This is a genomic window from Rhizobium sp. ZK1, from assembly GCF_047782645.1.
GTDB lineage: Bacteria > Pseudomonadota > Alphaproteobacteria > Rhizobiales > Rhizobiaceae > Rhizobium.
Map to the genome: position 1 here is coordinate 611,219 of NZ_CP180586.1, position 218,169 is coordinate 829,387.

The 218,169-nt window shown below is 61.3% G+C and carries 234 protein-coding genes, 2 tRNA genes and 3 pseudogenes (2 of these 239 only partly in view); 126 read left to right on the forward strand and 113 right to left on the reverse strand.

The window, feature by feature from the left end; translation table 11 throughout:
- Positions 1-777, forward strand: the 3' portion of a protein-coding gene (locus ACK9YZ_RS03090; RefSeq protein WP_216757273.1) for a site-specific DNA-methyltransferase. The gene continues 354 nt to the left of window position 1, outside the view; the window shows 777 of its 1,131 coding nt (coding positions 355-1,131); the start codon falls outside the window, past its left edge; it ends in the stop codon at positions 775-777.
- A gap of 122 nt (positions 778-899) precedes the next feature.
- Here ACK9YZ_RS03090 and ACK9YZ_RS03095 read toward each other — a convergent pair whose 3' ends face one another.
- The 3 genes from ACK9YZ_RS03095 to mutY are packed head-to-tail and all read right to left on the reverse strand — an operon-like array spanning position 900 to position 2,977.
- Complete coding sequence (locus ACK9YZ_RS03095; protein WP_216757274.1) at positions 900-1,265, reverse strand: nuclear transport factor 2 family protein; 366 nt, start codon at positions 1,263-1,265, stop codon at positions 900-902.
- Positions 1,266-1,268: 3 nt separating this feature from the next.
- Complete coding sequence (locus ACK9YZ_RS03100) at positions 1,269-1,883, reverse strand: HAD family hydrolase (RefSeq protein WP_216757275.1); 615 nt, start codon at positions 1,881-1,883, stop codon at positions 1,269-1,271.
- Positions 1,884-1,885: 2 nt separating this feature from the next.
- On the reverse strand, positions 1,886-2,977 hold the full coding sequence (mutY, locus tag ACK9YZ_RS03105) for an A/G-specific adenine glycosylase (RefSeq protein WP_416065631.1): 1,092 nt from the start codon (positions 2,975-2,977) through the stop codon (positions 1,886-1,888).
- 97 nt (positions 2,978-3,074) lie between these two features.
- On the opposite strand from mutY, the gene ACK9YZ_RS03110 reads away from it, so the two are divergent.
- The 6 genes from ACK9YZ_RS03110 to ppdK all read left to right on the forward strand — a co-directional run bounded on the left by ACK9YZ_RS03110 (position 3,075) and on the right by ppdK (position 11,563).
- Positions 3,075-3,563, forward strand: a complete 489-nt coding sequence (locus ACK9YZ_RS03110) for a DUF721 domain-containing protein (RefSeq protein ID WP_416065632.1) — start codon at positions 3,075-3,077, stop codon at positions 3,561-3,563.
- A 58-nt stretch (positions 3,564-3,621) separates the two neighbouring features.
- A complete protein-coding gene (locus tag ACK9YZ_RS03115) occupies positions 3,622-3,846 on the forward strand; it encodes a DUF6290 family protein (protein WP_183735562.1) in 225 nt (74 codons plus the stop codon).
- Positions 3,830-4,099, forward strand: coding sequence for a type II toxin-antitoxin system RelE family toxin (locus tag ACK9YZ_RS03120; protein ID WP_416065633.1), 270 nt, complete (start codon positions 3,830-3,832; stop codon positions 4,097-4,099). Before ACK9YZ_RS03115 ends, ACK9YZ_RS03120 begins: the two co-directional genes overlap by 17 nt.
- Positions 4,100-4,238: 139 nt before the next feature.
- Entirely contained in the window at positions 4,239-4,937 is a 699-nt protein-coding gene (locus ACK9YZ_RS03125; protein ID WP_007818069.1) for a DsbA family protein, read from the forward strand.
- Between the two features lie 72 nt (positions 4,938-5,009).
- Positions 5,010-8,468: a chromosome segregation SMC family protein gene (locus ACK9YZ_RS03130; RefSeq protein WP_416065634.1), complete on the forward strand. Its 3,459-nt coding sequence runs from the start codon at positions 5,010-5,012 to the stop codon at positions 8,466-8,468.
- A 428-nt stretch (positions 8,469-8,896) separates the two neighbouring features.
- Positions 8,897-11,563 (forward strand): pyruvate, phosphate dikinase, encoded by a 2,667-nt coding sequence (gene ppdK / locus ACK9YZ_RS03135; RefSeq protein ID WP_416065635.1) that lies wholly within the window; start codon positions 8,897-8,899, stop codon positions 11,561-11,563.
- Here the strand turns inward: ppdK and ACK9YZ_RS03140 are convergent.
- Both ACK9YZ_RS03140 and ACK9YZ_RS03145 read right to left on the reverse strand, forming a co-directional pair.
- Positions 11,557-11,832 carry a hypothetical protein gene (locus tag ACK9YZ_RS03140; protein ID WP_216757282.1) on the reverse strand — a complete coding sequence of 92 codons (276 nt, stop codon included), beginning with the start codon at positions 11,830-11,832 and terminating at the stop codon, positions 11,557-11,559. The two genes, ppdK and ACK9YZ_RS03140, sit on opposite strands and share 7 nt — an antisense overlap.
- Before the next feature lie 90 nt (positions 11,833-11,922).
- Positions 11,923-12,120 (reverse strand): hypothetical protein, encoded by a 198-nt coding sequence (locus ACK9YZ_RS03145; RefSeq protein ID WP_216757283.1) that lies wholly within the window; start codon positions 12,118-12,120, stop codon positions 11,923-11,925.
- A 109-nt stretch (positions 12,121-12,229) separates the two neighbouring features.
- On the opposite strand from ACK9YZ_RS03145, the gene ACK9YZ_RS03150 reads away from it, so the two are divergent.
- On the forward strand, positions 12,230-12,475 hold the full coding sequence (locus tag ACK9YZ_RS03150) for a hypothetical protein (RefSeq protein ID WP_113427151.1): 246 nt from the start codon (positions 12,230-12,232) through the stop codon (positions 12,473-12,475).
- A 3-nt stretch (positions 12,476-12,478) separates the two neighbouring features.
- On the opposite strand, the gene ACK9YZ_RS03155 is transcribed toward ACK9YZ_RS03150, so the two are convergent.
- The gene (locus ACK9YZ_RS03155) at positions 12,479-12,868 is read right to left on the reverse strand and encodes a hypothetical protein (protein WP_416065636.1); all 390 of its coding nucleotides are present in this window, start codon (positions 12,866-12,868) and stop codon (positions 12,479-12,481) included.
- Between the two features lie 226 nt (positions 12,869-13,094).
- Here ACK9YZ_RS03155 and ACK9YZ_RS03160 point away from each other — a divergent pair, with 226 nt between their 5' ends.
- On the forward strand, positions 13,095-14,000 hold the full coding sequence (locus ACK9YZ_RS03160) for a DUF1499 domain-containing protein (protein ID WP_216757285.1): 906 nt from the start codon (positions 13,095-13,097) through the stop codon (positions 13,998-14,000).
- A 166-nt stretch (positions 14,001-14,166) separates the two neighbouring features.
- Here the strand turns inward: ACK9YZ_RS03160 and ACK9YZ_RS03165 are convergent, their stop codons facing one another.
- The 3 genes from ACK9YZ_RS03165 to ACK9YZ_RS03175 are packed head-to-tail and all read right to left on the reverse strand — an operon-like array spanning position 14,167 to position 15,838.
- On the reverse strand, positions 14,167-14,622 hold the full coding sequence (locus ACK9YZ_RS03165; protein ID WP_216757286.1) for a thiol-disulfide oxidoreductase DCC family protein: 456 nt from the start codon (positions 14,620-14,622) through the stop codon (positions 14,167-14,169).
- A gap of 2 nt (positions 14,623-14,624) precedes the next feature.
- Entirely contained in the window at positions 14,625-15,539 is a 915-nt protein-coding gene (locus ACK9YZ_RS03170) for an MBL fold metallo-hydrolase (RefSeq protein WP_416065637.1), read from the reverse strand.
- Between the two features lie 2 nt (positions 15,540-15,541).
- Positions 15,542-15,838, reverse strand: coding sequence for a cupin domain-containing protein (locus tag ACK9YZ_RS03175; protein ID WP_416065638.1), 297 nt, complete (start codon positions 15,836-15,838; stop codon positions 15,542-15,544).
- A gap of 158 nt (positions 15,839-15,996) precedes the next feature.
- Between ACK9YZ_RS03175 and ACK9YZ_RS03180 the strand changes: the two genes are divergently transcribed.
- Positions 15,997-16,071: transfer RNA gene (locus ACK9YZ_RS03180), tRNA-Gln, on the forward strand.
- A gap of 130 nt (positions 16,072-16,201) precedes the next feature.
- On the opposite strand, the gene ACK9YZ_RS03185 is transcribed toward ACK9YZ_RS03180, so the two are convergent.
- Positions 16,202-16,612 (reverse strand): hypothetical protein, encoded by a 411-nt coding sequence (locus ACK9YZ_RS03185; protein ID WP_416065639.1) that lies wholly within the window; start codon positions 16,610-16,612, stop codon positions 16,202-16,204.
- A 261-nt stretch (positions 16,613-16,873) separates the two neighbouring features.
- Between ACK9YZ_RS03185 and ACK9YZ_RS03190 the strand changes: the two genes are divergently transcribed.
- Both ACK9YZ_RS03190 and ACK9YZ_RS03195 read left to right on the forward strand, forming a co-directional pair.
- Positions 16,874-16,950: transfer RNA gene (locus tag ACK9YZ_RS03190), tRNA-Pro, on the forward strand.
- Between the two features lie 676 nt (positions 16,951-17,626).
- On the forward strand, positions 17,627-18,097 hold the full coding sequence (locus ACK9YZ_RS03195; RefSeq protein WP_416065640.1) for a hypothetical protein: 471 nt from the start codon (positions 17,627-17,629) through the stop codon (positions 18,095-18,097).
- Positions 18,098-18,491: 394 nt separating this feature from the next.
- Here the strand turns inward: ACK9YZ_RS03195 and tnpC are convergent.
- From tnpC to tnpA, 3 genes and pseudogenes are all read right to left on the reverse strand, one after another.
- A pseudogene (gene tnpC, locus ACK9YZ_RS03200) lies at positions 18,492-20,090 on the reverse strand (IS66 family transposase).
- Between the two features lie 41 nt (positions 20,091-20,131).
- Positions 20,132-20,485 carry an IS66 family insertion sequence element accessory protein TnpB gene (tnpB, locus tag ACK9YZ_RS03205; protein ID WP_416065641.1) on the reverse strand — a complete coding sequence of 118 codons (354 nt, stop codon included), beginning with the start codon at positions 20,483-20,485 and terminating at the stop codon, positions 20,132-20,134.
- Positions 20,469-20,948 (reverse strand): IS66-like element accessory protein TnpA, encoded by a 480-nt coding sequence (gene tnpA, locus ACK9YZ_RS03210; protein WP_416065642.1) that lies wholly within the window; start codon positions 20,946-20,948, stop codon positions 20,469-20,471. Before tnpA ends, tnpB begins: the two co-directional genes overlap by 17 nt.
- Positions 20,949-21,050: 102 nt before the next feature.
- Between tnpA and ACK9YZ_RS03215 the strand changes: the two genes are divergently transcribed.
- Both ACK9YZ_RS03215 and ACK9YZ_RS03220 read left to right on the forward strand, forming a co-directional pair.
- Entirely contained in the window at positions 21,051-21,317 is a 267-nt protein-coding gene (locus ACK9YZ_RS03215; protein ID WP_416066835.1) for a hypothetical protein, read from the forward strand.
- Complete coding sequence (locus ACK9YZ_RS03220; RefSeq protein ID WP_216757291.1) at positions 21,256-21,441, forward strand: hypothetical protein; 186 nt, start codon at positions 21,256-21,258, stop codon at positions 21,439-21,441. Before ACK9YZ_RS03215 ends, ACK9YZ_RS03220 begins: the two co-directional genes overlap by 62 nt.
- A gap of 341 nt (positions 21,442-21,782) precedes the next feature.
- On the opposite strand, the gene yghU is transcribed toward ACK9YZ_RS03220, so the two are convergent.
- A complete protein-coding gene (gene yghU, locus ACK9YZ_RS03225; protein ID WP_216757292.1) occupies positions 21,783-22,661 on the reverse strand; it encodes a glutathione-dependent disulfide-bond oxidoreductase in 879 nt (292 codons plus the stop codon).
- Between the two features lie 140 nt (positions 22,662-22,801).
- Positions 22,802-23,461 (reverse strand): GNAT family N-acetyltransferase, encoded by a 660-nt coding sequence (locus ACK9YZ_RS03230; protein ID WP_416066806.1) that lies wholly within the window; start codon positions 23,459-23,461, stop codon positions 22,802-22,804.
- A gap of 98 nt (positions 23,462-23,559) precedes the next feature.
- Here ACK9YZ_RS03230 and ACK9YZ_RS03235 point away from each other — a divergent pair, with 98 nt between their 5' ends.
- Positions 23,560-24,978, forward strand: coding sequence for a PLP-dependent aminotransferase family protein (locus ACK9YZ_RS03235; RefSeq protein ID WP_216757293.1), 1,419 nt, complete (start codon positions 23,560-23,562; stop codon positions 24,976-24,978).
- Between the two features lie 51 nt (positions 24,979-25,029).
- Here ACK9YZ_RS03235 and ACK9YZ_RS03240 read toward each other — a convergent pair whose 3' ends face one another.
- Positions 25,030-26,532 carry a DegQ family serine endoprotease gene (locus ACK9YZ_RS03240; RefSeq protein WP_216757294.1) on the reverse strand — a complete coding sequence of 501 codons (1,503 nt, stop codon included), beginning with the start codon at positions 26,530-26,532 and terminating at the stop codon, positions 25,030-25,032.
- A 522-nt stretch (positions 26,533-27,054) separates the two neighbouring features.
- Here ACK9YZ_RS03240 and ACK9YZ_RS03245 point away from each other — a divergent pair.
- Entirely contained in the window at positions 27,055-28,107 is a 1,053-nt protein-coding gene (locus tag ACK9YZ_RS03245) for a LacI family DNA-binding transcriptional regulator (protein WP_416065643.1), read from the forward strand.
- Between the two features lie 39 nt (positions 28,108-28,146).
- Here the strand turns inward: ACK9YZ_RS03245 and cysN are convergent, their stop codons facing one another.
- From cysN to ACK9YZ_RS03260, 3 genes are read right to left on the reverse strand one after another with little or no spacing between them, the layout of a single operon-like run.
- Positions 28,147-29,631 carry a sulfate adenylyltransferase subunit CysN gene (cysN, locus tag ACK9YZ_RS03250; RefSeq protein WP_416065644.1) on the reverse strand — a complete coding sequence of 495 codons (1,485 nt, stop codon included), beginning with the start codon at positions 29,629-29,631 and terminating at the stop codon, positions 28,147-28,149.
- 1 nt (position 29,632) lies between these two features.
- Positions 29,633-30,586: a sulfate adenylyltransferase subunit CysD gene (gene cysD, locus ACK9YZ_RS03255; protein WP_416065645.1), complete on the reverse strand. Its 954-nt coding sequence runs from the start codon at positions 30,584-30,586 to the stop codon at positions 29,633-29,635.
- A gap of 17 nt (positions 30,587-30,603) precedes the next feature.
- Positions 30,604-31,347, reverse strand: a complete 744-nt coding sequence (locus tag ACK9YZ_RS03260; protein WP_416065646.1) for a phosphoadenylyl-sulfate reductase — start codon at positions 31,345-31,347, stop codon at positions 30,604-30,606.
- Between the two features lie 419 nt (positions 31,348-31,766).
- On the opposite strand from ACK9YZ_RS03260, the gene ACK9YZ_RS03265 reads away from it, so the two are divergent.
- The 3 genes from ACK9YZ_RS03265 (at position 31,767) to ACK9YZ_RS03275 (ending at position 33,181) form a co-directional block, all read left to right on the forward strand.
- The gene (locus ACK9YZ_RS03265; protein WP_216757299.1) at positions 31,767-32,213 is read left to right on the forward strand and encodes an RrF2 family transcriptional regulator; all 447 of its coding nucleotides are present in this window, start codon (positions 31,767-31,769) and stop codon (positions 32,211-32,213) included.
- A 101-nt stretch (positions 32,214-32,314) separates the two neighbouring features.
- Positions 32,315-32,701: a DUF6152 family protein gene (locus tag ACK9YZ_RS03270; protein WP_416065647.1), complete on the forward strand. Its 387-nt coding sequence runs from the start codon at positions 32,315-32,317 to the stop codon at positions 32,699-32,701.
- Positions 32,702-32,710: 9 nt separating this feature from the next.
- Positions 32,711-33,181, forward strand: coding sequence for a DUF6644 family protein (locus tag ACK9YZ_RS03275; RefSeq protein WP_216757301.1), 471 nt, complete (start codon positions 32,711-32,713; stop codon positions 33,179-33,181).
- Positions 33,182-33,279: 98 nt separating this feature from the next.
- Here ACK9YZ_RS03275 and betA read toward each other — a convergent pair whose 3' ends face one another.
- The 3 genes from betA to betI are packed head-to-tail and all read right to left on the reverse strand — an operon-like array spanning position 33,280 to position 37,070.
- Positions 33,280-34,932, reverse strand: a complete 1,653-nt coding sequence (gene betA, locus ACK9YZ_RS03280) for a choline dehydrogenase (RefSeq protein ID WP_416065648.1) — start codon at positions 34,930-34,932, stop codon at positions 33,280-33,282.
- A gap of 52 nt (positions 34,933-34,984) precedes the next feature.
- Positions 34,985-36,448, reverse strand: coding sequence for a betaine-aldehyde dehydrogenase (gene betB, locus ACK9YZ_RS03285; RefSeq protein ID WP_416065649.1), 1,464 nt, complete (start codon positions 36,446-36,448; stop codon positions 34,985-34,987).
- A 34-nt stretch (positions 36,449-36,482) separates the two neighbouring features.
- Positions 36,483-37,070, reverse strand: coding sequence for a transcriptional regulator BetI (betI, locus tag ACK9YZ_RS03290; RefSeq protein WP_416065650.1), 588 nt, complete (start codon positions 37,068-37,070; stop codon positions 36,483-36,485).
- 138 nt (positions 37,071-37,208) lie between these two features.
- Here betI and ACK9YZ_RS03295 point away from each other — a divergent pair, with 138 nt between their 5' ends.
- The 4 genes from ACK9YZ_RS03295 to ACK9YZ_RS03310 all read left to right on the forward strand — a co-directional run bounded on the left by ACK9YZ_RS03295 (position 37,209) and on the right by ACK9YZ_RS03310 (position 41,250).
- The gene (locus ACK9YZ_RS03295) at positions 37,209-37,757 is read left to right on the forward strand and encodes an HdeD family acid-resistance protein (RefSeq protein WP_416065651.1); all 549 of its coding nucleotides are present in this window, start codon (positions 37,209-37,211) and stop codon (positions 37,755-37,757) included.
- 214 nt (positions 37,758-37,971) lie between these two features.
- The gene (locus ACK9YZ_RS03300) at positions 37,972-38,214 is read left to right on the forward strand and encodes a ribbon-helix-helix domain-containing protein (RefSeq protein WP_416065652.1); all 243 of its coding nucleotides are present in this window, start codon (positions 37,972-37,974) and stop codon (positions 38,212-38,214) included.
- A gap of 153 nt (positions 38,215-38,367) precedes the next feature.
- Positions 38,368-40,173 carry a bifunctional diguanylate cyclase/phosphodiesterase gene (locus ACK9YZ_RS03305; protein WP_416065653.1) on the forward strand — a complete coding sequence of 602 codons (1,806 nt, stop codon included), beginning with the start codon at positions 38,368-38,370 and terminating at the stop codon, positions 40,171-40,173.
- A gap of 78 nt (positions 40,174-40,251) precedes the next feature.
- Entirely contained in the window at positions 40,252-41,250 is a 999-nt protein-coding gene (locus tag ACK9YZ_RS03310) for an NAD(P)H-quinone oxidoreductase (protein WP_416065654.1), read from the forward strand.
- 47 nt (positions 41,251-41,297) lie between these two features.
- Here ACK9YZ_RS03310 and ACK9YZ_RS03315 read toward each other — a convergent pair whose 3' ends face one another.
- Positions 41,298-42,728: an MFS transporter gene (locus ACK9YZ_RS03315; RefSeq protein ID WP_416065655.1), complete on the reverse strand. Its 1,431-nt coding sequence runs from the start codon at positions 42,726-42,728 to the stop codon at positions 41,298-41,300.
- A 100-nt stretch (positions 42,729-42,828) separates the two neighbouring features.
- Here ACK9YZ_RS03315 and ACK9YZ_RS03320 point away from each other — a divergent pair, with 100 nt between their 5' ends.
- Complete coding sequence (locus ACK9YZ_RS03320) at positions 42,829-43,452, forward strand: helix-turn-helix transcriptional regulator (protein ID WP_416066807.1); 624 nt, start codon at positions 42,829-42,831, stop codon at positions 43,450-43,452.
- A 1-nt stretch (position 43,453) separates the two neighbouring features.
- On the opposite strand, the gene ACK9YZ_RS03325 is transcribed toward ACK9YZ_RS03320, so the two are convergent.
- Positions 43,454-44,665, reverse strand: coding sequence for an MFS transporter (locus tag ACK9YZ_RS03325; RefSeq protein ID WP_416065656.1), 1,212 nt, complete (start codon positions 44,663-44,665; stop codon positions 43,454-43,456).
- Between the two features lie 194 nt (positions 44,666-44,859).
- Here ACK9YZ_RS03325 and ACK9YZ_RS03330 point away from each other — a divergent pair, with 194 nt between their 5' ends.
- Positions 44,860-45,864 (forward strand): asparaginase, encoded by a 1,005-nt coding sequence (locus ACK9YZ_RS03330; protein WP_416065657.1) that lies wholly within the window; start codon positions 44,860-44,862, stop codon positions 45,862-45,864.
- An 18-nt stretch (positions 45,865-45,882) separates the two neighbouring features.
- Here ACK9YZ_RS03330 and ACK9YZ_RS03335 read toward each other — a convergent pair whose 3' ends face one another.
- The gene (locus tag ACK9YZ_RS03335) at positions 45,883-46,638 is read right to left on the reverse strand and encodes a DeoR/GlpR family DNA-binding transcription regulator (protein WP_416065658.1); all 756 of its coding nucleotides are present in this window, start codon (positions 46,636-46,638) and stop codon (positions 45,883-45,885) included.
- A 124-nt stretch (positions 46,639-46,762) separates the two neighbouring features.
- Between ACK9YZ_RS03335 and ACK9YZ_RS03340 the strand changes: the two genes are divergently transcribed.
- Together ACK9YZ_RS03340 and ACK9YZ_RS03345 are read left to right on the forward strand one after the other, a co-directional pair.
- A complete protein-coding gene (locus tag ACK9YZ_RS03340) occupies positions 46,763-47,119 on the forward strand; it encodes a DUF4406 domain-containing protein (protein ID WP_416065659.1) in 357 nt (118 codons plus the stop codon).
- 85 nt (positions 47,120-47,204) lie between these two features.
- Positions 47,205-47,825, forward strand: coding sequence for a glutathione S-transferase family protein (locus tag ACK9YZ_RS03345; protein WP_416065660.1), 621 nt, complete (start codon positions 47,205-47,207; stop codon positions 47,823-47,825).
- Here ACK9YZ_RS03345 and ACK9YZ_RS03350 read toward each other — a convergent pair.
- A complete protein-coding gene (locus tag ACK9YZ_RS03350) occupies positions 47,822-48,175 on the reverse strand; it encodes an MmcQ/YjbR family DNA-binding protein (protein ID WP_216757315.1) in 354 nt (117 codons plus the stop codon). The two genes, ACK9YZ_RS03345 and ACK9YZ_RS03350, sit on opposite strands and share 4 nt — an antisense overlap.
- Before the next feature lie 43 nt (positions 48,176-48,218).
- Complete coding sequence (locus tag ACK9YZ_RS03355; protein WP_416065661.1) at positions 48,219-48,413, reverse strand: hypothetical protein; 195 nt, start codon at positions 48,411-48,413, stop codon at positions 48,219-48,221.
- A gap of 173 nt (positions 48,414-48,586) precedes the next feature.
- Between ACK9YZ_RS03355 and ACK9YZ_RS03360 the strand changes: the two genes are divergently transcribed.
- Complete coding sequence (locus tag ACK9YZ_RS03360) at positions 48,587-49,483, forward strand: LysR substrate-binding domain-containing protein (RefSeq protein ID WP_416065662.1); 897 nt, start codon at positions 48,587-48,589, stop codon at positions 49,481-49,483.
- A 3-nt stretch (positions 49,484-49,486) separates the two neighbouring features.
- Here ACK9YZ_RS03360 and ACK9YZ_RS03365 read toward each other — a convergent pair whose 3' ends face one another.
- Positions 49,487-50,152 (reverse strand): glutathione S-transferase family protein, encoded by a 666-nt coding sequence (locus ACK9YZ_RS03365; RefSeq protein WP_416065663.1) that lies wholly within the window; start codon positions 50,150-50,152, stop codon positions 49,487-49,489.
- Between the two features lie 97 nt (positions 50,153-50,249).
- Positions 50,250-51,632, reverse strand: coding sequence for a TIGR03808 family TAT-translocated repetitive protein (locus tag ACK9YZ_RS03370; protein ID WP_416065664.1), 1,383 nt, complete (start codon positions 51,630-51,632; stop codon positions 50,250-50,252).
- A gap of 224 nt (positions 51,633-51,856) precedes the next feature.
- On the opposite strand from ACK9YZ_RS03370, the gene ACK9YZ_RS03375 reads away from it, so the two are divergent.
- Complete coding sequence (locus ACK9YZ_RS03375) at positions 51,857-54,154, forward strand: putative bifunctional diguanylate cyclase/phosphodiesterase (protein ID WP_416065665.1); 2,298 nt, start codon at positions 51,857-51,859, stop codon at positions 54,152-54,154.
- Here ACK9YZ_RS03375 and ACK9YZ_RS03380 read toward each other — a convergent pair whose 3' ends face one another.
- The gene (locus ACK9YZ_RS03380; RefSeq protein WP_416065666.1) at positions 54,155-55,126 is read right to left on the reverse strand and encodes a glycerophosphodiester phosphodiesterase family protein; all 972 of its coding nucleotides are present in this window, start codon (positions 55,124-55,126) and stop codon (positions 54,155-54,157) included.
- Between the two features lie 134 nt (positions 55,127-55,260).
- Between ACK9YZ_RS03380 and ACK9YZ_RS03385 the strand changes: the two genes are divergently transcribed.
- Positions 55,261-55,827, forward strand: coding sequence for a dienelactone hydrolase family protein (locus ACK9YZ_RS03385; protein WP_416065667.1), 567 nt, complete (start codon positions 55,261-55,263; stop codon positions 55,825-55,827).
- A gap of 5 nt (positions 55,828-55,832) precedes the next feature.
- On the opposite strand, the gene ACK9YZ_RS03390 is transcribed toward ACK9YZ_RS03385, so the two are convergent.
- Complete coding sequence (locus ACK9YZ_RS03390; protein WP_416065668.1) at positions 55,833-56,429, reverse strand: DUF922 domain-containing Zn-dependent protease; 597 nt, start codon at positions 56,427-56,429, stop codon at positions 55,833-55,835.
- 155 nt (positions 56,430-56,584) lie between these two features.
- On the opposite strand from ACK9YZ_RS03390, the gene ACK9YZ_RS03395 reads away from it, so the two are divergent.
- From ACK9YZ_RS03395 to ACK9YZ_RS03420, 6 genes and pseudogenes are all read left to right on the forward strand, one after another.
- Complete coding sequence (locus ACK9YZ_RS03395) at positions 56,585-57,595, forward strand: ligase-associated DNA damage response exonuclease (RefSeq protein WP_416065669.1); 1,011 nt, start codon at positions 56,585-56,587, stop codon at positions 57,593-57,595.
- Positions 57,596-57,598: 3 nt separating this feature from the next.
- On the forward strand, positions 57,599-59,224 hold the full coding sequence (locus ACK9YZ_RS03400) for a cisplatin damage response ATP-dependent DNA ligase (protein ID WP_416065670.1): 1,626 nt from the start codon (positions 57,599-57,601) through the stop codon (positions 59,222-59,224).
- A 115-nt stretch (positions 59,225-59,339) separates the two neighbouring features.
- Positions 59,340-60,263 carry an alpha/beta hydrolase family protein gene (locus tag ACK9YZ_RS03405; RefSeq protein WP_416065671.1) on the forward strand — a complete coding sequence of 308 codons (924 nt, stop codon included), beginning with the start codon at positions 59,340-59,342 and terminating at the stop codon, positions 60,261-60,263.
- A gap of 147 nt (positions 60,264-60,410) precedes the next feature.
- Complete coding sequence (locus ACK9YZ_RS03410) at positions 60,411-61,223, forward strand: L,D-transpeptidase (protein ID WP_216757327.1); 813 nt, start codon at positions 60,411-60,413, stop codon at positions 61,221-61,223.
- A gap of 175 nt (positions 61,224-61,398) precedes the next feature.
- Entirely contained in the window at positions 61,399-62,124 is a 726-nt protein-coding gene (locus tag ACK9YZ_RS03415; RefSeq protein WP_416065672.1) for a L,D-transpeptidase, read from the forward strand.
- Positions 62,125-62,144: 20 nt separating this feature from the next.
- A pseudogene (locus ACK9YZ_RS03420) lies at positions 62,145-62,300 on the forward strand (MFS transporter); the annotation flags it as partial.
- A gap of 62 nt (positions 62,301-62,362) precedes the next feature.
- Here the strand turns inward: ACK9YZ_RS03420 and ACK9YZ_RS03425 are convergent.
- Positions 62,363-62,839, reverse strand: coding sequence for a MarR family winged helix-turn-helix transcriptional regulator (locus ACK9YZ_RS03425; protein ID WP_416065673.1), 477 nt, complete (start codon positions 62,837-62,839; stop codon positions 62,363-62,365).
- 127 nt (positions 62,840-62,966) lie between these two features.
- On the opposite strand from ACK9YZ_RS03425, the gene ACK9YZ_RS03430 reads away from it, so the two are divergent.
- A complete protein-coding gene (locus ACK9YZ_RS03430; protein ID WP_416065674.1) occupies positions 62,967-63,389 on the forward strand; it encodes an organic hydroperoxide resistance protein in 423 nt (140 codons plus the stop codon).
- 50 nt (positions 63,390-63,439) lie between these two features.
- Here the strand turns inward: ACK9YZ_RS03430 and ACK9YZ_RS03435 are convergent, their stop codons facing one another.
- Positions 63,440-64,738 (reverse strand): cytochrome-c peroxidase, encoded by a 1,299-nt coding sequence (locus tag ACK9YZ_RS03435; RefSeq protein ID WP_416065675.1) that lies wholly within the window; start codon positions 64,736-64,738, stop codon positions 63,440-63,442.
- A gap of 211 nt (positions 64,739-64,949) precedes the next feature.
- Here ACK9YZ_RS03435 and ACK9YZ_RS03440 point away from each other — a divergent pair, with 211 nt between their 5' ends.
- Positions 64,950-66,494 carry an acid phosphatase gene (locus ACK9YZ_RS03440; protein ID WP_416065676.1) on the forward strand — a complete coding sequence of 515 codons (1,545 nt, stop codon included), beginning with the start codon at positions 64,950-64,952 and terminating at the stop codon, positions 66,492-66,494.
- A gap of 64 nt (positions 66,495-66,558) precedes the next feature.
- Here ACK9YZ_RS03440 and ACK9YZ_RS03445 read toward each other — a convergent pair whose 3' ends face one another.
- The 3 genes from ACK9YZ_RS03445 to ACK9YZ_RS03455 form a co-directional block, all read right to left on the reverse strand.
- Positions 66,559-67,548, reverse strand: a complete 990-nt coding sequence (locus ACK9YZ_RS03445) for an aldo/keto reductase (protein ID WP_416066808.1) — start codon at positions 67,546-67,548, stop codon at positions 66,559-66,561.
- The gene (locus ACK9YZ_RS03450; protein WP_416065677.1) at positions 67,517-67,924 is read right to left on the reverse strand and encodes a MerR family transcriptional regulator; all 408 of its coding nucleotides are present in this window, start codon (positions 67,922-67,924) and stop codon (positions 67,517-67,519) included. Before ACK9YZ_RS03450 ends, ACK9YZ_RS03445 begins: the two co-directional genes overlap by 32 nt.
- 112 nt (positions 67,925-68,036) lie before the next feature.
- Positions 68,037-68,483, reverse strand: coding sequence for a MarR family winged helix-turn-helix transcriptional regulator (locus tag ACK9YZ_RS03455; protein WP_416065678.1), 447 nt, complete (start codon positions 68,481-68,483; stop codon positions 68,037-68,039).
- 89 nt (positions 68,484-68,572) lie between these two features.
- On the opposite strand from ACK9YZ_RS03455, the gene ACK9YZ_RS03460 reads away from it, so the two are divergent.
- The 3 genes from ACK9YZ_RS03460 (at position 68,573) to ACK9YZ_RS03470 (ending at position 70,758) form a co-directional block, all read left to right on the forward strand.
- Positions 68,573-69,316, forward strand: a complete 744-nt coding sequence (locus ACK9YZ_RS03460) for a DUF899 domain-containing protein (protein ID WP_416065679.1) — start codon at positions 68,573-68,575, stop codon at positions 69,314-69,316.
- An 89-nt stretch (positions 69,317-69,405) separates the two neighbouring features.
- Positions 69,406-69,870 (forward strand): DUF1579 domain-containing protein, encoded by a 465-nt coding sequence (locus tag ACK9YZ_RS03465; RefSeq protein WP_416065680.1) that lies wholly within the window; start codon positions 69,406-69,408, stop codon positions 69,868-69,870.
- A gap of 111 nt (positions 69,871-69,981) precedes the next feature.
- Positions 69,982-70,758 (forward strand): VOC family protein, encoded by a 777-nt coding sequence (locus ACK9YZ_RS03470; protein ID WP_216757336.1) that lies wholly within the window; start codon positions 69,982-69,984, stop codon positions 70,756-70,758.
- A gap of 148 nt (positions 70,759-70,906) precedes the next feature.
- Here the strand turns inward: ACK9YZ_RS03470 and ACK9YZ_RS03475 are convergent, their stop codons facing one another.
- Entirely contained in the window at positions 70,907-72,442 is a 1,536-nt protein-coding gene (locus ACK9YZ_RS03475) for an ABC-F family ATP-binding cassette domain-containing protein (RefSeq protein ID WP_416065681.1), read from the reverse strand.
- A 380-nt stretch (positions 72,443-72,822) separates the two neighbouring features.
- Between ACK9YZ_RS03475 and ACK9YZ_RS03480 the strand changes: the two genes are divergently transcribed.
- From ACK9YZ_RS03480 to ACK9YZ_RS03490, 3 genes are read left to right on the forward strand one after another with little or no spacing between them, the layout of a single operon-like run.
- Complete coding sequence (locus tag ACK9YZ_RS03480) at positions 72,823-73,326, forward strand: GNAT family N-acetyltransferase (RefSeq protein WP_416065682.1); 504 nt, start codon at positions 72,823-72,825, stop codon at positions 73,324-73,326.
- Between the two features lie 52 nt (positions 73,327-73,378).
- Positions 73,379-73,504 (forward strand): hypothetical protein, encoded by a 126-nt coding sequence (locus tag ACK9YZ_RS03485; RefSeq protein WP_301925022.1) that lies wholly within the window; start codon positions 73,379-73,381, stop codon positions 73,502-73,504.
- Positions 73,505-73,558: 54 nt separating this feature from the next.
- Entirely contained in the window at positions 73,559-73,861 is a 303-nt protein-coding gene (locus tag ACK9YZ_RS03490) for an alkylphosphonate utilization protein (protein ID WP_183822658.1), read from the forward strand.
- A 106-nt stretch (positions 73,862-73,967) separates the two neighbouring features.
- Here the strand turns inward: ACK9YZ_RS03490 and ACK9YZ_RS03495 are convergent, their stop codons facing one another.
- Complete coding sequence (locus tag ACK9YZ_RS03495; RefSeq protein WP_416065683.1) at positions 73,968-75,524, reverse strand: helicase HerA-like C-terminal domain-containing protein; 1,557 nt, start codon at positions 75,522-75,524, stop codon at positions 73,968-73,970.
- Between the two features lie 230 nt (positions 75,525-75,754).
- On the opposite strand from ACK9YZ_RS03495, the gene ACK9YZ_RS03500 reads away from it, so the two are divergent.
- Positions 75,755-76,150 (forward strand): hypothetical protein, encoded by a 396-nt coding sequence (locus ACK9YZ_RS03500; protein WP_216757342.1) that lies wholly within the window; start codon positions 75,755-75,757, stop codon positions 76,148-76,150.
- Positions 76,151-76,464: 314 nt separating this feature from the next.
- Positions 76,465-76,755: a hypothetical protein gene (locus ACK9YZ_RS03505; protein ID WP_416065684.1), complete on the forward strand. Its 291-nt coding sequence runs from the start codon at positions 76,465-76,467 to the stop codon at positions 76,753-76,755.
- A 33-nt stretch (positions 76,756-76,788) separates the two neighbouring features.
- Here ACK9YZ_RS03505 and zwf read toward each other — a convergent pair whose 3' ends face one another.
- The 6 genes from zwf to ACK9YZ_RS03535 all read right to left on the reverse strand — a co-directional run bounded on the left by zwf (position 76,789) and on the right by ACK9YZ_RS03535 (position 85,937).
- The gene (gene zwf, locus ACK9YZ_RS03510) at positions 76,789-78,297 is read right to left on the reverse strand and encodes a glucose-6-phosphate dehydrogenase (RefSeq protein ID WP_416065685.1); all 1,509 of its coding nucleotides are present in this window, start codon (positions 78,295-78,297) and stop codon (positions 76,789-76,791) included.
- A gap of 188 nt (positions 78,298-78,485) precedes the next feature.
- A complete protein-coding gene (locus ACK9YZ_RS03515; protein ID WP_416065686.1) occupies positions 78,486-79,166 on the reverse strand; it encodes a hypothetical protein in 681 nt (226 codons plus the stop codon).
- Positions 79,167-79,385: 219 nt separating this feature from the next.
- Positions 79,386-80,156: a trans-aconitate 2-methyltransferase gene (gene tam / locus ACK9YZ_RS03520; RefSeq protein WP_416065687.1), complete on the reverse strand. Its 771-nt coding sequence runs from the start codon at positions 80,154-80,156 to the stop codon at positions 79,386-79,388.
- Positions 80,157-80,332: 176 nt separating this feature from the next.
- Positions 80,333-82,681 (reverse strand): PBP1A family penicillin-binding protein, encoded by a 2,349-nt coding sequence (locus tag ACK9YZ_RS03525; protein ID WP_416065688.1) that lies wholly within the window; start codon positions 82,679-82,681, stop codon positions 80,333-80,335.
- A 906-nt stretch (positions 82,682-83,587) separates the two neighbouring features.
- Complete coding sequence (locus ACK9YZ_RS03530) at positions 83,588-85,324, reverse strand: hypothetical protein (RefSeq protein WP_416065689.1); 1,737 nt, start codon at positions 85,322-85,324, stop codon at positions 83,588-83,590.
- Between the two features lie 148 nt (positions 85,325-85,472).
- The gene (locus ACK9YZ_RS03535) at positions 85,473-85,937 is read right to left on the reverse strand and encodes a cupin domain-containing protein (RefSeq protein WP_216757347.1); all 465 of its coding nucleotides are present in this window, start codon (positions 85,935-85,937) and stop codon (positions 85,473-85,475) included.
- A gap of 285 nt (positions 85,938-86,222) precedes the next feature.
- Here ACK9YZ_RS03535 and ACK9YZ_RS03540 point away from each other — a divergent pair, with 285 nt between their 5' ends.
- Positions 86,223-87,041 carry a sugar phosphate isomerase/epimerase family protein gene (locus ACK9YZ_RS03540; RefSeq protein ID WP_416065690.1) on the forward strand — a complete coding sequence of 273 codons (819 nt, stop codon included), beginning with the start codon at positions 86,223-86,225 and terminating at the stop codon, positions 87,039-87,041.
- A gap of 44 nt (positions 87,042-87,085) precedes the next feature.
- Here ACK9YZ_RS03540 and ACK9YZ_RS03545 read toward each other — a convergent pair whose 3' ends face one another.
- Positions 87,086-88,000: an adenylate/guanylate cyclase domain-containing protein gene (locus ACK9YZ_RS03545; protein WP_416065691.1), complete on the reverse strand. Its 915-nt coding sequence runs from the start codon at positions 87,998-88,000 to the stop codon at positions 87,086-87,088.
- A 107-nt stretch (positions 88,001-88,107) separates the two neighbouring features.
- Positions 88,108-89,148 carry a zinc-dependent alcohol dehydrogenase family protein gene (locus ACK9YZ_RS03550; RefSeq protein WP_416065692.1) on the reverse strand — a complete coding sequence of 347 codons (1,041 nt, stop codon included), beginning with the start codon at positions 89,146-89,148 and terminating at the stop codon, positions 88,108-88,110.
- A gap of 248 nt (positions 89,149-89,396) precedes the next feature.
- On the opposite strand from ACK9YZ_RS03550, the gene ACK9YZ_RS03555 reads away from it, so the two are divergent.
- Complete coding sequence (locus ACK9YZ_RS03555) at positions 89,397-90,284, forward strand: branched-chain amino acid aminotransferase (protein WP_416065693.1); 888 nt, start codon at positions 89,397-89,399, stop codon at positions 90,282-90,284.
- Between the two features lie 39 nt (positions 90,285-90,323).
- Here ACK9YZ_RS03555 and ACK9YZ_RS03560 read toward each other — a convergent pair whose 3' ends face one another.
- The 3 genes from ACK9YZ_RS03560 to ACK9YZ_RS03570 form a co-directional block, all read right to left on the reverse strand.
- Positions 90,324-91,520, reverse strand: coding sequence for an adenylate/guanylate cyclase domain-containing protein (locus ACK9YZ_RS03560; protein WP_416065694.1), 1,197 nt, complete (start codon positions 91,518-91,520; stop codon positions 90,324-90,326).
- 29 nt (positions 91,521-91,549) lie between these two features.
- Positions 91,550-93,172 (reverse strand): MDR family MFS transporter, encoded by a 1,623-nt coding sequence (locus ACK9YZ_RS03565; protein WP_416065695.1) that lies wholly within the window; start codon positions 93,170-93,172, stop codon positions 91,550-91,552.
- Between the two features lie 76 nt (positions 93,173-93,248).
- Entirely contained in the window at positions 93,249-94,463 is a 1,215-nt protein-coding gene (locus tag ACK9YZ_RS03570) for an HlyD family secretion protein (RefSeq protein WP_416065696.1), read from the reverse strand.
- Between the two features lie 138 nt (positions 94,464-94,601).
- Here ACK9YZ_RS03570 and ACK9YZ_RS03575 point away from each other — a divergent pair, with 138 nt between their 5' ends.
- A complete protein-coding gene (locus ACK9YZ_RS03575; RefSeq protein WP_416065697.1) occupies positions 94,602-95,504 on the forward strand; it encodes a LysR family transcriptional regulator in 903 nt (300 codons plus the stop codon).
- A 44-nt stretch (positions 95,505-95,548) separates the two neighbouring features.
- Here ACK9YZ_RS03575 and gstA read toward each other — a convergent pair whose 3' ends face one another.
- The gene (gene gstA / locus ACK9YZ_RS03580) at positions 95,549-96,232 is read right to left on the reverse strand and encodes a glutathione transferase GstA (RefSeq protein WP_416065698.1); all 684 of its coding nucleotides are present in this window, start codon (positions 96,230-96,232) and stop codon (positions 95,549-95,551) included.
- 108 nt (positions 96,233-96,340) lie between these two features.
- Between gstA and ACK9YZ_RS03585 the strand changes: the two genes are divergently transcribed.
- A complete protein-coding gene (locus tag ACK9YZ_RS03585) occupies positions 96,341-96,949 on the forward strand; it encodes a TetR/AcrR family transcriptional regulator (RefSeq protein ID WP_416065699.1) in 609 nt (202 codons plus the stop codon).
- A gap of 3 nt (positions 96,950-96,952) precedes the next feature.
- On the opposite strand, the gene ACK9YZ_RS03590 is transcribed toward ACK9YZ_RS03585, so the two are convergent.
- On the reverse strand, positions 96,953-98,182 hold the full coding sequence (locus ACK9YZ_RS03590) for an MFS transporter (RefSeq protein WP_416065700.1): 1,230 nt from the start codon (positions 98,180-98,182) through the stop codon (positions 96,953-96,955).
- 190 nt (positions 98,183-98,372) lie between these two features.
- Here ACK9YZ_RS03590 and ACK9YZ_RS03595 point away from each other — a divergent pair, with 190 nt between their 5' ends.
- On the forward strand, positions 98,373-98,720 hold the full coding sequence (locus tag ACK9YZ_RS03595) for a nuclear transport factor 2 family protein (RefSeq protein ID WP_416065701.1): 348 nt from the start codon (positions 98,373-98,375) through the stop codon (positions 98,718-98,720).
- Here the strand turns inward: ACK9YZ_RS03595 and ACK9YZ_RS03600 are convergent.
- The 4 genes from ACK9YZ_RS03600 to ACK9YZ_RS03615 form a co-directional block, all read right to left on the reverse strand.
- Positions 98,717-99,448, reverse strand: coding sequence for a sulfite exporter TauE/SafE family protein (locus ACK9YZ_RS03600; RefSeq protein ID WP_416065702.1), 732 nt, complete (start codon positions 99,446-99,448; stop codon positions 98,717-98,719). The two genes, ACK9YZ_RS03595 and ACK9YZ_RS03600, sit on opposite strands and share 4 nt — an antisense overlap.
- A gap of 60 nt (positions 99,449-99,508) precedes the next feature.
- Positions 99,509-100,174 carry a class I SAM-dependent methyltransferase gene (locus ACK9YZ_RS03605; protein WP_416065703.1) on the reverse strand — a complete coding sequence of 222 codons (666 nt, stop codon included), beginning with the start codon at positions 100,172-100,174 and terminating at the stop codon, positions 99,509-99,511.
- 132 nt (positions 100,175-100,306) lie between these two features.
- A complete protein-coding gene (locus ACK9YZ_RS03610) occupies positions 100,307-101,848 on the reverse strand; it encodes a hypothetical protein (protein ID WP_416065704.1) in 1,542 nt (513 codons plus the stop codon).
- 377 nt (positions 101,849-102,225) lie between these two features.
- Complete coding sequence (locus ACK9YZ_RS03615; RefSeq protein ID WP_216757363.1) at positions 102,226-102,375, reverse strand: hypothetical protein; 150 nt, start codon at positions 102,373-102,375, stop codon at positions 102,226-102,228.
- 70 nt (positions 102,376-102,445) lie between these two features.
- Here ACK9YZ_RS03615 and ACK9YZ_RS03620 point away from each other — a divergent pair, with 70 nt between their 5' ends.
- The 5 genes from ACK9YZ_RS03620 (at position 102,446) to ACK9YZ_RS03640 (ending at position 105,123) form a co-directional block, all read left to right on the forward strand.
- A complete protein-coding gene (locus ACK9YZ_RS03620) occupies positions 102,446-103,048 on the forward strand; it encodes a superoxide dismutase (RefSeq protein WP_183735651.1) in 603 nt (200 codons plus the stop codon).
- Positions 103,049-103,206: 158 nt separating this feature from the next.
- Positions 103,207-103,530 (forward strand): ArsR/SmtB family transcription factor, encoded by a 324-nt coding sequence (locus ACK9YZ_RS03625; protein ID WP_416065705.1) that lies wholly within the window; start codon positions 103,207-103,209, stop codon positions 103,528-103,530.
- Complete coding sequence (locus tag ACK9YZ_RS03630) at positions 103,527-103,937, forward strand: SRPBCC family protein (protein WP_416065706.1); 411 nt, start codon at positions 103,527-103,529, stop codon at positions 103,935-103,937. Before ACK9YZ_RS03625 ends, ACK9YZ_RS03630 begins: the two co-directional genes overlap by 4 nt.
- A 36-nt stretch (positions 103,938-103,973) precedes the next feature.
- Entirely contained in the window at positions 103,974-104,195 is a 222-nt protein-coding gene (locus tag ACK9YZ_RS03635; protein ID WP_416065707.1) for a hypothetical protein, read from the forward strand.
- Between the two features lie 82 nt (positions 104,196-104,277).
- Entirely contained in the window at positions 104,278-105,123 is an 846-nt protein-coding gene (locus ACK9YZ_RS03640) for a metallophosphoesterase (RefSeq protein WP_416065708.1), read from the forward strand.
- Here ACK9YZ_RS03640 and ACK9YZ_RS03645 read toward each other — a convergent pair.
- Positions 105,120-106,034, reverse strand: coding sequence for an AraC family transcriptional regulator (locus tag ACK9YZ_RS03645; RefSeq protein ID WP_216757368.1), 915 nt, complete (start codon positions 106,032-106,034; stop codon positions 105,120-105,122). The genes ACK9YZ_RS03640 and ACK9YZ_RS03645 overlap by 4 nt on opposite strands.
- Positions 106,035-106,193: 159 nt before the next feature.
- Between ACK9YZ_RS03645 and ACK9YZ_RS03650 the strand changes: the two genes are divergently transcribed.
- Complete coding sequence (locus tag ACK9YZ_RS03650) at positions 106,194-106,964, forward strand: SDR family NAD(P)-dependent oxidoreductase (protein WP_416065709.1); 771 nt, start codon at positions 106,194-106,196, stop codon at positions 106,962-106,964.
- A 39-nt stretch (positions 106,965-107,003) separates the two neighbouring features.
- Here the strand turns inward: ACK9YZ_RS03650 and ACK9YZ_RS03655 are convergent, their stop codons facing one another.
- Positions 107,004-107,705: a helix-turn-helix transcriptional regulator gene (locus tag ACK9YZ_RS03655; RefSeq protein ID WP_416065710.1), complete on the reverse strand. Its 702-nt coding sequence runs from the start codon at positions 107,703-107,705 to the stop codon at positions 107,004-107,006.
- A 126-nt stretch (positions 107,706-107,831) separates the two neighbouring features.
- Between ACK9YZ_RS03655 and ACK9YZ_RS03660 the strand changes: the two genes are divergently transcribed.
- The 6 genes from ACK9YZ_RS03660 (at position 107,832) to ACK9YZ_RS03685 (ending at position 111,034) form a co-directional block, all read left to right on the forward strand.
- A complete protein-coding gene (locus ACK9YZ_RS03660) occupies positions 107,832-108,467 on the forward strand; it encodes a LysE family translocator (protein WP_416065711.1) in 636 nt (211 codons plus the stop codon).
- A 131-nt stretch (positions 108,468-108,598) separates the two neighbouring features.
- Positions 108,599-109,042, forward strand: a complete 444-nt coding sequence (locus ACK9YZ_RS03665; RefSeq protein WP_416065712.1) for a c-type cytochrome — start codon at positions 108,599-108,601, stop codon at positions 109,040-109,042.
- 130 nt (positions 109,043-109,172) lie between these two features.
- Positions 109,173-110,087, forward strand: coding sequence for a c-type cytochrome (locus ACK9YZ_RS03670; RefSeq protein ID WP_416065713.1), 915 nt, complete (start codon positions 109,173-109,175; stop codon positions 110,085-110,087).
- Between the two features lie 38 nt (positions 110,088-110,125).
- Entirely contained in the window at positions 110,126-110,380 is a 255-nt protein-coding gene (locus tag ACK9YZ_RS03675; protein ID WP_416065714.1) for a type II toxin-antitoxin system HicA family toxin, read from the forward strand.
- On the forward strand, positions 110,377-110,709 hold the full coding sequence (locus ACK9YZ_RS03680; RefSeq protein WP_216757375.1) for a type II toxin-antitoxin system HicB family antitoxin: 333 nt from the start codon (positions 110,377-110,379) through the stop codon (positions 110,707-110,709). The genes ACK9YZ_RS03675 and ACK9YZ_RS03680 overlap by 4 nt, the downstream gene beginning before the upstream one ends.
- Positions 110,710-110,755: 46 nt before the next feature.
- Positions 110,756-111,034, forward strand: a complete 279-nt coding sequence (locus ACK9YZ_RS03685; RefSeq protein WP_216757376.1) for a hypothetical protein — start codon at positions 110,756-110,758, stop codon at positions 111,032-111,034.
- A gap of 19 nt (positions 111,035-111,053) precedes the next feature.
- Here ACK9YZ_RS03685 and ACK9YZ_RS03690 read toward each other — a convergent pair whose 3' ends face one another.
- Positions 111,054-111,632 (reverse strand): type 1 glutamine amidotransferase family protein, encoded by a 579-nt coding sequence (locus tag ACK9YZ_RS03690; RefSeq protein WP_416065715.1) that lies wholly within the window; start codon positions 111,630-111,632, stop codon positions 111,054-111,056.
- Between the two features lie 40 nt (positions 111,633-111,672).
- Positions 111,673-112,167, reverse strand: coding sequence for a GNAT family N-acetyltransferase (locus tag ACK9YZ_RS03695; RefSeq protein ID WP_216757378.1), 495 nt, complete (start codon positions 112,165-112,167; stop codon positions 111,673-111,675).
- Positions 112,168-112,446: 279 nt separating this feature from the next.
- Here ACK9YZ_RS03695 and dmeR point away from each other — a divergent pair, with 279 nt between their 5' ends.
- The 3 genes from dmeR (at position 112,447) to bla (ending at position 114,655) form a co-directional block, all read left to right on the forward strand.
- On the forward strand, positions 112,447-112,719 hold the full coding sequence (dmeR, locus tag ACK9YZ_RS03700; RefSeq protein ID WP_216757379.1) for a Ni(II)/Co(II)-sensing transcriptional repressor DmeR: 273 nt from the start codon (positions 112,447-112,449) through the stop codon (positions 112,717-112,719).
- 23 nt (positions 112,720-112,742) lie between these two features.
- Positions 112,743-113,696, forward strand: a complete 954-nt coding sequence (gene dmeF, locus ACK9YZ_RS03705; protein ID WP_416065716.1) for a CDF family Co(II)/Ni(II) efflux transporter DmeF — start codon at positions 112,743-112,745, stop codon at positions 113,694-113,696.
- A 71-nt stretch (positions 113,697-113,767) separates the two neighbouring features.
- Positions 113,768-114,655: a class A beta-lactamase gene (bla, locus tag ACK9YZ_RS03710; protein ID WP_416065717.1), complete on the forward strand. Its 888-nt coding sequence runs from the start codon at positions 113,768-113,770 to the stop codon at positions 114,653-114,655.
- A 76-nt stretch (positions 114,656-114,731) separates the two neighbouring features.
- Here bla and ACK9YZ_RS03715 read toward each other — a convergent pair whose 3' ends face one another.
- Positions 114,732-114,974: a DUF1127 domain-containing protein gene (locus ACK9YZ_RS03715; protein WP_416065718.1), complete on the reverse strand. Its 243-nt coding sequence runs from the start codon at positions 114,972-114,974 to the stop codon at positions 114,732-114,734.
- Positions 114,975-115,149: 175 nt separating this feature from the next.
- On the opposite strand from ACK9YZ_RS03715, the gene ACK9YZ_RS03720 reads away from it, so the two are divergent.
- The gene (locus tag ACK9YZ_RS03720) at positions 115,150-117,162 is read left to right on the forward strand and encodes a BTAD domain-containing putative transcriptional regulator (RefSeq protein WP_416065719.1); all 2,013 of its coding nucleotides are present in this window, start codon (positions 115,150-115,152) and stop codon (positions 117,160-117,162) included.
- Positions 117,163-117,211: 49 nt separating this feature from the next.
- On the opposite strand, the gene ACK9YZ_RS03725 is transcribed toward ACK9YZ_RS03720, so the two are convergent.
- The 4 genes from ACK9YZ_RS03725 to ACK9YZ_RS03740 form a co-directional block, all read right to left on the reverse strand.
- Positions 117,212-117,676 (reverse strand): hypothetical protein, encoded by a 465-nt coding sequence (locus ACK9YZ_RS03725; protein ID WP_416065720.1) that lies wholly within the window; start codon positions 117,674-117,676, stop codon positions 117,212-117,214.
- 75 nt (positions 117,677-117,751) lie between these two features.
- Positions 117,752-120,091, reverse strand: coding sequence for a glucose/quinate/shikimate family membrane-bound PQQ-dependent dehydrogenase (locus ACK9YZ_RS03730; RefSeq protein ID WP_416065721.1), 2,340 nt, complete (start codon positions 120,089-120,091; stop codon positions 117,752-117,754).
- A 121-nt stretch (positions 120,092-120,212) separates the two neighbouring features.
- A complete protein-coding gene (locus ACK9YZ_RS03735) occupies positions 120,213-120,758 on the reverse strand; it encodes a glutathione peroxidase (protein ID WP_216757386.1) in 546 nt (181 codons plus the stop codon).
- Positions 120,759-120,791: 33 nt separating this feature from the next.
- Positions 120,792-122,294 (reverse strand): protein adenylyltransferase SelO, encoded by a 1,503-nt coding sequence (locus ACK9YZ_RS03740; RefSeq protein ID WP_416065722.1) that lies wholly within the window; start codon positions 122,292-122,294, stop codon positions 120,792-120,794.
- Between the two features lie 257 nt (positions 122,295-122,551).
- Between ACK9YZ_RS03740 and ACK9YZ_RS03745 the strand changes: the two genes are divergently transcribed.
- Positions 122,552-124,006 (forward strand): MDR family MFS transporter, encoded by a 1,455-nt coding sequence (locus ACK9YZ_RS03745; RefSeq protein ID WP_416065723.1) that lies wholly within the window; start codon positions 122,552-122,554, stop codon positions 124,004-124,006.
- A gap of 15 nt (positions 124,007-124,021) precedes the next feature.
- On the opposite strand, the gene ACK9YZ_RS03750 is transcribed toward ACK9YZ_RS03745, so the two are convergent.
- Positions 124,022-124,249: a hypothetical protein gene (locus ACK9YZ_RS03750; RefSeq protein ID WP_416065724.1), complete on the reverse strand. Its 228-nt coding sequence runs from the start codon at positions 124,247-124,249 to the stop codon at positions 124,022-124,024.
- Between the two features lie 28 nt (positions 124,250-124,277).
- Positions 124,278-125,225: a homocysteine S-methyltransferase family protein gene (locus ACK9YZ_RS03755; protein WP_416065725.1), complete on the reverse strand. Its 948-nt coding sequence runs from the start codon at positions 125,223-125,225 to the stop codon at positions 124,278-124,280.
- A 220-nt stretch (positions 125,226-125,445) separates the two neighbouring features.
- Here ACK9YZ_RS03755 and ACK9YZ_RS03760 point away from each other — a divergent pair, with 220 nt between their 5' ends.
- A complete protein-coding gene (locus ACK9YZ_RS03760) occupies positions 125,446-126,126 on the forward strand; it encodes a TetR/AcrR family transcriptional regulator (protein ID WP_416065726.1) in 681 nt (226 codons plus the stop codon).
- A gap of 88 nt (positions 126,127-126,214) precedes the next feature.
- On the forward strand, positions 126,215-127,120 hold the full coding sequence (locus ACK9YZ_RS03765) for an SDR family oxidoreductase (RefSeq protein WP_216757391.1): 906 nt from the start codon (positions 126,215-126,217) through the stop codon (positions 127,118-127,120).
- On the opposite strand, the gene ACK9YZ_RS03770 is transcribed toward ACK9YZ_RS03765, so the two are convergent.
- Both ACK9YZ_RS03770 and ACK9YZ_RS03775 read right to left on the reverse strand, forming a co-directional pair.
- Complete coding sequence (locus ACK9YZ_RS03770) at positions 127,117-127,638, reverse strand: DUF1697 domain-containing protein (protein WP_416065727.1); 522 nt, start codon at positions 127,636-127,638, stop codon at positions 127,117-127,119. The two genes, ACK9YZ_RS03765 and ACK9YZ_RS03770, sit on opposite strands and share 4 nt — an antisense overlap.
- 51 nt (positions 127,639-127,689) lie before the next feature.
- Positions 127,690-129,798 (reverse strand): S9 family peptidase, encoded by a 2,109-nt coding sequence (locus ACK9YZ_RS03775; RefSeq protein WP_416065728.1) that lies wholly within the window; start codon positions 129,796-129,798, stop codon positions 127,690-127,692.
- Positions 129,799-130,030: 232 nt separating this feature from the next.
- Between ACK9YZ_RS03775 and ACK9YZ_RS03780 the strand changes: the two genes are divergently transcribed.
- On the forward strand, positions 130,031-130,423 hold the full coding sequence (locus ACK9YZ_RS03780; RefSeq protein ID WP_416066809.1) for a DUF930 domain-containing protein: 393 nt from the start codon (positions 130,031-130,033) through the stop codon (positions 130,421-130,423).
- A gap of 150 nt (positions 130,424-130,573) precedes the next feature.
- Positions 130,574-131,353, forward strand: coding sequence for a polysaccharide deacetylase family protein (locus tag ACK9YZ_RS03785; protein ID WP_216757394.1), 780 nt, complete (start codon positions 130,574-130,576; stop codon positions 131,351-131,353).
- Between the two features lie 63 nt (positions 131,354-131,416).
- Here the strand turns inward: ACK9YZ_RS03785 and ACK9YZ_RS03790 are convergent, their stop codons facing one another.
- The 4 genes from ACK9YZ_RS03790 to ACK9YZ_RS03805 form a co-directional block, all read right to left on the reverse strand.
- Positions 131,417-132,583, reverse strand: coding sequence for an AI-2E family transporter (locus ACK9YZ_RS03790; RefSeq protein ID WP_416065729.1), 1,167 nt, complete (start codon positions 132,581-132,583; stop codon positions 131,417-131,419).
- Positions 132,584-132,662: 79 nt separating this feature from the next.
- Positions 132,663-133,067, reverse strand: coding sequence for a DUF1398 domain-containing protein (locus tag ACK9YZ_RS03795; RefSeq protein ID WP_416065730.1), 405 nt, complete (start codon positions 133,065-133,067; stop codon positions 132,663-132,665).
- Positions 133,068-133,108: 41 nt separating this feature from the next.
- Positions 133,109-133,567: a MarR family winged helix-turn-helix transcriptional regulator gene (locus ACK9YZ_RS03800; RefSeq protein WP_416065731.1), complete on the reverse strand. Its 459-nt coding sequence runs from the start codon at positions 133,565-133,567 to the stop codon at positions 133,109-133,111.
- A gap of 71 nt (positions 133,568-133,638) precedes the next feature.
- Positions 133,639-133,818, reverse strand: a complete 180-nt coding sequence (locus tag ACK9YZ_RS03805; protein WP_416065732.1) for a hypothetical protein — start codon at positions 133,816-133,818, stop codon at positions 133,639-133,641.
- Between ACK9YZ_RS03805 and ACK9YZ_RS03810 the strand changes: the two genes are divergently transcribed.
- The gene (locus tag ACK9YZ_RS03810; protein ID WP_416065733.1) at positions 133,819-134,223 is read left to right on the forward strand and encodes an aldo/keto reductase; all 405 of its coding nucleotides are present in this window, start codon (positions 133,819-133,821) and stop codon (positions 134,221-134,223) included.
- A 63-nt stretch (positions 134,224-134,286) separates the two neighbouring features.
- On the opposite strand, the gene ACK9YZ_RS03815 is transcribed toward ACK9YZ_RS03810, so the two are convergent.
- Positions 134,287-135,267, reverse strand: coding sequence for a VOC family protein (locus ACK9YZ_RS03815; protein ID WP_416065734.1), 981 nt, complete (start codon positions 135,265-135,267; stop codon positions 134,287-134,289).
- Between the two features lie 197 nt (positions 135,268-135,464).
- On the opposite strand from ACK9YZ_RS03815, the gene ACK9YZ_RS03820 reads away from it, so the two are divergent.
- The 5 genes from ACK9YZ_RS03820 to ACK9YZ_RS03840 all read left to right on the forward strand — a co-directional run bounded on the left by ACK9YZ_RS03820 (position 135,465) and on the right by ACK9YZ_RS03840 (position 138,384).
- Positions 135,465-135,875 carry a universal stress protein gene (locus ACK9YZ_RS03820; RefSeq protein WP_416065735.1) on the forward strand — a complete coding sequence of 137 codons (411 nt, stop codon included), beginning with the start codon at positions 135,465-135,467 and terminating at the stop codon, positions 135,873-135,875.
- A gap of 11 nt (positions 135,876-135,886) precedes the next feature.
- A complete protein-coding gene (locus tag ACK9YZ_RS03825) occupies positions 135,887-136,207 on the forward strand; it encodes a TraR/DksA family transcriptional regulator (protein ID WP_216757400.1) in 321 nt (106 codons plus the stop codon).
- Between the two features lie 121 nt (positions 136,208-136,328).
- Entirely contained in the window at positions 136,329-136,997 is a 669-nt protein-coding gene (gene trhA / locus ACK9YZ_RS03830) for a PAQR family membrane homeostasis protein TrhA (protein ID WP_216757401.1), read from the forward strand.
- A gap of 74 nt (positions 136,998-137,071) precedes the next feature.
- Entirely contained in the window at positions 137,072-137,581 is a 510-nt protein-coding gene (locus tag ACK9YZ_RS03835; RefSeq protein WP_216757402.1) for a GNAT family N-acetyltransferase, read from the forward strand.
- Positions 137,582-137,685: 104 nt separating this feature from the next.
- Positions 137,686-138,384: a pentapeptide repeat-containing protein gene (locus ACK9YZ_RS03840; protein ID WP_216757403.1), complete on the forward strand. Its 699-nt coding sequence runs from the start codon at positions 137,686-137,688 to the stop codon at positions 138,382-138,384.
- Between the two features lie 34 nt (positions 138,385-138,418).
- Here ACK9YZ_RS03840 and ACK9YZ_RS03845 read toward each other — a convergent pair whose 3' ends face one another.
- Complete coding sequence (locus ACK9YZ_RS03845) at positions 138,419-139,165, reverse strand: class I SAM-dependent methyltransferase (protein WP_416065736.1); 747 nt, start codon at positions 139,163-139,165, stop codon at positions 138,419-138,421.
- Positions 139,162-139,701, reverse strand: a complete 540-nt coding sequence (locus ACK9YZ_RS03850; RefSeq protein ID WP_416065737.1) for a GNAT family N-acetyltransferase — start codon at positions 139,699-139,701, stop codon at positions 139,162-139,164. The genes ACK9YZ_RS03845 and ACK9YZ_RS03850 overlap by 4 nt, the downstream gene beginning before the upstream one ends.
- A gap of 77 nt (positions 139,702-139,778) precedes the next feature.
- Between ACK9YZ_RS03850 and ACK9YZ_RS03855 the strand changes: the two genes are divergently transcribed.
- Entirely contained in the window at positions 139,779-140,849 is a 1,071-nt protein-coding gene (locus ACK9YZ_RS03855) for an NAD(P)/FAD-dependent oxidoreductase (protein WP_416065738.1), read from the forward strand.
- 31 nt (positions 140,850-140,880) lie between these two features.
- On the opposite strand, the gene msrB is transcribed toward ACK9YZ_RS03855, so the two are convergent.
- On the reverse strand, positions 140,881-141,294 hold the full coding sequence (msrB, locus tag ACK9YZ_RS03860) for a peptide-methionine (R)-S-oxide reductase MsrB (RefSeq protein WP_216757407.1): 414 nt from the start codon (positions 141,292-141,294) through the stop codon (positions 140,881-140,883).
- Between the two features lie 316 nt (positions 141,295-141,610).
- On the opposite strand from msrB, the gene ACK9YZ_RS03865 reads away from it, so the two are divergent.
- The 10 genes from ACK9YZ_RS03865 (at position 141,611) to ACK9YZ_RS03910 (ending at position 149,660) form a co-directional block, all read left to right on the forward strand.
- Positions 141,611-141,814: a hypothetical protein gene (locus tag ACK9YZ_RS03865; protein ID WP_416065739.1), complete on the forward strand. Its 204-nt coding sequence runs from the start codon at positions 141,611-141,613 to the stop codon at positions 141,812-141,814.
- Between the two features lie 131 nt (positions 141,815-141,945).
- On the forward strand, positions 141,946-144,306 hold the full coding sequence (locus ACK9YZ_RS03870; RefSeq protein WP_416065740.1) for a putative monovalent cation/H+ antiporter subunit A: 2,361 nt from the start codon (positions 141,946-141,948) through the stop codon (positions 144,304-144,306).
- Between the two features lie 265 nt (positions 144,307-144,571).
- Positions 144,572-144,991, forward strand: coding sequence for a Na+/H+ antiporter subunit B (locus ACK9YZ_RS03875; protein WP_216757410.1), 420 nt, complete (start codon positions 144,572-144,574; stop codon positions 144,989-144,991).
- Complete coding sequence (locus ACK9YZ_RS03880) at positions 144,991-145,368, forward strand: Na+/H+ antiporter subunit C (RefSeq protein WP_216757411.1); 378 nt, start codon at positions 144,991-144,993, stop codon at positions 145,366-145,368. The genes ACK9YZ_RS03875 and ACK9YZ_RS03880 overlap by 1 nt, the downstream gene beginning before the upstream one ends.
- Positions 145,369-145,420: 52 nt before the next feature.
- Positions 145,421-146,968: a Na+/H+ antiporter subunit D gene (locus ACK9YZ_RS03885; protein ID WP_416065741.1), complete on the forward strand. Its 1,548-nt coding sequence runs from the start codon at positions 145,421-145,423 to the stop codon at positions 146,966-146,968.
- A complete protein-coding gene (locus ACK9YZ_RS03890; protein WP_183735769.1) occupies positions 146,965-147,444 on the forward strand; it encodes a Na+/H+ antiporter subunit E in 480 nt (159 codons plus the stop codon). The genes ACK9YZ_RS03885 and ACK9YZ_RS03890 overlap by 4 nt, the downstream gene beginning before the upstream one ends.
- On the forward strand, positions 147,441-147,761 hold the full coding sequence (locus ACK9YZ_RS03895; RefSeq protein WP_216757414.1) for a cation:proton antiporter: 321 nt from the start codon (positions 147,441-147,443) through the stop codon (positions 147,759-147,761). Before ACK9YZ_RS03890 ends, ACK9YZ_RS03895 begins: the two co-directional genes overlap by 4 nt.
- The gene (gene mnhG / locus ACK9YZ_RS03900) at positions 147,761-148,093 is read left to right on the forward strand and encodes a monovalent cation/H(+) antiporter subunit G (protein ID WP_416066810.1); all 333 of its coding nucleotides are present in this window, start codon (positions 147,761-147,763) and stop codon (positions 148,091-148,093) included. The genes ACK9YZ_RS03895 and mnhG overlap by 1 nt, the downstream gene beginning before the upstream one ends.
- A 438-nt stretch (positions 148,094-148,531) precedes the next feature.
- Positions 148,532-148,963 (forward strand): MucR family transcriptional regulator, encoded by a 432-nt coding sequence (locus ACK9YZ_RS03905; RefSeq protein WP_007821525.1) that lies wholly within the window; start codon positions 148,532-148,534, stop codon positions 148,961-148,963.
- A 271-nt stretch (positions 148,964-149,234) separates the two neighbouring features.
- Positions 149,235-149,660: a YciI family protein gene (locus tag ACK9YZ_RS03910; protein ID WP_183802513.1), complete on the forward strand. Its 426-nt coding sequence runs from the start codon at positions 149,235-149,237 to the stop codon at positions 149,658-149,660.
- A 59-nt stretch (positions 149,661-149,719) separates the two neighbouring features.
- Here the strand turns inward: ACK9YZ_RS03910 and ACK9YZ_RS03915 are convergent, their stop codons facing one another.
- A complete protein-coding gene (locus tag ACK9YZ_RS03915; protein WP_416065742.1) occupies positions 149,720-150,142 on the reverse strand; it encodes a SufE family protein in 423 nt (140 codons plus the stop codon).
- A 210-nt stretch (positions 150,143-150,352) separates the two neighbouring features.
- Complete coding sequence (locus tag ACK9YZ_RS03920) at positions 150,353-150,877, reverse strand: DUF5330 domain-containing protein (protein WP_216758820.1); 525 nt, start codon at positions 150,875-150,877, stop codon at positions 150,353-150,355.
- A 422-nt stretch (positions 150,878-151,299) separates the two neighbouring features.
- Between ACK9YZ_RS03920 and ACK9YZ_RS03925 the strand changes: the two genes are divergently transcribed.
- Together ACK9YZ_RS03925 and ACK9YZ_RS03930 are read left to right on the forward strand one after the other, a co-directional pair.
- Positions 151,300-152,865 (forward strand): sensor histidine kinase, encoded by a 1,566-nt coding sequence (locus ACK9YZ_RS03925; RefSeq protein WP_416065743.1) that lies wholly within the window; start codon positions 151,300-151,302, stop codon positions 152,863-152,865.
- Positions 152,837-153,790 (forward strand): peptidoglycan-binding protein, encoded by a 954-nt coding sequence (locus tag ACK9YZ_RS03930; RefSeq protein WP_416065744.1) that lies wholly within the window; start codon positions 152,837-152,839, stop codon positions 153,788-153,790. The genes ACK9YZ_RS03925 and ACK9YZ_RS03930 overlap by 29 nt, the downstream gene beginning before the upstream one ends.
- An 80-nt stretch (positions 153,791-153,870) precedes the next feature.
- Here the strand turns inward: ACK9YZ_RS03930 and ACK9YZ_RS03935 are convergent, their stop codons facing one another.
- Positions 153,871-154,938 (reverse strand): AraC family transcriptional regulator, encoded by a 1,068-nt coding sequence (locus ACK9YZ_RS03935; protein ID WP_416065745.1) that lies wholly within the window; start codon positions 154,936-154,938, stop codon positions 153,871-153,873.
- Positions 154,939-154,992: 54 nt separating this feature from the next.
- Here ACK9YZ_RS03935 and ACK9YZ_RS03940 point away from each other — a divergent pair, with 54 nt between their 5' ends.
- The 4 genes from ACK9YZ_RS03940 to ACK9YZ_RS03955 all read left to right on the forward strand — a co-directional run bounded on the left by ACK9YZ_RS03940 (position 154,993) and on the right by ACK9YZ_RS03955 (position 159,630).
- Positions 154,993-155,967: an oxidoreductase gene (locus tag ACK9YZ_RS03940; protein WP_416065746.1), complete on the forward strand. Its 975-nt coding sequence runs from the start codon at positions 154,993-154,995 to the stop codon at positions 155,965-155,967.
- Positions 155,968-156,093: 126 nt separating this feature from the next.
- Positions 156,094-157,542 (forward strand): methyl-accepting chemotaxis protein, encoded by a 1,449-nt coding sequence (locus ACK9YZ_RS03945; protein ID WP_416065747.1) that lies wholly within the window; start codon positions 156,094-156,096, stop codon positions 157,540-157,542.
- Between the two features lie 37 nt (positions 157,543-157,579).
- Complete coding sequence (locus ACK9YZ_RS03950) at positions 157,580-157,921, forward strand: DUF1491 family protein (RefSeq protein WP_416065748.1); 342 nt, start codon at positions 157,580-157,582, stop codon at positions 157,919-157,921.
- A gap of 125 nt (positions 157,922-158,046) precedes the next feature.
- Positions 158,047-159,630 (forward strand): ABC-F family ATP-binding cassette domain-containing protein, encoded by a 1,584-nt coding sequence (locus tag ACK9YZ_RS03955; RefSeq protein WP_416065749.1) that lies wholly within the window; start codon positions 158,047-158,049, stop codon positions 159,628-159,630.
- Positions 159,631-159,654: 24 nt separating this feature from the next.
- Here the strand turns inward: ACK9YZ_RS03955 and ACK9YZ_RS03960 are convergent, their stop codons facing one another.
- Complete coding sequence (locus ACK9YZ_RS03960) at positions 159,655-160,704, reverse strand: DUF2336 domain-containing protein (RefSeq protein WP_416065750.1); 1,050 nt, start codon at positions 160,702-160,704, stop codon at positions 159,655-159,657.
- Between the two features lie 256 nt (positions 160,705-160,960).
- Entirely contained in the window at positions 160,961-161,167 is a 207-nt protein-coding gene (locus tag ACK9YZ_RS03965; RefSeq protein WP_416065751.1) for a hypothetical protein, read from the reverse strand.
- 542 nt (positions 161,168-161,709) lie between these two features.
- Between ACK9YZ_RS03965 and ACK9YZ_RS03970 the strand changes: the two genes are divergently transcribed.
- Positions 161,710-161,880 carry a hypothetical protein gene (locus tag ACK9YZ_RS03970; protein ID WP_216757425.1) on the forward strand — a complete coding sequence of 57 codons (171 nt, stop codon included), beginning with the start codon at positions 161,710-161,712 and terminating at the stop codon, positions 161,878-161,880.
- A gap of 15 nt (positions 161,881-161,895) precedes the next feature.
- On the opposite strand, the gene ACK9YZ_RS03975 is transcribed toward ACK9YZ_RS03970, so the two are convergent.
- From ACK9YZ_RS03975 to ACK9YZ_RS03985, 3 genes are all read right to left on the reverse strand, one after another.
- Positions 161,896-162,444 carry a DUF1254 domain-containing protein gene (locus ACK9YZ_RS03975; protein ID WP_216757426.1) on the reverse strand — a complete coding sequence of 183 codons (549 nt, stop codon included), beginning with the start codon at positions 162,442-162,444 and terminating at the stop codon, positions 161,896-161,898.
- On the reverse strand, positions 162,437-163,024 hold the full coding sequence (locus ACK9YZ_RS03980; protein WP_216757427.1) for a DUF1214 domain-containing protein: 588 nt from the start codon (positions 163,022-163,024) through the stop codon (positions 162,437-162,439). The genes ACK9YZ_RS03975 and ACK9YZ_RS03980 overlap by 8 nt, the downstream gene beginning before the upstream one ends.
- Positions 163,025-163,154: 130 nt before the next feature.
- Positions 163,155-165,341, reverse strand: coding sequence for a transglycosylase domain-containing protein (locus tag ACK9YZ_RS03985; protein ID WP_416065752.1), 2,187 nt, complete (start codon positions 165,339-165,341; stop codon positions 163,155-163,157).
- A 186-nt stretch (positions 165,342-165,527) separates the two neighbouring features.
- On the opposite strand from ACK9YZ_RS03985, the gene ACK9YZ_RS03990 reads away from it, so the two are divergent.
- Positions 165,528-166,013, forward strand: a complete 486-nt coding sequence (locus ACK9YZ_RS03990; RefSeq protein ID WP_416065753.1) for a YcgN family cysteine cluster protein — start codon at positions 165,528-165,530, stop codon at positions 166,011-166,013.
- A 3-nt stretch (positions 166,014-166,016) separates the two neighbouring features.
- Here ACK9YZ_RS03990 and ACK9YZ_RS03995 read toward each other — a convergent pair whose 3' ends face one another.
- From ACK9YZ_RS03995 to ACK9YZ_RS04005, 3 genes are all read right to left on the reverse strand, one after another.
- The gene (locus ACK9YZ_RS03995) at positions 166,017-167,525 is read right to left on the reverse strand and encodes a mechanosensitive ion channel family protein (protein ID WP_216757430.1); all 1,509 of its coding nucleotides are present in this window, start codon (positions 167,523-167,525) and stop codon (positions 166,017-166,019) included.
- A 136-nt stretch (positions 167,526-167,661) separates the two neighbouring features.
- Positions 167,662-168,813 (reverse strand): class C beta-lactamase, encoded by a 1,152-nt coding sequence (ampC, locus tag ACK9YZ_RS04000; RefSeq protein WP_416066811.1) that lies wholly within the window; start codon positions 168,811-168,813, stop codon positions 167,662-167,664.
- A gap of 103 nt (positions 168,814-168,916) precedes the next feature.
- Positions 168,917-169,486 (reverse strand): TetR family transcriptional regulator, encoded by a 570-nt coding sequence (locus tag ACK9YZ_RS04005; RefSeq protein ID WP_416065754.1) that lies wholly within the window; start codon positions 169,484-169,486, stop codon positions 168,917-168,919.
- A gap of 101 nt (positions 169,487-169,587) precedes the next feature.
- Between ACK9YZ_RS04005 and ACK9YZ_RS04010 the strand changes: the two genes are divergently transcribed.
- A complete protein-coding gene (locus tag ACK9YZ_RS04010) occupies positions 169,588-170,502 on the forward strand; it encodes an SDR family oxidoreductase (RefSeq protein WP_416065755.1) in 915 nt (304 codons plus the stop codon).
- Positions 170,503-170,508: 6 nt separating this feature from the next.
- Here ACK9YZ_RS04010 and ACK9YZ_RS04015 read toward each other — a convergent pair whose 3' ends face one another.
- Together ACK9YZ_RS04015 and ACK9YZ_RS04020 are read right to left on the reverse strand one after the other, a co-directional pair.
- Positions 170,509-170,688: a hypothetical protein gene (locus ACK9YZ_RS04015; protein ID WP_216757434.1), complete on the reverse strand. Its 180-nt coding sequence runs from the start codon at positions 170,686-170,688 to the stop codon at positions 170,509-170,511.
- Positions 170,689-170,696: 8 nt separating this feature from the next.
- Complete coding sequence (locus ACK9YZ_RS04020) at positions 170,697-170,900, reverse strand: hypothetical protein (RefSeq protein ID WP_216757435.1); 204 nt, start codon at positions 170,898-170,900, stop codon at positions 170,697-170,699.
- Between the two features lie 93 nt (positions 170,901-170,993).
- Between ACK9YZ_RS04020 and ACK9YZ_RS04025 the strand changes: the two genes are divergently transcribed.
- Positions 170,994-171,803: an endonuclease/exonuclease/phosphatase family protein gene (locus tag ACK9YZ_RS04025; RefSeq protein ID WP_216757436.1), complete on the forward strand. Its 810-nt coding sequence runs from the start codon at positions 170,994-170,996 to the stop codon at positions 171,801-171,803.
- On the opposite strand, the gene ACK9YZ_RS04030 is transcribed toward ACK9YZ_RS04025, so the two are convergent.
- The 3 genes from ACK9YZ_RS04030 to denD are packed head-to-tail and all read right to left on the reverse strand — an operon-like array spanning position 171,800 to position 174,678.
- Positions 171,800-172,435, reverse strand: coding sequence for an aldolase (locus ACK9YZ_RS04030; RefSeq protein WP_416065756.1), 636 nt, complete (start codon positions 172,433-172,435; stop codon positions 171,800-171,802). The genes ACK9YZ_RS04025 and ACK9YZ_RS04030 overlap by 4 nt on opposite strands.
- Complete coding sequence (otnK, locus tag ACK9YZ_RS04035; RefSeq protein ID WP_416065757.1) at positions 172,428-173,690, reverse strand: 3-oxo-tetronate kinase; 1,263 nt, start codon at positions 173,688-173,690, stop codon at positions 172,428-172,430. The genes ACK9YZ_RS04030 and otnK overlap by 8 nt, the downstream gene beginning before the upstream one ends.
- 1 nt (position 173,691) lies before the next feature.
- Positions 173,692-174,678, reverse strand: coding sequence for a D-erythronate dehydrogenase (gene denD, locus ACK9YZ_RS04040; RefSeq protein ID WP_216757439.1), 987 nt, complete (start codon positions 174,676-174,678; stop codon positions 173,692-173,694).
- 280 nt (positions 174,679-174,958) lie between these two features.
- Between denD and ACK9YZ_RS04045 the strand changes: the two genes are divergently transcribed.
- Both ACK9YZ_RS04045 and ACK9YZ_RS04050 read left to right on the forward strand, forming a co-directional pair.
- Positions 174,959-175,924, forward strand: a complete 966-nt coding sequence (locus tag ACK9YZ_RS04045; RefSeq protein WP_416065758.1) for an acetylxylan esterase — start codon at positions 174,959-174,961, stop codon at positions 175,922-175,924.
- Entirely contained in the window at positions 175,921-176,649 is a 729-nt protein-coding gene (locus tag ACK9YZ_RS04050) for an esterase family protein (protein ID WP_416065759.1), read from the forward strand. Before ACK9YZ_RS04045 ends, ACK9YZ_RS04050 begins: the two co-directional genes overlap by 4 nt.
- A 45-nt stretch (positions 176,650-176,694) precedes the next feature.
- Here the strand turns inward: ACK9YZ_RS04050 and ACK9YZ_RS04055 are convergent, their stop codons facing one another.
- Positions 176,695-177,600, reverse strand: coding sequence for a S1C family serine protease (locus tag ACK9YZ_RS04055; protein ID WP_216757442.1), 906 nt, complete (start codon positions 177,598-177,600; stop codon positions 176,695-176,697).
- A gap of 131 nt (positions 177,601-177,731) precedes the next feature.
- Positions 177,732-178,640: an AraC family transcriptional regulator gene (locus ACK9YZ_RS04060; RefSeq protein WP_416066812.1), complete on the reverse strand. Its 909-nt coding sequence runs from the start codon at positions 178,638-178,640 to the stop codon at positions 177,732-177,734.
- Positions 178,641-178,756: 116 nt separating this feature from the next.
- Between ACK9YZ_RS04060 and ACK9YZ_RS04065 the strand changes: the two genes are divergently transcribed.
- A complete protein-coding gene (locus ACK9YZ_RS04065; RefSeq protein ID WP_216757443.1) occupies positions 178,757-179,710 on the forward strand; it encodes an SDR family NAD(P)-dependent oxidoreductase in 954 nt (317 codons plus the stop codon).
- On the opposite strand, the gene ACK9YZ_RS04070 is transcribed toward ACK9YZ_RS04065, so the two are convergent.
- Positions 179,707-181,329: an ABC-F family ATP-binding cassette domain-containing protein gene (locus ACK9YZ_RS04070; protein ID WP_216757444.1), complete on the reverse strand. Its 1,623-nt coding sequence runs from the start codon at positions 181,327-181,329 to the stop codon at positions 179,707-179,709. The two genes, ACK9YZ_RS04065 and ACK9YZ_RS04070, sit on opposite strands and share 4 nt — an antisense overlap.
- Before the next feature lie 165 nt (positions 181,330-181,494).
- Here ACK9YZ_RS04070 and ACK9YZ_RS04075 point away from each other — a divergent pair, with 165 nt between their 5' ends.
- The 3 genes from ACK9YZ_RS04075 to ACK9YZ_RS04085 all read left to right on the forward strand — a co-directional run bounded on the left by ACK9YZ_RS04075 (position 181,495) and on the right by ACK9YZ_RS04085 (position 182,838).
- On the forward strand, positions 181,495-181,926 hold the full coding sequence (locus tag ACK9YZ_RS04075) for a DUF1801 domain-containing protein (RefSeq protein WP_416065760.1): 432 nt from the start codon (positions 181,495-181,497) through the stop codon (positions 181,924-181,926).
- Positions 181,927-181,935: 9 nt separating this feature from the next.
- Positions 181,936-182,370: a DUF1801 domain-containing protein gene (locus ACK9YZ_RS04080; protein WP_216757446.1), complete on the forward strand. Its 435-nt coding sequence runs from the start codon at positions 181,936-181,938 to the stop codon at positions 182,368-182,370.
- Between the two features lie 93 nt (positions 182,371-182,463).
- Positions 182,464-182,838: a VOC family protein gene (locus ACK9YZ_RS04085; protein WP_216757447.1), complete on the forward strand. Its 375-nt coding sequence runs from the start codon at positions 182,464-182,466 to the stop codon at positions 182,836-182,838.
- A 10-nt stretch (positions 182,839-182,848) separates the two neighbouring features.
- On the opposite strand, the gene ACK9YZ_RS04090 is transcribed toward ACK9YZ_RS04085, so the two are convergent.
- Positions 182,849-183,688 (reverse strand): alpha/beta fold hydrolase, encoded by an 840-nt coding sequence (locus ACK9YZ_RS04090; protein ID WP_416065761.1) that lies wholly within the window; start codon positions 183,686-183,688, stop codon positions 182,849-182,851.
- A gap of 242 nt (positions 183,689-183,930) precedes the next feature.
- On the opposite strand from ACK9YZ_RS04090, the gene ACK9YZ_RS04095 reads away from it, so the two are divergent.
- Positions 183,931-184,551, forward strand: coding sequence for a CGNR zinc finger domain-containing protein (locus tag ACK9YZ_RS04095; RefSeq protein ID WP_416065762.1), 621 nt, complete (start codon positions 183,931-183,933; stop codon positions 184,549-184,551).
- 21 nt (positions 184,552-184,572) lie between these two features.
- On the opposite strand, the gene ACK9YZ_RS04100 is transcribed toward ACK9YZ_RS04095, so the two are convergent.
- Together ACK9YZ_RS04100 and ACK9YZ_RS04105 are read right to left on the reverse strand one after the other, a co-directional pair.
- A complete protein-coding gene (locus tag ACK9YZ_RS04100; protein ID WP_416065763.1) occupies positions 184,573-185,247 on the reverse strand; it encodes a class I SAM-dependent methyltransferase in 675 nt (224 codons plus the stop codon).
- A gap of 96 nt (positions 185,248-185,343) precedes the next feature.
- Entirely contained in the window at positions 185,344-186,207 is an 864-nt protein-coding gene (locus ACK9YZ_RS04105; protein WP_416065764.1) for a DMT family transporter, read from the reverse strand.
- A 110-nt stretch (positions 186,208-186,317) separates the two neighbouring features.
- Between ACK9YZ_RS04105 and ACK9YZ_RS04110 the strand changes: the two genes are divergently transcribed.
- Together ACK9YZ_RS04110 and ACK9YZ_RS04115 are read left to right on the forward strand one after the other, a co-directional pair.
- Positions 186,318-187,724, forward strand: coding sequence for a PLP-dependent aminotransferase family protein (locus ACK9YZ_RS04110; protein WP_416065765.1), 1,407 nt, complete (start codon positions 186,318-186,320; stop codon positions 187,722-187,724).
- A gap of 16 nt (positions 187,725-187,740) precedes the next feature.
- Positions 187,741-188,205: a hypothetical protein gene (locus ACK9YZ_RS04115; RefSeq protein ID WP_416065766.1), complete on the forward strand. Its 465-nt coding sequence runs from the start codon at positions 187,741-187,743 to the stop codon at positions 188,203-188,205.
- A gap of 13 nt (positions 188,206-188,218) precedes the next feature.
- On the opposite strand, the gene ACK9YZ_RS04120 is transcribed toward ACK9YZ_RS04115, so the two are convergent.
- The 9 genes from ACK9YZ_RS04120 to ACK9YZ_RS04160 form a co-directional block, all read right to left on the reverse strand.
- Positions 188,219-189,091 carry a Pnap_2097 family protein gene (locus ACK9YZ_RS04120; protein WP_416066813.1) on the reverse strand — a complete coding sequence of 291 codons (873 nt, stop codon included), beginning with the start codon at positions 189,089-189,091 and terminating at the stop codon, positions 188,219-188,221.
- A gap of 2 nt (positions 189,092-189,093) precedes the next feature.
- Positions 189,094-190,365: an MSMEG_0569 family flavin-dependent oxidoreductase gene (locus ACK9YZ_RS04125; RefSeq protein WP_416065767.1), complete on the reverse strand. Its 1,272-nt coding sequence runs from the start codon at positions 190,363-190,365 to the stop codon at positions 189,094-189,096.
- 14 nt (positions 190,366-190,379) lie between these two features.
- A complete protein-coding gene (locus tag ACK9YZ_RS04130; RefSeq protein ID WP_183735738.1) occupies positions 190,380-190,667 on the reverse strand; it encodes an MSMEG_0570 family nitrogen starvation response protein in 288 nt (95 codons plus the stop codon).
- Complete coding sequence (locus tag ACK9YZ_RS04135; protein ID WP_416065768.1) at positions 190,660-191,814, reverse strand: MSMEG_0565 family glycosyltransferase; 1,155 nt, start codon at positions 191,812-191,814, stop codon at positions 190,660-190,662. Before ACK9YZ_RS04135 ends, ACK9YZ_RS04130 begins: the two co-directional genes overlap by 8 nt.
- Positions 191,811-192,788: a sll0787 family AIR synthase-like protein gene (locus ACK9YZ_RS04140; protein WP_416066814.1), complete on the reverse strand. Its 978-nt coding sequence runs from the start codon at positions 192,786-192,788 to the stop codon at positions 191,811-191,813. The genes ACK9YZ_RS04135 and ACK9YZ_RS04140 overlap by 4 nt, the downstream gene beginning before the upstream one ends.
- Positions 192,788-193,330, reverse strand: coding sequence for an MSMEG_0567/Sll0786 family nitrogen starvation N-acetyltransferase (locus ACK9YZ_RS04145; protein WP_416065769.1), 543 nt, complete (start codon positions 193,328-193,330; stop codon positions 192,788-192,790). The genes ACK9YZ_RS04140 and ACK9YZ_RS04145 overlap by 1 nt, the downstream gene beginning before the upstream one ends.
- Entirely contained in the window at positions 193,327-194,445 is a 1,119-nt protein-coding gene (locus ACK9YZ_RS04150; protein WP_416065770.1) for an MSMEG_0568 family radical SAM protein, read from the reverse strand. The genes ACK9YZ_RS04145 and ACK9YZ_RS04150 overlap by 4 nt, the downstream gene beginning before the upstream one ends.
- Positions 194,372-195,412 carry a Nit6803 family nitrilase gene (locus tag ACK9YZ_RS04155; RefSeq protein ID WP_416065771.1) on the reverse strand — a complete coding sequence of 347 codons (1,041 nt, stop codon included), beginning with the start codon at positions 195,410-195,412 and terminating at the stop codon, positions 194,372-194,374. The genes ACK9YZ_RS04150 and ACK9YZ_RS04155 overlap by 74 nt, the downstream gene beginning before the upstream one ends.
- A gap of 84 nt (positions 195,413-195,496) precedes the next feature.
- Positions 195,497-195,979, reverse strand: a complete 483-nt coding sequence (locus ACK9YZ_RS04160) for an MSMEG_0572/Sll0783 family nitrogen starvation response protein (RefSeq protein WP_113427328.1) — start codon at positions 195,977-195,979, stop codon at positions 195,497-195,499.
- Between the two features lie 400 nt (positions 195,980-196,379).
- Between ACK9YZ_RS04160 and ACK9YZ_RS04165 the strand changes: the two genes are divergently transcribed.
- The 4 genes from ACK9YZ_RS04165 to ACK9YZ_RS04180 all read left to right on the forward strand — a co-directional run bounded on the left by ACK9YZ_RS04165 (position 196,380) and on the right by ACK9YZ_RS04180 (position 199,784).
- Positions 196,380-197,783, forward strand: a complete 1,404-nt coding sequence (locus ACK9YZ_RS04165) for a PLP-dependent aminotransferase family protein (protein WP_416065772.1) — start codon at positions 196,380-196,382, stop codon at positions 197,781-197,783.
- Positions 197,784-198,161: 378 nt separating this feature from the next.
- Positions 198,162-198,530, forward strand: coding sequence for a DUF983 domain-containing protein (locus tag ACK9YZ_RS04170; protein WP_183735777.1), 369 nt, complete (start codon positions 198,162-198,164; stop codon positions 198,528-198,530).
- 200 nt (positions 198,531-198,730) lie between these two features.
- Entirely contained in the window at positions 198,731-199,192 is a 462-nt protein-coding gene (locus tag ACK9YZ_RS04175; protein ID WP_416065773.1) for a DUF1348 family protein, read from the forward strand.
- A 25-nt stretch (positions 199,193-199,217) separates the two neighbouring features.
- Positions 199,218-199,784: a TetR/AcrR family transcriptional regulator gene (locus ACK9YZ_RS04180; RefSeq protein ID WP_416065774.1), complete on the forward strand. Its 567-nt coding sequence runs from the start codon at positions 199,218-199,220 to the stop codon at positions 199,782-199,784.
- A 157-nt stretch (positions 199,785-199,941) separates the two neighbouring features.
- On the opposite strand, the gene ACK9YZ_RS04185 is transcribed toward ACK9YZ_RS04180, so the two are convergent.
- Positions 199,942-200,076: a hypothetical protein gene (locus tag ACK9YZ_RS04185; RefSeq protein WP_301925023.1), complete on the reverse strand. Its 135-nt coding sequence runs from the start codon at positions 200,074-200,076 to the stop codon at positions 199,942-199,944.
- A gap of 157 nt (positions 200,077-200,233) precedes the next feature.
- On the opposite strand from ACK9YZ_RS04185, the pseudogene ACK9YZ_RS04190 reads away from it, so the two are divergent.
- Together ACK9YZ_RS04190 and ACK9YZ_RS04195 are read left to right on the forward strand one after the other, a co-directional pair.
- Positions 200,234-200,958, forward strand: a pseudogene (locus ACK9YZ_RS04190) (hypothetical protein).
- On the forward strand, positions 200,955-201,266 hold the full coding sequence (locus ACK9YZ_RS04195) for a Dabb family protein (protein ID WP_216757463.1): 312 nt from the start codon (positions 200,955-200,957) through the stop codon (positions 201,264-201,266). Before ACK9YZ_RS04190 ends, ACK9YZ_RS04195 begins: the two are co-directional and overlap by 4 nt.
- 536 nt (positions 201,267-201,802) lie before the next feature.
- On the opposite strand, the gene ACK9YZ_RS04200 is transcribed toward ACK9YZ_RS04195, so the two are convergent.
- Positions 201,803-203,017, reverse strand: a complete 1,215-nt coding sequence (locus ACK9YZ_RS04200) for an MFS transporter (RefSeq protein WP_416065775.1) — start codon at positions 203,015-203,017, stop codon at positions 201,803-201,805.
- Between the two features lie 272 nt (positions 203,018-203,289).
- On the opposite strand from ACK9YZ_RS04200, the gene ACK9YZ_RS04205 reads away from it, so the two are divergent.
- The 8 genes from ACK9YZ_RS04205 (at position 203,290) to ACK9YZ_RS04240 (ending at position 210,457) form a co-directional block, all read left to right on the forward strand.
- Positions 203,290-203,538, forward strand: a complete 249-nt coding sequence (locus ACK9YZ_RS04205; protein ID WP_183735752.1) for a hypothetical protein — start codon at positions 203,290-203,292, stop codon at positions 203,536-203,538.
- A gap of 54 nt (positions 203,539-203,592) precedes the next feature.
- Positions 203,593-204,264, forward strand: a complete 672-nt coding sequence (locus ACK9YZ_RS04210; RefSeq protein WP_007818507.1) for a response regulator transcription factor — start codon at positions 203,593-203,595, stop codon at positions 204,262-204,264.
- Positions 204,254-205,657 (forward strand): ATP-binding protein, encoded by a 1,404-nt coding sequence (locus ACK9YZ_RS04215; protein WP_416065776.1) that lies wholly within the window; start codon positions 204,254-204,256, stop codon positions 205,655-205,657. Before ACK9YZ_RS04210 ends, ACK9YZ_RS04215 begins: the two co-directional genes overlap by 11 nt.
- A 120-nt stretch (positions 205,658-205,777) precedes the next feature.
- Entirely contained in the window at positions 205,778-206,206 is a 429-nt protein-coding gene (locus ACK9YZ_RS04220; protein WP_216757466.1) for a hypothetical protein, read from the forward strand.
- A gap of 99 nt (positions 206,207-206,305) precedes the next feature.
- Complete coding sequence (gene ccmI / locus ACK9YZ_RS04225) at positions 206,306-207,484, forward strand: c-type cytochrome biogenesis protein CcmI (RefSeq protein WP_416065777.1); 1,179 nt, start codon at positions 206,306-206,308, stop codon at positions 207,482-207,484.
- Positions 207,481-208,005 carry a cytochrome c maturation protein CcmE gene (ccmE, locus tag ACK9YZ_RS04230; protein WP_416065778.1) on the forward strand — a complete coding sequence of 175 codons (525 nt, stop codon included), beginning with the start codon at positions 207,481-207,483 and terminating at the stop codon, positions 208,003-208,005. Before ccmI ends, ccmE begins: the two co-directional genes overlap by 4 nt.
- Entirely contained in the window at positions 208,002-210,005 is a 2,004-nt protein-coding gene (locus tag ACK9YZ_RS04235; RefSeq protein ID WP_416065779.1) for a heme lyase CcmF/NrfE family subunit, read from the forward strand. Before ccmE ends, ACK9YZ_RS04235 begins: the two co-directional genes overlap by 4 nt.
- Entirely contained in the window at positions 210,002-210,457 is a 456-nt protein-coding gene (locus ACK9YZ_RS04240; RefSeq protein WP_416065780.1) for a cytochrome c-type biogenesis protein CcmH, read from the forward strand. The genes ACK9YZ_RS04235 and ACK9YZ_RS04240 overlap by 4 nt, the downstream gene beginning before the upstream one ends.
- Positions 210,458-210,500: 43 nt before the next feature.
- Here the strand turns inward: ACK9YZ_RS04240 and ACK9YZ_RS04245 are convergent, their stop codons facing one another.
- The 4 genes from ACK9YZ_RS04245 to ACK9YZ_RS04260 are packed head-to-tail and all read right to left on the reverse strand — an operon-like array spanning position 210,501 to position 212,172.
- Positions 210,501-210,890 (reverse strand): DoxX family protein, encoded by a 390-nt coding sequence (locus ACK9YZ_RS04245; RefSeq protein ID WP_416065781.1) that lies wholly within the window; start codon positions 210,888-210,890, stop codon positions 210,501-210,503.
- On the reverse strand, positions 210,887-211,303 hold the full coding sequence (locus ACK9YZ_RS04250; RefSeq protein WP_416065782.1) for a VOC family protein: 417 nt from the start codon (positions 211,301-211,303) through the stop codon (positions 210,887-210,889). The genes ACK9YZ_RS04245 and ACK9YZ_RS04250 overlap by 4 nt, the downstream gene beginning before the upstream one ends.
- Positions 211,304-211,308: 5 nt before the next feature.
- Positions 211,309-211,785, reverse strand: coding sequence for an SRPBCC family protein (locus ACK9YZ_RS04255; RefSeq protein ID WP_216757473.1), 477 nt, complete (start codon positions 211,783-211,785; stop codon positions 211,309-211,311).
- A gap of 39 nt (positions 211,786-211,824) precedes the next feature.
- Positions 211,825-212,172 carry an ArsR/SmtB family transcription factor gene (locus tag ACK9YZ_RS04260; RefSeq protein WP_216757474.1) on the reverse strand — a complete coding sequence of 116 codons (348 nt, stop codon included), beginning with the start codon at positions 212,170-212,172 and terminating at the stop codon, positions 211,825-211,827.
- A 243-nt stretch (positions 212,173-212,415) separates the two neighbouring features.
- Here ACK9YZ_RS04260 and ACK9YZ_RS04265 point away from each other — a divergent pair, with 243 nt between their 5' ends.
- From ACK9YZ_RS04265 to ACK9YZ_RS04280, 4 genes are all read left to right on the forward strand, one after another.
- On the forward strand, positions 212,416-213,975 hold the full coding sequence (locus tag ACK9YZ_RS04265) for a Do family serine endopeptidase (protein ID WP_416065783.1): 1,560 nt from the start codon (positions 212,416-212,418) through the stop codon (positions 213,973-213,975).
- Positions 213,976-214,093: 118 nt separating this feature from the next.
- Positions 214,094-214,840, forward strand: coding sequence for a response regulator transcription factor (locus tag ACK9YZ_RS04270; RefSeq protein ID WP_301925026.1), 747 nt, complete (start codon positions 214,094-214,096; stop codon positions 214,838-214,840).
- Positions 214,837-216,243, forward strand: a complete 1,407-nt coding sequence (locus ACK9YZ_RS04275) for an ATP-binding protein (protein ID WP_416065784.1) — start codon at positions 214,837-214,839, stop codon at positions 216,241-216,243. The genes ACK9YZ_RS04270 and ACK9YZ_RS04275 overlap by 4 nt, the downstream gene beginning before the upstream one ends.
- Before the next feature lie 80 nt (positions 216,244-216,323).
- Positions 216,324-218,169: the 5' portion of a bifunctional [glutamine synthetase] adenylyltransferase/[glutamine synthetase]-adenylyl-L-tyrosine phosphorylase gene (locus tag ACK9YZ_RS04280; protein ID WP_416065785.1), read on the forward strand. The gene runs 1,112 nt beyond the window's last position; 1,846 of the gene's 2,958 nt are visible here — the first part of the coding sequence; its start codon is at positions 216,324-216,326; the stop codon falls past the right edge of the window.

The following is a 218,169-nucleotide window of genomic DNA, read 5'->3' on the forward strand; positions in this document are numbered from 1 at the left end:
CAGGATCTGAACTTCTGGATCCTGAACGACATCGTCTGGCGCAAGACCAATCCGATGCCGAATTTCAAGGGCCGTCGTTTCCAGAACGCCCATGAGACAATGATTTGGGCAAGTCCGAACGCCAAGGCCAAGGGCTATACCTTCAACTACGATGCGATGAAGGCCGCCAATGACGACGTGCAGATGCGCTCCGACTGGCTGTTCCCGATCTGCAGCGGCAATGAGCGCCTGAAGGGCGAGGACGGCAAGAAAGCCCATCCGACGCAAAAGCCGGAAGCGCTGCTCGCCCGCGTCATCATGGCCTCATCGAAGCCCGGCGATGTCATCCTCGATCCCTTCTTCGGTTCGGGAACGACCGGTGCCGTCGCCAAGCGTCTCGGCCGCCACTTCGTCGGCATCGAGCGCGAGCAGGACTATATCGATGCGGCCTCTGCCCGCATCGCCGCTGTCGAACCGCTCGGCAAGGCGGAACTGACCGTCATGACCGGCAAGAAGGCCGAAGCGCGTATCGCCTTCAACGTGCTGGTCGAAAGCGGCCTCATCAAGCCCGGCCAGGTGCTGACGGATGCCAAGCGCCGTCACAGCGCCGTGGTGCGTGCCGACGGCACGGTCGCTTCCGGCGGCGAGGCCGGCTCCATTCATCGTCTCGGCGCGAAAGTGCAGGGCCTTGATGCATGCAACGGATGGACCTTCTGGCATTTCGACGACGGGCAGTCCCTGCGCCCGATTGACGAATTGCGGTCCGTCATCCGCAGTGACCTCGCAAAGGTGGGCTGAGCAGCACCTTGCAAGGTTGAGACCAACCTTTCTTCCGGTTTGTACCTCCAGTTACGGAAGAAGAAAAAGAGGCCCGGGGTCGAAAAACCCCGGGCCTCTTCTTTCAGGACCGAAGTTCTTCTTCAGAATTCCTGATAGTCGATCACATCGACCCGCGTGACCTTGCCCTCCTCGTTGAAGGTGATCGTCTCTTCGCCCTCGCGTATCAGCGGCTTGCCGGTCTTGCTGTGCGTTGCCCGAACGGACCAGACGGCCCGGCCGGAAAGCGGCGTTAGCGTTTCGACCAGCGAATTCTCCGCCGTCTGATCCGGATAATCGTCGAAGTAGCGACGGAAGGCGGCCATGATTTCTGCCCGGCCGGCAAGGCTGCCAACACCGTTGGAGACGTAGGTCGCGTCCTCCGCGAACCAGTTCTCGATCTCGGGAAAATCGAGCGCGTTGATCGCCGCGTGGAAGCGGTCGATGGCATCAGCGGGATCGAAAGACATCGCTCAGGCCTTCAGTCCATAGGTGGCAAGATCGGCGCGCAGCTTGTCGGCGCCGGTGAAGAGCACGGCATTCCAGCCGGCTGCCTTTGCGCCCTCGACATTGACAGGCGCGTCGTCGATGAAGATGGTCGCTGTCGGGTCGAGGCCGAAGCTCTTGGTATGCGTTTCGTAGATCGCGATATCCGGCTTGATGAGACCGACATCACCCGAAACGGTCACGCCGCGCGGCTTCTTGAGAAAGGCGAAGCGCTGTTGTGCCTCGCGGAACGTGTCGGAGGCGAAGTTTGTCAGCATCGTCACGTCCCGGCCCTCGTTGATGAAGCCTTCCATGATCGCGACGCTCTCTTCATAGGCATGCGGCACCATTTCGTGCCAGTGCTTGCGGAAGGCGCGGATATGTTCTTCGCGGGTCGGATGCTGCTCGATCAGCAGTGCCTCGGCATCGGCCCAGGTGCGGCCGCGGTCCTGCTCGATGTTCCAGTCATGGGTGCAGATATTGGCGAAAAACCAGTTGCGCTCGGCCTCATCGGGAATGAGGCGGCTGAAGGGAATATGGGGATCGTAATGAATAAGAACTTTGCCGATATCGAAAACGATATGCTTGATGTCGTTTGCCATAGTCATCCCTTGGCTGTTTTGAACGCGAGAGGAATAGCCGCTGCGATCGCTTTTTTCATGATGGTCGGCAGCGCCTGAGCTTCAAGATTTGTAACCGGCTCCCACCATCCGTCATTGGTCTGAACGGGGGCAGGGATTGCCACGCGGAAGATCGAAAGCCTGAGTTCGAAATGGGTGAAGACATGCGTGACGGTGCCCGCACTTTTCCATCTGGCTTTGAAAGGTGCAGCCTGTGCCGACGTTTCGCCATCCTGTCGCGACGTCCATGCCGTCGTCGGAATTTCCGTCATGCCGCCGAGCAGGCCGCTTTCGACACGCCGCCGCAACAGGATCTCACCCTCGGAGGTAACCGCCACAAAGGCTGCGCCACGGCGGATCGGTTTCTCCTTCTTCGCGGCCTTGACCGGGAACTGCTCGGGATCTTGCAGCCGCAGGGCTTCGCATGATCCGTTAAAGGGACAGAGCGAACAGGCCGGGCGTTTCGGCGTGCAGACCGTCGCGCCGAGATCCATCATGGCCTGCGCGAAATCACCGGGCCGGTCGGCAGGCGTCAGCAACGCCACTTTCTGGCGCATCAGCGGCTTGGCGGCCGGAAGTGGGGTGGCGATGGCATAGAGCCGTGAGATCACCCGCTCTACATTGCCGTCCATCACGGCCGCCTGCCTGTTGAACGCGATTGCCGCAACCGCTGCCGCTGTATAGTCGCCGATGCCTGGTAGGGCTTTCAGCCCCTCTTCGGTGTCCGGAAAGACGCCTCCATGCTCGCTGGCAACGGCTTCGGCGCATTTCTTCAGATTGCGTGCCCGCGCATAGTAGCCAAGCCCAGCCCAGGCCGCCATCACATCCTCACTTGGTGCCTTTGCGAGATCGATCACCGAGGGCCACTTCGCCAGGAAATTGGCGAAATAGGGCTTTACTGCCGGAACTGTCGTCTGCTGCAGCATCACCTCCGACAGCCAGACGTGATACGGGTCGGCCTTGATGCCGCGTTTCGCCATCGGCGGTGATACACGCCAGGGCAGGTCGCGGTGATGGCGGTCATACCATTCAAGGAGTGGGGAGGCGGTCGGCGCGTCCAGTGTGCGTGTCGTCATTATTTGCCGCGATCAGGGGAAGTGCTCTATACTTGGCGAAGCAACGCGGCGCGATCAAGCCGGTGGTTTCGAAAGACCACCGCTTACCAAGGTTTCGATGAGTTATCCACGCAAAGGTGAGAAGCAGATTTCCGAGCTGACCAACGGCATCATCGATCCCGTTCTCGCCCGCCGCGCCGGCATCAACTCCGCACTTCTGGGTTCCTGGGATGAGATTGCCGGCGAGGACTTCGCCGATTGCACCCGGCCGGAAAAGATCGCCTGGGCGCGCGGCGGTGATGACGGCAGCTTCCGCCCCGGCGTGCTGACGGTTGCCTGCGAGGGAGCGCGCGCGCTTTTTCTCACCCACGCCCGGGGCGAGCTGATCCAGCGCATCAACAGCTTCTTTGGCTTTGCTGCCGTCCATCAGATCCGCATCGTCCAGAAGCCGGTCTACCAGCCGGTCAAGCGCTCCCGCACACCTCCGCCGCTGAAGGGCGAGGCGGCCCGCAAGCTGGAAAGCATGATGCAGGGCTTGGAGGACGAAAAGATCAGGCGGGCGATCGCCCGGCTCGGGACGGCGGTATTGGGAAAACGGGGCAGATAGGTTTCGTTTGATCCAGGATCTGCTCTAGTGCTATACATGTATAGCAATGGAGGCTCCTATGCTCGCTTTAAGATTGCCGCCGGAGATTGAAGCTCGCCTGGATGCGCTTGCAAAGCGCACCGGGCGAAGCAAGAGTTTCTACGCGCGACAGGCTATTCTCGAACATCTTGACGATATGGAAGACATCTTCCTTGCCGAAAAGCGCCTTGAGGAGCTTCGCAAGGGAGAAACCGATACTGTGCCGCTCTCGGACTTGATGGCGCGGTATGGCGTGGAGAATTGAGTTTCACCGGGCTGCGGAGCGTGAACTCGAAAAGCTCGGCCGCGACGCCGCCAGCCGCATCCTCCGCTTTCTGAACGACCGCATTTCAAAGTTGGACGATCCAAGATCGGTCGGAGAGGCGCTGAAGGGCTCCGAGCTGGGAAACTTCTGGAAATACCGTGTCGGAGACTATCGCGTAATCGCTGACATCAATGATGGCGCAGTTTGCATTCTGATTGTGCGCATCGGCAATCGCCGCGATGTGTATCGATAATGAGAAATCCTGCATGGTTTTGACTACTCGTCTTTCGCAGGTCACAATTCTTTGAAGAAAGTTGGCGAAGCGTGCCTTGTTCGTGGCTTCTGGCCGTTATATCGCACAATCAGCTGCCACACTTGTTTATGGGGAACCCATGCGCATCTCTGAAATGCAACTGACGAAACGCCAGCTTCTGGGCGGAGTCGCCGCCGCAACCGCATCCATGGCGGTATACGGTACGGCGCAGGCGCAGGCAGCCGTCGAAATCCCGAAGCCGGATGGCGATGTGGATATGGCCAAGGTGATGACCCCTGGCGCACTGCCGGAAATGGCGCTCGGCAAGACCGACGCTCCGGTCAAGATCGTCGAATATATGTCGATGACCTGCCCGCACTGCGCCCACTTCCACAACACCACCTTCGATACCATCAAGCAGAAATACGTCGACACCGGCAAGGTCGAGTTCGTCCTGCGTGAATTCCCCTTTGATCCGCGCGCTGCCGCTGCCTTCATGCTCGCCCGCTGCAACCCGCAGAAGCCGGAAGAGCTCGCAACGCCCGAGCAATATTTCCCGATGGTCGCCATGCTCTTCAAGCAGCAACAGGTCTGGGCTGCCGCCGATGATGGCCGCGCCGCGCTGCTTCAGATGTCGAAGCTCGCCGGATTTACTGAGGATAGCTTCACGAAGTGCTTGACGAACCAGAAGCTGCTGGATGAAGTGAATGCCACGCGGGAAAGGGGTTCCAAGGATTTTGGCGTCAACGCCACACCGACGTTCCTCATCAATGGCAAGCGCTATTCTGGAGACATGCCGGTTGACACCATGTCGGCCCTCATCGACAGCCTCCTCTGATCCGTACCGTTTTGCGAAGGCGGGCGACGGCGAGAGCCGTGTGCCCGCTTTTTTGTTTGGTGAGGCGGTGGCATGAAGTTCAACAAGCTTCGCCTTGTCGGCTTCAAGTCCTTCGTCGAACCGACCGAATTCATCATCGAGCGCGGCCTGACGGGCGTCGTCGGTCCGAACGGCTGCGGCAAGTCCAATCTCGTCGAAGCCCTCCGCTGGGTCATGGGCGAAAATTCCTACAAGAATATGCGCGCGTCCGGTATGGACGACGTGATCTTCTCGGGTTCGGGAAATCGCCCGGCGCGCAATACCGCTGAAGTCGGCCTCTATCTCGACAATGGCGAGCGCACCGCACCCGCCGCCTTCAATGACAGCGATGAAATCCAGGTCACCCGCCGTATCGAGCGCGAACAGGGGTCGATCTACCGCATCAACGGCAAGGAAAGCCGTGCCAAGGATGTGCAGCTTCTCTTCGCCGATGCCTCCACCGGCGCGCGTTCTCCCTCCATGGTCGGGCAGGGCCGCATCGGCGAGCTGATCTCGGCAAAGCCGCAGGCTCGCCGCCAGTTGCTGGAAGAAGCGGCCGGCATTTCCGGCCTGCACTCCCGCCGCCACGAGGCCGAGCTTCGCCTGCGCGCGGCCGAAAGCAATCTGGAGCGTCTCGACGACGTCACCTCGCAGCTCGAAAGTCAGATCGAGAGCCTGAAGCGTCAGGCCCGCCAGGCAAACCGCTTCAAGACGCTTTCCGCCGATATCCGCGCCCGCGAGGCAATGCTCTTGCATATCCGCTGGGTACAGGCGAAGGAGGCAGAAGCCGAGGCCGACAGTGCGCTCAATCAGGCAACCGTCGTCGTTGCCGAGAAGGCGCAGATCCAGATGGATGCGGCGAAGAACCAGGGCATCGCCAGCCTGAAGCTCCCGGAACTGCGCGAAGGCGAAGCGCGGGCAGCTGCCGCACTCCAGCGCCTGCAGATCGCCCGCAGCCAGCTTGAGGAAGATGCCAACCGCATCCTGCGCCGCCGCGACGAACTGACCCGTCGTCTGGCGCAGCTTGCCGAAGACATCAGGCGCGAGGAACGGCTTGTTGCCGACAATACCACGATCCTCGCAAGGCTTGATGCCGAAGAGGCCGATATCGCCGAAATCCTGGCCGATTCCGGCCGTTATGCCGAGGAGACGCGGCAGGCTTTCGAGGAGGCGGCGGCGAAACTCGCAGATAGCGAACGCATCTTCACTATCCTGACGGCAGACCGCGCCGAAGCCGCCGCCGGCCGCAATCAGCTCGAACGCGCCATCCGCGACCTCGCCGACCGCAAGCTGCGCCTCGAACGCCAGATGGACGAAGCCAACCGTGAACTCGCCGGCATCGAGCAGAAGATCGCGACACTGCCGGATCCGGACGAAAAGCGCGCAATGGTCGAGGCGGGTGAGGTCGCCGTCGCCGAAGCCGAGGCGTCGATCCAGTCTGTCGAGCAGGCACTTTCAAAGGCGCGCGAAACCGAGGCACTTTCGCGCTCTCCTGTCGAACAGGCGCGCAGCAAGCTCAACGCGCTGGAAACCGAAGCTCGCACGATCCAGCGCATGCTGGCGGTGGCTGCGGCAGGCGAATTTCCGTCGGTCGCCGAAGAGCTGAAGGTCGATCGTGGTTTCGAGACGGCGCTCGGTGCTTCTCTGGGAGACGATCTCGAATCCCCACTCGATCCGAATGCGCCCGCCTACTGGTCGGAAAACGGTGATGGTGTCGGCGATCCGGCGCTGCCCGCAGGCGCCGATCCGCTGCTGAACCATGTCTGCGCACCTGCCGCGCTGATCCGCCGCCTGCGCCAGATCGGTCTGGTCGCTGCCGCCGATGCACCGCGTCTGGTGAAGGAGCTCAAGGCCGGCCAACGGCTGGTCACCAGGGAAGGGGCGGTCTATCGCTGGGATGGTCATGTCACTGGCGCGGATGCGCCGAGTGCGGCTGCCCTTCGACTTGCCCAGAAGAACCGACTTGCCGAGTTGGAAGGCGAGGCTGAGCTTGCCCGCGATGTCCTGGCTGAAGCCGAAGAACGTCTCGCCGCCGCCGCCGAGACCATCCGCGGCGAAGAGCGCCGGCTTGCTGAAGCCCGTGATATGAGCCGCCTGTCCGCCCGCCATCTGGCTGAAGCGCGGGAAGCACTTGCCGCTGCCGAGCGCGCTTCCGGTGATCTCATTCGCCGCCGCGATGTCATTGCCGAAGCTGTCAGCCAGTTGCAGGCGCAGCTTGAGGATATCGCCGTTCAGCAAGAAAATGCCCGTATCGAACTCGAAGACGCGCCGGATCTGACTGCGCTCGATGAACGGCTGCGCTTCCAGCAGGCCGAGGTCGCGACGGATCGCGGCGCCCTCGCCGAAGCCCGCGCCCGCCACGAGAGCCTCAACCGGGAGAATGATGCCCGCCAGCGCCGCATTGTCGCCATCGGCCAGGAGCGCGAGACATGGCGCCAGCGCGCTGCCAGCGCCGAGGACCACATCGCCACGCTCCGCGAGCGTGAAGAAGAGGCGCGTGAAGAGGCCGCCGAACTGGAAATGGCGCCGGACGAATTCGACGACAAGCGCCGCGCGCTGCTGACGGAGCTGCAGAAGGCCGAGGAAGCCCGTCGCCATGCTGCCGATCTCTTGGCTGAGGCCGAACTGCTGCAGCGCGATGCCGACCATAAGGCGGCGACGGCACTTTCCGAACTCGCCGAAAGCCGCGAGCGCCGCGGCCGCGCCGAGGAACGCCTCGTCTCCGCTCGCGAGAAGCGGCAGGAAAGCGAACAGCGTATCCGCGAGGCGCTGAGCGTGGCCCCGCATGAGGCGCTGCGCCTTGCCGGCCGGCCGGGACTGCAGACCCTGCCCGATCCGCATGAGGTCGAGCGCGAGGTCGAGCGGCTGCGGATCGAGCGCGAGCGACTGGGTGCTGTCAACCTGCGTGCCGACGAGGAGCAGAAGGAGCTCAGCGAGAAGCTGGAGACGCTCGTCAAGGAACGCGACGACGTCATCGATGCTATCAGAAAACTGCGCGGCGCAATCCAGAGCCTGAACCGTGAGGGCCGCGAACGCCTGATCGCCGCCTTCGATGTCGTCAATGCCCAGTTCCAGCGCCTCTTCACTCACCTCTTCGGCGGCGGCACGGCCGAACTGCAGCTCATCGAATCAGACGATCCGCTGGAAGCTGGCCTCGAAATCCTCGCCCGCCCGCCGGGCAAGAAGCCGCAGACCATGACATTGCTGTCGGGTGGCGAACAGGCGCTGACGGCGATGGCGCTGATCTTTGCCGTCTTCCTCACCAATCCTGCGCCGATCTGCGTGCTGGATGAAGTGGACGCCCCGCTCGACGACCATAATGTCGAGCGTTACTGCAATCTGATGGATGAGATGGCGGCGTCTACGGAGACGCGATTCGTCATCATTACCCACAATCCCATCACCATGGCCCGCATGAATCGCCTCTTTGGCGTCACAATGGCCGAGCAGGGTGTTTCCCAGCTTGTTTCGGTCGATTTGCAGACCGCAGAGCGTCTGCGCGAGACGGCGTGAAGCGGCATTTTAATTAAAGACCAAAAAAGGTCACCTTCACATCGGGTACGTACCCCATTTGGGTGATGCTCTTTTGCGCGTATTGCATTAGAAGTTGTTTTATCGCAACCGTGTCATTGCGGATAAGTAGCAATCGGTCGTTGCGAGCCGTGGAATTTGCAATGCAGTCTTCGGGTGAGGTGGGGACCGAAGGCCGCCGGGCATAAATGGACCCCCCGTCCGGTTTTCCTGGCCGGACGGAAACAAGGCTTTGCGGGACCGTTGTTGCAGTCCCGCAAAGCTTTTTTTATGCGCCTCTCGATTTTCAATCGTTTGATTCTGTATCCCGTTAGGGATTTATTGTGCAGCGCAACATTTCGCCGCAATTGTCGATTTTCATTTCAACACCAAGGGATTAAGCTGGTCCCCGAAATGGTGTTGGGGGGAAGATGACCAAGTGGGTCTATACGTTCGGCAACGGACAGGCTGAAGGCCGGGCGCGCGACAGGGAGATTCTTGGCGGCAAGGGCGCCAATCTCGCCGAAATGTGCAGCCTCGGTCTGCCGGTTCCTCCCGGCCTCACTATCGTCAGCGAAGCCTGCAACACCTATTACAAGAACGGCCGCAAGATCGATCCGGCGTTGAAGGAGCAGGTACTTGCGGGCATTGCCGGCATCGAGCAGACAACCGGCCGCCGTTTCGGTGCGGGTAACCAGCCTCTTCTGCTCTCCGTTCGCTCCGGCGCCCGTGTTTCCATGCCGGGCATGATGGATACGGTGCTCAATCTCGGCCTGAACGATGAGACGGTGCAGGCGCTCGGCCATGATGCCGGTGACGCGCGCTTCGCCTGGGACAGCTATCGCCGCTTCATCCAGATGTATGCCGATGTCGTGATGGGTCTCGGCAACGATCTCTTCGAGGAAATTCTCGAGGATGAGAAGGCACGCCTTGGTCATGAATTCGATACTGAGCTCAGCGCGACTGAATGGCAGCACGTCGTTTCGCTCTACAAGGCGCTGATAGAGGAAGAGCTGGACGAGTCTTTTCCGCAGGATCCGGCAATACAGCTCTGGGGGGCTGTCGGTGCGGTGTTTGCAAGTTGGATGAGCGCACGCGCCGTCACTTACCGCCAGCTTCATAATATCCCGGAAGCCTGGGGCACGGCGGTCAATATCCAGGCCATGGTCTTCGGCAATCTCGGCAATGCATCGGCGACAGGTGTTGCCTTCACTCGCAATCCCTCGACCGGGGAAAAGATCCTCTACGGCGAATTCCTGGTGAATGCGCAGGGTGAAGACGTCGTCGCCGGCATCCGCACGCCGCAGAGCATCACCGAGGAGGGGCGTATTGCTTCCGGTTCTGAGAAGCCTTCGATGGAAAAGCTGATGCCGGAGGCCTTCAAGGAGTTCGGCCGCATCTGCGCCGAGCTCGAATCTCACTACCGTGACATGCAGGATATCGAATTCACCATCGAGCGCGGCAAGCTCTGGATGCTGCAGACGCGCTCCGGCAAGCGCTCGACGCGCGCGGCGATGAGGATCGCCGTCGACATGGTGGACGAAGGCGTGATCACCGAGGATGAGGCAGTCCTTCGCATCGAGCCCTCGACGCTCGACCAACTCCTGCATCCGACCATCGATCCGCGCGTCAGCCGTCAGGTGATCGGCTCCGGCCTGCCGGCCTCTCCGGGGGCGGCAACCGGCGAGATCGTCTTCACGGCGGAAGAGGCGGTCGAGGCGGAGGCCGAGGGGCGCAAGGTCATTCTGCTGCGCGTCGAGACGAGCCCCGAAGATATTCACGGCATGCATGCGGCGGAAGGCATCCTGACGACGCGTGGCGGCATGACCAGCCATGCGGCCGTGGTTGCCCGCGGCATGGGTATCCCTTGCGTCGTCGGCGCAGGCACCATGCGCATCGATGCCCGCAACGAAAAGCTGATCGGTATCGGCGTGACGCTGAAGAGGGGCGATATCATCACCATCGACGGTTCTGCCGGCCAGGTGCTGAAGGGCGAAGTGCCGATGATCCAGCCGGAATTGTCAGGCGATTTCGGCCGTATCATGGGCTGGGCGGACCGCGCGCGCCGCATGACCGTGCGCACCAATGCCGATACGCCGGCGGATGCCCGCGCGGCGCGCTCCTTCGGTGCGGAGGGCATCGGGCTTTGCCGCACCGAGCATATGTTCTTCGAGGGTGAGCGCATCCATGTCATGCGCGAGATGATCCTGGCTGAAGATGAGAAGGGCAGGCGGGGCGCTCTCGACAAGCTCCTGCCCATGCAGCGGAGCGATTTCACCGGCCTGTTCACTGTCATGCACGGCCTGCCGGTGACGATCCGCCTGCTAGACCCGCCGCTGCACGAATTCCTGCCGAAGAGCGATGAGGAGATTGCCGAGGTCGCCTTTGCGATGGGCATGGAACCCACGGCGCTGCGCCAGCGCGTCGATGCGCTGCATGAGTTCAATCCCATGCTCGGCCATCGCGGCTGCCGTCTTGCCATCTCCTATCCTGAGATCGTCGAGATGCAGGCCCGCGCCATCTTCGAGGCGGCGGTCGCCGCTGCACAGGAAACCGGCGCCGCCGTCGTTCCCGAAATCATGGTGCCGCTCGTCGGCCTGCGTTCCGAGCTCGATTACGTCAAGGCGAAGATCGATACCGTGGCGCAGGACGTCATGTCGGAAGCCAGGATGCGCATCGATTATCTGGTTGGCACGATGATCGAGCTGCCGCGCGCGGCACTGCGCGCCCATGTCATTGCGGAAGCCGCCGAATTCTTTTCCTTCGGCACCAACGACCTGACGCAGACCACCTTCGGCATTTCACGCGACGATGCCTCGGCCTTCATCCCGACCTATCAGCGTAAGGGCATCATCGAGCATGATCCCTTCATATCCCTGGATTTTGATGGAGTGGGCGAACTGATCCGCATCGCTGCGGAGCGCGGCCGGCGCACGCGCAACGACATGAAGCTCGGCATCTGCGGTGAACATGGCGGCGATCCCGCCTCGATCCATTTCTGCGAGACGATCGGCCTCGACTACGTCTCCTGTTCGCCCTTTCGCGTGCCGATTGCGCGGCTTGCAGCCGCGCAGGCAGTGATTTCCAGCGCTCAGTGACGGTAGCGATAGTAGCGCGGATAAACGTAGGGACCGTTCAGATTATAGGCCATGTCGGCCATCACCCAGGCGCTGTCGTAGCGAGCCTGGGCGCGGCGATCGAGATCGATGCGCTGCAGGCAGTTGGCAAAGCCATCCGTACCGCGTTTGAAGCCATAGCCGAGGCAGGTCTGTTCGTCACGTGCCCGGCGCTCCTCGGGCGTCAGAGTCTGGCAGGCGGCAAGCCCGACGGCCAGAACGGCAAGAAGCGGCAGAACATATGGGCGCATCGGTCTATCCCTCGAGCATGAATGTCCGACCAGGAAAATCCATCTGCCAAGCGTCGTCAACCTGCCAGGCCCGTCAACCTCACTCTGATATCAGGCCGCGCCCGCAGGGTCGCCAATCGGCAGCAGCGCCGGGTCAAGCGGCCGGCCTTCCGGGTTCTTCGTGTCGCTCGGGTCCTGTACTGGCGGCAGCGGCGGTTTTTCCTGAATGCGGTCGGGAATGCCTGGTGTCGGCTGCGGGCTAAGCGGCGTCTCTTCGCCGGGAGTGGGAATCGGATCTTTGTTCGGCATGATTCGCCTCCTTCATAGAGGAAGGAACGACAGGATGCATGCTTGGTTCCACTTTCCCCGCCACGCGTTCCTATGTAAGAGCAAAGATAGCAGCACTGGAAAGAGCACCATGGCGATCCGCGATCGATTCTCGAAGAAACTCACCTGCCCGCAATGCGGCAACAGTGGCTTTGCCGAAGCCTCCGAGATCGACGACGCCAAGCGAAAAACACCCGACTTCAAGGTGGATCAGCTGCCGCGCGGCTTCTTCGTGCAGCGCCCTTCGGTCCATCAGGAGAGCTTCATGCTGAAATGCGAATGCGGCCGCAAGTTTCCCTTCCGCTCGCTGGCGGAAGCTGCAGCAGGCCGCGATTAAACTTCAGATACGCTCGAGAACCTCGATGAAGGCATCGGCGAAACGCACCAGATGCTCGGTATTTTCATCAGGCGCCTGCATGCGGATTTCCGTGCCATTCTGATCGAGCAGGGCAAGAACCACACGCATATTCTTGTCCGACGTCGGGATGCGCAGCACGGCAATGCGCCGGCAATCCTCGACAAGACCCGCCGCCGGCAGGTCGAAGAGAAATTCGCCACGTGCTTCAGTCGCTGCCTTGCGCACCGCCTCGCAGAAGCCGCCCTCGCCGCCGGAATAACCTTCCAGTGAAAGCTCGAGTTCGAGAAGTTCCAGCGGTAGCAGCGGCTCGGCGCGGTCGACACCGCCAAGCGAGGAGGCCTGCTGCCTTTCCATCGTCTGGGATGAGATCATCTGTCTCTCCTGTTTCGTGGGAAATACATGAGACCCCGGCAGAATGGCCTTTTTACGGCATATCAGCAGTGGCTTATGGAGATCGTGTGCTCTTTGATTTGGCCTTTGAAGTGGATTGCTTCTGCAATCCTCAGACAAGCGTTTCAATTTAGACGAATCTTGCACTAGAAAAGTTGATGGCGGCAGGTGCATTCAAAAAGCTGCCGCCGACCAACCGGTTAATCTGATGGCCATCCGCTTCGATCGTCCCGTTTCCAGCGCTGCCCGCTTTTCTCGGCATTTCGGGGCGTTTGCGCTTGTGCTTTCGGTGGCGGTGCTGATCGCTCATCGCTTCGGCGGGCTGGCGACACCCTATCTCGTCCTGGTGCTGCTCGTTTCCGTCGGCTGTGCTGTCCTCGCCACCCTGCTGGCCGCAATCGGCCTGCGCAGCCTCTGGATGACGGGTGCCGAAGGCGGGCTGAATGCGCTGGCAGCTCTCATCTATGCCGCCTTTCCGCTCGGCATCGGCGCCTTTGCGGCGGAGCGCTACTTCACCCTGCCGGCGATCTATGACGTCACCACGGATACCGCCGCCACACCCGACTGGCTCTCGCCGCCGCAGGCCGACCAGATTTGGCTTCCGCGCGACCCGGTGATCACGCCTGGCGACCGCGAGAGGCAGCTTGTTGCCTATCCGGAGCTGACCGGCCGCCGCTATGACGGCGCGCTCGACCGCGTTCTCGAGGCGGTCAAGAAGGTCGCCAAGCAGAACGGCATCACCATCACCAAAAGCGAAGGCGATACGACGCCCGGCCGCGACTTGGAGGACAAGCCCGTTCCTGCTCAGCCGGAGAGCGGTGTGGCCGATTCACCCGATATCATCCCCGTGCCGATGCCGCGGCCCTATGAGGATAGCGTTGCCAAGCTGATCCGCGGGGCCAATGGCGTGATCGTACAGGGCACGACCCGCACTCTCATCCTCGGCCTGCGTTTCGACATCATCATCCGTCTGCGCGAAGAAGCTGAAACCACCTTCGTGGACGTGCGCGTCGCATCCCGCTACGGCCAGCACGATCTCGGCTTCAGCGCCGAAGTGGCCGAGCAATATCTTGGTGCCCTCGACTCCGAACTATTGGGGATTGCGGGTGGGTGAGGTCCGGTGCTGCGGAGCAGCAGCAATCGATCCAGTGAATCGATTGCAGGACCGAACGCCCTGAGCCACGCGAAGGGCCGGGATACAGTGAGGCATATTGAAACGCCCTTACTGCAAACCTCTCCTAAAACGCGGCGAGGCGACAGGTGCTGTGCGGCCCTCAAGCCTATCCCAGAAACCTCTCCCGCATCTCCGCCGTCGGCACCATGCAGCTCTCCCGCCGCCCTGCAATCCTCAGCCTATTCCGCGCAACCATCCCATAAGCCGCATCCGCAATCCATCGCGGCACGATCCGAAGCAGACCGGCCAGAGCCCACGGCATGCCGAGCCCCTCCAGCATGCGGATCGTCGCATCGGATTTGTAATAGGCGCGGCCCTTGTCGATGAGCAGGTTGGTCTCGTAGTCGCGCGTTTCCAGCCCGTAATGCCGGTAAAGCGCCTCGCCGAGCGGCGTCTGGGCAACGATAAAGCGGTAGCGCTTTTCCGTGTCCCGCTTCAGCAGGAACTGCACCCAGCCGGAGCAGAAGACACATTCGCCATCGAAGAGGATCAGCGGCTTGTCGTCCGCAAAAGCGGGCACGGAAGGATCGTCGCGATAGCTGTAATCCGCACGCGCCGCCATTGTCAGTCTCCCGCCAATCGATAATGCGCAAAGAGAGACGGCGGCCCATCGGCGCTGACCTCGCCGCGCTCCATCAATTCCTCGATATGCGCCAGCACCGAGAGTGCCGCAGCACCATGCAGCCGCTTGTCGGTATCGCGGTAGATCACCTTCACCATATCGGGGATGGTGCTGTCCCCCTTCCGAAGACGCTCGATGATGGATCGCTCCCGCAGACGCCTGTGCGTCTTCAATCCGCGCAGGAAGGGCGCTGGCGAAGTGACCGGTCCGCCGTGACCGGGCAGCAGCAAGTGGTCGTCGCGGCCGAGCAGCTTGTCGAGCGAGGCCATATAGTCCGCCATCGAACCATCAGGGGGTGCAACGATCGTCGTCGCCCAGGCCATCACGTGGTCCGCAGAAAACAGGATACCGCGGCCCTCGAGCGCGAAGGCCGCGTGATTGGCCGTGTGGCCCGGCGTCAGCACGCCCGTCAGCGCCCAGCCGTCGCCGGAAATCGTCTCTCCGTCACGAATAGCGATATCGGGCACGAAATCCATGTCCGAGCTTTCCGCAAAGGGATTGATCTCGCCGTCGCGCAGCGGCCGTGACGGGCGGTGCGGCCCTTCGCCGACCGTCAGCGCTCCCGTTTCTTGGCTCAGCCGCCTTGCGAGCGGCGAGTGGTCCCGGTGGGTGTGGCTGACGAAGATATGCGTCACCGGCCGGCCGGCAAGTGCTGCCATCAGCGCTTCAAAATGCGCTTCGTTCTCAGGCCCCGGATCGATGACGGCGACCGACGAGCTGCCGACGATGTAGCTGTTCGTGCCATGGAAGGTGAACGGGCTCGGATTTTTCGCCGTCAGGCGCTGGATGCCATCGGCGACGGCAATTGCCTGGCCGTAAGCCGGATCGAAGAAGAGATCGAAGTTCGCGCCAGACATGTCTATTTATATTCGATCTCGATGAAGGACATGGGTTTGTCGCCGGCATTGACGACATTGTGCTCCGTTCCGGCCTCACGGCGATAGGCCGCTCCCTTGGCGACATCCACTCTGCGGCTGCCCTCGGCATCCTCGATCAGGAATTGGCAATCGGTCATCGGCACCACGACATAGCCAAGCCCGTGCGTATGAACGCCGGTATCGGCACCCGGCTCGAAATCCCACTGGGTGATGCGCACGACGGCATCGTCGAGGATCAGCGTGGCAAGCGCCGGCGGACGGGCGCGATATTGGCTCAACGGTATCTCCATTGGCTGTGTCGATCCCTGAAGTCCTACCATGCCGGCGGGACAGCGCATACAAATATGACGTCGCAGTGAACTTAGTGATTGTGGCGCAGACAGACCTTTGCTAATCAGGCCACGTTTTGGCGAAGCGGCACGCGCTTCAGCTCTGGTGGGGCGTAGCCAAGCGGTAAGGCAGCGGTTTTTGGTACCGCCATCCCCTGGTTCGAATCCAGGCGCCCCAGCCACAACCCAGTCGATCGGATATCCCTGTTGTAAAGCCTCGCGAGGCTTTCGCATTTCTGGCCATCACGACAAAGAAAAGCCCGCCGATTTTCACCGGCAGGCGTAAATTATAAAAAATTCAAGCAGTCAGACTTACTTCTGTTCCGGCGCCAGGAATTCTGCGCAGTAGGAAGAGCCATTCACGCCGGGGATATCGTTCACGGTGCGGATGTCGCGGATCGTATAGTCGGAATTGGTGGTGATTTCGGCCTGGCAGCGCAGGTAGAGCGTGCGGGCGCTCGCAATCTGCTTGCCGCGCTTGCCGTCAGCACCTTCGGCATATTTCGCGGGAACGCGCACCGTCTTGTAACCGCCCTTCCAGGTGTAGATCGTCGACGAGCCCTCGTCGCGGTCGCTGAGCGGCGGGCCGTAGGCGGCAAAGAACTTGCCGGCCGACTGGCCGACCCAGCGTGCTTCGATCGGATCGCCGGGAGTGGGTATGGTGGTGCATCCGGCAAGCGCAATCGCAAGCGCGGCGGCCCCGGTCATGGTGCGGAGTTTCATCGTGTCGTCCCTGATATTTAGCCAGTGGCTGCGAAGCCGCCTTCACGACGGTTTCGCCTGTCCCGCCAAGCCCTTTAGCGTGTAACCCGGCAAAAGAAAATTGCCACTTGGCCGCTTCTGAAGAATTTGCCGGGGGTGTGGCTTTTTGCTGCACGGCCGGCCGAAAGGGCTTGTCACGAGCCTGTTAAAAATTCCCGCGACTTTTTGAATTTTGGTGCTTGCGCAACATGATAGGCCGGTCTATAGAGGCGCCGCTGGTCACGGAGTGTAGCGCAGTCTGGTAGCGCACCACGTTCGGGACGTGGGGGTCGAGTGTTCGAATCACTCCACTCCGACCAGCCGAAAAGCCCGCGAAAGCGGGCTTTTTTCATTTGTGGCTGCAAGTACCAAAAATATTAAGTATCGCCCTAGCGAACGCTTTAGCCGCGGCGTCAGGATCCGCCCGCAGACATCAAGTGGTCAGAAATTTGACACTTCGTGTTTCCTGAAGGGTTTATATCAGAGGTCGCCTTTAACAACAGAGGACGACCAATGACGCTTCTCCAGATTGCCTACCTGATGATCGCTACCAGTTATCTCGTTGCCGCCGTCGCGATGTTCGCGGGGCATTGACGCTGGTGGCCGGATTCGATCACGGGACAGTCATTTGAAACCTCGATGCGGCGTGCGAAAAAGGGCTGTATATGAGAAGTCCACCAACGAAAGGATGGACATGACCCTTCTCCAGCTCGCTTATCTTATGATCGCCGTTTCGTACGTTGTCGCCGTAATTGCGCTGGCTGGCGGCCACTGACTCACACGCGCGTTGCGCGAACGCGGGGCAAATTCCGATATTAGCAATAACGCTGACGGGCGGCACCGCTCCGATAGGAAGCGGCCCGGAGAGATTTGGTGCGCCTCTCCACAGGAGTAGCGCTACATGTAGTGGCAAAAGTCGAAAAATAGCCTCTATTGAGTTCTTTGAATGTTCTGGTATGTTGTGTGCACGCGGTTTGATTCCTTGAAGGTTTGACAATGAGCGTTGGCACTTTTGGTCCTCTTGCATTTCGTCCGACAGCGGCACCTGATGGTGGATTTCACTACTGGCAGGGGCAATCGCTCGGCTGGTGGATAACAACGGTTTATCCGTTGTTTGCAGACTTTCCGCCCATTTCGAGCGTATACGTCATGGTGAAACGAAACCAGGATGGAACCTGCGCGCCTATCTATATCGGGCAAACGGACAACCTTCGCCGGCGGATGATGGAGCATTCCAAGGATAAGGTACTTGCCGCTTACAAGCTTGGCGCCACGCAGCTCCATGCACATTTCATTGCAAACACTGCGACGGAAAGATTTGCAGTTGAGACCGACTTGCGAAACGGTCACAAGACGCCACTGAACGAGCAGCCATCAGCAGCTTTTGGTGGCCTCATCGGCCTTGGCAATGCCCTGATGAATCCACAGCCAAGGAGTTTCCTCGATAGTTTGGTTGGCGTTAGCTAAGACCGGTCGATCCCCCTCACACTGCTCACACCCCTCGCAGTTTTAAGTGAGTTGTGTGAGGACTGTGAGGAGGGGCACTAAGATCTATTCCGCTGGTGGAAGCCGATAGCTACCATAGGCAAGTTTCTCTATCTCGCTGGCTTCGACCGTCTTCCGCAGCAGGTAGCGCACGTTTTCTCCTTTGAGACTGGTGGCCGTCGCGATTTCGCCAGGCTTCATCGGAAGGCTGGTTTCTTCCAGGGCGGCTAGGATCTTTCGCCGCTGATCTGAGGCTTCACGTCGTCTGCGTTGTCGAGCACCGACCAGTGGCCGGCATCGAACTTCTCACACTCGAAGAAGGTAAGCGCTCATTTCACTGCGCGTTGACGCGGTGGATCGTGACGACCGCACTGCGTCATGCGGGAGTAGATTTGGCGAAGTTAAATGGAAGTAGATCGTCTATATCCGCGCCGTCGGGACGCTGCGGCAGTTCGGTGAAGACGTTTCGCAACCAGGCGAATGGCTCGACGCCACAGGCGCGACAGGTCAGCATAAGGCTGTAGATGACAGCGCTTGCTTTGGCCCCATCGACGGTATCGCAAAATAGCCAGCTCTTCCTTCCAGTGGCAAAAACTCTGATATCGCGTTCGAGTAAATTGTTGTCGATCGGCATCCTGCCGTCTTGGGTGTAGCGCGTCAGATATTCCCACTGGTTTCGCGTATAGGAGATCGCATCGCCGAGCTTGGTGTCGGGCACGACCTTGGGGGCCATCTTGTCGAGCCACTCCTTCAGGGCATTGAGGACCGGAATGCTGTGCTTCTGGCGCAAGCGCCGGATGCAATCGGCCTGCGTTTCGCCGTCATCCGGCTTTTCGTCCCGCACCTGCCTTTCAATCCGGTAGAGCTGGTCGAAGAACCTCAATGCCTGCGCGGGCGGCCCGCTTTGTTTCTTCCCGGCCTTGAAGGCGTTGACGAAGCGTCGCCTGGCGTGAGCCATACACCCGACATGCGTTGCGCCCTTCAGGGTTCGCCAAGCCTGATAGCCGTCGCTCATCAGGATGCCGCGATAGTCACCAAGGAAAGTCTGCGGATGCACCTGCCCACGACCGGGCTAATATTCGAGCAGCACAACCGGCTCTAGGCTGTCCTGCCCGCTGCGATAGGCCCAGATGTAGGACTCGTCGGTTGCTTTCCTGTCCTTTTCCTTCAGCACTTGCACCGTGGTCTCGTCACCGTGAATGACGTCCTGCGACAGAAGCCGTTGCTTCAGTGCATCGTAGATGCGAACGAGGTGCTTTTCGCTGGAACCGATCACCCAATGGCCAAGAGCGCCACGGCTGACAGGAACGCCAGCGCGCTCGAAGGCCTGTGCCAGGCGATAGAGCGGTGTGCCGTCGACATATTTATGAACAAGAGCAAAGGCCAGCGTCGAGGCCGTGGCAATACTACCCGGCAAGGGCTGTGCGGGCATCGGCGCGATGATAACGGGAGTGCTGATGTCGGTGCGTTCGCAGTTGCGGCAAGCATACTTGGCCCGGGCATTCTGCAGCACCGTGGCTTTCACCTCGATATGCAACTGCTCGGTGACGAGTTCGCCCATGCGATGCAACGAATGGCGGCAGCACGGACAGGTCTTCTGATCGTCGGCAAGGTCATATTCGACACGTTGGCGCGGCAGGTTTGCCGGAAGAGGCTTGCGTCCGCGCTTGCCGCCTTCGGGCTTTTCCACCTCCGGCAATCCCGTGTTGGGAAGGTCGGCGGCGTCGGGATCGTCGAGACCATCGTCACCATCCACCTCAAGGACCGCTTTCTCGGCCTCGTTGAAGACCCGATCCATGTGCTTTTCGCTGCGCGGCGCAAAACGATGCAGTTGTGCAAGCGCCAGTTCTTCCTCGAGCTTGAAGACACGCCGCTCAAGTGCGTCTCTCTCAGCTCGCAGTGCGGCGTTCTCGGCAGCATTCGCCGCCAGAAGCGCCATCAGTTCCGCAACGGTCGGGGGGCCGGCTGGTGTCATCGTAGCTTTGAATCTGAGCCGCCCCCCTCCGTCAACAGCCTTCAGCCGACAAATTCATATTGCCGAACAGGATGACGCACCATCGCGTCGAGATCGATGCCGTCAAGCAGCCAGCGCAACTGCTCGGTATCGAGCGTCACGACCGGCACCTCCCGACGAGGCCAGCGGAACCGGTCTTCGGACAAGGCTTTCAATACAAGCACAAACCCTGACCGCTCGAAGAACAAAAGCTTCATCCGCGTGCGCCGGCGGTTGCAAAAGACGAAGACAGCACGCTCGAACGGGCTCAGGCCCATCGACTGCTCCACCAGGATCGCCAGGCTGTTGATCCCCGCACGAAAGTCGATCGGGTCCCGGTGAAGATAGACGCGAAGATCGTCAGCCAGCCGGAACATTGCAACGCCCCAGAACTTCGATCATCACGGAAAGGGCCTGCTCATCAGCATCTTCAAGCTCAAGCCGCACACCATTCGGCAGAGACGCCTTCAGCCGCATGCCTGCCGATGATGGCCGAGCCGGCATGTCGGGCTGCCGCGCAATCGGCGACGCTTCAACCACCGGAACAAAGGCCGACGTTTCCCGCTCGGCAACAACCGTCAAAGCACCCTTGGCCTGCTGATCTCGGCGAAGCTTCACCCAGTTGCGTAACTGATTGGCGTTGACACCGTACGCCAGTGCCAGACGGGCAACAGATACCCCGGGCTTCATTGCCGCGTCGATCAGCCGGTCTTTCTCGACGGGATCGAAACGCCGCTTCCCGTTGGCAAGAAACTTCACAGCCCGAAGAGCCCCTGACCCATTCAAGATATCCAATGCCATTATGTCCACAATCTCCGTTGTGGACACAGAATCGCTCATTCGATTTTCAATAAACAGGTGCGGCGAATTGGGCGCTTACCGAAGAAGCCCGTAATTCTGGGCTTTTTGGCACAAATGTTGTTGTTCGGGACGTTGGGTTGAGTGTTCGAATCATTCCACTTTTCTTTTGTGGTGTTACTGCCGGGCCGCTCGAATCTCTCTTCCAACGACGATGCCTCCGCGAGGATCTGGCAGATCACATTTGTCCATCCGCGCACCGATCTGCAGCAGGCAAAACACCAAATTTTAGACGTTGCTAACGAACAAATAGCCGCTAAGCTGGTTTCCTTCGGAGGAGGAAGCGTCAATGAAGCAGATGAACAATCGCCAAGTCCGGATTCCCGGCCCGAAAGATCAGGATATCGCTGAACATTGCCGAAAATTCGGGATAGGCCCGGCCGAGGAGAAGAAGCTGAAGAAGCTCCTGGGCCATCGGGCGCCCCTTCATGAGATCCAGGCAAACGCTCCGACGCCCCAGCCGAAGTGGCGTTAGACCGGAAGCTGTCTTCACCTCAAGCTATGAATGATCGTTGCGCGTCACTCTGCTCTGTCACAGGCGCGTGGCGTTTTCCATGTCCCGGATGCCTTGAAACAAAAAAGCCCCACCGGTGGCTTTCGGCGGGGCAGATAGGGAAAGCTCTCCGAAAGGTGGCAGGAGAGCGTTTGCATTTCAGCAAGACTGGAAGAATGAGGCGAGGGCACTTTTGCCGGATTCGGTACAGTTCGCTTAAAAACCCGTAATTTTTAGTGGGAAAATTTGCGATTTCGGCCTTGCGCCGTTTTTTGGCAAGGAGAGCACGCCGTCGTAACGACGCGCCCGCCTTTCCGGTGCCGTCACTCGGCTGCCTGCAGCTTGTCCTGCGTCTTCGTCTCGAAGTCGCTGGCGTCATGGCGTTCGTGGAGCTGGCTGGAAGGCTCGCCGCTGACGCGGTTGACCATGCGGCCGCGCTTGACGGCCGGGCGGTCGCCGATCATGTCGGCCCAGCGCTTCATGTTCTTGTATTCCTGCACCTGCAGGAATTCGGCGGAATCACCGTACATCCAGCCCTTCACGAGGCCGCCATACCAAGGCCAGATCGCCATGTCGGCGATGGTGAGCTCGTCGCCGGCGATATATTCGCTTTCGGCCAGGCGCCGGTCGAGCACGTCGAGCTGGCGCTTGGTTTCCATGGCGAAACGGTTGATCGCATATTCGATCTTCGTCGGCGCATAGGCATAGAAATGGCCGAAGCCGCCGCCGAGATAGGGCGCGCTGCCGACCTGCCAGAACAGCCAGGAGAAGCATTCGGCACGCTTGGCCGGATCGGTCGGCAGGAAGGCGCCGAATTTTTCGGCGAGATAGGTGAGGATCGCGCCGGATTCGAAGATGCGCACTGGCTTTTCGCCGCTGCGGTCCATCAGGGCCGGGATCTTGGAGTTCGGGTTGACCTCGACGAAGCCGCTGCCGAACTGGTCGCCATCGCCGATCCTGATCAGCCAGGCGTCATATTCCGCGCCGCGATGGCCAAGCGCCAGCAACTCCTCCAGCATGATAGTGATTTTCACGCCATTCGGCGTTCCAAGCGAATAAAGCTGTAGCGGGTGACGGCCGATCGGCAATTCCTTGTCATGGGTCGGCCCGGCGATCGGGCGGTTGATGCTGGCGAACTGGCCGCCGTTTTCCTTGTCCCAGGTCCAGATCTTGGGGGGCGTATACTCGGACGAACTGGTCATATGAGCTCCTGACAGAACAACTTCGTGCTTTACGTGAAAGGCCCAATCCCTAATCTCAATTGGGACCCATGAACATATTGGTAGCAATGAAGTTATTGTCATCAGGGCGGCGGCTTTAAATTGCCGCCGCGCTCGCTCATTCAGAAGTTGAGCTTGCTCTTTTGCCGGCCGTCGGCATCGAAGTTCTCAGGCGCGAGCCATGCCTCATATCCGGCCTTCAGCTTCGGCCAGTCCCCATCGATCATGGCAAACCAGGCGGTGTCGCGGTTGCGGCCCTTCTGCACCATATGCTGGCGGAAAATGCCCTCGAAGGAGAAGCCGAAGCGAAGTGCTGCCCGCTTCGACGGTTCGTTGAGGTTGTTGCACTTCCATTCGAAGCGCCGGTAGCCGAGCGTGTCGAAGACGTAAGCGGCACAGAGATAGAGCGCTTCGGTCGCAACCCGCGTGCGGGCGATATCGAGTCCCCAGAGAATGTTGCCGATCTCGATGACGCCGTTCGCGGTATCGATGCGCATCAGCCCCTGCCGGCCCTCGGCCCGTCCCGTCGCCTTGTCGATGACGGCGAAGAACAGTGGATCCTCGCTTGCCACGGACCTTTCCAACCAGGGGGTGAAGGCTGCCATATCGGCGGGTACGCTTTCGAAGAGATAGCGGAAGCGGTCTTCCGCGCCGGGCTGCTGCGCCGAGCGAAGAAGATCGGCGCCGTGCCTTGCGGCGTCCAGCGGCTCCAGACGGGTGTAGCGGCCGTCAATCGGGGCGCGGGCGGGGCGGGCGACACCCTTCCAGTTGGAGAGATCCATCGTCTTATCCATTGTTGCATCAAACCTAACTGGTCTTGCCGTACAAATGGACTGGAGTAAAAGTCCAGTTCTGACCTTTTGAGCAGACCAGTGGAAGAATGACGCCGACACCTGCATGGCTCGACCTCGATCGCAACGGAGGCGATCTCGCCGGCCAGATCTATCGAAGCCTGCGCGACCGTATCCTGCTCGGCCAGCTTCCGGCCGGTCACAAGCTGTCGTCGACCCGCGCTTTTGCGGTGTCGCTTGGTGTTGCGCGCTCGACTGTCGTCGAGGCGTACGACCGCCTGAAGGCTGAAGGATATATCGAAGCGTCCGCCGGCGCTGCGACACGGATTGCCGCCCTTGCACGGATGCGGCCCGAGCGGCAGCAGGGCGACCGCGTGCCGGTGAAGGAAGAACGTTTGGAACAGCCGCCCTACCGCGCCCTGTTCCGGCCGGGCGTGCCTGACGTATCGGATTTCCCGCATGCCGTCTGGAGCCGCCATCTTGCCGCACGCAGCCGGTCTTTGCGCATCCATCATCTCGGCTATGAGCACGCAACCGGTATCCGCGAACTGCGCGAAGCCATCCTTGCGCATGTCTCCGTGACGCGCGGCGTGGTCGCCGAGCCGGAGCAGGTGATGATCGTGCCCTCCACCCGCGCGGCAATCGACATGCTGGCGAGGACCATGCTGAGGCGGAGCGGGCGCAGAGCCGCTTGGATGGAAGATCCCGGCTATCCCGCCGCACGCTTGCTGCTAAGCGATGCCGGCGCCGAAGTCGTGCCGGTTCCTTGCGATGATCAGGGCATCGACGTTTCCGGGGAGGACGGCCCGCAGCCGGCGCCGATCCCAGCACTGATCTACGTGACGCCATCCCATCAATATCCGACCGGCGCCACGCTGAGCCTGCCGCGCCGGCTGGCGCTGCTGGAGGCGGCACGCCGTCACGAAAGCCTTATCGTCGAGGATGATTACGACAGCGATTTTCAATATGGCTCGCGGCCGATCGCCGCGTTGCAGGGCATCGACAGGGCCCAGGTCGTCGCCTATGTCGGCACCTTCTCGAAGGTGCTGGCACCCGGCCTGCGTGTCGCCTACGCGGTCGTGCCGCGCTGGCTGGTATCGGAGGCTTCGGAGGCGCTGCATCGCAGGGGCGTCGCCGTCTCCACCCATGTCCAGGCCGCCCTTGCCGATTTCATCAATGAGGGCCGTCTGCGTGCCTATCTGAGGCGCATGAACCAGCAATATGCCGAGCGCATGGCCCGGACGATCGGAATGCTGGAGAGCCATTTTGGCGGAAGGCTTGTCATTTCGGGCGGCAATGGCGGATTGCAGCTCGCAACCTGGTTTCGCGATGAGACGGTGGATGACCGGGCGGTCGTCGCGAAGGTGAATGCATCAGGATATGGTCTGATGCCGATGTCGGGTTTCTTTATCGGCAGATCTGCCCCCGGCATTCTCTTCGGTATCTCGCAAGCGGAAGCGGCTGCCGTTCAAAGACTGGCCGCCGATCTAAGAGCGGTGCTGGTGTAAAAACGCATGCGCCCGGAACGGGTCCGGGCGCAGCGCTCACGTGGGTGCCCTTCAAGCGGCGGCGAAGGGCACGGCCACGAAGGTCTTGTTGCCGCCGCGTTCGATCAGGAGCAGCACCGACTTGCGGCCGGCCTTGCCGGCGTCGGCAACGGCGGTCTTGACGTCGCGGGCGTCATGCACCGGCTTGTCGTTGACAGAGACGATCACGTCGCCGGGCTGGATGCCGGCAGCTGCGGCCGACTTGTCCGGGTTGACGTTGGCAACGACGGCGCCGGCAACGCCGTGGGGCAGGTTGAGCTGCTGGCGAACATCAGGCGTCAGATCGGCAAGGCCGATGCCGAGGCTCGGCTGGCCGGCAGCCTGGCCCTGATCGTCGCTGCTTTCGACGGCGGCCTGCTTCTGCGTGTCTTCATTGCCGCCGACGGTGACGTTGAGATCGACCGTCTTGCCGTCACGCCAGACGGTCAGCGTTTCCTTCGCACCCGGCGACAGATCGGCAACGAGGCGCGACAGATCCTTCGGCGTCTTGACGTTTTCGCTGCCGACGGCGGTTACGATGTCACCCGTCTTGATGCCGGCATGGGCAGCAGGCGTTCCATTGGTAACGGCTGCAACCAGCGCGCCTTCAGCCTTGGAGAAACCGACTGCATCGGCGACATCTTGCGTGACCGGCTGGATCTGCACGCCGAGATAGCCGTGATCGATCGAACCGTCCTTCTGCAGCTTGGCGACGATCGTCTTTGCTTCAGAGGAAGGAATGGCGAAGCCGACGCCAACGCTGCCGCCGTTCGGCGAGTAGATGGCGGTATTGATGCCGACGACATTGCCGTCACGATCGACCAGCGGGCCGCCGGAATTGCCGTGGTTGATCGGCGCATCGATCTGGATGAAGTCGTCATAGGGGCCGCTGTGCAGGTCGCGGCCGCGGGCCGAGACGATGCCGGCCGTCACCGTCGTGCCGATGCCGAACGGGTTGCCGATGGCAAGGATCTGGTCGCCGAGCTTCAGTTTGTCGGAATCGCCCCAGGCGATGGTCGCAAGCGGATGCGGAGCCTGGACCTTCAGAACCGCGAGGTCGGACTTGGCATCGGCGCCAAGCAGCTTGGCCGGCAGCTCGGTGCCGTCGTCGAGCGTGACCTTGATGTCGATCGCATTGTCGATGACGTGATTGTTGGTAACGATCACACCGTCGGGGCTGATGATGAAGCCGGAGCCGAGCGCCATGGCATGCTGTGACTCGTGCTGCTGCGGCGCCTGATGCGGCAGAGGAATACCCTGCTGTTCGAAGAACTGACGAAACTGCTCGTCCATCGGCGAACTGTCGGCGCTGGCATTGGTGGCCTTCATCGTCGTGGTGATGGTCACGACAGCCGGCTTGTCGGCATCGACGATGGAAGCAAAGGAGCCATTGGAGGCCAGCATGCTGCCGGTCTCAGCCGGCGCAGCAAGAGCCGTCGAGTAAGAGGAGATGGCGAAGGGCAGGGAGGTCGCGCCGAGAACGATGGCCGCTCCGACGAGTGCTGCGGCCCGATGCTTGCGAAGAATGTTTGACATGGTGGAAGTCCCTTGCGAGAGCGTTGGCATCAGTTGACGTCGTGGTTCCATGCCATGGACCTTGGCGTCGAGGAGTATTTCCGCCAATTATTGCTGACTTTTACTTGGATTTCACTGGTTGCAATCGGATATTACTGTCGTCAGGAACAATTGGTGCTTGATACCTATATGATCCGTTCTGAGGGATTTACAAATTAAACATTGATCATGTTTGTATTACGGTATCGTAAGACATTACTATAATTTAATCTTGCCTGACCCGGCATCGCCTCGGTTTCGCGAATGCCCTGCTGGTGCCTCCGTCTGAAGTGCCAGAACAGTGAAACAGATTTCATTTCCTGTGATCCCCCGGCCTCTCGGCTGCGTAATAAATTGAACTACTCGCGGCGCTTATTTGGGATTTTTCGCGTTTCGGTTGATGTGGGAACTTGAAATGTTAGTGGATTCTAAATTATTTCTTCTTCAGAAAGAAGGAGTTGCGAGTCGACGGGGGGCGAGATTGGCGGCGACGTGCGGGAAGCAATGAGGGATTCAGTGAAGCCGGGGCGGGAAAAGAAGCGCGGTTCCCATGTAAAGTTGAGTGATGTTGCAAAGAGGGTAGGGGTCAGTCCGATCACCATCTCACGTGCGCTTCGCAACCCTGAAATCGTCTCCGAAGAGCTGCGCGGGGTCATTCTTCGCACCGTCGACGAGATGGGTTACATCCCCAATCTTGCCGCCCGCGCGCTTGCCGGCCGCCATAGCGGCATCGTCGGCGTCATCACGCCGTCGCTTCATCACCCCTGCTTCACAGGCGTCATGATGGGCATCGAGGAGCGGCTGCGTGCCACGGATCTGCGGGTGCAATATGCCAATACGCTCGATGACGGCGATCAGGAGATCAGCCAGTTCAAATCCTTCCTGGCGCAGAAGCCGGCCGGCATTATCCTTATCAATGCGGAATATTATGACGGGCTCGCGCTGTTGATCGATACGGCCTCATTTCCGGTGGCCCACGTCGCCGACCTCAGCCAACCGCCGGCAACGCTGCTCGTCGGCATGTCGCACCATGTTGCCGCTGCTGCCGCGACCCGTCTCCTTCTGTCGAAGGGATACAAGCGAATCGGTTTCATTGGCGGACTCGGCGATATCCGTTCTCGCCGCAGCCGTGCGGGGTATGAGGAAGCCATGCGCCGGGCCGGTCTCGACAATCCGTCGCTGATACATGGCGAAGACGGTTCCACCAGCATCGGTCTTGGACGGCGCCTGTTCAGCGAGCTGCTGGAGCGGGTACCGGATCTCGATGCGATCCTTGCGCAAAATGATGATCTCGCCCTCGGCGCGCTGATCGAATGCAACGAACGCGGTATCAGCGTGCCCGATGATTTCGGCATCTGCGGCTTCAACGATCTGGAATTCGCACAATTCACCTCGCCGTCTCTGACGACGGTGCATATTCCGCGCCACGCACTCGGCCGCCGTGTCGCCGACATGCTGCTGCGCGCCATCCGCGAAGAACCGCCGGAAGAACACAGGGTCGATCTCGGCTTTTCGATCATCGAGCGCGGTTCGACGCGCCCGGGACCGCAGCAGTAAACGAAGAGCATAAAAAAGGGGCCGATCGGCCCCTTTTCCTTAGATGTCGCTTGCCGCGCTCGACCAGAGCTCGGCCGCTTCCGACGCTGTCATGCGGCGCACTTCCGCCTCGTGGCGGCGCTGGGCAAACAGCTCGCTCGCCATGATCTGCTCGGCAAGATCGGCCGGAAGCGAGAGGATGACGCGGGCATCATTGCCATGCAGGCCGCTGACATCGGCGCGCTTGCCGGTCACCATGCCGCCGGCGATTGTGTTGTTGGTTTCCGGGTCGATCAGGATGAAGGAACCGGTAGCGCGGTTCTGCTCATAGGGATCGAAGATGGCGGCTTCGTCGAATACGAGGCGCACCTTGCCGATGGCGTTCATGTAGAGCCGCTGGGCGGAATTCCACGTGCCGGTCTTGAGCTCCAGCTGGCTGATGGGCTCGACCTGAACGCGCTGGCGGCGCGAGCCGCTCTTCAGCCAGTAGCGCTTGCCGGCCTCGATACCCTCAGGCTGCAGGGCAACGACCTGCGCATCGAAGGAAAGGCCCGTCTGCGGCTGTGAGTCGATCGAAACGATCATGTCGCCGCGCGCAACGTCCACCTGACGGTCCAGCACGAGCGTGATCGCATCACCCGCAACGGCTGCATTGCGCACCAAATCGAAGGTGACGATCTTGGTGACATTGGCGACCATGCCCGACGGCAGGATCATGACGCTGTCGCCCGGCTTGACCGAACCGCCGGCAACCGTGCCCTGATAGCCGCGGAAGCTCTCTCCCGGGCGTGAGACGCGCTGTACGGAAAGGCGGAAGCCGGTCGACTGGCCGGAACGGACGGTCGCGTGTTCCAGCGTTTCGACCAGCGTCGGACCGTTATACCAGGGCATCGCTGCCTGGCCGGAATAGACGACGTTTTCGCCCTTCAGCGCCGACATCGGGATCGCGGTGATCTGCTTGACGCCGAGCGACAGCGCAAATTCCTTGAACTCGTGGGTGATCTTGTCGAAGCCGGCACGGTCATAGTTCGTCAAGTCGATCTTGTTGACCGCGAGCACGAACTGCTTGATGCCGAGCAGCGAGGCGATCGTCGCATGACGGCGCGTCTGCTCGAGGATGCCTGCGCGGGCATCGACCAAGAGCACGGCGAGATCGGCGGTGGAGGCACCGGTCGCCATGTTGCGGGTATACTGCTCGTGGCCGGGCGTGTCGGCGACGATGAAGGAGCGCTTGTCGGTCGAGAAATAGCGATAGGCGACATCGATGGTGATGCCCTGTTCGCGCTCTGCCTGCAGACCATCGAGCAGCAGCGCGAAATCGGGAAGGCCAAGATCGTTCTGCTTGCCGGTGGAATCGCGGCGGAGCGTTGCCGCCTGATCTTCCTTGACTGCCTTGGTGTCCCAGAGCAGGCGGCCGATCAGCGTGGACTTGCCGTCATCGACGCTGCCGCAAGTGATGAGGCGCAACGGGCGCGAGTCGCGCACGGCCTTGAGTGGCTCGGCGGCGGGCACGGCGACGACGTTTGCGGGAACGGCTGCAGTCATCTCAGAAATATCCTTCACGCTTCTTCTTTTCCATGGAACCGGACTGGTCACGGTCGATGGCGCGGCCCTGGCGCTCGGAAACCGTAGCGATTTCCAGCTCCGCGATGATCTCTTCAAGGCTGGTGGCGGTGGAACGGATCGCGCCCGTCAGCGGGAAGCAGCCGAGCGTGCGGAAGCGGATGAAGTCTTCCTGCTTCGTTTCGCCGGGCAGCAGCTCCAGACGTGGATCGGAGGCGGCGATCATCATGCCGTCGCGCTCGACATAGGGGCGCTTGGCGGCGAAATAGAGCGGCACGATCGGGATATCCTCGGCCTGGATGTAGCGCCAGATATCGACCTCGGTCCAGTTCGACAGCGGAAAGACGCGCACACTTTCTCCCTTGCGGATCTGGCCGTTATAGATGTTCCAAAGTTCGGGGCGCTGGTTGCGTGGATCCCAGCGATGGTCCGGCGTGCGGAACGAGTAGATGCGTTCCTTGGCGCGGGAGGCTTCCTCGTCGCGCCGTGCGCCGCCGAAGGCCGCGTCATATTGGCCGGCATCCAGCGCGTTGCGCAACGCTTCCGTCTTCATGATGTCGGTGTAGCGGGCCGAGCCATAGGTAAACGGTGTGATGTTCTCAGCCTTGCCGCGTGGATTGATGTGCTCGATCAGGTCGAGATCGTACTTCTTCACGATCTCGTCCCGGAAGGTGATCATCTCCGCAAACTTCCAGCCCGTATTGACGTGCAGCAGCGGGAAGGGCACGCGGCCGGGATAGAAGGCCTTGCGGGCAAGATGCAGCAGCACGGAGGAATCCTTGCCGATCGAATAGAGCATCACGGGACGCTCGAATTCGGCGGCAACTTCGCGGAAGATATGGATCGCTTCGTTTTCCAGCGCTTTCAGATGCGGGTCGAGCGGCGGCTTGGCGCTCTGCGGATTGGTCAGTTCCGTATCCTGACGGGTATCGGGCATTTTGTACTCCAGACTTCCTATTGCTGCGCGACGATCGAAGCCGCTTCTTCGGCGACATGCAGGCCGCATTCGCGCTTCTCATCCTGTTCCCACCACCAGCGGCCGGCGCGCTCCGGCTCGCCGGGCTTGATGGCGCGGGTGCAGGGCTCGCAGCCGATCGAGGGATAGCCGCGGGCATGCAGCGGGTTGATCGGCACGCCGTTGTCGGCAACGAAGGCCTTGATCTTGTCGATATCCCAATCGGCGAGCGGATTGACCTTCAGAAGGTGGCGCTCAGCGTCATATTCCGCAAACGGCGTCTCGGCGCGGTTGGCCGACTGGCCGCGGCGCAGGCCGGTGATCCAGATCGTTGCGCCTGCCAGCGCCCGCGCAAGCGGCTTCAGCTTGCGCACGCCACAACAGGCATGCCTGGCTTCGACGCTCTCGTAGAAACCGTTCATGCCGTATTTCGCCGCGTAAGCATCGATGTCGGCCTGTTCGGGTTCGTAGCGGGCAATATGGATGTCGTACTGGCTCTCCGTCTCGTCGATCAGATCAAGGGTTTCCTTGAAAAGCCGGCCTGTCTGCAGCGTGACGACGTCGATCGGCAGGCGATGCGTGCCGATTCCCGCAGTGATGACCTGGTCTTCGATGCCGAGTGACGTGGTGAAGACCACACGTCCGCCAAGGCCGGCAACGAGCGAAAGCCGGCCGGCGAGGTCGAGGCCCGAAAGCTTGTCAGCCAAAGCCTCGGCTTCTTCGATCGGATTGATAACAGTCATGGGGGATCCTGTCCTTGATATTGGCCGGAGTATTACAGCTGAAGGACGGATCGGACAGAAAAAGGGATTTCGAAAGGACTGGCTAGCGGAGCAAATATCTCTCCCATCCTGCCGCAATGCAGAAAAGCAGCCGCCAACGTCAAAAATACGCTCGATCTTAATATCTATAGAAATAGTAGTGTTACACGGCGCCTGTCAATTGGAAATCGGAAGTGATGGCGATAATGATGAAAATTGCCGTTTTTTGAAGTAGCTTATCAACTGTTGGCCGAGGGTGAATAACAGGGCCAAAACACTTGTCTCTCAAGGCTTTTTCCGGCGCGTTCAAATTCCGTTCATGCTGGCTGTGCAATAGAGGCGAATAGCTTTCGTGCGATGCCGGGGTTCGGCACCGCTTTGTGTGTGTTCGACGGTCCGAGATGATTACGCAAAAAGCGAAATATGCGCTGCGGGCGCTGACGGTTCTGGCGGAAGCTGCGGCCGACGAACCCGTCATGATTTCCGACATTGCCGTGCAGCAGAAGATCCCGAAGAAGTTTCTGGAGCAGATCCTGCTCGACCTGAAGCATCACGGCATCGTCGTCAGCCGCCGCGGCAAGCAGGGCGGCTACCTGCTGCTGAAACCGGCCCGCAGCATCACCTTCGGCGAGATCCTGCGCATCATCGACGGCCCCATCGCGCCGCTGCCGTGCCTGTCGATCACTGCTTACCGCAAGTGCGATGACTGCGACGGCGAGCAGACCTGCGAAATCCGGCATGTCTTCGCCAAGGTGGCCGACGCCACCCGCAAGGTCCTCTTCTCGACGACCATCGCCGATGCCGTGGGAACCAAACAGGGTGCCGAGGTCACGCGCCTGCTCGCCTGATCCGTTTTCCTCCCACTCACCGGTCTTCAAGATTCGGTGAGTGCTCTTCTCATATGTCGTCCATGCTCCACTTGCCCGTTCATTCGGGTAGGGAGAAGATTATGTTTGCACTTTCAGGCCAGCGAGTGCTGGCGGCTGCCATGCTCTCGGCCGCATTCGCAACGGGTGCAGCGGCGCATCACGGCTGGTCATGGGCGGAAGCCGACCAGATCGAGCTCCGCGGCACCATCCAGCAGATATCCATGGGCGGGCCGCATCCGACGCTCGATGTCGCAACCGTTGATGACGGCGTCTGGCGTGTCGAGCTCGGCAATCCGCGCCAGACGGAGCGCTCCGGCTTCGTGGAGGGCGTCGCAAGGCCCGGCGATCAGGTCACAGCACTCGGAAACCGCTCGCAGGACCGCAACGAGAAACGGCTGAAGGCCGTGCGCATCACCATCGGTGAAAAGCGCTACGACATTTATCCGGAACGCATCCAGACGAACTGACGCTTCGTCATGGAGCTTCTCGAATGGCTGGCTGCCACCACACTCGCGGTCGAGCTCAAACGCTCCGCGACGCTCTACATGTTCGTCAACGCCGCCCATATCCTGGCGATCGGCCTTCTGGTCGGCGCCATTCTCCCGCTTGATCTCAGGCTCGCCGGCTTCTTCGCCAAAGTGCCGGTGGAGGTCATCGCACCCTTCCTGTCCCGCTCGGCAGGCATCGGCCTCGCCTTGGCTTTGCTCACCGGCTTTTGTCTCTTCAGTGTTCGCCCGGCCGAATATGCTGCAAATACCGCCTTCCTCGCCAAACTCGGCCTGATCGCCTTTGGTCTCCTCAATGTGCTCATCGTTCATGCCGGTAAGGGGTGGCGAACCGCGATCGCGATCGGCATCGTCCGTCCCGCGTTGCAGTTTTCCGCGGCCCTTTCGGCGTTGATATGGATCGCAGCCGTCGTGGCCGGAAGGTGGATCGGCTTTCTGTAAGCCCGTCGCCTGCTTTACGACACGCTGCCCAGTTTTCATTGGAGGCGACGGTCGTCGTCCTCGCCATCCGTCATCAGCGCGAAGAAGATTATTGCTGACTACCGGTCGCTCACCGCCGCACGCGGATTGCTCCACGGTTCCTGATTGGAGCGCGCCAGCCTCTGCTTACCGAGAATATGGTCTGCGGCTTTCTCGCCTGTCATGATCGACGGACCATTCAGATTGCCGTAGGTGACATGTGGGAAGATCGAGCTGTCTGCGACGCGCAGGCCACCCACGCCGATCACCCTGGTATCGGGATCGACAACCGCCATCGGGTCGTCCTTCGCGCCCATACGGCAGGTGCCGCACGGATGATAGGCGCTCTCCAGATGCTCGCGCAGGAAAGCGTCGATGTCGTCATCCGTCTGCACATTCTCGCCAGGCTGGATTTCCGGGCCGCGATAATGGTCGAAAGCCTTCTGGCCGAAGATCTCGCGCGTCAGGCGCACGCAGTGGCGGAATTTCTCCCAATCCTCGGCATGGCTCATATAGTTGAAGCGCAGCACCGGATCGGCCTTTGGATCTGTCGAGCGTAGCGTCACGTTGCCGCGCGATTTCGAGAGATTGTAACCGACATGCACCTGGAAGCCGTGCGTATTGGCGGCCGCCTTGCCGTCATAGCTGATGGCGACCGGCAGGAAGTGATACTGGATATCCGGCTGTTTCAAGCCGGGGCCTGAGCGCAGGAAAGCACAGGCCTCGAACTGGTTGGAGGCGCCGAGCCCGCCCTTGGAAAGCAGCCATTGCGCACCGGCGACACCCTGCCAGAACCACGGCAGCCAGGAATAGAGCGACACCGGCTTGGTCGAGATCTGCTGGAAATAGAATTCCATATGGTCCTGCAGATTGGCGCCGACGCCCGGCCGATCGGCCTTCACCTCGATGCCCATGTCCCGCAGATGCGCGCCGGGACCGATGCCGGACAGCATCAAAAGCTTGGGTGAGTTGAAGGCGGAGGCTGAAACAATCACCTCACGATTGGCCTTGACGATCTCGGTTGCGCCGCCGCGCTCGATCTCCACGCCCGTCGCGCGGCCGTTCTCGATGATGATCCTACGCGCAAAGCCCCGGACGAGCTCAACGTTCGGCCGCTTCAGCGCCGGCTTCAGATAGGCGTTCGCCGCCGACCAGCGCCGGCCGTGATGGATGGTCTGTTCCATCAGCCCGAAGCCTTCCTGCTTCGAGCCATTATAATCCTCGGTCGTTTCGAAGCCCGCCTGTTTTCCGGCTTCGATGAAGGCATGAAACAGCGGGTTCTTCATCACACCGCGCTGCACATGCAGCGGCCCGTCCGTGCCGCGCCAGCCTTCCTCGCCGCCGTGCGAATGCTCCATGCGCTTGAAATAGGGCAGCACATCCGCATAGGCCCAACCATTCGCGCCGAGCTCTTCCCATCGATTGTAGTCTTCCGCATGACCGCGCACATAGACCATGCCGTTGATGGAGGACGAGCCGCCGATGACCTTGCCGCGCGGCGCGGTGATGCGTCTGTTGTTGAGATTCGGCTCGGGCTCGGAAAGATAGCCCCAGTTATAGCGCTTCATGCTCATCGGCCATGCAAGTGCTGCCGGCATCTGGATGAACGGCCCGAAATCCGAACCGCCCGCCTCGATGACGATGACGGTATTCTTGCCGTCTTCCGAAAGCCGGTAAGCCAGTGCCGAACCCGCAGAGCCGGAGCCGACGATGACGAAATCTGCCTGTTGCATGCTGTTCCCTTTGGATTGTCGTGTGCAACTGCCGCGTCGATTTCCGATGAGGTCAGTAGGGTGAGGCGACCGGCCCCATGCCGACGTAAACCGTCTTCAGTTCGCTATAGTGCTCGAGTGCCGCCAGCGAATTTTCGCGCCCGAAGCCCGATTGCTTCGATCCCCCGAACGGGATTTCGACCGGGCAGAGATTGTATGTGTTGATCCAGAGCGTGCCGGCTTCGAGCTGGTCGACGACGCGGTGAGCGCGTGTCAGATCGGCAGTGAAGACGCCGCCGGAGAGGCCGAATTCCGTCGTATTGGCGCGCTTGATGACTTCGGCTTCATCGTCGAAATCGAGCACGCACATGACGGGACCGAAGATTTCCTCACGCGCGATCGTCATCCCATCCGTTACATCGGCAAAGACGGTCGGCTGAACATAATAGCCTTCTCCCGTCACATGGTTCGGAATGCCGCCGCCGGTCACCAGTGTCGCGCCCTCGGCCTTGCCCTTCTCGATATAGGACAACACCTTCTCGCGCTGTGCCCAGGACACCATCGGGCCGAGCTGGCTGGCTTCGTCCATCGGATCGCCGATCAGGATCGCCTCGGTGCGCGCCTTCAGCCGCCTCAGAAACTCGCTCTTGATGGTTTTCTGCACGAAGACACGGGTGCCGTTGGAGCAGACCTGGCCCGTCGAATAGAAATTGCCGAGCATCGCACCGCCGACGGCGCTGTCGAGATCGGCATCGTCGAAGACGATCAGCGGCGACTTGCCGCCGAGCTCCATCGTCACATGCTTGAGCTGGCCTGCGGCAGCAGCCGCCACCTTACGCCCGGTCGGTACCGAGCCTGTCAGTGACACCTTGGCTACATCGGGATGATTGACGAGCAGCGGTCCGGTGTCCCGGTCGCCCTGGATGACATTGTAAAGCCCCTTCGGCAGGCCGGCCTCATGCAGGATTTCGGCGATGGCAAGCGCGCCGAGCGGTGTTGTTTCCGAGGGTTTGAAAACCATGGCGTTGCCGGCGACCAGAGCCGGCGCGCCCTTCCAGCAGGCAATCTGCTGCGGGTAGTTCCAGGCGCCGATGCCGACGCAGACACCGAGCGGCACGCGCTTCGTATAGGCAAAATCCTGGCCGAGCGGGATATGCGAGCCGTTCAGTCCCGCAGGTGCCACGCCGCCGAAGAACTCGAAGGCATCGGCGCCCGAGGTCGGGTCGGCGACGATGGTTTCCTGGATCGGCTTGCCGGTATCGAGCGTTTCCAGCTCCGAAAGTTCTCGATTGCGTTCACGCATGATCTCGGCCGCGCGCTTCAGGATGCGCCCGCGTGCCATTGGGCTTAATGCCGCCCATTCCGGCTGCGCGCGTTTGGCGGCCGCGATCGCCTTTTCGACGATGGCAGGCGTTGCGGCATGGAGCCGGGCGATCACTTCCCCGGTCGCCGGATAGATGCTCTCGATGATGGTGCCGCCTTCATCCTCGACATATTCCCCGTCGATGAAGTGCGATGCTTTCGGCTGGGCTTTCATGTCGCTGGTCCCTGGTTTGACGTACGGTTGCTGCTCATGCGCTGATGTAGGTGAGCTGTGTCGTTACATAGTCTTCCGTCAGCGCGATCGAGGCTTCGATGCCGATCGGCGCCGATTTTAGACTTTGCCGGATATAGAGACCGTCGATCATCGCGGCCGCGCCCTCCGCGATGCGTTCTGCGGCATCGGCGGGGCAAAGCGATTTGAGCGGCGCAAGCAGGTTGGAGCGCAGGCGCCGCGCATAGACGACGAGGAAACGCCGCGTCTCTTCGGATCGCTGCGCCTCGGCATAAAAGGCGAGCCAGGCGGCGATCGTTTGCGGCGCGAACTGATCGGCATGAAAGCTGACCCGGATGATGGCCGAGATCCGTTCGCGCGGCTTTGCCGCTTGCCTCAGCGCCGTCACGGCGTCGTTGCGCAATTGCCGTAGCAGGAAACGGATGGTCTCGATCAGCAACTGTTCCTTGCTGCCAAAATAGTGGTGGGCAAGGGCAGGCGATACGCCAGCTCGCCGGGCGATGTCGGACATGGTGACGGTCAGCGAGCCGTGATCGCCGATCACCTGCAGCGCCGCATCCACAAGCGCCTTGCGGCGCACCGGTTCCATTCCGACCTTCGGCAAGTTGAATCCTCCGAGAATAGGTGGAACGTATTTTTGATTGACTGATCAATCAATAAAAATCTTTCACCGATTGATCTGAGTCACCTCTTTCCGTGCAAAATTGTTGCAGCATATCTCCGGCAATCAGGAGATGCGCCAATGGCCAATATTTACGACGGAATGCCCGAATCCCCGTTGCGGTCGAAATGGGTATGGTTCGTCGGTCTCGGCGTGCTGCTCCTCATCTGCGGTCTCATCGCTCTCAGCAATCTGCTGATGGCGACCGTCGCTTCAGTCTTTTATGTCGGCATGCTGATGCTGGCGGGCGGCATCATCTATCTCATCCACGCCTTCCAGGTACGCGGCTGGGATCATGTCCTCTTCTGGGCGTTGAGCGGCGTGCTCTATGTGCTCGCCGGCATCTGCGCCTTCATCAACCCTATCCTCACCTCGGCTGCCTTGACCCTATTTCTGGCCATCGCGCTGCTCATTGCCGGTGTCTTCCGCCTCTTCGTCGGCTTGCGCATGCGGCCGCTCAAAGGGTGGGGCTGGATCGTCGCGAGCGGCCTCATCACCGCTCTTGCGGGCTTCGTGATTGCGCTCGGCTGGCCGGTCAACAGCCTCTGGATACTCGGTCTTTTCCTGGCCATCGATCTCATCGTTCAGGGCTGGACAATGCTCGCCTTCGGCCTGGGTATCCGGTCTTGAAACTGTGGAGAGAAGCAGCCGGATGGTCTGATCAGGCCGTTTCTTTTTTGACAAGAAGATGATGGGGTACTAAAATTTGAGGGTTGAAGGCCGGCCCCGCAGAAGGGCCGCCTTCTGTGCTCAGGCACTTCGGCATTGGCGCAGGTCGCCGCGGAAAGCCGAAAATGGACCCCCGTAGGCAGCCTCTGCCGAAATAGAATGGGAGGAGAATTCCATGCCGATGGTCACCGTTTCCATCTCACCGCTCCAGGCGGCCGGCATCCGCGATGCTGTCGATCAAGGCGGATATGCATCGAGCAGCGAGGTCGTGCGCGAGGCACTGCGCCTGTGGGATGCCGCCCGCAAACTGCACGAAGATCACAGCGACGTCTTGGCCGATGAAAGTGCTCCCAGCGGCGGCAGATGCGTCGCCGATATGTTTGCAGATCATGAAGCGGAACATCGCCGCTCGGCTTGAATAAGCCATTGATTGCAAATGGAAAATCTAATAAACGCTGAGCGCGCATGGAAGCCTGCGCGTTTCATAAAAGTTTCACACTGACGAAAGAGTTCGTTGACCCTTCTGTTCCATTGTCCAACCGAAAAAGAAAAGGTCACAGTGGAGATTGGCATGTCTTTGGCTGCCAGCGTCGAACCGGGTGTCGTGCGTCGTTACGCCAGCGATCAGATCGTCACCCTTGCCAAACTTGTCGTTGAAAACGCGTTTCAGCCGATCGTTGAAGCCGGTACAGGCACCGTCTTCGGTTACGAATCCCTCATGCGCGGGCAAGAGCGTATCGGCTTCGAAACGCCGATCGAAATCCTCGATGAAGCCTATGAGCACGGGCAGCTTCTGCAGCTCGAGCAAATGGTCGCCAACCGCGCCCTTGCCAAATTTTCCACGCTCTCGAACTTCGCAACCGCCACGCTGTTCCTCAATCTCGACGTCCGCCTCATCCCGCAGGGCAATCGCCTTGTCGAGAACCTGCTGCTGCAGCTGAAAACGGCGAATATCCCGCCGTCTTCCGTTTGCTTCGAATTCTCCGAGCGTTTCGACAATACCAGCGTGCCAGAATTCGCGGATCTCGTTTCGCGCCTGCGCAAGGCCGGCTTCAAGCTGGCGATCGACGATTTCGGCGTTGGTCACGGCGAAATGAAGCTGCTCTGCGACTATTCCGTCGATTACCTGAAGATCGACCGTCACTTCGTCGCCGATATCGATCGCAGCCCGCGCAAGCGGCATCTGCTGAAGAGCATCGTCAACATGGCCCACGTTCTAGGCACCCGCGTGATCGCCGAGGGCATCGAGACGGAGGCCGAATTCATCGTCTGCCGCGACTACGGCGTCGACCTCGTGCAGGGCTGGTTCATTTCCCGCCCGTCGACGCATCTCTCCGAACTCGTGCCCGCCTTCCCGCACCTGCAGGAGCTCGGCAAGAACAAGGGCAACAGCCAGTCGCTCGATGAAATCCTCATTCGCAAGCAGATCGAAATGCTGCCGACCGTCTATGAGAGCGACGCCATCGATACGGTCTTCGAACTGTTCCGCCGCAACCCGCGCCAGGCCTATTTCCCGGTCCTGAACGCAAATGGCGAGCCGCGCGGCATCATTCACGAGCACCACCTCAAGGAATATATCTATCAGCCCTTCGGCCGCGACCTTCTGAAGAACAAGGACTACGAGCGCACCATCTCGCATTTCGTCGAGCGTGCGCCGATCGTCGGCCTCGACAGCGATGCTGATCAGCTCATGGTGATCTTCGCCAATATGGAAGGCAGCAACTGCCTGATCCTCACCGACAACATGCGTTATGCCGGCGTCGTTTCCGCCGCCTCGCTGATCAAGGTCATCAACGAGAAGCAGCTGAAGACGGCACAGGACCAGAACCCGCTGACCGGCCTGCCGGGCAACCGCGCTATCAGAGATTTCATGCGCCATTCCGGTCGCGACGGCGATGAAGTGCGCCACTTCTGCTATTGCGACTTCGACAACTTCAAGCCCTTCAACGATGCTTACGGCTTCCATCTCGGCGACCATGCGATCTCGCTCTTCGCCGCGCTGATGCGCCGCTATTTCTTCGCCGAGCGCCACTTCCTCGGCCATGTCGGCGGCGACGATTTCTTCATCGGCGTCGTCGGCTGGACGAAGGAGGAACTGACGGAAATCCTCGATCGGCTCATCAGCGATTTCCACGATGACGTGCTCGATCTCTATTCGGATGAGGACCGCGCCGCCGGTCGTATCCGCGGCCACGATCGCACCGGCGCGGAAGCCTTCTTCCCGCTGATGCGCTGCTCGATCGGCGTCCTCGAACTGCCCGAAGGTCTCGTCATCGACGATATCAATCGCGTCAGCGCCGAGATTGCCCTCGTAAAGTCTGCCGCCAAGGAAAATAAGGACGGTCTCGTATTCCATACGCTAGGCGAGGCGAATTGACGCCTCTGGCACTTCCGGCCTTCCCAAGCCCCAGACCCTGATTTATCTCCAATAGTTCGGAACAGGGAGAGCCGGGTCATGTCGTTGCCGTCGCATATGCGCTTTATCGATCTGCCGTCTTTCGGCGAGCCGGAGGTGATGGTCATTGCAAACGGGCCGGTGCCGGTGCCGGGCGAAGGCCAGATCCTCGTTCGCACCGAAGCGGTCGGCGTCAACCGCCCGGATATTTCCCAGCGCCAGGGCAGCTATCCGCCGCCGAAGGATGCAAGCCCCGTTCTTGGCCTTGAACTTGCCGGTGAAGTCGTCGCGATCGGCCCCGGCGTGACCGGCTATTCGCTTGGCGACAAGGTCTGCGGTCTCGCCAATGGCGGCGCTTATGCCGAATATTGCCTTCTGCCCGCCGGCCAGGCGCTGCCTTTCCCTCGGGGTTATGATGCAGTGAAGGCAGCGGCCCTTCCGGAGACCTTCTTCACCGTCTGGGCAAATCTCTTTCAGATGGCCGGCCTGACGGAGGGCGAGAAAGTGCTGATCCATGGCGGTTCCAGCGGCATCGGCACAACTGCGATCCAGCTTGCCAAGGCTTTCGGCGCCGAGGTCTACGCGACCGCCGGTTCGAAGGAGAAATGCGAGGCCTGCGAGAAGCTCGGTGCCAAGCGCGCCATCAATTATCGGGAAGAGGATTTTGCCGCCGTCATCAGGCAGGAGACCGGCCAGGGCGTCGATATCATCATCGACATGATCGGCGCGGCCTATTTCGAGAAGAACATCGCCTCGCTGGCGAAGGACGGCTGCCTGTCGATCATCGCCTTCCTGCAGGGTGCGGTTGCCGAGAAGGTCAACCTGACCCCGATCATGGTCAAGCGCCTGACGGTGACCGGCTCGACCATGCGTCCGCGCACGGCGGAGGAGAAGCGGGCGATCCGCGACGATCTTCTCTCCGAGGTCTGGCCGCTTCTGGAAGCGGGTACGGTCGCACCCGTCATCTACAAGACCTTCGCCTTCGAAGACGTGGCCGCCGCCCATCGGCTGATGGAGAGCAGCAACCACATCGGCAAGATCATGCTGAAGCTCGGTTAGAGCGCCGTGCGTCCTTGAACCGACGCATCAGGCTTTCCGACAATCGATTACGATTTTCGGGTCGATGCGGTAAGCGACACCGCAGCGCCGATGGCAACCAGTCCCGGCAAGGCCATGATCAGATAGAGCCATCGCGCCGCCGACAGCGCGCCGGCAATGCCGCCAGGCTCCACCAGACCCGCGCCATTGGCGATGACACCGGCAAAGGCTGCGCCAAAAGCACTTCCGAGCGAACTTATGGTGGGAATGGCTGCCGATGCCTTGTCTTGCTCGTTGTCGGCAATCAGCTTCAGAACCTTGGCGACGAGATGTGCCCAGCCGAGGCCGACGCCAAAGCCCATCATGAACATGGTGATCGCCGCCGGCACGAGGATGGCCAGATTCGCCTCCGGGTTCTCGCGGGCAAGCAAGACAGCAAGCGCGGCTGTCGCAACGGCCTCCGTCATACAGCCCGCTACGATTGCCGCTTTGACTTTCCATCCGGAGAAGGAGGCGCTGAAGAAGGCCGCCACCGTCCATCCGAGCGCGACAAGTGCCACCAGATAGCCCGAGACCAACGGTGTCACCCCATGCAGGATCTGCAGGAAATAGGGAATGAAGATATCGCTGACGAGGACGACGTTCAGGCCGAGCATCGTCAGATACACCCGCGAAATCGGCTGGCTGAGCGTCACCGCGCCGGATGGCAGCAGCCGGTTGTCTCCCTTGCGTTCGATGACGAGCATCGCGCCGATGGCGACGACCGAGATGGCGACCAATCCGATTTTAGCCGTCATCGCCTCGACCGTGCCTGCGGTGCTGACGAGCAGCACCGCAGCAAGCAGCAGGCAGATCTGCACGACAGGCATTTTCGTTTGTTCGCGGTCGTCCTCGGCCTGGGGTAAAAGCCGCGGCGCCAGCACCGCCATCAGCACGCCGAGCGGAACGAGCACGGCAAAGGCATAGCGCCAGGCGCTGTCATGCGCAAAGAAGCCGCCGAGCGTCGGGCCTATGACGGTCGAAACGCCCCAGATCGCCGCATAGAGGGTTGAAGCCTTCGGCCAGAGCGGTTCGGGATAGACGAAGCGGATGAAGGCGTAACAGAGGGCGGCAAGCGCGCCGGTGCCGAAGCCCTGCACCGTTCGTCCGATCAGCACGACCGGCATCGACGGTGCAGCCGCACAAAGCAGGCTGCCGACGCCAAAGACCACGGCCGCCAGGACATAGACGCTGCGCAGCGCGATACGTCTCGGCCGCATCGCCATGAAGATCGACCCCAGTATGGTGGCGGCGACGTAGAGCGTCGTCACCAGTGAAAACAACTCCAGCCCGCCGACATCGCGCACGATGCTCGGCGCAATCGTCGCCGTAATATAACTTTCGACGGCCGCGATCGTCATGCCGCCGCCAAGCATCAGCGTTGCTGGCAGAAGTGCGGGAGAAAACAGCTGGAAGACGGAGGTCGATGAGCCGGGTGGCTCCAATGCGGTCTCGGACATAATGAATCCTTGCGTTTTTCCTGACCCGTTATTATTTTCCAAGTTATGGATTGGAAAATTGCATGAGCATCGGATTAAAACAAGAGATAACTTGGAAAATATGCGCCAGTCTCCCGTCAACCGCATCCTGATCCTGTTGAAGACCGAGGGGCCGCAGCTCGCCGCCGCGATCGGCGATGCACTCGGCATATCAGGCGAGGCCGCCCGCCAGCAACTTGCCAAAATGGCGGAAGAGGGGCTGGTCGAAGCGATGACGGTGGCCGCAAAGGGCAGGGGACGGCCGAGCCAGCTCTGGCACCTGACGGCTGAAGGCAACAGGCATTTCCCGGATGGCCATGCCGAACTGACGGCGGCCCTGCTGACGACCGTTGTCGAGCAACTCGGCCCCGCCGCGCTCGATACCGTCATTGCCGCCCGTGAAAGTGAAACGCTGCAGCGCTATCGCGATGAACTCGCCGGCAAGCCGGATCTTGCCGCCCGCGTCGAAGGGCTGGCCGCCATGCGAAGCCGCGAGGGCTATATGGCCGATAGCTGGCAGGAGGAGGATGGATCATTGATGCTTGTCGAAAACCATTGTCCGATCTGCGCGGCGGCCGCGGTCTGTGCCGGATTCTGCCGTTCGGAAATCGAAACCTTTCGCAGTGTGCTCTCGGCCAATGTCGAGCGCAGCGAGCATATCCTGCTCGGTGCGCGCCGTTGCGCCTATCGGATCACACCGAGATAATTTAAGCGGGCTGGCGCACGCGGCTTCCGCTTTCCAGATAGAGCAGGATCACGATGGTCATGATGCCGACAGCAGCACCGACGAAGGCCGTACCGGAATAATCCGTCACGGCTGTTCCCAGCGCAAAAAGGCCTGCGGCCACACCAATGCCGATGAAGGTGTTGAGCGATATCAGCGAGCTGCCAAGCCCTGGTCGATCGGCGATGAGGTCCTGCAGATAGGTGATCGGCAGGCTGAGGATGGCAGCCGCTCCGCAGGCATTGAGGCCGAGCAGCGCATAGAGCTGCCAGGGCGCGGTGGCAAAGCCGAGCAGCACCATGTAGAGGCAGTAGAGAACCGTCCCGAAAGCCAGCACATGCACGGTATGGAAGCGCCGTTGCACCAGACCCCACATCATCATGAAGGGCATCTCGAGGAAGGCCGTCAGGCCCGACAGGAAGCCGACATCGACGACGCTGCCGCCGATTTTATGCACGATGATGAGCGGCGAGACCATGCCATTCAGCCGCTGCAGGCCGAGCAGCAGGGACATGACGAAGACGCGGACGAAAACATCGAGCGCAAAGACCCGCTTCAGTGAGGCGAAGAAGCCTGGCTGGTCGGTGAGCGTCTCGCGCACCGGGCCGTTGCCGGGTGCGAAGAAGAAATAGAGGCAGAAGCAGATGAGGCTTGCGACCGCAGCCACCCCATAAGCCGGCGTCATCGATGGCGAAGTGACGAGAGCAAGCCCGACCAGCCCCGGCGCCACCGCCCAGGAACCAGAATAGAGCGCGCGCACTGTCGAGGTAATGGCGACCGCCTCGCTGCGAGCCAATTGATTGGTGCGTGCCCGCACGCTGGCAAAGAGCAGCGAGTAGGTTGAATTGCTCATCGGCACGAGGAAGAGCACCGAGAAGATGAAAACCGCAGGACTGTGAACAAGCGCGATCGATCCGAAGCCGATCATGCCGGCAATGGAAAGCGCCAGCACCAGTGGTCGCCTTTCCCTAAGCCTGTCCGACCATATGCCGAGCGTCAGGCTGATGGCGACATTGACGACCGCCGCGAAGAACACCAGCGCCGAATAGGCGCCGTCGCTCATGCCGAGTTCGCTGATGCCGATGATCGACTGGTAGGGGACCGTCGAGGCATAGGTGAAGGCGAGCGCCACCAGCGTGAGGGTCGGAATGCGGATGCGGCTGTCGCGGATGATGGAAGAAAATGAGGATGGCATGAGAATGAGTCCTGATAACCCACCTTTAACCTCATTGCGACCACACGGAAAACGATGGTTGCCGCACGAACAGTCACTTCGTGTGATGGTTGTTCAGATGCTGTGATCGGCGAATATCTCCCGCAAATTCCGTTGGCTTTCGGAGGGCGAGAGGCTATGCCTTCAGTCTCTGCCCACAATCCGGATTCTTGCCTATGCCCAATCCCGTGCTCGTCGAAGTCACCCGAGGCTCGCTCGTCGAAAGCCGCCATCGCGGATCGGTTGCGGTCGTGGATGGCGATGGCCGTGTCGCCTTTTCGCTGGGTGATATCGAGGCGGGCGTTTTTCCGCGCTCGGCCTGCAAGGCGATGCAGGCGCTGCCGCTGGTCGAAAGCGGCGCGGCGGATGCCTATGGCTTCGGCAACAAGGAACTGGCGCTCGCTTGTTCCTCCCATAGCGGCGAGGACGAACATGTAGCGCTTGCCGCCTCCATGCTGTCGCGGGCCGGCCGTGACGTGGAAGCGCTGGAATGCGGCGCGCACTGGTCCTCGGACCAGAAGACGCTGATCCACCAGGCGCGCACGCTGGAGAAGCCGACCGCGCTTCACAACAATTGCTCCGGCAAACATGCCGGCTTCATCTGCGCCTGCTGCCATCAGAGCATCGATAGCAAGGGTTACATCGGCTACGATCATCCGTTGCAGCAGCAGATCCGCGATGCCATGGAAAGCCTGACCGGCGCCACACTCGGTCATGACGTCTGCGGCACCGACGGCTGCTCCATTCCGACCTATGCCGTGCCGCTGAAATCGCTTGCCCATGGCTTTGCGAAGATGGCGACCGGCAACGGCCTTGGCCGTGAGCGCGCAAGCGCGTCCCGCCGTCTTCTCGAAGCCTGCATGGCAGAGCCCTTCTATGTCGCGGGCACCGGCCGGGCCTGCACGGAGCTGATGCAGATCGCCCCCGGCCGCATCTTTTGCAAGACAGGCGCGGAAGGCGTCTTCTGCGCCGCCATTCCGGAACAAGGCATTGCGATTGCGCTGAAATGCGATGACGGTGCCGGGCGCGCAGCCGAAGCCGTGGTTGCGGCGACGCTCGCCCGCTTCTTCGAGAAGGGCGGCAAGGAACATGCTGCGCTGACCGCTCTGGCGAATAAATCAATGCGCAACTGGAACGCCATCCATGTCGGCGATATCAGAGTGAGCGAGGCCTTCGCCTGATCGCTGCCCCAGAGCGGGTCAAGCTGCGGCAATTGCGACATTGAGCTCTGCGTAGGGCCGAAGCCTTTCCCTGGGCATTTCCGCGGGCACGATCAACCCCGCCACGTCACTGATGGCAAGCACCGCGCAGGGTGAAACGAGATCGAATTTCTCTGCCGTCAAAAGCACATGCGTCTCCGCCGAGCAGCGGGCGATGTGCCGCTTGATTGCTGCTTCCTCGAAATCCCCTGTCGAAAATCCATGCATGGGGTGGGCGGCCGTCACGCCGAGAAAGAAGATATCCGGCCGCAGGGCGGAAATCGCGGCCATGGCGACGGCTCCCGTCGCCACCATCGAATGTTTGTAGAGCCTGCCGCCGCAGAGGATCACCTCGGCGGTCGGGTGATGTTCCAGCTCGGCGGCGATCGTCGGGCTGTGGGTGGCGATGGTGAAGGGGATGTCGCGCGGCAGGTGACGCGCCACCTCCGCCGTCGTCGTGCCGCCGTCGAGAAACACCATCTGCCCGGCCTTCACCATCTGCGCCGCCTTTGCGCCGAGCCGCGCCTTGACATCGGAAGCGACATCGCGGCGGGCCGTGAAGTCAGGCAGGTCGGGGGCAATGGGCAGGGCGCCGCCATGCACGCGCTTCAAGAGCCCTTCCGCTGCCATCTCCCGGAGGTCGCGGCGGATCGTATCCTCCGACAGCTCGAAATCTTCAGCCACCCGCTTGGCGATCACCTGTCCGTCACGGCGCAGGATGTCGAGGATGAGAGTTTTCCGTTGTGTGGTCAGCATGAGTGGTCTCTGCACGAAAATTTACGAAACATCGCGAATATGCACGAATTGACTCGACATTCAAGAAATATCGTGCATTTTCGCGAAATCCCGTGCATAAGGCCGGGAGTTGATGGAGATACCAATGTTGATTTTGATTGCCGGTCCGTACCGGTCCGGAACGGGCGATGACCCTGCAAAGATGGCTGCTAACCTCATGCGTCTGGAGGAGCCGTCCCATGCTCTCTTCAAGGCGGGCCATGTGCCGATGATTGGCGAATGGGTGGCGCTGCCCATCTGGCATGCCGCCGGCGGCAAATCGGTCGGTGACGACCTCTATGAGGAAATCTTTCATCCCGTCGCCGGCCGCCTGCTGCAGCTCTGCGAAGGCGTGCTGCGCCTGCCGGGCGATTCCAAAGGCGCCGACAACGACGTGCGCATCGCCAGGGAGCGCGGTATTCCGGTCTGGTACCGGCTGGAGGACGTGCCGGGTTGCACGTGATGGGCGGCTGCGCGAATGACGAAACCTTGTCTTCCGCTGACCATGAAACTCGCGCTATAAGGCTCCCCGAAAGGGGAGTCTCACCATGCTCACACTCTATTTTGCGCCCGGTAGCTGCGCGCTTGCCAGCCTGATTGCGCTGGAGGAATCCGGCCTTTCCTTCGATGCGAAGAAGGTCAATACGCGCGAGAACGAGCAGCGCTCGGAAGCCTATCTGAAGATCAATCCGAAGGGCCGCGTTCCCGCACTTGCCACCGACCGCGGCGTACTGACCGAGTCGACGGCGATCCTCGCTTATATTGCCCAGATGGCGCCCGCCGCCAGGCTCGCGCCCCTCGACGACCCCTTCGAATTTGCCCGGCTGCAGGCCTTCAATGGGTATATCTCATCGACAGTGCATGTGAACCATGCGCATCGCCCGCGCGGTTACCGCTGGGCCGATGATGAAGCGGCTCTGGAATCCATGAAGGCCAAGGTGCCGCAGACCATGGCCGAAAGCTTCGAACTGATCGAGAAGACGATGTTTGAGGGGCCGTGGGTCATGGGCGAAACGTACACGGTCGCCGATCCCTATCTTTTCGTCATGACCGACTGGCTGCCATCCGATGGCGTCGATCCCGCACGCTTCCCCAAGGTCAGCGAGCATCATGCACGCATGCTGCAGCGCCCTGCTGTCCAGCGTGCGCTGGCGCGCGAAAAGGTCTAACCGCGATAGGCGGAAATCAGCTTCTTCGGCGCCCGGTAGGTCCAGGCGTCGATCAGCCGCTGCTTGAGCTCGTCGTCGCCGATAGCGGCGACCCGAACCGGCAGGTACGGCCAGCCGACATAATGGTTTGTCTGAAAGTAGATATCGGGCGCCATCGTCAGCAGGTGTTCCTTATGATCGATCGGGATCGAGATCACCACCGTTTCGTCGTTCTTGACCGCGACGAAGCTTTTGCCCCTGACCTTCAGCGCAAGGTTGCCATAAGAGGTGCTTTCCTCGATGCCAGACAGGCCGGCCTCCTTCGCCAACCGCTTCAACCGTGCCAGAATCCCTTCCACGCTTTCCGCCATACCGCCCGCCCCGACTATTCTTCGACGGGAATATAGTACAGCTTCAGACGCATTTCTCTAGTTGTCGTTGCAGAGGGCGTTTGGGCGCGGGTACCGGCAGAGGCAGGTCGGCAAGCTCTCGCTGCGACATGGAGGCGATGTCGGGGTGGCCGAGCAGATCGTCGTCCCAATCATCTTTGGTCTCTGAGGTCCTTGTGCCAGGATCTGTTTGGTTCCAGAAAAACTTCAGCAGTAACATCGTGGCTCTCCTTTCTCGATGCGTAACAGTGCCATCGGCGCAAGACATCGCAATCGCCTTCGGCACCACGGGCATAGAATAGCCTCGAACATAATCGTCTTATGATGCCAATATCGGCGGCGAGCACCTGCTTTTCAATTGAGATTACCAGTTTCCTGCTATAGGAAAGCTATATGAGAAACCTCAATTCCGTGCATCTCAATGGCCTTCGCGCACTGGAGGCCGTCGGTCGGCTTGGCTCGCTTCAGGCGGCGGCGCATGAACTCGGCGTGTCCGTCGGAGCCGTCAGCCAGCAGGTCATCAAGGCTGAAGCCCAACTCGGCCGGCTGCTCTTCGAGCGCACGCCGAAGGGCATGCTGGGGACGGAAGCGGGAGCGCCCGTTCTTGCCGCCCTGAACGAAGGCTTCGTGCGGCTTTCGGAAGCCGTTGCGATGGCGCAGCGCAAGGACGAATGCATCCTGACCATCTCGGTAGCGCCTGTTTTGGCCGCCCGCTGGCTGGTCTGCCGGCTGGACCGTTTCATGGAGCGCCATCCGGAAATCAACCTGCGCCTCGACGCGACCACCAAACTCGTCAATCTGGCCGCCTCTGATATCGATGTCGCCATCCGTGTCGGCAAGGGTCATTGGCCTGGCGTCAAGGTCGAGCATCTCCTGGAGCAGGTGGTGTTTCCCGTCTGCTCTCCCGAGATGGCCGCGAAGCTGAAGGAGCCGGCCGATATCCTGAAACTCCCGGCCGTCATCGATGCCCATGCCATGTTCACATGGGATGTCTGGATGCAGGCGGCCGGCCTCTCGGGCGCGCCGCCTGCCGTCCGCCACAGCTTCAACGATGCCTCGCTTTGCCTCGATGCGGCGATTGCCGGGCAGGGTGTGATGCTCGCCTGGCAGACGCTCGCCGGCTATTCGCTGCAGGAAGGCCGGCTGGTCGCACCCTTCGGCATCCGCGCCAATACCGGCGACGGCTATTATTTCGTGAGTGCCGAAGGCGGACGCGAGCCGAAGAAGGTGCGCGACTTCAAGGCCTGGATCCGCGAGGAAATGGCCGAAACCGCCGCGATCTTCGGCTGATCCTCAGGCTTCGACCGGCTCCAGCGAGCGCTTGCGCTGCATTTCCAGATAGGCCGGGCGTGACTGGCAGCGCTGGATCCAGGCATCGATGTTCGGATGCGCCGCAAACAGCGCGGTTTCGCTCTGGGCGTAGCGCAGCACTTCCGCGATGTTGAGGTCGGCGACCGTGAAGCGCCCGCCGACGATCCAGTCCTTGCCCTCGAGATGTTTTTCGAGAACCGAAAGCGGCCGCTTCATGGTGCGGCAGGCGACATCGATGACGGCGCGTCCCGCCTCGGTGTTTTCCTTGCCGTCATCATAGGTCGAAACGATCTTGCCCGTGTTGCCATCGAGTTCGGAAACCGCCCAGATCGTCCACATCGTCATCAAACCGTCTTCCTCGACGGTTTTGCCGCCGAGTTCGCCGCCATACTTGCGCGCGAGATAGAGATTGATCGCCAGAGACTCGTTCAATACGAGATCGCCATCCTTGATGGCTGGGATCAGCGCCATCGGGTTGATGGCAAGGAATTCCGGCGAGAGCGTGTTGATGGGCGCATCCGGCGAGAGCGGATTGGCAAGCCGCCTGGCCTGCAGCACCGGCACGGACTGGAATTCGATCCCCAGTTCCTCGACCATCCAGTAAACGCGGGCGGAGCGCGAACGGTAGACCCCGTAGATTGTCAGCATAGCAATGTCCCCTTCTCTGATGCGCCGACCCTAAAGCCAGCGCAATCGTGAAAAAAGCATCTGCGGATGATATGTCGATGAAAGCTTTTGATAGCGCTCAGGAAATGCGGTTTCGCCCGATGGTCAGCTGCTTATAGCGGGAGCTATCATCGGCAAGCTCATCGGAGACTTGCTTGTCCCATTCGAAGCCCATCACAGCGCCCTTGCCCATCTCCTGGAAGATATTGTCGGTGATGACGGCGGAACCCGCACCTTCGGTGACGGAAACCGCGCAGCCGACCGGCGACTTGCGCACGACATTGCCGTTGACGACGACATTGCGCAGATAAGGCCCCCAGCCGATCTGCAGCCCCCAGCGCGGCGCGTCCTCGATGACATTGCCCGACACCAGAGTATCGGCCTCGGCGGCTATGCCGATGCCGAAGCCGACCTCGTGTTTGTAGGGGCCTTTGAGCGTCAGATTGCGGATGACATTGCCGGTGACACTGGCCAGCCGGCCGCCCTGATCGAAATTAGCAATCGAAATGCCGTTCGCCGCTCCATCGATCATGTTGCCGGAGACGACGGCGCCGACGAATTCGAACTCCACGTAGATCGCCGTCTCGCCGGAGCGGCGGCACTGGTTGTTGCTGATCAGGATGTTGGAGCCGGAATTGGCGCGGATGGCGGTGAAGGCACAGTCGGAGATCTGGTTGTCAGCCACCGTCACCCCATCGGCGCGGAAGATATTGATCCCGTTGCCGTTTTCGCCGGTGCCGCCATCATTGGCGCGGATATTGGAAACACGGTTGCCGGAAACGATCGTGCCATCCTCGGCCTTCTTCCAGCGGTGCACCAGAATACCGCCATTGCCGCAGTCGGAAACCGTATTGTCTGTGACCGAGAGGCCTGTCGATTCCACCGCATAGATGCCGGATTGCTCGGCGCCGGAAATACGGCTGCGTTCGATCCGCCCGCCACAACGCTCGAGCTGCAGCCCGTGCTTGCGGCTGCCGCCGATTTCGCAATTGTCGATCAGCACCTCACTGACGCCGGTGAACTGGATGAGGGCGCCGGCATAATCTGCCAGCCACCGGTTCGATCCGTCGATGACGAGATTGGAAAGCTCGATGCGACCGGCATTCTCCGCGGCAAAAAGGTGGCCTTCGCCGGTATAAACGATCCGCGTTGCGCCCGGCACGCCTGATATGCGCGTATTGTCCGGCAGCGTCAGGTTGGAAATGCGATAGGTGCCCGGCGGCAGGAAGACAGGTACCTTCTCGCGCGCCGCTTTCTCGATCATCTGCTGCAGATTGCGGTTCTTCTTGTCGCCGCTTTCGAGAGCGGCGCGATACTGCACCGCATCGATCGAGCCGCGCAGGTCGGGCTGTTCCGCACTGAGCGGAGCCGCAAAAGCGCGCGGCGCCATCATCGCCGCCGCAGAAGCGGCTGCCATGCCAAGTATATCCCGCCGGGAGATTTTGCTGAAATCCATCTTCATGTCCGAGCTCCACGCAGGATTCATGCCAGCAGAAATGTTTCTTTTCGACACATGTCTGCAACAGAAGAATAGTCATCGGTCGATCAACAAACGCAACCTTTCCAATATTGTCGTCTTGTTCACCTTTCCATTTAAGCAACCCGAAGGAAATGCTCGTTATTTTAGAAAGCGGTTTCAAATATGACTATTGTGGATAGGCCTGCGTTTACCGGGAGAACAGCGTCATGAATGGAATTGGGGTCCGACGTTGGGAATCTGGTGATACCTTCAGTGCCGAGACGCAGCGTATCGTGGCTGCCACGGAGGCAATGATGGCGGCGACCGCTCATCATCTGTCCGAAGGCATAGAGAACCTCCGCCTCAAGGCAATCGTCCACGAGCTTCCCGATTTTCTTTACGTCAAGGACCGCGATGGTCGCTTCGTCTTCGCCAATGCTGTCATGGCGCGCAGCCACGGGCTGGAGAACGCTGCCGAGGTCGCCGGCAAGCGCGACTTCGACCTGTTCGATTTTGAGACGGCCCGCCGGTATTTCGATGTCGAGCAGGAGATCATGTCGAGCGGCGAGCCCCGCATCGACATGGAAGAACTTGTACCGATGCCGGATGGGGGCACCATGTGTCGCCTGACCTCCAAGATACCGCTGCGCAACGATCGCGGCGAGGTCGTCGGCCTCATCGGTGTGTCCCGCGATATCACCGAGCGCAAGCGGCAGGAGGAGCTCTATCGCGGCCAAGCGAACCTGCTGGAAATGATCGCCCGCAACGAACCCCTGCCGATGATCCTCGAAGCACTGGTGCTGATGATCGAGCGCCAGATGATCGGTATTTCCGGCTCTGTGCTGCTGCTCGACCGCGAGGGCACACGGCTCTACCACGGCGCGGCTCCCAATTTGCCCGGCGCCTACAGCCGGATGATCGACGGTGTTGCCATCGGCCCGAAGGTGGGCTCGTGTGGCACGGCCGCCTGGCGCGGCGAAACTGTCATCGTAGAGGACGTGATAGCCGATCCGCTCTGGGAGGATTTCCGGGTGATGGTCGGCCAGTTCGGCCTCCGCTCCTGTTGGTCGACGCCGATCTGCACCTCGCAGAAAAATGTGCTCGGCACTTTCGCGCTCTATTCGAAAGAAGTGAGACGTCCGACCGAACACGAGATGAGACTGGTGGCGCTCGCCACCCACATTGCCGGCATTGCCATCGAGCGCAAGCGCGTCGATGACCGCATCCATTTCATGGCACATCACGACGACCTGACTGGTCTGCCGAACCGCGCCTTCCTGAAGGAGCGCATGGCGAAGATCCTCGATCAGGCCCGCCGCAACAACCGCAAGGTCACCGTCGGCTATATCGATCTCGACAATTTCAAGGAGATCAATGATACGAGCGGCCACGCCGCCGGCGACGAGGTGCTGAAAGAGACTGCTGCCCGCATGGCGAATTGCGTGCGCGCCTCCGATATGGTCGTGCGCCTCGGCGGCGATGAATTCCTCGTCGTGCTCGTCCACCAGTCCAGCCACGACGCCGGCATCATGCGGCGGCTGCGCGAGCTGCAGAAGGCGATTTCCAAGCCTGTACGCTCCGAAGTTGGTGAGATCGCCGTCACTTCGAGCATCGGCGTTGCCGCCTTTCCGTGGGATGGTGCGACGCCGGACGAATTGCTCGCCAATGCCGACCGTGCCATGTATCGTGCCAAGCAGCTTGGCCGCAACACGCTGCAATACCACGACGGTGTCGTCAGCAATGCCGTCGATCTGCCGCTCAGCGAACAGGAGGAACTGCGCCAGGCGATCGTCGGCGACCAGCTTTTCCTGCTCTACCAGCCGCAGGTCGATGTCGCGACCGGCCGTATCAGCGGTCTCGAAGCCCTGGTGCGCTGGAACCATCCGACCAAGGGCGTGATACCGCCCATGAATTTCATCCCGCTTGCCGAAGAAACCGGTCTCATCGTGCCGCTCGGTCTCTGGGTGCTGAACGAGGCCTGTCGCCAGGCTCGCGCCTGGCAGGACATGGGACTGACGCCATTGACAATCGCCGTCAATGTCTCGCCCAAGCAGTTCGCCGATCCCGATTTCGCCTCACACGTGGCAGAGGCAATTGACAGTCATCGGCTCAATGCGCGCTGGCTGGAGCTGGAGGTGACCGAAAGCGTCATCATGCAGGATGCCGCCCGTGCGCTCTCCATGATGCTGTCGCTGCGTGCGCTTGGCGTGCGTCTGTCGATCGACGATTTCGGCTCCGGCTATTCCTCGCTTGCCGCGCTGAAGACCTTCCCCTTCGACCGGTTGAAGATGGACCGCTCGCTGGTCGAGGCTCTGCCTGCCGATCAGACCGCCGTCGCCATTGCGTCGGCCGTCATTTCGCTCGCCCGGACGCTGAAGCTCTCGGTGCTCGCCGAAGGCGTGGAAACCGACGCGCAGCTGGAATTCCTGCGCCATGTCAGATGCGAGGAGGCGCAGGGTTACCGCTTCTCCAGGCCCGTGGCGCCGGAAGAAATCGTCGTCATGCTGCTGGCGCGCGGCGCCTGATCATTTCACCAGATCGGCGATCGTCTCGATCTCGTTCGTCCATATGCCGCCGGAGTAATTGTCAGGCAGTTGCGCGAGGCGTTCGGCATTGTCGATACCAGTCGAAAAGCCGCCGCCGTGGTAAGGCCCGATAACGAAGACCTGCGTATGTGCATCCTGCATGCGGTTGAGGAACCTGTCTGGCCAGCCCCACAGCCATGGCGCATAATTGATCGGCACCAGCATCATTACATTCCAGCAGTCATCGGGTAGAAGACCTGTCCAGCCGTAGCCGATATAACCGGTGAGGCAGCCCATCAGGCTGGCGCGTGAAGCCGTGCGGATATCAGGCGCCAATTGCCGGAGCCGGTTGATCGGCTCGTTGCCGCCATAGACGATGATCCTGGCGCGCCGCTCAACCGGCAGGCCGTTCAGCACGGCCGCGAGCTTTTCGCCCTCGGAAGGGTCGCGGCTTTTGACATTGATGAGCAGATGTTTGTCCGGGAAGGAGGAAAGCACCTCGTCAAGGGTCGGCATCTGACCGAAGCCTTTGCCACGGAAAGGGAAACTCTTGCCGCCATCGGCCGTGTAGCCATAACCGATGTCGAGTGTCTTCATCTCGGCCATGGAATGTTCGCGCGTGACGCCATGTCCATTCGTGCGGCAATCGAGCGTCCAGTCATGGAAGACGGCGAACTGCCCGTCGGTTGTCGGATGCACGTCGACCTCCACCACGTCGGCGCCGGCGTCGAAACCCGCCTGCATGGAGCGGATGGTATTCTCCAGATAATCGTGCTTCGGCGGCAGCATGCGCGCAGCCGTGCAGGTGTCGTTCTTCAGATCCGTCTCATCGAAGCGCTGGGCGATGCCGCGATGCGCCAGAAGCAGTGGCTTGCCCTCGCGATGTTCGGCTAAAAAGCTGGTATTGTTGAGGTAAATTGCGGCGGCAAAGGCGAGAACCGCCATGCCTGTATATGTGAGCTTCCGTCCCATCATCCCCTCCGGTCGTGCCTCGGCCAATGGCTAGAAAGTGATTCCGGTGGTTCTTTGGCTCATTTGGGGCTTTTATGGGTTAAAGCTCGCCTTCACGTTGCAGAAACCCTATGTTGCAAGACATGGAGATGGCGATGGCGGAGATTGTACTTTTTCATTCAGTCTACGGATTTCGGTCCCTTGAACGGGATGCCGCGGCGCGTCTGCGCGCAGCGGGCCATCAGGTTATGACACCCGATCTCTACGGGGGCAGGGTAGGGCAGACGATCGAAGAAGGTTTCTCCATCCGCAAGGAGATCGGCTGGGCCGAACTCTGCAAGCGGGCCGAAAAGGCGGTTGCCGACCTCCCGGCATCGGCCGTCCTCGGCGGCTTCTCGATGGGGGCGGGTATTGCCGCAAGCCTCTGGCCGAGCCGACCGCAGACATCAGGCATGCTCCTGCTGCACAGTATCGCCGAGATTCCGGCCAATGCGCGCGAAGGCATTCCTGTTCAGGTCCATCTGGCAGACCCTGACGATTTCGAGCCGGCGGATGAAGTGGCGGCATGGCGCGCGCATGCTGCAAGAGCCAATATCAGCCTGGAGGTCTTCCTCTATCCCGGCGTCGGCCATCTCTACACCGATCCGTCGCTCCCTGACTATGACGCAAAGGCGGCGGAGGCCACCTGGAGCCGCGTCGACGCTTTCCTCGCCGCGCTCTGAACCGGTCAGGGACCGTTCACCAGCTTCAGGATGAGCTGCTGGATGTTGCCGCCCTCGCTCATTTCCAAGCGGTCGAAATCCCGGCCGCGCTGGCGCTGCTTGTTGGAGAGCTCGCCGAGCCGCACCGTCAGCTCGGGCCTGATCTTCTTGCAGCCGGGATCGTCGGGCACGGAGAAGCCGTTGCTCAACGCCTCGATCTCCTTGACCATCTCGACGATCGTCTCGCCGTGCCAGCGCTCATGGGTGCGCACGCCTGATATGAAGCTATCCCAGCTTGCCTTGGTGGCCACCGGCAGGTCGGTCGGCGCTTTCGGAAGCGTGTAGATGATGGTGAGCTTCGGCTTTGCCGATGTCAGCGTGCAGGCACTGCCCTGCTGTTCATATTTGCGCGTCCAGGTCAGCTTGAAGGTCGTATGCGCGATGACCCGGCCCGGCCCGGCCTGCGGCCCGCGTTCGCCGATGGACCGGTAAAGTTCCATGCCGGTGCGGCCGGTGATCGCGTAAGCCTTCACTTCCTCACTTGGCTGCCAGTCGGCTGCCGAGGCCGCGCCAGGCAGCATCAGCCCGAGCGCCAGTAGTGCATATCCGAAAACAGTCCGCATGCGCCCTCATTCGCTTCCCTGCTGCAGCGCCGGCGAAGCTAATGGGGGTTGCGGGAGGATGCAATGGACGAAGCCTGCATGCCACGCCTCGGCTGGTAAATTTGGCGCCGTGTATCCCTCTGGCGCAAAACGCAATTCCCACTATCTTTGCTGTCATGAGACCAGACGCGCTGCTCTATCCCGCCCCCGAAGGACTCTATTGCCCGGAAGGCGACTTCTATGTCGATCCGGTGCGGCCGGTGGAGCGGGCGCTCATCACCCACGGCCATTCCGACCACGCCCGTCCGGGCCATGTGAACGTGCTCGCCACTCGCCAGACCCTCGACATCATGCGCATCCGCTATGGTAACGGCTTCTCAGCCAGCGAACAGCCGGTCGCTTTCGGGGAGGAACTCGTCGTCAACGGCGTGAAGGTGTGTTTTCATCCTGCCGGTCATGTTCTCGGGTCGGCGCAGATCGCCATCGAGAAGAACGGCACGCGCATCGTCGTTTCAGGCGATTACAAGCGCCGGCCCGACCCGACCTGCGAAGCCTATGTGCCGGTACCCTGCGATGTGTTCATCACCGAGGCGACCTTTGGCCTGCCGGTCTTCCACCATCCCGATCCGATCGACGAGACCGGCAAGCTCCTCGCCTCGCTGCGCCAGTTTCCCGAACGCACGCACCTCGTCGGCGCCTATGCGCTCGGCAAGGCGCAGCGCGTCATCCGCCTGCTGCGTGATGCGGGTTATGGCGAGCCGATCTACATCCACGGCGCTATGGAACGGCTCTGCGACTATTATATCAGCCAGGGCATCGATCTCGGCGAACTCCTTCCGGCGACGATCGAAAGCCGCGACAAGTCCGCCTTCAAGGGCGCCGTCGTCGTTGGCCCATCCTCGGCTTTTGCCGACCGCTGGGCACGCCGCTTCAACGATCCGCTGCCGTCTTTCGCTTCGGGCTGGATGATGGTGCGCCAGCGTGCCAAGCAGCTCGGAGTCGAACTGCCGCTCGTCATCTCCGATCATTGCGACTGGCCGGAACTGACCGAGACGATCACCGAGCTCGCCCCGCAGGAAGTCTGGGTTACCCATGGCCGCGAGGAGGCGCTGGTCCGCTGGTGCGAGCTGCAGGGCATGAAGGCCAAGCCGCTGCATCTGGTGGGCTATGAGGACGAGGGGGATTGAAACATGAAAGCCTTCGCCGATCTCCTCGACCGCGTGGTCCTCACTCCCAGCCGCACCGGCAAGCTGAAACTGCTGACCGACTACTTCCGCAACACGCCGGACCCGGACCGAGGCTACGGCCTTGCCGTGATCGCCGGCACGCTGGAGGTGCGCAACGTCAAGCCCGCCATGCTGCGCGAACTGGTGCTGGAACGCATGGACGACGTGCTCTTCCGCTATTCCTACGACTATGTCGGCGACCTCGCCGAAACCATCTCGCTGGTCTGGGACAATGAGCGCGATATCGACCGCTCCGCTCTCGCCCAGCCGCGCCTCGGCGAGGTGGTCGTCCAAATGAATTCGCTCGGCCGCACGGAGGTGCGCAGCTTCGTGCGCGACCTGCTCGACCGGCTCGATTCCTCCGGCCGCTTCGCCTTCATCAAGCTGGCGACCGGGGCGCTGCGTATCGGCGTTTCCGCCCGCCTCGCCAAGCAGGCGCTCGCCGATCTCGGCGATAGGGACGTCACCGAGATCGAGACTCTCTGGCATGGTCTGCAGCCGCCCTATGAAAGCCTGTTTAAATGGCTTGAGGGCGGCGAGGAAAAGCCGGTGCTGGCAACGCCTGCCATCTTCCATTCCGTCATGCTCGCCAATCCGGTAGAGGAAGGGGATCTCGCCAATCTCGATCCCGTCGATTACGCAGCCGAATGGAAATGGGACGGCATTCGCGTCCAGCTTTCCCGTTCCGGCGAGACGCGCAGGATCTATTCCCGTTCCGGTGATGATATCTCCGGCGCCTTTCCCGATATTCTGGAATCGATCAGCTTTTCCGGCGTCATCGACGGCGAGCTTCTGGTCGGCGGCACGGCACGTTCGAATAATCCGACCCGCACCTTCTCCGATCTGCAGCAGCGCCTGAACCGCAAGACAGTAACGTCAAGGATGCTGGAGGAGTATCCGGCTTTCATCCGCGCTTACGACATGCTTTTCGACGACGAGCAGGATGTGCGCGGCAGGAATTATGTCGAGCGTCGTGACCGGCTTTCAGAAATTATCGACCGTGCCCCGCATGACCGCTTCGACCTCTCGCCGCTTGTGTCCTTCGCGACGTGGGAGGATCTGGACGGTCTGCGCGCAGCCCCGCCCGACCCTGTCATCGAAGGCGTGATGATCAAGCGCCGCGACAGCATCTATCAGGCTGGCCGCATGAAGGGGCCGTGGTTCAAGTGGAAGCGCAACCCCTACAACGTCGATGCCGTGCTGATGTATGCCCAGCGCGGCCACGGCAAGCGCTCCAGCTATTATTCGGATTTCACGTTCGGCGTATGGGCGGACGACGAGGATGGCGAACAGCTCGTCCCCGTTGGTAAGGCCTATTTCGGCTTCACCGATGCCGAACTCGAAGTGCTGGACAAGTTCGTGCGGAACAATACGACGGAACGCTTCGGTCCGGTCAGGGCTGTCAGGGCCGACAAGGAATTCGGCTTCGTGGTGGAAGTCGCCTTCGAGGGAATCAACCGATCCACTCGTCACAAGTCAGGCGTCGCCATGCGCTTCCCCCGCATTGCGAGATTGCGCCCCGACAAGCCCTCCTACGAGGCCGATCGCCTGCGCACCCTCATCGCCATGATCGACGCCAAGGCGGGTTGACGATATCTGCCTGCGCAACAATGACGCAGGCTCCCCGTTTTCAACAGCATGTGTATTGGCGGCAACGCTCTTCCGGTGCAGATTTTTTGAGCCGGGGAAATGATGGGTGCCGTGTATGAGCTCGCAAGAACGAAATGCCTTTTTCCGTCAACGCCGCGGCCTGCTTGCAGGCATGGCCGGTTCTCTTTTGATGCCAGGCATTGCGAATGCCTTCGATGTGCCCGACGTTCCGAGGCTCGCCAAGCATGACTATGCCGGCGTTCGCCGCCACTTCCGTACCAAGCTGCTGCAGAAAGGGCCGGCGCCGGACAAATACGAGCCGCTGACGGCACCCGCCGATGCCGACCGCATCTTCTACCGCTCCGGCTACGGCGGCGAGCTGGAACTGACGGCCTGGGTGTCCAAATACAGGCGCGAGCGCAAGGCCAAACCCGGCATCCTCTTCCTTCACGGCGGCAACGCCATGGGCATGGGCCACTGGCAGCTCGTGAAGCCTTACATGGATGCCGGCTATGTCGTGATGATGCCGTCCATGCGCGGTGAAAACGGCCAGATGGGCAATTTCTCCGGCTTTTATGACGAAGTGGACGACGTGCTCGCCGCGACCGAGCGCTTGCGCCATCTGCCGGGCGTCGATCCCGAGCGCCTCTTCATCGCGGGTCATAGCGTCGGCGGCACGCTGACCATGCTGACGGCGATGAGTACGCATCGTTTTCGGGCGGCCGTGCCGATTTCAGGCAACGCAGACGCCTTCCGCTTCTTCAACCGCTATCCCGAAGACATCCGCTTCGACGATTCCAACACGCATGAATTCGAGGTGCGCACGGCGCTTTGCTACGCGCACAGCTTCAAATGCCCGGTGCGCGTGCTGCACGGCAAGGAAGAGTCCCACTTCAACGATCGCGCCGATCTGCTCGTCTCGCGTGCCCGTGCGGCGGGTACGCATATCGAAGCCGATACGGTCGCCGGCAACCACACCTCGGCGCTGCCGGCCGAGATCGCGCAAAGCATCCAGTTCTTTCACGGTGTGGCGGCCTGATAGTTGCCGGATGCGGGTCAGGCGACTGCCTGCATCGTCAGACTTTTTCGGCCGCTTTCAGCTTCGGCCGCCAGCCTCGCGCCAGCCGCGAATGCCATCCTGCGAGCAGATAATGCTGTCTCTGTTATCGCTGATGAGGATGGTTTCATGAATTTTCTGCGCCGGGCTTTCCCGTTTGCCGGGCTCGTTGCTGCCGCGACGTCACTTAGTGGCTGCAATATTATCGTTCCGGATGTCGCGGCCGATTCTCCGGCGCGCTTCGTGCAGGAAATCTCGCCGGTCTTCTACGAGCCGCCGGGCGTCGATCCGCGCCGCGTCAAGCCGATCCCCGATCAGCCGGTGCCGCAGACGCGAGAACTCTACAAGACCCAGTTCCACCAGACTTACGGCCTGCCGGTCAGCAACCCGCTGCGCCTCGATATGGGCAGGTACGGCCAGGTCAGGGACGGCGATTTCACGCTGCCGGCCATCCCTGCCAGCCGCATCCAGCCGGAATATCTGCGCCAGGAGGTCGATTACCAGACCAACGAGCGCCCCGGCACGATCGTCGTCGATACCAAGGACCGCTTCCTCTATTTTGTCGAAGGCAATGGCAAGGCCATGCGCTACGGCGTTGGTCTCGGCCGCGAGGGCTTCGCCTGGAAGGGCCGCGGCGTCATCCAGTGGAAGCAGAAGTGGCCGCGCTGGACACCGCCGGTCGAAATGGTCTCCCGCCAGCCGGAAGTTCGCCCCTTCTCTGCGGAAAATGGCGGCATGAATCCGGGCCTCGCCAATCCCCTCGGCGCCCGCGCCATGTATATTTTCAAGAACGGCCAGGACACCCTCTATCGCATCCACGGCACCCCCGATTGGCAGTCGATCGGCAAGGCGGTTTCGTCCGGCTGTGTACGCATGCTCAATCAGGATGTGGTCGACCTTTACGACAGAGTGCCGGCCAAGTCCGAGATCGTTGTGATGTAGGGCTGCAACAGGGCAGGCGAGATCGTCTGCCCGGAGCCGGACACGTCTGCGTGATGCTATGGTTTATTCAGCATAAGCCGATAGATCTTTCCTTGTCGATTTCGGCATTGGACGAATCAGGGGTGAGCTGCGTTTATTGCGAGCCCCGCATCACGAAGGAAACCAGTCCCGCGTCATGAGCCTCGATAAACCTCTCTCCCGTCGTAGCTTTCTTTCCTTTTCGGCTTTAACAGCGGCTTCCGCGCTGGCAGGCTGTGCCTCCACTTCGAATACGGTCGAAAATGGCGACATGCAGATCAGCTACCGCTCTCCTTTCCGCCCGTTCCAGACGACGAGCGTGCCCGGTGAAGCAGAACTTGCCGTCATGTACGGCCCAATCGAAGACGGCGGTTTCCTCATCCCCGCCGTTCCCTACCAGCAGATCGATCCGCGCTACTATCGCCAGCAGGTCGTGGATCCGACGGGCCAGCCGCCCGGCACCATCGTTGTCGATACGCCCTCGCGTTTCCTCTATCTCGTCCAACCCGGCGGCATGGCGATGCGCTACGGCGTCGGCATCGGCCGTGAAGGTTTCGCCTGGTCGGGTAACGGCGTGATCCAGTGGAAGCAGAAATGGCCGCGCTGGAAGCCGCCGAACGAGATGGTTGCCCGCCAGCCGGAGCTTGCGAAATACTCGATCGAGCGTGGCGGCATGGAGCCAGGCCTCTTGAACCCGCTCGGTGCGCGCGCGCTCTACATCTTCTCCGACGGTGAAGATACGCTTTACCGCTTGCACGGCAATCCCGAATGGCGCTCCATCGGCAAGGCCGTCTCGTCGGGCTGCGTGCGCCTGCTGAACCAGGACATTATCGACCTCTACGATCGCGTCCCCAATAAAACCCCGATCGTTGTTTGGCAGTGAGCTGCGGTCGGGCGAAGCCCGAGCAATCGGGTCTTGCTTCCGGTCTGCTCTTTGCTTCCTTCCGGATCGGCGGCATCGTCTTCGTGGCGTTGCTGGCGATCCTGATCACCCTGCTTGCCGCTGTCGGCCCGAAGACCGCAACGGTTCGCCAGCAGGCCTATCAGACCGCGGAATAACGCAAATTGCCCGCGTCTATCAGGCGCGGGCATTCTGTCTGAGGCCGTAGTTCCGTCTCCGCCTATATGCTGGCGTTGAGATTGCCCCGCAGCCGGTGCAGCATGTCGCGCATGACGGCCATTTCCTCCAGCGTACAGCCGATCGCCTCGCCGATCGAAGACATGATCGTATTGAGCTCGCCCTTCATCGACTGACCCTTCGGCGTCAGCGACACGATGACCTGCCGTTCGTCACGGGAATCGCGGAGGCGCTTGATGAGGCCGTTCTGCTCCAGCCGCTTGAGGAGGGGGGAGAGCGTGCCGGAATCGAGATCGAGCTGTTCGCCGATCGTTTTGACCGGCAGTTCGGCCTTTTCCCAAAGCACCAGCATGACGATATATTGCGGATAGGTGAGGCCCACCCTGTCGAGTATGGGCTTGTAGGCACGGGTGAAGGCATGCGCCGTCGCATAGACCGCGAAACAGAGCTGCTTCTCCAGCCGCTTTTCCTCTTCCGGTATTTCCATCACTTTCGCCGTTCTCGCTTTCATCGCTGCCATCCCCAGAGGTCTCACTGTCCTCTTTTCAAATTCTGAATGCAATTTGCAAAATTCACTTGCGTACAATTTAATTGGACGTTATTAAAAACTCAACCCGGACGAACGGGGCTAACCAAAGGAGATTGTCATGCCTATTCTCTACACGACCAAAGCTTCTGCCACCGGTGGCCGCGCAGGCCGCGCCGTTTCTGAAAACGGCGTTCTCGACGTCACGCTGACCGTGCCGAAGGAGCTCGGCGGCGACGGCGCAACCGGCACCAATCCCGAACAGCTCTTCGCAGCCGGCTATTCGGCCTGCTTCCTCGGTGCTTTGAAATTTGTGGCCGGCAAGGAAAAGGTCAAGATTCCCGAGGAAACAACGGTTTCCGCAACCGTCGGCATCGGCCCGCGTGAAGATGGCGGCGGCTTCGGCATCGAAGTTGCGCTGACGGTCAACATCCCGGGTGTCGATAAGGCAACCGCCGAAAAGCTCGCTGCGGCCGCCCATATCGTCTGCCCTTACAGCCACGCCATGCGCACCTCGACCGAAGTTCCGGTCACGGTTGTCTGATTGTCCTGCAGCGCCAGTGAATAAAGGCCGGGGCATCACTCCGGCTTTTTTCAGTGCGCCGCTTGTTGTTCCGGGCTGGGCAACTGATCCGCATCGGTCAGCGTGCCCAAGAAGGCGACGATGTCGTCGATCTCCGATTCCGTCAGTGCCGGCGGGTCGCCGGGCTTGCGGCCGAAGGGCGGGTCGCAGTTGAGATTGTCCCAATAGGCCTGCGGAACATCGTCATATTTGCGGATCGTACCGTCGGCATCCCGAGGGTACCACCGACCGGGATCGCTGTCGCGCGTGGCGTAGAAGGAAACGACATCGCGTAGCGAATGGAAGTAGCCGTTGTGGAAGAAGCTCTTCTTCAGCGCCACATTGCGCAGCGTCGGCGTGCGGAACAGGCCGCAATAGTCCGGCCGATCCGTGAAGTCGGTACGCTGAGGGCCGCAGAGGCCGAGATCGTGATAATCAGGGTCGCTGTTGGCGGGGATCGCCATGTTGCGCGGCACCGCCACCCCCAGGAAGCCGAAGTCCGAAAACTGCGGCGGCTCGCCGTCATTGCCGGGCTCGCTCAGATGACAGCTCGAACAGTTTCCCTTGGCCGGATCTTCGAAGAGATCGCGCCCATGCAGCTCCTGCTTTGTCAGAGTGCCCTTGCCGGCAAGGAAGGCGTCATAGCGGCTGGAATAGGGATAGAAGTCCGCTCTGCTCTGCTCGAAGGTGCTGAGCGCCTCGACCACACCCCGGAAGGCATCCTTGGCATCGCCGAAAATCTCCTGGCCGAAAATCTCCCTGAAATCGTCGGCATAGGGCGCCTTGCTGAGTGAGGTGACGACTTGGGCTTCATCCCTGTTGCCCATTTCGAACGGTGAAAGCAGCGGGATCTTGGCCTGGTCATAGCCGTGGTCCACGCGCCCGTCCCAGGTCAGGCCGCCGGTCGGCCCGTTGTCGACGCTTTCGTCGCCTTCATCCTCGGAATCGTAGAAATGCTCGGTGAAGGAGGGGACCGCCTGCAGATAGCGCAAGGTCGGCACGGCGCGCAGGCCCGGCTGGTCCATATGCGGCCCGCCCATTTCGACCGGCGTCGCGGCGGCCGGGGCGAAAGCATGATGCGGATCGTGGCAGGAGGCGCAAGCCTGTACGCCGGAGGCCGAAAGCGAGGCATCGGAGAACATCTTGCGGCCGAGTTCCTTCAGGGCTTCGGCGCGGGCATAGGCCTCCGCCCGCGACATCGGACCGGGGTGTATGCCGCCGGTGATGGCCGCGCTGCTTTGCCGCAGGGGCGGAAGGCTGAAACCAAGCGCAGTCGCCGCCAAACCGAGCGCCAGACCGGATCGCAGCAGCCAGATAATCTTTGTCGTCATGCCAAGGATTCCAATGGGTTAACATCGTCCTCCCCATGATCGAACCTGACTGCAACAGATTGATGACGCGCGCCTGCCAGCCGTGGCGACGACCCGCCCGATGTCACAAAGTTGATAGACGGCAGGAATAGCGTCGCGCTTGCGCTTAGGCCTTTTCATTTCCGCCGGGCGCTCCTCTAGCCACGCCCCCTTAGCCATGAGGTATACCGCCATGACCAGACTGAAGCTTCTCCGCAATCTTTCGCTGGCCGGCTCGGCCATGCTGCCGCTGGTATCAGCCACGGCCGCTCATGCTGCGCCCGCCGGCATGGACAAGATCCAGAATATCGTCGTCATCTACGCCGAAAACCGCAGTTTCGATAACCTCTATGGCAGCTTTCCGGGCGCCAATGGCCTCTCCAATGTCAGCGAAGGCCAGGCACGCCAGCTCGATCGCGATGGCGCGCCGCTTGCCGAACTGCCGCCGGCCTGGGGCGGCCTGACCGCCAAGGGTGTGACGCCAGCCGTCACCGAGGCGCAGTCCGCACATCTCGCCAACGCCGCCTTCTCGATCGACGATCCCAAGGGTTTCGCGCAGTCGCCTTCCGTCATCACCCGCGACCTCTGGCACCGCTTCTATCAGGAGCAGATGCAGATCGACGGCGGCAAGAACGACAAGTTCGTCGCCTGGGCCGATTCCGGCAGCCTCGTCATGGGCCACTATGACGGCTCTATCCTGCCCATGTGGCAGGTCGCCAAGAAATACGTTCTCGCCGACAACTTCTTTCAGGGCGCCTTCGGCGGCTCCTTCCTCAACCACTTCGCACTGGTCTGCGCCTGCGCGCCCTATTATGCCGACGCTGACAAGAGCCCTGCCAAACCCACCATCGCCAAGGTTGATGCAGACGGCACTTCGCTGACCGTTGCCGAAAATGCACCAAAATCCGCCCTCGAAGGCGCTCCGAAATTCGTCTCCGACGGCAACCTCACGCCTGATTTCTACGCCGTCAACACCATGCAGCCACCCTACCAGCCGAGCGCCAATGCCCCGGCCAAGGATGGCGATACAGCCTATGCCGATCCTTCGCAGCCGAACACCCTGCCGCCGCAGCATGAAATCACCATCGGCGACCTGCTGTCGCTGAAGGGCGTCGCCTGGGCATGGTATAGCGGCGCCTGGCAGGCAGTCCTTGACGGCAAAAATGCCACGCCGGTGCCGAACTTCCAGTTCCACCATCAGCCCTTCAACTACTTCGCCAATTTCGCGCCGGGCACGTCCGCTCGTGCCGAGCACCTGAAAGACGGCGGCCTTGCCGGGGAAGCCTTCATCAAGGATATCGACGACGGCAAACTGCCGACCGTCTCCTTCTACAAGCCGCAGGGCAATCTCAACGAACACGGCGGCTACGCCGATATTTCGAGTGGTGACCAGCATCTTGCCGATCTGATCTCGCATCTGGAGAGGAGCCCGCAATGGGGCCACATGCTCGTGGTCGTCACCTATGACGAAAACGGCGGCTTCTGGGATCACGTCGCGCCGCCGAAGGCCGATCGCTGGGGACCGGGCAACCGCATCCCGGCCTTCATCATCTCGCCCTACGCCAAGGGCGGCATGGTCGATCACACGCAGTACGACACGACCTCGATCCTGCGCCTGATCACCGCCCGCTACGACCTGCCGGTGCTGCCGGGCCTGCTCGCCCGCGACAAGGCGCTGGCGCTGAACAACGAGCCGCCGATGGGCAATCTGACGGCCGCCCTCGACCTGACGCGCTGATGCCGCGGCAATGTCTTGTCTTCTCCCCGGATGCCGGGGAGAAGACTTCGTCCTGTCAGGATGTTCATCCGTTGACTTCGCGCATGCCCATTTCGCCGTACCGATCTCCGACAGCGCGGGGCAGGGTCCTGGCGATTTCCTCGAGATCCTGTGCCGTCAGATCGATGGCGGCCGCTCCAAGATTTTCGTCCAGCCGGCTGCGGCGGCGGGTGCCGGGGATCGGCACGATATCTTCGCCTTGGGCCATCACCCAGGCAAGAGCCAGCTGGGCTGGTGTCACGTTCCTGCGGCGCGCAATCTCTTCGACCACGGCGACCAGTTCGAGGTTCCGCTCGAAATTGTCATCGATGAACCGTGGCGAGGTCCGCCTGTAGTCGTCAGGCGCAAGATCGTTGATAGACCGGATGGCGCCCGACAGGAAACCGCGCCCGAGCGGCGAATAGGCGACGAGGCCAATCCGGAGTTCGCGCAGCGTCTGCAGCACGCCACCTTCAGGATCGCGGGACCAGAGCGAATATTCGCTTTGGACAGCCGTGACGGGATGCACGGCATGCGCCCGGCGGATCGTCTCAGGGCTGGCTTCCGACAGGCCGATATGCCTGACCTTGCCGGCTTCGACGAGCTCCTTCATCGCGCCCACGGTTTCCTCGATCGGCGTTTCGGGATCGACGCGGTGGAGATAATAGAGGTCGATGTGGTCGACGCCGAGGCGCCGCAAGGACCCTTCGCAGGAGGCCTTGGCATAGTCGGGCCGCCCGTTGACTGTCTGGGTGCCAGGTATTGCTTCTAATCCGCGTACGATGCCGAACTTGGTTGCAAGCACCACCTGCTCACGCCGGCCTCTGATCGCTTCCCCCACAAGCTCTTCGTTGGTATGCGGGCCGTAGACATCGGCGGTATCGAGCAGAGTTACGCCGCGATCGAGCGCATGATGGATCGTGGCGATCGCCTCGCCCCTGTCCGCTTCCGTTGCGCCATAGGCCCAACTCATGCCCATGCAGCCGAGACCAATCGATCCCACCTCAAGTCCTTGCCCGAGCCGGCGTCTCTGCAATGTTCCGTTTGTCATCTCTCATCCTTTCTTCCGCCTCCGAATAGGAGGCGATTTTGCCGTCGAGGACGCGAAGGCAGGCTTCGAGATCAGTCAAATGGACCCGGACACGCTCACGATGCTCTTCGAGCATCTCTCGACGCTCGCTGAAAGTGGCTTTCCCCTTGTCGGCAAGCTTTGCGTAAAGCAGCATGTCGCGGATCGGCATGCCCGTCGTCTTCAGACGGCCGACAAACTCGATCCAGGAAAGGATGGAAGCGTCGTAGTCGCGTTGTCCGGATCGATCGCGGTCGGCAAAGGGAAGCAAGCCGATACGCTCGTAATAACGCAGCGTATGAGCCGACAGACCGCACCGTTTCGCGAGGTCACTGATCTTCATGGGACACCTGTTCTCGTCACGACGCCAAGGAAGCTACGGCTTCGAGCGCACTCTAAGTCAAGAGGCTTTTGGCGGCTGATTTTGCAGTCGTCAGATTCCGGGTTTTGCAGGATCACGCCAGACGCTGCAGGTCGCGCCTCAGCCCATCCGCATCGCCATTTGGCAGTTTTGCTTCCAGCGCCGCATGCGTGCTCTCCCAGATAGGCAGCGCCTTTCGCAGCGCCGCCCGCCCATCATCCGTCAGGCAGAGCAGGCGGCCGCGCCGATCCCTCGGGTTCGGCACCACATCGACGAAACCCTTGCGCTGCAGCGGCTTCAGTGCCGCCGTCAGCGTCGTCTGGTCCATGGCGAGCAGGCTCGCGACGGGACCCATCGGCGGCGGTTCCGGCCGGTTCAGGGACATCAGCAGGGAGAACTGGCCGTTGGTAAGGCCGACGGGCCGCAGCGCGTCGTCGAACAGCCTTGCGAGCGCACGGGCGGCGCGCTGCACATGCAGGCACAGGCATGTGTCCCGCACCAGAAGCGTTGTCGAAAAAGGAATCGCGACCGGATTTGACATGATCTATTTCTATTGATATCAATGTATTTAGTCAAGAAGAGGAGACTATCTGCCGGAAAATGCCGGCGCGCCGGAGGAGGGCGTAGACGATGCTGAACAAGATGACTCAAAATCCCGTCGTTTCCCGCGAGGAATGGCTCGAAGCCCGCCGGGCTTTGCTCCTGAGAGAGAAAGAGGCGACCCATCTGAGAGACAAGGTGAATGCCGAGCGCATGGCTTTGCCCTGGGTGAAAGTCGACAAGGACTATATGTTCGACACGCCGCAGGGGGCGAAATCGCTCGCCGACCTTTTCGATGGCCGCAGCCAGTTGATGGTCTATCATTTCATGTTCGGCCCCGAATGGGAGGCCGGTTGCCCCGGCTGCTCATTCCTCGCCGATCATCTTGACGGCACGCTGCCCCACCTCAACCACCACGACGTGACCCTTGTTGCCGTCGCCCGTGCGCCGCTCGCCAAGATCGAGGCCTACAAGAAGCGCATGGGCTGGAATTTCCCTTGGGTTTCGTCCTTCGGCAGCGATTTCAACTTCGATTATCATGTATCTTTCACGCCTGAGGACCTTGCCAAAGACAAAGTCTTTTATAACTTCTCGCCCACAGCGCCCTCTGACGCCAATGACGAACTGCCTGGACTTTCGGCCTTCTACAAAAATGAGAAGGGGGAAGTGTTCCATACCTATTCGAGCTATGCTCGCGGTGCGGAAGAAATCCTCGGAACGTTGATGATCCTGGATCATGCCCCCAAGGGCCGCAACGAAGATTCGACCATGGATTTCGTAAAACGCCACGATGAATATGAGGAAGCTCCCCAGGCTTCATCCTGCTGCCACTAACGCAGTTCCAGCAAAAGTATTGCGCGGTTTTGCGTTCGGAATTGCTTGAAACATCTAGCCAGCCATCCATCATCCGGAGGAGAAGGACGATGAAGACTGCAGAAGTGCTGAAGGAGCATGCTTTCCTGGAGAGAATGGTCGGTCACTGGGCCGTTGCCGCTTCGGACATGACCGGCGACAAGCCTTGGGAGGAGACCGTGCGCTCCCTGCAAGGCATCTGGTTCGTTGCCGAAGGCACCGGTGAAATGACCGACGGCAAGCAGGCGACGACGATCCTGACCCTCGGCTACGACCCGAGCAAAAGCAAATATGTAGGCAGCTGGATCGGCTCGATGATGGACTACATGTGGACCTATGAGGGCGAGGTCGAGCCCTCGGGTAATGTTCTGTCGCTCTACACCAGGGGGCCGGCCTTCGAAGGCGATGGCTTTGCCGACTATCGCGAGCAGATCACCTTCCTCGACGACAACGTCAGAACCTTCACGTCAAGCGTCAAGGAAGCTGACGGCACCTGGAAGCAGTTCATGGAAGTCAAATATACCCGCAAGCGCTGAAATCGCCGGGACATCTCAAGCGCAATTCCAGCAAAAGTGCGAGAGCGGTTTTGTGTCCGGAATTGCGTAAAATAACGAGACAGAACTCAAGCGTGGACCGAGGAGAACACGATGTCCAATACGCATGGCAAGTTCATATGGTGCGAACTGATGACGCCGGACCCCGATGCGGCGGCAAAATTCTACGGATCGGTCGTCGGCTGGACATCGAGCAAAATGCCGGCGGCGGACCAGCCGGAATATGTCATCTTCGAAGCAAACGGCGTCAGGGTCGCCGGCATGATGCCTTTTCCGGCAGAGCTGGAAGGGCAGGGCATTCCGCCGAACTGGACCGGTTATGTCGCCGTCGACGATGTCGATCAATCGGCGCGCGACTTCTCGGCAAATGGCGGCACCGTCCGCCGCCAGCCGGCCGATATTCCGGGCATCGGCCGCTTTGCCGTGGTAGCCGATCCTGACGGAGCGGTGCTCTGCATCATGACGCCGCTGCCGATGGAAAATCCGCCACCGGAACTGCCCTTCGACACGCCCGGCCATGTCGGCTGGCGCGAGCTCTACGCCAACGATGGCGCCAAGGCCTTCGACTTCTATTCCAAGCTCTTTGGCTGGACGAAGGACCAGGACTTCGACATGGGACCGATGGGCATCTACCACATCTTCGCCGAACACGGAAAACAGACCGGCGGCATGATGACCCGCCCGCCGGAAGTCGGCATGGCCTTCTGGTCCTATTATTTCACCGTGCCGGCGCTCGATGCTGCGATCGAGCGCGTCAATACCGGCGGCGGCAAGGTCGTCAACGGTCCCATGGAAGTTCCCGGCGGCTGGGTCTGTCAGGGGATGGATCCGCAGGGGGCCTATTTCTGCCTCTCGGCGGGCAAGCGGTAGATCGCAGAATAGCGCGTATGCATCTCACGCTTCTTCATTCCTGAAAAAGGCAGGAACGAAGAGTTTGAATTGCGTGCCGTCTGGCCCCTCATCTGCCTGCCGGCATCTGAGGGGGCCACACGACGCGACTGACGACGAGGTGTAGCCTTCAAACACCGCTATTCAGCCCGCCAACGCTCGCAAAGAACCCTTCCGGGCTCTCCACTTCCACCAGCTTTTTCCGCTCGATCAGCCAGAAGCGATTGCCGACCGCCCGCACGAAACTGCGGTCGTGCGAGACGAGCAGGCAGCTTGCCTCATGCGCCATCAGCTCCCTCTCCAGCGCCTCCTGCCCCTCGATATCGAGATGGTTGGTGGGCTCGTCGAGCAGGTAGAAGTTCGGCTGCGTCAGCCTGAGCACCAGCATGCCGAGCCGCGCCTTCTGCCCGCCGGATAGCAGCCTTACGGGCTTGCCCTGCATCTCGATCGTCATCCCGGCGCCGGCAAGCAGCGAACGCGCCCGCTGGTCGCCGACATCGAAGCGGCGGATGATCGTCTGCAGCGGTGTGTCGGCATCGCTGAGATCGGCAAGCAGCTGGTCGCCATAGCCGAGCACCAGCGAGGGTGTGGCCTTGATGCCGGCCTTTGCCGTGTCGGGCTCGGCGATCGCCGCGCGTAGCATGGAGATCAGCCGCGACTTGCCGGCGCCGTTGAGGCCGAGCAGCACGATGCGGTCGCCCTGGCAGATGAACTGCCGGCCCGTGCGGAAGAGCAGGGTGCCATCAGGCGTCGTGACCTCTGCATCTTCAAGCGTCATCAGAACCTTGGCATGCGTGCCCCGATTGGCGAGCCGGATTGCGCCGGCCGACCGTTCCAGATGGGCGGGCTTTGCCGTCTCCTCCAGCTTTTCGGCGCGTTGTTTCAGCTGTTTCGTCTTGACCACCAGCAGGTCGCTGCCGGAATTGATGCCGATATTGTTGAGCTTCGCCGCCTGCTTGCGAAGCTGCTCGACCGTCTTCATGTCCTTTTCGTAGCGTCGCGCATCTGAAGCATCCGCTTCGTCGAGGGCGGCACGCGCCCGGCTGTAGGGCAGGGCGAAGGCAGCCGATTGCTCCGGCCGCAGGAAGAGGGTCCGGTTGGTCGTCGCATCGAGAAAGGCGCGGTCGTGGCTGGAGATGATGACGGGCGTGTCGCGCGGCAGCATATTCAGCCAGGTCTCGAGCTGTGCGATCTTTTCGAGATCGAGATGGTTGGTCGGCTCGTCGAGCAGCAGCACATCGGGTTCGTTCACCCATGTGCGGGCGATCAATGCCAGCCGCTGCCAGCCGCCGCTGAGCTGCCGAAGCTGCCGTTCGCGCAACTCCTCGGGCACTTCGAGCGATTCCAGCACGACATCCGCCCGCCAGCTTTCGCTTTCGGCCTGGTCGGGCGCAAGGGCGTGCAGGACGGCGTCGCGGAAAGTGGCGTCGAGAAGGGCTGACGGCACATTCTGCTCGACATGGCCGATGGTGAGCCCCCGCGCTTTGGTGATCTCGCCTTCGGTCGGCTCCAGTGTTCCCGTCATGATCCTGAGCAGGGTGGATTTGCCGCGCCCGTTCGCAGCCACGAGGCCAAGCCGGTCGCCGGCATTGACGACGAGGTTGAGCTTCGAGAACAGCGGCGCGGACAGCACGATGCTGAGATTGCGGATATTGATGAGGGTCATGATCTGATCCTGGTCTTGCCGAGCGATCACGCATATCCGGGGCTTCCAGCCATCGACGGAAAAGCGCGTTATGCTTGGCGGATTATGAAATGCTGCGGCTTGAACGGCGGGCATTCAGGTGCAGCAGGGCCACTAGGGGCAGACCAGGAAGAGATTAGCGAGAAACGGTCTCTGGTCAGCCCTGCAAACGCATCTGCAGGGCGTTGACTGGGCCACGCTGGCGATGATGCCGGAAATAGGTATTCACGCGCAGCCCTCCTTTTTTCTCGGTTGCAGCGGAGAAATACCATTGCTTGCGGCTGGAAACAAGGGATCACGATGGCAGCAAACACGCTCAGATGGTATGAAAGGCCTTCATCAGCCGGGATCGGGGACGTGAGATGATTTCCGTTTCAAGGGTAGGCAGCACCGAAGATTTCGTGATCGCCGCCGGCTTCTGCGAGGCGCTCGGTGCCTTGGATGTGGAACTCGGGCGTGCCCACGGTGTCCCCGCCGAAATCGTCACGGCGCTTTTCCACGGCGAAAATCACGAAAGCCTCGCCCGGAAATACGGCTCCGACGACGCCATGATGTTCATCGCCCGATGGGAGGGAGCGCCGGCGGGCTGCATCGCACTCGCACCATTCGAGACGGATGCCATGGAAATCCATAAATTCTTCGTGGACCCCGCTTTTCGCGGCCGGGGCGTCGGCAATGTGCTGATGCAAAGGGTGTTCGCCGAAGCGAAGAAGAGCACACGCACCACCATGCTCGTCAATACCGCAGCCTATTTGAAGAGCGCACTCTCCCTCTACGAAGCCTTCGGCTTCGATCATTGCCCGCCTTTTCACGCTGTGCCCGCTGAAATCAGCCATACCGAAGTCTTCATGTCACGGCCGCTTTGATGGCGACATAATTGCCGCAGGGGATGTTGGCGCATCATCAGGAAAGCGTGGCATGCTCGTCGCCCATTTGCCGGCAGGCCCACGTGACGCGCTCTTCGGCCTGCCGGGCTTCTTCAAGCTGAAGCCGGCGGACGGCGCACTTCCCGGTCTGCCACTGCGGTTGCGCAACAGCGTGTGATCGTATAAGCGGCCGACCATGAACTGAGGAAATTCCTGATTGAGGGTGAATGTCATGGCCGGTGGTGACGACGAATATGTTTACGACGAGGCGACGGGCGAATGGCGCCCGGCCTCCGAGATGACCGCAGCCGCACAGGCCGCGTCCGAGGTTCGCGACGCCTCGGGAAACGTCTTGAAGGATGGTGATTCCGTTACGCTTATCAAGGACCTCAAGGTCAAGGGCGCCAATCAGACGCTGAAGCAGGGCACGGTCATTCGCTCGATCCGTCTGACGGACAATCCGGAGGAGATCGACTGCCGTCACGATACGATCAAAGGTCTCGTCCTGCGCACGGAATTTGTCCGTAAGCGCTGATAAAGCATGCCGCGCAGAACTGTGCCGCGGTTTGCGCATGATGACCTAGATCAAACAAGAACTTAAAGCGTGGCAAACGCATCTGGAAGATCGCCACGCTTTGGTCTCAGCGCTTCAGGCTTCCCAATATGCCCCTTACCAGCGCCCTCCCGACCTGGGTCGCCACGGTGCGCGCAACGCTCTTCATCGCCGCTTCCACGACCGTTTCGCGCTGATAGCCGGAGCGGCCACGGGACTGGCCTCGAGTGGGTTGGTCGTCGTCGCCACCACCGAAGCCGGGGAGCGTCCAGCCGGACGTGGTGTTGCCCTCCTGCGGGGCCTCTTCCTGCGCCCGCTTGGCGGCCTCGGAATCGGCGGCCTTCCTGGCGCGTGCGGCCAGCATCTCAAAGGCGGATTCGCGGTCCACGTCCTCGTCATAGACGCCCAGCACGGGGCTGCGGTCCATGATCTGTTGACGCTCGGCATCGCTCACCGGTCCGACGCGGCCGGACGGCGGGCGGATCAGCGTGCGCTCGACGATCGAAGGCGCGCCCTTGGCTTCCAGCGTCGAGACCAGCGCCTCGCCGGTGCCGAGATTGGTGATGACGGTGGCGCAATCGAAAGCCGGGTTCGGACGGAAAGTATCGGCCGCCGTCTTCACCGCCTTCTGTTCGCGCGGCGAATAGGCGCGCAAAGCATGCTGCAGGCGGTTGCCGAGCTGGGCGAGCACCGTCTCCGGCACGTCGAGCGGGTTCTGCGTGACGAAATAGACGCCGACGCCCTTCGAACGGATGAGGCGTACCACCTGCTCCACGCGCTCGGTCAGCACCTTTGGTGCATCGTTGAAGAGCAGATGCGCTTCGTCGAAGAAGAAGACGAGCTTCGGCTTGTCGGGGTCGCCGACCTCAGGCAACTCTTCGAAGAGCTCGGAAAGCAGCCACAGCAGGAACGTGGCGTAGAGGCGCGGGTTCATCATCAGCTTGTCGGCGGCAAGCACGGAGATCTGCCCGTAACCGTTGTTCGACGTGCGCATGATATCGGAAATCTTCAGTGCCGGTTCGCCGAAGAAATGTTCCGCACCCTGCTGTTCCAGCACCAGCAGCGCCCGCTGGATCGAGCCGACGGAAGCTTTGGAAATCAGGCCGAACTGGCTGGAAAGCTCTGAGGCGTTCTCGCCCATATAGTTGAGCAGCGCCGTGAAATCCTTGAGGTCGAGCAGCGGCAGGCCGGCCTTGTCGGCGATCTTGAAGGCGATGTTGATGACGCCTTCCTGCGGCTCGGAGGCATCCATCAGGCGGGCGAGCAGCAGCGGCCCCATCTCGGCGACGGTCGTGCGTACCCGGTGCCCTTTCTCGCCGAAAAGATCCCAGAAGATGACCGGGAACTGGTCGAACTCATAGTCGGTAAAGCCGATCTGCTCGGCGCGTTTGGTGAGGAAATCCTTCGGCTCGCCCCTGGCGGCGATGCCCGAAAGGTCGCCCTTGATATCGGCGGCGAAAACCGGCACGCCGGCTCTCGCGAAGCCCTCTGCCAGCACCTGTAGCGTCACCGTCTTGCCGGTGCCGGTCGCACCCGTCACGAGCCCGTGGCGGTTGCCGAACTTGAGGTCGAGATATTCGCCCTTGTTGATGCTGTCATCAGGATTGCGGCTTGCGCCGATGAAAATCTTGTCGTCCTCGAGCATGTAAGAATATCTCCCTCGGGCGATGCCGCCGCTTCATCCCAGAATATGCGATAATCCTCTTTCCGCACATTCATGCAAATATCGTTTGTCTGTTATATGCAGGCGACAGGAGACGGACAACTGTCTGTGTTAAAACGAAAAGCAGGAAAGAGGCGCCTCACAAAGCGCCGCTTGAGTTGCCGCCTCGATTCGATTACGTTGACGTTAACGTCAAAAACAGGAGGCAGACGATGAATGAAATTGTGACTGAAATCGCCAATCGCGTGGGCATTTCGCCTGAACTGGCAGAAAAGGCGCTCGGCATGATGCTAGGCTTCCTGCAGCGCGAAGCGGCCGACGGCCCGGTTGCCGAGATGATCGAGAAGATCCCCGGCGCCACCGAACTCGTCGCCCGGTTCAACGGCGAAGGTTCCAGCAATGGCGGCGGTCTGCTCGGCGGCCTCATGAGCGCGCTCGGTGGCGGCGGCATCATGGGCCTCGGCCAGCAGCTGATGAGCGAAGGTCTCGGCATGAGCGAGATCACCTCGCTCGCCAAGGAGACCATCGCGATTGCCAAGGAACATGCCGGTGAGGAAGTGGTCGACCAGGTCGTCGCCTCCGTGCCCGGCCTCAGCCAGTTCGTCTGAGATCACGAATCTCTCGAAGGCTCCGCAATTTGCCTTCGGCGTGAAGAATCTGTTCCACCACTAAGCATTTCGCCCGCTCGACGGACAATAACGGCGGCAAGTTCGTGGGCCAGCCGCGCGCCTCCTTCGTCGACGCATCAATCGCCTTTTAAGGCATGATCAATCCATCCGGCGGTATCAGCCGCCGGATGGAAATCCGCACCGACGTTTCCTAGATTAGATCATGCCGGATTTTTTCACCGATGGCCGGATCGGCTGGAACGATGGATATCCAATTCTCGTTTCATATCGGCCAGATAAGAAGGAATATGGTCATGCGTAAGGTCGTTGCAGCAGCTTCGATCATTCTCCTCGGCTTCGCCGCTCCGGCCTTTGCCCAGGCCCTCGGTGATATGGACTATTCCGGCCGTTTCGGCGGCATGCCGCCCGGCACCGTGCCGGACGCCAACGCGAGTGGCGGCGGCATCTCCATTCCGCTCGACCCGGTCGAAACCGATAGTATCCGCGTCGTCGTTCCGCCCGATCGGACGGCTTGCCCAAAGCCGGGTACGCGTGCATATCGCACCGCCGAGCGTGACCACACGATGCCAGCCGCCTGCCGCTGACGGGATTACTATCGGATTAGCGAGCAGGAACGGCTATTTGCCGCTCCTGTGCAGAAGCACGCCCAGTTCGTGCCATTGGCGGCCATCGCGCTCGATCAGCTCGTCGCCGCAGGCAGGTCCCATTGTACCCGGGACATAAGGATCTGGAATGCGGTCATCCTTTGCCCATTCGTCCAGGAAGGGCTGTACCGCTTCCCAGCCGGCCTCGATACCATCGGCGCGCTGGAAGAGTGTCTGGTCGCCGATGAAGAGATCATAGAGCAGCGATTCGTAACCGGTCGTCTTGCTGATGTCGAATTTGTCAGCATAGCGGAAATCCAGCGCCACCGGCACGGTATCGACGGATTGACCCGGTGATTTGATGGAAATTTCCATGCTCATGCCCTCATCGGGCTGCACCTGGATGACGAGCTTGTTCGGTGGCAGGCGGCGGTTGGCCCCTGTTTCGCGGAACTGCGCAAAGGGCACCGGCTGGAAGGTGATGACGATTTCCGTATCGCGCGCCGTCATCGCCTTGCCGGTACGCAGATAGAAGGGAACGCCCGCCCAGCGCCAGGTATCGGCATAGAGCTTCAGCGCCACATAGGTCTCGGTCTTGCTGTCGGGCGAAACATCCTTCGTGTCGCGATAGGCAGGAAGGTCGGTGCCGTTGAGCGGGCCGGCGGTATAGGCACCGCGCACGCCATTCGCCCTGGCTTCCTCCGGCGTGTAAATGCGCAGAGCCTTCAGCACCTTGCTCTTCTCGTTGCGGATCGCTTCGGCGTCGAAACTGTTCGGCGGTTCCATGGCGATCATCGCCAGAAGCTGGAAGAGATGGTTGGGGATCATGTCGCGCAGCGCGCCCGTCGCATCGTAGAACTTCCCGCGCGTACCGACATCGACTGTCTCCGAGGCGGTGATCTGTACGTGGTCGATATAGCGATTGTTCCACAGCGACTCGATCATCATGTTGGCGAAACGCGCCGTCATCAGGTTCTGCACCGTTTCCTTGCCGAGGAAATGGTCCAGCCGGTAGACTTGGCTTTCCTTCACGCGGGCGAGGATACGCGCATTCAGCGCCTTGGCGGATTCGAGATCGGTGCCGAAGGGTTTTTCAATGGCCACGCGGCGGAAGCAGCCCCCGCTTTCATCCATCAGTCCGAGATCGGCAAGTTTTTCGACGATCGGCCCGAAGAAGCTTGGCGGCACGGCAAGATAGAAGGCTGCATTGCAGGTCGTGCCGAGGCGCTTGCCGATTTCGAGGAAGATATCATCCCTGGTGAAATCTCCCTGCAGATAGGAGATGCGCGACCGCAGGCTCTCCCAGGCTTCGTCCTTTATTGTTTCTTCCTCGCGGCGGATCTGGCTGAGAAAGTCATCCAACCGCTTGCGCAGGAACTCGTCGTCACCGGGCTCAATGCCGACGCCGAGGATATGCAGGTCGCTGCCGACGAGGTAGCTGCGCGTGAGATTGATGATGGCCGGAACCAGCAGTCGCCGTGTCAGATCGCCGGTGGCGCCGAAGATGACGAGAGTGACGGGCGGTGTGGGGTGAGCGTCCATGCGTGTCATCTCCTGCTGGATTGTCCCGGCCGAATATAAAGCGCTTCCGCTTTACCGCAAGAGAACCTGCAGCCCAATGATAACAGGCATTTGACAGGGCGGTACGGGTGCGGCGCTATGCCCTGAAAACAGCTCCGGGGCCAAAGCCCCGGAAACAAGCGCGATGAAATCCGTTTCGCAAGAGCAGGTTAGCTGTTCTTGGTCGACTTGTCCGTGCTGCTATCGGCTGCCGGCGTCTGGATATCGGACGTGCCCGTGCTCGTTTCCGATTTGACCGGCCAGGTGATGTAATAATTCTGCGTGCCGACCTGCCCGAAATAGACTTCGTTGCCGGTGCCCTTTTCGATGAAGCTGCCGTTTTCACTTCTGACGAGGCGCCCGTGGGAATCGCGCTGCAGATGGTCGCGCAGGAATTCGTTCCAGTCGCTGGTCTCGATTGCGGTGCCCTTCTTCTGGTCGACATCCGCTTCCTCGGGATCGGTGACATCCCAGGCCTTGATCGAAACGCCCTGGGTCGGATCGGTGACTGTCAACTGGCCCTTCTTGAAGGCGGCAAGCATCGCGGCCTCCTGGCTGCCTTCGCCCTTGGCGTCTGCCGCGGCCGTCATGTTCTGGCGCAGCAGCGCCATGAAGGAGGCGGTGGTGATATCGGTGCTGGCGGTGGTGTTGCCGGACGTATCAGTCGATCCAGCCTTGCCGGAGTTGATCTTGTCCAGCATGACCGACAGCGCCGAGCGGGACTGCGAGGGGAGGCTGGAATAGTCATGATCGGTCGAGCTGCTGGAACTGCTGTCGGAGGAGCCGCTCTTGATCACCTGCAGAGCTATCTGCGCCGTTTGCAGCCGAATATTGGAAACAGAAGAAACCATCTCAAAATCTCTTTGTCAGGCCCCGCACGTGGTGGCGCAAAGGCGTTTTATGGATAGCGATCGACGCTGGTAACGTCGCGAAAGCACGTCCGGATTGAGAAATCCCAGAGCGAACCGCTACGCTTCAAACTTTGCGTGTGGCTTGCGGAGACCGACAAAGCGCCGCCGGCGGCGATCGCCTGAACCGCTGCCGGCATCAAGGACGTCGGGATTTCCCGGTCAGGCCTTTACGGCCACCATGAAGAGCCGCGGGAACTTGAGCAGAACCTTACCATCGGCAGCCTTCGGATAGACCCGGTCGATACGTTCGAGATAGTCAGCCAGAAACGCCTCGCGGTGCTCTTCGCCGGCATGGTCGAGATAGGGCCGCAGGCCCGTTGCCTTGACCCATTCGACGATCGCCGCGGCATTGTCCATCGGGTGGTTGTAGATCGTGTGCCAGATGTCGACGCGGGAGGATTTGGCGATCAGCCGGCTGTAATAGGTGGATGGCGGCGGCAGCACGTTGCGCCGAACGCTCTTCTTTTCAAACGCCGTCTTCCAAGGCCCGGTATGCGCCGTTTCCTCCATCATCAGATGGCTCGGTTCGCCGAGGTTGTCAGGCATCTGCACGGCGAGCACGCCGCCCGGCGCCAGCCCGTCCATCAACCGGTCGAAAATGTCGAGATGGTTGGGCAGCCACTGGAAGACGGCATTGGCAAAGAGCAGGTCCGCCGGCTCGGTGGGCTGCCAGGTGGAAAGATCGGCCTCCACAAAGGCTGTGCCCGGCAGGCGCTTGCGGGCGGCTTCCAGCATGTTAAGGTCGCTGTCGAGACCCGACACGTTTTGCGCCCCATAGCGGTCGATGATCAGCCCGGTCGAATTGCCCGGTCCGCAGCCTAGATCGACCGCGTGGCGGAGTTCCGTCAGCGGCACCTGCGCCAGCAGGTCGCGAGCCGGGCGGGTGCGTTCATCCTCGAATTTCACATATTGGCTGGCTGACCATGCCATCGTCTTTCTCCTGATATCAGGCCACGTCCTCGACGCGGCGGATGCGAACCTTGTCGATGTTGCGACCGTCGAGCTTGACCACTTCGAACTCGAACAATGCATTTCCGGATAATTTCCACTTGCTCCCATCCGGTTCGAATCGGCCGTCCGGTAGGGCTTTCGCGTCGAGGCGAAAATCACTTTTCGCAAAGCAGCCGCTCGCCAGAATAGGGTTGGTAAGTACAGTCCGACGGCCGGAAGGAACGATAGCTGCGGGAGCAGGCGGTGATGTTGCAGGACTGCGGTGCGCCTTGACCGTCAATCATCGCCCCTGTCGACCTCGCCTCATTCGGCGCAGGCTCGGTCATCGCCTCCTGCATAAACTCCCGCCAGATACGGGCCGGCAAGGCGCCGCCTGTGACGCCGTTCATCGGCGCGTCATCGTCATTGCCCACCCAGACGCCGGCGACGAGCGGCTTCGTGAAGCCGACGAACCAGGCATCGCGATTGTTCTGGCTGGTGCCTGTCTTGCCGGCCGCGAACGTCCCTGGGTCGGCTCCCCGTCCAGTGCCGCGCTCGACAACCAATTGCAGGAGCCCGAGGAGATCGGACTGGTAGGGCGAAATGTCCACAGTCGGCCGAGCTTGTGAACCAACCCGAAACGCCTTTGGCTGCCCCGCTGCCTGAAAGTCGATGATACCCCAGGGTCTGACGGGCGCCTTGCCGAGATGGACAGACGCGTAGGCGCTGGTCAGGTCAAGCAGGTTTACTTCGGATGTGCCGAGCGCCAGAGACGGTGTATTGGCAAGCGGCGCATCGATGCCGAGCTCTCGCGCGGCGGCAATCACATTGTCGAGCCCGACCTGATCGGCAAGCCTGACCGTCGCGGCGTTGAGTGACCGGGCGAACGCTTCGGCGAGTGTTACCCAGCCGTGGTAGCGTCCGCCGGAATTTTCCGGCGACCAGCCGTCGATGTCGATCGGCGCGTCGAGAACCCAATCGGACAAGGTGAGCCCAGCCTTCAGGGCCGCGTAGTAGACGAACAGCTTGAAGGTAGAGCCCGGCTGCCGCATCGCCGTGACGGCGCGGTTGAACTGGCTTGCCTTGTAGTCGCGGCCGCCGACCATGGCAACGACTGCGCCTTCCGGTGTCATCGCAACAAAGGCAGCCTGCGATACTCCCGCAGCCTTTCCTTCCTTGTCTAGTGCCCTCCTTACGACGCTTTCAGCGATCTGTTGCAGACGCGGAACGAGGGTCGTGCGCACCGTCGTCGACCCCGGCGAGGCGCCGGCGATCTCGCTCGCCTGCGGCGAAATCCAGTCAGCAAACCAGCTTCCGGAGCGCGGTGTCGGCGTCGTGGGATGCAGCTTGGCGAAACTCGCCTCGGCTTCCTCCGCCTCCGGTCTGGTGATCTTGCCATTGGCCATCATCGCGTCAAGAACAACGGCGGTGCGTTGCCGGGCGCCTTCGAAATTATCGATCGGATTCCATTGGCTCGGCGCCCGCAGCAATCCCGCCAGCATCGCCGATTCCGGCAGGTCGAGGGCGCCGATATCCTTGTTGAAGTAGATCCGCGCGGCGGCAGGCATGCCGGTCGCACCAGCGCCGAGGTAGGCGCTGTTGAGATAGCGTGTCAGGATTTCCTGTTTGCCGAGTTTCCACTCCAGCCAGAGGGCGATGACGACCTCCTGTATCTTTCGTTTTATTGTCCGATCGCTGTCGAGATATTGCAGTTTGATAAGCTGCTGGGTGATCGTGCTGCCGCCCTCTACCACCGAGCCAGCTTCGAAATTCCGCAGGAGCGCCCTTCCGATCCCTCTGACGTCGATGCCAAAGTGATGCATGAACCGCCGGTCCTCGATTGAGAGGACGGCGTCGATCAGATGCGGCGGAAACTGGTTGTATTGGGCATAGGCTCCTTGATATGGTCCCTGTCTGACCAACGGTGCACCGTCAGCGGTTTCCAGCACCACGACAGGCTTCAAGGTCCCATCTCGAATCTCGGCCCAGGGGACGTCCTTCAGTGCCCACACCAGGACACTTGCTGTCAGGAGGAGGCAGACAAGAAAGGCCGATCCCAGAGCAATTTTCCACCGTCTCGCATGAAGCGACGCGCGTCGGCGATTACCGAAGGGCATCGCATACAGACCACGAATACCTCGCCCTGCCTTCACCAGAGCGGTCGCGAGCCACTTGCCAAGATTGCGGATGGTTGTTGTGGTTTCCGGCCGAAGTGATCCCTTGAATTCCGTCCTCAATCGCGAAGCGGCTGCGACTGTCTTGGCCTTGGCCCAGGTTGAAGACACCCCCAGATCATGAGCCAGGGCATGCAGTAAGTTGTGCGCTGCCTGTCTGCTTTGGCCGAAGGACTTGTAGGGCTGTTGCGGTTGTTCAGCCTGGGGAGATGAACTGGTCCCGTCCAATGGGTTCGTGGCGGGCGTCTGCGCCTGAGCATCGTCAGTCGGAAGCTCCACATTTGCCGGTTGATCGGCACCTGTGCTTGGGCCACCGGCACTTTGCGTCGAGGATTTGGGAGGACTTGGCATCGGTTACCGCTAAAAGGCTCTTCCCGAAAATAGCGCGCGCTTATACCGCGGCAATGCCAAATGATCCATCGCAAAACGGCCCACGTCGCACGTTCGCCGAGGATCCCGCTTTATGTCATCGGACCTAAGTCCTTGTTCGAGCGGGACCTAGGTCCAGTATCCAGAGACGGTGCCGATGGCATATTAAAATTCAAGGCGTGGGGAGATTGCCTTGCAATGGAGCGCGCATAAATCGGAATCGGAAAAGGACATGAAAAAGTTCATTATCGCAGCGTTGGCTTTAGCGACGGCGTTAACAGCGTCGCCCGCATTCTCTCAGATCTACTTCGAGTATGGGATTGGCCCTCGCTATTACGATCGCCCAGAACCACGGTACTATCGCTACCCGCCACGCTACGCCTACGATGACGACTATGGCCGCCCGAGGTATCGCCATGGCGACCGGTGCTGGACGCAGAGATACTACGCATATAGGCATCACCACCACGTGGTACGGTACAGGACCGTCTGCGACTAGACTGTGTTGTGTCTCGTCACAGGCTGCGATCACGGCGCGTAGAGCCAATTGCGTTTTAAGCGCTGCCCGATGTCTTTATCGGCCCGGAAGGTGAGCCCAATCCTTTAGGCGCTAAGACCTGCGGGAGGTACGGCGTCCGCAAAGCGTTGGCATCCTTGCGAACGCGGCGATCGTAGTTATCTGTGAGGGCATTCAGAGCGCCAGCGCCATCTCCCAGGAACGTTGGCCCGTACGTCCGCCGAAACAAGAGGCGTTGGCGAAAATCCTTATGGAATCGCTATCTGTCAGTTTCGGAAGAGGAGATCGTTCCGCGCAAGCCGACCGATTCAGGCGGCCAGGATCGCCGCGCTAACGTTTGCACATTTCCCATCTCGACGACTGTCGGCGGGTCAGCGAAGATTTTCTTTTATCGGCTTGTAGCAGGCATCGGTGTTGCCGATCTCGGTCTTGCTGATGGGCCTCCATGTATTCCGATCGAAGTCAAAGAACTCGATGAAACACTTGTTGACGTCGTAACTCAGCCACTGGACGGCAACAAGCCGGCTGTCCCGGCTATAATCCAGGTTCAGATACATGTTCCCTTCGCCACCACGGGGGAAAGATGCCGGACGACCCGTCTGGTTGTCGGCGACTATGGCGAAAGAACATCCGGCACCGCAACCAATCTGGATAAGCGTATAGTGTCCAGCAAAATTCGGTCCTTCGCGCATTCCCTCGCGGATGCGCGTTCTGAAGCTGTTGAATTCCCGGTCACGCCTTTTGAAATCCGGCAACACCGTCTTTCCGGTAAACCGACCTTGAACCGGAAAGTCGATTGCGTTTGGCCGCTTGACCTTGATTGTCGGAGACGCTGCGGCGACTGCTCCGTCCTGTTGAGGTGACGCGGCGTCGCAAGCGTGCCATTCCATCTGGAACCCGTACTCGCCTTCACGGCCATAACACCAGCCCACGGCTTGGAGCTTCGTTCCGACGGCCTCGCGCCGGTCGCAGGCCGCCAGCGTCTCGCCAGAATCCCCGCTGCCACCTCGGCACGCTGTATTCTGCTCTTGCCATTGCGATATCAGGCGAACGGGTTGTGACACGCCCTTGTCAGCCGCTATGACTTTCCCCGACTCCACAATAATAGTTCCGGCCCTCGGGTCCCAAACCAGAGAGAATTCTGCCGTCCCCGAAGATACGCGGTCGCCCACATCGCGCTTGGCGTACCAATCGACGACGCCGTCTACCTTACAGGTCTCGAAGCAGGCTACCCGCGCCGACCCGGGTTTTATACTGTAGGCCCGGATCGGCCATCTTGATGCGAAGTCCCGCTTTTCACCGATAACCACCGCCTTGGGGGTCGGCTTTCCATAAAAGTCCACTGTGTCGGCGTAAGCCCCCTCCATAAAAGTAAGCGCTTCGGCGTTCCCGCGGGACCATGCGCTGTGGTAGGCCGTGACAAAGACGAGGGCCTTCTGTTCTGTCGTCAGTGCAGCGAATTCAGCATTTGTCGGAGGCGGGACGTTGGTCGGAGCAGCTCCGGGTGATGCAGCCCGCTCCGGCAGGGCGGGCAGACTGCCCCACGTGACCTTGTAGCTCTGCATTTCGTTTGCGGTGAGATATCGCATGTCATCGCTGGGAACCGATAAACTGAGCTGGAGTAGCTTCGGATCGACGTCCATCTCGATGAGATATGCCATGATCTCTGCGGTCATCACCTGGACTGCGGCGACGGCGGCACTGCCTTCGATATTGCTGTCCGGCGAGAAAGAGGACTGGTGGACGCCTATCGCGCCAGGGTCCGCTTCGCGATTCACACCGCCGACAAACGCCAGCGCACAGGCAGAGGCGCATTGCGAGGACCTAAGTTGGAGGGTTGATAATCCTAGCGAGCGGATCATTCTCCCATAGGCCATCGCTGAGACAACCTGCCCCCCATTGCTGTCGAAGGTGATTACCCTGGCTCCACTTGCCGCAATTTCGCGGGCAAGCAGTTCTGGATTGTCGGATTTGCTGAATTCACCTTTGAGGAGGAGAACTGGAACGGAATTATCAATCGGCACACGCTGAATCGTGATGTCTGCGCATGCAATTCCGAACCAGGCAACGAATATAAAGAACCCCAAAACGACACTACGCAGAAACACGACTACAGATCCCCAGCCACGTCGAATGCATGCTAGCGTATCAACTGCTGCGCGCAATATTGAAAGCAGCAGTTGGGTCGTCAAATGGGGAATGTATTTAACGCCAGCGTGATGCCTCGACCATCTCTGTAGCTGAGGCGCGCGCGACCTACGCCGCCAGGATCGTGATCCCATGGGCGTTTGCCGCTGCCCGCATGCGCGCCACCGTCTCCGGTGACGGGCTGCCTTGCGGCTGTTCGGTGACGCCTTCGGTCTCGATGAATTCGGCCATGTCGTGGTCGACGATCGCCGAAAAGATAGCAGGCACGGTTCCGTTGTTGGAATAGCCGTGCACCATGAAAGGCGCGATGCTGACGATGTCGCCGGCGCTCGCCTGGATCTCTTCCGGCCCGGTATCGGTCAGCCGCCAGATCGTGAGAGTACCCTCGATGATCCGGAAGACTTCCGGGCTCGCATGCGCATGCCGGGGCGTCCTGCCGCCGGGCTCGACGGTCACATCGAAGATGTTGAGCCAATTGCCTGTCAGGCGAGCCCGTCGCTCGACCTTGTCGCCCAGCACGAAGAAGCTTTTTGCTTCCGTCCGGGCATCTGTTTTCACAAATGAGTTGGACATGATGTCTCTTTCTTGTTCTTGCGGGGCGGTCCGATAGACCTTCGCGGCCGTTTTGGCAAGCGCCGCAAAATCGGGGAAGGCGGCAAACGCGCGGCTTTTGCGTGCTTTCAGGCCCTGAAGCCGATCGCGGACATATCGGTACGGAGTATCCGCTGCGCAAGTGCGACAGGTTGGCCGCTGCTGTTTCTACGATACCGGCCTGTAATATCAGCGACACAGAAGAGGCGCATAGAACGCGCCGTTCCTTCCCCGCCAATCAGGCCATACCATCAGCGGAGCAACCCCATGTCTTCTCTTCCCGTCGTCGGCGCCGCCATGACGATCGACGAACTCGAAAACCATCGCGACTGGCTCTTCGAAAAGTCCCGCGATCTCGAACTGCAGAGCTTCATCAATGCCGACGTTCTGAACGGCGATTGGACGCCGCGGGCCGAGCGCGCCAGGAAGTTGCTCGACGGCTTCAAGGGCCGCGTCGGCATCCATGGTCCATTCTGGGGCTTCATCATCGCCTCGCAGGATCCGGATATCCGCTCCGTCGTCTCCCGCCGCCTGATGCAGGGCCTTGATGTCTGCGCCGCGATCGGCGGCACGCACATGGTCGTCCATAGCCCCTACACGACCTGGGGCTATAACAACCTCGACAACAATCCCGGTGAACGCGAGAACATCGTCGACTACTGCCATCAGACGATGCGCGACGCGGTAAAGCGCGCCGAGGAAATCGGCTGCACGGTCGTCATCGAAAACATCGAAGACAAGGACCCGCATATCCGCGTGGCGCTTGCCGAGAGCTTCAACTCACCGGCCGTCGCCGTTTCGATCGACACCGGCCATGCGCATTACGCCCACGGCTCCACCGGCGCCCCGCCCGTCGATTATTACGTCCATGCCGCCGGCAACCGCCTCGGCCACGTCCACCTGCAGGACGCTGACGGTTATGCCGACCGCCACTGGGCGCTTGGCGAAGGCACCGTCAACTGGCGCGCAATCTTCGCTGCCCTTGCCAAGGTCGAAAGCAATCCGCGCCTCATCATCGAGATCAAGGACAAGTCGAAGATCATCGCTTCGGCCGAGTATCTCGCCTCGCTTGGAGTGGCTCAATAATAGAAACAGGCGGCGGGATAATTGTCTCGCCGCCATCCCGAGCCTCAGTCGCGCATCGCCCAGCGAATGCCGGCGGCGACGGAGAGGCCGAGAAGCGGCCATATCGCCCAGAAAATCCCATGCCACGTCAGCATGTTGATAACGACAATGCCGATCCCGACAACGGCAAGTGCAGCAATCCGCTGGTCGAACCGGCCCTGCATCCGCACCCATATCATGGCCGCGAAAAAGGCGAAGGCAAGCAGAGGCCAGACGGCCCAGAACTCGCCTTCCCAAGTGGCAATATTGATGACGACGAGCATGGCGCAGATGACGGCCAGGATGCCGGCGAGCTTGCGCAGCCGGCCGCGCGGCGGCAGGGCCGGGGCCGGCCTTGGCGCCGGCATTTCGACGGAACGATCCGCAGAGGTTGTCGGCTCCTGCGGCTGAATTCCGAGATCGCCGATGCGCACGACATAGCTCGGCACGGCATCGGCGACATTCTTCATCTCCAGTGCTCCCAGAAAGTCGAATCCGACAGCCACCTTGTTGCGCACCTGATCGTAGACGGTATTCGAGATCACGATGCCCCCGGCAGGCGCCGAGGTTTGCAGCCGCGCGGCTATATTGACGCCGTCGCCATAGATATCGTCTCCTTCGACGATGACGTCGCCGAGATTGATTCCGATACGAAAGAGCATGCGCCCGTCCATGGGCCGCGCCGCATTCTTGCCGGCAAGCTCGTTCTGCACGTCGATCGCCGCCCGTACCGCCTCCACGACGCTCGGGAAATCCGCAAGCAGCCCATCGCCCCATGTGTTGACCACCCGCCCGCCATGCGATGCGATGAGCCGGGACATGGCATCGCGATAGTGTTTGAGCATGGCGAGCGTGCCTTCCTCATCCTCGCCCATCATGCGCGTATAGTCCTGCACGTCTGCTGCAAAGATCGTCGTCAGCTTGCGTTGTGTCTCGCTCATGAAATCCCCCATCGAGGCGGGTATGCTGCTGGCTTCTTCAACCTATAGGTGTGATCGCAATCTTGCTTCCGGTAATCCGCACTGGTGCGAACAGCCGTCCCACATTTCTAGAACTGCGTAATCACGCTGATTCCCGTGCCTTCGGCCTTGTCGAGTGTCATCAGCGCTGGCACGGCTTCGGCAAGGCTGATGCACCGGCCGATCAGTTTCTGCGGCGCGATCTTTCCGGCGGCGAGCATCGCGAGCATGGCATCATAGCGCCAGGCCTGCATGCCGTGGCTGCCATAGATTTCCAGCTCGTGGCCGATCACCTGCGCCATCGGGATCTGCGGCGTCGAATGCTCGCCCAGCATCAGCCCCACCTGCACATGCCGGCCGCGCCGGCGCAGGTTCTTGATCGAATTGAAGCAGGTGACGGGATGGCCGAGCGCATCGATCGAGACATGCGCGCCGCCCTTGGTGATCTCACGCACGGCTTCCGCCACATCGACAACCGAGGAGGCATTGATCGTGGCCACCGCTCCGCATTCACGCGCAAAGGCAAGCTTCTCCTCGGAAATATCGACGGCGATCGCATTGGCTCCAAGCGCGCTGGCGATCATGATCGCCGAAAGCCCCACTCCACCGCAGCCATGCACCGCGATCCATTCACCGGGGCCGGTGCGCGCCTGGTCGGCAACCGCACGAAAAGAGGTGGCGAAGCGGCAGCCGAGGCTTGCCGCCGTCGCATCGTCCACGCTCTCGGGCAGATGAACCAGATTGGTATCGGCATAATCAATGCCGACATATTCGGCAAACGAGCCCCAATGGGTGAAGCCCGGCTGGAACTGGTTGGGGCAAACCTGCTGGTTACCGGAATGGCACTCGGCGCAACGGCCGCAACCGGAAACGAAAGGCACGGTCACGCGGTCGCCAACCTTGAAACGCACCACGCCCTTGCCCGTCGCGACGATCTTGCCGGCAAGCTCGTGCCCCGGGACGTGCGGCAGGCGGATATCCGGGTCATGTCCCATCCAGCCATGCCAGTCGCTGCGGCAAAGCCCGGTTGCGCCGATCTTGATAACCACGCCGTCTTCCGAAGGCGTCGGGTCCGGCACGGTGCGGATCTCAGGCGCCTGTTCGAAGGCTTCGTAATACATGGCTTTCATCTGTTCTCTCCTGAGCCGGCATGCGTGTCTTCTTCCATGATGGCATGCTGCGGTGGCATCCATCCAGTCGGCTTTCGATCATTTTCTTTTATGGACCCATCGTTTTAGCACCAGGACACGCGCATCAATATTTCAATCGTAACGCGGTCTCCGGCATTTTCTTGCTTCGATGTTTCAACCGTCAATTTGCGCTTGACCGTCCCCGGCAGTGAGGATTTTGCTTTGCCGACTTCACAAGGAGAGCCGCAATGCCCGTCGATACGTCACCCCGCACGACCACCTGGACCTATGTCGACGGAGAGTGGATCGCCGGCAACCCGCCGCTGATCGGGCCGACCTCGCACGCCATGTGGCTCGGCTCCACCGTCTTCGACGGCGCCCGCTGGTTCGATGGCATTGCACCCGATCTCGACCTGCATTGCCAGCGCATCAACCGCTCTGCCGTCGCCATGGGCCTGAAACCGGTCAAGACGGCAGAAGAGATCGAGGCGCTCGCCTGGGAAGGTGTCAAGAAATTCGACGGCAAGACGCCGATCTACATCAAGCCGATGTATTGGGGCGAGCATGGTTCGGCAGGCAGTGTCGTGACCGTCGACGGCGAATCCACCCGTTTTGCGCTCTGCCTGTTCGAAGCGGCAATGGGTGGCCATGGCGGCTCTTCGCTCACCGTTTCGCCCTACCGTCGCCCGACACCGGAAACCGCGACGACCGACGCCAAGGCAGGCTCGCTCTATCCGAACAGCGGCCGCGCGATCGCCGAAGCAAGAAGCCGCGGTTTCGACAATGCGCTGATGCGCGACATGAACGGCAACGTGGTCGAAACCGCTTCCTCGAACGTCTTCATGGTCAAGGACGGCGTGGTCCTCACGCCGGTCGCCAACCGTACTTTCCTTGCCGGCATCACCCGCCAGCGCGTCATCGGCCTCTTACGCAAGGCCGGCTTCGACGTGCGCGAGGCGACACTGTCGGTCGAGGATTTCATGGGCGCCGACGAGATCTTCACGAGCGGCAACTATTCCAAGGTTGTCGGCGTCAACAGGCTCGACGGCCATAATTTTCAGGAAGGCCCGGTCACCCGCAAGGCGCTGGAGCTCTATATGGACTGGGCATACGGCCGTTCGGCGAGCGATGAGTAGCAGGACAGCTGCCGTGAGTGCACGGCAGCTGCATCCTGACTATCTCAAGCCATACAACCCAACCCCGTCAGGGAAGCCCTTCAACCGATGGCTTCCCACCGACACCGCATCCTCCGGCCTCGTTTCCTCGAAAAACGCCTCGGACATCAGCAGCGCCTCCCCAAGCTCGCTGCACATCCCCTGAATGCGGCTGACGAGATTGACGTCGCCGCCGATCAGCGTGAAATCCAGCCGCCGGCCGGAACCGATATTGCCATAGCTGACCTCGCCATAATGCAATGCGATACCGGCCTTGGCGCCGATGCCGTCATGATTGAAGCCGTCGAGCGCTTCGAGGATCGCCCGCGCAGCCGAAAGCGCCGCGTTGCAGGTGCTGGCCGCATCATAGCCTGGGAAAAAGGCGAGCACTGCATCGCCCATGAACTTCAGCACCTCGCCGCCTTCCCGGGTGATCGGCGGAATGACCCGGTCGAAATAGGCGTTCAATAGCCCAAGCACCGTTTCGCCCGGCAGGCGGTTAGAGAGTTCGGTAAAGCCGCGCAGGTCGCAAAGCAGGAGGGCCGCCTGCATGGATTCGATCTCGCCCTGGCGGATGCGGCCGGCAAGGATGCGGCTTGCCGTCATCGGCCCGATATAGGTGTCGAGCAGGCTGAGCTCGACCTGGCGCAGGATGCGGAGTTCGCTGGTATTGCGCAGCGCCGGCAGGATGCGTTCGATGACCTGCATTTCGGAGGCCGCGAAGCCGCCTGGCCGCTTGGTGCCGAAGATGGCGGCGCTGACCGGACCGTCGGCATTGCAGAGTGGGGCGATCATCAATTGCACAAGCTCGCGCCCGGTAAAGACGTCGAGATGCTGCCAACGGCCATGCGGGCTCTTGCCCGACCCCACGATCAGCATCTCGCGCGTTTCGAAAACCTTGTGCAGCGGCGTATTGGCGATGGCGAGCCGCGCGCCATGCTCGCGGTCATGGATCTCCACCGGTTCGCCCGGTGCCCAGGCGATGGTGCGGCCGATGAATTCCGGGTGCAGCGTCATGAGATGCAGCGTCAGCCGATCGACGGGAACGCCGAGCGCCCGCAGGCGGCGCCCGAGACCGGAGACGAGGCCGGCCTCGTCGAGGGCATGGCATTCGTCGCCGGTCAGCCATTCGATGAGGCCGAACACGGCAGTGGTGTTGCCGCTGCGCGCGGGAGCTCTGGTTTCAACGGGATAATCAATGTCGAGCAGGTTGGTCATGGTGTTCTCCTCCTTGGGACGCGCTGATCTCAGTGAGCGCCGCCGCCGGAGACCTGGCCGGGTTTCTTGAGGAGCAGGGTCGCAAGAAGAGCGATGACGAGGGCGAGGCCGAGCAGGAAGAACGTGTCGCTGAAGGCCGTGATATTGGCCTGCTTGCGCAGCTTCAGCGCGATGGCAACGATCGCCTTGTGGGTGGCAAGCGCCTGATCGGTAACGCCATGGTTCATGAAGTAGGCGGTCATCCTGGCGACACGCTCGCGGGTGGCTTCCTCGAAGACCGACACCGAGTTGGTCAGGATATTCGAATGGAACTGCTCGCGCTTGGACAGGAAGGTCTGCAGCGAGGCTATGCCGACCGCACCGCCGAGATTGCGCATCATGTTGAAGAGGGCGGAAGCCGAACCGGCATTTTCCGGCTCGATACCTGATGTGGCGATCGCCGACAGCGGCGTGAAGACAAGGGCCTGACCGACGGCACGCACGACATTCGGCCAGAAGAGCTGGTCGCTCGCATAGTCGCCTGTCATATGCACGTTCATGAAGTTCGAAGCGGCAAAGAGGGCAAAGCCGACGATAATCAGCAGGCGGACGTCGAAGCGCTTCATCAGGCGCGGCACCAGGGGGATCAGCAGAAGCTGCGGGATGCCGGTCCAGGCAAGCACAAAGCCGATCTGCTCGGAGTTATAACCCTGGATGCGGGTCAGGTAGATCGGCAGCACGAAGACGGAACCATAGAGCGCGATGCCCAGCAGGAAGTTCGCAAGGATGCCGAAGCCGAAGTTACGGCGGGCAAACAGGCGCAGGTTCAAGAGCGGATGGGCAACCTTCAGTTCGATGATGAGGAAGAGCGTCAGCGACACGGCGGCAATGATCGAGAGACGGATGATGAAATCCGAGCCGAACCAGTCTTCCTTATTGCCTTCCTCCAGCACAGTCTGCAGCGCGGCAAGACCGATCGCCATGGTGATGATGCCGGGCCAGTCGCCCTTGGCAAGCAGGCCGAGGTTCGTCGGTGCACGATCGAGCGAGGCCCAGAGCATGCCAACCATCAGCGCGCCAGGCACGAGGTTGATATAGAAGATGTATTCCCAGCCCCAGTTTTCGGTGAAATATCCGCCAATGGTTGGGCCGATCGCTGGCGCGAAAGTCGCCGAGAGCGCAAAGAGTGCAAGGCCCATCGGCTGCTTGGGCTTGGGCAGCAGCGTGATGATGATCGTGAAGGCCATCGGGATCAACACGCCGCCGGTAAAACCCTGGATGGCGCGCAGGATGATCATCTGCTGCAGGTTGACAGCGAAGGCGCAGGCGACCGAGAAGACCAGGAAGAGGAGGGCGTTGACCAGCAGATAGTTGCGGACCGAGAAGACGCGCGCAAGCCATGCGCTGAGCGGAATGACGACGATCTCGGCGATCAGGTAGGAGGTCGAGATCCAGCCGCCATCGTCTGTGCCGGCGCCGATCGCGCCCTGGATGTCGGCAAGCGAAGCATTGACGATCTGGATGTTGAGGATAGCCATGAAGGCGCCAAGCGTCGAGCCGACGACGGCGGTCCACATGCGAAGCGGGCTCATGACCGGTTTGGCAGCGGGGATGGCCGTAGCGGCAGGGCGCGCGGCCGAGTTGCTGTTTGTGGCGATCTGAAGCGTAGCCATGACTTATCTCCTTCCGGCTCTGCGGAAAACTGTCTCACGACGCTGTGTGGTGATGTCGGAGAAAGAAGCGGAAGGATCATCCAGCAGGAGTGGATAATCCTTCCTCCGCGGCCGCGGAGGTCTGAGCGGCCTTGGTATCGATATCAGGAATGACCGACATGCCCGAGCGCAGCAGGCCGGCAAGGCGTTCGTCATCGATGACGATCTTGACGGGGATGCGCTGGACGATCTTGGTGAAATTGCCTGTGGCATTGTCGGGCGGCAGCAGCGAAAATTCGAGACCGCTTGCCGGCGAGACGCTGTCGACATGGCCCTTGATCGCAATGTCGGGGAAGCTGTCGACCTTTATCTCCACCGCCTGGCCGGGGCGCACGAAGGTCAGCTGCGTTTCCTTGAAATTGGCGACGACATAGACCGCATGCAGCGGCACGACGGCCATCAGCTGCGTACCCGAGGTGACATATTGGCCGACGCGGATCGACCGGGCGCCGACCGTGCCGTCAACGGCCGCGACAATATCCGTATAGGAGAGGTTAAGCTCCGCCTGGCGTGCGGCAGCAAGAGCGCGGTCGCGCTGGGCAAGTGCCTGTTCGCGCTGCGTCTGCAGCACCGGCACTTTGTTCTCGGCGGCAACGACAGCGGCCCGATCGCGCTCGACGGCGGCCGCCGCCTGATCCTTCAGCGACTGGCTCTGTTCGGCGCGGGACTGCGTGCCGGCGCCGTTGGTGATCAGCCGGCTGGCGCGGTCGGCATCGGATTGGGCAAAAGTAAGCGAGGCCTGCGAAGCATCGAGCGTGGCACGCGCCTGAGCAATGATCGACTGCTGCAGCGAAATCTGCGCGTCGAGATTGGTGACGGCAGCCTCGGCAGCCTTTACATCGGCCCGGGCCTGCGAGAGCGCGGCCTGGAAGTCGCGATCGTCGATGCGGGCGAGAACCTGTCCGGCCTTGACCGGGTTATTGTCGTTGACGAGGACCTGCTTGATATAGCCGGCGACCTTCGGTGCGACGGTCGTGTAATCAGCCTTCACATAAGCATCGTCGGTGGATTCGATGAAACGGCCGACCGTCCAGTAGCGGTAGCCGAAATCGCCCGCGAAGGCGACGCCGGCAAGCAGCGCTGCGGCGATGACGGCGCGCTTGATGGCTTTGCGACCGTTCTTCTTCGGGGCTTCGACCCCTGCTGCGGCAGCTGCCAGTGCTTCCGCGGCCGGCGTCGCGGCTTCGGCGGTGGGGGCGATCCCGCCTTGCTGGGCAGTCTTGAACGCATCATTGCGGGGCAGTTCAACCATTGTCCGTCTCCATGCATCTCGGCATCGTTCATGCGAAGCCTTGTTCGATCGCGTGGAAGATGGACCCGGAACTGCAATCTGATAATCTGCGCTTTTCGGGAAAGATCATCAACTCTCAGTGGATAATCGGAGCGCAACATGGATCGGCTGACCAGCCTCACAGTTTTCGGTCGGGTGGTGGAGTGCGGCGGCTTTTCGGCGGCGGCAAGGCGCCTTAATATGTCCGTCACCATGGTGGGCAATCATGTGCAATCATTGGAAGATCGCCTTGGCGTGCGCCTCCTGAACCGCACGACCCGCAAGGTGAGCCTGACCGAAACCGGCAAATACTACTACGAACGCTCTGCGCAAATCCTTGCCGATCTGGAGGAGGCGGACCGCACCGCCGGCGCATTGAGTTCGACGCCGCGCGGCACGCTGCGATTCTACACCAGCAGCGCCATCGTCCGCTTCCTGCTGCCTGTCATCAACGAGTTCATGACGCTCTATCCGGCCGTCTCGATCGATTTTAGCATCGGCGAACGCGCGGTGGATATGATCGAGGATGGATATGATCTGGTGATCCGCACGACGCCCTCTCCGGATTCAAGCCTGGTGGCGCGCAAGCTGACGCCGTGGCGGCATTTCCTGGTCTGTTCGCCGGACTATTTGAAAACCCATGCCATGCCGACGACGCCTGCCGAAGTCGCCGAGCACAATTGCCTGCAATATACCTACTATCCCTTTGGCGACGAATGGCGGTTCGAGGACAAGCAAGGCAAGCAGGAAAGTGTCAAGGTCGGCGGCAGCATCATTTCCAACAGCGCCGAGGCGCTACGTTATCTGGTGCTGAGCGGGCAGGGGATTTTCATGGCGCCGAGCTTCGTCGTGTCAGAAGATCTTGCCGCGGGTCGTCTCGTCAGCATGATGCCGGATTATCGCGGCGTCGAGATTTTCATTAACGCCGTCTACCCCAACCGCAGCCATCTGCCGACCAAAGTCCGGCTCTTCCTCGACATGCTGGTGGAGCGCTTTGCCGAACATCGCAAATGGATGACGTGAAAAAGCGCCCGGCGAGACGGCTTTTTCGCCGGAGCGGCATTCCGTCAGGGACGGACCGGCGAGCCAGCGTAACCAGCGGACTGGATATAGGCGGTTGGCGCAAAGAAATTCCCGCCGGCATCGAAGGCCATCAGCCCTTCCTCACTCAATGCTGTCAGCACTGCCGGACGCGCCGCGACACGTTTCGTGAATGCCGGAATCGCGGGAAACCGATCGAGATCGACTTTGATCCACGGCGACCAGTTGAGGCAGACGAAGAGATAGGCATCCGCGACCGTGAAATCCTCGCCGGTGAGATAGGGGTCGGCGAGCCTGCTGTTGATCCAGTCGAGACGCCTGTGAACGACCGCGCGCATGGCCTCATGTGCGGTGGCATAGTCGGCGTTGAAGAGCATCGCCATCGGCTTGTGGAGCTCTGAGGTAATGAAGTTCAGCAGGGACTGAACCTGATTTCGGGCAAAGCTGCCCATCTCCGGCAGCATCCTGCGTCCATTGGGTGCGCTGTCGGCGAGGAACTGGACGATAACAGGTCCCTCCGTCAGCACCTTGCCGTCGTCGAGTACCAGCGCTGGCACATAGCCATTGCCGTTGATGGCGAAATAGTCGTCACCTTCGCTGGTCCGGTGCGTCGTTCGATCGACCGTAATGAGCTCGATATCGATATCGAGTTCGCGGCAGACGATATGCGGCGAGAGCGAACAGGCGGCTGCGTGCATATAGAGTTTCATGGGTCTCCTCCTGCGGCGGCGCGAGGCTGCCTATATCAATTCGTTGGACATTTGTACTATTTCGCATAAAATTCCATCGGTCAATTATTTTATGCGAAGCGGTACAAAATGAACGAGAAGAAGCGCGGTCGCCCAAGAGCCTTCGATGCGAAGGTGACATTGGAAAAGGCGAGGGAGGTGTTCTGGGACCGGGGCTTTGCCGGCACGTCACTGGATACGCTGAGCGCTGCCACCCAGCTCAATCGCCCGAGCCTCTACGGCGCGTTCGGCGACAAGGAGGCTCTCTACCTCGATGCTTTGGAGGGCTATCGCGCCGAAAGCATGGACGTGCTGGCAGACGCGCTCGACCCATCGCTGCCGTTGCGTGAAAATCTAGGGCGTGTGTATAGCCGCGCCTTGAACATCTACCTTCATGGCGAGACAGCCGCGCGCGGCTGCTTCCTCATCGGCACCGCAACGGCCGAAGCGATCCAGCACGAGCGCGTTCGGGAGGTGCTGAACCGCAGCCTCAACGATTTTGACGGTGAGATCGAGAAACGCATCGAGCTCGCGATAGAACGGGGCGAGTTGCCGGATGGAGGCGACCCTCACACACTTGCGAGGCTCGCCTCCGCCATCATGCATTCGCTCGCCGTCCGCGCCCGCGCCGGCGACAGTCGTGAGACGCTGGAAGCCTTGGCGCAGTCCGGCGCAGACATGATCTGCGGCAAAGCCTGAGGTTCAGGCTTCCTCTTCCTTCGTCCGCACCAGCCATGTGAAGACTGCGCCCGCGAGCAGCAGAACGCAGGTGCCGAGAAAGACCGCCGGCATGCCGATGCGCCCGCCGACGAAGCCGCCGAGAACAGGTCCGGCGACCTGGCCCACATACTGCGAAGAGATGGAAAGGCCGAGGATACTGCCGGCCGCGCTGTCGGGCACGCTATGCCTGATGACTGCGGCGATGCAGGGCAGCAACCCGCCGAGCGCCACGCCCATCAGGAAGCGTAGAACGATGAGCTGCCAGGACGAGGTGACAAACGCCTGCGGGATGAGCAGCAGGCCGGCGACCGCCAGCGCCCCGGCAATAACAGGCCAGTGGCCGATCCGGTCGGCAAGCTTGCCGAGCCGCGAGGCAGAGAGAATGCTGCCGAGTGCCGCCGCCGACATGACGATGCCGGCCACCATCGTCACCTGACCCTGATCGGGCACGAGCTGTGCCACATAGACGGTGATGATCGGCTCGATCGACATATTGGCGAGCATCAGCAGCAGGCCGGTCGCGAGCATCGCCACCACTGGCCCCTTGTCGGGAATGGATCTCCAGCCGCCGGATGCCTTGGCCGCCTGTTTGCGGGCCGCCGATTTCTCCTCCTTGATGAGGAAGGTGGTGGCGAGGAAGGCGAGAAAGATCATGCCGCCGGCGGCCAGAAAGGTGCCGCGGATGCCGATGATGGGCGGCAGTGCCCCGCCGATCAACGGGCCGACGAGATTGCCGGCCATGATGCCCGACGACAGCACGCCGAGTGCCCAGGCGGATCGGTCTTTCGGGGTCTGTGTTGCCACCAGCACCATCGAGCCCGAGGCATAGCCACCTGCCAGGCCGACGAAGAGACGCAGCGCCACGAGTTGCCAGACGCTGCCGGCCATGCCCATCAGCGAGATGGCGATGGTCATGCCGAGGCTGGCGCGCACCAGCATCAGCTTGCGCCCGTAGATGTCGCCGAGCCGGCCCCAGAGCGGCGCGACGCATGCGGCGGCAAAGAAGGTCGCACCATAGGCGATGCCCGACCACTGCACGATCGCCGCATGGTCGCTCACGCCGAGTTCTTCCACGTAAAGCGGAAGAAATGGAAGAAGCAGCGTCATCGCCACGATGGTCGTGAACGAGCCGAGCAACGAGATGACGAGATTGCGTTTCCAGTAGGCGGAGCCGGGCACCGCCTTGGCGGCGTCCCATTGGGTATCGTTCATTGCGGATCTTCTTCGGTACAGTCTGGCCGCGGCCAAGGTGAAGCGATCCTCACTTTACGCACCACCCCAAAAGCTGCCAAGGACGGATTCCGCCCGATCAGACCTGCCGGCATGGGGAAAAGCCGCTTGAAAGTCGCGATCTCGCCTCTAACTGATTGCAAGACGCAATCGGTAATAGGGAGAAGCAGACATGAGCAACAGGGATGAACACCGTGCCCGGATGCTGCGCGATCTCTACGCAGCCTATATCGATCACCGCAAGGATATCGTGGGCGCGATGCTGACGGATGATTTCACTTTTTCCAGTCCGCAGGACGATCACATCGACCGTGCCACCTATTTCGAGCGCTGCTGGCCGAACGAGCCGGCACTCAATGCCTTCGACATCGAGTTCCTGGCGGTTCAGGGTGATGAGGGCGTCGTGCGTTACCGCGCCGAAATGGCTGGCGGCAAGGCCTTCCGCAACATGGAGAGCTTTCGCTTCGCCGGCGACAGGATAGCGGCGGTCGATGTCTATTTCGGCCGCAATACGACTTAGAAAAACCGTATCGCCGATGTAGCGACAATAATGATCGAAACTGCGACCATCAGCGGTTTCACCGGCAGCCGCTTGACGAGGATCGCGCCGAAGGGGGCGGCGATCACGCCGCCGATGATCAGCCCGACCGCCGAGCCGAGCTCCGACCAGCCGAGCGTCAGCATGAAGGTGATCGAAATGATCAGCGTCACCGCGAATTCGGTGAAGCTGGTCGAGCCGATCACTCGCTTCGGATCGTGACCGCGGCCGACGAGCGAGCTGGTGACGATCGGTCCCCACCCGCCGCCGCCGACCGCATCCAGCACGCCGCCGCAAAGCCCGACAGGTGGCACCATCCAGTCGCGGACGTCGCGTTTGCGCGTCGGGTGGAAGGCTTTCCAGAGAATGATGAGGCCAATGGCGATCAGATAAGCTGAGACGAAGGGCTCGATCACCTTGCCGTCGACACTTGCAAGCAGGAAGGCGCCGACCGCCCCGCCGATCATGCCGGCGGGTGCGAGCCGCGCCACGAGCTTCCAGTCGACATTGCGGTGCCAGGCATGGGAAATGCCCGACGCTGCCGTCGTGAACATTTCTGTCACATGGGTCATGGCGCTGGCATTGGCGACCGGCACGCCGAGCGCCAGCAGGCTGGTCGTGGACAACACGCCGAAGGCCATGCCGAGAGCTCCGTCGACGATCTGTGCGCAGAAACCAACGACAATGAAGAGGAAGAAATCGGTGGTCATGAAAGTCCCTGACGAGCGAAGGTCCTGATGCAAACGCATTAGGAGCGAAAAAACTCCGCCTCAAACATTCGAGCGCCGCTTGAGGCGGATGACCTTGAAGAAGCCGTTTGGGAAGACCGGTAGTATTTCGATCGCATCGAAACCGCTCGCGCGTGCCCAGTCGGTGATCCGACTGATCCGGAAAGACGAGCTCCAACCGATCCGCCGGGCAAGCGGCGCCACCACCTCCTCGATTGCGCCCTGCAGCCCGATACCATCGCCGAGCTTGCTGGCAAGGATGATCTCGCCGCCCGGCCTCAAAACGCGGGCGCATTCGTCTAGCACCTGTTCCGGATCGGGGATGAGCGTGATGACGAAAGGCAGGCAGACAGCATCGAAAGATTTGTCGTCGAAGGCCAGCGCATGCGCGTCCATCACCTGTAATTGGTGCACATGGAAAAGCTTGTGGCGGGCGATTTTTTCTCGCGCCTTGGCGATCATGTGCTCGGAAATGTCGATTCCCGTCACCCGGCAGCGTCGCGGATAGTGGGAAAGCACCAGCCCGGTGCCGACGCCGATTTCCAGAATGTCGACGCCGGCGTCAGCAGCGAGCCGCGCCAGCGTGCGGTGCCCATCGCGCAGGATGCTGCGATAGACCCGGTCATAGACCGGTGCCCAGCGCTGATAGATTTTCTGCTGGTCTTCAGCCTGTTTTTGTACGTGTCCCCGATTTTGAACTTGTCCCATGTGAGCGCCTCCTCCAGACCCTGCCTTCAAACTCGCAAAGGCAGGCTCCGGTTCCGGCGGCACGGCAAAGGACTGTCAGACGTGCCACTTTTGTTTTCGGCGGAAAGTTCTCTCCCGCCGAAGGAGCCTGGATCACTCTGCCGGCGGCGTGTGCAGATCGGCTTCGATGGCGGCGAGCTCGTCGTTGACGGAGCCGGCGATCATGCCGTTGCGCAGCGACTTGTTGGAAATGTCGATCATCGGCGCGAAGGTGGCAGCCGGCATGCGGACCTCCTCCTTCACAGGCTCTTCGACGGGCAATGCGTCGGCAAGGGCTGGACGATCGCCGCGCGCCACTTCGAGCTGGCCGCTGAGGATCGCGCGTTCGGCGCGAAGCTGGCGGATTTCCGACTTGGCGATTTCCAGGCTCGTGCGGAGCTGGCTGATTTCGTAACGGTCGGTATCGAGGCGCGTATCGAGATCGTGCTTGAAGGCTTCGATCTCGCGGTCGCGCTTGTTGCGCTGGCTTTCGGCCTCGCGCAGCTTCAAGACGAGATCATTGCTGTGGGCGGCGAGCTCACGGCGGGCCGCTTCGCTTTCCGTGCCGTTGAGGCGCACGCGGTTGATCTCGTCGGTCATCCGCTCCAGGCGCGCCAGAGCCGTGGCAAGCTCGGACTTGGTGCGCTTCAGTTCCACGCGGGTGGACTGCAACTCTTCGTCCGTCATCTTGTTGCGGCTATTGGCGGTCGACAGCAGCTTCTCGATGAGTTCAGACTTGGAACCGACTGCTTCGTGTTTGGTACGCAGGTTGGCGATCTCGAGCGTCGAAGAGGTTTCCAGCGTCTCGAATTCAGCTTCCAGGCGGCGATAACGCTCCTCGGAGGCGGCCAGGTCCTGCTTCAGGTTGGCGACGGAGGACTGCAGGCCGCGTGTCAGCGCCTCATGCTCCGAAAGATTGGTCCTGAGGTGGCTGCGCTCTTCATTGAGGCGGGCGATTTCGCGAAGCTGGATGCTGTTTTCCCGGCGTGAGCTTTCGGCGAGCAGCTGATGGGCCGTGGTTTCCAGCTCCAGCTTCTCGCGGGTGCTCGTCAGCTCGCGGCTGCGCGCATCAAGGTCCTGCTGTGTGCGGCGAAGCTGCGAGGAAACCTCGTCGAATTGCAGCGCCCGGTCGCGAATCTCTCGCTCGGCATCGATCAGCCGCGCCTCGACGACGGTGAATTCTTCCCGCGTCAGCTCGTGCACGCCCTGCAGCTTCACCAGTTCTTCGCGGTAAGTGCCGGCCTCGACGCGAAGCTGGCTGCCGTCGAGTTTCAGCTCCTTGTTGTCGGCCGTCAGGCGCTGGTTTTCCTGATCGGCCTTGCGCCGCGCATTGCTCTCATAGTCGAGCAGCGAGCTCAAACGCGAACATTCGGCCCTCAGCGCGCCCGTTTCGTTGAGCGAGTGGCTGTGTGCGCCGAGCAGCGAGGAAACCCGCTCCTGCAGCGACGTCAGGCTGACCAGCAGCTCCTCGGAAGACTGCTTGTTTTCCTCGATCGCTGTGCCGAAAGCCTGGAAATCGTCGATTTCCGAAACGCTGTACTGCACCGGCGGTTTGTCCACGAGACCCGTCTGTTCGGTGACGGACAACGTCTGGCGATGGCTGGATACTCTCAAACCCGGCTTGACGGGTTCTTCATTACGACGAAAAAAGCTCATGACCATCACACGCCCCGAAGTTGATGTCAGAAGTCCCTGAAATGATTTATGTTATGCTAATTAAGTTAATTCTGTCGAAGGTTGTGCTAAAACTCTCCGATAGCCATGGGTTGCATCTAAGACGCGCTATTCATCGCCTGTCAAAGCGCCCAAAAGAAATTAACAGATTTTTATTGAAATCCCGGCGGCCGCCCTTACCGCATAATTCCTTAAATCGGAATCGATTTAAGGAATTATGCGGCAATTTAAAGTGCTACAGCGGCCTTTGCGCGTCTGAAAAGACGCGCGGCGCGGTTGAGCGGGACGCGAGCAGGGCTCATTTTCCGGATGGGGCTCAAAGGAAATGCGGGCTTGGCGGGGGAGGGCATTTTATTCCTTTATATGCCATCTTCCCGTCTTGCCGTCATACCGGCTTCATATCCCGCAAAGCGCGGCACGGCCTGTGATTTGCGCTTTTGGAGAGAGCCCGTTGCGAGAGGTAATTTTTCCTCGAAGTCGTTGTTTTTTGATAATTCGCCGGTTGCCACTCCGTGCTTCCCCTCCTATGTTCCGCCTCACCTGCCGATGACGCAATCTATTGCCAAGAGGAGATCTGATATGGCTTTCGAATTGCCTGAACTTCCCTATGACTACGACGCCCTTGCTCCCTTCATGTCGAAGGAGACGCTGGAGTTCCACCACGACAAGCACCACAAGGCTTACGTCGACAACGGCAACAAGCTTGCAGCGGAAGCCGGCCTGGCCGATCTCTCCCTGGAAGAGGTCGTCAAGAAGTCCTTCGGCACCAATGCCGGCCTGTTCAACAATGCTGCCCAGCACTACAACCACATCCATTTCTGGAAGTGGATGAAGAAGGGTGGCGGCGGCAACAAGCTGCCGGGCAAGCTCGAAGCTGCCTTCACTTCCGATCTCGGCGGCTATGACAAGTTCAAGGCCGATTTCGCCGCTGCCGGCGCAACGCAGTTCGGCTCCGGCTGGGCCTGGGTTTCCGTCAAGAACGGCAAGCTCGAAATCTCCAAGACCCCGAACGGCGAGAACCCGCTCGTGCACGGTGCGACCCCGATCCTCGGCGTCGACGTGTGGGAACACTCCTATTACATCGACTACCGCAACCTGCGCCCGAAGTACCTCGAGGCCTTCATCGACAGCCTGATCAACTGGGACTACGTGCTGGAACGCTACGAAGCGGCGACGAAGTAAGTTCTTACGAACATTCGGCTTTTCAGCACCCGGCGCCGCAAGCGCCGGGTGTTTTCGTTTCCGCGAGAGCCTGGCACACCGGCAATTGGAAGATTGCTTGACTCATTCATAGCCATCTGGCTATAAGTGAATCCATAGCTAAACGGGTATGAATTCACATGTCGAATGCTCATGACGCGCTTTTCAGGGCGCTTTCCGATCCGACCCGAAGGGCGATCTTCGAGCGCCTGTGCCGCGAAGGCGAGAAGACTGTCGGCGCGCTGACGGCGCGGGCCGGTGTTTCTCAGCCTGTCGTATCGAAGCATCTGGCGGTGCTCAAAACCGCCGGCCTCGTGCGCGACCGTCATGAAGGCCGCCAGACCCATTATACCGCCGAGATCAAGGCGCTTACGCCTCTGGCGGACTGGACGACAGAGATGACCGGCTTCTGGGAGAAGCGGTTCGACGATCTCGAAGATCTGCTCAAAAGGATGGACCAATGAACGAGACCTTGCCTGAAATCCGCTCCGTTGTCGTCGAGCGGGAGATCGCCTTCCCGCCCGAAAAGATCTGGCGCGCGCTGACCCAGCCGCATCTGATCGAGGAATGGCTGATGAAGAACGACTTCAAGCCCGTTCCGGATCACCGCTTCAAGCTCAGCGCCGAATGGGGCTCCGTCGATTGCCGGGTGCTGGAGATCGAGCCGAACAGGACGCTTGCCTATACCTGGGATGCCTACGGCCTCGAAAGCACCGTCACCTGGACGCTGACACCCATCGGTTCAGGCACCCATCTGCGCATGGAACAGTCCGGCTTCCGCCCGGATCAGGAGCAGGCCTATCAGGGCGCCAAGTTCGGATGGCAGCGCTTCTTCGAAAATCTGCAGCAGGTTCTGGCACGCGCGGATTGATACGGACACAAGGCATCGGCCTGAGGAGGAATATCAATGAATTGGAACAAGTCTATTCGTCAGCTCCACCGCTGGCTGTCGATCATCTTCACGGTGACAGTCATTGCCAATTTCGTCACGATGGCAGTCGGTACACCGCCGGTCTGGGTGGTCTATTCGCCGCTGCCGCCACTTTTCCTGCTTATGTTCAGCGGCCTCTACATGTTCGCATTGCCTTATTTTGCCGGTCGCCGTGAGCAGGCATCGGTCGCAAGCTGAGGCATCGCAGGGCCTTTATCAAAAGGCCGCGGCTGGCCGCACCGTCATATCGCTGTCATCCGCCGCCTCTACATCACGCCGCATGTCATCAGCCGATCTTCCTCTTTTCCGCTTCGGCATCATCGCCGATCCGCAATATGCCGCCATCGAACCGCAGGTCGAGATGGGGCGCTACTATGCCAACAGCCTCGCCAAGGTCGCTTCCGCGATCGAGACCTTCAATGGCGAGGAACTGAGCTTCGTCATGACGCTCGGCGATATCATCGACCGCGATTTCATGAGTTTCGACGATATCCTGCCGGTCTATGACACGCTGCATCACGAAGCGTTCTTCCTGCTCGGCAATCACGATTTCGGCGTCGCCCCTGACCACCTGGAAAAGGTCGTGGAACGGGTCTGCATGCCGGCGCCTTATTATAGTTTCCAACGCCACGCTTTCCGTTTCATCGTGCTCAACGGCAACGAGGTCAGCACTTTTGCGCCACCGGAGGGCCATGCCTTCCGTGCACTCGGCCGCGAGCGACTGGCGGCTCTGCTGGCGGCCGGCGCCGATAACGCCCATGAGTGGAACGCATCGCTGAGCGACGAGCAGTTCGGCTGGCTGGCCGGCGAAATCGAAAGGGCGAAGACTGCGAGCGAGAAGGTGATCGTCATGAATCACTTCCCCGTTCATCCGCCCTGCGAGCATGACATGTGGGATCGCGAGCGCATCGTCGAACTGCTGTCTTCGCAGGACAATGTCGTTGCCTATCTCAACGGCCATAACCATGTCGGCAACTACGGCAAGGTCGGTGGCTGCCACTTCGTCAATTTCAAGGGCGTGGTCGATACCGAGAGCGAAAACACCTTCGCCATCGTCGATGTCTACGCGAACCGAATGGAAATCCGCGGTTTCGGCCGCGAGGATAGTCGCACGCTCAACTACTAAGACACTTCCGTTGCGATCGCCGCCGGCTGGACCCGGTGCTCCTGCGCGTCCTTCTTCGGCGGCGTGCCGAACATGCGCGAATATTCGCGGCTGAACTGCGAGGCGCTTTCATAGCCCACCTGATAGGCGGCATTGGCAGCATTGATGCCATCGGCCACCATGAGCCGCCGCGCTTCCAGAAGCCGCAACTGTTTCTGATATTGCAGGGGGCTCATAGAGGTCAGCATCTTGAAATGCTGGTGAAAGGAGGATGGGCTCATCCTTGCTGCCGCCGCCAGCTGCTCCACTCGCACCGGCGCCGTGAAATTGTCGCGCAGCAGGTGAATGGCATCTGCCACACGCCGCGTCTGGCTGCCGGGCAGCGCCAGCTTGCAGACCTCGCTGCTGTTTTCGCCTGACAGCAGCCAGAAGCTGATCTCGCGCAGGATCGCCTGTCGCAGGATCGGGACAGATTTCGGTGCGCCCAGCATGCGCATCAGCCGCAGGATGCAGTCCTGCAGCTCTGCCCCGAAATGCTGCACGAAAACGCCGGGACCGCCTTCACCCGAAGGCTTCGGCGGAGTTTCCATTGCCTCCAGAACGTCGCGCAGAATAGTGACATCGAGTTCCAGCGTCAGCGCGATCATCGGCCGTTCCGCGCTTGCCTCTATCACCTGGCCGAAGGCCGGCATTTCCACGCTGATAACCAGCGCCTGCATGGCTCTATAGGTATAGAGCCGCTCTCCGAACATGATCTGCTTGGCGCCGTCGATGATGATGCAGAGCGCCGGCCGATAGATCGCAGGCTTCGGCATGGTCAGCGTGGAAGAACGCATCAGGTAGAAGCCGGGCAGGGCAGTTGCAAACAGCCCGTCGTCGCCGCCATGGCTGTCCATGTACTGGTTGAGTACAGTCTTGATTTCATTGGACATCGTCGTTCTCCGGATGGCGGCCTTTGCGAGCCATCTTACTCCGTAGACGGGAGGCGACAACCTGTTTGGAGGAATAGGCAAGAAGTTCGACGTTTTCGGCATTCAAGAAAAAGGGTGTCAGGACCTAGATTCCAGTCATCCTAACAAGGAGTAACCGAGATGACCGATCAGAACACGAATTCGAAAATCGCAATCGTCACCGGCGGCAGCCGCGGCCTTGGCCGCAATACCGTCGTCAGCCTCGCCCGTGATGGCGTCGACGTGATCTTCACTTACAACTCCAATCGCGCCGAGGCCGACAAGGTCGTGGCCGAAGTCGAAGCACTCGGCCGCAAGGCCTCCGCCCTGCAGCTCGATACCGGCAATGTCGCCGTCTTCGATGCTTTCGTGGAAAATGTCCGCTCGGTGCTGAAGGGCTGGGGCCGCGAGCGCTTCGATTTTCTCATCAACAATGCCGGTACCAGCTACCATGCATCGATCCTCGAGACGACCGAGGAGGAAATGGACAGGCTCTACAACATCCATTTCAAGGGCGTCTTCTTCCTGACCCAGAAGCTGCTGCCCGTAATCGCCGACGGCGGCCGCATCGTCAATCTTTCCAGCGGTCTTGCCCGCGTCACCGTGCCGGGTTCCTCGGCCTACGGCTCGCTCAAGGGGGCGGTCGAAGTGTTGACGCGTTACATGGCCAATGAGCTTGGTTCTCGCGGCATCGCCGTCAACACGGTCGCACCTGGCGCCATCGCTACCGATTTCAGCGGCGGCATGGTGCGCGACAATCCGGAGATCAACCGCAGGGTCGCCTCCATGACGGCGCTTGGCCGCGCCGGCGTGCCCGACGATATCGGCCCGATGATTGCCTCGCTGCTGACGGAGGCCAACCGCTGGGTCAACGCCCAGCGCATCGAGGTCTCCGGCGGCATGGCACTCTGAGTTCTTGCTGGGTGGGTAAGAGGGGCTGGCAAGCTTGGCTCATGCGTTGGCCGCCAGCGGCTTCTCCGTCCAGCTCTCGGTCCAGAGCGTGCGCAGACCATCACCTTCACCCTTGAAGAAGACGTTGGCCTCCACGCAGGCCTCCACCCGGTCGCCGCGGAAATTGCGGATCGCCTGCCTGAGTTCGCACCAGGCAACGATATTGGCCGTCTGGGAATAATAGATCAGCGCGATCGGGCGGATCATCCGTTCGGTCGCGCGTCCCATTTCGTCGCGATAGCTGAGGGTTAGCTTGCTCTCGTCGCGGATCGCCCGCCGAACGATGGCAAGGTCCACGCCTGTGGGCGCCGGGGCGATCGTGCCCCAGGCATAGAGCGCCTTGTTTTCCATCGCCTGGCGTAGCGGTGCGGGTACTGCGCCGGCAAGCTTCTGGTTGACGCGCCGCGCCGCAAGCTTCAGCTCTTCGTCGCCGGTGCGCTCCAGGAGCGCCAGCGACAGCACGATCGCTTCCGTCTCTTCGATCGAAAACATCAGCGGCGGCAGATCGAAGCCCGGCCGCATGATATAGCCAATGCCGCGTCCGCCCTCGATCGGCACGCGCATCGCCTGCAGCGCAGCGATGTCGCGGTAGATCGAGCGCACCGTCACCTCCAGCCTCTCGGCCATGACGGCCGCGGTCATCGGCTTCTTGGCCAGCCGCAATATCTGGATGATCTCGAAAAGCCTGGAGGCCTTGCGCATTTGCCGCCCTTTCTCCAACGCTCCTGACAATACACTGTCAGTTGGCTTCCCGTATAGAGCTATCTATCGGATTGAAATTGATACGCTTCCAGAAAAGTGCACGAAAATACGGGACGGACAACTGACATGGATTATCACGAAAGCCTCTGGCTCTATTTCACTCTTCTCTTCGGCATCATCATCGTGCCGGGCATGGACATGCTCTTCGTGCTCGCCAATGCGCTGACCGGCGGCACGAAGCGCGGGCTCGCCGCCACCAGCGGCATCATGCTGGGCGGGGCGGTACATTCGGCCTATGGCGCGGCGGGGGTGGGCATCCTCGTCGCCATGCTGCCCGGTGTCTTCAACCTGCTGCTCTTTGCCGGCGTCGGCTATATGATCTGGATCGGCATCTCGCTTATGAAGAGCTCGATCAAGGTCGAGGCGGTCGGCCCCGGCACGGCGCGCTCCACCTGGAAGGCGTTCCGGCAGGGGGCGGTCACCTGCCTCGTCAATCCCAAGGCCTATATCTTCGTGCTCGCCGTCTACCCGCAATTCATAAGGCCGGAATATGGGCCGATCTGGCTGCAAGGCCTGATCATGGGCATCATGACCGTGCTGACGCAGCTTGCCGTCTACGGTACGCTCGCAATGACAGCCGGTCGCAGCCGCGATCTCCTGGTTTCCAACCCGAATACGACTGCCGTCATCGGCCGTCTCGCCGGCCTGCTGCTGGTCGTCATATCCGCGATCAGCCTTTGGCAAGGGTGGAAGACGGCCTGAGCTCGTTCCTATCACATTGTTTTTATGAGGATCCGGCCAAACGTGACTATGCGGCCACACGGATTTTGTCATGATCCCGGTGCAGATTGCCCCTCGGCCGGCTTCGCCGGTGGAACAATGGAGAGAGAATCATGAATTGGAAAACAGTTGCGGCGGCTGTTGCGTTCGCCGGCATTGCCCTCGGTTCGGCCATGGCTGTCGACGGCACGCATGACGCACGCATCGGAATGATGAAGCAGATCGGTGGTGCCGCAGGCGCGCTGTCCGCCATCGCCAAAGGCACGAAGCCCTATGATGCGGATGCCGTCAAGGCGGCGCTGACGACGATCGCCACCACGGCGAAGGCCTTCCCGGACCAGTTCAAGCCAGGCACGGAGACGGGCGACCCGGAAGCGAGCCCGAAGATCTGGGAAAACATGGATGACTTCAAGGCACGCGCGGCGAAACTGTCTACCGACGCCGAAACCGTGCTCGCCCAGCTTCCGGCCGATGCTGCCGGCGTCGGCGCTGCGCTGAACACGGTCGGCGGCAACTGCGGCGGCTGTCATCAGCTCTATCGCATCAAGAACGACTAGGCGACAGAGCTGTTCTCGCATGATCCCGTCATCCGCACCGGCTCTTGCCGCCGGTGCGGATCGCCTTATTCTCTTCCGGCACCGGGGCCGGGGAACGCCCCTGAACATTGATAGTAAGGAGAGGCGGCGCATGGTCCGCAGGTTCATCCGCTTTGTGCTCTGTCTCATCGGCGTCGTCGTGATCGGCGGCGCAGTTTTTTATTTCGTCACCGCGCCGGATCCGTTTCCGGAAAGCCACTGGGCCAATCTCGGCACTCCTGACGTCGCGAATGGTGAAAAGGTGTTCTGGGCGGGCGGCTGTGTCAGCTGTCATGCGACACCCGGTGCGCAAGGCGATGCGAAGCTGACCCTTGCCGGCGGCCTTGCGCTCAAAAGCCCCTTCGGCACCTTCCATGTGCCCAATATTTCCCCGGATGAGCAGGCTGGCATAGGTCGCTGGACGCTCGCTCAGTTCGGCAATGCCATGAAGCGCGGCGTCGGCCCCGACGGCCAGCATCTCTACCCGTCCTTCCCTTATGGCTCCTATACGCGCGTGAGTGACAAGGACGTCAACGATCTCTTCGCCTATCTGAAGACCCTGCCGAAGAGCAGTAATGTCGCGCCCCCGCATGAACTGCCGTTCCCCTTCAATATCCGCCTGGCGCTCGGTGGCTGGAAGCTTCTCTATTTCAACGATCAGCCGCGCGTCGTGCTCGCCAATGCCGACGACAAGGTAAAACGCGGCCAGTATCTGGTCGAGGGTCTCGGCCATTGCGGCGAATGCCACACCCCGCGCGATTCCCTCGGCGGCTTCGTCCGCGACCAATGGCTTGCCGGCGCCCCGAACCCGGAAGGCAAGGGCCTCATACCCGATATCACGCCGGGCTCGAAGAGCGTCGGCTCCTGGAGCGAGGCCGATATCACCAACTACCTGCAGACCGGCTTCACCCCCGATTTCGACTCCGCCGGTGGCCAGATGGTGGACGTGCAGCAGAACATCGCCCATCTGCCGCAGTCCGATATCGAAGCGATCTCCGCCTATCTGAAGGCGGTTCCGAGCAAGTAGCGCTTGCAAAAAGTGCTAGCACTTCCTATCATCGTGACATGAATGCTCGGCATCGCAAGACATTGGCGGCAATCTTCTGCGACCCGGTTTCCGGAACGATCGCATGGGCCGATGTCGAAGGCCTGCTGATCGCCGTTGGTTGTCATGTTGTCGAGGGAAACGGCTCCCGCGTTCGCTTCGAGAAGGATGGCCATCTGGCCTTCTTTCATCGCCCCCATCCGGAGAAGGAAGCGAAACGCTATCAGATCAGAGATGCCCGCCGCTTCCTGCTGGAGATCGGAATAGAAACATGAACGTGATGGAATACAAGGGCTATGCTGCCCGCATCGAATTCGATGCCGAAGATGAAATCTTCTTCGGCAATATTGCCGGCATTGCCGATGTTGTCGGTTTCCATGCAGATACGGTCGAAGGCCTGAAGGTCGCTTTTCATGAGGCGGTGGATGACTACATCGAGACTTGCCGCAGGCTTGGCAAGGAACCTCACAAGTCCTATTCCGGCAGGATGATGTTCCGTGTCGACCCCGATGTTCATGCTCGCGCGGCCAAGGCCGCGGAGTTGGCCGGAAAGAGCCTGAACCAGTGGGCTGAGGAAGTGCTGTCGAAGGCGGCCGCAGCCTGATCTCTTCCTCCCGCCCCGCTCAAGCGTGGCACGCCACATTGTGCCCATGAAACATCCGTCGCTTGAGGAAACAGACGTCGCGATCGCCCGCATGCAGGAGCGGCTTGCCGTGCGCAATGCCGTTCTTGCGCGCTGGTTTTCCGATACACTTGCCGTCATGGAGGCAAAAATCGCGAGCCGCCTCGACGATCCCGCCGATCTGGCGCAGGCAAGGGCTGCGGCGTTCCTTTTTGTGAAGAAAGCGATGCACCAATGGGCGAGCCGCCCGGCGCATGAGGTGGCCGCCGGCAACAGTCTTCCGAAAGAGACGCGGCCATCGAAGTGATCGGTCTCTGCAGCGCGGCTCAGGCCGCCTTCGGCTGATGCTCCGCGCCGAGGATCTGCACATAGGTGTCGAGTTCTTCGCCGCCGAAGCCGAGTCCCCGATAGATCTCTGCCGTAAAGGTGATCGGTGCAGACCCGGGCGCAGTCACGATCATGCCTGACCGTACCGCCTGTGGCCCGTCGCGATAGTGCGCCTGGCCGTGATAGCCTTCGGCGCCGGCGATGAAATCCGGCGCATTGCTGGTATGCGGAATGTCATTCAATACACCGGCGCGCGCCAGCGCCAGCGTCCCGCCGCAGATGGCCGCCGTAAGCTTGCCGCGCGCGATGAAGTCGGTGATCACGGACGAAAGGTCGGGCGCCTTTTCCGTCTCCCAGATCGTTCCCCCGCAGACGACAAGTGCATCGAAGGCGTCGCCATGCAGGTTCTCGGCTATCGTATCGGGCGTCACCCGCAGGCCGCCCATGGAGCGTACTTCCGCGCCACCGGGACTTGCCGTCACCACATCGAAGCCGAAATGAGTGCGGGCGGAGGCAGCAAGCTGCCCCACTTCCCAGTCCGCGAAGCCTTCGGTCAGAACCACCGCCAGTCGGGTCATGCTTTCCTCCCTTGCAAGATGGCCGAGCGGCTGGAACCACTCACGACAGGGACTGCATATAGCGCATGCCGGTGACCGGGCGAGGGGTGAAGTCCATCTGTTCGTAGAAGCGGTGTGCCTTGAGGTTGCCGGTCGCAGCGCTGACGGAGAGGTAGTCGCAACCTGCAAGCCGTGCCGTTTCACGGGCGCGGTCGACGAGAAGCTGGCCCGTGCCGTGGCCGCGATGGCCGTCACGCACGAAAAGGTGATGCAGGTCCATGCCGCGCTTGCCTTCCTGCGCCCTGTAGAGCGGAACGAGGATGGCGTAGCCGATCAGACCTTCGCTGCCGTCGGCGACGATGGCCGAAATCCATGGCGTCGGACCGAAGAGATCGCGTTCGAGCTGTTCCGGCGTCGAGACGGAACTATCGCCGTGATGGATGGCGAGAAGGCCGATCATCTCGTGGAGTTCGGGTATGTCGCGGGGCTTTGCAGTGCGGATCGTCACGACCGGCGGTCGCATGAGCGATATTTCGCTGTCTTCGATTTCAAGCATGGTCTTCGCGTCCTTTTCGAAGTTTATGCCGCCAGGACGCTGCCGATACAACAAAGCCGCCTGACGGCGGCTTGTTGACATTATGATCTGTCTCGGCCGCCCTTTACAGGTACAGCCAAAAATACGAGCGGTTATGGTGCGCGATCTCGATCATGCGGAGATCAATCCTCCTAAACCGCTCGTTTGTCAATGGCAGATGGGCGCGGAACTGACCATTGCCGGATTGCTTTTTATGGAACGCAGGATAGGGTACCCCCCTATACTAATTTCGAGATCACCGTGTCCCACACCACTCATCAGAAGAAGAAGCTTATCGCCCGCGTCAGTCGCCTCCGCGGCCAGCTCGAAGCCGTCGAGCGTGCGCTGGAAGCCGAGCGCCCCTGCGGCGAGATCCTGCAGCTTCTGGCCTCCGTGCGGGGCGCGCTGACGGGGCTGACGGGCGAGGTGCTGGACGATCACCTGCACGAACATGTGCTGCATGCCGCCGACGGGAAGGCGAGGGCGGAAGCGGTTGAAGAAATATCGGAAGTATTGCGAACCTATATCCGCTGAGCCGGATCGATAAGGAGATGGCGATGATATCGGGAACGAATACCCACGAACATGAGCATGTCTTCCTCGGGGAGGACCATGCCCGCAACGAACGCCGCATCTGGCTGGTGATTGCGCTGACGGCGGTCATGATGGTGGTCGAAATCGCCGCCGGCACGATCTACGGCTCGATGGCACTGGTGGCCGACGGCTGGCATATGTCCACCCATGCCAGTGCGCTGCTCATTTCCGCGCTTGCCTATCTCTTCGCCCGCAAACAGGCCCGCAACCCGCGCTTCACTTTCGGCACCGGCAAGCTCGGCGATCTCGCCGGCTTCGCGAGCGCCATCATTCTGGCGATGATTGCCCTGCTGATGGGATGGGAAAGCTTCCTGCGCATCACGTCGCCCGTGCCGATCAGCTTCGGCCAGGCGATCGCCGTCGCCGTCATCGGCCTTGCCGTCAACCTCATCAGTGCCTGGATGTTGAGCGGTAGCGGCGGCCATCATCATGGACATGGACATGATCACCATCATGATCATCACCACGGCCACGATCATGGCCACCATGGTCATGCGGATAACAATATTCGCTCCGCCTATATGCACGTCATCGCCGACGCATTGACCTCGGTGCTCGCCATTGCCGCACTCACTTTCGGCGGCCTCTATGGCTGGCTCTGGCTCGATCCGCTGATGGGTATCGTCGGCGCTCTCATCATCGCCCAATGGTCCTGGGGGCTGTTGAAATCCTCGGGCGCTGTTCTGCTCGACGTGCTCCCGGAGGGTGAAACGCTGCCGGATGAAATCCGTGATGTGATAGAAGGCGATGGCGACCGCATCACCGATCTGCATGTCTGGCAGGTCGGCCCCGGCCATCATGCTGCGATCGTCGCGGTGCTGACGCCGCGGTCGCGCGACACCGCCTTCTACAAGGAGAGGCTTTCGAGCCTGGACGAGTTGTCGCATGTGACTGTGGAAGTTACGCGCGCCGCCTGATTCCGCCAAAAAGCCGAGATGCCGCCGCAATCGGGCCTTACGCCTGTGAACCTGATTCCCCGGAGGTCTTCATGAATCACAGCCTGACCCGCCGCAGCTTCATGGGCTCCGCATTGCTGCTGCCTGCGCTGGGTTTTGCGCCCGGCGTATACGCACAGCAGCAACAGGACGACGATATCGACAAGCGGCTTGCAGCGCTGGAAGCGCGTATCGGCGGGCGTCTCGGTGTCTCCGTTCTCGACAGCGACACGAACATCTCCTTCGGCTATCGCGGCAGCGAGCCCTTCGCCATGTGCAGCACCTTCAAGGTTCTGGCCGCCGGCCTCGTTCTCGCCCGTGTCGACAAGGGTGATGAAAAGCTCGACCGGCGGGTCACCTACGGCAAGGAAAAGCTCGTCACCTATTCGCCCGAGACCGAAAAGCACGCCGGCGGCGAAGGCATGACCATGGCCGAGGTCTGCAAGGCCGGCATTACGCTGAGCGACAATACGGCCGGCAACCTGATGCTGGAAAGTTTCGGCGGCCCGGCTGCACTCACCGACTGGCTGCGCTCCATCGGCGACGGCACGACAAGGCTCGACCGCATGGAAACTGCGCTGAACGAGGCGACGAAAGGCGATCCGCGCGATACGACCACGCCGGATGCCATGCTCGATACGCTCGGCAATATCGCTCTCGGCTCGGTCCTGACGGAAACCTCCGCAAATCAGTTGGTCGATTGGATGGTTGCGAACACGACCGGTGGGGCGCGCCTGCGTGCGGGCCTGCCGTCCGATTGGAAGATCGGTGACAAGACAGGAACAGGCGATAACGGTTCGGCCGGCGATATCGCCATCATCTGGCCACCCAAACGCGGCCCGATCGTCGCCGCCGTCTATATGGCGGAAACGACCGTGAAGATGGATGAGTTCAACCCCGTCTTCGCCGAAGTCGGCAAAATGATCACCGAGATGGTCTGAAGCGGTGAAGATTTCACCGTTCGGCAGGAGCCGAGCGGCCTTGGTTTCGTCGCAGCGATGCAAGTGAATTTGCTGATTACCGCATTGACATCAGATTCGTCATCAGACCTGCTTTGATTTCGAGCACCGGGCGATCGATCTCTGGTTGACCGATATCTCTCAACTGATCAGGCGTCAGGTCCGCCAGCACTTTCCGTCTCGCGACGGCTCTGCGCCACTGCCTCACGGCAGCGGCCAATATCGTGATGCTGTTCACCCTGGACTCGGACACTTGTCGTTTCGGCGCGCTGATGGCGGCGGGAGTTTCCGTGTGAGCCATTTCCCAGTCTCCTATTTGTGAGATGTGCGAGTGGAATGTCCCATACGGGTGTTTTCGGGCTGTTGGGCTGGGCGTGAACGGGCAAGAAAACTTCGACAAGCCGCCGCTAAATCGGTGTTAAATCCGTCTTCCCAAATGCTATTCTGCGGCGGTGATCCAAATCTGGAGACTTTCTGTGCGCATCAGGTTGCTAGGCGGCCTCGAAGTTACCTCCCTGGACGACCGGCAAGTGCGCTTCGCCACGCGCAAGACGTCGCTTCTTTTTGCTGCCCTGGTCCTTGCAGGCCGCCGCGGTTGTCGCAGGGAACTGCTTTCCGAAGCCTTCTGGCCGGGACGAAGCAATGAACAGGCCCGCAATAGCTTGCGGCAGGCGCTGGTCGATATCAGGCGGGCGTTCCCGGCGAGCAGTGAAGCCAGCGTCTACATCGACGGGGATCAGGAGACAGTCGTCCTGATTTTCGGCCCGGACGAAGCCGACATTTCGATCTTCGACCGGAACCTGGAGGCGGGCGGGGCCGCTGACCTTGCCTTTGCTGCGGACCTCTACCGCGGTGAGGTGCTTGCAGGCGAGGCCATTCCAGATGGACTGGATGAGTGGTTCGGACCTTACCAGAGCACGTATCGGCGCAAGGCGCTGCAGCTCGTGGAGCGGTTGAGCCTCATGCTCTCCGATCCGGGCTCCGCGGAAGAGCCAGCCTGCGAAGGGCTCGCCGAGAGACTGCTCGCCGCAGACCCAACGATGGAAGCCGCCCATCGGGCGCTGATGCGGATCCACATTCTGAGGGGGCACGAGAACGCGGCCATGCGCCAATTCGAGACCTGCCGGGCTCTCGTGAAGAAGCATCTCGGCGCCGAACCCGAAGCAGAGACATCCTCCCTGGCCGTTTCGCTGCAGTTGCGACAACAACCCGGATATCAGCCGGCCGCACCGGGGCCCGACGTCATCCCGCAGATGCAGGCCGTCTCAGCCCCGACGAAGCATCACGATCGGCCATCGGTTGCGGTGTTGGCATTTCAGAATTTGAGCGGCGATCCGGAGCAGGAATATTTTGCCGATGGCATCGTGGAGGATATCACGATCGCCCTCGCTCAATTCCGCCATCTCTACGTCATCGCGCGGAATTCGAGCTTCACCTACAAGGGGCAGGCCGTTGACATCAAGCAGGTCGGGCGCGAGTTGAACGTGCGCTACGTGGTCGAGGGAAGTGTGCGCCGCACGGGCGACCGGCTCCGTATTGCCGGACAACTTATCGACACCTCGACGGGTGCGCATCTTTGGGCGGACCGTTTTGATGGGACGCTTGCAAATATATTCGATCTTCAGGATCAGGTGGCCTCGAGTATCGTCGGCGCAATAACGCCGAAAGTAGAGGAGGCGGAGATAGAGCGCGCCAAACGCAAGCCGACGGAGAGCCTCGACGCTTACGACTATTATCTGCGCGGGCTGGCGGCTTTTGACCGGACGATCACCAACAGATCGGTCATCGACGAAGCCTTGCGGCTGTTCATGAAGGCGATCGAGCGCGACCCGGAGTTCGCCACAGCTTATGCCCGGGCGGCGCGATGCTACGCAACCCGAAAGAGCAATGGCTGGATGACCAATCCCGCTGAGGAGATTGCCGAAGCGACCCGACTGGCCAGAAGAGCGGTCGAACTTGGCTGGGACGATGCGGTTGCGCTCTCCTACGGTGGGTATGTCCTCGGCTATGTCGGCGGCGATCTCGATGACAGTGCGGCCTGTATCGATCGCGCGCTCTTCCTCAACCCGAATCTCGCCGCTGCCCTGGGCACCAGCAGCTGGGTGAAAGCCTGCCTTGGCGAGCCCGACAAGGCCGTCGAACATGCAGCCCTCGCCATGCGTCTGAGCCCTTTGGATCCGCGCCTGTTTGCCTGGCAGTTCAACACCGGCCTGGCTCATTTCTGCGCCGGACATTATGAAGATGCCGCCGTCTGGGCGGCAAGATCGTTGCGCCACCAGCCGAACTATCCGAGCGCGATGCGCGTGATGGCGGCGGGCCAGGTCATGAGCGGGCGGAGTGCGGAAGCGCAGGGAACGATCGCTCGCCTGTGCCAGTTGGATCCTGCGCTCCGGCTTTCGAATCTCGCCGATGTCCTGCCACCGCTTCGGCGACCGGACGACCGAAACCGATATATCGAAGCTCTTCGAATGGCAGGGTTGCCGGAATAGAAATGCGGCGAAGAGTGCTCCCTGCCGCATCTCGGTTGGTGTTCCAGCCTCAGGCGGTGGGAACGTCGTCTGCCGTCTCGGTTCCGCCATCCTCGATACCGGCGAGTTCGCGCTTGATCTGCTCGGCGATTTCCTTCTCGATGGCAGCCCGATCGTCCGCGGACATTGCCTTGAGATCGTCCTCTGTGAGATTATGAGCGGCCAAATAGCGCGCACGGATGAATTCCTCGGGCGTCATGCTGCTCCACTCGCTGAATTCAGCAGCTACGCGTTTATTTGCCTCCTTGATGGTTGCCTCCTCACTGGATGGCGGGTTGATGTAGGTCTCGTTGCCGGCCTGCACCGCCCACATCGTATTGGCGATCGACGGCGGTGTCGTGCTCGGCTGCAAGCCGGCGCCGGATTGATTGCGCGTGCTGCCGCTGAATTCGTCGGTCTGCTTGTTCTTGGATTTGCCCTGCTCGAAAAGCGAACCAAGGCCGGAGTAAATTGAAAGGCTGCTACCGATTTCCATGAAAAAATCCCCCTGAAAAACGGCAGCAGCATGATGGGGCAATCCTGCCCCGAGCTTGTGTCTCCTCCGGTAGTGTTACGGCAGCGTGTAGGCGATCACATAGTCGCCCGGCTTGGTACCGACCGAGCCATGCCCGCCGGCGACCATGACGACATATTGTTTGTTGTCATCAGTCGTATAAGTCATCGGCGTTGCCTGACCGCCGGCCGGAAGCCGAGCTTCCCAGAGTTGCCGGCCATTGGTCACGTCATAGGCGCGCAGGTAATTATCGACGGCTGCACCCAGGAAAGCGACGCCGCCCTTGGTCATCATTGGCCCGCCGATACCGGGCACGCCCACCTTGAAGGGCAGGGGCAGCGGCGTCATGTCATGCACCGTGCCGTTCTTGTGCATATAGGCGATACGGCCGGTGCGAAGATCCACGCCGGCGACATAGCCCCATGGCGGTGCCTGGCAGGGGATCTGCAGCGGCCCGAGAAATGGTCCCATGAATACGCCGTAAGGTGCGCCGTCATTGCGGTTGAGACCCTGTTCGCTGCCCTTCTCGTCCTGCCCGCGTGGCGGAATATCGGCAGCCGGTACGAGGCGCGAGGTGAAGGCAAGATAGGTCGGCATGCCGAACATCACCTGCCGCTCGGGGTCGATCGCGACCGAACCCCAGTTGAACGTGCCGAAATTGCCGGGATAGACGATCGTTCCCTGCAGCGAGGGCGGCGTATAGCGGCCCTCATATTTATAGCGGTGGAAATCGATGCGGCAGACAAGCTGGTCGAATAGCGAAACACCCCACATGTCCTTTTCCTGCAGCGGCTCCGGGGAAAAGGTGAGATCCGAAATCGGCTGCGTCGGCGCTGTGCGATCCTCCGGGATCGCCCCGCCGGGCGCGGGAATTTCCTTGAAGGGAATGATCGGCTGGCCGGTCCGCCGGTCGAGCACGTAGATATCGCCCTGCTTGGTGGATGCCACCAGCGCCGGCACCGCCGTCCCGTCCTGTTTCGTCAGGTCGAGCAGCACCGGCTGCGCCGGCACGTCCATGTCCCAGAGATCGTGATGGACGAACTGCTGCACCCAGCGCAGCTGGCCCGTATTGATGTCGAGCGCCACGACGGAGGAGGAGAACTTTTCGACATTGGCGCTGCGGTTCATGCCGAGCTGGTCCGGCACCTGGTTGCCGAGCGGGATATAGACCATGCCGAGCTGGTCATCGACGCTGAAGACCGACCAGCTGTTCGGCGAATTCGTCGTGTAGTGCTGTCCCGCCGGCAATGGCGTCGTCTGGTCTGGATTGCCGGAGTCCCAGTTCCAGATCAGCGCGCCGCTGTTGATGTCATAGGCGCGGATGACGCCGGATTGTTCCCGTGTCGAATAATTGTCGTTGACCGCCCCGCCGATAATGATCTTGCCCGCGACGGCGACTGGCGGCGAGGTGGAATAGTAGTAGCCGGCAGGATTGTATTGCATGCCGGTTTCCAGATGGAGAACGCCCTGTTCGGCGAAGCTGGTGCAGACCTGCCCGTTGGTGGCATCGAGTGCGATGAGGCGTGCATCCGAAGTCGGCAGGTAGACGCGCTCCTTGCAGGGCTGGCCGGCAGGTGTCGCCTCATCGCTGTAATAGGTGACACCGCGGCAAGTCTGGTGCTGCCGGTCTGGGTTCATGCCGGAATTGGCGTCATATTTCCATTTCTGCTGGCCGGTCTTGGCATCGAGCGCGATCGCCCAATTGTGCGGCGTGCAGAGATAGAGCGTGTTGCCGACCTTCAGCGGCGTCACCTGATAGGTCGTTTCCCCGACATCATCAGGCCGCTTCACGTCCCCGGTCTGGTAGCGCCAGGCCTCCTTCAGGGTGGAGACATTCTGTACGGTGATCTGGTCCAGCGGCGAATAGCGCTGGCCGTAGGGCGTGCGGCCATATTGGTGCCATTCGCCGTCGGGCACATTGCCGCCGAAAGCGGGCGTTGTGGCAACCGTCTGTATCGGCAATTCGCCCGCGAGGTCATGCGGATCCGTCGTCATCGAATAGGCAGCGACGATGATGGCAGCGATAACAGGAATGGCGAGCGGCCAGGGATTGGCGCCGTAATAGATGCCGGTCGGGCTACGAAAACCGAGCGGCCGGCGGATCCAGGGCGTCAACAGCCAGAGCCCGAAGAGAATGATGAGGCCGCCGCGCGGGCCGAGCTGCCACCAGTCGAACCCCACCTCCCAGATCGCCCAGACGAGCGCCACAACGACGAGCACCGCATAGACCCACAGCGCCACCGCCTTGCGCATGAGCAGCAGGCCTGCCGTCAGCAGGAACATCAGCCCGGCAAAAAGATAGAAGATGCTGCCACCGAGTGTGACGAGCCAGAGACCGCCGGCGCCTAGCGCCAGTCCGAAAATGATGAAAAGGATGGAGGTAATGACGATTGCCATACGGCAGTCTCCCGCTGGTTAGCCGGATCGGAGGATGGCGAAAAACATACGCCGATCAGGCAGATAGAGCGGAAGGCCTACCTTTCAACCGCCACAATTGGCAGCGGTTGAAACTGTCGCACTAGTTCGCTTTTGCAAGCTCGCGGTCGATTGCCGAGACGAGACGACTATCGTCAGCCGTCACGTCGGGGGCGAAACGGGCGACGACCTTGCCGTTGCGGCCGACGAGGAATTTCTCGAAGTTCCAGAGGATTTCGTTGTCGTCGCCGGCAAGGCCGGCGCCCTTCAGCCGTTCGCGCATCGGCCCTTCGCCGGTCGTTTCCACACCGGAATTCGTCAGGGTCTTGTAAAGCGGGTGCTTGTCCGGCCCCTTTACGGAAATCTTGGAAAACATCGGGAAGTCGACGCCGAAGGTGCTGGTGCAGAAATCGAGGATCTCCGCATCTGTGCCCGGCTCCTGGCCTTTGAAGTCGTTGGCCGGGAAACCGGCGATGACGAAGCCTCTCTCGCGCTTGTCGGCATAGAGCTTTTCAAGCCCTTCATACTGCACCGTCAGCCCGCATTTGGAGGCGACATTGACGATGAGCAGTACCTGGCCGCGATATTCGTTGAGCGTGGTCTCACGCCCTTGAACGGTCTTGACCGGGATATCGAGAAGGTCGGTCATTACTATCTCCAGTGAATATGTTGTTGGTTGAAATCAGGTTCCGCAGAAGGTCTGGAACACTCGCTCTTCGGGCTTCGGCGGGTCCATATAGGCCGCAAATGCCGGCTGCTCGTCATGGGGGTGCGAAAGCACTGCCAGCAGCGCCTCGAAAAGCGAAAAATCGCCATCCTCCACGGCCGCCTCGATCGCCTGTTCGACACGGTGATTGCGAGGAATGAAGGCGGGGTTCACTTGGCGCATGGCCGCAGCGCGCTCGGTTGGCGCCTGCGGATCGCGCAACAGGCGTTCGCGCCAGTGCGCCAGCCATTCGGCAGTGGCGGCCGGTTCGCGGAAGGTCGAAGTGAATTCGGTCTCTGCCTCGGGATCGTCCGCAAGTGCGGAAAGCCGCCGGAACGTCAGGGTAAAGTCCGCGCTCTGTGCCTGCATCAGTGCCAGCAGCGCCTGGATAAGTTCCAGATCGCCGTCTTCAGCCGAGATCAGCCCGATCTTGCCGCGCATGCCCCGCAGCCAATGGGCGTGGAAGCGCTCGCCATAGGCCTTGATGATGGCGTTGGCGTGCTCGATCGCCTTGTCTTTGTCTGCATCAATCAGCGGCAGCAGCGCCTCGCCGAGCCGCGCGAGGTTCCATTGTCCGATGCCTGGCTGGTTGGCATAGGCGTAACGCCCATGCTGGTCGATGGACGAGAAGACCGTCATCGGATCATAGGCATCCACGAAGGCACAGGGACCGAAATCGATCGTCTCGCCCGAGATCGTCATATTGTCGGTGTTCATCACCCCATGGATGAAGCCGACCTGCAGCCATCGGGCGATCAGTGCCGCCTGCCGCTCGCAGACCGCCTCATAGAGCGCGAGATAGGGATTTTCCGCTGTCTTCAGCTCGGGATAATGCCGTTCGATGACATGATCGGCGAGCGCCTTGATGCCATCCTCGTCACTGGTCGCGGCAAGATACTGGAAGGTGCCGACGCGGATATGGCTTGCCGCCACGCGGGTGAAGACCGCGCCCGGCAAGATCTCTTCACGCCGCACGCCTTCGCCGGTCAGCACCGCGGCAAGCGCTCTGGTGGCGGGAATGCCGAGCGCAAACATTGCCTCGCTGATGATATATTCGCGCAGGACCGGGCCGAGAGCCGCCCGCCCGTCACCGCGGCGAGAAAAGGGAGTCTGCCCCGCACCCTTGAGCTGGATATCGCGGCGCCGGCCATTGCGGTCGATCACCTCTCCGAGCAGGATCGCCCGCCCGTCGCCGAGCAGCGGCACGAACTGGCCGAACTGGTGGCCGGCATAGGCCATCGCCAGCGGCGCGGCGCCATGGGGGACGAGGTTGCCGGAAAAGATCGCCGCGCCGTCACGCCTCAGGGCTTCGACGTCGAGTCTCAGTTCTTCCGCCAGCGGCTCGTTGAGCTTGATCAGCCAGGGTTCTGCTACCTGCGTCGGAACCTGTGTCGCAAAGAAGCGCTGAGGCAACCGCGCATAGCTGTTGTCGAATGAAAAGGCCGTGTCTGGCCGGTTTTTCTGCAGGGCGGAGGTCATGGCTAATAGGTAGGGCCGCAGGTGCGGTCACGCAAGCCGATTTTGCCCGCAAACCACCCTTCACGAAGGGCAATAAGGTGCAAGGAATGGTGATCTGCCTTTACCTCTCGGCAATGCAGATTTGCCATAAAAGACATAGCGCCGCCATGATTGCAGGCGTATAGCAAAACCATCTCCTCTTGGCATTTTTGCCATGTCATCCCCGCGGCCCTGTCGCCCTGTGTGCTCCGCTGCGCCACTGCGAGTGATCCCTGACGATGTCGGATCAGATCTATCATGCGCCGATGGTTCGGCGCGCAGCACCCAATTTCCGGGTGATCGCGATGATTGTCGCGAGTGCCATGCTCATGGAAAACGTCGATGCAACCGTGCTGGCGACCGCGCTGCCGACAATGGCGCGCGATTTCGGCGTCGACGCACCGGCCATGTCGATTGCCCTGACCTCCTACCTGCTCAGTCTGGCGATCTTCATTCCCGCCAGCGGCCGCATGGCCGACAGTTTCGGTTCGCGCACCGTCTTCCGCTCGGCCATCGCCGTCTTCGTTATCGGCTCCATCCTCTGTGCCTTCGCGCCCACCTTGCCGTTCCTCGTGCTCGCCCGCCTGCTGCAGGGCATCGGCGGCGCCATGATGATGCCCGTCGGTCGTCTGGTGCTGATGCGCAGCGTCGACCGCAAGGATATGGTCAGCGCCATGTCCTGGCTCTTGGTGCCGGCGCTGATCGGCCCGATCGTCGGCCCGCCGCTCGGCGGCTTCATCGTCACCTATCTCGACTGGCGCTGGATCTTCTACATCAACGTGCCGATCGGCATCATCGGCATGATCTTCGTCTCGATCTACATCGACGAGGTGAAGGGCAAGGCTGCCGGCCCCTTCGACACGATCGGCTTCATCCTCTCAGGCATCTCGCTCGGCTCGCTGCTCTTCGGTTTCGAACTGTCGAGCCATGAGGGGCGGGGCTCGCTCGCGATCTTCCTCATCGCGATCGGCCTGCTTTTCGGCATCGCTTATCTGCGCCATGCCCGCAAGCATCCGGCCCCGATCATGGATTTCTCGCTGATGAAGGTGCCGAGCTTCGGCACCTCTGTTATCGCCGGCTCGCTGACGCGCATTACCCAGGGCGCGCAGCCTTTCCTGCTGCCGCTGCTCTTTCAGATCGGCTTCGGTCTTTCGGCTGCCGCGGCGGGCCAGATCGTCATTTCCACCGCGCTTGGCGCGCTTTTCATGAAGCCGCTGGCGCGAGCCGTCTTCCGCCGCGTCGGCTTCCGCCGAAGCCTTGTTATCAACGGCATTCTCGGCACCATCGGCTACGGCCTCTGCGCCGCCTTCCGTCCGGATTGGCCGATGCCGCTGATCTTCATCGCGCTGGTGCTCAGCGCCTTCTTCATGTCGTTCCAGTTCACGGCCTACAATACCATCGCCTATGACGAGATCGGCCAGGACCGGATGAGTTCGGCCACGAGCTTCTACACGACCTTCCAGCAACTGATGCTCTCGCTCGGCATTTGCATCGGCGCGCTGGCGCTGCACGGCTCCATGGCCTTTAATGGTGTCGAAACGCCTGAGCTTGGCGATTTCTCCGCGGCCTTCATCATCGTCGCCTTGATCTCTATCTGCGCCACGTTCTGGAACCTGCGCTTTTCGCCGACTGCCGGCGAGGAGATCAGCGGCTACAGGAGCAAACGGACGAAAGGCGCCGCAGCCGGACACTGAGGCGCCTTCCCTTCGTCAAAGGCCGACGGGTTCCCGCAATCGCCTGTGCCACAAAGGGCGCCGCTTGCGTTGGTCCGCCTGAAGCCCGTAGGCCATGCGGCCGTCGAGGCTCCCGAAAGCCGCAAGATCCATATCCAGCAGAGCCACCTCAACGACTGTCGCCGTACCGGCTTGCGGCCTTCGCCCTGCGATCGCAAGCCATAGATCGCGCCAGCTGCGCCGGCGCATCATTGCCCCAACCATGCTTATCATCCTGCCCTCGCTCGCGCCCTTACGCCGCCTGGGGCAGGCATGCCTCGCAGATCGCTGCGACATGCCGGTGGTCGGTGCCGCAGCAGCCGCCGAGCACGCGTATCTGCGGCATGCGGCGAAGCAGGCTGCGATAGCGCCGGCCGAGATCATCAGGATCGCCGGCATCCAGCGTGTCACTGTTATCGAGCTGCTCGTGGCTCATGGTCGAGGCATTGGCGCGGATACCCGCAATGCGCTTCACCCAGGCGCTGCCGTGATCAAGCGCGGCTTCGAAATGCGTCGGGTGCGCGCAGTTGATCATGTAATAGGCCGCAGACCCGCCGGTTGCCGCGTCCGTTGTCTCGATCGCATCCTGAATGCTGCGGCCGGTCATCAGCCTGCCATCCGTCTCCAGCGTGAAGGAGATGACGCAAGGCATGCCGAGCGCCTTGGCCGCACGCGCGATGCCGATCGCCTCGTCGATATTGGTCAGCGTGAAGGCGGCGACCATGTCCGCCTCAGTGCCGGCGAAAGTGCCGATCTGGAAGGCGTGGTAATCCTCCGCCTCGTCCGCGCTCATTGTGCCCGCCTTGTAGCCGTCGCCACGCGGACCGATGGCGCCGCTGATGACGATGGGCTGTTCCGGCCGCTCGTAGGTCCTGCGCAAACCGATGAGCAGGTCGACCGCCTGCTGGTTTGCCGCCTGCAGGGCTTCGGTCGTATAGCCGAGCTTCTGACCCCAGTCGGGATTGGCGCGCCATGTGGCGGTGTCGAGCACGAAGCCCGTGCCGTGCCTGCGGGCAATATCCAGATAGCGGCGATAGTAATTCTTCGTGCGCTCACGGCCGTCTTCGGAAGCCAGCAATACGAAGGAGGCGAAATGTGGGAGATCAATGCCTTCATGGAAGATCATCGTGGTTTCCATGCCGCCATCGCTAATGAAGATGCCGCCATTTATCTGCGGTAGCCCATGCCTGTACTTTGCCATTGTGATGCCTCTCCAATCGTGGCGCCTGAAATGACTGCCATCGATGGTGATGTTCTGACGCTTATTCGGCTGCCAAACTAGGCGACTTGCGGTATACTGCAGAGCGTTTCGAATTTTGCGGATTGAAATCAATCCCTTGCACGGGCCGATGCTGCCGGGCGCGCAAGCAGGTCCGATCCTGTTGCACTGAAAACTGTACCGTGGGTACAGGAGGGGGCATATGCGAAAGGGCCAGGAAACACGGAATCGCATACTTGATGTGGCGGAAGCAGCGGTCTTGCAGAAGGGCTTCGGCGGCACCTCCATCGAGGAACTGATCGTCGAAACCGGCATCACCAAAAGCGGGTTCTTCTACCACTTCAAGGACAAGAACGAGCTCGCAAAAGCGCTGCTCAACCGCTACATCGAAAACGACGAACGCATCTATGATGAGATCTTCAGCCGTGCGCGCGATCTGATGGACGATCCGCTGCAGTCCTTCCTGCTGGGCCTGAAACTGCTCTCCGAACTGCTGGCCGACCTGCCGAACGGCCATCCCGGCTGCCTCGTGGCGACCGTCTGCTATTACGAGCGGCTCTTCGACCGCGAGATCCAGGAGACCAACCGCAACGCCGTGCTCGCCTGGCGCCGCCGCTTCGGCCGCATGTTCCGTGAAATCATGGAGGTCTATACGCCGCGCGAGCCCGTCGATGTCGACCAGCTTGCCGACATGGTTTCCTCGGTGCTGGAAGGCGGCATCGTTCTCTCCAAGACGCTGAAGGAGCCGAACACGCTTGCCGAACAGGTGCTGATGCTGCGCACCTTCGTCAAGATGCTGTTCCTGCCGGCCATTGAGTCGCCCCTCGTAGCCGTCAGGCGCGACCGGATCTATGGCGCAGCCGGCGACAGCGAGCAGTTGTAGGCAGGCGGTGCCATATCTCTCTCGGCAGGGAACCGATAGGTGCCTGCGCTGTTATGTTCGGCAGCGCAAACCGAAGGGAGAGCACGCAATGGACAACCCCGTCACCAACGATAAGACCTTCAACGATCCGCGTGGCAAATTTCCAAAGCCGCCCTTTCCGTCGCAGACTCAGCCCTTTCCGGGGCTGGCCCGCGACATGGAGCCGAGGCCTGACCATGGCGAGACGAGTTATCGGGGCAGTGGCCGTCTCAAGGGTCGCAAGGCGCTGATCACCGGCGGCGATTCGGGCATGGGTCGCGCCGCGGCAATTGCCTATGCCCGCGAAGGGGCCGATGTAGCAATCAGCTATCTTCCGGATGAGGAGCCCGATGCCCGGGAGGTGATCGAGCTGATTAAAAAGGAAGGGCGTATCGGCGTCGCACTTCCCGGCGATCTCAGGGATGAAGACTATTGCCGGAAGATCGTCGCCGAAGCCGTGCGTCAGCTCGGTGGACTTGATATTCTCGTCAACAATGCCGGACGCCAACAGCAGCGTCAGTCGCTTGCCGATATCTCCAGCGAGGATTTCGATGCAACGATGAAGACCAATATCTATGCGATGTTCTGGCTGACAAAAGCGGCTTTGCCTCACTTGCGCGAAGGATCGGCGATCATCCAGACGACGTCGGAACAGGCCTACGACCCCTCGGCCAATCTGGTCGACTACGCCATGACCAAGGCGGCGATGATGAATTTCACCAAATCGATGGCCAAGCAGCTGGGGCCGAAAGGTATCCGTGTGAACGGTGTCGCGCCCGGCCCGATCTGGACGCCACTGCAGGTGAGCGGCGGCCAGACGCAGGAAAAGCTGGTCAAGTTCGGCGGCAATACGCCGCTCGGACGGCCCGGCCAGCCGGCCGAACTCGCCTCGATCTATGTGCAGCTTGCCGCTGCCGATGCGAGCTATGCCACCGGTCAGATCTATGGTGCAGCAGGCGGCAGCGGGCAGCCTTAGTTGTTTTCCATCTCAGCCGCCATGTCGGCGAGCTTGCGCACGGTGTTGAGGTTGCGGGAGGTCCCGGGCTTCAGCGCCGGCAGCTTCAGCTTCGAGCGGCCGGAGCCGATGGGATAGTGCACATAGATCTCGCGCCCGGCAAGCTTCGCTTCTTCACCATCCGGCGCCACCATCTTGTCAAGCGCATCGGAGGCGGCTGCCTCCGGCAGGAAATAGACCAGCAGAAAATTGGGCTTGGCCTCGGGGAAGGGCGCCTTGGCGACGATGCCGTCGATCTCCTTGCGGCTGCGTACCATCACGCCCGGCCGCCTGCCCATCTTTTTCCCGAGAGCCGCGTCGAGCTTCTCCTCGACCGCCTTTTCGGCCTCATCCGAGCGAAACAGCACATTGCCGCTCTGGATGTATGTCCTCACATCGGCAAAGCCGAGCTCTTCACAGAGCGCCTTCAATTCGGTCATCGGCAGGGAGCCTGTGCCGCCCACATTCACGGCGCGAAGCAGGGCGATATAGACGGCCATTTCCCTCTCCCCTGATGATGTGGCGCGCACGCCGCGCGCCACATCCAATCCTCACATCTTGCCTGCCACCTTGATCGCAAACGCATATTCGAACGCGATCTCTTCCAATCGCTGGAAGCGGCCGGAGGCGCCGCCGTGGCCGGCGTCCATATTGGTCTTGAGCAGAATGGGCGCCACGCCTGTCGTCTTCTCACGCAGCTTCGCGACCCACTTGGCTGGCTCCCAATAGGTGACGCGCGGATCCGTCAGGCCGCCGAGCGCCAGGATCGGCGGATAGGGCTTAGCGCCGACATTGTCATAGGGCGAATACGCGGCGATCTGTTCGTATTCTTCGCGGCTTTCGATCGGGTTGCCCCATTCCGGCCATTCCGGCGGAGTGAGAGGCAGCGTGTCGTCGAGCATGGTGTTCAAGACGTCGACGAAGGGAACGGCGGCGATGATGCCGGCGAATTTCTCCGGCGCCATGTTGGCGACCGCACCCATCAGCATGCCGCCGGCCGATCCGCCCTCGGCGATAATGTTCGCGTAAGACGTGAACTTCTCCTGATTCAGATAGTCAGCGGCAGCGATGAAGTCCTTGAAGGTGTTGGTCTTCTTGTCCATCTTGCCGTCTTCGTACCAGGCGAAGCCCTTGTCCTTGCCGCCGCGGATATGGGCAATGGCATAGACGAAGCCGCGATCGGCGAGCGACAGGCAGTTGGTGTTGAAGCCGGCCGGAATGGTGATGCCATAGGCGCCGTATCCGTAAAGCAGGCAGGGTGCCGTGCCGTCGAGCGGTGTGTCTTTGCGATAGAGCAGGGTGACCGGCACCTTTTCGCCATCCCATGCCGGCGCGAAGACGCGGCGGGTGACATAGTCGTCGGGATTGTGGCCCGAGGGCACTTCTTGAGTCTTCAAGAGCGTGCGCTCGCGCGTGACCATGTTGTAGTCGTAGAGCTGCGAGGGCGTCGTCATCGAGGAATAGGAGAAGCGGATGACGTCGGTGTCATATTCCGCGGCACCCGAAAGGCCGAGCGAATAGGCTTCCTCGTCGAAGGCGATCGCATGTTCCTCGCCGGTGCGGCGATCACGGATCATGATCTGCGGCAGGCCGTCCTTGCGCTCCAGCCACAGCAGGTGGCGGGCATAGGCCATATGGCTGATGATGAGCGTGCCCGGCTTGTGCGGCACGACCTCGCGCCAGTTTTCCTTGCCCGGCTTGTCAACCGGCGTTTCCATGATCTTGAAATCCTTGGCGCCGCCGTCGTTGGTGAGGATGTAGAAGACGTCACCGCCTTCCGTCAGCGAATATTCGATGCCTTCCTCGCGCACGGCGACCAGCTTCGGCTCGGCCGTCAAATCCTTGGTCGAGAGCAGTCGATATTCGCTGGTTTCGTGGTCGTGGATGTCGATATAGATGAAGTCGTCGAGCAGCGAACCACCGACGCCCATGAAGAAGCCGGCATCCTCTTCCTCGTAAACCAGGCGGTCTTCGCTCTGCGGCGTGCCGATGACATGGTGGAAAACCTTCGACGGGCGGTGGTTCTCGTCGAGCGCCGAATAGAAGAAGCTCTTCCCATCGGGCACCCAAACCCCGCCGCCACCGGTATTCTCGATCACGTCGGACAGGTCTTCGAGGGTCGAAAGATCGCGAACCCTCAGCGTGAAGAACTCCGAACCTTTGTCGTCATAGCCCCAGATGCCGCGGCTGTGGTCGGTGCAATGGTCGAGTCCGGCAAGGCGAAAATAAGCCTTGCCGGCGGCTTCCTTGTCGCCGTCGAGCAGGATGGCGCGGATCGTCTCGTCCTTCACGTCGCCATCGCGCGGGATGCGGAAATAGCGCGGCTGCTCGCCGCCTGTCACGTAGGACGTGCCATAGGCATAGGCTCCGTCCTTCGTCGGCACGGAGCTGTCGTCTTCCTTGATGCGTCCGCGCATCTCGGCAAACAGCGTCTTCTGCAGCGGCTTGGTGTCTTCCATCGCCGCGTTCATGTAGCCGTTTTCAGCTTCCAGATGGGCACGGATATCCGGGTCGAGGATGGAGGGATCCTTGAACATGGCCTGCCAGTTGTCGGCCCGTAGCCAGGCATAATCGTCGGTGCGCGTTATGCCGTGCCGCGTATCGGATACGGGTCTTTTTTCAGCGGCGGGCGGGGTCGGCAGGTTCTTGAAAGCGGTCAAGGAAAGCTCCGTAAAGGGCGGTATCGGTGGGCAAGAGATAGAGGTGCTGCAGGTCAGGATCAAGCGTCAGCCGGTGAACCTTATTGAGACAAAATGGCCGGCACGATGCCTTGATGTCACCACATTGTTTAAGAATGTCCGCTAGCTCTACGCGAAACTTACACTCGCGTCAGGCCACGGCAGGCTGCCGCAGGCGGTATGAAGAATGCATGACAGTAAAGGTTTCTCCGCAATGCCGAAACATCTGGTCCTGTTTATGTCGTTTGCTGGCCTTGCCGCCTCTTCCGCCCTTGCAGTCGATCCCGCTATCAAGAAGCAGCTCGAAAAACTGGATCCGGCCACTCGCCTCGAGCAGAGCTGCGATACCGAAGCCATGAGCCGCATCAACAAGGACGGCACAGGTTTTCGGCCGGACAAGGTCATCGCCTACACATTCAAGGACCCGATCCCGAGCGACGACCGGCTCGAAGCGCCGGGCGCCGTCTTCCGCAGCAAGGGTGACTGGTACCATCTGTCCTACACCTGCATCACCGGGCCGCAGCACATCAATGTGCGCGACCTGAAGTACAAGATCGGGGACAAGGTGCCGAAGGATAAGTGGACCAAATATTACCTCTACGATTGAGCTTTTGCCCTTTCGTACTTCTGTGACAGGCACAGGAATGCGCGTAGATTGAGACGCCAGCCGGGCTTTGCCGGGCGGCATCAGGCCACATGGCCCGCTTTAAGTCTTTGCTTTAATATCAGCTGAAATATCAACCGAATCTGATTGTTCATGAACCATCTTCTTCTTGGCTCTGCACTGCTGCTTGCCGCCTCGTCGGCATTTGCCGCGGAAGTTCCGCCCGCCGTGCCTGCCCATCCGCCCGCGGCCGCGGGTCTCAAACTGGTCGAGCCGCATCTGCACATCGCTCGCTCGAACATCGCAGGCCATGCCCGCGTCGCGCTGACCTTTGACGCCTGCATGGGCGATGCCGATGAGCGTATTCTCTCGACGCTCGTCGATGAGCGCATCCCCGCGACGATCTTCGTGACCGCCCGCTGGCTGAAGCGCAATCCGAAGGCCGTTGCCGTCTTCCTTCGGAATCCCGATCTCTTCGAGCTGGAAAACCACGGCGAAAAGCACATTCCGGCGATCGACAAGCCGGTGCTTGTCTATGGCATCCCATCCGCCGGTTCGCCCGATGCCGTCAGGCAGGAAGTCGAAGGCGGTGCTGCCGCCATGCTCGCGTCGGGCATTCCGGCGCCCCACTGGTTCCGCGGTTCGACCGCCAAATATGATCTCTCTGCCATCGGCCAGATCCGCGCCATGGGTTATCGCATCGCCGGCTACTCCGTGAATGGCGACGGCGGCTCGCTGCTCGGCGCTGCAGTGACGGAAAAGCGAATTTCCTCGGCTAGGGATGGCGACGTCGTCATCTCCCACATCAACCAGCCGACCCATGCGGCAGGCGAGGGTGTCGCCAGGGCGCTCGTCGACCTCAAGGCCAAGGGTACGGAGTTCGTCCGCCTGCAGGATGTCGCCGATACCGGCGACGACAAGACGACGGAGTAGGGCTGAAGCTTACCTCAGTTCGTCTCCAGTCCGCATCAGTCAATCTTCCATCGTCGCTGGCGGTCACTTCGGTAGTTGCGGTTGCGGTCTTTCCTCGATCAGCAGTTCATCGATGATGGTCATGACGATCAGCGAGAGCGGCAGCGCCAGCATCGCGCCGACCGCCCCCCACATCCATGTCCAGAAGATGATCGCCAGGAAAACGATGAAGGGATTGATCTCCAGTCGCCGGCCCATGACCGCGGGGAAGATGAGGTTCTCCATCACGAGATGTACGGTGAAAAAGGCCGCAGCGGGGATAAGGCCGATGACGATACCATCATGAGCGATGATGCCGGCAACGGCCACTGCGAAGGTCATCATGGTGATGCCAAGATAGGGAATGAAGCTCGACAGGAAGGCGAAGAAGCCCCAGAGAACAGGTGAAGGCAGCCCGCCAAAATAGGCGATGATCGTCATCACGACACCGAGCGCCACGTAGATCAGCGAGGCCGTGGCGAAATAGAAGCCGAGTGCCTGTTCCACACCATTGATGACGCGGATGGCTGCCAGCCGTTGTGCGCGCTCGCGAAAGGTCATGATGATCGTCTTACGTAGGCTCACCCGGCTCGCAAGGAAAAACAGCAGTGCCACAAAGAAGATAAGTCCCTGCACCAAAGCGGGCGTCAGGTTCGTCGTCACCACATGCAGCACGTTGCCGGTGTTTTCGAGTAGCGCATCGATGGACATCGGGCCGCTCTGGAAGGTCGCAGGTGTGATGTGAAGCCATTCGATCCGCTCCAGGTAGGGCATGATACGCTGGATGATGCGGTCGATGAAGTCGGGCGCCTCGTTGGCGAGCGTCGCCAGAGGTCCAGCAAGCGAATTGATCAGCAGGAAGACGATGAGCGCGACGCTAATGGAAAGGATCGACGCATTGGCAAGCCGTGGCACGCCCATCTTCGAAAGCTTTTCCGCTGCCATTCCGAGGATCATGCCGACGACAACCGCGAGCGTGATCGGGATCAGGATCAGCGACATCAGATAGACGGCGGCAAGCCCCAGGATGCCGAAGATGCCGATAATGGCCCATGCCATGCTGACATCGAGCCCATCCTTCTCGAGGCGGCGGACCGGAGCCGGCGGAAGTTCCTCCGCCTCCTCCCGAAGCGTTCGTACCCATGCGCTCGTATGGCGCTCGCCAAGACGGATCCTGTCAGCCTGTTTCTTGATGCCGTCAGCGATGTCCATGTGCGCTCTGTCCCCGAAGCCCCATTGCTTCGGCAATCAACGCGCAAGGGCTGCTGCCGGTTCCGCGGGGCCGGGCGAGCTACCAGTTCGGAAAATGCTCCACATGCATCTCCCCGGTGCGGCCGAAATAGACGGCGCGGCGGCCGGGAAGCGAGACGAGATAGCCCATGCAGCCGGCGGCCATGATCCTCTGGCAGAAACCCTTGTAGCAATAGTCGGCTTCTGCTGCCTGCGCCCACCGCACGGCCCCGGCAACAGCGGCGGAATCGAAGGCTTCTGCAACGGGCGGGGTTTCCCCGCCGGTCGCAACCTCGATGCTCTCGCCGTCAGGCAGATAATAGATTTTCACCGTCCGGCGCAGATCGGCGAAATATCCCTCGAAGCCGGCGCCGGCGAGTGCGCCGAGCACCTGGGGAAAGCTCATGCGGTCCTTTTCCGACGCGGCAGTGCATTCTTCGGCAATGGTTCTCTGTTGCGCATCCATCTGCGCGCTCCTTTTCAACGTTTGACTGTGGTGTTGACGATCTATTCGACCGGTATGGTGCGTATGTCCCGCCGTTCGGCGATGGCCCTCAGCATGTCTTCGATCATCTGTCTTTCATCAGGCTGCAGATGGCCGAAATATTCCGCATCATTGGTGTCTGCGAGGGCGGCCAGTTCCGGCACCAGCCGCCGGCCTTCCGCAGTCAGCGCCAGTGACTGTGCCCGGCCGTCATCGGGGCTGGCATTGCGCGCGATCAATGCCTTGTCGATCAGCCGGTCGGCGAGCTTGCTGATCGCGCCCCGTGTGATGCCCATGCGCTCCGCTAGCCGGCTCGGGGCAAGCGCCTCGACATCGTAGAGTTCGCGCATCACGACCCATTCGGCAACTGTGACATCCTTGGCCTCCAGCTTTTTTGCGAATGCCAGCGACACCTGGTTGGAAACCATCCGCATCCAATAACCGAGATGCGAGGTGAGCTCAGAGATTGGTGGATGCCGCATGTCGCCTCCATTTTGTTGACTAGGAAACTACTTCTATATTGTTTCCTAGTCAACTATTTTCCCGGCGGCGCCTACTGGAGGACGTGAGCTGGCGTCCAGATAGATCGCTGTCGCCCGATGAAATCCACGAAGGCGCGCAGCGGCCGCGGCATCTGGCGCCGGCTCGGATAATAGAGGTGGAAGCCGGGGAAGGGCGGCGTCCAGTCGCCGAGCATGCTGACCAGCCGGCCGGCGGTGAGATGGTCCGACACATGGTAATCGAAGAGATAGCTGACCTCGATATCAGCGCCGGCACGGCAAGCGCTGTCGGCACTCGCAAGAATGTCGCCGCCGGCAATGGTTCGCTGACGGAGCGCAATCTCGGTATTGCCGACGTGGTCAAAGAGATTGCCGCTGAAATCGGCGGGAGGCCGGCGCAGGTGGCGCTTGCCTGGACGCTGACCCATCCTGCGGTCACCTCGCCGATCATGGGCGTCAAGACGATGGCCCAGCTCGAAGACAATCTTGGTGCGCTCGACGTCGTGCTGTCGGATGAGCATCGCGCCCGCCTCGCCGAAGCAAGCGCCATCGTTCTCGGCTTCCCGGACGATTTCCTCGCCAAACCGCTGACGCGCCGCGTCATGTTCGGCGAAGTGACAATCGAGCCGCGTCGTTGAGGGATGGAAGACGCCAAGGTCTGCAAATGAAAATGGCGCCCGAAACGACGCCATTTGTCTGCTTCAGGCCGACAGCGTAAGCCCGATACCCCACGGATCTCTAAGGAAGACACCGCCGTTGCGCTTCTCGCTCTTGATCTCCAGCTCGTCGAGCTTTGCGACGGCCTTGCCGAGCGTTTCCTGATCGTTGAAGCGGATCTTGTAGTCGGAAAGCCCGGTCATGTTGTCGGCGCGCGTGCCGGCGCCGCCGCTGTTCCAGATATTGGCGCCGAGATGGTGGTGGTAGCCGCCGCTCGCAAAGAAGCTCGCACCCGGATAACGCGCCATCAGCTTCAGGCCGAGCACGTCGCGGTAGAAGACGTCTGCCTGCGGAATGTCACCGACCTGCAAATGGATGTGGCCGATGGCGGTGCCGTCAACCATGCCGCCCCAGGCATCATCAGGCGCGCTGTTATAGAGCGCCTGGAGGTCGAGCCGCAGCGTCGCCATTTCCACCATGCCATCCTGGTGGAATTTCCAGCTCTCGTGCGGCCGGTCGGCATAGATTTCGATGCCGTTGCCTTCGGGATCGGAGAGATAGATCGCCTCGCTGACCAGATGGTCGGATGCGCCGTCGAGCATGACATTATTATGCGCGGCATGGCGCAGCCAGCGCGCCAGCTCGGTGCGGTTGGGCATGAGGAAGGCGGTGTGAAACAAGCCGGCGGCGTTGCGGGGCGCTTCGCGCGCATCCCGGTCGGTCGTCAGCGTCAGAAGCGGCAGGCCGGCGACGCCAAGGACTTCGCCGCTTGCGGTCCTTTCGAGCACCGAAAGGCCGAGCATCTTCTGATAGAAACCGGAGACCGCGACCAGGTCTTTCACCACCAGATGCGACTGGTCAATATAGGCAGGGCGCGTCAGCGCATAGGATCGTTCTGATGACGTCATGGGGTGGTCTCCTGCCCTGGAATTGGCCCTAGAATTGGCCAAGGAATTGAAAGGCGTACTGGCGGTGGCGGCAAGTGTGCCGCCCGTAGCGAGCGCGAGGAATTTTCGCCGGTCCATTCGCCTGTAAGCTCCCCTCGGCTGCTGTACTTGACCCCTATATGGCGCATTCCCATTGTTCACAGAAGGCTCGTTTTTGACGATGAAGCGTTCTGCAGACGTTGACGATAGCTCGCGTCCACTTGATATCAGTCAATGCGCTTTATCTATCCAGGGAGGAGGTTGATGACGAAGATCAACACCTCAAGGAGGATCACATGTACAAGAAGATCATCGTTCCAGTTGAAATCGGCGGCATCGAAAAAGGCGAGAAGATTTTCCGCAAGGCGGCAAAGCTGCTCGACAATGGCGGTGAGATCATCCTCCTCAATGTCATTGAGGATATTCCCACCTACGTCGCCGTCGAGCTTCCGGGAAACATCGTAGAAGATGCCATGAAGGAAGGCCGCGACCGGCTGAATGAACTCGTCGCCAAGACCGGCATTCCGGCCACCGTCGAAGTCCGCAACGGCCCGCCCGCCAACAGCATTATTGCCGCGGCGGAAAGCCATGACGCCGATCTCGTCATGATTGCCTCGCACATTCCAGATATCTACAATTATTTCATCGGTGCCACCGCCGATCGCGTGGTGCGACACGCCAAGTGCTCGGTGCTGGTGGATCGATAGGACATTAAGCCATGGATATGAAATCTCAGGAAAAGATCCTGCGCGACCGCTGGCACGAACTGACAGCGCGCCTGCGCAAGATCGACGCGGACCTCAGTCGCACCAAGCCCGCCGATGATGAGGACCGCGCTACCGAAAACGAGAATGACGAGGTGCTGGAAGGTCTCGGCCAGGCCGGCGAGGACGAGCTTCGCGCCATCGACGCCGCCCTCGAACGCCTCGCCAGGGGCACCTATGGTACGTGCGCCCGCTGCGGGGCACAGATCTCCGAAGCCCGCCTTGCGGTCCTGCCGCAGACGCCGCTTTGCGAGGATTGCGCGGCAGACATGTGAGGCTGGGTCATCAAAATCGGGCATGGTTCGTCACAAAGATTTAACCTGACGCCACCAGGCGTCCGGTTGCGCCTTTGCCAATTCGATGCGACGATCCCTTCCGCTGGGTAAGGGTTCGTATATGGGCGAAATCAACGGCATTCGTTGGGCGTACGACAGGTATGAACTGATCGCCGACGGCATCGTTCACGGCGTCGGCCTGTTCTTTGCCCTGATCGGCGCCACCGTGCTGATCTTCTACGCCACCGTCTGGAGCCCCGCCGGCGCGGTCGTCGCCGCTTGGATCTACGGCGTCGGGCTCGTGCTGACGCTTGCCATTTCCTTTTCCTATAATATCTGGCCGGTTTCTCGCACCAAATGGTATCTGCGCCGGTTTGACCACTCGGCGATCTTCATCCTGATCGCCGCCACCTACACACCCTTTCTGGAGCGTGGCGCCGACGATCCGCTTTTGTGGGGTATGCTGGTCCTCATCTGGCTGATCGCCGCCTTCGGCATCTTCGTCAAATGCGTCTTTCCGGGCAAATACGACCGGCTGGCAATCCTGCTCTATCTCGCCATGGGCTGGAGCGGCATATTGGTGGCGGGACCCGTCGCCTCGCGCATTCCCTATGCCTCAATGCTGCTGATCGTCATCGGCGGTATCATCTATTCGCTGGGCGTCATCTTCCATGTCTGGGAGAGGTTGCGCTTCCAGAATGCCATTTGGCACGGCTTCGTGGTGGCCGCTGCCGCCGTGCACTATTCGGCCGTGCTGACCTGCTTCAGCCTGTCCGTCCCCACCTTGTGATATCTGGCGTTTACATCGGCCCGCGCCCGGCGTATGCCCGAAAAATCAAGACTATTCCGAACCAGGCCTGCCAAATGACCGATACCGTTCTCATCCGGGACGCCACCGAAGCCGATCTTCCTGTTGTCAGGGATATCTACAATCACGCCGTCGAGCACACGACGGCGATCTGGAACGAAACGCTCGTCGATCTCGACAACCGCCTGGAATGGTTCAAGACCCGCAAGGGCAGGGGCTTTCCGGTCATCGTCGCCGAGACGGACGGCAAGGTCGCGGGTTATGCCTCCTATGGCGACTGGCGCGCCTTCGACGGCTACCGCCACACGGTCGAGCATTCCGTCTATGTCGACAAGGATTGCCGCGGTGCCGGCATCGGTGAAAAGCTGATGCGCGCGCTGATCGAGCGCGCGAGTGCTGCCAATGTCCACGTCATGATCGCCGGTATAGAGTCTGAAAATGCTGCCTCCATCAAGCTGCACGAGAAGCTCGGCTTTCGCATCGCCGGCACCTTTTCCGAGGTCGGCATCAAGTTCGGCCGCTGGCTCGATCTGACCTGCATGGAATTGCGCGTCCCGAAGGCCTGATGAGGCCTTCTCCAGATTGATTGCCGGCGAGGACTAACCATATTTTTATCGTAGTCTGCGCCTTGTAGGAATCTCTGGTGGCGCGACTCGCGGAGGAGAGGTTGATGTTTGGACGCTCGGTGCTCGGTCTTTCGGCTTTCCTGGCCATGGCGGCCTATTCGCTGCCGGCGGTGGCTGCCAGTTGCAGCAGTACGGCTTCGCCGGAGCTCGACTGGCAGGAGTGCAACAAGAAGAACCTGATGCTTCAGGGCAGCGACCTCCAGGGCGCCAATCTCGCCGGCACGGATTTCTCGCTGACCGATCTCGGCGGCGCCAACCTCAAATCCGCCAATGCGGAAAAAGCGACCCTCGTGCGTGCCTCGCTGGCCGGAGCAAGCGTTCAGGGCGCAAACTTCGGCAAGATCGAGGCCTATCGATCGACTTTTGCCGGGGCCATTGCCGATGGCGCAAGCTTTGCCGGCGCGGAATTGCAGCGGGCCGATTTCACTGGCGCGCAACTCACAAAGGCAAATTTCGAGAAGGCCGAGCTTGGCCGCGCCAATTTCGACAAGGCCGTTCTGACAGGTGTCAGCTTCGCGCTCGCCAATCTCTCACGCGCCGATCTGACGGGCGCGCGCTATGAAGGGCCGATCAGTTTCGACCGCGCCTTCATGTTTCTGACCCGCATCGAGGGGCTGGATCTGTCCGCCGCCACCGGCCTGCAGCAGGCGCAGATCGACCTTGCCTGCGGCGATTCCTCCACCAAACTGCCTTCGGGGCTTTCCATCCCTTCCAGTTGGCCCTGCCCGCAGGAGCAGAATTGAACTCCGGAGTTGCTTGAAAACAGAGCCTTTCCTGTCAGGCAAGTCGCCCGACCGGAATGATTTCGTGCGACTGCGCATGGAAGGGGTTGCCTTCCCAATCGCCGTACCACGCATCGACAGTTAGTCCGGCATCGCGCATCAAACCCGAGAGCTTGTCGCGCGGAGTATAGAGGATTTTCGAGCGGCCGGCGAAACGTTCGCCCGTTGCAAGAACGCGGTAGCCGTTCTCGTAGGAAAGAACGCCGGTCGCCTCGTCGTAATGCGACTTGCCCGAGGCCTCGATCACACCAAGCTCCTGATGTTCGAGCTGACGCACGCTGCTGTGGCGTACATTGCGCTCCCTCTGGAAACCGGGATTTCGCGTATCGAACACGAACCGGCCGGCAGGGTTGAGATGCACGGCGATTGTCGCAAGGGCGGCACGCTGGTCTTCTTCCGTCAGGAAGACCTGGAAGGCATGACCCGTCAGCACGATGAGATCGTATCTCTTCCCGAGGCGGACGGTGCGGGCGTCACCCGCGACCCATTCCACTCTATCGCCACCCGGCCGCGCCCTGCCGATATCGAGCATCGCCACAGCCGGATCGACGCCGGCGACGATGCGCGTTGCAGCAAGCGCGGCCGTCAGCTCGCCGGTGCCGCAGCCGAGGTCGAGCGCGGACTGCGCGCCTTCCGCCAGCCTCATGCAGAAATCGAAATCCGGCCCCCAGCGATTGGCGGTATCGTAGAACTGCGCCAGTGAAGGGTCGCGGTAGAGGGGATCGTCGGAAATCTTGCTCATGCATCTGGCTTTCTGTCACTGATATAGAGATAGCGCTCCACCGTCTCGCCTGCCGCGTTCTGCTTGCTGAAGACCTCCCGTCGCTGGTGCACCCGCCCGGCGACCTTTTGCGAAGGAAGATTTTCAAGGCTGACGATACTGACGAGGCGCGACAGGCCCATGACCGAAAAGGCATGGTCGCGACAGGCAGTCGCGGCCTCGGTGGCATAACCCTTGCCCCAATAATCCCGCCAGAGATGGTAGCCGAGTTCCGGCTCCATGCCGCGAGATGTGTCCTGCAGCGTAATCCCGCAGTCGCCGAGCATGTCACCGCTCTCACGGTCGATCAGCGCCCAGAGGCCGAAGCCGTTCTTCTCGTAGCTTCCGAAGGCGAGCCTGTCGAAGAAATCGCGTGTTGCAGCAGCGTCCTTCGTGGAGGGATAGTACCGCATGCACAGCGGATCGGCGAAGATGCGTTCGAGCATCGGCATGTCCGCAACGGTGATTTCCCGCAACACCAGCCGCTCGCTGCGCAGGATTTCCCGCACGTTGGTCATCGTTTTCATCCTTCTGTCATGCGGCACGCCTAAGCCGCGCGCACCTCTGCAATCCGCTTTATACGAGGAGTTCCGCTATGGCATCTGCAAAGACACGCGTCATCATCGTCGGAGCCGGCATTGTCGGGGCCTCGCTCGCTTTGCATTTCGCCGGGCGCGGAGCCGGCGTTCATATGGTGGAAGAGGGTCCGAAAGCGGGCAGTGGCGTGACGGCGCGCGCTTTCGGCTGGGTGAACATCATCAACGTCATGCCGGAAGCTGCAAATTACAGCCTCGTGCAGGAAGCGCTCGCCGAATATGCCCGTTTGCAAGCCGACCTGCCGGAGGCTTTTGCCGCTGCGCGTCCCGGTTCGCTCTTCTGGCTCCAAAGCGCCGCCGAGACGGAGGCCTTCGCTGCCGCCCATCGCGCCGCAGGCACGGATGTCGAACTGGTCGATGCCGCGACGATTGCCGCATGCGAGCCAAATCTGCGCCAGCCTCCGCCCCGCGCCATCTTCTCGGCTCGTGATCTCGCACTCGATCCTGCAGGGCTGGCGGGCGACTTGATCGACGCTTCCGGTGCGACTGCCACGTTCGGTCGCAGGGTCGAAAGCCTCATCCTTTCGGGTGACAGAGTATCCGGTGTCCGCTTCGTCGATGGCGGCATGGTCGAAGCCGATCTCGTGGTCCTGACGGCCGGAACCGCCGTTGACAGGCTGGCAGAAAGCGCCGGCTTCCATACCGGCGTCGAAGCCTCGCCTTCGATCATCCTGCGTTACAGCTGCCCCCAGCCCGTCGTGAACCGCATCCTGCGCGGCCCTGGCCTGGAGATCCGCCAGTCGGCGGACAACATGCTGCATGTCGCCAAGGGCTATATCGACGATACCGCGGAGAATGCGCCGGAGAGGGTGGGCGAACGCATCCTGAAAGTGATGCACGAGCGCCTGACGCTGCCGGAAGGCGTGACGCTCGTCGAAGCCGCCGCCGGTTATCGGCCCTTCTTTTCCGACGGAATGCCGCGGCTCGGCTTCCTGCCGGGGATCGAAGGCGCCTACGTTGCTGTCGGCCATCCCGGCGTCATCCTCGCGCCATTGCTGGGGCGTCTCGCTGCCGAGCACGTGCTGGAGCGGCAGCGGTCACCGCTCATCCCCGCTGCTGGCCTGATATGAAAAAAGCGGACCCGGTGAGGTCCGCTTTCCTTTACTTGCCGGGCTCGAAAATCATCGCATGCCCGTTGATACAGTAGCGCAGGCCGGTCGGCGGCGGCCCGTCCGGGAAGACGTGGCCGAGATGGGCTTCGCAGGTGCCGCAGCGGATTTCCGTGCGCACCATGCCATAGGTGCTGTCGCGGTGTTCGGTCACGGCGTCAGGCGAAACCGGTTCGAAATAGCTCGGCCAGCCGCATCCGGCATCGAACTTGGTATCGGAGCGGAAGAGCGGCGCATTGCAGCTGACGCAGCGATAGAGACCGGTCTCGAAGGAATCCCAATAGGGACCGGTAAAGGCGCGTTCGGTGCCGTGCTGACGGGTGATGCGGTACTGCTCGGGGGTCAGCAGTTCCTTCCATTCGGCATCGGTTTTGTGAACTTTTGGGCTAGTGGTCGTTTCGGCCATGGAGTGCTCCTTTCGCCGGGGGCAATCTCTTTTCGTGCGCAAATGTGGGGGGCGGAGCACGAATGATCAAGTCCGGGATCCGGTCTGGGATCAAAACCTGCCGTCTCATCGTCCTGTTCGTCGCCTACTGCATAATTCCTTAAATCGGAATCGATTTAAGGAGAAAATTATGCAGCAGTTTAAGGTGCTACAGCGTCCTTTGCGCGTCCGAAAAGACGCGCGGCGCTGTAGTCAATTTGGGGGAAGACGACGAATCACCCGTGCTTTATTTTTAGTGTGCCACTAAGCTTAATAGTGCGCTTTTCGGGGACATCAGGTGTTTCATTCTTTGATTCTGGTTCTATACGGCGCAATCGCCGCGATCGCCTTGGGCGTGACCCTGCTGGAAGGCTGGGTCAACCATGATCGCTGGACCATACACCGCATGGCAGGGCTGATCGCCTGCCTTTTCTGGCCCTTGCCGCTTGCATTCTTCATCCTGCATGGTTCCGTTTCCCGTCTCGCCACACGCCTTTCCTGAACGTCAAGCCTGTGAAAATAGCCTTCGGCATCCACTGCGGGTGGCCGAAATTGCTTGAGGCCGTCAGCCGATTCACCTAAGCCTTGGAAAAGGTTATTTGCCGGCGTTCATCCGTACCGCGTGGAGGGGACATGGCCGATGTTACGGCTCTGACATTTCTGGCCCTGTGTCTGCCGCTGATCGGTGCTCTCGCTGCCCCCTTCGTCATCCGCGTTTTAGGCGCAGGCGGCGCCTGGATGCTTGCCGTCGCCCCTTTGCTCGCCTTCCTGCATTTCCTGCGTCTGGTGCCGCGGATCGCTCACGGCGAAATCATAACCGGCGGTTATGACTGGGTACCGGGATTGGGCGTCCGCTTTTCCTGGTTCCTGGACGGCTTGTCGCTCACCTTTGCCCTGCTCATTACCGGCATCGGCACGCTCATCGTGCTCTATGCCGGCGGATACTTGAGGGGTCATCCGGATCAGGGCCGGTTCTTCTCTTTCATCTTCCTTTTCATGGGCGCGATGCTCGGCGTCGTGGTCTCCGACAGCTTCCTGATGTTCTTCATCTTCTGGGAGCTCACCTCCATCACCTCCTTCCTGCTCATCGGCTTCGATCACGAGCGCGAGGCCGCACGGCGTGCAGCTCTGCAGGCGCTCGTCGTCACCGGAGGCGGAGGATTGATACTGCTCGCCGGCCTGCTCCTGCTCTGGGGCCTGACCGGTGTCGCGCAGCTGTCCGAGCTCATGCAATCCGGCGATGTCGTTAGGGGCAGCCCTCTCTATTTCGCGACATTGCTGTTGGTGCTTGGCGGCGCCTTCACCAAATCGGCGCAGTTTCCTTTTCATTTCTGGCTGCCGAATGCCATGGAGGCGCCGACGCCGGTTTCCGCCTACCTGCATTCCGCCACCATGGTGAAGGCCGGCGTCTATCTGCTGATGCGGCTGAACCCGGTCATGGGCGCGACGCCAGCATGGGAGGTCCTGCTGTCCGTCTTCGGCGGCCTGACGCTCGTCACCGGCTCGGTGCTTGCCATCCGTCAGACGGATCTGAAGCTGAAGCTCGCCTATACGACCGTCTCTTCCCTCGGCCTGCTGGTGCTGCTCACCGGTTTCGGGTCTGACTATTCCATCAAGGCAGCAGTGCTCTATCTGGTGGCGCATTCGCTCTTCAAGGGCGCGCTTTTCATGGTCGCCGGCATCATCGACCATGAGACCGGCACGCGCAACATCACGCGGCTTCGGGGCCTGCGAAAGGCCATGCCGCTGACCTTTGCGATCGCGATGGCCGCCGCCCTGTCCATGGCCGGCTTGCCGCCCTTTTTCGGCTTCCTCGCCAAGGAGGAAATCTATACGGCACTGGCTGCCGGCGATCCCTATTCCATCCTGTTCACGGCCATCGCGGTTTTCGGCAATGCACTGATGTTTGCGATCGCCTTTGCCGTGGCGCTGAGGCCCTTTACCGGCCGGCCGGTGGAAACGCCGAAACATCCGCACGAGGCGCCGGTCCTGCTCTGGCTCGGCCCGGCAGTCCTCGCGCTCGCAGGACTGCTTGCTGCACTCTTTTCCGGCTTCACGCATGGCGCGATATCCTCGCCCATGGCCTCTGCCGTTGCCGGCGAGGCAACCACCATCATTTCTATCACGCTCGCGCCGCATGTCGGCGTGCCGCTGGCCCTGTCCGTGCTGACGGTGGTGCTCGGCATCGCCGTCTACTGGCAGCTCGACCGCGCTCGTACACTTGTGGCGTTTCTTCTGCATTCCGTCCGGGGTCCGGACCGCGGCTTCGACCATGTCATCGCCGGGTTGGTCCGTTTTGCCCATCGCGTCATCGGCATCGTTCAGCCGGGGCGACTGGATATCTATGTCGCCTCCACCTTCGTCTGCGTCGCGGCGATCCTCCTCGTGCCGCTTATCCTCCATGGCGAATTGCCGCTGGCCTTTGCCTGGCCCGCCGGCCTGCGCCCGCATGAGGCAGGCATCATGCTCATCGCGGTGCTCGGCCTTCTTGCCGTCCTGATCGCCCGAGACCGGCTGACGGCGATCGTCTCGCTCGGCATTCAGGGCTTTGCGGTTGCGCTGATCTTTCTGCTTTTCGGCGCGCCGGACCTCGCCTTCACCCAGTTCATGGTCGAAACGCTCGCGGTCGTCATCCTCGCCCTCGTCATGACCCGGCTGCGCCTGTCGCCGACCGATCCGCGCCAGGGCGCCCGCCGTCTCTTCGATATCGCCCTTTCGCTCGCCTGCGGCCTCGGCCTGGCGCTGTTGTTGATGCGCGCCACGGAAGCACCGTTCAACACGGCACTCAGCGATTTCTTCAACGCCCATTCGAAGCTGATCGCCCACGGCGCCAATGTCGTGAACGTCATCATCGTCGATTTCCGCGGCACGGATACGCTCGGCGAAATCGCCGTCGTCGCGGTGACGGGATTGGCGATCCTTGCGCTCATCCGCATCCGCGGCAATGCAGAGCGCCGGCTGGCGACGAACGATCCGGATGCGGAGGAGGCATGAGAAGGGTCTCTTTGGAATCTGTTTCCGTCCTCGCAGCGAATGCAGTGTTCGAGGTATCGCGCGACGTTACCGTTTCCCCTCATTCCTGTGCTTGTCACAGGAATCCAGCCTGCCCAAGTCCTTGGGCAGGAGAGACTCTTTGGTTTGCTGCAAATGAGACATTCACGACGCAGACGCGTCGTGGCTGGATTCCTGTGACAAGCACAGGAATGAGGGAGGTTGGTAGTCGTCCCCGGCTTTCTCAGCCTCTTCGCGGAGGCGCCCCATGAATACCCTCATCTTCCGCACGGTCGCACCCTTCATCACTGCGCTGATGTTGCTCTTCTCCGTCTTCATCCTGCTGCGTGGCCACAACGAGCCGGGCGGCGGTTTCATCGGCGGGCTGATTGCTGCTTCTGCGCTCGCGATTTACGGCATTGCATTCGGTGTACAGGCGGTACGCCGGGCGATCCGCTTTCATCCGCTGGCGATTGCCGGCTTCGGCCTGCTGCTCTCCTGCTGCGCCGGCATGCTCTCCATTTTCTTTGCCGTGCCCTTCATGACCGGCCTCTGGGTCTACCCCACCATCTTCGGCGTGGAAGTGCCGCTCTCCAGCGTCATGCTCTTTGATCTCGGCGTCTATTTCGTCGTGCTCGGGGCCGTCGCCTCGATTGCACTGGCGCTGGAGGAAAGGGAGGTGGAGTGATGGAGGCGCTCTTTGCCATCCTCGTCGGCCTGTTTTTTTCGGCCGCCGTCTATCTGATGCTGTCGCGCTTCTCGATCCGCATCATGCTCGGCATCGCCATTCTCGGCAATGCCGTGAATCTCCTGATCTTCACGGCAGGAAGGCTGACCCGCGAGGTCCCGCCGATCATTCCCGCTGGCGTCGATATGCTGCCGTCGGGTGCCGCCAATCCGCTGCCGCAGGCATTGATCCTGACCGCCATCGTCATCTCGTTTTCTTTCCTCGCTTTCCTGCTGGTGCTGACCTATCGCGCCTATCAGGAGCTCGGCACTGACGATACGACCCGCATGCATGATGCCGAACCTGAAGATCGGCCGTTGCCGCCGTTGGGGTATTGAGGATGGCTGTGCGGATGCTCACCCTGACGACCCTTACGGGAGGCACCCCCTGATGGCCGCCCCTGTCACCGACCTCTCGGCCGCCATGGTCACCACTCCGATCCCGCCGATCCATTGGCTGGCGATCCTGCCGGTCGCGCTATGCATCAGCCTCGGCGCGCTGCTCTTGATGCTGCGCAGGTTTTCCCGCCTGCAGGCATGGATTGCCATTGCCGGCCTCGTTGTCCTGCTGCTTCTCGATGCCGCTCTGCTGCGGCAGGTCGCCCAGAATGGTCCGCTCACCATGGTGATGGGTCGCTGGCTGCCGCCCTTCGGCATTGCATTCACCGTGGATGTCTTCGGCGCGCTGATGGCACTTGCCGCAGCCGTCGCCGCCCTTGCCGCCGGCATCTATGCCTTGTCGGACACCACCGAAAGCGGCCGGCAGTACGGTTTCTTCCCGCTGTTGATGCTGCTGATATCAGGCGTCACCGGCGCCTTCCTGACCGGCGACATCTTCAACCTCTATGTCTGGTTCGAGGTGCTGCTGATCTCCTCATTCGGCCTGCTGATCCTCGGTTCCGAACGGGCGCAGATCGATGGGGCGCTGAAATATGCCGTGCTGAACCTCATCGCCACGACGCTGTTCCTGATTGCGGTCGGCGTCCTCTATGCGAGCTTCGGCACGCTCAACATGGCCGATATCGCCGAGCGGGCGGCGGGACTCAGTGGCACTGCGCCGCTGATGACGCTTGCCTGCCTCTTCTTCCTCGCCTTCGCCATGAAGGCCGCGGCCTTTCCGGTGAATTTCTGGCTGCCGGCCTCCTATCACACGCCGCGCATCGCCGTTTCCGCACTCTTTGCCGGCCTGCTGACCAAGGTCGGCGTCTATGCGCTGCTGCGCGTCCTCGTCATGCTGCTGCCCACTGAGCGAGACGAACTCAGCCTGCTGATCGCCATCGTCGGTGCCCTGACCATCCTCGTCGGCGCATTGGGGGCGCTTGCCGAAACCGACCTGCGCCGGCTGCTCGGCTATATGGTGATCTCGGGCATCGGCAATATGCTGGTCGGTATTGCTCTCGGTACTGCCGATGGCCTCGGCGGCGCGGTCTTCTATGCGTTGCATTCGGTCGTGCTGATGACGGCGCTCTATCTACTGGCGGGCGAAGCGGGCAGGCGGGGCGGTTCCTTCTCGATTGCCGCGCTGGGGGGGCTCTATCGCCAGAGCGGCTGGTTCGCGGCGATTTCGCTCATGCTGTTCTTCGCCGCCTGCGGCCTGCCGCCCTTTTCCGGTTTCTGGCCGAAGGCGCTGCTGGTCAAGGCGTCGCTCGATCTCGGTGCCTGGTGGCTGGCAGGCGCCGTCCTGCTCGGCGGCTTCCTGCTCACCATCGCTTTCGGCCGCCTCTTCCTGTTTGCCTATTGGCGTCCGTCCCCGCTGCCACTCCCGCCGGTGCGGACCGGCTGGACGGTTGGCCTGCCGCTTGCGGCATTGACGATCCTCGTCATCGGCTTCGGCGTCCTGCCGGAGCAATTGCTGCAGTTCGCCCGGTCGGCGGCCGGCGGGCTTGCCGATCCCTCCGCCTATATCTTCTCCGTCTTTCCGGAAGGGGCCATGCGATGATCGTCCTGTTCCTGAGCTTGCCGCTCGCTATTGCCTGGGTCGCCGTGACAGGCAGCGCCTCGCCGCATAATTTTGTCTTCGGCCTAGCCTTGTCGCTGCTGTCGCTTTCCGTCGTGCGCGAGGCCTTTGCCGACCGCTCGCCGCCGCGCCGTATCCGTCCGCTGCACATCCTCCTGCTTGCCGGCCTTTTCCTGAAGGAGCTGGCGCTATCGGCCTGGCGGGTGGCGCTGACGGTGCTTTCGCCGCGCATGCAGCTTACTCCCGGCATTCTCGCATTCCCATTGACGGTGACGAGCGATTTCCAGATCACTCTGCTTGCCAACCTCATCACGCTCACGCCCGGCACACTCTCGGTCGATGTGTCAGGGGATCGGCGCACCCTCTATGTGCATGCGCTGGACTGTGCCGATCCGCTGGCGGTCAGACGCGATATTGCTGACGGATTCGAGCGCCGCATCATGGAGGCCTTCGGATGATAACGCCCGCCGCCATCGTTTCCGCCGCCGCCATCGCAGCGCTTGGCATCCTCTGCGTGGCGCTCTTCATAACGGTCTTGAGGGTCATTGCCGGCCCCAGCTTGCCGGATCGCATTCTTGCGCTCGACATGCTGACGGGCATCGCGATCGGCTTCATCGCCGTCGTCGCCGTGCGCACCGGCTTCTCGCTTTACATCGATATCGCCATTGCGCTCGGCCTCGTCGGCTTCCTGGCAACCGTCGCCTTTGCCCGTTTCGTGCTTTCGCGCGGAGATGTGGGAGAGGCCGGGCCTGAGACACGAAGGAGGAGCGAATGATAATGGACTATATGCTTGCTGTCATCACCGCTGTGCTGCTGCTGGCAGGCGCCTTCTTCGCGCTGGCGGCAGCGATCGGTATCGTGCGCTTGCCGGATCTCTACACGCGCATGCATGCTGCCTCCAAAGCCGGCACGGTCGGTTCCGGCTTATTGTTGCTCGGCGCCGGGCTTTACTCAGGCGAACTTGCCGTACTTGCCAGAGCGCTGGCCGGTTTCCTCTTTTTCATCCTGACGGCGCCTGTTTCTGCACACCTTCTTGCGAGAGCTTCGCATAAAACTGGGCATTTCCCAGCACGTATCTCAATACGTGACGATATGCGAATGCGCTGAGAGTGAGGGCTATTCAGAATTTTAAGCTAATTTACGCAAACTTATGCACTGGAAGCACGAGTAAAGCTTGCTGACCTACTGACCAATTCTTTGTGATGGATTTTTTTTCTAGGAAAATCGTAATTAATAATTGGCCTTTTCGGAAAACGATGCTATTTGAAAACTCAAGTAGAGTTCTGATTGTGAATTAGAATCGTACTGCTTCCAAGTCCATTAGCCTTGACTGCCAATGTCTAACTGGGTGACGGCCTGGAAGAATACGTAGTAGCTCACCTTCAGGCAGTATTGGCGCAGAGAACGGTCTTCGGAATCTAGGGGTGGATTTCCGGTTTTTCGAAACAAAGGCTGCAACCTGCTCTTTTGCTGTTTCGCTCTACGAAGAGGGTTCTTCGTCTTTTGGGAGAAGGACCGTTTGAGCATGCTAACAGGAGAAAGAATATGACGGATATGGCGACCGGCAATGCGCCGGAGCTGCTCGTGGAACTGACGGCCGATATCGTCGCGGCCTATGTCAGCAACCACGTTGTCCCGGTCAGCGACCTGGCCAATCTGATTTCCGACGTACACTCGGCATTGAGCAACACATCCGTACCGCAGCCGGTGGCAGCGGTCGTCGAAAAGCAGAAGCCCGCAGTCTCTGTCCGCAAGTCCGTACAGGACGAGCAGATTACGTGCCTGGAATGCGGCGGTAACTTCAAGTCCCTGAAGCGTCACCTGATGACGCATCATAATCTCGCGCCGGAAGAATATCGCGAGAAATGGGACCTGCCTGCCGATTACCCGATGGTAGCCCCGGCCTATGCCGAAGCGCGCTCGCGCCTCGCAAAGGAAATGGGCCTGGGACAGCGCCGCAAGCGCGGCCGGGGCTGAGGCCTCTCCCTCCGCTGGACGATACGAAGAGCCGGGCCTGGTGCCCGGCTTTTTTGTATTCGCGTTTCGAAGGTGGCGCTCGTCTTCGAATGACTTTCGGCCATTGTCATTTATCATCAAAAAAACACGACAAAAATGTCGGCCTGGCAACAGCCCATCCGTCTCTAGATCAATTCCAGCAAAAGTGCTTGAGCGTTTTGCGTTCGGAATTGCATGAAAAGATTGAGGAAAGGCGGGCGCTTATGCCGCCGCAATAAGAGGAGAAGAGACAATGCGCGTCATGGTTATCGTCAAGGCGACTGCGGATAGCGAAGCGGGCGTCATGCCCTCGACCGAGCTTCTGGCCGCCATGGGCAAATATAACGAGGATCTCGTCAATGCCGGCATCATGCTGGCAGGCGAGGGCCTGCATCCTTCCTCCAAGGGCAAACGCGTCGCCTTCGATGGTCCGAAGCGTCTGGTGATTGACGGCCCCTTCGCCGAGACCAAGGAATTGATCGCCGGTTACTGGCTGTGGCAGGTCAAGGACATGGATGAGGCGATCGAGTGGATCAAGCGTTGCCCCAATCCGATGCCCGGCCCGAGCGAGATCGAGATCCGTCAGGTCTTTGAAGCCGCCGATTTCGGCGAGGCGTTCACGCCAGAGCTTGTCGAACAGGAAGAGCGCCTGCGCGAAAAGATGGCCGACGGCAAATAATTCGATCGGAAACGTGAATATCAAGCGTCCGGAGGCTTTTCTTCGGACGCTTGATTGGCTCAGGCGGCAGCCCGCACGCGTGCTTCCTCGCGGATGCGGTTCACCATCGAGCGCAGTCCGTTGGAACGCTGCGAGGAGAGGTTTTCGGTGAGCCCGATCTTGGAGAAGATCTGGAAAGCATCGAGGGCGGCGATCTCCGACGCAGTTTTCCCGGAATACGTGGCGAGCACGATGGCGACGAGGCCGCGCACGATATGCGCATCGGAATCGCCTTCGAACGTCATGATGGGATTGTCCGGATTGCCTGATGTATGCGTCACCAGCCACACCTGGCTGGCGCAGCCCATCACCTTGTTCTCCGAGGTCTTCTTCTCCTCGGCCAGATCCGGCAGCGCCTTGCCGAGTTCGATGACATATCGGTAGCGGTCTTCCCAATCGTCCAGGAAGGAGAAGTCGTCGATGATCTGGTCGAGGGTTGCCATAAGTGTCAGGCCTTTCACTGTTACCTGATCATATAGGCGAAGCGACCGCAGAATTGAACCGTTAAAAAGAAACGCCGTGAGGGATGGGCATCCTCACGGCGCAGCATAGTGCTGAAATAAACAGGGCAGGCACGTCAGGCATGGGGCATCTCCGCGTCATGCGGACCACCGATGCAAGCTTGGGTGCGGGCGGATTGCCCGCGAAATTCGTCAGATGGTCGGCTTCGGCGTCGGCAGCGGGATCGTGCCGGCCGGAATGGTACCGGTCACGACCTGTTCAGCCGACGTGCCGTCTTCCACCGGCGGGCGGTAAGGCTGCGGCATGTGCGGCATCGGCTGGCTGAGCGCAGCCTGGGCTTCGCGTACGGTATTGGTGACGGCCTCCGGCAGGGAAGGAGCGGCGAGCGCCACAGACGCCGGGGGCACGGCCGACTTTGCGGAAGCCATGTTGGAATTATCGTCCTTGAACTGGCTGTCGAGCAGTTCGTAGGCGACACGAGCGCCTTCGCGAGCCCGGTAGCCGAGAGCCGTCAAGGTTTCGCCACCCTTGGTGCAGACCTCAGGCTTTTCGGCGCACATGCCGGTCAGATAGTCATAGGCGCCGCTTGCCGCCGTGAAAGCGTCGGAAAGCTGCAATTGTGTGTGGCCGGTATTGTCGGGGTTCTCCGAGCTGAAAACGGAAAGCACCACGAGCACAAGGCCAAACCAGAATGATCCTTTGATCAGAAACCACATTGTCTTGCCCATCCTGTTTTCCCGTCCGGTCTTGCTGCCGAATCGGGCCGGTTGTCCGGTGTGTTTTCACCCTACCGCCAAGTTGCGAATGCAGCTTTTCGAAACTCGTCGGCATTTGCGGCAAATTTGTCTCGAATTTTAATCATCGCAATTTTCGGGGCATTTCAGTCGAATTCTAATGATCGCCGTTAAGCATGGTGGCAACTACTGCCCGCAATTGTTGGGCTTTTGGCCCGCCGCTCTGCCACAAGAGTTAACGCGATGCTGAAATATAAAGAAAATCCGTCGCTTACCTGCTATTAACCACAAAATTCAAAGAGCCGTGCGGATGGCCCAAAACGGGACTTTTGGCGTTTTTGGACTGTGGAGGGCGACTTTGCCTTATCCTTTCCTTAAGCCGCGGGGGCCTATTGTCCGGGGCAATGAAAGGCCTTTCGGGCAGGTATTGCGTGCGAGTATTGAGTGACATTGGCGGCCGGGCGACAGCCCTCGTGGACCGGGCAGCGGAAGGCTGGCTCTCCCGGACGAGCGGCGGCGAAGCTGTGCGCCAGAGCGAGCTCGCCATTCTGCGCCGCCTCGTCTTCCTGTCCTCCGCAGCCCTTGTCGCTGCTCCTCTCGGTCTCTCGCTCGTCACCAGCCCTGCTGTCGCGCTTCCGGCCGGCGTCGCCACCGTCTGCGCGGCCTTCCTGTTTTCCGCCGTCGGCAGCATCGCGCTTTCCCGCCAGGCGATCCCCCAGAACGCAGCAGCAGCCAGCGCCGACGATCTCTTCCTTGAAATGAGCCCCGGCCTCGTGCTCTTCCTCGATCCACACGGCAGCGTGACGACAGCGGGCGGTCGCGACAGCCGCGATTATCTTGCCTGGATGCGCGACCCGAAAGGCAGGGGCTTTTTCGAACAGGTTCATGTCTCCGACCGCATCCTTTTCCTGCAGGCGCTGGATGCCCTGCGCCAGGGCGAGGAAAAGGTAACCGTCGATGTCAGGCTGGAGCGTCCCTCCGTCTCGCGCGATCACCGTCAGTTCGCTTATCTGCGCATGGATATGACCGCGCGGCGGGATATGGACGGTATGCTTTCGGCCGTCGTCGCCCAGTTGCATGATGTTTCGGTGGAGCAGCGGCTTCGCGCCGAGGCGCAGGCGCGTGTGGCCGATGCGGAATTGGCCAACGACGCCAAATCCCGCTTCCTTGCCGCCGTCAGCCATGAGTTGCGCACACCGTTGAACGCCATCCTCGGCTTCTCGGACATCCTGATCGGCGAATATTTCGGCAAGTTCGAAAACGACCGCCAGCGCGAATATGTCGGCCTGATTCGCGAATCCGGCGCGCATCTGCTTTCGGTCGTCAACACGATGCTGGACATGAGCAAGATCGAGGCGGGCCGTTACGAATTGCTGCTCGAACCTTTCGATATCGGCGCATCGATCCGCTCCTGTGAATCGATGCTGACGTTGCAGGCCAAGAGCAAGGGCGTCACTCTGACGAACCGCATTCAGCGGGGCATCGGCGAAGTGATGGCCGATCAGCGCGCACTGCAGCAGATCCTCATCAATCTCGTCGGCAACGCCGTGAAGTTCACCGAGGCCGGCGGCGTGGTCACCGTCGATGCGGCCATGCGCGACGGCATCCTCAAGCTGACGGTCAGCGATACCGGCATCGGCATCCCCGCCGACCGGCTGGCGACGCTTGGCCAACCTTTTGTCCAGATCCAGAATGATTATACCCGCCGATTCGAGGGCACGGGTCTTGGCCTCTCGCTGGTCAAAGGCCTTGTCGCCCTGCATGGCGGGCATTTCGCGATTGCCAGCCAGCCGGGCGAGGGTACCATCATCACCATCGAGATCGCGGCTGATGGTTCCGGCGCCTGCACTGGCGAGGATACCGGCCGGACGGGGGCGGTCGAATTTCCGCCGCGGCTGAAGGGTGCGGTGAATGCCGCAGAAGTGGAGGAGGGGCTCTTCGATGGCCGCGCGCAAGCGAAAATCGCCTAAGGGCAGGAAAGGGCGTCGGCAGCCCGGCCTTTTGATGACCGGTGCTGCGATGCTCGGCGGGGTCGGCCTGCAGGGTGCCACCGCATTGGGCGGTGTCGGTCTTCAAGGTTCTGCTGCACTCGGTGGCGTCATCGGCCGCAATCCCTCCGTTGCCGGCGGCACGATTGCCTTCGTCGTCATCTTCTCCTTCGTTGCCGCCAATGCGCTCTGGTATCAGCCGGGTGCGCATCCGCATCCGATCTTCCGCACCCGCGATCCGGGCGCGCCGAACATCATGGGTTTCCGCCCGCAGTCCGAGCTGCAGGGCGATGTCACCACGTTCCGCATCGAGCGGCCGGACGATGCCGCCGCGACGACCGAGACCACGCCACTGCCTGCAGTGCCCGGCCAGCAGCCGAACCAGCTCGTCATGGATATCCAGAAAGAGCTGATCCGCCGTGGCCTCTATAACGGCAATGCGGACGGCGTTATCGGCCCGCGCACCAGCGCTGCCATCCTCTTCTTCGAAGAAACCGTCGGCATGGCGCAGTCGGGCGATGCGACGCCGGACGTGCTCGCCGCTCTCAGGACCGATGCTGCCGGCCCCTCGACCATTCCCGCCGAAAAGCCTCGGGAGGACGTGACATCGAAGGCGACGGAGGAAGATCCGGTCGCAGCCGCCATCCGCAGCGCTGAAAAGACCGTCAAGACGGCTCCATCAGCGCCGAAACAGGTTCCCCTGTCAGGCATTTCAAACGTCGATCTGGTGCTGAAGATCCAGAAGGGCCTGACCAATATGGCCTACGCCAATGTCGGCGTCGACGGGGTTGCCGGCGAACAGACCCGCGCTGCCATCCGCCATTTCCAGAAGCACTACAATTTGCCTGAGAACGGCGAGCCGAGTGAAGCCGTGCTGAAGAAGCTCAAGGAAATCGGCGCGCTCTGACCGGCAGCCCAGGTTAAACGACCTGTATTTACGGCAATTGCCTTCTGCTGTCGTCGGACTGTGAAATAGCGAGACTGAGATCATCCCTGCCGCGCCGGCACTGACAGCTGGTTCGCCAGCCGCAGGGGCCGATAGTCCACCGTCGGCACCCGTCCTTCCACATCGACCATTTCCTCGATCGGCCCGATATTGATGGCGGCCGAACCCCGGTAGCGTTTCGGCGCAACGCCCGTCACCCGCTTGAAGGCGTTGGAGAAGGCGCTTTCGGACGTATAACCGAGCGACAGCGCCAGCGATGAGACGGGTATGGAGCCCTCACGCAGCGCCCGTTCGGCAAGGCGCATGCGCCATGCGGTCAGATAGGTCAGCGGCGCCACACCCGCGACAGTCTTGAAACGCAGCGCAAAGCTGGTGCGCGACATGCCGGCCGCCTTTGCCAGTTCCCCAAGCTGCCAGTTGCGCGCCGGGTCCGCATGCATTTGCCGCAGCGCCGGCGCGATCTTCTCATCGCCGAAAGCGCGCAGCCAGCCGACCGCCAACGGCTCCGATGTCATGATATGGGCGCGCAATACCTGCACGAAGATGAGCTGCGAAAGCTGGGCCGAGGCAAGCAGCGCGCCCGGCTTGCCGGCGGCCATTTCCCGCACGAGCTGATCCAGCAGCCAGCGCAGCACGCCGGCTTCCGCAAGGGTCGCCCGCACGTGGATGACGGGCGGCAGCACATCGAGCAGCAGTGCCGTGCCGGTCGGGCCGAGCGCGATATGACCGCCGATATAGAGGAAATCCTCGCCCGCGCCGTGCCGTGCCATGCCATTGACCTTCTTCTCCTTGAAGGCCGTGGCGGCATCGCTCGGCGTCAGCGCCAGATCGGTTGCCAGCACGAAGGAATGTTTGCCGTTCAACAGGATGACGTCGCCCGCTTCGAGCAGGATCGGCGCACTGCCATTATCAAGCGCCAGCCAGCAGCGGCCCGTGGCGACGGCGCTGATCTTGATGCGGTTCGGCTGCGGAAAGGCGAGCGCCCAAGGCCCGCCGGCAATCAGCGCGCCGGCCATCAGGCAGCGGGCATCGAGCAGACTGAGCATTTCGGAGAGGGGATCACTGGTCATCTTTGTACGATGGCGCAAGAAATCGGGATTTACAAGCATTCAGAATCCCGGCCGCCAAGCATAGATGTTTGGCGAATAGAAAGGAGACATTTCATGTCTACTCCTCAAGCTCCCATCGGTTCCCGCTTCGGCGCAGCGTCCACGGCGGAAGACGTGATTGCCGGCCATGATCTCTCCGGCAAGGTGGCGATCGTCACCGGTGGTTATGCCGGCCTTGGCCTCGAAACCGCCCGCGTGCTGGCGGCCGCCGGCGCCAAGGTCATCGTTCCCGCCCGCAATATCGAAAAGGCGAGGGCCGCAGCTGAAGTCGTTCCCGGTCTGAAGCTCGACTACATGGACCTCATGGATCCTGACACAATCGATGACTTCGCCGACCGTTTCCTGGAGAATGGCGAGCCGCTGCATTTCCTCATCAACAACGCCGCCGTCATGGCCAACCCGCTGACGCGCGACGGCCGCGGCTACGAATCCCAGTTCTCCACCAACCATCTCGGCCATTTCCAGCTTGCTGCCCGTCTCTGGCCGGCGCTGGTGCAGGCCGAAGGCGCTCGCGTCGTTGCCGTCTCCTCCCGCGGCCATGTCCGTGCCGGCATCGATTTCGACGACCCGATGTTCCAAGACCGCGAATACCAGCCCTATGTCGCCTACGGCCAGTCGAAGACGGCAAATGCGCTTTTCGCCGTATCGCTGGACGCCTTGGGCGCAAGGCACGGCGTTCGCGCCTTCTCGCTGCATCCGGGCGGCATCGTCACGACCGATCTCATCCGCCATCAGTCACGCGGATATCTGCAGGCGAGCGGCTATGTGGATGCCGACGGCAACCCGGTCATCGATCCCGAAAACAACAAGAAGACCATCGCCCAGGGAGCGGCAACCACCGTCTGGTGCGCCGTCAGCGATGAGCTGGAAGGCATGGGCGGCGTCTATTGCGAGAACTGCGATATCGCCAAGGCCGTGCCTGCCGACTCAGAGGAACTGCTCGGCGTGCGCCCTTGGGCGACCGATCCGGAACTTGCCGAACGTCTCTGGCAGGTGAGTGAAAGACTGACGGGGCTCACGCAGAGCTGAGGCCATAGCCTCACACGCGGCGTCGGGGCAGGGCCTTTGCGACCTAAGTATAACCCTCGATATTCTTAGCCAATTGTTAACCATGTTGTTTGAAGCTTCCCTAATGTAGCTTGGGGGAGCTCGATCATGCAGGCGCTGAAAGTAGTGGAGGAGAATGCCGTAAGTCCAGCCCATGAGCCGGATGGGCCGGATCGCGACGCGCTGCGCCATATTCTCTCGCGTCTTGCAGAAGAGGCTTCCACACTCGGCGTCGATCTCGTCGATATTGCCGGCGCCATCCAGGACATGGCGGCGATGTCCGCCCGCCATGCCGCCGCCTTCGACGATGTGACCCGCACGGCTCTCTCGATCGCCGAGACCAACCGCTCCGTCGCCGTTTCCCTTCGCGAGACGGATGGTACTGCTTCCGAGGCCCGCCATATGCTGAAGGAATCGGCCCATCGTCTCTCCGGCTCGGTCGAGGAAATCCGTCACATGGTCCAGTCTTCCGAAGAGATCAGCACCGAAATCTCCGGCTTTTCCCGCTCGCTGACGGATGTGGACAAGGTCGCCGCCGAGATCAGCACCATTGCCCGCCAGACCAATCTCCTGGCCCTCAATGCGGCGATCGAAGCTGCCCGTGCCGGCGGGGCGGGCAAGGGCTTCGCCGTCGTCGCATCCGAAATCCGCGCTCTGTCGCTGCAGACCTCCAAGGCGACGGGCTCCATTCAGGAAACGCTGGAGCAGCTTCGCGCGAAGATCGACCGACTATCGGTTGTCGGCGGCGGTGCGCGGGAAAGTGCGGCCGGCGTGCGCCAAAAATCCGAGGCGATGCGCGGTGCTTTCGAAAGCATGGAGCATGTCATCACCCGCATCCTTGATAGTTCCGCCGTCATGGCCAATACCACCGAGGCCGTGGACAGGGACTGCGCCGGCTTCGTCGCCAAGCTCGGTGAAATGTCCGCCGAGGTGCTGGATTCCAACGGCCGGCTGCAGCAGGCGGCTAAACGCGTCGACAGCGTCGTCGGGCTGTCCGAAACGCTGATCCAATTGACCGCGAGCGCCGGTGTTGAAACCGCCGACCGCCACTGGATCGAACAGGCGCAATCCGTCGCCGCAGACATATCGGGTGTCCTGGAGCGTGCCGTTGCCGAGGGGGCAATCGGCATGGCGAGCCTGTTCAGCCGCCAGTACCATCCTCTTCCCGGCACCGATCCGGTGCAGATGATGACATCCTTTACCGAACTCACCGACCGCCTGCTGCCGCCGATCCAGGAGCCGGTGGCAAGTTCGGACGAGCGCATCGCCTTCTGTGCCGCCGTTGATGAAAACGGCTACCTGCCGACCCACAACAAGAAGTTCTCGCAGCCGCAGCGGCCCGGCGATATCGTCTGGAATACCGCCAACAGCCGCAACCGCCGCATCTTCAACGATCGCGTCGGCCTTGCTGCGGGCAGAAGCACCGCACCCTTCCTCGTCCAGACCTACCGGCGGGACATGGGCGCCGGCAATTTCGTCATGATGAAGGATATTTCCGCCCCGATCACTGTCCGCGGCCGCCATTGGGGCGGCCTGCGGCTGGCGGTCAAGGTATAGCGTTGCCGCCATCTGCCGCGCAGTCTATACCGCAACCATGAGATTGCGCGCCGATATCTATGTTTCCGCTCTCGTCCGCAGGGTTTTCTCTGCGGGCGGTTTTGCTGCCGTGGAGAAGAAGGGCGCGGAGGAGGCCGGTGCCATTTTCATCCGACAGCGCTTCCGCGACGGTCTCGAAACCCTCTACGCGCCCGCCCCGCAGAGCTTCTTCGATGAGGAGAGCAGCGGCGGCGACCGCCTGTTCGAAATCAGGCTCGAACGCGCCGAGCCGGACAAGGTGCGGGAAATGCTGGACCGCGAACGCAAATTCGACCCCGATCTCTGGATCGTCGAACTGGAAGCGGACGAGGTTTCGGCGCTCGTGCCGATGGCCGGCTGACGGCCTGCCTTGAATTTATGCCATTTTCCACCTAGTTTACCGCCATCCGCAATACCAACAGGATGTGTGCTCAATGGATATGAACCTGATCGCAACGCCAATTCGCCTTGCCATCGGGGATTTCCATGTCTGCATCCATGACGCTTTCCAATCTTTCGTGGTCCACGCCTGACGGCCGGCCGCTTTTTTCCAATATCGATCTGAGCTTCAACGCTGAGCGCACCGGCCTCGTCGGCCGCAACGGCGTTGGAAAGACCACGCTTTTGAAGCTGGTTGCCGGCGAGCTACAGCCGCAGACCGGTGCCATCGCTGTATCGGGTACCATCGGCATCCTGCGCCAAAGCGTGCAGGTCGGGCCGGATGAGACCGTCGCCGACCTCTTCGGCGCGACCGAAGCTCTCTCCGTCCTCCGCCGTGCCGAAAGCGGCGAGGCTGACGCCGATGAACTTGCTGTCGCCGACTGGACGCTCGAAGCGCGCATCGATGCAGCCCTGGAACGATCAGGCCTTGCTGCGGACCCGCAGACGCTGCTGGCAGCGCTGTCCGGTGGCCAGCGCACCCGCGCAGCACTCGCCGCCCTGATCTTCGAGGAGCCGGATTTCCTCATTCTCGACGAGCCGACCAACAACCTGGACCGCGACGGCCGCGAGGCGGTGATCTCACTTCTCGGCAACTGGCGCCACGGCGCGCTCGTCGTCAGCCATGATCGCGAACTGCTGGAAACGATGGACGCCATCGTCGAGCTGACCACGCTTGGCGCCACGCGTTATGGCGGAAACTGGAGTGATTACCGTGCCCGCAAGGCGCTGGACCTGGCCGCCGCCGAGCACGATCTTGCCGATGCCAGGAAACGCGTGGCGGAGGTCGCCCGCAGCACACAGGAAACGGCCGAGCGCAAGGCCCGCAAGGACAGCGCCGGCAAGAAGAAGGCCGCCAGGGGCGACATGCCGCGGATCATTGCCGGCGGCCTGAAGCGGCAGGCGGAAAATACCAGTGGTGAGAATGCCCGCCTTGCCGAGCGCCGCCGCGCCCAGGCGCTTGCGGATGCCGAGGAGGCGCGCAGGCGCATCGAGATCCTGCAGCCGCTCTCCGTCAAGCTATCCTCGACCGGCCTGCCCCCAGGCAGATCGGTGCTGAAGATCGATGCGGTCACCGCCGGCTACGAGGCGGGCGAGCCGATCATCCGCAAACTGTCCTTCGATATCACTGGTCCCGAACGCATTGCCGTTACCGGCCCGAACGGTTCGGGCAAGACGACATTGTTGGCGTTGATTTCAGGTGATCTCCAACCATGGGAAGGAACGGTCCGCGTCCTCACCTCTTTCTCCATGCTCGACCAGCGCGTCAGCCTGCTCGATCCCGCGACCTCGATCCGTGACAATTTCCGGCGGTTGAGCCCGCAGTCGGATGAGAATGCCTGCCGCGCAGCACTCGCCCGGTTCATGTTCCGGGCCGATGCGGCGCTGCAGGTCGTCTCGACGCTGTCAGGCGGCCAGCTTCTGCGCGCCGGCCTTGCCTGCGTTCTCGGCGGCGCAACACCACCGGCACTGTTGATCCTCGATGAGCCGACCAACCACCTCGACATCGATTCCATCGCTGCCGTCGAAGCTGGCCTGAGAGCCTATGACGGGGCGCTGCTGATCGTCAGCCACGATGAGGTGTTTCTGGAAATGGTCGGTATGACCCGCCGGTTGGCGTTGCCAAGCTAGTTGCGCGAAGGATATGCCGAACTGTTAGCGCGCCCGGCTGACGCTCTTGAGATCACGCATCGGCGCCTGCCGGATGAAGCGGTAGGCTGGAGACTGTGCCTGTGCGACGGGAGCCGGCTGGGCTGCGGCCGGCGCTTCCGGATTGTAGGTGTAGCGGTCGGCGCGACGCCACGTTTCCACGCGGGCATGACATTCTTCCGGGTCCAGCGCATCGAGAACGAGGAAGGCGCGGCTGACATTGTGCGGTACTTCGGCAAGATGCGGATAGAGCTTCTCCAGCACGAAGACGGAATCGAGGAAACCCATGCCGAGGCTCGTCAGCGTCGTGGCGAGTTGATGTCCCGAGAGGTCGAGCATGATGCGTTCCGCAAGCCAGCGGCTGGCCGACAGGGCATGGGCAAGTGCGGTGGCGAAATGCGCGGCTTCCCGCGAGCGCGCAAAGCGCACCAGCAGCGCCTCCTGAATATTGGACAGCGAGCGCAGGCCAAGCCGGTCCTGATCATTGCGACCGAGATGGCCGGCAAGGCTGCGGATGCGCTCGCGCAGCGCCTCTTCATTGGCAAGACGCTGTGCTTCCTCCTGGTCTGCTTCCGGCGCAGCAGGCATCGGCGAAAGCGGCATGACGGGCTGCTCGACGGTTGCGGCGGCGGACGGGCGCGGTTCGGCCTGGCGCAGTGCCACCAGCGCATCAATGACTTCAGGCGACAGGGTATCGCGGCTGACGATCGCCTTCACATGCGCAGCACCATGGGTGCGGGCAATCGTGATCAGCGTGTCGTCATCGATTGCCTTGGAGGAGGTGAGGAAGGGGGCTGCGACCTCGATCGGCTGATTGCCGATGAAGAGCGCAACGGCTGCCGGCATGTTCTCGCATTGGGAAAGGGCTGCAACGGCCTGCCGTCTTGCCTCTTCGGAGGAGGCCTGGAAAAGCGGCATGAAGAGTTCGGCAAACTGGCGCAGTTCGGAGCGTGTCGGATGAGACAGGTTCTCGAAACTGCTGACAGTCGCCATCAACACCACGTCCTTCTTCCTGATGGCCATGGGGCCTTCTAGGTCTCGAAACCGGTCACGCACAAGAACACCCTGAAAACGCAGAACAAGCGGGAAACCGTGGGCCGACAAGCGTTGGCGGGACGCACGTCGGACCATATGGTTATGAACAAATCCTACACCGGCACGGTTAATGCATGCTGAAGATTCTATTAAAATGCAACAGAAATATACACGTTTCGCGTGTTGCGACTTGATGAGCCGGCAAAATAAAATCAATCGCCCCGGAAGCGGGGCGATCTCCAATTTTTAAACGTGTGATAAATAGCCGGCAAATAATCTAGAGGCTCTTACGCCTTCGGAGTGCCGACAACAGTTTGTCGCGATCGTCATGGCCAGACTGGTAAAGGTCGAGCGCGGTCGAGACAGCGAACTGTGCTTCGACGCTTCCGATGTCGATATGCTTTTCCGTGCACCACGCGTCCAGCGCACCGCGCAGCACGTCCAAATCTTCTGAAGTGAATACGGAGCTATACAGAAAGGGCATGGGTTGCTCTCCGTATGACAGCAAGAGCACGTATAATCTCCCAATCAGCCATCGCCTTAAAACTTTTGGCCGACGAGGGCAGAATACACCCGCCGACCCCCACCGCAATTAATATTTTCGTGACGCATATTTGCAACACCTCCGGCGCGGTTGCCGCTTCAGCGGAGAAGAGCCGTTAACTATATAAATTACTTCTAATTTTATCCATCGGTTTTTAGCCTGTCTTTTCTTTTCCTCGACTGAAACCAAACAACCATTCTGCGCGTTATCTCACTGCCAATCAGACTGCCTAAAGCAGTGGCTGAATATTAGTAATCTGTTAACGGTCGTGTGTCTCAATTCGGACAGGAACGACGCGATTTGGGAATATGGATCGTGGAAGCTCCGCAGCATCACGGTATTTCGGTCAGGAGCCGTGAGAAAGGCGCGAATGCCCTCGGTCCGGTTCATCCGGCGCTTGAGGACGCGCTGGCCCGCAGCATGGCGGGCAGGGTGAAATCCATCGCAAGTTCATCCGTCTCGGGCAGTGCATGGAGACGAGAATGGCAATTGTAGTCGCATTGGCGGATCGGCTGCCGCAGACGCCGCGCCGCACGGGCAAAGAGCCCCGTGAAGCAAAAATCCTCTGGTTCACCGGCGTCCGTTACGAGCGGATCGCCGAAACCCCTGACAAGAAACCGGCGCATTCTGCGCCGCGCGTCAAGAACAGGTAGATCATGGAAGCAACTCTAGCGGGCATCGAGTTCGTCGCAGCCCGCTTCCGTCAGGAAGGTTCGCGCAGCTTCATCGAAGCTTGCCTGCGGCGCCAGCGTGCGCAGCACCGCGTAGCCCTCGGAATGCGCCATCTCCACTAGGATCGTCTGCTGCAATTCCTGTGGCAGGTTCTTGCGCAGATCGGTCAGTTGGATCGGGCTGGCTGTGATAACGTCGAGCGCGCCGCCGACGGAGGTGCGGTCATTCATGCTGAAGACCTCGTTGGAGGCGCTGTCATAGATCGCGATCGACCAGAAGGGCACATTGCCCTTAGCGGTGAAACGCACCGGCGCCTCGCTCACATCGAAAGAACAGACGGCGGTGCGCACGAAGGGATCGCCGTTGGCGAGCCCTGCCTCGTCATAGCGGTTGGTCAACAGGTAGAAATTGTTCGGATCGCCCTCCGCCTCCACGCGCGTCGCCGCATCGCGGCCGGTAAAGTGCGGAAGCGCGAGAATGATGACGAGATGCAGAAGTGCTGCGCCGAAAAGCCCGGTTATGACGGCGAAGAACACCCTAAACATTGCCGCACCCGATCTTGGTGAGCTTCGGCATCGAAAGGTCGATCACGCCGGAACTGCCTGCTGTCGGCGTGTCGAACAGGGTCAGCACCAGCCGGAACGTGCCGGCCTGTGGCAGTGCCAGCCAGTTGCCGGGCACAGCGCGGGTCGCAATGTCGATGGTGAAGCTGCTGTCCGGCCGGCGCAGCACGGTCCATGAATTCAGCGCGGCCGGCAGGCTTGGCTGCAACGAGGCCGGATTGCCGGCATTGTCGGCAGTAAACAGCGTCCAAAGCCGCGCCGGCGGCGTCTGGCCGATGATGCGATAATGGCAGGCGGCATTGAGCCGCGCCCCGTCGTCATCCACAGCAGCAGTAAAGGTCAGGCCTTCGGCACTGCCGTAGAGCAGCTTGCCGGCACGCGCCCGATGCGACTTCGCATAGGGGTCCGCATCGACAGTCTGCAACTCCGGAAAAGCCTCCCAGGCGCCGAGCTTGATCGCTCCGAACCCCTGCGTTGCATCCAGCGCGTAAAGCGAAATCATGATGCCGCCGCCGAAGGCGACGATCAGCGTGATCAGGATGAAAAGGGGGAACCGAAACACCTTGCGCCCTTGAAGATCAAATCAGTTGAAAGGGTTACCACTGATTCTGGCAGGGTGGAATGCCATGGGGCGATGTGTCCCCCATGTCTTGGCAAACCAGCTGCGCCGGTTTCGCCAAAATAAGAAAGCATCACTGCGCGCTCGCGACCTTCTGCGCCTCGAGTGGTGCGGCGTCCTTCAGCTTTTCGCCGATGCCCTTGAGAATGTTGGTCGATTGCACCGAGAGCATGCGCGGGCGCACGAGGGTCGGCGTGCCGTCCTTCGGCTTGTCGGCCTGCGCCTTGGCGATGTCCTTTTCGGATGGCAGCGGGTTTTCGATGCCGGGAATGGGGCGCAGCGTCACACCCTGATGGGCATAGTCCATCGCCCGTTTGAAGGTCATGGCGGGCAGCGAGCCGCCGGTCATGTTGTTGGTCGACGTATAGTCGTCGTTGCCGAACCAGACGGCGCAGGTGTAGTTGCCGGTGAAGCCCACGAACCAGGCATCGCGATAGGCCTGCGTCGTGCCCGTTTTGCCGGCGGTAACGACGCCGTTGTCGAGGGCTGCCTTGCGCGCCGTACCCACATAAGGCACCCGCGACAGCATCTGGTTCATGTAGCTGTCGGCCTGTTCGGAAAGCACGCGCTTGGCGGGCGGTTCGTCACGGTCGAAGTCATAGAGAATGTCGCCATCGTAATCGAGGATCTGCGTGATGCCATGGCGGCGCGACTGGTAGCCACCGGCCGGGAACACCGCATAGGCCGTCGCCTGGTCCAGCACGGTCACTTCCGAAGTGCCGATCGGGATCGTCACGTCGTCGCGGATCGGCGTTTCCACGCCCATGGCCTTGGCCATGGCACGGATCGGCTGAATGCCGAGCTTTTCCTTGGCAAGGCGCACCGGAATGGTGTTGATCGATTGAGCAACGGCGGTTTCCAGCGTGATGCGGCCGGCATAACGGTTTGCGTAATTGTGAGGGCTCCAGTTGCCCCAGGAGATCGGCGCGTCGATGATCGTCGTCTTCGGCGTCATCCCGCTCTCCATGGCCACTGAATAGGTATAGACCTTGAAGGATGAGCCCGGCTGGCGCAGCGCCCTAGTGGCGCGATTGAACTGGCTCTCGCCATAGTCGCGCCCGCCGACCATGGCGCGCACGGCACCGCCATTCTCGATCATCACCATCGCGCCCTGCTTGGCGTGATAGGCCTCGCCATATTCGCGCAGCGACGTCTCGATGGAATCGTCTGCCGCCTGCTGGATGCCCATGTCGATCGTGGTGCGCACGATCAGCGAGCGCTGGTGGAAGCGGGGCGACAGGCGCTGCACCTCGTCGAAGGCCCAGTCGAGAAAGAAGTCGGGCGATTTCACCTCGTTACGGTCGACGATGGTGGCGGGATTGCGCCGCGCCGCGATCACCTGTCCCTCGGTCATCAGCCCGCTCTGGACGAGGTTGGTCAGCACCTCGTTGGCGCGGCCGCGCGCCGCCGGCAGGTTCACGTGCGGGGCATATTTGGCCGGCGCCTTGAAGAGGCCGGCGAGCATGGCGGATTCGGCGAGGTTCACGTCGGTGATGTTCTTGCCGAAATAGAATTGCGCCGCAGCCGCCGCACCAAACGTGCCGCCGCCCATATAGGCGCGGTCCAGATAGGTGGCGAGGATCTCTTTCTTGGAAAGGTTCGCTTCCAGCCAGAAGGCAAGGAAGGCTTCGGTGATCTTGCGGTCGATCGAGCGCTCGTTGGACAGGAACAGGTTCTTGGCGAGCTGCTGCGTCAGTGTCGAGCCGCCCTGGACGACTTCGCCGGCCTGCGCATTGGTGACCATAGCGCGGAAGAGGCCGACGACGTCGATGCCGAAATGGTCGAAGAAGCGCCGGTCCTCGGTCGCGAGGACGGATTTGATCAGCGAATCCGGCAATTCGTCGATCGGCACGGAATTCTGATGAATGACGCCGCGATGGCCGATGACGTTGCCATAGCGGTCGAGGAAGGTAACGGCGAAATCGCCGCGGTTGCGCCAGTCTTCCTTGGTGGCTTCGAAGGCCGGCTGGGCGAGTGCCAGCATCAGCACCATGCCGACGGCGCCGAGTGTCAGTCCTTCGCCGGCGAGTTCGAAAACCATGCGCTTCCACCCGCGAACGCGGAAGCGGCGGAAGAAGATGGTGGTATCTTCCCAGATTTCGGCGGCGCGGAAGCCGGCGTTCCAGATGGTCGAGTCGATCCATGAATCGATGCGCAGCAGCAGGTGCCGGTTTTTCGACGGCTGCTTCCTGCCTTTCCCGCTTTCGGGCTCATCTGGCGCATTATTTGGCCCATTATGTGGGTTGTCCGGATCCTGCACGTCCTATATTCCCGCCTGATCGCGCTCGGCGGCGGTAGAACCGGACGCTGGAGCGGGGCCTGAAAGGGGCCGCAACTCTCCGGATAGCCGGAGCATGTTGAATAATTGGTTGATTTTGCGCACAAGAACAAGAGAGTTGAACGGTCGTCACGCGAATTTGCGGGCGGCTGTTGCAAGAAACGAACGATGAACGATCTGCCCTTCTGGAAGCGCAAGACGCTTGCCGAAATGAATGCCGAGGAGTGGGAAAGTCTCTGCGACGGCTGCGGCCTCTGTTGCCTCAACAAGATCGAGGAATGGGATAGCGGCGACGTCTATTTCACCTCGATCCGCTGCAAGCTGCTCGACAGCGAGAGCTGTCGCTGCTCCAGCTATCCGAACCGCTGGGATTTCGTGCCCGATTGCATTCAGCTCACCAAGGAGAACGTTTCCGAGATCGAATGGCTGCCGCCCACCTGCGGCTATCGCCTCGTCAACGAGGGCCGCGATCTCTACTGGTGGCACCCGCTCGTCTCAGGCGATCCCGAGACCGTCCATGCTGCCGGCATTTCCGCCCGCGGCCGCACCATCAGTGAGAACGATGTCGATATCGACGATTTCGAGGATTATGTCGTCGACTGGCCGCTGACGGTCGGTGACGACGCCGAAAAAGCCGAGGAAAAGGCTAGCTGATCGTCACTGCCAGGTGTTGTGAGGGATCTGGAAGAGATGCCGGATGCGTGTCGTCAGTGTGGTTGGATGGCTGGCTTCGGCCGACACGCCTGCGCTGAAATGATGCTTCTCGGATTCGATCCGGCGAGACAGCAGCAGACCAAGCTCTTCGGCAAGTGCCGGCCGCTCCTGCATGATCGCGGCGAGGTGGTCCTTGGCGATTTCATAGACGATGACAGAGGTAAGCGCACGGATATTGGCCGGCTCCAGCGCGCCCATCAGCACACCGCGTTCCCCGAACAGGTCGCCCGGCGCAATTCTGGCGAGCTCGATGATCTCGCTGCCCTCGTGCCGCTCGACGATGGCAACGCCGCGCCGCACGATCATCAGGGAAGTCAGCGACGTATCCTGCGTCGCAATCAGGGCGTCCTTGCGGAAGTTCAGCCGCTTCATATCAGCGGCGAGCGACTCCTTCTCGTCTTCGGTCAGCGTCGAGAAAAGCGGGATGGCATTGAGCAGGCGCCAGGCAGAGTTCGGATGTTTTCCGGCTTCTTCCTGCGGATCGGCAATGGGAATTGCCGGCGAACCCGCAGGTGCGGCAAGCTGCAGGCCTGCCGCCTTGGTATGGCGATAGACGAGATCGTAGACTTCGTTCCGGGCGGCGGTCGCTTCGCCCAGTCCGGAGACGCGGAAGGAGAGTTCGAATTCGATGGCATTGCCGTCCAGTCCCGTGATGCTGACGATGGGGGCTGGAGATTTCAGGATGGCGTTGCTGCTGAGCAGCACCGTGCGCATCGTCTCTTCGATGGTCGCCGGCGGGCTTGAGGGCACGACCCGGATCTTCAGCGAGACGCCATGGGCTTCTTCAGGACTCGTCAGATTCGTCAGCCGCGCCTTGGCAAGCGCGCTGTTGGGCACGATGACGAGGTCGTTCGTGCCGTTCAAAAGGTGGGTGGAACGCCAGTTCGTCTCCACCACGCGGCCCTGCACGCCGTCGTCGAGGACGATCCAGTCGCCGACGCTGTAATGTCGGCCGAGATTGAGCGCGATGCCCGAGAAGACGTCGTTCAGGGTGCTCTGTAGCGCCAGGCCGAGCACGATGGCGAAGACGCCCGATGTAGCAATCAGAGGGCCGATCTGGGCGCCGAAGACATAGGTTACGACTGAAAGTGCTGCGCCGACATAGATGATGGCGACAATGAGGTCCTGCAGCAGACGCGCCTCGCGCGGCTTGCGCTCGAAGATCAGGAAGAGCCGCACCGAGCTTGTCAGCACCATCGCCCCGCCGATCCACCAGACCGCCTTGGCGACCCCGACGAAAATGCGCCGGAAAAGATCCGTCGCTTTGCCCATGTCTGATGTATAGGGCGCAATCTCGTGCTTGACGAGCAGCAGCGTCAGCAGCGCAAAGAAGACGAAATTGGCGATCAGCCGGAAGGTCGGGTTTCGTCCGAAGATGAACCGTGCCGCGGCGCTGAGCAGAACGAGAACGATAAACTGATACAGCGGATCTTCCAGCATCGTCCATGACATGCATTGCATCCTGGTTGGGGCGTTCGACCCTATATCACGGATGAAGAAGTCCTGTCCTCTGACACGAATGGATAGGGTATCGCCACCGGTGACGTCGGCCGGCCGCAACCGCTGCTGCGACCGGCCGACGTGGCGGCTATTTCGCGGCGTAGGCCTCGAGTGCCTGGATGAGCTTCAGCCCTGCTTCGGCGCGTGCGGCATTCGGATAGTTCCGGTTCGCCAGCATCGTCAGCCCGATATGCGCCTTCGGCACCAGCACGACATAAGCGCCGAAGCCGTTCGTCGATCCGGTCTTGTTCATCAGCACTGATGTCTGCGGCGCAAGCGGCTTTGTCCGCTTTTTGACCGGCTGGCTTTCCAGGCTCATCTTGGCGGAGTTGCCGTCGAGAAGCCGCCTGAGTGCGACCGGCCAGGCATATTGCTCCCAGACCATGTCCTGCGTGTAATAGGCCGTATCGAAATAGCCCGTATGTGTCTTCTCGATCGCCGCCTTGAACTCGGGCGCCAGAGCATCCGGCTTCAAATTGAGCGCCAGCAGATGGACCATGTCGCGAGCCGAGGATTTGATGCCATAAGCCTCGTCGTCGAGGACGCCGGGGCCAACGCGGACCGGACGATTGTCCTTGGCATAACCGAAGGCGTAACGGTCCATGGCTTCAGGCGGAACCGAGATGAAGGTGCTCTTGAGGCCGAGGGCGGGGAACAGCAGGCCTTCGGCCGCTTGCCTGTAGCTCCCGCCGAAACGCTCGCCGGCGATGCGCCCGAGAAGGCCGATGCTGACATTGGAATAGGAGCGCATGGTGCCCGCCTCGTAGGCCGGCGTCCAGGTCTTCAGATAGGTCATCAACCCGGCATCATCAGTCACGCTGTTCGGCACCTGCAGCGGCAGGCCGCCCGAAGTATGGGTAGCGAGGTTGACGAGCGTGATCCGGTCGAAGGCGCTTCCCTTGAGCTCCGGCAGATAGATCGAGACTGGTTGTTCCATCGACAGCAGGCCGCGCTGTTCGCCAAGCGCTGCGAGCGTGACATTAAAAATTTTGCTGACGGAACCAAGCTCGAAGATCGTGTCGCTGGTGACGGGTGCCTTCGTCTCGCGCGAGGCTTCGCCGTGAGCGTAGTAGAATTCGGAGCCGTTGATCGAAACGCCGACGGCGAGCCCCGGAATATCGTAGGCCTTGATGACAGGCTGAAAAATGCGGTCTGCGATCTCCTGGAACGTCTTGTCCGTCATGTCGGCTGCATGAAGCGGGCTCGCCGATAGGGCGAGGGCGATAAGGCAGTGTCTCATATTCACGAGCGTTTCCTTCATGTGCGCCCGGCGACATGGCCGGTGCATGGTCGATAGCCCGCCTCTTTGCCCCTCCACAAACGATAAGAACTCGCAGGAGACCCTAGATTAATTTGGGCTCAAGGGCGGCAAGAAAGAGCCGCAGTTCCCGCTCCACGTAGTCGGCGACTGCGCCCTCGGAGGAAAAGCCCCACCAGAGAAGCGATCCCTGCCATTGCGACAGCATCAACCGGGCAATGGTCTGCGCCTGTCTCTGTCTCTCGAAACGCTCGGCAAGCGCTGCCGTCAGCGCCGCGCCCCAGGCAGCGCCCCGGGCGCGCAACACCGGATCGCGGAAATCCTCGCGCAGCAGGAGCAGGCCTTCCGCGTAGGAGGCCGGATTGTCGCCATAGTCTCGGGAAAGGCCGGTCAGCAACGCGATCGCCCCGTCTGCCGTCTTCGGCATGGCTTCGGCGAGCCGCGCCGTTTCCGCATCCAGCCTGTCCCAGGCATGGAGCAGGGCGGCGCGCAGCATACCGGCCTTGGTGGCAAAACGCTGCACCAGCGTCGAGCCCGAGAGGCCGCTCGTCTTCGAGACTGCTGCAAAGGTCACTGCGTCCGGCCCCTCCGACTGGATCACATTGAGAACCTTCGAAAGCAGCTGTTCATCGGAAAGCGTGCGTGGACGCGGCATGAAATTTCCTCTTGAGTTTGCTATATTTATGAACGAACATTCGTTTATATACAAGTGGCCGATTCATCCGGCCGATTATTTCTAGCGGGGAGGACAGCGAAGTGACAGCGGACTTGAAGGGAAAGGTCGCACTTGTCGCCGGCGGAACGCGCGGCGCCGGACGCGGCATCGCGGTGGAATTGGGCGCTGCGGGCGCGACTGTCTATGTAACCGGCCGCACGACCCGCGCGCAGCAATCCGAATATGGCCGGCCGGAAACCATCGAGGAAACAGCCGAACTGGTGAGTGCGGCGGGCGGGCACGGCATCGCCATGCAGGTGGATCATCTGGTCCCGGATGAGGTCGAAGCTCTGGTTGCCCGCATTCGTGCGGAGCAGGGCGGGCTGGATATCCTCGTCAACGATATCTGGGGCGGCGAGCATCTGACGGAGTGGGACAAACCGGTCTGGGAGCACTCCCTCGACAAGGGTCTTCGCATGCTGCGGCTTGCGATCGACACTCATTTCATCACCGCCCATTACGCTCTGGCGCTGATGATCGAGCGGCCCGGCGGCCTGCTGGTGGAAATGACCGACGGCACGGCGGATTACAACGCCACCCATTACCGGCTCTGCCCCTACTACGATCTCGTCAAGACGGGCACGAACCGTATGGCCTGGGCGCATGCCAGGGACCTCGCGCCGCACGACGCGACCGCAGTTTCGCTTTCGCCCGGCTGGATGCGCTCGGAAATGATGCTGGAAATTTATGGGGTTAAGGAAGAAAATTGGCGCGATGGAACAAAAGTCCAGCCGCATTTCGTCATCTCGGAAACGCCGCGTTTCACCGGCCGCGCGGTGGCCGCATTGGCGGCCGACCCCGACCGCAGCAGATGGAACGGCCAGTCGCTATCGAGCTTCCAACTGGCCGAGACTTACGGCTTCACCGATCTCGACGGCACGCGGCCGGATTGCTGGCGTTACCTTGCCGAGGTGCAGGAGCCCGGCAAACCGGCTGATGACACCGGTTATCGCTGACAGGATCTAGCGCGTCACCGCGCCACCGCCCGAGGGGTTGATGAGCGGAATAGGCTGTTTGCCGCCGCTGCCTGCTTCCGGATTGAGGATCGGCGGTTTGCCGGGCTCTTTCCCGTGCGAATCTTGGTTGCCGGTGTCGGCGGGCGAGCCTGCTTCTGGTTTTATGAAACGTTGCCGATTGCCCATGGGTCTTCCTAATCATCTTCCTTGGTCTTCATGGCGTCGGAAACCTTCTTCACCTTGGGGTGGTTGAGGTTTTCGCCGTGGGCGTCGCGGGCCTTTTCCGGATCGTCCTTCGCACGCAGATAGCCTGCTGGCTTCGTGGCCTGCGGCCCTTCCCAGCGCGGCGACTGATCCGTGGTGCCGGGCGCACCATCCTTGGGACTGTTCAGTGCCATGACATTTCTCCTTTACTGTCGGAGAGAACAACAGGGCAGGACCGGCATTGTTCCCTGTGCGAATCTGCTAGTTTCGCAGAAAAGGGAGCTCGCATGGCTTTGCAGATCATTTCACTGAATGTCTGGGGTGGCAGCATTCACGCACCGCTGATCGATTATCTTGCGTGCACGGAGGCCGATATCTTCTGCCTGCAGGAGGTGGTGCGATCGGCTGCCGATGCACCGGAATGGCTGGAATATCGCGACGGCAACACTGTGCTGCCGCAGCGCGCCCATCTTTACGACGAAATCGCTGCCATTCTGCCTGACCATGACGGCTTCTTCTGCCCCTTCGCGCGGGGCGATCTCTTTCACGGCGAGACCGTCTTTACGACCGAATTCGGCATCGCCACCTTCGTGCGCAAGTCCTATCCTGTCATCGGTCAGGCCGCGGATTTCATCCATGGCCGTTTTTCGGCCGATGGCTGGGGCGAGCATCCGCGATCCCGCAATGCCCATTGCATCCGCCTGTTCGATTATGCCGGCGGCTTTTCCGTCACCATCGCCCAGCTTCACGGCCTGCGCGATCCCGCCGGCAAGGGCGACATTCCGGCCCGCCATGCCCAGGCCGATGCGCTGGTCGAGCTGATCGAACGCGTCTGGCCCGGCAACGAACGCCTCGTCGTCTGCGGCGATTTCAACGTCCTGCCTGACAGCGTCACCTTCGAGAAGCTTGGCCGCCTCGGCCTCAATGATCTCGTCACCGGCGGAGGCTTTACCGATACCCGCACTTCGCTTTATCCGAAGGAGGGGCGTTTTGCCGATTATATGCTGGTGACGCCGGAGGTCGTGGTGGAGCGCTTCGAAATTGTCGAACAGCCCGAGGTTTCGGATCATCGGGCGCTTTTACTTGAAGTTGCCTAGCGCAGCTTAAAATGCGTCTCCAGGTCGGCAATCTGTTCGGCATTCAGCTGGCGGATCCTCATGCCGCGGGTGATGATGGAGAGCTTGGCCGCTTCCTCCAGCTCCTCGATGGCAAAGACGGCGGATTCAAGTGTGGCGGCCGATACGATCGGCCCGTGATTTTCGAGAAGCACCGCGCTGTGCTGGCCGGCGATTTCGGCAATCAGCGGCTTCACATCCGCCGAGCCCGGCCGCGTATAGGGCACGACGGGCACCTTGCCGACGCGCATGACGACATAGGGCGTCAGCGGTGGAATGGCATCCTTCGGATCGGTATCGGCAAGGCAGGAAAGCGCCGTCGCATAGGTGGAATGCAGGTGCACGACCGCACCCGTTTGCGGCCGCTTCTCATAGAAGGAGAAATGCAGCGGCAATTCCTTGGTCGGCGCGTCGCCCGAGAGGTGCTTGCCGTCGATGTCGAGCTTCGAAAGCCTGTTGGCATCGAGGAAGCCGAGGCAGGAATTGGTCGGCGTTACGAGATAGAAGTCGGCGGTCTTCACCGAGATATTGCCGGAAGAGCCGGCCGTAAGCCCCCGCTCGAAAAGCGATTTTCCCCAGCGGACGATGCTTTCCCGCAATGCCGTCTCATTCATGGCCGGCAATCCTGTCCAGTGCCTTGGCGAAAAAGTCGGGCGAGCCGAAATTGCCGCTCTTCAGCGCCAAGCCGATCGGCCGCATCGGCCGGCCGCGCTCGGAAACGAGGACCGGCACGCCGGGATCGATCTCCGCCCCGATGATCATCTGCTTGAGGCCGAGCGCTTCGACGACGGCGCCTGACGTTTCCCCGCCGCCGACGACGATCTGGTGCGTTCCGGTGTCGGCAAGCCGCTTGGCAAGGCCGCCGAAGAAATCCTCGAGAATCTTTGCCGATTCCTCGCGCCCGAAGCGCTGCTGCACGAAGCTCACGACATCGGGCGAGGTGGTGGAATAGACGATCGGATTGTCGGCCGCATTGGAGGCCACCCAGCGGGCGGCATGTTCTATCGACATCGTACCGCGCACGATGGCTGCCGGATCGATCGAAAGACCGGGATGGTTCTGCAGATGGCAGGCGACCTGGTTCTGCGAGGCAAGCGAGCAGGAGCCGCAGAGGATGACGCCCGGCCCGCTGACGGCAGGTACTTCGGCGGGGATGCCGGAAAGCTTGCCACGCCTGGCGAAGTTGCGCACCAGCCCCTGTGCCAGTCCGGACCCGCCGGTCACCAGCTCATGATCGACTACCGCCTCGCCGATCGTCAGGAGATCGGCATCCTCGATCGCATCGACGACGACAAGGCGGTTGCCCTCGGTCAGCTCGTCGCGCAACCGGCTGCGGATAGCGCCAGGACCTTCTCGCACCGTATCGAGCGTGATGCTGCCGACGCCGCCGCGCGTTTGCCGCCGCAGCCAGCGGCGGATATCCGGATCGGTCATCGGCGTCAGCGGATGGTTCTCCATGCCGGATTCGCTGAGCAGCTTGTCCTTGACGAAGAGGTGGCCCATGAACACCCGCCGCCCCGTTGCCGGAAAGGCGGGGCAGACGACTGTGACATCGGCGCCCGCCAGCCGCTGCAGGGCTTCGGCCACCGGGCCGATATTACCCGCGGGCGTGGAATCGAAGGTCGAGCAATATTTGAAGAAGATCTGCTCGCAACCCTGATCCAGCAGCCAGCGCGCCGCATCCATCGACTGCAACACCGCATCCTCGACCGGCGCCGAGCGTGTCTTCAGCGCCACGACGCCCGCTTCGCAATTCATCTTGCCGCGTCCGGGGCCGACGAATTGCATCGTCGACATGCCGCCACGCGCAAGGGTATTGGCAAGATCGCTGGCGCCGGTGAAATCGTCGGCAATGGCTCCAAGCAGCATGTCAGGCGCGCTCCGGCAGTCTGTTGTTCAATTCGTCCTCGATATGGACGCGGATGATCTCGTCAAAGGATGTCTCGGCTGTGAAGCCGAGCGAAAGGGCGCGGCTGGCATCGAAGCTCTGCGGCCAGCCGGCAATGATCTTGGCAACCGTCGCATCCGGTTCGCGTCGGATCAGCCTCACGGCACTTTCCCCGGCAACGCGCCTGAGCGCCTCGATCTCATCGCCGACGGTGGCGGCAAGCCCCGGCATGGTCAGCGTGCGGATCTGCCCGAGCGATGCCGTATCGAGTTCGGCAGCTTTGAGCAGGAATCCGATTGCTGCGCGCGGGCTTGCAAACCAGTGACGCACGCTCTCATCGACCGGGAGCACCGCCTCCTGGCCGATCAGCGGCTCGCGCAGAATGCTGGAGAAGAAGCCGGAGGCAGCCCGGTTCGGCTTGCCGGGGCGGATGGTGATGGTCGGCAGGCGGATGCCGATGCCGTCGAGGAATCCGCGCCTGGAATAATCGGCAAGCAGCAGTTCATCAATCGCCTTCTGCGTGCCGTAGCTCGTCAGCGGCGTCAGATGATGTGTGTCGCCGATAACCGAAGGCAGCGGCTCGCCGAAGACCGCGATGGAGGAGGTGAAGACGAGCTTCGGGCAATAGGGCTGTTCGGCAAGCCGGATCGCCTCGAGCAGGAAGCGCGTGCCGTCGAGATTGACCCGGTAGCCCTTCTCGAAATCGGCTTCCGCCTCGCCGGAGACGATCGCCGCCAGATGGAAGATCAGGTCCGGCCGGTGAGCGATCAGCTGCTCGGCCGTTCCCGGCTGCGAAAGGTCGGCTGCAAGGGCCTCCACCGCGCCGCCAAAGGAAGGCTTTTCCGGCGCCACGACATCGGCCAGCACCAGCGTGCCGATGGATCGGCCGTTCAGCGTCCCGCGTTCGCACAATGCATGGACGAGCTTGCGGCCGATCATCCCGGCCGCGCCGATAACAAGGATTTTCATTTGAAGCGGTCCCTCCGACCGATGAAATGAACGCCAACAGAAAACGCGCCGCCGCACGAGTCGGCGTGGACAGCACGTTTCTAGTTAAGACCAGCCGGGAAGGCCTGTCACGCAATTTCAGGCGGAAAGGCCTGTTTGATTGTGGGTTGGAAACCACTCCATTGACAGGGGTGACAGCACTCCTTTCGATGCAGTTCGGTCTCGGCCGGACGGCGAAGGCAGCATTGGGACATCCCCTGCGGGCTTGCCCCGCGGCCGGTTTCGCGGCAACAAGCGTTGCATGAGCATCCCGACAGAATATCCCTTCGACTTCGACCCCACCTACGGCATGACGCTTGCCGATCTGAAGGCGATCCGTCCGCCCGAGGCACCGCCAGGCTTCGATGCCTTCTGGCAGAAACGCTATACCAAGGCACTGATGGTGAAGCCGCAGCCGGTGCTGACCAAGAGCAAGGACGCCCATCCAGACTGGCATGTGCAGGATATCGTTTATACGTCCACCGATAATGTCAGCATCGGCGGCTGGCTGCTGACGCCCCGCAAGGGCGAGATCAAGCGCGGCCTCGTCGTCGGTCACGGTTATGGCGGCCGCGACCAGCCGGAATTCGATATCCCGGTCGAAGAGACCGCGATCCTCTTTCCCTGCTTTCGCGGCATGTCGCGCAGCGCCCATCCGCCGATCTCGCCGGAGGCCCCCTGGCATGTGTTGTACGATATCGACGATCCCGATCATTACGTGATCGGCGGCTGCGTCGAGGATCTCTGGGTTGCCGTCTCGGCGCTGCTGTCGCTTTATCCCGCGCTTGATGGCCACATCGGCTATAGCGGCATCAGCTTCGGCGGCGGCATCGGCGCGCTCGGCATCCCCTTCGATATCAGGATCGCGCGCGGCCATCTGACCGTGCCGACCTTCGGGAACCGCAAGCTGTGGCTGACATTGCCGACTGTCGGCAGCGCCCATTCGGTGCAGGAATACGCAAAGACCCATCCCGAGGTCTTTGAAAAGCTGCGCCTTTTCGATGCTGCAACGGCCGCAACCCGCATCAAGGTGCCGATGCTGACCGCTGTCGCGCTCTTCGATCCGGCGGTAGCACCGCCCTGTCAGTTCACGGTGGCGAACGCTCTGCCGCAATCAAAATTTAACGAAATCTTCATCCTGGATGCCGGGCATTTCGACTATCTTGATAGTGCAGTGCAGCAGACTGCGCTGCGCGAGCGAGTCGGGCGGTTTTTCAGGGGTCTATGAACCGAGAATATCTGCGCTGGTACAGCGATCGGCTCCATCGTGACATGGAGCTTCTGGTGTTCGGCCATGCCGGCGCCAAAGTACTGATATTCCCAACGCGGGAAGGGCGCTTTTGGGAGTACGAACATCTCGGCATCGTCGCCAGCCTCAGAGATAAACTCGAGGCGGGTCACCTGCAGCTCTTCTGCATCGAAGGCCTGGCGAACGAGACCTTCTACGATTTCGGCCGCCATCCGGCCGAGCGTATCAGTCGCCATATCGCTTTCGAAGAATATGTGCTGAACGAAGTTCTGCCGCTGATGGAAAGCCGCAACCGGCACGAATGCACCATCGCCCACGGCTGCAGCCTCGGCGCCTTCCAGGCCGCCAGTCTCGTCTTTCGCCACCCGCATCTCTTTCGCAAGCTGGTGGCCTTTTCCGGCCGCTACGACCTGACGATGAGGGTTGAATCCTTTGGCGATCTCTTTGACGGCTATTACGACGAGACCGTCTATTTCCACATGCCGACGCATTTCCTGCCGGGTCTCACCTCCGACTGGCGGCTGGAAAAGCTGCGCCAGGTCGACATCGTCCTGACGATCGGCAACGAGGATCCTTTCCTCGACAACAACCGATATCTCAGCCGGCTGCTTGCCGAAAAGGGCGTCGGCCATCAACTGCATTTCTGGGATGGAAGGGCACACCGCGCGGGTGCCTGGCGCCGGATGGCGCCTTTATATATCTAGAGCGCCGCCGGATGGCGCCGCTCTTTCTCTGATCGCCGTTGGGCTTTACTGCATCAGCGGCTTCTTGAGAAAGCTGTTGCGGTCAGCCGATTTGATGCGCAGCCAGGCTTCACGACCGTTCCGTAGCACGCGTATCGGGATTTCCGACCCCGCAGGCCCGCTCTTCCAGACCTTCCGGTAGAAATCGGCAAGCCCGTCCACCTCGCCGTCGCGGATTTCCGAGATGACGTCGCCCTGCTGCAGGCCGGCCTCAGCGGCAGGGCCGCCCTTGGCAACGCTCATGACCACCACTTCGCCATTGCTTTCGGCCGAAAAGGCGCCGAGCCACGGGCGCGGCGGCCGGTCAATATGGCCGCGGTGCAGCACGTCGTCGAGGATCGGCGGCAGAAGGTTGATCGGCACGACCATGTTGATGTCTGCGACCTCTTCGTCCTGGATCATCTGCAGGCGCAGGGAACCGATGCCGAGCAGCTTGCCCTCGTCGCTGATGAGCGCCGCGCCGCCCCAGGAGGGGTGGGCCGGTGCGATGAAGATCGCCTCGTCGAGCAGATATTCCCAGTAGCCCGCAAATTCCTGCTTGGCGACGATATGGGCCTGCACGAATTCGCCCAGGCCATCGGCAAGGATCACCGCGTCGCCGACCTTGGTCTTGACCTTGTCGCCGATTTCGACCGCCGGCAAGTCGAGGGGCGCAAGCGCCTGAATGAGGCCGAAGCCGGTTTCCTGATCGTAGGCCAGCGCATGGCCGGGCACGACCTTGCCGTCCTGGCGCGTCAGCCAGATATCGTCGGCTTCGGTGATCAGGTAGCCGATGGTGAGCACCAGCCCGTTATCCCTGATGACGACGCCACTTCCTTCCCGGCGGGTGCCCAGCGTATTGGCGGTGAAGGCATCTTCGGGGATGGTGGCGCGAACGGCCACAACTGACCGCAGGATCCTGTCGATATTCATGGTTTCATCCTCGTAAGGCGTGGCACCAAGGCCCGGAATGCAGCGAGGGCCGGCAAGGGCCGGACGCATACCATTCCCTCTATAGGTATGAAACGACAGTCGTTTCTGCAAGACCCGCGGCCTGTGGTCTTTTACCCCGCTGCTTCCCGGCTGTATTGCCGGGGCGAGCGCGCCATCACCCGCTTGAAGGCGGTGCTGAAGGCGCTTTCGGACACGTAGCCGAGCGAAAGGGCGATCATGCCGATCGGTTCGTTGCTGTTTGTCAGCCGCTCGCCTGCCAGCATCATACGCCAGCGGGTGAGATAATCCATCGGTGCGGCTCCGACCTTCTCCTTGAAGCGCTCGGCAAAGGAGGAGCGTGACATGCCGGCCAACGTGGCAAGCTGCTGCAGCGTCCAGCGCCGCGCCGGCTCGGCATGCATGGCGCCGATCGCGAGGCCGATCTGCCGGTCGGCGAGCGCAAAGAGCCAGCCGGTGCCTTCGGTATCGGGTGCGGCAAGATAGAGCCGCAGGATCTGCATCAGCATGATATGCGCCAGATGCTCGGTCATCAGGAAACCGCCCGGATGCCGGCCACGCAACTCGCGCGCCATCTGGTCGATCGCAAAGCGCAGAACCGAAGCCTGATCCGAATGTTCGCTGATATGGACGACCGGCGGCAATATGCCGACAAGCAGATCCGCGCCGGCGCCGGAAAAGCCGAAGCGGCTGCCAACCAGGAAGAAGGCGCCGCCGCCGTTGCAGATGGCAACCCCATCCTTCGCATGCGCATAGATATCATGGGCCGGGATCGTCGGCAGGCTGCGATCGCTCATCATGCGGAAGGGCCGGCTCTGCGTCAGCAGGAAACAATCGCCCTCTTCGAGCAGGATGGGCTCGACGCCCTCTACCTCCAGCCAGCAGCTGCCCGAAAGCAAGGCATTGAACTTGATGCCTTGCGGCGGCGGAAAATCGATCGCCCAATCGCGTCCGGCATCGAGCCCCAGAGAGACATAGCTCTTCGGCTTCAAGAGCGCCAAGACATCGGAAAGGGGATCCACGGAAGGAGAACTCATGCCAAAATCCAGACGATCACAAACATATCATGGACTTTAACGCATAGATCGTATGCGCGCCACCGCATTAGTCTCCGGCCGAAAGCAGAAAGGAGACATCAATGGAAAACGCGCAACACCCCATCGGCTCCGGTTTCGGTGCTCGCTCGACGGCTGACGACGTGCTCGCCGGCATCGATCTCACGGGCAAACTGGCAATTGTCACCGGCGGCCATTCCGGCCTCGGGCTGGAGACGACGAAGGCGCTGTCGCGGGCAGGCAGCCATGTGCTGATCGGCGCCCGCCGGCCCGAAGAGGCGGCCAGGGCGCTCGCCGGTATCGCCAATGTAGAGATAGAAAGGCTCGATCTTTCCGATCTCGAAAGCGTGCGGCGGTTTGCCGAGCGCTTCGTCGCGTCGGGGCGCAAGGCCGATATGGTCATCAACAGCGCCGGCATCATGGCCTGCCCGGAAACGCTGACAGGGCCGGGCTGGGAGGCGCAGTTTGCCACCAACCATCTCGGCCACTTCGCGCTCGTCAATCGCCTCTGGCCGGCGATTGCAAGCGGAGCCCGTGTGGTTGCCGTCTCCTCCGGTGCCCATGGCATCACGCCTATCCGTTGGAATGACGTCCAGTTCTCCGAGGGTTATGACCGGTGGCGGGCCTATGGACAGTCGAAGACCGCAAATGCGCTCTTTGCGGTGCAGCTCGACAGGCTTGGTAGGGACGCAGGCATACGCGCTTTCTCGCTGCATCCCGGCAAGATCCTGACGCCGCTGCAGCGTCATCTTGATAGGGAGGATATGGTGGCCGCCGGCTGGATCGACGCCAAGGGCAATGCCATCGACCCGAGTTTCAAGACGCCCGCACAGGGTGCCGCGACACAGGTCTGGGCTGCAACCTCGCCGCAGCTCGAAGGGCTCGGCGGCCTCTATTGCGCCGATTGCGATGTCGCCGTCATCTCGGACGACGGCGCGGAAACCAGCGTGCGCGCCTATGCCGTCGATCCCGACGAGGCGGCCCGATTGTGGGCGCTCTCGGCAGAGTTGACTGATATAGACGCTTTCAGCCGTTAAGCGTGGATGCCGGGCGCTTCGTAACCGGTGCGCTCGACATACTCGGTATAGCCGCCGCCATACTGGTGGATGCCATCGGGCGTCAGTTCCAGCACGCGGTTGGAAAGGGCTGCAAGGAAGTGGCGGTCGTGCGAAACGAACAGCATCGTGCCCTCGAAATCGGCAAGCGCCTTGATGAGCATTTCCTTGGTGTCGAGGTCGAGGTGGTTGGTCGGCTCGTCGAGCACGAGGAAGTTCGGCGGGTCGAACAGCATCTTCGCCATGACGAGGCGGGCCTTCTCGCCGCCCGAAAGCACGCGGCAGCGCTTGTCGACGTCATCTCCCGAAAAGCCGAAGCAGCCGGCGAGCGCCCTGAGCGGCGCCTGGCCGGCAAGCGGGAAGGAATCCTCCAGCCATTCCAGCACGGTGCGCTCGCCGTCGAGCAGGTCCATGGCGTGCTGGGCGAAATAGCCGAGCTTCACGCTGGCACCGAGCGCCACACTGCCGGCATCCGGATCGGCAGTGCCCGTCACCAGCTTCAGCAGCGTCGACTTGCCGGCGCCGTTGACGCCCATGATGCACCAGCGCTCCTTGCGGCGCACCATGAAATCCAGCCCCTCATAGATGGTGCGGCTGCCATATTTTTTGTGCACGTTCTTGAGGTTGACGACATCTTCGCCCGAACGCGGCGCCGGCTGAAATTCGAAGGCCACCGTCTGGCGGCGCTTCGGCGGCTCGACGCGCTCGATCTTTTCCAGCTTCTTCACACGGCTCTGCACCTGCGAGGCGTGGCTGGCGCGCGCCTTGAAGCGCTCGATGAACTTGATTTCCTTGGCAAGCATCGCCTGCTGGCGCTCGAACTGCGCCTGCTGCTGTTTTTCGTTCTGGGCCCGCTGCTGCTCGTAGAAGCCGTAGTCGCCGGAATAGCTGTTGAGCGAACCGGCATCGATCTCGATGATCTTGGTGACGATGCGGTTCATGAACTCGCGGTCGTGCGAGGTCATCAGCAGTGCACCCTCATAGGTTTTTAGGAATTCTTCCAGCCAGATCAGGCTTTCGAGGTCCAGATGGTTGCTCGGCTCGTCGAGCAGCATCACGTCCGGCCGCATCAAAAGAATGCGGCCAAGCGCCACGCGCATCTTCCAGCCGCCCGAGAGCGCGCCGACATCGCCGTCCATCATCTCCTGGCTGAAGCTCAGGCCCGCCAGAACCTCACGCGCCCGGCCTTCCAGCGCATAGCCGTCCAGTTCCTCATAGCGCGCCTGCACTTCGCCGTAGCGCTCGATGATCTGGTCCATCTCGTCCACGCGATCAGGATCGGACATGGCAGCTTCCAGCTCGCGCAGCTCGGCAGCGACGATACTGACGGGGCCGGCGCCTTCCATCACCTCGGCAACCGCGCTGCGGCCGGCCATTTCGCCGACATCCTGGTTGAAATAGCCGATCGTGACGTGCTTTTCGACTGAAACCTGGCCTTCATCCGGCAGTTCTTCGCCGTTGATCATGCGGAAAAGCGTCGTCTTGCCGGCGCCGTTCGGGCCGACGAGACCGATCTTTTCGCCGCGGTTCAAGGCGGCCGTGGCTTCGATGAAGAGGATGCGGTGGCTGTTCTGCTTGCTGATATTGTCGATACGGATCATGTCTAACGCGGGTGCTTCAAGAGAATTTGGCGCCCTTATGCCACGGGTTTTCGCTCCTGTCGCAGTTTTTCCGCGTTATGAAGCTGTGATGTTGGAAGCGACCCGCCCGGTGTGACTGGAAATCCGGTGATCCCTCCTTATTATCCCCCGCGGTGGAGGAACCCTATGGTCGACAAAACGACTGACAAACAGGCAGAGCCGCGACTGCTTTCCGGCGGCAATCCGCAGATCGCCAAAGGCGAGGGCGATGGCCCGGTGCGGGCCTATATTGCCGCCATGCCCGGCTGGAAAAGCGAGGTCGGCCGCCGCCTCGACGGACTGATCATGCGCACCGTTCCCGATGCTCACAAGGCCGTCAAATGGAACTCGCCGCTCTACGGCATGAAGGGCGACGGCTGGTTTCTCGGCATCCACTGTTTCAGCAAATACATCAAGGTCGCCTTCTTCCGTGGGGCCAGGCTCAAGCCGGTTCCGCCGGGAGAATCCAAGACCGCCGAAACACGCTATTTCCACATCCACGAACAGGATGAGATCGACGAGGCGCAGTTTACATCATGGGTGAAACAGGCAAGCCTGCTGCCCGGCGAGAAAATGTAGGGAGAGACCATGAAGAAGGCGACGACGACGAAAAAGGAAGCGGAACCAAAGGAAGCCTCTCCCGCCGAACGCATCGATGCGAAGATCAAGGAGCTCGGCGATTGGCGCGGCGAAACGCTTGCCCGTGTCAGAGCCATCATCCGCGAGGCCGACCCGGAGGTAGAGGAAACGTGGAAGTGGAGGGGTGTCCCGGTCTGGGAACATGCCGGCATCATCTGCACCGGCGAAACCTATAAGGCGGTGGTCAAGCTGACCTTCGCCAGGGGCGCTTCGGTGGAAGATCCTGCTGGCCTTTTCAACTCCAGCCTTGAAGGCAATACGCGTCGCGCGATCGATATCCGTGACGGGGAGGTGATCGATGAAGCGGCGCTGAAGGCGCTGGTGCGGGCGGCAGTGGCGCTGAACACGGCGCGCAAACCAGCGTCGAAGAAGGCAAACGGCTAGATCGGCCCAAAGGCATTTCGTGCCGCAACCGGTCATTGCCGATATAGCAAAGCGTCCTATCTGGGATCCTGTCGAATCACGTCGTAGGAACCAATGGGGCGGCTGAAGGAAATCGTCATTGATTGCGATGTTCCCTCCCGCGTCGCCCGCTTCTGGGCCGCAGCGCTCGATGGTTACGCGGTGCTGCCCTATGACGATGAGGAGATCGCCCGCCTTGCAACGCTCGGCCTGACACCCGAAACCGACCCAGTGGTGATGGTCGAAGGCCCAGGCACACGCCTCTGCTTCCACCTTCGCCGGGGAGAGCGGCCGGCCCGCAACCGCGTTCATCTCGATATCGCAGCCGACGACCGGCCAAAAGAGGTCGCGCGCCTGATATCGCTCGGCGCGACCTTCGTGCGTGAGACGGCTGACTACACCGTGCTGAACGATCCCGAAGGCAACAATTTCTGCGTCACCTCCGGATAGTCGGTCGGCCTCAGCCGAGGAAATCGCGGATCGCAGCGGCAATTTCTTCCGCATGCGTTTCGAGCGCGAAATGGCCGGTGTCGAAGAACTTGATCACGGCATCGGGAATATCGCGGGCGAAGGCTTCCGCGCCCGGCGGCAGGAAAAAGGGATCGTTCTTGCCCCAGACGGCGAGGAAACGCGGCTTGTACGTGCGGAAATAGTCCTGGAAGGCCGGGTAGAGCGCCACATTGCTCTTGTAGTCGCCCATCAGATCGAGCTGCACATCTTCCGCGCCCGGACGCGAGAGATAGAAATTGTCGAGCGAATAACCGTCTGGCGAAACCGCGGTCGGATCGGCAACGCCATGCGTATACTGCCAGATCGTCGTTTCCGGTCCGAGGAATGCTTTGAGCACGGTCCGGTTTTCTGCGCTCGCATCCTGCCAATAGGCCCGCACCGGGTTCCATGCCTCGCTGAGGCCATCGACATAGGCATTGCCATTCTGCGAGATGATGCCTGTGATCCGCTCTGGATGCTTCACCGCCAAGCGGAAGCCCGTCGGCGCGCCGTAATCGAAGACATAAACTGCGTAGCGATCGAAGCCGACGATCTCGGTGAAGCGGTCGATCGTCTCTGCAATGCTGTCGAAGCTGTTGACAGCGGGATCGCCGGACTGGCCGAAGCCCGGAAGATCAGGGGCGATGATGTGATAGCGATCGGCAAGCAGCGGGATAAGATCGCGGAACATGTGGCCGGAGGTCGGGAAGCCATGCAGCAGCAGGAGTTTCGGAGCGCCCCTCGCGCCGGCCTCGCGATAGGCGATCTTGATGCCGTCGACGGTGGTGTTGCGGTAGCTGATCTTGGTCATGGTCATGTTTCCTTCGGTTGAGATGAGGGGCGATATGTCGGTCGTTCAGGGTGCGGCCACTGTTGCCGCCGCCTCGCGGACGACCTTCTCTTTCGTTTTAAATTGGTAACCGTTTAAAGCGATACAGAATGGTTACTACCCAGGAAGGTAACTTGTCAAAGGCCTTTTGAGCGGTTACACGTTGGTCACGTTTCGAAAGGGGCTGCTTTGGATTGCAGACAGCAGCCGGAAGAGGACCTGTGATGGATAACCACTCTCCCGCCGTTTTTCTGGGTGACGCACCGGCGCTGGATTTTCTGAACTCGGTGTCAACACCCGTCGATGTGCCTGTCGACGCGATCGAGGACGGGGAAGGATTGCTGCACTGGCTCGATCAGGCAAAGCTCGTCTCGCCGGAAACGCTCGAGGCCATACGGGCTCAGGCGCTGCCGGGAGAATTGGACAAGGTCGCCGATCAGGCGAGGAATTTGCGCGAGTGGTTCCGGACCTTCGTCCGTGAGCACAGGGGAAAACAGTTGAGGCGCGACGCCCTGGCTGAGCTCGAACCGCTGAACCGTCTGCTGGAGCGTGACGAAGGTTACAGCCGCGTCGTGGCGCGGCAGACCGATGAAGGCGAGGTCTTCGACTTCCAGCCCATGCGCAAATGGCGCTCGCCGGAAGCGCTGTTGCTACCGGTCGGCGAGGCGCTCGGCCGTTTTGTTTGCGACGAGGATTTTTCCAATGTGAAGGCCTGCGAAGGCCCGTCCTGCACGCTGCTGTTTGCCGATCACACCCGTGGTCACCGCAGGCGCTGGTGCAGCATGGCGCTCTGCGGCAATCGCGCCAAACAGGCCGCCCATCGCCACCGGGTCAGGCAGGCTTGAGGGCCGCGACAGGCAGCTTGGTTAGGCATAAGCCACCCAACCTCTGAAGCTGAAGGCCGCGTAGAACAGGGTGACGTCTGAAAAGCCTGCCGCGCGCAGCATGGCCTCCTCATCTTCTGGGGCGAGGATTTCAAGCCTTTCCCGCATGGCCTTGCGGGCATTGTTCAGCCCGGCAGGGTCCGCCCCATCGGGTGCGCCATAAGCGATATGCCGATCGATCCACATCGACCGCTCCGGCTCGTTTTGCGGGAAACTCATATGCGCAACAACAAACGGCGCATCCGTTTTCAGGCGGCGCCGAATTTGCTGAAGTGTTTCAAGGCGTTGCTCGATGGGGATATGATGGAAGGTCAGCAGGCATGCCGCCGCGTCGAACGGACCCTCCGGCGCGACACCGATGCTGCCCTCGTGAAAACCGAGGCGTCTGCCGTGGTCGCCGGCGACCTGCCTCGCCAGTTGCAGCATGTCGGCGGAGGGATCCACACCGTCAAAAGTCCAGCCCTCATGCGCCTCGGCAAAAGCCTTGAGTTCCAGTCCGCCGCCCGCACCAAGCACGAGCACCCGGCCGTTCCCGGGTGTCCGCTCCGCCATCAGCATCGCTGCCATGCGATGCAGGCTTGAGAAACCCGGAACCTGGCGCGGCGGACCTTCGAGATAGGATTTGACGGCATCCCCGGTGAAGGGGGATGCCGGCATGCGGGTCGCAGATCTGTCAGGGGTCGGGGATGGGCGGTCATCTTTCATCATGTAACTGTAGTTATTACATGACATCTAGACTGTCAATTCGCGAGCTTATTTCGCAAACTTCCTCGCCCCGGCCACGCAGAGAATGACGGCGACCGTCACGGCAAGCATGGACCAGCTCACCGTTTCGCGCAGCAGCGTTGCCGCAAGCGCCAGCCCGAAGAAGGGCTGCAGCAGTTGCAATTGGCCGACGGCTGCGATGCCGCCCTGTGCAAGGCCGCGATACCAGAAGATGAAGCCGATCAGCATGCTAAAGAGCGAGACATAGGCGAGCCCCAGCATGGCGGGCGTTTGGATATCGGCGAAATCAGGCGGCCGGTAGGCGATAGCCGCGACGATCATTACCGGGAGCGATACGACGAGCGCCCAGGAAATCACCTGCCAGCCGCCGAGCCGGCGCGACAGCCTGGCGCCTTCGGCATAACCGAGCCCGCAGACGATGACGGCGCCGAGCATCAGCGCATCGCCGACAGGCGAGGCGGTGAGCCCCTGTGTCAGCGCGAAGCCTGCGACCAAGGCGCTGCCAAGCAGGGAGAAAAACCAGAAGGCCGGCTTCGGCCGCTCGCCGCCCCTGATGACGCCGAAGATCGCGGTCGCCAGCGGCAGCAGGCCGATGAAGACGATGGAATGCGCCGAGGTGACATGCTGCAGCGCCAGTGCCGTCAGCAGGGGAAAGCCGACGACCACACCAAGCGCGACAACGACGAGCGAGATAAGATCCTGCCGCGAAGGCCGCTTTTCCCGGAAGGCGATCAGCAGGCAAAGCGCCAGGATGCCGGCAATCGCCGCTCGCGCCACCGTCAGAAAGACCGGATCGAGCTGCATGACGGCCACGCGCGTGGCCGGCAGCGATCCACTGAAGATGAGCACGCCGATAAAACCATTGATCCATCCGGTCGCTGTGCGATCCATGCAAGACTCCCTGACTGTCTATCCCTCGCTTATCGCTTGTTCGTGCTGGTGTTGCCAGCCACAGTTCGATACAGTTCACGCAAACTGTTATGGTTGGGGAAACAGTACGGATGGACGGGCAACTTCAGGCGGGAAGCCGGGTCGGCATGGTGATGGGGACTGTCCGCCAGCGCATTGCCGGCCGCAGTCTCACGCCCGGCGCCAAGCTGCCCTCGATCCGGGCGCTGTCGGGAAGCCTGAAAGTCTCGGCCTCGACGGTGGTCGATGCCTATGAACGGCTGGTCGCTGAAGGCGTGATTCTCTCCCGCCCGGGTTCCGGCTTCTATGTCGCCAACCAGGCGGCACCGCTCTCGCTTGCCGATATCGGCCCGAAGCTCGATCGCGCCGTCGATCCCTTCTGGGTGTCGCGGCAATCGCTGGAGGCGCACGAAAGCGATCTGAAGCCCGGCTGCGGCTGGCTGCCGCCAGCATGGTTGCCTCAAGAGACCATCCGCCGAACCCTGCGATCCCTGTCACGGGCCGATGCCGCAAGCATCGCCGACTATGGCTCGCCGCTCGGCCTCAAGCCGCTGCGCCAGCTGATTGCACGCCGCATGGCCGATCGCGGCGTCGAGGCCTCGCCCGACCAGATCATACTCACCGAATCCGGGACCCAGGCGATCGATTTTCTCTGCCGCTTCCTGATCGAGCCGGGCGATACGGTGCTGGTCGATGACCCCTGCTATTTCAATTTTCATGCGTTGCTCAGAGCCCACCGCGCCAAGGTCGTCAGCGTTCCCTACACACCCTCCGGTCCCGATATCGAACTCTTCGCCGCCGCACTCGCCGAGCACCGGCCACGCCTCTACATCACCAATTCCGCGATCCAAAATCCGACCGGCGCGACACTCTCGCCGGTCACGGCCCACCGGCTGCTGAAGCTCGCCGAGCAGCACGGCCTTACCATCATCGAGGACGATATCTTCGCCGATTTCGAACTGACGCCGGCGCCACGCCTTGCCGCCTTCGATGGCCTCGACCGTGTCATCCATATCAGCAGTTTTTCCAAGACGCTCTCGGCCGCCGCACGCTGCGGATTCATCGCCGCCAAGCCCGAATGGATCGAAGGCCTGACCGATCTCAAGATCGCTACCTCCTTCGGCGGCGCACGGCTGAATGCCGAACTGGTGCTGGGGGTGCTGAGCGACGGCACCTACCGCAAACACACGGAAAGCCTGCGCGGTCGCCTCTCCAAGGCGATGTTCGATGTCAGCGCCCGGCTGAAAACCTTGGGCATCCGCCCCTGGCTGGAGCCGCAGGCCGGCATGTTCCTCTGGTGCCGCCTGCCGGATGGTCTCGATGCCGCCGTTGTGGCGCGTGCGGCACTTGCCCGCAATGTCGTGCTGGCACCCGGTAACGCCTTCAGCCTGTCACAATCGGCCACCGGCTTCATGCGCTTCAACGTTTCCCAGACGCTTGATAACAGGGTGTTTGATGTGCTGCAGGACGCGCTTAAGCAAGCGGAACCGTCCAACTGAAGGGAGTTGTGGGGCTATGGCAGAAGCAAAGGTGACGGATGGAAGCGTTCTGGAGGAAATCGCCAGAATCCTGAACGACGGCGCCTTGAATTATAATGTTTTTCTGAAATGGTTTGAAACGCCGTTGCCGCAGGCGCAAACGTCAACGATTGCAATCGAAAATGCCTTGGGAGCAGCAGTAAAGATAGGCGGTATTGAAGAAGTCCAACGAGCATTGGTCTGGTCATTGATAGAGAATGATTTGCTTTATCCTGGTGATGATGGCGCAGGACCTTCCGAACTGGCGATTAAATCCGAAAAACTGGCCACCTTGCTGCATCTGCTCAAAGAACAAGTCAACGCACTGGCTCACAAGGCAACAAAAGTTGAATCTTTCTGGTTGTCGAATGGGCATCCTACATACCCAGTGTTTTGGGACTTCGCATTCCTCTTCATGACCGACACTGACGCAACCGTCTTGATAGGTTCGAGCTCAGATTAACGAGCGCACTTTATCAGCTGCTCCGCCACTCCATGAAAGCCTTGCCGATGACTTTGCCATCATCCTCGCGCCGCAGCCGGCAGTGAACTCGATAGCGGTCTGGCGAGAGCCCCATCATTTCCACCCGCACGACCTCGCCGGCGCGGATGTTTCCCGAGAAGAAGATCTCCCGACGCGTGATCTGCGAAAGCTCAGGAAACCACCGCCCGAAAGCGCGGTCGGTGAGCGCCTGGAATTCGGCGAAGTAGAACAGTCCTGCGCCGTTGAATTCCTGCGATGCATCCGGCTCGAAACGAAAGCCGCGTAATGCCTTGGCCGGATTGGCCGGCAGGCCGAAATGCGTGTCCAGTGTGCCGGCGCGCAGCAGTGACGCGGTCCTTGCCAACGCATTATCCTCGGCAGCCGCCGTCAGGCCGGGCAGGGGAACGCGGGCGATCGAGTAATTGTCGCCCTCCCGCATCCGGCAGACGAAGGTCGAGATCAGTTCCACCTCGCCGATCAGGTTGCCGCGCACGAAAAGCCGGTGACGGGTCGAGACCTGCGTGCGCGAGACAGGCGAGAGCGCCGAGCGGATCGTCAGCACGTCATTGGCACGCACCGCATCGAAGTTCGCATGCTCCAGCGACGTCGCGCAGATCGCCGCATAGGCCTCGCCGCCATCGGGCGTGCGGAAATCGGCATTCTCCATGCCGAGATGGCGCGCGAGCATCAGCCAATGCCGATGCCCGAGCTCCTTCATCGCCCAGGTTTCCGACAGGCCTGCCGGTGTCAGATGCGGCATGCCGATCAGCACATGCGGCGCGAGCGCCTGATCCATGAGCTCACGCGCTGAGGGCTCTGCCACCGAGAGCTTGGATGAATGAAAATCGAGGATCGCGACATTCATGTTCAAGCGCTGGCCGCCTGTTTCAGGGTCGGCCGGGAGGCCTCCAGATGGCCGGCGAGGTGGTTCACCACATGCTCGGCATCCTTGCCGACGGCGAGGAACCGGCCGGAACCCCAGGTCCAGAGCCAGGGCAGGCCGAGCACATAGACGCCGTCAATGCCGGTCACGCCGCGCCGCTGCACCGGATAGCCGGTGCCGTCGAAGATCGGCAGGCCGACATAGGACCAGTCGGGCGAAAAGCCGGTCGCCCAGATGACGGACGTGATACCTTCCGCCTTGAGATCGAGTTCCGCCGGTTCGCTGTCCGGTTCCCAGAGCGGGACATAGACACTGGCCGGCGGCGCATCGATGCCCTTTTCCGCGATATGCCGGTCGATCAGCGCATTGATGCCGTTATAGACCCGGTCGGCATTGTCGAGATTGGCTTTGAGGTTCGGCTCGAACAGCATTCGCCCACCCGAGACGCCCTCCATCCGCCCATAGAGCGACATGCCCTCCAGCGCGAATTTGCGCAGGTCGATATCGCGCCCGCCATCGCGGCCGGTGAGGTAATGGTTGGTGTCGTGCTTCTTCTTGGTCATGCCGTCATGCTCGACGGTGATGTCGTACTGGCCGACATCGGCGAGCCAGTCGACCACATCGCGGCCGCGATAGAAGCGGGCACAGCGCGGCGCATTGCCCGTCACCATATGCACCTTGCGGCCGGCCAGATGCAGGTCTTCGGCGATCTGGCAGCCGGACTGGCCGGAGCCGACGACGACGACGGCACCATCAGGCAATTGGCCGGGATTGCGGTAATCGGCCGTGTGGATCTGCAGGATATCGTCCGGCACGCGTTCGGCGGCCCGCGGAATGGCCGGCGCGCTGTAGAGGCTGGTGGCGATGACGACGCTGTCGGCAGTCACCGTGCCCGCCGACGTTGAGAGCCTGAAGAGATCGCCTGCCTTTTCCAGCGAGGTGACGCTCGTGCCTTCCAGAACCGGCGCATTCACCTTTTTCACGAAGCGGTCGACATAGGCGATGATCTCGTCCTTCACCATGAAGCCGTGCGGGTCCTCGCCGTCATAGGGGTGGTCGGGCAACTGGCATTGCCAGTTCGGCGTCACGAGGCAGAAGGCGTCCCAGCGCTCGTTTTTCCATTTATGCGCTACGGTCTTCTTCTCGAAGACGACATGGTCGATGCCGTGTTTCTTGAGGTAGTGGCTGGCCGAAAGCCCGGCCTGACCGCCGCCGATGACGACGGCGCTGTAATGCGGCTTGAGGGAAAAGGTCATGGGTCGGGTTCCTTTCAGAGAATGAATGTTTCGCAGCGCACGCGCGCGTCGACATCGGCAAGAAAGAGGGAGCCCGCCTCCTCGATGCGGGCAAGCTGGCCGCGGGCAAGCGAGCAGGGATAGCCGTATTTCGCCTCAACTCGGTCGCTGGCGATGGTCAGCGCCTTGCGGCTGCGGTCGAGAAAATCGCGGATCGGATAGGTCTGGCCCTCCTCGAAGAAATCCCGGATGACCAGGGAGGGCGAATAACAGGTCTCTTCGCGGCCATCCGGCCAGGCGATGACGAAGCGCATTTCAGGCATGGGCAGGCTCCTTCAATGTCTCGTAGGCTTGGAGATGGGCGGCAGCCGTGCGCTGCCAGCTGTGATGGGCGGCGAGCTTCAATCCGCGCGGGATGAGCCCGGCGCGCACCGGCTGCATGAGCGAGATCACCATGGCCTCGGCGATCGAGGCGGCATTGTGCGGATCGCACCAGACGACGTCATCGTTACAGAGATATTCGGTAAAGGGCGCGATGGAGGAGACGACGACGGGCACGCCGCTCGCCATCGCCTCCAGCACCACGAGGCCGAACCCTTCCTTGACCGAGGCGAAGACCAGCGTATCGGCCAGCCGGTAGAGCGCCGGCATGTCCTCGTCGGCAACAGTGCCGAGGATATGGACGGCGGCGGCATGTTCGCCGAGGGAGGAAAGCACGGCGCGGAATTCGCCCTGATAGCCACGGTGATCGAGCAGCGAAGCGCCGCCGGCGATGACGAATTGCGCATCCGGGCGAATGGCGCGCACTTGGCCGAAGGCTTCCAGCATGGCGACCGTATTCTTGCGCGCCTCGATGCCGCCGACGGCGAGGAAAACAGGGCCATCGGGCAGGGCGAGTTTGGCGCGTCGTGCGCTGCCATTGACGGCGGGAGAGAAGCGCTTCGTATCGACACCATTGCCGACGACGATGGAACTGATTCCGCGCCTCTCCTGAAGCGTCTTGCGCCACATCGAGCTGACAGTGAAGAACAGGTCGGCCCGGTCGATGGAGCGGTCTTGCCGCTCCATCAGCTTGGGATCGGTGAACTGGTCGATATGATGGACAGTGCGAACGAAAGCGGGGATCAGTCCGCGCTCCTTCAGCGTTGCCAGCGCATTGCCGGAGATGCCGTCATGGGCGTGGAAAATATCGAAGTCGCGAGCATCGGCGGAATTTTCGAAGTAGCTGACATAATCGGCGATCCGCTGCTCGACCATTGCGGTCATATCATCATGCGCTGGCCCGACAGGAATGCACATCGCGCCGCAGGCCGGCTCACGGAAAAAGCCCGTCCCTTTTGCATCCGGCGCATGCAGCACGACCTCATGGCCCATTCCGACAAGCGCCTCCGAAAGCTGCATGGCATGCACCACGCCACCGCGCGGGTTGGTGGAGTGGGAAAGCATGGCGATGCGCAGCGGCCGGCTCATGCGGCATCCTCCTGCCGGCCGAGTTGCAGGAGCGGTGTCTCGGCATGGTCGCGGATCACGATGCGATCGGCGCCATCCGATACCGCCACCTCGCTGCCGGCTTTGATATTGCCGATCACGGCCGCAGTGATGTTGCGGGCGGCAAAACGCAGGATCACCTCATCGGCCTTTTCGGGCGCGGTGGCGATCAGGTAGCCGAAGCTCGGGAAGGTCGCGAGCCAGCGCTCGAGCGCCACGCCATCCGGCAGCGGGATTGCGGAGACATCGATATGGATGCCAACTCTGGAACATTCCGCCAGCATGATCGCCGTGCCGACAATGCCGCCCTGGCTGATATCCTTGGCCGCGAGTGCGAGTCTGGCTTCGGCAATGTCGGGCAGGAGTTCCAGATCGCCGCGCAGCCGCGCCGGCGGCGCATCGGTTGCCGCTTCCCAATTGTTGAAAGGTTCGCGATAGCGGCCGCGATGGTCGATCGCGGCGATCAGCACATCGCCCGCCTTGGCATCGAAGCTCGTCAACAGCGCCTTCGCCCTGCCGAGGATGGCGACAGAAAGCTGGCCGCGATCGGTGCGGATATTCGTATGGCCACCAACGATCGGTACGCCGAACGTTCTGGCCGCCGCCCGCATGCCTTCGAGCACCGGCGCGGCTCCCGCCTCGCCATTCGCCCAGACGGCATCGACGACGGCGATGGGACGCCCGCCCATGGCGGCGACATCGGAAATATTGACCATGACGCCGCACCAGCCGGCGAACCACGGATCGGCTGCGACGAACTCGTTGATGAAGCCCTCGATGGCAAAGAGCAGATAACCGTCGCCATCAGGCAGCGCGGCGCAATCGTCACCGACTGCCACCGGCTGGCCGGCAAGGCCAAGGCTTGTGGCAACCGTGCCGATATCCGCCTTGGCAGCGATGCCGGAGGAGGCGGAAAGCTTGGTGGCAAGTGCCTCGAGATCGATCCTGTCCCCCATCACGCCGCCTTCCTGGCGAGCGCCACCAGGCCGGTTTCCGGCGTCGGGCAGGGTGGATACCAGGCAAGATCCGCCTTCATCCTGAGATGCGGCTTGCCGTAAACCTCGAATTCCTCGATCACGTCCCAATGCAGACGGCGGAAGAGCAGCCCGTTCTGCACCTGCACATTGGCGAGAAACGTGTGGCAGCCCATTGCATTGGCCGAGGAGACGGCAAGCCGGATCAGCGTGGCACCCAGCGCGCCGATCTTGCGGAAATCCTCGTGCACGGCGAGCCGCGACCCCCACCAGAGACCCGGCTCCTCCTGATGGATACGCACCGTGCCGACCAGCCTGTCGGCCGCGACACCCATCATCGACAGCGCCACGATCGGGATCGCATGATCGTCGATCGCATCACGGTCGTCACTCTCGAAGATCTTCTGCTCCTCGCAGAAGACGGCGCGGCGCAGCGCATGCGCCTCCTGCCGTTCCCAGTCGGAGGTGGAAAACTTCACCTGGAATTCGCTGGCGCGATAGGGCGAAAAGGGCTCCAGCATCATTTGGTCAGCATCCTTTCATAGGAGGAAAGGGCAGAGCAGGCGCCGCACTTGCCGCAGCCGGCCTTGATGTCGACGGCCTTCAAGCCGCTATCGACCAGCATCTTGGACAGCGGACCGAGGATCGAATGCATGAAATCAGGCTTCGGCGCGGGATGGCTTTCGAGCGGCGTTCCCGAAATCGGCACGAAGGGCACGACGAAAGGATAGACGCCAATAGCAACAAGCTTTTCGCAGATATCGAGGATCGCCTCGCGCGTATCGCCGAGACCGGCGAGGATATAGGTCGAGACCTGCCCGCGCCCGAAGACTTCGACCGCCGCCTTGAAGGAGGCCATGTATTTTGAGATCGGCACCTGCGCCTTGCCGGGCATGATGCGCTCGCGCAATTCGGGCGTGACGACTTCCAGATGCATGCCAAGCGCATCGACGCCGGCTTCCTTCATGATCGAGAACCAGATGTCGTCTTCCGGCGGCTCGCATTGCGCCTGGATCGGCAGGTCGACGGCTGCCTTGATGGCGCGGGCGCTGTCTGCAAGGATCGAAGCGCCGCGATCCGGCCCCTTCGGCGTACCCGTCGTCATCACCATATGCTTGACGCCATCGAGCTCGACGGCAGCCTTGGCGACTTCCGCCAGCTGCGCCGGCGTCTTGTGGGCGACGGTGCGACCGGCCGCCAGCGACTGGCCGATGGCGCAGAACTGACAGGTCTTGGTGCGGCTTTGATAGCGGATGCATGTCTGCAGCACCGTGGTCGCCAGCACGTCGCGGCCATGCAGCACGGCAATCTGCGAATAGGGAATGCCGTCGGCCGTGCTGCGCTCGTAGAAACGCGGACGCAGCGGGAAGGACACTTCGCCGAGCACGCGCCCGTCGCGGCTGATGCGGCTGCGGCCTTCCTCGTCAGGCTTGTCGACCAGATAGGGGCTTTCGAAGGCCGGCGCGGTATGAACCGGCACCATCACAGTCATGCCGTCGATGGTCAGCGCCTTGTGGTCGGACGGGCCTGCGCCGCCGCGGCGGCTGTCGTGCCCGGCTTTGGGATCAACCAGCCTGGCTCCGAAGGACTGCAACTCGTTGATCAGCGTCTCGGTCGGCAGAAACGTCGTATTTTCCATCGCTCTTGGTCCCTGTGTCTGTTTCGAAGGAATGTGCGGAGCCGACCATCGGCTGGGTGGCGCGGCCGTCCATGACGAGGTGCAGCAGTTCGGGCCGGGCATAGTGGCCGACCGAATCCATCATCCGCTTGCGCTTGGTGATCAGGCTCATGTCGAGATCGGCAATCAGGATGCCTTCGCCCTCGGTGATCGGCGGCGCCAGATGCTTGCCCTCGGGCGAGACGATCGCCGTCATGCAGCCGCCGCGCAGCGCCTTCTGCAGTCCCTGGTCGGGCGTGATGGAATTGATCTGCTCCTCGGTCAGCCAGCCGGTGGCATTGACGACGAAGCAGCCGCTTTCGAGCGCATGATGGCGGATCGTCACTTCCATCTGCTCGGCAAAGATCGGCCCGACCATCGATCCCGGAAACTGGGCGATATGGATTTCCTCGTGCTGGGCCATCAGCGCGTAGCGGGCGAGCGGATTGTAGTGCTCCCAGCAGGCCAGCGCCCCGAGCCGCCCGACGTGGCTATCGACGACAGCAAGTCCGGATGCATCGCCCTGGCCCCAGATCATCCGCTCGTGGAATGTCGGCGTGATCTTGCGACGCTTGAGGATGAGCCTGCCGTCGGCATCGAAGAGCAGCTGGCTGTTGTAGAGCGAGCCGTGATCGCGCTCGTTGACGCCGAGCGCCACGACGATGCCGTGTTCGCGGGCGGCGGCTGCGACCGCGTCGGTGGCGACACTCGGAACCGTGACGGCCTCTTCATAAAGGCGCAGATGTTCGCGGCCTGAGAGAACCGGCGGCAGCACGAAGGAGAAATAGGGATACCAGGGAACGAAAGTCTCCGGAAAGACGATGATCTCGGCGCCCTTGGCGGCCGCCTCGCGAATGGTCTCCAGCACGCGCGCCAGCGTCTTTTCGCGTGATGTCAGGTCCGGCGCGATCTGCGCGGCTGCGGCCCGGACGGTCATTTTCTTTTCCATGGCGAAATCCTTCTGATGGTGTTGAGGGAGGCGGAGGAGGGGAATTCCGCCTCCCCAGCGCCTGACGACGGCGTTCCTGCCGGGTCAGAGCGTCCAGGTATCGAGGATGAAGGCGCCGTCGCGGCGGTGGATCAGGATCATGTCCAGCACGTCGAGAGGGCTGATCGGGCGGATGCCAGGGATCAGCGACTGTTCGCCATGGCCATAGAGCGCCTGCAGCGCGAAACGGCAGGCATAGACCTTGCCGCCTTCTTCCATGAAGCCCTTGATCTGGTTGTTGAAGTTCAAATGCCCGGGGAAGGCTTCCGCGCCGAGTTTGGGAAAGCCACGCTGCACGCCGAGCGTCACGCCGGGGCCATAGAGCAGCACGGAGGTTTCGAAGCCCTTGCGCTTCAGGCGCTTGGCCTGCAGCAGGTTCACGAGACCGATCGATCCTTCGAAGGCGACGGTGTGGAAGGTGATGAGGGCTTTCTCACCCTCCTTGGCCTGGACGTCTTCGAAGACCTTCTCTTCGTAATCGACGAAGAAGTCTCCATCTGCGTGGGCCGGTGCGGTAACTGCGGGCATGAATGGCTCCTGTGTTTGAAGTCAGGCCCCTCTCGCGGGGTACAGCCATTGAATTGCAAGCACCGTGCCAAATTGACTTTGCACAAATAGCAGTCAATTCATGCGAAAAAGCATTCAATTATGCATTCAATTTTGGGGTAAGACGGAATTGACGCCAATTTAGCAAGCATTTCTGTGCAAAAAATGCATGCAGGCATGCTGGAAATGAATGCAGTCAAAGTGCAATCAATATAAGGAAGAACTCCGCATTGCGGAACATGCCAGTCTCAAATGCGGCATTCGGTCATCCGTCAGGCTCTTATTGGCCGACGTTTTTGCGTGACAGACGAAATATGCAACAATATACGGTCAATGTCGACGGGAAACCCTTCTGCGTCGATCACGAATTGCGGATCATGAAATGAGAGACTGGCATCCCGACCTTACCCGCTCCTCGAGCCCCCGTTACATGGCCATTGCCGATCTGATCGAAATGGATCTGAGAAGCGGTGTGCTGGCGGTGGGGGACAGGCTGCCGCCGCAGCGGGAGCTCGCCAAGCGCCTGAACATCGATTTCACCACGGTCGCGCGCGGTTATGTCGAGGCGCAGAAGCGCGGCCTAGTAGACTCTCATGTCGGCCGCGGCACCTTCGTCACCGGCGGGCAGGACCGCGAGCGCCGGGGCTTCATGTCCGATGCCGCGCCCGATCCGCGCCGCTCTTCGGTGGTTGATTTCTCGATGAACCTGCCGCCCGAGCCTGATGATCAGGACCTGATCGCCCGCATGCGCGAGGGCATGTCGGCCGTGGCGACCAATCTTATCCCTTTGCTGCGTTACCAGGGCTTCGGCGGCTCGGGCATGGACAAGGAAGCTGCTGCCGCCTGGCTCAGCCGTCGCGGACTGGTGCCCTCGCAGGAGCGCATCTTCGTCACGCCGGGCGCGCATCCGGCGCTGCTCGCGATCTTCGGCCTGCTGGCAAAGCCCGGCGAGATCGTATTGTCGGAAAACATCACCTATCCCGGCATGCGCTCGATCGCCGCCCAATTGCGGCTCAATCTCTCGGGCCTGCCAATGGATGAGGAGGGCATCCTGCCGGATGCCTTTGCCGAGGCCTGCGAGCGGCTGCAGCCGAAGGCCCTCTATCTCAATCCGACGCTGCAAAACCCGCTGACGCTGACCATTCCGGAAAAGCGCCGCGAGGAAATCGCCGCCGTCGCCCGCAAATATCATGTGCCCATCGTTGAGGACGACGCCTACGGCTTCATTCCGCTGCACGGCCCGCCGCCGCTGGCGGCAATAGCGCCTGACCTGACCTGGCATATCGGCGGCCTCGCCAAATGCATCGGCGCCGGGTTGCGCCTTGCCTATGTGGTCGCGCCGGACACCAAGGCGATCTGGCCCTTCGTCAGCGCCATGCGCACCAATAATGTCATGGCCTCGCCAATGAACGTGGCGCTGGCCACCCGCTGGATCGAGGACGGCACGGCAGACACGATCCTGCGCTTCATCCGCGCGGAGGCGGGTGCCCGCCAGCAGATGGTGGCGAATATCCTGCCCGACGGCAGCTACAGGGCCGATCCGATCAGCTTCAACATCTGGCTGCCGCTGATGAATGGCTGGACCCGCTCGACCTTCGGCAGCCATATGCGCTCCTCCGGCATTGGTGTGGTCGCAAGTGACGTCTTTACTGTCGAAGGTGCTGCCCCCGAAGCCGTGCGCGTCTGTCTTGGCGGGCCGATTTCGCGCGAAAGGCTGAAGGGCGCGCTGGACTTCATGGCGCATGCCCTGGAAGGCCCGCCGGAAATGTCCGCTTCGTTCTTCTGAGCTGAAGTCATCTGGCCGGCAGTTCCGCCTTCTGTCTTCAGTTCAATTAATAAAGACCCCGCCCCAAACCCCTCCCCACAAGGGGGGGGTTAACCTGCTGCGCCCACCTCTCACTTCTTCAATGTTTCAGGCTGGACGAGGCAGTGCCGCGGGCTAGCCCCTCCCCCTGGGGAGGGGTTTTGGCGAGCGGGCAAACTTGTCCCGGCAGTGACAAATCCTCCCGCCCTCAAGCCCCGCAAACCCAATCCGCAAAATCCCTGCGTCATTCTGACGAATAGACTGGCAATCCGCTTTTAATGTAATTATATTGTATGCATTCATTATGGGCTATTGTATGGATTTTACCAAAGCCCCGCAACGTCGAAAAGCGAGATCGCCATGGACACTGAATATCCTCCTCTCCCGCCGATGCAGACCGGCATCCGGGGCCGCTGCCCGCGCTGCGGACAGGGGCATATGTTCAAGGGTTTCCTCACGCTGCAGAAGGAATGCGAAGTCTGCGGGCTGGATTATTCCTTCGCCGATCCGGCCGACGGCCCGGCTTTCTTCGTGATCTGCTTCGCCTGCGTGCCGAGCGTGCTGCTCGGCGTCTGGCTGGAAGTCGCCTTCTCCGCGCCGCTCTGGGTCCAGCTTCTGGTCACCGGCCCCTTTATGTTCGCCACCTGTATTCCGCCATTGAGGCCGCTGAAGGGATGGCTGGTGGCAAGTCAGTATTTCTACAAGGCGGAAGAGGGCAAGCTCGCCTGAGCCGCGCCGCGCTTAGAAGAGTGCCGATTGAAATGTGAAGGCTGTTCGAGATCCTCGATCAGCCTTTTTACTATGCGCAGGGCAGGCGCTCATCCCGAAGCCAAGATGTCGCAGGCGGCCTCTATCGAAAGTTCTTGCAATCATTGTACCGATCAGTACAATGCAAAACGAAAGGTACAGTCCAGCAAAGGAGACAAGACATGCCTGCACCGCTTCCCCCCTTCACCCATGAAAGCGCAATCCAGAAGGTCCGCCTTGCGGAAGACGGCTGGAACAGCCGCGATCCGCAGCGCGTCTCTCTCGCCTATTCGCCCGACAGCCAGTGGCGGAACCGCGCCGAATTCGTCACCGGCCGCGCCGATATTGTCGCCTTCTTGACCCGCAAGTGGGCGAAAGAGCTGGATTATCGGCTGATCAAGGAGCTTTGGGCATTCACCGACAATCGCATCGCCGTGCGCTTTGCTTATGAATGGCATGACGACAGCAAAAACTGGTTCCGCTCCTACGGCAACGAGAATTGGGAATTCGATGCCGAGGGCTTGATGCAGCGCCGTTTCGCCTGCATCAACGATCTGCCGATCAAGGAATCGGATCGCAAGTTCCACTGGCCGCTCGGCCGGCGGCCCGACGACCATCCGGGCCTTTCCGACCTCGGCCTTTAAGGCCAAGGTGACCCAAAGGTGACGTGTGAAGACCGTTTATGAACGTGCCGATGTCGTGCCGCTGCTCGCAGAGATCTTCCGCGAGCTCGGCTACGAGGGCACGACATTGAGCCGCATCACCGAGCGCACCGGCATCGGCAAGGGCAGCCTCTATCACTTCTTTCCCGGTGGGAAGGAGGAAATGGCGGCCGCCGTCCTTGCCGATGTCGACGCCTGGTTCGAACGTGCTATCTACGAGCCGCTGCGCCGTGACGATGCCGGGGCGGCGATCGATGCGATGTGGGCGAATGTGATGGATTATTTCCGCTCCGGCGGCCGCATCTGCCTCGTCGGCGCCTTTGCGCTGGACGAGACACGCCAGCGCTTTTCGCTGGTCATCCGGGATTATTTCGTCCGCTGGATCGAGGCGCTGCGCCAGGCGCTGGTCCGCGCCGGCTGCGATGAGGGTACAGCGCTCGCCGCGGCTGAGGAGGCGGTATCCGGCATTCAGGGCGCGCTGGTGCTCTCGCGGGCGCTGGACGATAAGGATATGTTCCGCAGAACGCTGGACCGGTTGGCCGACAGGCTGGCTGCAGCGAAACTTGAGGGATAGGCGGTGGCCGCTACGTCGGCAAGAGCACGAATGCTGCAGACTCGGGGAACCGCGGGTGAGGGGCCTACAGCATCGGCCCGAAAATCGGAATCGATGTTCGGGCCGCCTGATGCGTCGCTTCAAAGAGGTAGAGCGTCCTCACCCGGTAGGATTGTATTTAAGCGTCGTTCTGCGAGGGCACGCGGACCGGGCGCGGATTCTCGCGCTGCGTGCGTACCTGGCGCCACTCGTTTTCCATCTGGTCAACGATGTGCTGGGGGATCTTGGTCGGAGTTTCTGTGCTGGTCTGCATCGTATACCTCTCTTCCTCAGCAAGGGTGTGCTTACGAATTGATGCATTGCACAATAAAAACTGCGTGTAAATCTACGCCGGTCACACTTGAAACGATTTAGTTAATTTCAATCGATTAAGCTGATATTAACCACGAAGGACCTCCGAGAAGCGTATCATGACTGTCTCACTCGACCGGCAATTCTTCTTCGACACTGTGCGGCACACCCTGTTCAAGGGCAGCCTCACGCCGGCCCAGATCGAAGGCATGAACGCCATTTTCGACTACTGGGACGCGAATTTGGCTACCGCAGATCGGCGCTGGCTGGCCTATATATTGGCTACGGCCTTCCATGAGACCGCTTATACGATGCAGCCTGTGCGCGAGACGCTGGCAACAAGTGATTCGCGCGCCGTCGAGATCCTCGAGACTGCCTTTGCGTCCGGTCGGCTCTCCTGGGTGAAGACGCCTTACTGGCGACCGGATGAGGACGGCAAAAGCTGGCTCGGTCGCGGCCTCGTGCAACTGACCCACAGGCGCAATTACGAAGCGATGAGCGAGGTGACCGGCATCGATCTCGTCGCCCAGCCCGATCGCGCCATGGAAATGGTGCCGGCCGTGACGATCCTGATCGAGGGCATGCTGCGCGGCAGCTTCGCTGGCCACCGGCTTTGCGATCACCTCAATGAAGCGAAGGAAGACTGGGTCAACGCGCGCCGCATCGTCAACGGCACCGACAGGGCGGAAAAGCTTGCCGAGTATGGCAGGACCTTCCTCGCGGCGATCCGTCCCAGCGCCTGACGCGGCACGCGCGCGGCATTGTGGCCCGGTTGAAGGCCCGGTCGGCGCGTGTTATCGCCCGGCCTGGGTTCAGAGAATTGTCACAGGAGTGTTCCGCGTGATCCGCCATATCGTCTTCTTCACCGTGCCGGAGGAAAACCGCGAGGCGGTGCGCAAGGGGCTCTCCATACTGACAGGCATTCCCCATGCCCTGACGCTGGAGATCGGCGAAAACGTCAAGACGGACCAGTGGGGCAACACGGTCGATTTCGTCGTCTACGGCGAATTCGAGAGCGAGGAAGCGCTTGCCGCCTACAAGGCGCATCCCGACTATGACCTCTCGACCCGCACGGTAAAGCCGCTCCGGGATACCAGGACTGCTGCCGATTTCGATAGCGACCAGGCGGTCACCACACCCCTGCAGGATTGACGGTGACGGTTGTTGTCTATCTATCCAATTGAAAACGAATAAGAATTTTCGATAAGGGCGATTTATGCCGGGAGTTTTCGGCTAAGTCATTGATAATGTTTAAGTGATGCATCGGAGCCGGAAAACTTCATAATAATTTCGTTCAGCAAACGCTGCTTCTGATTTTGAAATTCTTTACGCGTATTTTTGAGCTAAGTGAATCACTTATTCAGAATCAATGACTTAGCGCCAAAAACACTGCATTAGTGGATCATTGTGGAAATTCTTATTCATTTTCAAATGGATAGGAGGAATCCGGAAATAGTTCAGGTTGCAGATGAATCAATCTGTGAAGGGCCGCAAGCAACCCTTGAGAAAAAAGCCGCAAATGATTCAGAAGCTTAGTGGATTGGCAGCTCTGGTGCTGCGTGTCCGGGGCTTCCGGCACCTGACGGCAGCGTGTCGGTTCTTACTTTGATCATGAGAACATCATAATCAAGAGAGGCTAAAAATGGCGGACTTCGGATGTGAGGTCGGCCTGCTTTGCCCGCCGCCGGTCAGGCCGGCTGTACGCTCGGCCTTGCGCTGCGTACCAACGCCATCAGCATCAGCACGAAGACCAATGCGATGGCCGCAAGCCCCGCACAGGTGATGACCGTCGGGCCGGCGCCGGCGCGGTCGAGGATGGCGGTGAAGATGACGGGCGCAATCGCGTTGGCGAGGTTCTGTGGCATTGACAGCCGGGCTGCCTGCAGCCCGTATTCTCTGGCCGAGAAAAGGGCGAGCGGCAGCAGCGCGCGGGCGACCGCCAGCACGCCGGAGCCGAAACCGTAGAGCAGCACGAAGGTGATGAGCAGCGGCGTCGACGGCGGGACGATGAAGAGCATCAGGAAGCTGAACAGCATCAGGCTGACGCCCATGACGGATGTCAGGATGGGATTGCCGCGCTTGCCGAGCAGCATGTCGAGCGCGCGCGCCGAAATGCCGATCACGCCGCGTGCCGAGCCGAGCTGCAGGGCAAGGGCCGTCGATGCGCCGGACTGGCGAAAGATTTCGAGCAGGGATGGCGAGACGCCGAAGGTGATGAAGGTGCCGAGCGTGGTGGAGATCGCGATGAGCAGGAAAGCCTTGCGCCGGTCGGAGGGGGAAAGCTCCACCGGCGGCGTCTCGGCCGCTGCCCCCTGCGTATGGCTGGCAACCGGCTTCGGCAGGCCGAAGAAATGCAGTGGCAGACAGACGAAGAATTGCAGGCCGGCGCAGACGAGGAAGGTGATGCGCCAGCCGAAAGTCTCGTTGAGTAGCGTCAGGATCGGCCAGAAAATGGTGGCCGAGAGACCGGTGAACAGCATCAGGATGGCAATGACCCGTTTGCCGTTTACCCCTTCACGCTCCACGACCGCAGTATAACAGGGCGCCGAAAGGCCGAGCGCCCCGCCAAGCCCGATCACGACCCAGGCGAGTGCATAGACGACGATATTGGTGGTAGCGGCAAGCAGCAGCAGGCCGATCGCGAAGGTGACCGACGAGGCGGCCAGCACCTTCGCGGCACCATAGCGGCCGAGCCAACGCCCGGTGGTCGGACCGGCAAAGGCGCTGATCACCATCATGATGGTCAGTCCGGCAAAAATCGCTTCATTCGGCAGCCCGAGGGAAGGCGCAATGACACGGCCCATGACGCCGAGCATGTCGAAGGTCGTGCCCCAGCCGATCAGTTGGGTGACTGCCAGCACGCCAACCGTCCGCACCGTACGGAGAGAAAATGATGTCTGCATGATTCCGGAAAGAAATGAAGAAAGGCGGTAAAGCGATAGCAGCTTCAACCAGACGGTGAAAGGTTTGATCGAACAGGTGCCATATGAATATGACCGGTGCCGGGATTTCCATTGTGGCTGAGAGACATGCGCCATCATTCAGGAATCATGCATATTTCGCGCAATAGTCGAGAATTGTTCTAAAATTCCCGCATTACCGTGCATTCATTTGCCATTCAGGTCGTGTGAGTACATATTCGGGACAAGTTGGCACTACATTGAAAGCACAGCACATGGCCTCTCCTCTGAGCGTCGCAGCATTGGCCGCCGGGCTGGCGGTTTCGGCGCCCTCACCGGACGACACTCGCACGCTTGTCCTGCGTGTGGCCCGCGATTGCAGCGCTGCTGCCCAGCAGGTCGTAGACGAGACGGGCGGCCAGCTTCTTTCCGTGCAGCCGGTGGGCGACGCCTGCATCATCACCGTTCTCGTTCAGGGCAACGGCCAGCGTCCGCGCAAGGTGACGGTAAAGGTTCCGATGTAAACGGAATCGGCTTATTCAAGGTTCCAGTGATTTGCAGCGGAAGAAGGCGAAGCGATGCGCATTCTGGTAGTCGAAGACGACGTCAATCTGAACCGGCAGCTGAGCGACACGCTGAAAGAAGCGGGTTATGTCGTTGATCAGGCTTTCGATGGCGAGGAGGGGCACTTCCTCGGCGATACCGAACCCTATGACGCCATCATCCTCGATATCGGCCTTCCCGAACTGGACGGCGTGACGGTGCTCGAAAAATGGCGCGGCGCGGGGCGCACCGTGCCCGTGCTGATCCTGACTGCCCGTGACCGCTGGAGCGACAAGGTCGCCGGCATCGATGCGGGCGCCGACGACTATGTGACCAAGCCGTTCCATGTCGAGGAAGTGCTGGCGCGTATCCGCGCGCTGATCCGCCGCGCGGCCGGCCATGCCTCCTCCGAAATCGTCTGCGGCCCCGTGCGGCTCGACACCAAGACCTCGAAGGCGATCGTCAACGGCGTGGCGCTGAAGCTCACCTCGCATGAATACCGGCTGCTTGCCTATCTCATGCATCATATGGGCGAGGTGGTCTCCCGCACGGAACTGGTCGAGCATATGTACGATCAGGATTTTGACCGCGATTCCAACACGATTGAGGTCTTCGTCGGCCGCCTGCGCAAGAAGATGGGCGTCGATCTGATCGAAACGGTGCGCGGTCTCGGTTACCGCATCCAAGCGCCGACCAATGCGAATTAAGTCGCTCACCGCACGCGTGCTGCTCCTGACCACGGTCTGGTCGACGGTGGCGCTGGTGGTGATTGGCCTGTTGATTTCGACACTCTATAGACGCAGCGCCGAGCGCGGTTTTCAGGATCTGCTGCGCGCGCAGCTCTATAACGTCATCAATTCCGTGACGATCGGCGATCAGGGCGCGCTCTCGGGCAGCCCGCAGCTCGGCGACCTGCGCTTTGCCCAGCCGAAGACCGGCTGGTACTGGGTGGTCGAACCTCTCGGCACCTATACGACCGCGCCGCTCGTCTCACCCTCGCTGGGCTCGGCGACCATCCCCGTGCTGTCGGTCGTCGAAGCGCCTTTCGACAAGAATTACGAGCGCTATTATCAGGTGACGGATGCGGCCGGGAACCGGGTGCAGGTGGCAGAAACCGAAGTGGTGCTCGACACCGACGGCCGTGCGGCACGCTTCCGCGTCACCGGCAATGTCGATGTCGTGGAAGACGATGTCCGCAACTTCTCCCACAGGCTCTACCTGGCGCTCGCCGGTTTCGGCGTCGGCAGTCTCATCGTCAATGCGCTCGCCATTCTCTATGGCCTTAAGCCGCTCGACAAGGCACGCGCCGCTTTGGAGCGTATCCGCGCCGGCGAAAGCGAGCAGCTGAAGGGCGAATTCCCGCGCGAGATCCTGCCGCTTGCCAATGAGGTCAATGCACTGATCGACAGCAACCGCCGCATCGTCGAGCGCGCACGTATGCAGGTCGGCAATCTCGCCCATTCGCTGAAGACGCCGATCGCTGTGCTGCTCAACGAGGCGCGCGTGCTCGACAGGTCTCACGGCGAGTTGGTGCGCAATCAGGCCGAAGCCATGCAGGGGCAGGTGCAGTCCTATCTCAACCGCGCGCGCATTGCCGCCCAGCGTGAATCCGTGCTGGCGCGAACCGATGCCGAGCCGGCGCTGGAGCGTCTGGTGCGCGTCATGCGTCGCCTGAATGTCGAAACCGAATTCGAGCTGATCGTTCATCCGCCGCACCTTGCCGTTGCCATGGAACAGCAGGATCTCGAGGAAACGGTCGGCAACCTCCTGGAGAATGCCGCACGCTTTGCCAAGAGCAAGGTGCGTCTTTCGGCGGTCGAAGCCGGCGAGGATGTGAAGGGAGTAGAAGCAAGCGCCCGCAAGCATTGGGTGGAGCTTTCCGTCGAGGATGACGGCCCGGGGCTGGAGCCCGACCAGATCCGCGAAGCGCTGAAGCGCGGCCGAAGGCTGGATGAGAGCAAGCCCGGAACCGGCCTCGGCCTTTCCATCGTCACCGAGATTTCCAACGAATACCAGGGGCGTCTGGAGCTTACCCGAGGGGAATGGGGCGGGCTGAAAGCTAAGCTTATCCTGCCAGGTGTGACAAAGGATGTTGCATGAGCAACTGCTTGATGTCACAAAGATAGTGGCAAATGTATAGCATGCTTTGCCTTAATGCTGACACGGGGACGCTGCACTTCGATCGGCTCAACTGACACCCCTGATCGTGGTTCGATTGCAATGACTTTACGTTGGCAAGGCATGATCGTTTCTTCCCTTATCGTCGCCGTGACGCTCTCTGGCTGCACGACGACGAAGGGCGCTGCGACGCGTGGACTTTTTGGCGGCGGCAAGCCCCCCGCTTCGGCGACGTTCATCGCCGCCTTGCAGGGCGGCATCGTTGGTCGCACCGGCGTTGAGCTTGGTGACAGCGACAAGCAACGGGCGCTGGAAGCCGAATACCGTGCGCTGGAAGGTGCTGCCGTCGGCCAGCCGGTCACCTGGACCGGCCGTGATGCCAAGGGCAGCGTCGTGGCAGCCGCCCCCTATCAGGTGGGCTCGCAGAATTGCCGCCAGTACACGCATACTGTCACGGCCGATGGCAAGGATACGCTGGCGCGCGGTGTCGCCTGCCGCAACGAAAACGGCACCTGGTCGCCGCTCGGCTGATCTCGCTTTCCCGTTATCCTTGCGGCCAATAGCCTCAATTCTTCGTCAACACGGCATTGGCAGTTGGAATGAGGGCGCGCTTCAAGTAATTGGGCCGATATGCTGTTCTGGATTCTCGTGGCTGTCCTGACGGCGGCCGTTGCCGCCATTCTGCTTTATCCTCTTTTGCGTGGAGCGAAGGCGGCCGAGGATACGCGTGCCGGAGAGGTCGCTGTCTATCGCGACCAGTTGCGTGAACTCGACAGGGACGTGAGCGGCGGCCTGATCACCGCGGACGAGGCCGATTATGCCCGCGCAGAGATCGGCCGGCGTCTGATCGCCGTCTCTGGCGCTGCTCCGGCCGAGGAAAGCAGACCTGCAAGGCATCATCGCCTCACCGAAGTTTTCATCGTCTTGATCCTGCCGATCATCGGGCTCTGTCTATACATCAATACCGGCAGACCCGACCTGCCGTCGCAGCCGCTGGAAGCGCGGCTTGCCAATCCCGGCAATGACATGGCCGTTCTCGTCGCCAAGGCGGAGCGGCATCTGGCGCAGAACCCCAACGACGGCAAGGGCTGGGATGTGCTGGCGCCGATCTATTTCAGCACCATGCGGGTCTCCGATGCCGAGACCGCCTATCGCAACGCCATTCGCCTGCTCGGCCCGAGCCCGGCGCGTCTCGATGGCCTTGCCGAAACGCTGATGGCGATGTCAGAAGGTGTCGTGACGGAAGATGCGCGCAAGGTGCTGGAACAGTCGCTCACGCTTGAACCGAACAACTCGCGTGCCCGTTTCTATATTGCTTTGAGCCTGGAGCAGGCCGGCCAGCCGAATGCGGCGCGCACCGCCTTCGAGGCATTGGCGAAGCAGTCGCCGGCCGATGCACCCTGGCTGCCGCTGGTCAACGAACATATCGCCAAAAACGGCGGCACGGCGGTTGCACCTTCTGCTGAGCAAGCAGTTCTGGGCGGCCCGACGGAGCAGGATGTGGCGGCGGCTGAGACGTTGAGCACCAGTGACCGCCAGCAGATGATCCGCGCCATGGTGGAAAGCCTGGACGCCAAACTGAGCGCCGATCCCGACAATTTCGAGGGCTGGATGCGTCTCGTCCGCTCTTACGCCGTCTTGAACGACAAGGATCGCGCCGCGGGTGCCCTGAAGCGCGGGCTTGCCGCCTTCCCGGCCTCGGGCGATCAGGGCAGGCAATTACTGGCGCTGGCCAGGGAATTCGGCATCACCACGGAAGGCTCGGTGGCGACGGAAGGCAAGAGTGCCACGGAAGGAAAGAGCAAATGACGCGCAAGCAGAAACGCCTGGCGGTGATTGCCGGCGGCATGAGCTTCATCCTCGTCGCCGTGCTGCTCGTCATGTTCGCCTTCAGCCAATCGGTCGCCTATTTCTACATGCCGGGCGATCTCGCCAACAACCCGGTGGCACCAGGCACCCGCATCCGCCTCGGCGGGCTTGTGAGCAGCGGCAGCGTCGTGCGCGGCGAGGGCTCGGTGGTGCGCTTTGCGGTGACCGACCCGAGCGGAGAGATCGTCAATGTCCGCTACCAGGGCATATTGCCGGACCTGTTTCGCGAGGGGCAGGGGGTGGTGACCGAAGGCAGATTCGAGACCGGCAGCAATGTCTTCACCGCCGATACCGTGCTTGCCAAGCATGACGAGACCTATATGCCCAAGGACGTGGCCGACAGGCTGAAGGCCCAGGGCCTGTGGGAAGAGGGCAAGGGAGCGGCACCGCGGGGACAGGTGCCGCAAGGCGAGGCCAAGGCTCAGGAAGCCCAGGCGCAAGCGACAAAGGCGACGCCATGATCATCGAGATCGGTCACTATGCGCTGGTTCTGGCGCTCGCAACCGCCATCGTCCTGTCGCTCGTGCCGGTCATCGGTGCCAGGCGCGGCGATCAGGCGATGATGGATGTCGCGCCCTTGGGCTCCGTCCTGCTCTTTGCCCTCGTCGCCTTCTCCTTCGGCGTCTTGACCTATGCCCATGTCGTCTCCGACTTCTCGGTCGAGAACGTCTGGGAGAATTCGCATTCGCTGGTGCCGCTGATCTACAAATATTCCGGCGTCTGGGGCAATCACGAGGGATCGATGATGCTCTGGCTCTTGATCCTGTCGCTGTTCAGTGCGCTGGTGGCGATCTTCGGCCGCAATCTGCCCGATACGCTGAAGGCCAACGTTCTCTCGGTCCAGGCCTGGATCTCGGTCGCCTTCATCCTCTTCATCCTCTTGACCTCCAATCCCTTCGTCCGCCTCGATCCGGCCCCTGCCGAGGGCCGCGACCTCAACCCGGTGCTGCAGGATATCGGGCTCGCCATCCATCCGCCGCTGCTCTACCTCGGTTATGTCGGCTTCTCCGTCTGCTTCTCCTTCGCCGTCGCCGCCCTTCTCGACGGCCGTATCGATGCCGCCTGGGCGCGCTGGGTGCGGCCCTGGACGCTGGCGGCTTGGACCTTCCTGACGCTTGGCATCGCCATGGGCTCCTACTGGGCCTATTACGAACTCGGCTGGGGCGGCTGGTGGTTCTGGGATCCGGTGGAGAATGCCTCCTTCATGCCCTGGCTTGCCGGCACCGCACTCTTGCATTCCGCCCTCGTCATGGAAAAACGCGAGGCCTTGAAGATCTGGACGGTGCTGCTCGCCATCCTCACCTTCTCGCTGTCGCTGATGGGCACCTTCCTGGTGCGCTCCGGTGTCCTGACCTCGGTGCATGCCTTCGCCAGCGACCCGAGCAGGGGCGTCTTCATCCTCTGCATCCTGCTGATCTTCATCGGCGGGGCGCTGTCGCTGTTTGCCTTGCGCGCGCCCCTCCTGTCGGCCGGCGGTCTGTTTGCGCCGATCTCGCGCGAGGGGGCGCTGGTCGTCAACAACCTGATCCTGACGGTCGCCTGCGGCACGGTTCTGACCGGCACGCTCTATCCGCTGGTGCTGGAGACGCTGACCGGCGACAAGATCTCCGTCGGCGCGCCCTTCTTCAACCTGACCTTCGGCCTGTTGATGGCGCCGCTTCTGATCGTTGTGCCCTTCGGGCCGCTGCTTTCCTGGAAGCGCGGCGACCTGCTCGGCGCCCTGCAGCGGCTCTATGTCGTGGCCGGCCTGTCGCTCGCCGCAGCGCTGATCTTCTTCTATCTCGAACATGGTGGCCCGGTCATGGCGGTGCTCGGCCTTGCCGCCGGTCTGTTCCTGATCCTGGGCGCTGGTGCCGACCTCTGGTATCGCGCCGGCATCGGCAAGGTGAAGGCGGATATCGCCTGGCGCCGATTGACCGGCCTGCCGCGCTCGGCCTTCGGCACCGCACTTGCCCATGCCGGCCTTGGCGTCACCGTGCTCGGCATCGTCGCCGTCACGACCTTTGAGACCGAACATGTGGTCGAGATGAAGCCGGGCCAGTCGACGGAGGCCGGCGGCTACGGCATTGTCTTCGACGGCATTGAGCCGGCAACCGGCCCGAACTATACCGAGGACCGCGGCCATTTCTCGATCCGTCGCGGCGGCGCCGAGGTTGCCGATGTCTGGTCGGCCAAGCGGCTTTATACCGCAAGGCAGATGCCGACGACGGAAGCCGGCATCCTGACCTTCGGCCTCAGCCAGCTCTATGTGTCGCTCGGCGACGCCACCCATGACGGCGGCATCGTCGTGCGCATCTGGTGGAAGCCGTTCATTCTGTGCATCTGGGGCGGGGCGCTGATCATGGCGGCAGGCGGCTACGTCTCGCTGACCGACCGGCGTCTGCGTGTCGGGGCCCCGAGCCGTAAGGCGAAGGCCAAGGCAACTAAGCCGGCAGCACCGGTCATGGAGCCGGCGGAATGATCAAGCGTCTCCTGTTTGCTCTGACCTTGATGTTGGCGGCCGCCCCGGCCTTTGCCGTCAATCCCGACGAGATGCTCGCCGACCCCGCCCTCGAAGCGCGGGCGCGAACATTGTCGGCGCAACTGCGCTGCATGGTCTGCCAGAACCAGTCGATCGATGATTCCAATGCCGATCTCGCCAAGGATCTGCGCCTCTTGGTGCGCGAGCGCATCACCGATGGCGACAGCGACGACGAGGTGCTGAACTATATCGTCTCGCGCTATGGCGAGTTCGTGCTGCTGAAGCCGCGCTTCAGTGTGCGCACGCTGCTGCTCTGGGGTGCTCCCGTGCTGCTGATCCTCGCCGGTGGGGCCTCGCTCGTCGTCTTTGCCCGCAAGCGAGCCGGCAAGCCCACCGGCAGCAGGCTCACCGCCGAAGAGCAGGAGAAGCTCGCCGAGTTGCTGAAAAAATAAGGAACCATTCAGCCGCGACAAACCACGGCGGAATGGTCGATCCTCAAACCTTCCGATAGGGAAACAGCGCCCTTACTGCAGGATCGCGCAGCCACAACCCACCCCACATGAACAGCCCTAAATAGATGCTGAACAATATATGGCTGAAGAGCGGGCTTCCGGCCCGGATCTGCGTGGCCATCGCGCCGCCGAGCAGCCCCATCATCAGCACCGCGCCAAAGACGCTCGTCTGCGGGATGAGATAGAGCACGAGGCAGGTGAGCTCGATCAGGCCGATCATCAGCACATAACCGTTCGGCCATCCAAGCTGCGTCATGATTTCCTCGGCGACCGGCAGGCCCAAGAGCTTGGGGGCGATTGATGCGCCGAGCATGAAGAGCGCGAAGAGCTCGGTCAGCACGCGACCGGTCCAGAGCATGGCCTTTTCGCTCACGGTTGACCCGCCGGGATCGTGTTGACCATCCAAGGCGTGCCGAAGCGATCGATGAACATGCCGAAGCCAGGCGACCAGAAGGTGGCGTTATAGGGCATGGTCACCTTGCCGCCTTCCGAGAGTGCCTCGAAAACGCGCTTCGTTTCCGCCGCATCCTCGCTGTGATAGGTGGCGCTGAAGCCGCCCATATCCTCCTGATATCCGGGAGGGGCGTCGCAGCCCATCAGGGACTGGTCGCCGACATCGAGCCAGGCATGCATGATCTTGTCCTTGAAGGACGGATCGATCGGCATGTCGCCGGGCGCTTCGGCAAAGGTGAACATGCCGTTCAGCTTGCCACCGAGCACCTTGGCGTAGAATTCGAAGGCCTGCCGGCATTCACCTTTGAAGACGAGATTCGTGACGAGTTTCATGGTCCTCACTCCCTTTGATTTGCCTGCGTTGCAATCCAGCTTTCCAGCCTGCCGAAGGTGCTCTCCCAGCCGTAGCGGTGACCGGTGACGCTCTCTTCGGATTTCAGGTCCGCATGGGTGAAATCCATCCGCGTGCGGCCATCGGCGAGTTCTTCGAAGACAACGGTCACGAGTGTCACGACCGCTTCGCCATCCTCATGCGATCCTTCCCATTGGAAGGTGAAGGAGAGGCGCGATGGCTCGTCGATTTCCCTGTAGACGCCGCTCTGCCATAACAGCCGGCCATCCTCCGCATTCTTCAGGCAGGCCCTGTAGGCGCCGCCGACACGCAGATCCTGTACGACGCTGACGGCCGGCCATTCGACAGGGCCGAGCCAGGCGACGACCATTTCCGGCCGCGTCCAAGCAGCCCATAAAAGGGCACGCGGTGCATTGAATATCCGCTGCATATGCAATGTGGGGCGCGATAGCTGATCGGCCATGATATTCCCCTTGTCGTGATTGAAAATGCGAGTTGACGGTCAATTGCGAGGGCCGCTGTCGTCCGCTCTCTGGATCTTCTGCAGGTAACCGTCCAACCGGTCGAAGCTCGATTCCCAGAAGCGCCGGTATTGCTCCAGCCAGTCGGCAATGCTTTTCATCGTCTGCGGTTCAAGCCTGGCCGGTCGCCACTGGGCTTCCTTGCCACGGCTGATGAGGCCGGCCTTTTCCAGCACCTTCAGATGTTTCGAAACCGCCGGAAGGCTCATGTCGAAGGGGGCAGCGAGTTCGTTGACCGAAGCTTCGCCTTCGGCCAGCCGCGCGATGATGGCCCGGCGCGTGGGGTCTGCAAGGGCGGCGAAAGCGGCGCTCAGCGTGTCGGTCTGCATGATATCCTCGTATGTAACGCTTTGGTTAAATACAAGGCGTCCACCCGCTTGTCAACCAATCGGTTAAATAGGATGGCGGCGAGCGGCTTGACCCATCCCGCATGCAACCACAAGAATGTCAGTACATTACGAATTTTTCATGGGCCGGACAGTTCGCAGTAAGGTGTGGCGTCCTATATCTCGACCATTCACGGATCCGGCATCGCCCGGAACGAGATCTGAACAAGAAGAGAAGGTGCTTCAATGCTCAAAAATTTCCGCGGACGTCCGTCCCTCAAAACGGTGCTTCAGGCATCCACCGTAGCCGGTCTGGCAGCCGCCGTGCTTGCAACCGGTATCCCTGTCGAGATCTCCCGTTCTTACGCCGAGGCTGTCAATGTCCAGGCTCCCTCGGTTCCGAGCTTCGCCAATGTCGTTGACGCCGTTTCCCCTGCCGTCGTTTCCGTTCGTGTCGAAAGCCGCGTGAAGCCCGCTTCCGATGACGGCAACGGTTTCGCCTTCGATTTCAACGGCCGCGGCTTTGACGATCTGCCCGACGCTCTGAAACCGTTCTTCCGCCAGTTCGGCGAGCAGCAGAACCGCCAGGGCCAGAATCAGCAGCGCCGCTTCGGCCATCCGGGTGAGGGCCGTCTGCGCCCGGTCGCTCAAGGGTCGGGCTTTTTCATCACCGAAGACGGCTACATCGTCACCAACAACCACGTCGTGTCCGACGGCTCGGCCTTCGTTGCCGTCATGAATGACGGTACCGAGCTCGACGCAAAGCTGATCGGCAAGGATCCCCGCACCGACCTCGCCGTGCTGAAGGTCGATGGCAAGGGCCGCAAGTTCACTTATGTCAATTGGGCCGATGACAACAAGGTCCGTGTCGGTGATTGGGTCGTCGCCGTCGGCAATCCCTTCGGCCTCGGCGGCACGGTCACGGCCGGCATCATTTCGGCCCGCGGCCGCGATATCGGCTCCGGCCCCTATGACGATTACCTGCAGGTCGATGCAGCCGTCAACCGCGGCAACTCGGGTGGCCCGACCTTCAACCTCAACGGCCAGGTCGTCGGCATCAACACCGCGATCTTCTCGCCGTCGGGCGGCAGCGTCGGTATCGCCTTCGCAATCCCGGCTTCCACCGCCAAGGATGTCGTTGCCGATCTGATGAAGGACGGTACGGTTTCGCGCGGTTACCTCGGCGTTCAGATCCAGCCGGTCACCAAGGACATCGCCGACTCCCTCGGCCTCTCCGAAGCAAGTGGCGCTCTGGTCGTTTCCGCACAGGAAGGCACACCCGGTCAGAAGGCCGGCATGAAGACCGGCGACGTCGTCACCGCCGTCAACGGCGAGCCGGTCAAGGATGCCCGCGATCTCAGCCGCCGCATCGGCGCCATGACGCCGGGCAGCAAGGTCGAGCTTTCGGTATGGCGTTCCGGCAAGGCGCAGTCCGTCAGCGTCGAGCTCGGCACGCTGCCGGCTGATCAGCAGGCTTCCGCCGGCGACGACAACGACGAGCAGGAGCAGGCCCAGCCGCCGGCTTCCGAGAAGGCGCTTGCCGATCTCGGCCTGACGGTCGGCCCGTCTGACGATGGCAAGGGCCTCGCCATCACCGGCATCGATCCGAATTCGGATGCCGCCGACAAGGGCATCAAGGAAGGCGAGACGATCACCTCGGTCAACAACCAGGAAGTCTCCAGCGCCGACGATGTCGTCCGCGTCATCAACCAGGCCAAGAAGGACGGCCGCACCCGCGCGCTGTTCCAGATCCAGTCGAAGGACGGCAGCCGCTTCGTCGCCCTCCCGATCAACGGCCAGGGCTGATCTTCTGGCCTCGGAAGGCGGGAGCCGCGCAGGGACACATGCTGCGCGGCTCCCAATTTTCCGACTTTGTCAAATTCTTCAAGTCCGCTGAATTCTTCAATTATGAAGGACGCCCGCAATGACCTCCGCACAACAGGAAGACGCTTTGAGCCTTGCCGAAACGCAACCGGCGGGTAATGTCGGCCGCATGAAGATTCTCATCATCGAAGACGATCTGGAAGCCGCGGTCTATCTCACGAAAGCATTTCGCGAGGCGGGGATCGTTGCCGACCATGCAAGCGACGGCGAAAGCGGTCTCTTCATGGGGTCGGAGAATACCTACGACGTCATCGTCATCGACCGCATGCTGCCGCGCCGCGATGGTCTCTCCGTCATCAGCGAGCTGCGCCGCAAGGGCATCCACACGCCCGTTCTCATTCTTTCTGCGCTCGGCCAGGTCGACGACCGCGTGACAGGTCTGCGCGCCGGCGGCGACGACTACCTGCCGAAGCCCTATGCTTTCAGCGAGCTGCTCGCCCGCGTCGAAGTGCTCGGCCGCCGCAAGGGCACGCCGGATCAGGATGTCGTCTACCGCGTCGGCGATCTCGAGCTCGACCGCCTCTCGCATGAGGTCCGCCGCGGCGGCAAGGAAATCCCGCTGCAGCCGCGCGAATTCCGCCTGCTGGAATATTTGATGAAGAATGCCGGCCAGGTCGTGACCCGCACCATGCTTCTCGAAAATGTCTGGGATTACCATTTCGATCCGCAGACCAATGTCATCGACGTTCATGTCTCGCGCCTGCGCTCCAAGATCGAGAAGGACTTCAGCCAGCCACTGCTGAAGACGATCCGAGGCGCGGGTTACATGATCAAGGACGAGGGATGAGCCGCTTCTGGGTTCTCTTCAAGTCCACTGCAGTCCGCCTTTCGGCCCTTTATATCCTGCTTTTCGCCATCTGCGCCGCAACGCTCGTCTTCTATGTGACGGCGATGTCCGAGCGGCTGCTGTCCGGCCAGATCCGCGATGCGGTCGCCCAGGAGGTGACGCAGGTCCAGCGCGCCTATGATGCCGGCGGCATGAACCTGCTCCTGCGGACGATGGAGCGCCGTGCCCGCCAGCCGGGCGCCAATCTCTATCTCATCGCCGGTCCCTCGGGCGATATCCTCGCCGGTAACGTCGCCTCCGTACAGCCTGGCGTTTTCGAGGAGCAGGGCTGGACCTCGGTGCCCTTCATGTATCAGCGCTATACCGACAGCGGTCTGGTGCGGCATACGGCGATTGCCAACATCTTCGTTCTCGACAACGGCCTGCGCGTACTGATCGGCCGAGACCTTGGCGAGCCGGAACGTTTCCGCGTGCTGGTGCGCCAGGCCCTCATGATCGCGCTCGCCATCATGGGCCTCGGCGCCATCATCATCTGGTTCGGCATCGGCCGCAATGCGCTGAAACGCATCGACCGCATGTCGGACGCCGGCAAGAAGATCATGGCCGGCGATCTCTCGCAGCGCCTGCCGGTCGGCGGCTCGGGCGACGAATTCGACCGGCTTTCCGTCTCGCTGAACAACATGCTGGAACGCATCGAGAAGCTGAACGAAGGGCTGCGGCAGGTCTCCGACAATATCGCCCATGACCTGAAGACGCCGCTGACGCGCCTGCGCAACAAGGCCGCCGATGCGCTCGACATGGAGGACCGCGAGCTGCGCCGCAGCGCTTTGGAAGGCATCATCTCTGAATCCGACCAGCTCATCCGCACCTTCAATGCGCTGCTGATGATTTCCCGCGTCGAGGCTGGTTCCGTCGCCGCCGAAATGTCGCCGATCGAGCTTTCCGCCATCGTCGCCGACAGCGCCGAACTCTACGAGCCGGTCGCCGATGAGGCAGGCATGGCGCTGACGTCCGAGATCGAGCCCGGCATCGAGATACAGGGCAACCGCGAACTGATCGGCCAGGCGATCTTCAATCTGCTCGACAATGCGATCAAATATTCCGCCGATACCCAGGGCACAGGCGCCGTCTCTGTGAAGCTCCACCGCCGCCCCGACGGCATATGCCTATCCGTTGCCGATCACGGCCCCGGCGTCCCGCCTGACCGCCGCGAGGATGTGCTGAAGCGCTTTGTCCGCCTGGATGAAAGCCGTTCGAAGCCGGGCACCGGCCTTGGCCTCTCTCTCGTCGAGGCGATCATGGAGCTGCACGGCGGTACGCTGGAGCTTTCGGACACGGATCCCGGCAATGCGGAACGTCCCGGCCTGACTGTCAGCATGGTTTTCCCCACCAGGGCAGCCTGATTTCCTTATCATTTTCATATTGGCGCTTTCACGCCGACACCCTAGTTTAAAGTCGCATTGCGGCATGGCAGGGAGAGCAAATGCTGACGAAATCGAAGCACGGCCTGAAGGATGTCACTGAGGGACTTCTGCGGCCGTTGAATCAGACGGAATTGAAAGCAGCGATCGTCGATCTGCAGGATATCGGCAAGAGCGAGCCTGTTGTCGCCGATATGCTGAAGGCCGAAGGTGCGCTGCGCGATTTCATCGCCGCCGTTCTGACCCTCTCTCCCTACCTGCGTGAGATCGCCAATCTCGATCCGGCCATCCTTGGCTCCGCCATCAGCGATCCGCTGGAACCGCAGATCGACGCGCTGATTGCAGAGGCGCGCGATTGCTGGAAGCCGGACAGTGAAGGAAACGTGCCGGGCGAAGGCCAGGTGATGACCAGGCTTCGCATCGTCAAGCGCAGGGTGGCCTTCCTCGTAGCCCTTGCCGATCTCGCCCGCATCTTCGACGGCAGGGCAACGACCGGCTGGCTCAGCGAACTCGCCGAGGCGTCGGTGACGGCTGCCATCAATCACCTGCTGCTGTCGACGCATGAAAGCGGCAAGCTGAAGCTGAAGAATGTTGCTGCACCGAGCGAGGGTTCCGGCCTCATCGTTCTCGGCATGGGCAAGCTCGGCGCTTCCGAGCTCAACTATTCCTCCGATATCGATCTCGTCGTCTTCTTCGACGAAGAAGCCGGCATCGTGCCTGATCCGGATGATGCGGTCGAGATTTTCCCGCGTATGATGCGGCGTCTGGTGCGTATCCTGCAGGAGCGCACGGCGGATGGCTATGTCTTCCGCACCGACCTGCGGCTGCGGCCGGACCCCGGCTCGACACCGCTGGCAATGTCAGTCGATGCCGCCATGATCTATTACGAGGGCAGGGGGCAGAACTGGGAGCGAGCCGCCTTCATCAAGGCCCGCGCCGTCGCCGGCGATATTGCCGCTGGCGAGCAGTTCCTGCGCGGCCTTGCTCCCTTCGTCTTCCGCAAATATCTCGATTATGCGGCGATATCAGACATCCACTCCATCAAGCGGCAGATCCACGCTCATAAGGGGCATGGCGCAATCGCCGTGAAGGGCCATAACGTCAAGCTTGGCCGCGGCGGCATCCGCGAGATCGAATTCTTCGTGCAGACTCAGCAACTGATCGCCGGCGGCCGGATGCCGGCACTGCGCTCGCGTGTCACCGAGGAGACGCTGGCAGAGCTCACCAAGGAAAAGTGGATCGATGCGGAAACCCGCGACGAGCTGACGGAGGCCTACTGGTTCCTTAGGGATGTCGAGCACCGCATCCAGATGGTGCGCGACGAGCAGACCCATCTGCTGCCGGAAACCGATGCAGAGCTGAAGCGCATCGCCTTCATGATGGGCTTTACCGACACGCCGAGCTTTTCCGAACGGCTGGTGGAGGTGCTGAAAGCGGTCGAGCGGCGCTACGCCGACCTTTTCGAGCAGGAAACGAAGCTCTCCGTTGGAACAGGCAATCTCGTCTTCACCGGTCAGGGCGACGATCCCGATACGCTGGAGACGCTGAAGAAGCTTGGCTTCGAACGGCCATCGGATATTTCACGCGTTATCCGCACCTGGCACTACGGCCGCTACCGCGCCACGCAATCGGTAGAGGCGCGAGAACGTCTGACGGAACTGGCGCCCGAGCTTCTGCGCGTCTTCGGCGAAAGCAAGCGGGCCGACGAGGCGCTGCTGCGCTTCGACAGCTTCATTTCCGGCCTGCCATCCGGCATCCAGCTCTTCTCGCTGCTCGGCAGCAATCCGGCGCTGCTCTCCCTGATCGTCAACATCATGTCCTCGGCGCCGAAGCTCGCGGAAGTCATCGCCGCCCGCCCGCATGTCTTCGACGGCATGCTCGATCCGGGTCTGATGGCCGAGTTGCCGA

Coding starts and splice junctions, on each gene's coding strand:
- ACK9YZ_RS03095 (WP_216757274.1), bottom strand. CDS start 1,265: ATGTCTTTCGATCCCGCTGATGCCATCGACCGCTTCCACGCGGCGATC.
- ACK9YZ_RS03100 (WP_216757275.1), bottom strand. CDS start 1,883: ATGGCAAACGACATCAAGCATATCGTTTTCGATATCGGCAAAGTTCTT.
- mutY (WP_416065631.1), bottom strand. CDS start 2,977: ATGACGACACGCACACTGGACGCGCCGACCGCCTCCCCACTCCTTGAA.
- ACK9YZ_RS03110 (WP_416065632.1), top strand. CDS start 3,075: ATGAGTTATCCACGCAAAGGTGAGAAGCAGATTTCCGAGCTGACCAAC.
- ACK9YZ_RS03115 (WP_183735562.1), top strand. CDS start 3,622: ATGCTCGCTTTAAGATTGCCGCCGGAGATTGAAGCTCGCCTGGATGCG.
- ACK9YZ_RS03120 (WP_416065633.1), top strand. CDS start 3,830: ATGGCGTGGAGAATTGAGTTTCACCGGGCTGCGGAGCGTGAACTCGAA.
- ACK9YZ_RS03125 (WP_007818069.1), top strand. CDS start 4,239: ATGCGCATCTCTGAAATGCAACTGACGAAACGCCAGCTTCTGGGCGGA.
- ACK9YZ_RS03130 (WP_416065634.1), top strand. CDS start 5,010: ATGAAGTTCAACAAGCTTCGCCTTGTCGGCTTCAAGTCCTTCGTCGAA.
- ppdK (WP_416065635.1), top strand. CDS start 8,897: ATGACCAAGTGGGTCTATACGTTCGGCAACGGACAGGCTGAAGGCCGG.
- ACK9YZ_RS03140 (WP_216757282.1), bottom strand. CDS start 11,832: ATGCGCCCATATGTTCTGCCGCTTCTTGCCGTTCTGGCCGTCGGGCTT.
- ACK9YZ_RS03145 (WP_216757283.1), bottom strand. CDS start 12,120: ATGCCGAACAAAGATCCGATTCCCACTCCCGGCGAAGAGACGCCGCTT.
- ACK9YZ_RS03150 (WP_113427151.1), top strand. CDS start 12,230: ATGGCGATCCGCGATCGATTCTCGAAGAAACTCACCTGCCCGCAATGC.
- ACK9YZ_RS03155 (WP_416065636.1), bottom strand. CDS start 12,868: ATGATCTCATCCCAGACGATGGAAAGGCAGCAGGCCTCCTCGCTTGGC.
- ACK9YZ_RS03160 (WP_216757285.1), top strand. CDS start 13,095: ATGGCCATCCGCTTCGATCGTCCCGTTTCCAGCGCTGCCCGCTTTTCT.
- ACK9YZ_RS03165 (WP_216757286.1), bottom strand. CDS start 14,622: ATGGCGGCGCGTGCGGATTACAGCTATCGCGACGATCCTTCCGTGCCC.
- ACK9YZ_RS03170 (WP_416065637.1), bottom strand. CDS start 15,539: ATGTCTGGCGCGAACTTCGATCTCTTCTTCGATCCGGCTTACGGCCAG.
- ACK9YZ_RS03185 (WP_416065639.1), bottom strand. CDS start 16,612: ATGAAACTCCGCACCATGACCGGGGCCGCCGCGCTTGCGATTGCGCTT.
- ACK9YZ_RS03195 (WP_416065640.1), top strand. CDS start 17,627: ATGAGCGTTGGCACTTTTGGTCCTCTTGCATTTCGTCCGACAGCGGCA.
- tnpB (WP_416065641.1), bottom strand. CDS start 20,485: ATGTTCCGGCTGGCTGACGATCTTCGCGTCTATCTTCACCGGGACCCG.
- tnpA (WP_416065642.1), bottom strand. CDS start 20,948: ATGAGCGATTCTGTGTCCACAACGGAGATTGTGGACATAATGGCATTG.
- ACK9YZ_RS03220 (WP_216757291.1), top strand. CDS start 21,256: ATGAAGCAGATGAACAATCGCCAAGTCCGGATTCCCGGCCCGAAAGAT.
- yghU (WP_216757292.1), bottom strand. CDS start 22,661: ATGACCAGTTCGTCCGAGTATACGCCCCCCAAGATCTGGACCTGGGAC.
- ACK9YZ_RS03230 (WP_416066806.1), bottom strand. CDS start 23,461: ATGGATCTCTCCAACTGGAAGGGTGTCGCCCGCCCCGCCCGCGCCCCG.
- ACK9YZ_RS03235 (WP_216757293.1), top strand. CDS start 23,560: ATGACGCCGACACCTGCATGGCTCGACCTCGATCGCAACGGAGGCGAT.
- ACK9YZ_RS03240 (WP_216757294.1), bottom strand. CDS start 26,532: ATGTCAAACATTCTTCGCAAGCATCGGGCCGCAGCACTCGTCGGAGCG.
- ACK9YZ_RS03245 (WP_416065643.1), top strand. CDS start 27,055: ATGAGGGATTCAGTGAAGCCGGGGCGGGAAAAGAAGCGCGGTTCCCAT.
- cysN (WP_416065644.1), bottom strand. CDS start 29,631: ATGACTGCAGCCGTTCCCGCAAACGTCGTCGCCGTGCCCGCCGCCGAG.
- cysD (WP_416065645.1), bottom strand. CDS start 30,586: ATGCCCGATACCCGTCAGGATACGGAACTGACCAATCCGCAGAGCGCC.
- ACK9YZ_RS03260 (WP_416065646.1), bottom strand. CDS start 31,347: ATGACTGTTATCAATCCGATCGAAGAAGCCGAGGCTTTGGCTGACAAG.
- ACK9YZ_RS03265 (WP_216757299.1), top strand. CDS start 31,767: ATGATTACGCAAAAAGCGAAATATGCGCTGCGGGCGCTGACGGTTCTG.
- ACK9YZ_RS03270 (WP_416065647.1), top strand. CDS start 32,315: ATGTTTGCACTTTCAGGCCAGCGAGTGCTGGCGGCTGCCATGCTCTCG.
- ACK9YZ_RS03275 (WP_216757301.1), top strand. CDS start 32,711: ATGGAGCTTCTCGAATGGCTGGCTGCCACCACACTCGCGGTCGAGCTC.
- betA (WP_416065648.1), bottom strand. CDS start 34,932: ATGCAACAGGCAGATTTCGTCATCGTCGGCTCCGGCTCTGCGGGTTCG.
- betB (WP_416065649.1), bottom strand. CDS start 36,448: ATGAAAGCCCAGCCGAAAGCATCGCACTTCATCGACGGGGAATATGTC.
- ACK9YZ_RS03295 (WP_416065651.1), top strand. CDS start 37,209: ATGGCCAATATTTACGACGGAATGCCCGAATCCCCGTTGCGGTCGAAA.
- ACK9YZ_RS03300 (WP_416065652.1), top strand. CDS start 37,972: ATGCCGATGGTCACCGTTTCCATCTCACCGCTCCAGGCGGCCGGCATC.
- ACK9YZ_RS03305 (WP_416065653.1), top strand. CDS start 38,368: ATGTCTTTGGCTGCCAGCGTCGAACCGGGTGTCGTGCGTCGTTACGCC.
- ACK9YZ_RS03310 (WP_416065654.1), top strand. CDS start 40,252: ATGTCGTTGCCGTCGCATATGCGCTTTATCGATCTGCCGTCTTTCGGC.
- ACK9YZ_RS03315 (WP_416065655.1), bottom strand. CDS start 42,728: ATGTCCGAGACCGCATTGGAGCCACCCGGCTCATCGACCTCCGTCTTC.
- ACK9YZ_RS03320 (WP_416066807.1), top strand. CDS start 42,829: ATGCGCCAGTCTCCCGTCAACCGCATCCTGATCCTGTTGAAGACCGAG.
- ACK9YZ_RS03325 (WP_416065656.1), bottom strand. CDS start 44,665: ATGCCATCCTCATTTTCTTCCATCATCCGCGACAGCCGCATCCGCATT.
- ACK9YZ_RS03330 (WP_416065657.1), top strand. CDS start 44,860: ATGCCCAATCCCGTGCTCGTCGAAGTCACCCGAGGCTCGCTCGTCGAA.
- ACK9YZ_RS03335 (WP_416065658.1), bottom strand. CDS start 46,638: ATGCTGACCACACAACGGAAAACTCTCATCCTCGACATCCTGCGCCGT.
- ACK9YZ_RS03340 (WP_416065659.1), top strand. CDS start 46,763: ATGTTGATTTTGATTGCCGGTCCGTACCGGTCCGGAACGGGCGATGAC.
- ACK9YZ_RS03345 (WP_416065660.1), top strand. CDS start 47,205: ATGCTCACACTCTATTTTGCGCCCGGTAGCTGCGCGCTTGCCAGCCTG.
- ACK9YZ_RS03350 (WP_216757315.1), bottom strand. CDS start 48,175: ATGGCGGAAAGCGTGGAAGGGATTCTGGCACGGTTGAAGCGGTTGGCG.
- ACK9YZ_RS03355 (WP_416065661.1), bottom strand. CDS start 48,413: ATGTTACTGCTGAAGTTTTTCTGGAACCAAACAGATCCTGGCACAAGG.
- ACK9YZ_RS03360 (WP_416065662.1), top strand. CDS start 48,587: ATGAGAAACCTCAATTCCGTGCATCTCAATGGCCTTCGCGCACTGGAG.
- ACK9YZ_RS03365 (WP_416065663.1), bottom strand. CDS start 50,152: ATGCTGACAATCTACGGGGTCTACCGTTCGCGCTCCGCCCGCGTTTAC.
- ACK9YZ_RS03370 (WP_416065664.1), bottom strand. CDS start 51,632: ATGAAGATGGATTTCAGCAAAATCTCCCGGCGGGATATACTTGGCATG.
- ACK9YZ_RS03375 (WP_416065665.1), top strand. CDS start 51,857: ATGAATGGAATTGGGGTCCGACGTTGGGAATCTGGTGATACCTTCAGT.
- ACK9YZ_RS03380 (WP_416065666.1), bottom strand. CDS start 55,126: ATGGGACGGAAGCTCACATATACAGGCATGGCGGTTCTCGCCTTTGCC.
- ACK9YZ_RS03385 (WP_416065667.1), top strand. CDS start 55,261: ATGGCGGAGATTGTACTTTTTCATTCAGTCTACGGATTTCGGTCCCTT.
- ACK9YZ_RS03390 (WP_416065668.1), bottom strand. CDS start 56,429: ATGCGGACTGTTTTCGGATATGCACTACTGGCGCTCGGGCTGATGCTG.
- ACK9YZ_RS03395 (WP_416065669.1), top strand. CDS start 56,585: ATGAGACCAGACGCGCTGCTCTATCCCGCCCCCGAAGGACTCTATTGC.
- ACK9YZ_RS03400 (WP_416065670.1), top strand. CDS start 57,599: ATGAAAGCCTTCGCCGATCTCCTCGACCGCGTGGTCCTCACTCCCAGC.
- ACK9YZ_RS03405 (WP_416065671.1), top strand. CDS start 59,340: ATGAGCTCGCAAGAACGAAATGCCTTTTTCCGTCAACGCCGCGGCCTG.
- ACK9YZ_RS03410 (WP_216757327.1), top strand. CDS start 60,411: ATGAATTTTCTGCGCCGGGCTTTCCCGTTTGCCGGGCTCGTTGCTGCC.
- ACK9YZ_RS03415 (WP_416065672.1), top strand. CDS start 61,399: ATGAGCCTCGATAAACCTCTCTCCCGTCGTAGCTTTCTTTCCTTTTCG.
- ACK9YZ_RS03425 (WP_416065673.1), bottom strand. CDS start 62,839: ATGGCAGCGATGAAAGCGAGAACGGCGAAAGTGATGGAAATACCGGAA.
- ACK9YZ_RS03430 (WP_416065674.1), top strand. CDS start 62,967: ATGCCTATTCTCTACACGACCAAAGCTTCTGCCACCGGTGGCCGCGCA.
- ACK9YZ_RS03435 (WP_416065675.1), bottom strand. CDS start 64,738: ATGACGACAAAGATTATCTGGCTGCTGCGATCCGGTCTGGCGCTCGGT.
- ACK9YZ_RS03440 (WP_416065676.1), top strand. CDS start 64,950: ATGACCAGACTGAAGCTTCTCCGCAATCTTTCGCTGGCCGGCTCGGCC.
- ACK9YZ_RS03450 (WP_416065677.1), bottom strand. CDS start 67,924: ATGAAGATCAGTGACCTCGCGAAACGGTGCGGTCTGTCGGCTCATACG.
- ACK9YZ_RS03455 (WP_416065678.1), bottom strand. CDS start 68,483: ATGTCAAATCCGGTCGCGATTCCTTTTTCGACAACGCTTCTGGTGCGG.
- ACK9YZ_RS03460 (WP_416065679.1), top strand. CDS start 68,573: ATGCTGAACAAGATGACTCAAAATCCCGTCGTTTCCCGCGAGGAATGG.
- ACK9YZ_RS03465 (WP_416065680.1), top strand. CDS start 69,406: ATGAAGACTGCAGAAGTGCTGAAGGAGCATGCTTTCCTGGAGAGAATG.
- ACK9YZ_RS03470 (WP_216757336.1), top strand. CDS start 69,982: ATGTCCAATACGCATGGCAAGTTCATATGGTGCGAACTGATGACGCCG.
- ACK9YZ_RS03475 (WP_416065681.1), bottom strand. CDS start 72,442: ATGACCCTCATCAATATCCGCAATCTCAGCATCGTGCTGTCCGCGCCG.
- ACK9YZ_RS03480 (WP_416065682.1), top strand. CDS start 72,823: ATGATTTCCGTTTCAAGGGTAGGCAGCACCGAAGATTTCGTGATCGCC.
- ACK9YZ_RS03485 (WP_301925022.1), top strand. CDS start 73,379: ATGCTCGTCGCCCATTTGCCGGCAGGCCCACGTGACGCGCTCTTCGGC.
- ACK9YZ_RS03490 (WP_183822658.1), top strand. CDS start 73,559: ATGGCCGGTGGTGACGACGAATATGTTTACGACGAGGCGACGGGCGAA.
- ACK9YZ_RS03495 (WP_416065683.1), bottom strand. CDS start 75,524: ATGCTCGAGGACGACAAGATTTTCATCGGCGCAAGCCGCAATCCTGAT.
- ACK9YZ_RS03500 (WP_216757342.1), top strand. CDS start 75,755: ATGAATGAAATTGTGACTGAAATCGCCAATCGCGTGGGCATTTCGCCT.
- ACK9YZ_RS03505 (WP_416065684.1), top strand. CDS start 76,465: ATGCGTAAGGTCGTTGCAGCAGCTTCGATCATTCTCCTCGGCTTCGCC.
- zwf (WP_416065685.1), bottom strand. CDS start 78,297: ATGGACGCTCACCCCACACCGCCCGTCACTCTCGTCATCTTCGGCGCC.
- ACK9YZ_RS03515 (WP_416065686.1), bottom strand. CDS start 79,166: ATGGTTTCTTCTGTTTCCAATATTCGGCTGCAAACGGCGCAGATAGCT.
- tam (WP_416065687.1), bottom strand. CDS start 80,156: ATGGCATGGTCAGCCAGCCAATATGTGAAATTCGAGGATGAACGCACC.
- ACK9YZ_RS03525 (WP_416065688.1), bottom strand. CDS start 82,681: ATGCCAAGTCCTCCCAAATCCTCGACGCAAAGTGCCGGTGGCCCAAGC.
- ACK9YZ_RS03535 (WP_216757347.1), bottom strand. CDS start 85,937: ATGTCCAACTCATTTGTGAAAACAGATGCCCGGACGGAAGCAAAAAGC.
- ACK9YZ_RS03540 (WP_416065690.1), top strand. CDS start 86,223: ATGTCTTCTCTTCCCGTCGTCGGCGCCGCCATGACGATCGACGAACTC.
- ACK9YZ_RS03545 (WP_416065691.1), bottom strand. CDS start 88,000: ATGAGCGAGACACAACGCAAGCTGACGACGATCTTTGCAGCAGACGTG.
- ACK9YZ_RS03550 (WP_416065692.1), bottom strand. CDS start 89,148: ATGAAAGCCATGTATTACGAAGCCTTCGAACAGGCGCCTGAGATCCGC.
- ACK9YZ_RS03555 (WP_416065693.1), top strand. CDS start 89,397: ATGCCCGTCGATACGTCACCCCGCACGACCACCTGGACCTATGTCGAC.
- ACK9YZ_RS03560 (WP_416065694.1), bottom strand. CDS start 91,520: ATGACCAACCTGCTCGACATTGATTATCCCGTTGAAACCAGAGCTCCC.
- ACK9YZ_RS03565 (WP_416065695.1), bottom strand. CDS start 93,172: ATGGCTACGCTTCAGATCGCCACAAACAGCAACTCGGCCGCGCGCCCT.
- ACK9YZ_RS03570 (WP_416065696.1), bottom strand. CDS start 94,463: ATGGTTGAACTGCCCCGCAATGATGCGTTCAAGACTGCCCAGCAAGGC.
- ACK9YZ_RS03575 (WP_416065697.1), top strand. CDS start 94,602: ATGGATCGGCTGACCAGCCTCACAGTTTTCGGTCGGGTGGTGGAGTGC.
- gstA (WP_416065698.1), bottom strand. CDS start 96,232: ATGAAACTCTATATGCACGCAGCCGCCTGTTCGCTCTCGCCGCATATC.
- ACK9YZ_RS03585 (WP_416065699.1), top strand. CDS start 96,341: ATGAACGAGAAGAAGCGCGGTCGCCCAAGAGCCTTCGATGCGAAGGTG.
- ACK9YZ_RS03590 (WP_416065700.1), bottom strand. CDS start 98,182: ATGAACGATACCCAATGGGACGCCGCCAAGGCGGTGCCCGGCTCCGCC.
- ACK9YZ_RS03595 (WP_416065701.1), top strand. CDS start 98,373: ATGAGCAACAGGGATGAACACCGTGCCCGGATGCTGCGCGATCTCTAC.
- ACK9YZ_RS03600 (WP_416065702.1), bottom strand. CDS start 99,448: ATGACCACCGATTTCTTCCTCTTCATTGTCGTTGGTTTCTGCGCACAG.
- ACK9YZ_RS03605 (WP_416065703.1), bottom strand. CDS start 100,174: ATGGGACAAGTTCAAAATCGGGGACACGTACAAAAACAGGCTGAAGAC.
- ACK9YZ_RS03610 (WP_416065704.1), bottom strand. CDS start 101,848: ATGAGCTTTTTTCGTCGTAATGAAGAACCCGTCAAGCCGGGTTTGAGA.
- ACK9YZ_RS03620 (WP_183735651.1), top strand. CDS start 102,446: ATGGCTTTCGAATTGCCTGAACTTCCCTATGACTACGACGCCCTTGCT.
- ACK9YZ_RS03625 (WP_416065705.1), top strand. CDS start 103,207: ATGTCGAATGCTCATGACGCGCTTTTCAGGGCGCTTTCCGATCCGACC.
- ACK9YZ_RS03630 (WP_416065706.1), top strand. CDS start 103,527: ATGAACGAGACCTTGCCTGAAATCCGCTCCGTTGTCGTCGAGCGGGAG.
- ACK9YZ_RS03635 (WP_416065707.1), top strand. CDS start 103,974: ATGAATTGGAACAAGTCTATTCGTCAGCTCCACCGCTGGCTGTCGATC.
- ACK9YZ_RS03640 (WP_416065708.1), top strand. CDS start 104,278: ATGTCATCAGCCGATCTTCCTCTTTTCCGCTTCGGCATCATCGCCGAT.
- ACK9YZ_RS03645 (WP_216757368.1), bottom strand. CDS start 106,034: ATGTCCAATGAAATCAAGACTGTACTCAACCAGTACATGGACAGCCAT.
- ACK9YZ_RS03650 (WP_416065709.1), top strand. CDS start 106,194: ATGACCGATCAGAACACGAATTCGAAAATCGCAATCGTCACCGGCGGC.
- ACK9YZ_RS03655 (WP_416065710.1), bottom strand. CDS start 107,705: ATGCGCAAGGCCTCCAGGCTTTTCGAGATCATCCAGATATTGCGGCTG.
- ACK9YZ_RS03660 (WP_416065711.1), top strand. CDS start 107,832: ATGGATTATCACGAAAGCCTCTGGCTCTATTTCACTCTTCTCTTCGGC.
- ACK9YZ_RS03665 (WP_416065712.1), top strand. CDS start 108,599: ATGAATTGGAAAACAGTTGCGGCGGCTGTTGCGTTCGCCGGCATTGCC.
- ACK9YZ_RS03670 (WP_416065713.1), top strand. CDS start 109,173: ATGGTCCGCAGGTTCATCCGCTTTGTGCTCTGTCTCATCGGCGTCGTC.
- ACK9YZ_RS03675 (WP_416065714.1), top strand. CDS start 110,126: ATGAATGCTCGGCATCGCAAGACATTGGCGGCAATCTTCTGCGACCCG.
- ACK9YZ_RS03680 (WP_216757375.1), top strand. CDS start 110,377: ATGAACGTGATGGAATACAAGGGCTATGCTGCCCGCATCGAATTCGAT.
- ACK9YZ_RS03685 (WP_216757376.1), top strand. CDS start 110,756: ATGAAACATCCGTCGCTTGAGGAAACAGACGTCGCGATCGCCCGCATG.
- ACK9YZ_RS03690 (WP_416065715.1), bottom strand. CDS start 111,632: ATGACCCGACTGGCGGTGGTTCTGACCGAAGGCTTCGCGGACTGGGAA.
- ACK9YZ_RS03695 (WP_216757378.1), bottom strand. CDS start 112,167: ATGCTTGAAATCGAAGACAGCGAAATATCGCTCATGCGACCGCCGGTC.
- dmeF (WP_416065716.1), top strand. CDS start 112,743: ATGATATCGGGAACGAATACCCACGAACATGAGCATGTCTTCCTCGGG.
- bla (WP_416065717.1), top strand. CDS start 113,768: ATGAATCACAGCCTGACCCGCCGCAGCTTCATGGGCTCCGCATTGCTG.
- ACK9YZ_RS03715 (WP_416065718.1), bottom strand. CDS start 114,974: ATGGCTCACACGGAAACTCCCGCCGCCATCAGCGCGCCGAAACGACAA.
- ACK9YZ_RS03725 (WP_416065720.1), bottom strand. CDS start 117,676: ATGGAAATCGGTAGCAGCCTTTCAATTTACTCCGGCCTTGGTTCGCTT.
- ACK9YZ_RS03730 (WP_416065721.1), bottom strand. CDS start 120,091: ATGGCAATCGTCATTACCTCCATCCTTTTCATCATTTTCGGACTGGCG.
- ACK9YZ_RS03735 (WP_216757386.1), bottom strand. CDS start 120,758: ATGACCGACCTTCTCGATATCCCGGTCAAGACCGTTCAAGGGCGTGAG.
- ACK9YZ_RS03740 (WP_416065722.1), bottom strand. CDS start 122,294: ATGACCTCCGCCCTGCAGAAAAACCGGCCAGACACGGCCTTTTCATTC.
- ACK9YZ_RS03745 (WP_416065723.1), top strand. CDS start 122,552: ATGTCGGATCAGATCTATCATGCGCCGATGGTTCGGCGCGCAGCACCC.
- ACK9YZ_RS03750 (WP_416065724.1), bottom strand. CDS start 124,249: ATGGTTGGGGCAATGATGCGCCGGCGCAGCTGGCGCGATCTATGGCTT.
- ACK9YZ_RS03755 (WP_416065725.1), bottom strand. CDS start 125,225: ATGGCAAAGTACAGGCATGGGCTACCGCAGATAAATGGCGGCATCTTC.
- ACK9YZ_RS03760 (WP_416065726.1), top strand. CDS start 125,446: ATGCGAAAGGGCCAGGAAACACGGAATCGCATACTTGATGTGGCGGAA.
- ACK9YZ_RS03765 (WP_216757391.1), top strand. CDS start 126,215: ATGGACAACCCCGTCACCAACGATAAGACCTTCAACGATCCGCGTGGC.
- ACK9YZ_RS03770 (WP_416065727.1), bottom strand. CDS start 127,638: ATGGCCGTCTATATCGCCCTGCTTCGCGCCGTGAATGTGGGCGGCACA.
- ACK9YZ_RS03780 (WP_416066809.1), top strand. CDS start 130,031: ATGCCGAAACATCTGGTCCTGTTTATGTCGTTTGCTGGCCTTGCCGCC.
- ACK9YZ_RS03785 (WP_216757394.1), top strand. CDS start 130,574: ATGAACCATCTTCTTCTTGGCTCTGCACTGCTGCTTGCCGCCTCGTCG.
- ACK9YZ_RS03790 (WP_416065729.1), bottom strand. CDS start 132,583: ATGGACATCGCTGACGGCATCAAGAAACAGGCTGACAGGATCCGTCTT.
- ACK9YZ_RS03795 (WP_416065730.1), bottom strand. CDS start 133,067: ATGGATGCGCAACAGAGAACCATTGCCGAAGAATGCACTGCCGCGTCG.
- ACK9YZ_RS03800 (WP_416065731.1), bottom strand. CDS start 133,567: ATGCGGCATCCACCAATCTCTGAGCTCACCTCGCATCTCGGTTATTGG.
- ACK9YZ_RS03810 (WP_416065733.1), top strand. CDS start 133,819: ATGGTAATCGAAGAGATAGCTGACCTCGATATCAGCGCCGGCACGGCA.
- ACK9YZ_RS03815 (WP_416065734.1), bottom strand. CDS start 135,267: ATGGACCGGCGAAAATTCCTCGCGCTCGCTACGGGCGGCACACTTGCC.
- ACK9YZ_RS03820 (WP_416065735.1), top strand. CDS start 135,465: ATGTACAAGAAGATCATCGTTCCAGTTGAAATCGGCGGCATCGAAAAA.
- ACK9YZ_RS03825 (WP_216757400.1), top strand. CDS start 135,887: ATGGATATGAAATCTCAGGAAAAGATCCTGCGCGACCGCTGGCACGAA.
- trhA (WP_216757401.1), top strand. CDS start 136,329: ATGGGCGAAATCAACGGCATTCGTTGGGCGTACGACAGGTATGAACTG.
- ACK9YZ_RS03835 (WP_216757402.1), top strand. CDS start 137,072: ATGACCGATACCGTTCTCATCCGGGACGCCACCGAAGCCGATCTTCCT.
- ACK9YZ_RS03840 (WP_216757403.1), top strand. CDS start 137,686: ATGTTTGGACGCTCGGTGCTCGGTCTTTCGGCTTTCCTGGCCATGGCG.
- ACK9YZ_RS03845 (WP_416065736.1), bottom strand. CDS start 139,165: ATGAGCAAGATTTCCGACGATCCCCTCTACCGCGACCCTTCACTGGCG.
- ACK9YZ_RS03850 (WP_416065737.1), bottom strand. CDS start 139,701: ATGACCAACGTGCGGGAAATCCTGCGCAGCGAGCGGCTGGTGTTGCGG.
- ACK9YZ_RS03855 (WP_416065738.1), top strand. CDS start 139,779: ATGGCATCTGCAAAGACACGCGTCATCATCGTCGGAGCCGGCATTGTC.
- msrB (WP_216757407.1), bottom strand. CDS start 141,294: ATGGCCGAAACGACCACTAGCCCAAAAGTTCACAAAACCGATGCCGAA.
- ACK9YZ_RS03870 (WP_416065740.1), top strand. CDS start 141,946: ATGGCCGATGTTACGGCTCTGACATTTCTGGCCCTGTGTCTGCCGCTG.
- ACK9YZ_RS03875 (WP_216757410.1), top strand. CDS start 144,572: ATGAATACCCTCATCTTCCGCACGGTCGCACCCTTCATCACTGCGCTG.
- ACK9YZ_RS03880 (WP_216757411.1), top strand. CDS start 144,991: ATGGAGGCGCTCTTTGCCATCCTCGTCGGCCTGTTTTTTTCGGCCGCC.
- ACK9YZ_RS03885 (WP_416065741.1), top strand. CDS start 145,421: ATGGCCGCCCCTGTCACCGACCTCTCGGCCGCCATGGTCACCACTCCG.
- ACK9YZ_RS03890 (WP_183735769.1), top strand. CDS start 146,965: ATGATCGTCCTGTTCCTGAGCTTGCCGCTCGCTATTGCCTGGGTCGCC.
- ACK9YZ_RS03895 (WP_216757414.1), top strand. CDS start 147,441: ATGATAACGCCCGCCGCCATCGTTTCCGCCGCCGCCATCGCAGCGCTT.
- ACK9YZ_RS03905 (WP_007821525.1), top strand. CDS start 148,532: ATGACGGATATGGCGACCGGCAATGCGCCGGAGCTGCTCGTGGAACTG.
- ACK9YZ_RS03910 (WP_183802513.1), top strand. CDS start 149,235: ATGCGCGTCATGGTTATCGTCAAGGCGACTGCGGATAGCGAAGCGGGC.
- ACK9YZ_RS03915 (WP_416065742.1), bottom strand. CDS start 150,142: ATGGCAACCCTCGACCAGATCATCGACGACTTCTCCTTCCTGGACGAT.
- ACK9YZ_RS03920 (WP_216758820.1), bottom strand. CDS start 150,877: ATGTGGTTTCTGATCAAAGGATCATTCTGGTTTGGCCTTGTGCTCGTG.
- ACK9YZ_RS03925 (WP_416065743.1), top strand. CDS start 151,300: ATGAAAGGCCTTTCGGGCAGGTATTGCGTGCGAGTATTGAGTGACATT.
- ACK9YZ_RS03930 (WP_416065744.1), top strand. CDS start 152,837: ATGGCCGCGCGCAAGCGAAAATCGCCTAAGGGCAGGAAAGGGCGTCGG.
- ACK9YZ_RS03935 (WP_416065745.1), bottom strand. CDS start 154,938: ATGCTTGTAAATCCCGATTTCTTGCGCCATCGTACAAAGATGACCAGT.
- ACK9YZ_RS03940 (WP_416065746.1), top strand. CDS start 154,993: ATGTCTACTCCTCAAGCTCCCATCGGTTCCCGCTTCGGCGCAGCGTCC.
- ACK9YZ_RS03945 (WP_416065747.1), top strand. CDS start 156,094: ATGCAGGCGCTGAAAGTAGTGGAGGAGAATGCCGTAAGTCCAGCCCAT.
- ACK9YZ_RS03950 (WP_416065748.1), top strand. CDS start 157,580: ATGAGATTGCGCGCCGATATCTATGTTTCCGCTCTCGTCCGCAGGGTT.
- ACK9YZ_RS03955 (WP_416065749.1), top strand. CDS start 158,047: ATGTCTGCATCCATGACGCTTTCCAATCTTTCGTGGTCCACGCCTGAC.
- ACK9YZ_RS03965 (WP_416065751.1), bottom strand. CDS start 161,167: ATGCCCTTTCTGTATAGCTCCGTATTCACTTCAGAAGATTTGGACGTG.
- ACK9YZ_RS03970 (WP_216757425.1), top strand. CDS start 161,710: ATGGCAATTGTAGTCGCATTGGCGGATCGGCTGCCGCAGACGCCGCGC.
- ACK9YZ_RS03975 (WP_216757426.1), bottom strand. CDS start 162,444: ATGTTTAGGGTGTTCTTCGCCGTCATAACCGGGCTTTTCGGCGCAGCA.
- ACK9YZ_RS03990 (WP_416065753.1), top strand. CDS start 165,528: ATGAACGATCTGCCCTTCTGGAAGCGCAAGACGCTTGCCGAAATGAAT.
- ACK9YZ_RS03995 (WP_216757430.1), bottom strand. CDS start 167,525: ATGTCATGGACGATGCTGGAAGATCCGCTGTATCAGTTTATCGTTCTC.
- ampC (WP_416066811.1), bottom strand. CDS start 168,813: ATGAGACACTGCCTTATCGCCCTCGCCCTATCGGCGAGCCCGCTTCAT.
- ACK9YZ_RS04005 (WP_416065754.1), bottom strand. CDS start 169,486: ATGCCGCGTCCACGCACGCTTTCCGATGAACAGCTGCTTTCGAAGGTT.
- ACK9YZ_RS04015 (WP_216757434.1), bottom strand. CDS start 170,688: ATGGGCAATCGGCAACGTTTCATAAAACCAGAAGCAGGCTCGCCCGCC.
- ACK9YZ_RS04020 (WP_216757435.1), bottom strand. CDS start 170,900: ATGGCACTGAACAGTCCCAAGGATGGTGCGCCCGGCACCACGGATCAG.
- ACK9YZ_RS04025 (WP_216757436.1), top strand. CDS start 170,994: ATGGCTTTGCAGATCATTTCACTGAATGTCTGGGGTGGCAGCATTCAC.
- ACK9YZ_RS04030 (WP_416065756.1), bottom strand. CDS start 172,435: ATGAATGAGACGGCATTGCGGGAAAGCATCGTCCGCTGGGGAAAATCG.
- otnK (WP_416065757.1), bottom strand. CDS start 173,690: ATGCTGCTTGGAGCCATTGCCGACGATTTCACCGGCGCCAGCGATCTT.
- denD (WP_216757439.1), bottom strand. CDS start 174,678: ATGAAAATCCTTGTTATCGGCGCGGCCGGGATGATCGGCCGCAAGCTC.
- ACK9YZ_RS04045 (WP_416065758.1), top strand. CDS start 174,959: ATGAGCATCCCGACAGAATATCCCTTCGACTTCGACCCCACCTACGGC.
- ACK9YZ_RS04050 (WP_416065759.1), top strand. CDS start 175,921: ATGAACCGAGAATATCTGCGCTGGTACAGCGATCGGCTCCATCGTGAC.
- ACK9YZ_RS04055 (WP_216757442.1), bottom strand. CDS start 177,600: ATGAATATCGACAGGATCCTGCGGTCAGTTGTGGCCGTTCGCGCCACC.
- ACK9YZ_RS04065 (WP_216757443.1), top strand. CDS start 178,757: ATGGAAAACGCGCAACACCCCATCGGCTCCGGTTTCGGTGCTCGCTCG.
- ACK9YZ_RS04070 (WP_216757444.1), bottom strand. CDS start 181,329: ATGATCCGTATCGACAATATCAGCAAGCAGAACAGCCACCGCATCCTC.
- ACK9YZ_RS04075 (WP_416065760.1), top strand. CDS start 181,495: ATGGTCGACAAAACGACTGACAAACAGGCAGAGCCGCGACTGCTTTCC.
- ACK9YZ_RS04080 (WP_216757446.1), top strand. CDS start 181,936: ATGAAGAAGGCGACGACGACGAAAAAGGAAGCGGAACCAAAGGAAGCC.
- ACK9YZ_RS04085 (WP_216757447.1), top strand. CDS start 182,464: ATGGGGCGGCTGAAGGAAATCGTCATTGATTGCGATGTTCCCTCCCGC.
- ACK9YZ_RS04090 (WP_416065761.1), bottom strand. CDS start 183,688: ATGACCAAGATCAGCTACCGCAACACCACCGTCGACGGCATCAAGATC.
- ACK9YZ_RS04095 (WP_416065762.1), top strand. CDS start 183,931: ATGGATAACCACTCTCCCGCCGTTTTTCTGGGTGACGCACCGGCGCTG.
- ACK9YZ_RS04100 (WP_416065763.1), bottom strand. CDS start 185,247: ATGCCGGCATCCCCCTTCACCGGGGATGCCGTCAAATCCTATCTCGAA.
- ACK9YZ_RS04105 (WP_416065764.1), bottom strand. CDS start 186,207: ATGGATCGCACAGCGACCGGATGGATCAATGGTTTTATCGGCGTGCTC.
- ACK9YZ_RS04110 (WP_416065765.1), top strand. CDS start 186,318: ATGGACGGGCAACTTCAGGCGGGAAGCCGGGTCGGCATGGTGATGGGG.
- ACK9YZ_RS04115 (WP_416065766.1), top strand. CDS start 187,741: ATGGCAGAAGCAAAGGTGACGGATGGAAGCGTTCTGGAGGAAATCGCC.
- ACK9YZ_RS04120 (WP_416066813.1), bottom strand. CDS start 189,091: ATGAATGTCGCGATCCTCGATTTTCATTCATCCAAGCTCTCGGTGGCA.
- ACK9YZ_RS04125 (WP_416065767.1), bottom strand. CDS start 190,365: ATGACCTTTTCCCTCAAGCCGCATTACAGCGCCGTCGTCATCGGCGGC.
- ACK9YZ_RS04130 (WP_183735738.1), bottom strand. CDS start 190,667: ATGCCTGAAATGCGCTTCGTCATCGCCTGGCCGGATGGCCGCGAAGAG.
- ACK9YZ_RS04135 (WP_416065768.1), bottom strand. CDS start 191,814: ATGAGCCGGCCGCTGCGCATCGCCATGCTTTCCCACTCCACCAACCCG.
- ACK9YZ_RS04140 (WP_416066814.1), bottom strand. CDS start 192,788: ATGGGGGACAGGATCGATCTCGAGGCACTTGCCACCAAGCTTTCCGCC.
- ACK9YZ_RS04145 (WP_416065769.1), bottom strand. CDS start 193,330: ATGATGCTGGAGCCCTTTTCGCCCTATCGCGCCAGCGAATTCCAGGTG.
- ACK9YZ_RS04150 (WP_416065770.1), bottom strand. CDS start 194,445: ATGGAAAATACGACGTTTCTGCCGACCGAGACGCTGATCAACGAGTTG.
- ACK9YZ_RS04155 (WP_416065771.1), bottom strand. CDS start 195,412: ATGGAAAAGAAAATGACCGTCCGGGCCGCAGCCGCGCAGATCGCGCCG.
- ACK9YZ_RS04160 (WP_113427328.1), bottom strand. CDS start 195,979: ATGCCCGCAGTTACCGCACCGGCCCACGCAGATGGAGACTTCTTCGTC.
- ACK9YZ_RS04165 (WP_416065772.1), top strand. CDS start 196,380: ATGAGAGACTGGCATCCCGACCTTACCCGCTCCTCGAGCCCCCGTTAC.
- ACK9YZ_RS04170 (WP_183735777.1), top strand. CDS start 198,162: ATGGACACTGAATATCCTCCTCTCCCGCCGATGCAGACCGGCATCCGG.
- ACK9YZ_RS04175 (WP_416065773.1), top strand. CDS start 198,731: ATGCCTGCACCGCTTCCCCCCTTCACCCATGAAAGCGCAATCCAGAAG.
- ACK9YZ_RS04185 (WP_301925023.1), bottom strand. CDS start 200,076: ATGCAGACCAGCACAGAAACTCCGACCAAGATCCCCCAGCACATCGTT.
- ACK9YZ_RS04200 (WP_416065775.1), bottom strand. CDS start 203,017: ATGCAGACATCATTTTCTCTCCGTACGGTGCGGACGGTTGGCGTGCTG.
- ACK9YZ_RS04205 (WP_183735752.1), top strand. CDS start 203,290: ATGGCCTCTCCTCTGAGCGTCGCAGCATTGGCCGCCGGGCTGGCGGTT.
- ACK9YZ_RS04210 (WP_007818507.1), top strand. CDS start 203,593: ATGCGCATTCTGGTAGTCGAAGACGACGTCAATCTGAACCGGCAGCTG.
- ACK9YZ_RS04215 (WP_416065776.1), top strand. CDS start 204,254: ATGCGAATTAAGTCGCTCACCGCACGCGTGCTGCTCCTGACCACGGTC.
- ACK9YZ_RS04220 (WP_216757466.1), top strand. CDS start 205,778: ATGACTTTACGTTGGCAAGGCATGATCGTTTCTTCCCTTATCGTCGCC.
- ccmI (WP_416065777.1), top strand. CDS start 206,306: ATGCTGTTCTGGATTCTCGTGGCTGTCCTGACGGCGGCCGTTGCCGCC.
- ccmE (WP_416065778.1), top strand. CDS start 207,481: ATGACGCGCAAGCAGAAACGCCTGGCGGTGATTGCCGGCGGCATGAGC.
- ACK9YZ_RS04235 (WP_416065779.1), top strand. CDS start 208,002: ATGATCATCGAGATCGGTCACTATGCGCTGGTTCTGGCGCTCGCAACC.
- ACK9YZ_RS04240 (WP_416065780.1), top strand. CDS start 210,002: ATGATCAAGCGTCTCCTGTTTGCTCTGACCTTGATGTTGGCGGCCGCC.
- ACK9YZ_RS04250 (WP_416065782.1), bottom strand. CDS start 211,303: ATGAAACTCGTCACGAATCTCGTCTTCAAAGGTGAATGCCGGCAGGCC.
- ACK9YZ_RS04255 (WP_216757473.1), bottom strand. CDS start 211,785: ATGGCCGATCAGCTATCGCGCCCCACATTGCATATGCAGCGGATATTC.
- ACK9YZ_RS04260 (WP_216757474.1), bottom strand. CDS start 212,172: ATGCAGACCGACACGCTGAGCGCCGCTTTCGCCGCCCTTGCAGACCCC.
- ACK9YZ_RS04265 (WP_416065783.1), top strand. CDS start 212,416: ATGCTCAAAAATTTCCGCGGACGTCCGTCCCTCAAAACGGTGCTTCAG.
- ACK9YZ_RS04270 (WP_301925026.1), top strand. CDS start 214,094: ATGACCTCCGCACAACAGGAAGACGCTTTGAGCCTTGCCGAAACGCAA.
- ACK9YZ_RS04275 (WP_416065784.1), top strand. CDS start 214,837: ATGAGCCGCTTCTGGGTTCTCTTCAAGTCCACTGCAGTCCGCCTTTCG.